Annotated in this window: 219 protein-coding genes and 2 tRNA genes (1 of these 221 only partly in view); 115 read left to right on the forward strand and 106 right to left on the reverse strand. The window is 68.7% G+C overall.

Annotation, left to right across the window (positions count from 1 at the left end; genetic code table 11):
- The 8 genes from rpe to ACLBKU_RS05500 form a co-directional block, all read left to right on the forward strand.
- Positions 1-299 carry the end of a ribulose-phosphate 3-epimerase gene (gene rpe, locus ACLBKU_RS05465; protein WP_410178521.1) on the forward strand. It extends 364 nt beyond the left edge of the window, so the window shows 299 of its 663 coding nt (coding positions 365-663); its start codon lies beyond the left edge, outside the window; its stop codon occupies positions 297-299.
- Entirely contained in the window at positions 299-2,167 is a 1,869-nt protein-coding gene (locus ACLBKU_RS05470) for a heparinase II/III family protein (protein WP_410178522.1), read from the forward strand. The genes rpe and ACLBKU_RS05470 overlap by 1 nt, the downstream gene beginning before the upstream one ends.
- Before the next feature lie 8 nt (positions 2,168-2,175).
- On the forward strand, positions 2,176-3,777 hold the full coding sequence (gene purH / locus ACLBKU_RS05475) for a bifunctional phosphoribosylaminoimidazolecarboxamide formyltransferase/IMP cyclohydrolase (protein WP_410178523.1): 1,602 nt from the start codon (positions 2,176-2,178) through the stop codon (positions 3,775-3,777).
- Between the two features lie 326 nt (positions 3,778-4,103).
- Complete coding sequence (locus ACLBKU_RS05480) at positions 4,104-4,289, forward strand: hypothetical protein (RefSeq protein ID WP_410178524.1); 186 nt, start codon at positions 4,104-4,106, stop codon at positions 4,287-4,289.
- 4 nt (positions 4,290-4,293) lie between these two features.
- On the forward strand, positions 4,294-4,974 hold the full coding sequence (gene msrA, locus ACLBKU_RS05485; RefSeq protein WP_410178525.1) for a peptide-methionine (S)-S-oxide reductase MsrA: 681 nt from the start codon (positions 4,294-4,296) through the stop codon (positions 4,972-4,974).
- 97 nt (positions 4,975-5,071) lie between these two features.
- A complete protein-coding gene (locus ACLBKU_RS05490) occupies positions 5,072-5,536 on the forward strand; it encodes a Fur family transcriptional regulator (RefSeq protein WP_410178526.1) in 465 nt (154 codons plus the stop codon).
- Between the two features lie 58 nt (positions 5,537-5,594).
- Entirely contained in the window at positions 5,595-7,526 is a 1,932-nt protein-coding gene (gene dxs / locus ACLBKU_RS05495) for a 1-deoxy-D-xylulose-5-phosphate synthase (protein ID WP_410178527.1), read from the forward strand.
- 13 nt (positions 7,527-7,539) lie between these two features.
- Positions 7,540-7,956, forward strand: coding sequence for a hypothetical protein (locus ACLBKU_RS05500; RefSeq protein WP_410178528.1), 417 nt, complete (start codon positions 7,540-7,542; stop codon positions 7,954-7,956).
- Positions 7,957-7,965: 9 nt separating this feature from the next.
- Here ACLBKU_RS05500 and ACLBKU_RS05505 read toward each other — a convergent pair whose 3' ends face one another.
- Positions 7,966-8,949, reverse strand: a complete 984-nt coding sequence (locus ACLBKU_RS05505) for a VacJ family lipoprotein (protein WP_410178529.1) — start codon at positions 8,947-8,949, stop codon at positions 7,966-7,968.
- Between the two features lie 124 nt (positions 8,950-9,073).
- On the opposite strand from ACLBKU_RS05505, the gene ACLBKU_RS05510 reads away from it, so the two are divergent.
- Positions 9,074-9,871: a crotonase/enoyl-CoA hydratase family protein gene (locus tag ACLBKU_RS05510; RefSeq protein ID WP_410178530.1), complete on the forward strand. Its 798-nt coding sequence runs from the start codon at positions 9,074-9,076 to the stop codon at positions 9,869-9,871.
- Here the strand turns inward: ACLBKU_RS05510 and ACLBKU_RS05515 are convergent, their stop codons facing one another.
- Positions 9,872-10,549, reverse strand: coding sequence for an NnrU family protein (locus tag ACLBKU_RS05515; RefSeq protein ID WP_410178531.1), 678 nt, complete (start codon positions 10,547-10,549; stop codon positions 9,872-9,874).
- 43 nt (positions 10,550-10,592) lie between these two features.
- On the reverse strand, positions 10,593-11,033 hold the full coding sequence (locus ACLBKU_RS05520) for a PaaI family thioesterase (protein WP_410178998.1): 441 nt from the start codon (positions 11,031-11,033) through the stop codon (positions 10,593-10,595).
- 85 nt (positions 11,034-11,118) lie between these two features.
- Between ACLBKU_RS05520 and ACLBKU_RS05525 the strand changes: the two genes are divergently transcribed.
- Positions 11,119-11,493 carry a winged helix-turn-helix transcriptional regulator gene (locus ACLBKU_RS05525; RefSeq protein WP_410178532.1) on the forward strand — a complete coding sequence of 125 codons (375 nt, stop codon included), beginning with the start codon at positions 11,119-11,121 and terminating at the stop codon, positions 11,491-11,493.
- Here ACLBKU_RS05525 and ACLBKU_RS05530 read toward each other — a convergent pair.
- The 3 genes from ACLBKU_RS05530 to ACLBKU_RS05540 all read right to left on the reverse strand — a co-directional run bounded on the left by ACLBKU_RS05530 (position 11,481) and on the right by ACLBKU_RS05540 (position 15,916).
- On the reverse strand, positions 11,481-12,794 hold the full coding sequence (locus tag ACLBKU_RS05530; protein WP_410178533.1) for an amidohydrolase family protein: 1,314 nt from the start codon (positions 12,792-12,794) through the stop codon (positions 11,481-11,483). The genes ACLBKU_RS05525 and ACLBKU_RS05530 overlap by 13 nt on opposite strands.
- On the reverse strand, positions 12,791-14,212 hold the full coding sequence (locus ACLBKU_RS05535) for an amidohydrolase (RefSeq protein ID WP_410178534.1): 1,422 nt from the start codon (positions 14,210-14,212) through the stop codon (positions 12,791-12,793). Before ACLBKU_RS05535 ends, ACLBKU_RS05530 begins: the two co-directional genes overlap by 4 nt.
- A gap of 90 nt (positions 14,213-14,302) precedes the next feature.
- Entirely contained in the window at positions 14,303-15,916 is a 1,614-nt protein-coding gene (locus tag ACLBKU_RS05540; protein WP_410178535.1) for a peptide MFS transporter, read from the reverse strand.
- 298 nt (positions 15,917-16,214) lie between these two features.
- On the opposite strand from ACLBKU_RS05540, the gene ACLBKU_RS05545 reads away from it, so the two are divergent.
- The gene (locus ACLBKU_RS05545) at positions 16,215-16,553 is read left to right on the forward strand and encodes a GntR family transcriptional regulator (RefSeq protein WP_410178536.1); all 339 of its coding nucleotides are present in this window, start codon (positions 16,215-16,217) and stop codon (positions 16,551-16,553) included.
- Between the two features lie 208 nt (positions 16,554-16,761).
- The gene (locus ACLBKU_RS05550; RefSeq protein ID WP_267618427.1) at positions 16,762-17,040 is read left to right on the forward strand and encodes an integration host factor subunit beta; all 279 of its coding nucleotides are present in this window, start codon (positions 16,762-16,764) and stop codon (positions 17,038-17,040) included.
- A 249-nt stretch (positions 17,041-17,289) separates the two neighbouring features.
- Here ACLBKU_RS05550 and ACLBKU_RS05555 read toward each other — a convergent pair whose 3' ends face one another.
- Positions 17,290-18,975 carry a cation:proton antiporter gene (locus ACLBKU_RS05555; protein ID WP_410178537.1) on the reverse strand — a complete coding sequence of 562 codons (1,686 nt, stop codon included), beginning with the start codon at positions 18,973-18,975 and terminating at the stop codon, positions 17,290-17,292.
- Positions 18,976-19,090: 115 nt separating this feature from the next.
- On the opposite strand from ACLBKU_RS05555, the gene ACLBKU_RS05560 reads away from it, so the two are divergent.
- Together ACLBKU_RS05560 and ACLBKU_RS05565 are read left to right on the forward strand one after the other, a co-directional pair.
- Positions 19,091-19,172: transfer RNA gene (locus tag ACLBKU_RS05560), tRNA-Leu, on the forward strand.
- A 151-nt stretch (positions 19,173-19,323) separates the two neighbouring features.
- Entirely contained in the window at positions 19,324-19,965 is a 642-nt protein-coding gene (locus ACLBKU_RS05565; RefSeq protein WP_410178538.1) for a PilZ domain-containing protein, read from the forward strand.
- Here the strand turns inward: ACLBKU_RS05565 and msrB are convergent, their stop codons facing one another.
- The 4 genes from msrB to ACLBKU_RS05585 form a co-directional block, all read right to left on the reverse strand.
- Positions 19,966-20,469, reverse strand: a complete 504-nt coding sequence (gene msrB, locus ACLBKU_RS05570; protein WP_410178539.1) for a peptide-methionine (R)-S-oxide reductase MsrB — start codon at positions 20,467-20,469, stop codon at positions 19,966-19,968.
- 76 nt (positions 20,470-20,545) lie between these two features.
- Positions 20,546-21,910, reverse strand: coding sequence for a cytochrome P450 (locus tag ACLBKU_RS05575; RefSeq protein ID WP_410178540.1), 1,365 nt, complete (start codon positions 21,908-21,910; stop codon positions 20,546-20,548).
- 114 nt (positions 21,911-22,024) lie between these two features.
- Entirely contained in the window at positions 22,025-23,281 is a 1,257-nt protein-coding gene (locus ACLBKU_RS05580; RefSeq protein ID WP_410178541.1) for an ABC transporter permease, read from the reverse strand.
- The gene (locus ACLBKU_RS05585; RefSeq protein ID WP_410178542.1) at positions 23,278-24,285 is read right to left on the reverse strand and encodes an ABC transporter ATP-binding protein; all 1,008 of its coding nucleotides are present in this window, start codon (positions 24,283-24,285) and stop codon (positions 23,278-23,280) included. The genes ACLBKU_RS05580 and ACLBKU_RS05585 overlap by 4 nt, the downstream gene beginning before the upstream one ends.
- Positions 24,286-24,331: 46 nt before the next feature.
- Here ACLBKU_RS05585 and queG point away from each other — a divergent pair, with 46 nt between their 5' ends.
- On the forward strand, positions 24,332-25,384 hold the full coding sequence (gene queG / locus ACLBKU_RS05590; protein ID WP_410178543.1) for a tRNA epoxyqueuosine(34) reductase QueG: 1,053 nt from the start codon (positions 24,332-24,334) through the stop codon (positions 25,382-25,384).
- Positions 25,385-25,413: 29 nt separating this feature from the next.
- On the opposite strand, the gene ACLBKU_RS05595 is transcribed toward queG, so the two are convergent.
- The 5 genes from ACLBKU_RS05595 to ACLBKU_RS05615 all read right to left on the reverse strand — a co-directional run bounded on the left by ACLBKU_RS05595 (position 25,414) and on the right by ACLBKU_RS05615 (position 34,286).
- Positions 25,414-26,652, reverse strand: a complete 1,239-nt coding sequence (locus ACLBKU_RS05595; RefSeq protein WP_410178544.1) for an NAD(P)/FAD-dependent oxidoreductase — start codon at positions 26,650-26,652, stop codon at positions 25,414-25,416.
- Between the two features lie 175 nt (positions 26,653-26,827).
- Positions 26,828-31,522, reverse strand: coding sequence for an NAD-glutamate dehydrogenase (locus ACLBKU_RS05600; RefSeq protein WP_410178545.1), 4,695 nt, complete (start codon positions 31,520-31,522; stop codon positions 26,828-26,830).
- A 131-nt stretch (positions 31,523-31,653) separates the two neighbouring features.
- Positions 31,654-32,649, reverse strand: coding sequence for an LLM class flavin-dependent oxidoreductase (locus ACLBKU_RS05605; RefSeq protein ID WP_410178546.1), 996 nt, complete (start codon positions 32,647-32,649; stop codon positions 31,654-31,656).
- On the reverse strand, positions 32,646-33,545 hold the full coding sequence (locus tag ACLBKU_RS05610) for a tetratricopeptide repeat protein (protein ID WP_410178547.1): 900 nt from the start codon (positions 33,543-33,545) through the stop codon (positions 32,646-32,648). The genes ACLBKU_RS05605 and ACLBKU_RS05610 overlap by 4 nt, the downstream gene beginning before the upstream one ends.
- Positions 33,546-33,551: 6 nt before the next feature.
- A complete protein-coding gene (locus ACLBKU_RS05615) occupies positions 33,552-34,286 on the reverse strand; it encodes an alpha/beta fold hydrolase (RefSeq protein WP_410178548.1) in 735 nt (244 codons plus the stop codon).
- A gap of 80 nt (positions 34,287-34,366) precedes the next feature.
- Here ACLBKU_RS05615 and ACLBKU_RS05620 point away from each other — a divergent pair, with 80 nt between their 5' ends.
- Both ACLBKU_RS05620 and ACLBKU_RS05625 read left to right on the forward strand, forming a co-directional pair.
- Positions 34,367-36,025, forward strand: coding sequence for an alkaline phosphatase D family protein (locus ACLBKU_RS05620; protein ID WP_410178549.1), 1,659 nt, complete (start codon positions 34,367-34,369; stop codon positions 36,023-36,025).
- Between the two features lie 73 nt (positions 36,026-36,098).
- Complete coding sequence (locus ACLBKU_RS05625; protein WP_410178550.1) at positions 36,099-36,761, forward strand: hypothetical protein; 663 nt, start codon at positions 36,099-36,101, stop codon at positions 36,759-36,761.
- Positions 36,762-36,920: 159 nt separating this feature from the next.
- Here ACLBKU_RS05625 and ACLBKU_RS05630 read toward each other — a convergent pair whose 3' ends face one another.
- From ACLBKU_RS05630 to ACLBKU_RS05640, 3 genes are read right to left on the reverse strand one after another with little or no spacing between them, the layout of a single operon-like run.
- Entirely contained in the window at positions 36,921-37,778 is an 858-nt protein-coding gene (locus ACLBKU_RS05630) for an alpha/beta fold hydrolase (RefSeq protein ID WP_410178551.1), read from the reverse strand.
- A complete protein-coding gene (locus ACLBKU_RS05635) occupies positions 37,775-37,978 on the reverse strand; it encodes a helix-turn-helix transcriptional regulator (RefSeq protein WP_410178552.1) in 204 nt (67 codons plus the stop codon). The genes ACLBKU_RS05630 and ACLBKU_RS05635 overlap by 4 nt, the downstream gene beginning before the upstream one ends.
- Positions 37,975-38,394 (reverse strand): hypothetical protein, encoded by a 420-nt coding sequence (locus ACLBKU_RS05640; RefSeq protein ID WP_410178553.1) that lies wholly within the window; start codon positions 38,392-38,394, stop codon positions 37,975-37,977. Before ACLBKU_RS05640 ends, ACLBKU_RS05635 begins: the two co-directional genes overlap by 4 nt.
- A gap of 360 nt (positions 38,395-38,754) precedes the next feature.
- Between ACLBKU_RS05640 and thrS the strand changes: the two genes are divergently transcribed.
- Complete coding sequence (gene thrS, locus ACLBKU_RS05645) at positions 38,755-40,752, forward strand: threonine--tRNA ligase (protein WP_410178554.1); 1,998 nt, start codon at positions 38,755-38,757, stop codon at positions 40,750-40,752.
- Position 40,753: 1 nt separating this feature from the next.
- Entirely contained in the window at positions 40,754-41,104 is a 351-nt protein-coding gene (locus ACLBKU_RS05650; RefSeq protein ID WP_410178555.1) for a hypothetical protein, read from the forward strand.
- Positions 41,105-41,111: 7 nt separating this feature from the next.
- Here the strand turns inward: ACLBKU_RS05650 and ACLBKU_RS05655 are convergent, their stop codons facing one another.
- From ACLBKU_RS05655 to ACLBKU_RS05665, 3 genes are read right to left on the reverse strand one after another with little or no spacing between them, the layout of a single operon-like run.
- Entirely contained in the window at positions 41,112-41,240 is a 129-nt protein-coding gene (locus ACLBKU_RS05655) for a hypothetical protein (protein WP_410178556.1), read from the reverse strand.
- A gap of 35 nt (positions 41,241-41,275) precedes the next feature.
- Positions 41,276-42,268 (reverse strand): agmatine deiminase family protein, encoded by a 993-nt coding sequence (locus ACLBKU_RS05660; RefSeq protein WP_410178557.1) that lies wholly within the window; start codon positions 42,266-42,268, stop codon positions 41,276-41,278.
- A gap of 7 nt (positions 42,269-42,275) precedes the next feature.
- On the reverse strand, positions 42,276-43,985 hold the full coding sequence (locus tag ACLBKU_RS05665; protein WP_410178558.1) for a M28 family metallopeptidase: 1,710 nt from the start codon (positions 43,983-43,985) through the stop codon (positions 42,276-42,278).
- A gap of 150 nt (positions 43,986-44,135) precedes the next feature.
- Here ACLBKU_RS05665 and glnE point away from each other — a divergent pair, with 150 nt between their 5' ends.
- From glnE to ACLBKU_RS05705, 8 genes are all read left to right on the forward strand, one after another.
- Positions 44,136-46,889 carry a bifunctional [glutamate--ammonia ligase]-adenylyl-L-tyrosine phosphorylase/[glutamate--ammonia-ligase] adenylyltransferase gene (glnE, locus tag ACLBKU_RS05670; RefSeq protein ID WP_410178559.1) on the forward strand — a complete coding sequence of 918 codons (2,754 nt, stop codon included), beginning with the start codon at positions 44,136-44,138 and terminating at the stop codon, positions 46,887-46,889.
- 3 nt (positions 46,890-46,892) lie between these two features.
- The gene (locus tag ACLBKU_RS05675) at positions 46,893-47,366 is read left to right on the forward strand and encodes a peroxiredoxin (RefSeq protein WP_410178560.1); all 474 of its coding nucleotides are present in this window, start codon (positions 46,893-46,895) and stop codon (positions 47,364-47,366) included.
- A gap of 7 nt (positions 47,367-47,373) precedes the next feature.
- Entirely contained in the window at positions 47,374-48,165 is a 792-nt protein-coding gene (locus ACLBKU_RS05680) for a ferritin-like domain-containing protein (protein WP_410178561.1), read from the forward strand.
- Between the two features lie 110 nt (positions 48,166-48,275).
- Complete coding sequence (locus ACLBKU_RS05685; RefSeq protein ID WP_410178562.1) at positions 48,276-49,013, forward strand: M23 family metallopeptidase; 738 nt, start codon at positions 48,276-48,278, stop codon at positions 49,011-49,013.
- Positions 49,014-49,246: 233 nt separating this feature from the next.
- Positions 49,247-50,794, forward strand: a complete 1,548-nt coding sequence (locus tag ACLBKU_RS05690; RefSeq protein ID WP_410178563.1) for an acyl-CoA synthetase — start codon at positions 49,247-49,249, stop codon at positions 50,792-50,794.
- Positions 50,791-52,098 carry a cytochrome P450 gene (locus tag ACLBKU_RS05695; protein WP_410178564.1) on the forward strand — a complete coding sequence of 436 codons (1,308 nt, stop codon included), beginning with the start codon at positions 50,791-50,793 and terminating at the stop codon, positions 52,096-52,098. Before ACLBKU_RS05690 ends, ACLBKU_RS05695 begins: the two co-directional genes overlap by 4 nt.
- Positions 52,099-52,214: 116 nt before the next feature.
- Positions 52,215-52,844: an OB-fold-containig protein gene (locus tag ACLBKU_RS05700; protein WP_410178565.1), complete on the forward strand. Its 630-nt coding sequence runs from the start codon at positions 52,215-52,217 to the stop codon at positions 52,842-52,844.
- Between the two features lie 13 nt (positions 52,845-52,857).
- Positions 52,858-54,651, forward strand: a complete 1,794-nt coding sequence (locus ACLBKU_RS05705) for a flotillin family protein (RefSeq protein WP_410178566.1) — start codon at positions 52,858-52,860, stop codon at positions 54,649-54,651.
- A 116-nt stretch (positions 54,652-54,767) separates the two neighbouring features.
- On the opposite strand, the gene ACLBKU_RS05710 is transcribed toward ACLBKU_RS05705, so the two are convergent.
- Positions 54,768-55,646: a UTP--glucose-1-phosphate uridylyltransferase gene (locus ACLBKU_RS05710; protein ID WP_410178567.1), complete on the reverse strand. Its 879-nt coding sequence runs from the start codon at positions 55,644-55,646 to the stop codon at positions 54,768-54,770.
- Positions 55,647-55,798: 152 nt separating this feature from the next.
- Between ACLBKU_RS05710 and murA the strand changes: the two genes are divergently transcribed.
- On the forward strand, positions 55,799-57,079 hold the full coding sequence (gene murA, locus ACLBKU_RS05715; protein WP_410178568.1) for a UDP-N-acetylglucosamine 1-carboxyvinyltransferase: 1,281 nt from the start codon (positions 55,799-55,801) through the stop codon (positions 57,077-57,079).
- A gap of 107 nt (positions 57,080-57,186) precedes the next feature.
- Here murA and ACLBKU_RS05720 read toward each other — a convergent pair whose 3' ends face one another.
- From ACLBKU_RS05720 to ACLBKU_RS05735, 4 genes are all read right to left on the reverse strand, one after another.
- Positions 57,187-57,420, reverse strand: coding sequence for a ribbon-helix-helix domain-containing protein (locus tag ACLBKU_RS05720; protein ID WP_410178569.1), 234 nt, complete (start codon positions 57,418-57,420; stop codon positions 57,187-57,189).
- Between the two features lie 12 nt (positions 57,421-57,432).
- A complete protein-coding gene (locus ACLBKU_RS05725; RefSeq protein WP_410178570.1) occupies positions 57,433-57,945 on the reverse strand; it encodes a hypothetical protein in 513 nt (170 codons plus the stop codon).
- 97 nt (positions 57,946-58,042) lie between these two features.
- Positions 58,043-59,023, reverse strand: a complete 981-nt coding sequence (gene thiS, locus ACLBKU_RS05730) for a sulfur carrier protein ThiS (protein WP_410178571.1) — start codon at positions 59,021-59,023, stop codon at positions 58,043-58,045.
- Positions 59,024-59,078: 55 nt separating this feature from the next.
- A complete protein-coding gene (locus ACLBKU_RS05735; protein ID WP_410178572.1) occupies positions 59,079-59,471 on the reverse strand; it encodes a MerC domain-containing protein in 393 nt (130 codons plus the stop codon).
- Positions 59,472-59,629: 158 nt separating this feature from the next.
- Here ACLBKU_RS05735 and ACLBKU_RS05740 point away from each other — a divergent pair, with 158 nt between their 5' ends.
- From ACLBKU_RS05740 to rpsI, 4 genes are all read left to right on the forward strand, one after another.
- Positions 59,630-60,706, forward strand: coding sequence for a COX15/CtaA family protein (locus tag ACLBKU_RS05740; RefSeq protein ID WP_410178573.1), 1,077 nt, complete (start codon positions 59,630-59,632; stop codon positions 60,704-60,706).
- A complete protein-coding gene (cutA, locus tag ACLBKU_RS05745) occupies positions 60,706-61,026 on the forward strand; it encodes a divalent-cation tolerance protein CutA (RefSeq protein WP_410178574.1) in 321 nt (106 codons plus the stop codon). The genes ACLBKU_RS05740 and cutA overlap by 1 nt, the downstream gene beginning before the upstream one ends.
- 157 nt (positions 61,027-61,183) lie before the next feature.
- A complete protein-coding gene (gene rplM / locus ACLBKU_RS05750; protein ID WP_410178575.1) occupies positions 61,184-61,663 on the forward strand; it encodes a 50S ribosomal protein L13 in 480 nt (159 codons plus the stop codon).
- Positions 61,663-62,178, forward strand: a complete 516-nt coding sequence (rpsI, locus tag ACLBKU_RS05755; RefSeq protein WP_410178576.1) for a 30S ribosomal protein S9 — start codon at positions 61,663-61,665, stop codon at positions 62,176-62,178. Before rplM ends, rpsI begins: the two co-directional genes overlap by 1 nt.
- Positions 62,179-62,286: 108 nt before the next feature.
- On the opposite strand, the gene ACLBKU_RS05760 is transcribed toward rpsI, so the two are convergent.
- The 4 genes from ACLBKU_RS05760 to ACLBKU_RS05775 form a co-directional block, all read right to left on the reverse strand.
- Positions 62,287-62,478, reverse strand: a complete 192-nt coding sequence (locus tag ACLBKU_RS05760) for a hypothetical protein (RefSeq protein WP_410178577.1) — start codon at positions 62,476-62,478, stop codon at positions 62,287-62,289.
- 167 nt (positions 62,479-62,645) lie between these two features.
- A complete protein-coding gene (locus ACLBKU_RS05765; protein ID WP_410178578.1) occupies positions 62,646-63,506 on the reverse strand; it encodes a metallophosphoesterase family protein in 861 nt (286 codons plus the stop codon).
- On the reverse strand, positions 63,496-64,356 hold the full coding sequence (locus ACLBKU_RS05770; RefSeq protein WP_410178579.1) for a diacylglycerol/lipid kinase family protein: 861 nt from the start codon (positions 64,354-64,356) through the stop codon (positions 63,496-63,498). The genes ACLBKU_RS05765 and ACLBKU_RS05770 overlap by 11 nt, the downstream gene beginning before the upstream one ends.
- Positions 64,357-64,368: 12 nt before the next feature.
- Complete coding sequence (locus ACLBKU_RS05775) at positions 64,369-64,641, reverse strand: hypothetical protein (RefSeq protein ID WP_410178580.1); 273 nt, start codon at positions 64,639-64,641, stop codon at positions 64,369-64,371.
- A 228-nt stretch (positions 64,642-64,869) separates the two neighbouring features.
- On the opposite strand from ACLBKU_RS05775, the gene ACLBKU_RS05780 reads away from it, so the two are divergent.
- A complete protein-coding gene (locus tag ACLBKU_RS05780; RefSeq protein ID WP_410178581.1) occupies positions 64,870-65,193 on the forward strand; it encodes a UrcA family protein in 324 nt (107 codons plus the stop codon).
- Positions 65,194-65,310: 117 nt separating this feature from the next.
- On the opposite strand, the gene ACLBKU_RS05785 is transcribed toward ACLBKU_RS05780, so the two are convergent.
- The 3 genes from ACLBKU_RS05785 to fumC all read right to left on the reverse strand — a co-directional run bounded on the left by ACLBKU_RS05785 (position 65,311) and on the right by fumC (position 68,889).
- On the reverse strand, positions 65,311-66,066 hold the full coding sequence (locus ACLBKU_RS05785) for a LytR/AlgR family response regulator transcription factor (protein WP_410178582.1): 756 nt from the start codon (positions 66,064-66,066) through the stop codon (positions 65,311-65,313).
- A complete protein-coding gene (locus tag ACLBKU_RS05790) occupies positions 66,059-67,342 on the reverse strand; it encodes a sensor histidine kinase (RefSeq protein WP_410178583.1) in 1,284 nt (427 codons plus the stop codon). Before ACLBKU_RS05790 ends, ACLBKU_RS05785 begins: the two co-directional genes overlap by 8 nt.
- 140 nt (positions 67,343-67,482) lie before the next feature.
- The gene (fumC, locus tag ACLBKU_RS05795) at positions 67,483-68,889 is read right to left on the reverse strand and encodes a class II fumarate hydratase (protein ID WP_410178999.1); all 1,407 of its coding nucleotides are present in this window, start codon (positions 68,887-68,889) and stop codon (positions 67,483-67,485) included.
- 215 nt (positions 68,890-69,104) lie between these two features.
- Here fumC and ACLBKU_RS05800 point away from each other — a divergent pair, with 215 nt between their 5' ends.
- Genes ACLBKU_RS05800 through ACLBKU_RS05820 form a run of 5 tightly spaced genes read left to right on the forward strand, consistent with a single transcriptional unit; the run spans position 69,105 to position 74,355 of the window.
- Positions 69,105-69,704 carry a protein-L-isoaspartate O-methyltransferase family protein gene (locus tag ACLBKU_RS05800; RefSeq protein WP_410178584.1) on the forward strand — a complete coding sequence of 200 codons (600 nt, stop codon included), beginning with the start codon at positions 69,105-69,107 and terminating at the stop codon, positions 69,702-69,704.
- Complete coding sequence (locus ACLBKU_RS05805) at positions 69,704-71,176, forward strand: TolC family outer membrane protein (protein ID WP_410178585.1); 1,473 nt, start codon at positions 69,704-69,706, stop codon at positions 71,174-71,176. Before ACLBKU_RS05800 ends, ACLBKU_RS05805 begins: the two co-directional genes overlap by 1 nt.
- Positions 71,177-71,226: 50 nt before the next feature.
- Positions 71,227-71,733, forward strand: a complete 507-nt coding sequence (locus ACLBKU_RS05810; RefSeq protein ID WP_410178586.1) for a DUF2497 domain-containing protein — start codon at positions 71,227-71,229, stop codon at positions 71,731-71,733.
- Between the two features lie 52 nt (positions 71,734-71,785).
- Positions 71,786-73,936 (forward strand): prolyl oligopeptidase family serine peptidase, encoded by a 2,151-nt coding sequence (locus ACLBKU_RS05815; protein ID WP_410178587.1) that lies wholly within the window; start codon positions 71,786-71,788, stop codon positions 73,934-73,936.
- Positions 73,933-74,355, forward strand: coding sequence for a (2Fe-2S) ferredoxin domain-containing protein (locus ACLBKU_RS05820; RefSeq protein ID WP_410178588.1), 423 nt, complete (start codon positions 73,933-73,935; stop codon positions 74,353-74,355). Before ACLBKU_RS05815 ends, ACLBKU_RS05820 begins: the two co-directional genes overlap by 4 nt.
- On the opposite strand, the gene ACLBKU_RS05825 is transcribed toward ACLBKU_RS05820, so the two are convergent.
- Complete coding sequence (locus ACLBKU_RS05825; protein WP_410178589.1) at positions 74,352-74,663, reverse strand: hypothetical protein; 312 nt, start codon at positions 74,661-74,663, stop codon at positions 74,352-74,354. The genes ACLBKU_RS05820 and ACLBKU_RS05825 overlap by 4 nt on opposite strands.
- A 159-nt stretch (positions 74,664-74,822) precedes the next feature.
- Here ACLBKU_RS05825 and ACLBKU_RS05830 point away from each other — a divergent pair, with 159 nt between their 5' ends.
- The 3 genes from ACLBKU_RS05830 (at position 74,823) to xth (ending at position 76,556) form a co-directional block, all read left to right on the forward strand.
- A complete protein-coding gene (locus ACLBKU_RS05830) occupies positions 74,823-75,254 on the forward strand; it encodes a CBS domain-containing protein (RefSeq protein WP_410178590.1) in 432 nt (143 codons plus the stop codon).
- Between the two features lie 40 nt (positions 75,255-75,294).
- A complete protein-coding gene (gene erpA / locus ACLBKU_RS05835) occupies positions 75,295-75,627 on the forward strand; it encodes an iron-sulfur cluster insertion protein ErpA (RefSeq protein ID WP_410178591.1) in 333 nt (110 codons plus the stop codon).
- Between the two features lie 134 nt (positions 75,628-75,761).
- The gene (gene xth, locus ACLBKU_RS05840) at positions 75,762-76,556 is read left to right on the forward strand and encodes an exodeoxyribonuclease III (RefSeq protein ID WP_410178592.1); all 795 of its coding nucleotides are present in this window, start codon (positions 75,762-75,764) and stop codon (positions 76,554-76,556) included.
- 112 nt (positions 76,557-76,668) lie between these two features.
- Here xth and ACLBKU_RS05845 read toward each other — a convergent pair whose 3' ends face one another.
- The 10 genes from ACLBKU_RS05845 to ACLBKU_RS05890 form a co-directional block, all read right to left on the reverse strand.
- A complete protein-coding gene (locus ACLBKU_RS05845; protein ID WP_410178593.1) occupies positions 76,669-77,313 on the reverse strand; it encodes a cell wall hydrolase in 645 nt (214 codons plus the stop codon).
- A gap of 190 nt (positions 77,314-77,503) precedes the next feature.
- Entirely contained in the window at positions 77,504-77,845 is a 342-nt protein-coding gene (locus ACLBKU_RS05850) for a DUF1491 family protein (protein ID WP_410178594.1), read from the reverse strand.
- Between the two features lie 3 nt (positions 77,846-77,848).
- A complete protein-coding gene (locus ACLBKU_RS05855) occupies positions 77,849-78,337 on the reverse strand; it encodes a PaaI family thioesterase (protein WP_410178595.1) in 489 nt (162 codons plus the stop codon).
- A gap of 15 nt (positions 78,338-78,352) precedes the next feature.
- On the reverse strand, positions 78,353-78,814 hold the full coding sequence (locus ACLBKU_RS05860; RefSeq protein WP_410178596.1) for a PTS sugar transporter subunit IIA: 462 nt from the start codon (positions 78,812-78,814) through the stop codon (positions 78,353-78,355).
- Between the two features lie 175 nt (positions 78,815-78,989).
- Positions 78,990-79,565 carry a ribosome hibernation-promoting factor, HPF/YfiA family gene (gene hpf / locus ACLBKU_RS05865; protein WP_410178597.1) on the reverse strand — a complete coding sequence of 192 codons (576 nt, stop codon included), beginning with the start codon at positions 79,563-79,565 and terminating at the stop codon, positions 78,990-78,992.
- 66 nt (positions 79,566-79,631) lie between these two features.
- Positions 79,632-80,339 (reverse strand): DNA polymerase III subunit epsilon, encoded by a 708-nt coding sequence (gene dnaQ, locus ACLBKU_RS05870; RefSeq protein WP_410178598.1) that lies wholly within the window; start codon positions 80,337-80,339, stop codon positions 79,632-79,634.
- Positions 80,340-80,401: 62 nt separating this feature from the next.
- Positions 80,402-80,986: a dephospho-CoA kinase gene (coaE, locus tag ACLBKU_RS05875; protein ID WP_410178599.1), complete on the reverse strand. Its 585-nt coding sequence runs from the start codon at positions 80,984-80,986 to the stop codon at positions 80,402-80,404.
- Complete coding sequence (gene aroE, locus ACLBKU_RS05880; protein WP_410178600.1) at positions 80,983-81,840, reverse strand: shikimate dehydrogenase; 858 nt, start codon at positions 81,838-81,840, stop codon at positions 80,983-80,985. Before aroE ends, coaE begins: the two co-directional genes overlap by 4 nt.
- A complete protein-coding gene (locus ACLBKU_RS05885; RefSeq protein WP_410178601.1) occupies positions 81,837-82,424 on the reverse strand; it encodes a Maf family protein in 588 nt (195 codons plus the stop codon). Before ACLBKU_RS05885 ends, aroE begins: the two co-directional genes overlap by 4 nt.
- On the reverse strand, positions 82,421-83,266 hold the full coding sequence (locus ACLBKU_RS05890) for a pyruvate, water dikinase regulatory protein (RefSeq protein WP_410178602.1): 846 nt from the start codon (positions 83,264-83,266) through the stop codon (positions 82,421-82,423). The genes ACLBKU_RS05885 and ACLBKU_RS05890 overlap by 4 nt, the downstream gene beginning before the upstream one ends.
- A 326-nt stretch (positions 83,267-83,592) precedes the next feature.
- On the opposite strand from ACLBKU_RS05890, the gene hemE reads away from it, so the two are divergent.
- From hemE to ACLBKU_RS05915, 5 genes are all read left to right on the forward strand, one after another.
- On the forward strand, positions 83,593-84,609 hold the full coding sequence (hemE, locus tag ACLBKU_RS05895; protein ID WP_410178603.1) for a uroporphyrinogen decarboxylase: 1,017 nt from the start codon (positions 83,593-83,595) through the stop codon (positions 84,607-84,609).
- Positions 84,610-84,616: 7 nt separating this feature from the next.
- Positions 84,617-85,057, forward strand: coding sequence for a CopD family protein (locus ACLBKU_RS05900; RefSeq protein WP_410178604.1), 441 nt, complete (start codon positions 84,617-84,619; stop codon positions 85,055-85,057).
- A 199-nt stretch (positions 85,058-85,256) separates the two neighbouring features.
- Entirely contained in the window at positions 85,257-86,522 is a 1,266-nt protein-coding gene (gene rho / locus ACLBKU_RS05905) for a transcription termination factor Rho (RefSeq protein WP_410178605.1), read from the forward strand.
- Positions 86,523-86,585: 63 nt separating this feature from the next.
- On the forward strand, positions 86,586-86,978 hold the full coding sequence (locus ACLBKU_RS05910; protein WP_410178606.1) for a BLUF domain-containing protein: 393 nt from the start codon (positions 86,586-86,588) through the stop codon (positions 86,976-86,978).
- A gap of 87 nt (positions 86,979-87,065) precedes the next feature.
- Complete coding sequence (locus ACLBKU_RS05915; RefSeq protein ID WP_410178607.1) at positions 87,066-87,524, forward strand: BLUF domain-containing protein; 459 nt, start codon at positions 87,066-87,068, stop codon at positions 87,522-87,524.
- Here ACLBKU_RS05915 and ACLBKU_RS05920 read toward each other — a convergent pair.
- Genes ACLBKU_RS05920 through ACLBKU_RS05930 form a run of 3 tightly spaced genes read right to left on the reverse strand, consistent with a single transcriptional unit; the run spans position 87,472 to position 89,181 of the window.
- A complete protein-coding gene (locus ACLBKU_RS05920) occupies positions 87,472-87,873 on the reverse strand; it encodes a nuclear transport factor 2 family protein (protein WP_410179000.1) in 402 nt (133 codons plus the stop codon). The two genes, ACLBKU_RS05915 and ACLBKU_RS05920, sit on opposite strands and share 53 nt — an antisense overlap.
- Before the next feature lie 10 nt (positions 87,874-87,883).
- Positions 87,884-88,486, reverse strand: a complete 603-nt coding sequence (locus ACLBKU_RS05925; protein ID WP_410178608.1) for a hypothetical protein — start codon at positions 88,484-88,486, stop codon at positions 87,884-87,886.
- Positions 88,483-89,181, reverse strand: coding sequence for a dienelactone hydrolase family protein (locus tag ACLBKU_RS05930; RefSeq protein ID WP_410178609.1), 699 nt, complete (start codon positions 89,179-89,181; stop codon positions 88,483-88,485). Before ACLBKU_RS05930 ends, ACLBKU_RS05925 begins: the two co-directional genes overlap by 4 nt.
- Positions 89,182-89,282: 101 nt before the next feature.
- On the opposite strand from ACLBKU_RS05930, the gene ACLBKU_RS05935 reads away from it, so the two are divergent.
- The 6 genes from ACLBKU_RS05935 to ACLBKU_RS05960 all read left to right on the forward strand — a co-directional run bounded on the left by ACLBKU_RS05935 (position 89,283) and on the right by ACLBKU_RS05960 (position 95,272).
- Positions 89,283-89,534, forward strand: coding sequence for a DUF6489 family protein (locus ACLBKU_RS05935; protein WP_410178610.1), 252 nt, complete (start codon positions 89,283-89,285; stop codon positions 89,532-89,534).
- A gap of 4 nt (positions 89,535-89,538) precedes the next feature.
- Entirely contained in the window at positions 89,539-90,825 is a 1,287-nt protein-coding gene (mnmE, locus tag ACLBKU_RS05940) for a tRNA uridine-5-carboxymethylaminomethyl(34) synthesis GTPase MnmE (protein WP_410178611.1), read from the forward strand.
- A gap of 181 nt (positions 90,826-91,006) precedes the next feature.
- The gene (gene mnmG, locus ACLBKU_RS05945) at positions 91,007-92,857 is read left to right on the forward strand and encodes a tRNA uridine-5-carboxymethylaminomethyl(34) synthesis enzyme MnmG (protein WP_410178612.1); all 1,851 of its coding nucleotides are present in this window, start codon (positions 91,007-91,009) and stop codon (positions 92,855-92,857) included.
- A complete protein-coding gene (gene rsmG, locus ACLBKU_RS05950; RefSeq protein WP_410178613.1) occupies positions 92,854-93,480 on the forward strand; it encodes a 16S rRNA (guanine(527)-N(7))-methyltransferase RsmG in 627 nt (208 codons plus the stop codon). Before mnmG ends, rsmG begins: the two co-directional genes overlap by 4 nt.
- Positions 93,481-93,536: 56 nt before the next feature.
- On the forward strand, positions 93,537-94,313 hold the full coding sequence (locus tag ACLBKU_RS05955; protein ID WP_410178614.1) for a ParA family protein: 777 nt from the start codon (positions 93,537-93,539) through the stop codon (positions 94,311-94,313).
- Complete coding sequence (locus ACLBKU_RS05960; protein WP_410178615.1) at positions 94,310-95,272, forward strand: ParB/RepB/Spo0J family partition protein; 963 nt, start codon at positions 94,310-94,312, stop codon at positions 95,270-95,272. Before ACLBKU_RS05955 ends, ACLBKU_RS05960 begins: the two co-directional genes overlap by 4 nt.
- Positions 95,273-95,353: 81 nt before the next feature.
- Here ACLBKU_RS05960 and ACLBKU_RS05965 read toward each other — a convergent pair whose 3' ends face one another.
- Entirely contained in the window at positions 95,354-96,271 is a 918-nt protein-coding gene (locus ACLBKU_RS05965) for a hypothetical protein (protein ID WP_410178616.1), read from the reverse strand.
- A gap of 110 nt (positions 96,272-96,381) precedes the next feature.
- The gene (locus tag ACLBKU_RS05970) at positions 96,382-96,882 is read right to left on the reverse strand and encodes a GAF domain-containing protein (RefSeq protein WP_410178617.1); all 501 of its coding nucleotides are present in this window, start codon (positions 96,880-96,882) and stop codon (positions 96,382-96,384) included.
- A 75-nt stretch (positions 96,883-96,957) separates the two neighbouring features.
- Here ACLBKU_RS05970 and ACLBKU_RS05975 point away from each other — a divergent pair, with 75 nt between their 5' ends.
- On the forward strand, positions 96,958-98,436 hold the full coding sequence (locus ACLBKU_RS05975) for a PQQ-dependent sugar dehydrogenase (protein ID WP_410178618.1): 1,479 nt from the start codon (positions 96,958-96,960) through the stop codon (positions 98,434-98,436).
- A gap of 112 nt (positions 98,437-98,548) precedes the next feature.
- On the opposite strand, the gene ACLBKU_RS05980 is transcribed toward ACLBKU_RS05975, so the two are convergent.
- Entirely contained in the window at positions 98,549-99,364 is an 816-nt protein-coding gene (locus ACLBKU_RS05980) for a DUF815 domain-containing protein (RefSeq protein WP_410178619.1), read from the reverse strand.
- Between the two features lies 1 nt (position 99,365).
- Positions 99,366-101,108 carry an acyl-CoA dehydrogenase gene (locus tag ACLBKU_RS05985; RefSeq protein ID WP_410178620.1) on the reverse strand — a complete coding sequence of 581 codons (1,743 nt, stop codon included), beginning with the start codon at positions 101,106-101,108 and terminating at the stop codon, positions 99,366-99,368.
- A gap of 71 nt (positions 101,109-101,179) precedes the next feature.
- Between ACLBKU_RS05985 and ACLBKU_RS05990 the strand changes: the two genes are divergently transcribed.
- Complete coding sequence (locus ACLBKU_RS05990) at positions 101,180-102,097, forward strand: L-threonylcarbamoyladenylate synthase (protein WP_410178621.1); 918 nt, start codon at positions 101,180-101,182, stop codon at positions 102,095-102,097.
- On the opposite strand, the gene ACLBKU_RS05995 is transcribed toward ACLBKU_RS05990, so the two are convergent.
- The 6 genes from ACLBKU_RS05995 to ACLBKU_RS06020 all read right to left on the reverse strand — a co-directional run bounded on the left by ACLBKU_RS05995 (position 102,094) and on the right by ACLBKU_RS06020 (position 107,514).
- Entirely contained in the window at positions 102,094-102,414 is a 321-nt protein-coding gene (locus ACLBKU_RS05995; protein WP_410178622.1) for a hypothetical protein, read from the reverse strand. The genes ACLBKU_RS05990 and ACLBKU_RS05995 overlap by 4 nt on opposite strands.
- A 39-nt stretch (positions 102,415-102,453) precedes the next feature.
- Positions 102,454-103,215: a head GIN domain-containing protein gene (locus ACLBKU_RS06000; RefSeq protein ID WP_410178623.1), complete on the reverse strand. Its 762-nt coding sequence runs from the start codon at positions 103,213-103,215 to the stop codon at positions 102,454-102,456.
- 134 nt (positions 103,216-103,349) lie between these two features.
- Positions 103,350-103,883, reverse strand: a complete 534-nt coding sequence (locus ACLBKU_RS06005) for a CarD family transcriptional regulator (protein WP_410178624.1) — start codon at positions 103,881-103,883, stop codon at positions 103,350-103,352.
- Positions 103,884-104,148: 265 nt separating this feature from the next.
- Positions 104,149-104,487, reverse strand: coding sequence for a ferredoxin FdxA (gene fdxA, locus ACLBKU_RS06010; RefSeq protein ID WP_410178625.1), 339 nt, complete (start codon positions 104,485-104,487; stop codon positions 104,149-104,151).
- 10 nt (positions 104,488-104,497) lie between these two features.
- Positions 104,498-104,860: a S4 domain-containing protein gene (locus ACLBKU_RS06015; protein ID WP_410178626.1), complete on the reverse strand. Its 363-nt coding sequence runs from the start codon at positions 104,858-104,860 to the stop codon at positions 104,498-104,500.
- Positions 104,857-107,514, reverse strand: coding sequence for a helicase-related protein (locus ACLBKU_RS06020; protein ID WP_410179001.1), 2,658 nt, complete (start codon positions 107,512-107,514; stop codon positions 104,857-104,859). Before ACLBKU_RS06020 ends, ACLBKU_RS06015 begins: the two co-directional genes overlap by 4 nt.
- A 328-nt stretch (positions 107,515-107,842) precedes the next feature.
- On the opposite strand from ACLBKU_RS06020, the gene ACLBKU_RS06025 reads away from it, so the two are divergent.
- The 8 genes from ACLBKU_RS06025 to ACLBKU_RS06060 are packed head-to-tail and all read left to right on the forward strand — an operon-like array spanning position 107,843 to position 115,420.
- Positions 107,843-109,624, forward strand: a complete 1,782-nt coding sequence (locus ACLBKU_RS06025; protein WP_410178627.1) for a peptidoglycan DD-metalloendopeptidase family protein — start codon at positions 107,843-107,845, stop codon at positions 109,622-109,624.
- Positions 109,625-109,667: 43 nt separating this feature from the next.
- Entirely contained in the window at positions 109,668-110,663 is a 996-nt protein-coding gene (gene hemB, locus ACLBKU_RS06030) for a porphobilinogen synthase (RefSeq protein WP_410178628.1), read from the forward strand.
- A complete protein-coding gene (locus tag ACLBKU_RS06035) occupies positions 110,656-111,207 on the forward strand; it encodes a GNAT family N-acetyltransferase (RefSeq protein ID WP_410178629.1) in 552 nt (183 codons plus the stop codon). The genes hemB and ACLBKU_RS06035 overlap by 8 nt, the downstream gene beginning before the upstream one ends.
- Positions 111,204-111,767, forward strand: coding sequence for a GNAT family N-acetyltransferase (locus ACLBKU_RS06040; protein WP_410178630.1), 564 nt, complete (start codon positions 111,204-111,206; stop codon positions 111,765-111,767). Before ACLBKU_RS06035 ends, ACLBKU_RS06040 begins: the two co-directional genes overlap by 4 nt.
- Positions 111,764-112,321: a GNAT family N-acetyltransferase gene (locus ACLBKU_RS06045; RefSeq protein WP_410178631.1), complete on the forward strand. Its 558-nt coding sequence runs from the start codon at positions 111,764-111,766 to the stop codon at positions 112,319-112,321. Before ACLBKU_RS06040 ends, ACLBKU_RS06045 begins: the two co-directional genes overlap by 4 nt.
- The gene (locus tag ACLBKU_RS06050; RefSeq protein ID WP_410178632.1) at positions 112,318-114,546 is read left to right on the forward strand and encodes a spermidine synthase; all 2,229 of its coding nucleotides are present in this window, start codon (positions 112,318-112,320) and stop codon (positions 114,544-114,546) included. The genes ACLBKU_RS06045 and ACLBKU_RS06050 overlap by 4 nt, the downstream gene beginning before the upstream one ends.
- Positions 114,547-114,557: 11 nt before the next feature.
- Entirely contained in the window at positions 114,558-115,136 is a 579-nt protein-coding gene (locus tag ACLBKU_RS06055; protein ID WP_410178633.1) for a gamma carbonic anhydrase family protein, read from the forward strand.
- On the forward strand, positions 115,136-115,420 hold the full coding sequence (locus ACLBKU_RS06060; protein WP_410178634.1) for a DUF167 domain-containing protein: 285 nt from the start codon (positions 115,136-115,138) through the stop codon (positions 115,418-115,420). The genes ACLBKU_RS06055 and ACLBKU_RS06060 overlap by 1 nt, the downstream gene beginning before the upstream one ends.
- Here the strand turns inward: ACLBKU_RS06060 and ACLBKU_RS06065 are convergent.
- Genes ACLBKU_RS06065 through ACLBKU_RS06080 form a run of 4 tightly spaced genes read right to left on the reverse strand, consistent with a single transcriptional unit; the run spans position 115,417 to position 118,776 of the window.
- Positions 115,417-116,049, reverse strand: coding sequence for a DUF1275 family protein (locus ACLBKU_RS06065; RefSeq protein WP_410178635.1), 633 nt, complete (start codon positions 116,047-116,049; stop codon positions 115,417-115,419). The two genes, ACLBKU_RS06060 and ACLBKU_RS06065, sit on opposite strands and share 4 nt — an antisense overlap.
- A gap of 28 nt (positions 116,050-116,077) precedes the next feature.
- Entirely contained in the window at positions 116,078-116,590 is a 513-nt protein-coding gene (locus tag ACLBKU_RS06070) for a DUF1993 family protein (protein ID WP_410178636.1), read from the reverse strand.
- 50 nt (positions 116,591-116,640) lie between these two features.
- Positions 116,641-117,150 (reverse strand): DUF1993 domain-containing protein, encoded by a 510-nt coding sequence (locus ACLBKU_RS06075; protein ID WP_410178637.1) that lies wholly within the window; start codon positions 117,148-117,150, stop codon positions 116,641-116,643.
- A 15-nt stretch (positions 117,151-117,165) separates the two neighbouring features.
- A complete protein-coding gene (locus ACLBKU_RS06080; RefSeq protein ID WP_410178638.1) occupies positions 117,166-118,776 on the reverse strand; it encodes a cisplatin damage response ATP-dependent DNA ligase in 1,611 nt (536 codons plus the stop codon).
- Positions 118,777-118,877: 101 nt separating this feature from the next.
- On the opposite strand from ACLBKU_RS06080, the gene ACLBKU_RS06085 reads away from it, so the two are divergent.
- A complete protein-coding gene (locus ACLBKU_RS06085; RefSeq protein WP_410178639.1) occupies positions 118,878-119,195 on the forward strand; it encodes a hypothetical protein in 318 nt (105 codons plus the stop codon).
- Between the two features lie 139 nt (positions 119,196-119,334).
- On the opposite strand, the gene ACLBKU_RS06090 is transcribed toward ACLBKU_RS06085, so the two are convergent.
- The 3 genes from ACLBKU_RS06090 to ACLBKU_RS06100 all read right to left on the reverse strand — a co-directional run bounded on the left by ACLBKU_RS06090 (position 119,335) and on the right by ACLBKU_RS06100 (position 123,222).
- The gene (locus ACLBKU_RS06090) at positions 119,335-120,342 is read right to left on the reverse strand and encodes a ligase-associated DNA damage response exonuclease (RefSeq protein ID WP_410178640.1); all 1,008 of its coding nucleotides are present in this window, start codon (positions 120,340-120,342) and stop codon (positions 119,335-119,337) included.
- A 181-nt stretch (positions 120,343-120,523) separates the two neighbouring features.
- Complete coding sequence (gene clpA, locus ACLBKU_RS06095; RefSeq protein WP_410178641.1) at positions 120,524-122,884, reverse strand: ATP-dependent Clp protease ATP-binding subunit ClpA; 2,361 nt, start codon at positions 122,882-122,884, stop codon at positions 120,524-120,526.
- 137 nt (positions 122,885-123,021) lie between these two features.
- Positions 123,022-123,222, reverse strand: coding sequence for a DUF1192 family protein (locus tag ACLBKU_RS06100; RefSeq protein ID WP_410178642.1), 201 nt, complete (start codon positions 123,220-123,222; stop codon positions 123,022-123,024).
- A 104-nt stretch (positions 123,223-123,326) separates the two neighbouring features.
- On the opposite strand from ACLBKU_RS06100, the gene ACLBKU_RS06105 reads away from it, so the two are divergent.
- The gene (locus tag ACLBKU_RS06105) at positions 123,327-124,355 is read left to right on the forward strand and encodes an NAD(P)H-quinone oxidoreductase (protein ID WP_410178643.1); all 1,029 of its coding nucleotides are present in this window, start codon (positions 123,327-123,329) and stop codon (positions 124,353-124,355) included.
- Here ACLBKU_RS06105 and ACLBKU_RS06110 read toward each other — a convergent pair.
- Entirely contained in the window at positions 124,346-125,335 is a 990-nt protein-coding gene (locus ACLBKU_RS06110; RefSeq protein ID WP_410178644.1) for a helix-turn-helix domain-containing protein, read from the reverse strand. The two genes, ACLBKU_RS06105 and ACLBKU_RS06110, sit on opposite strands and share 10 nt — an antisense overlap.
- A 91-nt stretch (positions 125,336-125,426) precedes the next feature.
- Here ACLBKU_RS06110 and ACLBKU_RS06115 point away from each other — a divergent pair, with 91 nt between their 5' ends.
- From ACLBKU_RS06115 to ACLBKU_RS06135, 5 genes are all read left to right on the forward strand, one after another.
- Positions 125,427-126,053, forward strand: coding sequence for a glutathione S-transferase family protein (locus ACLBKU_RS06115; protein ID WP_410178645.1), 627 nt, complete (start codon positions 125,427-125,429; stop codon positions 126,051-126,053).
- Between the two features lie 87 nt (positions 126,054-126,140).
- Positions 126,141-127,061: a UDP-2,3-diacylglucosamine diphosphatase gene (locus tag ACLBKU_RS06120; RefSeq protein WP_410178646.1), complete on the forward strand. Its 921-nt coding sequence runs from the start codon at positions 126,141-126,143 to the stop codon at positions 127,059-127,061.
- A 44-nt stretch (positions 127,062-127,105) separates the two neighbouring features.
- Positions 127,106-128,173 carry a glycosyltransferase family 4 protein gene (locus tag ACLBKU_RS06125; RefSeq protein WP_410179002.1) on the forward strand — a complete coding sequence of 356 codons (1,068 nt, stop codon included), beginning with the start codon at positions 127,106-127,108 and terminating at the stop codon, positions 128,171-128,173.
- Positions 128,174-128,429: 256 nt separating this feature from the next.
- Positions 128,430-129,164: a DUF1013 domain-containing protein gene (locus ACLBKU_RS06130; protein WP_410178647.1), complete on the forward strand. Its 735-nt coding sequence runs from the start codon at positions 128,430-128,432 to the stop codon at positions 129,162-129,164.
- A 191-nt stretch (positions 129,165-129,355) separates the two neighbouring features.
- Positions 129,356-131,023, forward strand: a complete 1,668-nt coding sequence (locus tag ACLBKU_RS06135; protein ID WP_410178648.1) for an AMP-binding protein — start codon at positions 129,356-129,358, stop codon at positions 131,021-131,023.
- A gap of 175 nt (positions 131,024-131,198) precedes the next feature.
- On the opposite strand, the gene ACLBKU_RS06140 is transcribed toward ACLBKU_RS06135, so the two are convergent.
- Positions 131,199-131,567 carry a polymer-forming cytoskeletal protein gene (locus ACLBKU_RS06140; RefSeq protein WP_410178649.1) on the reverse strand — a complete coding sequence of 123 codons (369 nt, stop codon included), beginning with the start codon at positions 131,565-131,567 and terminating at the stop codon, positions 131,199-131,201.
- Positions 131,568-131,580: 13 nt separating this feature from the next.
- Complete coding sequence (locus ACLBKU_RS06145) at positions 131,581-132,675, reverse strand: M23 family metallopeptidase (RefSeq protein ID WP_410179003.1); 1,095 nt, start codon at positions 132,673-132,675, stop codon at positions 131,581-131,583.
- A 304-nt stretch (positions 132,676-132,979) separates the two neighbouring features.
- On the opposite strand from ACLBKU_RS06145, the gene ACLBKU_RS06150 reads away from it, so the two are divergent.
- From ACLBKU_RS06150 to ACLBKU_RS06185, 8 genes are all read left to right on the forward strand, one after another.
- Entirely contained in the window at positions 132,980-134,269 is a 1,290-nt protein-coding gene (locus tag ACLBKU_RS06150; RefSeq protein WP_410178650.1) for a glutamate-5-semialdehyde dehydrogenase, read from the forward strand.
- Between the two features lie 7 nt (positions 134,270-134,276).
- Positions 134,277-134,948 (forward strand): nicotinate-nucleotide adenylyltransferase, encoded by a 672-nt coding sequence (locus ACLBKU_RS06155; RefSeq protein WP_410178651.1) that lies wholly within the window; start codon positions 134,277-134,279, stop codon positions 134,946-134,948.
- Between the two features lie 174 nt (positions 134,949-135,122).
- Entirely contained in the window at positions 135,123-135,473 is a 351-nt protein-coding gene (gene rsfS / locus ACLBKU_RS06160; RefSeq protein WP_410179004.1) for a ribosome silencing factor, read from the forward strand.
- A 99-nt stretch (positions 135,474-135,572) separates the two neighbouring features.
- The gene (locus tag ACLBKU_RS06165) at positions 135,573-135,995 is read left to right on the forward strand and encodes a 23S rRNA (pseudouridine(1915)-N(3))-methyltransferase RlmH (RefSeq protein WP_410179005.1); all 423 of its coding nucleotides are present in this window, start codon (positions 135,573-135,575) and stop codon (positions 135,993-135,995) included.
- A gap of 8 nt (positions 135,996-136,003) precedes the next feature.
- Positions 136,004-137,230, forward strand: a complete 1,227-nt coding sequence (locus ACLBKU_RS06170; RefSeq protein WP_410178652.1) for a murein hydrolase activator EnvC family protein — start codon at positions 136,004-136,006, stop codon at positions 137,228-137,230.
- 131 nt (positions 137,231-137,361) lie between these two features.
- Complete coding sequence (locus tag ACLBKU_RS06175) at positions 137,362-138,729, forward strand: S41 family peptidase (RefSeq protein ID WP_410178653.1); 1,368 nt, start codon at positions 137,362-137,364, stop codon at positions 138,727-138,729.
- Between the two features lie 10 nt (positions 138,730-138,739).
- On the forward strand, positions 138,740-139,192 hold the full coding sequence (locus tag ACLBKU_RS06180) for a disulfide bond formation protein B (RefSeq protein ID WP_410178654.1): 453 nt from the start codon (positions 138,740-138,742) through the stop codon (positions 139,190-139,192).
- A 23-nt stretch (positions 139,193-139,215) separates the two neighbouring features.
- Positions 139,216-139,740, forward strand: coding sequence for a demethoxyubiquinone hydroxylase family protein (locus ACLBKU_RS06185; protein WP_410178655.1), 525 nt, complete (start codon positions 139,216-139,218; stop codon positions 139,738-139,740).
- A 121-nt stretch (positions 139,741-139,861) separates the two neighbouring features.
- On the opposite strand, the gene ACLBKU_RS06190 is transcribed toward ACLBKU_RS06185, so the two are convergent.
- Positions 139,862-141,151, reverse strand: a complete 1,290-nt coding sequence (locus tag ACLBKU_RS06190) for a nucleotide sugar dehydrogenase (RefSeq protein ID WP_410178656.1) — start codon at positions 141,149-141,151, stop codon at positions 139,862-139,864.
- A 157-nt stretch (positions 141,152-141,308) separates the two neighbouring features.
- On the opposite strand from ACLBKU_RS06190, the gene ACLBKU_RS06195 reads away from it, so the two are divergent.
- Positions 141,309-141,887 (forward strand): hypothetical protein, encoded by a 579-nt coding sequence (locus ACLBKU_RS06195; RefSeq protein ID WP_410178657.1) that lies wholly within the window; start codon positions 141,309-141,311, stop codon positions 141,885-141,887.
- Here ACLBKU_RS06195 and ACLBKU_RS06200 read toward each other — a convergent pair whose 3' ends face one another.
- The 4 genes from ACLBKU_RS06200 to ACLBKU_RS06215 are packed head-to-tail and all read right to left on the reverse strand — an operon-like array spanning position 141,888 to position 145,661.
- Positions 141,888-142,901, reverse strand: coding sequence for an NAD-dependent epimerase/dehydratase family protein (locus tag ACLBKU_RS06200; protein WP_410178658.1), 1,014 nt, complete (start codon positions 142,899-142,901; stop codon positions 141,888-141,890).
- A gap of 10 nt (positions 142,902-142,911) precedes the next feature.
- Positions 142,912-143,718 (reverse strand): enoyl-ACP reductase FabI, encoded by an 807-nt coding sequence (fabI, locus tag ACLBKU_RS06205; protein WP_410178659.1) that lies wholly within the window; start codon positions 143,716-143,718, stop codon positions 142,912-142,914.
- 6 nt (positions 143,719-143,724) lie between these two features.
- Entirely contained in the window at positions 143,725-144,633 is a 909-nt protein-coding gene (locus tag ACLBKU_RS06210; protein WP_410178660.1) for a YihY/virulence factor BrkB family protein, read from the reverse strand.
- 38 nt (positions 144,634-144,671) lie between these two features.
- Complete coding sequence (locus tag ACLBKU_RS06215) at positions 144,672-145,661, reverse strand: DnaJ C-terminal domain-containing protein (RefSeq protein WP_410178661.1); 990 nt, start codon at positions 145,659-145,661, stop codon at positions 144,672-144,674.
- 136 nt (positions 145,662-145,797) lie between these two features.
- Between ACLBKU_RS06215 and pdxH the strand changes: the two genes are divergently transcribed.
- A complete protein-coding gene (gene pdxH, locus ACLBKU_RS06220; protein WP_410178662.1) occupies positions 145,798-146,454 on the forward strand; it encodes a pyridoxamine 5'-phosphate oxidase in 657 nt (218 codons plus the stop codon).
- A gap of 7 nt (positions 146,455-146,461) precedes the next feature.
- Positions 146,462-147,274, forward strand: a complete 813-nt coding sequence (locus ACLBKU_RS06225; protein ID WP_410178663.1) for a PhzF family phenazine biosynthesis protein — start codon at positions 146,462-146,464, stop codon at positions 147,272-147,274.
- Between the two features lie 96 nt (positions 147,275-147,370).
- Here ACLBKU_RS06225 and ACLBKU_RS06230 read toward each other — a convergent pair whose 3' ends face one another.
- Positions 147,371-148,510, reverse strand: coding sequence for a serine hydrolase domain-containing protein (locus ACLBKU_RS06230; RefSeq protein WP_410178664.1), 1,140 nt, complete (start codon positions 148,508-148,510; stop codon positions 147,371-147,373).
- 35 nt (positions 148,511-148,545) lie between these two features.
- Between ACLBKU_RS06230 and ACLBKU_RS06235 the strand changes: the two genes are divergently transcribed.
- Positions 148,546-148,899, forward strand: coding sequence for a hypothetical protein (locus tag ACLBKU_RS06235; protein WP_410178665.1), 354 nt, complete (start codon positions 148,546-148,548; stop codon positions 148,897-148,899).
- 233 nt (positions 148,900-149,132) lie between these two features.
- Here ACLBKU_RS06235 and mnmA read toward each other — a convergent pair whose 3' ends face one another.
- Entirely contained in the window at positions 149,133-150,317 is a 1,185-nt protein-coding gene (mnmA, locus tag ACLBKU_RS06240; protein WP_410178666.1) for a tRNA 2-thiouridine(34) synthase MnmA, read from the reverse strand.
- A gap of 139 nt (positions 150,318-150,456) precedes the next feature.
- Between mnmA and ACLBKU_RS06245 the strand changes: the two genes are divergently transcribed.
- The 5 genes from ACLBKU_RS06245 (at position 150,457) to ACLBKU_RS06265 (ending at position 157,802) form a co-directional block, all read left to right on the forward strand.
- Complete coding sequence (locus ACLBKU_RS06245; protein ID WP_410178667.1) at positions 150,457-150,849, forward strand: hypothetical protein; 393 nt, start codon at positions 150,457-150,459, stop codon at positions 150,847-150,849.
- Positions 150,846-151,145 carry a DUF1153 domain-containing protein gene (locus ACLBKU_RS06250; protein WP_104940948.1) on the forward strand — a complete coding sequence of 100 codons (300 nt, stop codon included), beginning with the start codon at positions 150,846-150,848 and terminating at the stop codon, positions 151,143-151,145. The genes ACLBKU_RS06245 and ACLBKU_RS06250 overlap by 4 nt, the downstream gene beginning before the upstream one ends.
- 242 nt (positions 151,146-151,387) lie before the next feature.
- The gene (locus ACLBKU_RS06255) at positions 151,388-152,578 is read left to right on the forward strand and encodes an efflux RND transporter periplasmic adaptor subunit (protein WP_410178668.1); all 1,191 of its coding nucleotides are present in this window, start codon (positions 151,388-151,390) and stop codon (positions 152,576-152,578) included.
- A gap of 67 nt (positions 152,579-152,645) precedes the next feature.
- Positions 152,646-156,464, forward strand: coding sequence for an efflux RND transporter permease subunit (locus ACLBKU_RS06260; RefSeq protein ID WP_410178669.1), 3,819 nt, complete (start codon positions 152,646-152,648; stop codon positions 156,462-156,464).
- 45 nt (positions 156,465-156,509) lie between these two features.
- On the forward strand, positions 156,510-157,802 hold the full coding sequence (locus tag ACLBKU_RS06265; protein ID WP_410178670.1) for a DUF445 domain-containing protein: 1,293 nt from the start codon (positions 156,510-156,512) through the stop codon (positions 157,800-157,802).
- A gap of 15 nt (positions 157,803-157,817) precedes the next feature.
- On the opposite strand, the gene ACLBKU_RS06270 is transcribed toward ACLBKU_RS06265, so the two are convergent.
- The 5 genes from ACLBKU_RS06270 to sucC all read right to left on the reverse strand — a co-directional run bounded on the left by ACLBKU_RS06270 (position 157,818) and on the right by sucC (position 162,908).
- Positions 157,818-158,702, reverse strand: a complete 885-nt coding sequence (locus ACLBKU_RS06270) for an energy transducer TonB (protein WP_410178671.1) — start codon at positions 158,700-158,702, stop codon at positions 157,818-157,820.
- Between the two features lie 125 nt (positions 158,703-158,827).
- On the reverse strand, positions 158,828-159,763 hold the full coding sequence (locus ACLBKU_RS06275) for an energy transducer TonB (protein WP_410178672.1): 936 nt from the start codon (positions 159,761-159,763) through the stop codon (positions 158,828-158,830).
- A gap of 71 nt (positions 159,764-159,834) precedes the next feature.
- Entirely contained in the window at positions 159,835-160,764 is a 930-nt protein-coding gene (locus ACLBKU_RS06280; protein ID WP_410178673.1) for an electron transfer flavoprotein subunit alpha/FixB family protein, read from the reverse strand.
- 25 nt (positions 160,765-160,789) lie between these two features.
- Positions 160,790-161,539, reverse strand: coding sequence for an electron transfer flavoprotein subunit beta/FixA family protein (locus ACLBKU_RS06285; RefSeq protein ID WP_410178674.1), 750 nt, complete (start codon positions 161,537-161,539; stop codon positions 160,790-160,792).
- A 169-nt stretch (positions 161,540-161,708) separates the two neighbouring features.
- Positions 161,709-162,908: an ADP-forming succinate--CoA ligase subunit beta gene (sucC, locus tag ACLBKU_RS06290; protein ID WP_410178675.1), complete on the reverse strand. Its 1,200-nt coding sequence runs from the start codon at positions 162,906-162,908 to the stop codon at positions 161,709-161,711.
- Positions 162,909-163,021: 113 nt separating this feature from the next.
- On the opposite strand from sucC, the gene ACLBKU_RS06295 reads away from it, so the two are divergent.
- Positions 163,022-163,798: a 3'(2'),5'-bisphosphate nucleotidase CysQ gene (locus ACLBKU_RS06295; RefSeq protein WP_410178676.1), complete on the forward strand. Its 777-nt coding sequence runs from the start codon at positions 163,022-163,024 to the stop codon at positions 163,796-163,798.
- A gap of 314 nt (positions 163,799-164,112) precedes the next feature.
- On the opposite strand, the gene ACLBKU_RS06300 is transcribed toward ACLBKU_RS06295, so the two are convergent.
- Positions 164,113-164,811 carry an OmpA family protein gene (locus tag ACLBKU_RS06300; protein WP_410178677.1) on the reverse strand — a complete coding sequence of 233 codons (699 nt, stop codon included), beginning with the start codon at positions 164,809-164,811 and terminating at the stop codon, positions 164,113-164,115.
- Between the two features lie 203 nt (positions 164,812-165,014).
- Between ACLBKU_RS06300 and ACLBKU_RS06305 the strand changes: the two genes are divergently transcribed.
- Positions 165,015-166,313 (forward strand): hemolysin family protein, encoded by a 1,299-nt coding sequence (locus tag ACLBKU_RS06305; protein WP_410178678.1) that lies wholly within the window; start codon positions 165,015-165,017, stop codon positions 166,311-166,313.
- 205 nt (positions 166,314-166,518) lie between these two features.
- Here ACLBKU_RS06305 and ACLBKU_RS06310 read toward each other — a convergent pair whose 3' ends face one another.
- The 9 genes from ACLBKU_RS06310 to ACLBKU_RS06350 form a co-directional block, all read right to left on the reverse strand.
- Positions 166,519-166,935, reverse strand: coding sequence for a DUF3035 domain-containing protein (locus tag ACLBKU_RS06310; protein ID WP_410178679.1), 417 nt, complete (start codon positions 166,933-166,935; stop codon positions 166,519-166,521).
- Positions 166,928-167,464: a signal peptidase II gene (lspA, locus tag ACLBKU_RS06315; RefSeq protein ID WP_410178680.1), complete on the reverse strand. Its 537-nt coding sequence runs from the start codon at positions 167,462-167,464 to the stop codon at positions 166,928-166,930. The genes ACLBKU_RS06310 and lspA overlap by 8 nt, the downstream gene beginning before the upstream one ends.
- Positions 167,461-170,463 carry an isoleucine--tRNA ligase gene (ileS, locus tag ACLBKU_RS06320; RefSeq protein ID WP_410178681.1) on the reverse strand — a complete coding sequence of 1,001 codons (3,003 nt, stop codon included), beginning with the start codon at positions 170,461-170,463 and terminating at the stop codon, positions 167,461-167,463. Before ileS ends, lspA begins: the two co-directional genes overlap by 4 nt.
- Before the next feature lie 128 nt (positions 170,464-170,591).
- On the reverse strand, positions 170,592-171,533 hold the full coding sequence (locus tag ACLBKU_RS06325; protein ID WP_410178682.1) for a bifunctional riboflavin kinase/FAD synthetase: 942 nt from the start codon (positions 171,531-171,533) through the stop codon (positions 170,592-170,594).
- The gene (locus ACLBKU_RS06330) at positions 171,533-172,021 is read right to left on the reverse strand and encodes a dihydrofolate reductase (RefSeq protein ID WP_410178683.1); all 489 of its coding nucleotides are present in this window, start codon (positions 172,019-172,021) and stop codon (positions 171,533-171,535) included. The genes ACLBKU_RS06325 and ACLBKU_RS06330 overlap by 1 nt, the downstream gene beginning before the upstream one ends.
- A complete protein-coding gene (locus ACLBKU_RS06335) occupies positions 172,018-173,151 on the reverse strand; it encodes a 5-(carboxyamino)imidazole ribonucleotide synthase (protein WP_410178684.1) in 1,134 nt (377 codons plus the stop codon). Before ACLBKU_RS06335 ends, ACLBKU_RS06330 begins: the two co-directional genes overlap by 4 nt.
- A gap of 50 nt (positions 173,152-173,201) precedes the next feature.
- A complete protein-coding gene (gene purE, locus ACLBKU_RS06340; protein ID WP_410178685.1) occupies positions 173,202-173,693 on the reverse strand; it encodes a 5-(carboxyamino)imidazole ribonucleotide mutase in 492 nt (163 codons plus the stop codon).
- Positions 173,693-174,379, reverse strand: coding sequence for a 2,3-diphosphoglycerate-dependent phosphoglycerate mutase (gene gpmA / locus ACLBKU_RS06345; RefSeq protein WP_410178686.1), 687 nt, complete (start codon positions 174,377-174,379; stop codon positions 173,693-173,695). The genes purE and gpmA overlap by 1 nt, the downstream gene beginning before the upstream one ends.
- Before the next feature lie 123 nt (positions 174,380-174,502).
- Entirely contained in the window at positions 174,503-174,697 is a 195-nt protein-coding gene (locus ACLBKU_RS06350; protein WP_410179019.1) for a hypothetical protein, read from the reverse strand.
- A 55-nt stretch (positions 174,698-174,752) separates the two neighbouring features.
- On the opposite strand from ACLBKU_RS06350, the gene ACLBKU_RS06355 reads away from it, so the two are divergent.
- Together ACLBKU_RS06355 and ACLBKU_RS06360 are read left to right on the forward strand one after the other, a co-directional pair.
- Positions 174,753-174,827, forward strand: a tRNA-Thr gene (locus tag ACLBKU_RS06355).
- Positions 174,828-174,915: 88 nt separating this feature from the next.
- A complete protein-coding gene (locus ACLBKU_RS06360; RefSeq protein ID WP_410178687.1) occupies positions 174,916-176,118 on the forward strand; it encodes a DUF6538 domain-containing protein in 1,203 nt (400 codons plus the stop codon).
- A 34-nt stretch (positions 176,119-176,152) separates the two neighbouring features.
- On the opposite strand, the gene ACLBKU_RS06365 is transcribed toward ACLBKU_RS06360, so the two are convergent.
- A complete protein-coding gene (locus ACLBKU_RS06365) occupies positions 176,153-176,749 on the reverse strand; it encodes a recombinase family protein (RefSeq protein ID WP_410178688.1) in 597 nt (198 codons plus the stop codon).
- A 100-nt stretch (positions 176,750-176,849) separates the two neighbouring features.
- On the opposite strand from ACLBKU_RS06365, the gene ACLBKU_RS06370 reads away from it, so the two are divergent.
- Positions 176,850-177,053 carry a hypothetical protein gene (locus ACLBKU_RS06370; protein WP_410178689.1) on the forward strand — a complete coding sequence of 68 codons (204 nt, stop codon included), beginning with the start codon at positions 176,850-176,852 and terminating at the stop codon, positions 177,051-177,053.
- Positions 177,054-177,157: 104 nt separating this feature from the next.
- Here the strand turns inward: ACLBKU_RS06370 and ACLBKU_RS06375 are convergent, their stop codons facing one another.
- Positions 177,158-179,158 carry an ATP-binding protein gene (locus tag ACLBKU_RS06375; RefSeq protein WP_410178690.1) on the reverse strand — a complete coding sequence of 667 codons (2,001 nt, stop codon included), beginning with the start codon at positions 179,156-179,158 and terminating at the stop codon, positions 177,158-177,160.
- Between the two features lie 1,036 nt (positions 179,159-180,194).
- On the opposite strand from ACLBKU_RS06375, the gene ACLBKU_RS06380 reads away from it, so the two are divergent.
- On the forward strand, positions 180,195-180,611 hold the full coding sequence (locus ACLBKU_RS06380; RefSeq protein WP_410178691.1) for a hypothetical protein: 417 nt from the start codon (positions 180,195-180,197) through the stop codon (positions 180,609-180,611).
- Positions 180,612-180,617: 6 nt separating this feature from the next.
- Here the strand turns inward: ACLBKU_RS06380 and ACLBKU_RS06385 are convergent, their stop codons facing one another.
- Genes ACLBKU_RS06385 through ACLBKU_RS06405 form a run of 5 tightly spaced genes read right to left on the reverse strand, consistent with a single transcriptional unit; the run spans position 180,618 to position 188,368 of the window.
- The gene (locus ACLBKU_RS06385) at positions 180,618-181,010 is read right to left on the reverse strand and encodes a hypothetical protein (protein ID WP_410178692.1); all 393 of its coding nucleotides are present in this window, start codon (positions 181,008-181,010) and stop codon (positions 180,618-180,620) included.
- A gap of 36 nt (positions 181,011-181,046) precedes the next feature.
- A complete protein-coding gene (locus ACLBKU_RS06390; RefSeq protein WP_410178693.1) occupies positions 181,047-182,243 on the reverse strand; it encodes a GIY-YIG nuclease family protein in 1,197 nt (398 codons plus the stop codon).
- The gene (locus ACLBKU_RS06395) at positions 182,236-184,326 is read right to left on the reverse strand and encodes a DEAD/DEAH box helicase (RefSeq protein ID WP_410178694.1); all 2,091 of its coding nucleotides are present in this window, start codon (positions 184,324-184,326) and stop codon (positions 182,236-182,238) included. The genes ACLBKU_RS06390 and ACLBKU_RS06395 overlap by 8 nt, the downstream gene beginning before the upstream one ends.
- A complete protein-coding gene (locus tag ACLBKU_RS06400; RefSeq protein ID WP_410178695.1) occupies positions 184,323-185,627 on the reverse strand; it encodes a PD-(D/E)XK nuclease family protein in 1,305 nt (434 codons plus the stop codon). The genes ACLBKU_RS06395 and ACLBKU_RS06400 overlap by 4 nt, the downstream gene beginning before the upstream one ends.
- Complete coding sequence (locus ACLBKU_RS06405) at positions 185,624-188,368, reverse strand: class I SAM-dependent DNA methyltransferase (RefSeq protein WP_410178696.1); 2,745 nt, start codon at positions 188,366-188,368, stop codon at positions 185,624-185,626. Before ACLBKU_RS06405 ends, ACLBKU_RS06400 begins: the two co-directional genes overlap by 4 nt.
- A gap of 101 nt (positions 188,369-188,469) precedes the next feature.
- Here ACLBKU_RS06405 and ACLBKU_RS06410 point away from each other — a divergent pair, with 101 nt between their 5' ends.
- From ACLBKU_RS06410 to ACLBKU_RS06470, 13 genes are all read left to right on the forward strand, one after another.
- Entirely contained in the window at positions 188,470-189,441 is a 972-nt protein-coding gene (locus ACLBKU_RS06410) for a hypothetical protein (protein ID WP_410178697.1), read from the forward strand.
- Between the two features lie 38 nt (positions 189,442-189,479).
- The gene (locus ACLBKU_RS06415; protein ID WP_410178698.1) at positions 189,480-190,058 is read left to right on the forward strand and encodes a hypothetical protein; all 579 of its coding nucleotides are present in this window, start codon (positions 189,480-189,482) and stop codon (positions 190,056-190,058) included.
- Positions 190,059-190,617: 559 nt separating this feature from the next.
- Positions 190,618-191,109: a hypothetical protein gene (locus ACLBKU_RS06420; RefSeq protein ID WP_410178699.1), complete on the forward strand. Its 492-nt coding sequence runs from the start codon at positions 190,618-190,620 to the stop codon at positions 191,107-191,109.
- 61 nt (positions 191,110-191,170) lie between these two features.
- Positions 191,171-191,416, forward strand: a complete 246-nt coding sequence (locus tag ACLBKU_RS06425) for a hypothetical protein (protein WP_410178700.1) — start codon at positions 191,171-191,173, stop codon at positions 191,414-191,416.
- 191 nt (positions 191,417-191,607) lie between these two features.
- Entirely contained in the window at positions 191,608-192,537 is a 930-nt protein-coding gene (locus ACLBKU_RS06430; RefSeq protein ID WP_410178701.1) for a hypothetical protein, read from the forward strand.
- A 179-nt stretch (positions 192,538-192,716) separates the two neighbouring features.
- Entirely contained in the window at positions 192,717-192,908 is a 192-nt protein-coding gene (locus ACLBKU_RS06435) for a hypothetical protein (protein ID WP_410178702.1), read from the forward strand.
- Between the two features lie 1,086 nt (positions 192,909-193,994).
- Positions 193,995-194,759, forward strand: coding sequence for an SDR family NAD(P)-dependent oxidoreductase (locus ACLBKU_RS06440; RefSeq protein ID WP_410178703.1), 765 nt, complete (start codon positions 193,995-193,997; stop codon positions 194,757-194,759).
- 28 nt (positions 194,760-194,787) lie between these two features.
- A complete protein-coding gene (locus tag ACLBKU_RS06445; protein ID WP_410178704.1) occupies positions 194,788-195,756 on the forward strand; it encodes a thiamine pyrophosphate-dependent dehydrogenase E1 component subunit alpha in 969 nt (322 codons plus the stop codon).
- Positions 195,756-196,742, forward strand: coding sequence for an alpha-ketoacid dehydrogenase subunit beta (locus ACLBKU_RS06450; protein WP_410178705.1), 987 nt, complete (start codon positions 195,756-195,758; stop codon positions 196,740-196,742). Before ACLBKU_RS06445 ends, ACLBKU_RS06450 begins: the two co-directional genes overlap by 1 nt.
- Positions 196,743-196,976 carry a biotin/lipoyl-containing protein gene (locus ACLBKU_RS06455; protein WP_017665057.1) on the forward strand — a complete coding sequence of 78 codons (234 nt, stop codon included), beginning with the start codon at positions 196,743-196,745 and terminating at the stop codon, positions 196,974-196,976.
- Positions 196,973-197,359: a nuclear transport factor 2 family protein gene (locus ACLBKU_RS06460; RefSeq protein WP_410178706.1), complete on the forward strand. Its 387-nt coding sequence runs from the start codon at positions 196,973-196,975 to the stop codon at positions 197,357-197,359. Before ACLBKU_RS06455 ends, ACLBKU_RS06460 begins: the two co-directional genes overlap by 4 nt.
- Before the next feature lie 33 nt (positions 197,360-197,392).
- Complete coding sequence (locus ACLBKU_RS06465; RefSeq protein ID WP_410178707.1) at positions 197,393-198,055, forward strand: thioredoxin domain-containing protein; 663 nt, start codon at positions 197,393-197,395, stop codon at positions 198,053-198,055.
- 102 nt (positions 198,056-198,157) lie between these two features.
- The gene (locus ACLBKU_RS06470; protein WP_410178708.1) at positions 198,158-199,021 is read left to right on the forward strand and encodes a sterol desaturase family protein; all 864 of its coding nucleotides are present in this window, start codon (positions 198,158-198,160) and stop codon (positions 199,019-199,021) included.
- Here ACLBKU_RS06470 and ACLBKU_RS06475 read toward each other — a convergent pair.
- Positions 199,018-200,028, reverse strand: coding sequence for a transcriptional regulator (locus tag ACLBKU_RS06475; protein ID WP_410178709.1), 1,011 nt, complete (start codon positions 200,026-200,028; stop codon positions 199,018-199,020). The two genes, ACLBKU_RS06470 and ACLBKU_RS06475, sit on opposite strands and share 4 nt — an antisense overlap.
- Positions 200,029-200,168: 140 nt before the next feature.
- On the opposite strand from ACLBKU_RS06475, the gene ACLBKU_RS06480 reads away from it, so the two are divergent.
- Together ACLBKU_RS06480 and ACLBKU_RS06485 are read left to right on the forward strand one after the other, a co-directional pair.
- The gene (locus tag ACLBKU_RS06480) at positions 200,169-200,729 is read left to right on the forward strand and encodes a hypothetical protein (protein ID WP_410178710.1); all 561 of its coding nucleotides are present in this window, start codon (positions 200,169-200,171) and stop codon (positions 200,727-200,729) included.
- A 31-nt stretch (positions 200,730-200,760) separates the two neighbouring features.
- Complete coding sequence (locus ACLBKU_RS06485) at positions 200,761-201,456, forward strand: HPP family protein (protein WP_410178711.1); 696 nt, start codon at positions 200,761-200,763, stop codon at positions 201,454-201,456.
- Positions 201,457-201,513: 57 nt separating this feature from the next.
- Here ACLBKU_RS06485 and ACLBKU_RS06490 read toward each other — a convergent pair whose 3' ends face one another.
- The gene (locus tag ACLBKU_RS06490; protein ID WP_410178712.1) at positions 201,514-203,841 is read right to left on the reverse strand and encodes a DUF305 domain-containing protein; all 2,328 of its coding nucleotides are present in this window, start codon (positions 203,839-203,841) and stop codon (positions 201,514-201,516) included.
- 251 nt (positions 203,842-204,092) lie between these two features.
- Here ACLBKU_RS06490 and ACLBKU_RS06495 point away from each other — a divergent pair, with 251 nt between their 5' ends.
- Entirely contained in the window at positions 204,093-205,124 is a 1,032-nt protein-coding gene (locus ACLBKU_RS06495; RefSeq protein ID WP_410178713.1) for a serine hydrolase, read from the forward strand.
- Between the two features lie 103 nt (positions 205,125-205,227).
- Here the strand turns inward: ACLBKU_RS06495 and ACLBKU_RS06500 are convergent, their stop codons facing one another.
- Positions 205,228-205,515 carry a hypothetical protein gene (locus tag ACLBKU_RS06500; RefSeq protein ID WP_410178714.1) on the reverse strand — a complete coding sequence of 96 codons (288 nt, stop codon included), beginning with the start codon at positions 205,513-205,515 and terminating at the stop codon, positions 205,228-205,230.
- A gap of 183 nt (positions 205,516-205,698) precedes the next feature.
- On the opposite strand from ACLBKU_RS06500, the gene polA reads away from it, so the two are divergent.
- A complete protein-coding gene (gene polA / locus ACLBKU_RS06505; RefSeq protein ID WP_410179006.1) occupies positions 205,699-208,539 on the forward strand; it encodes a DNA polymerase I in 2,841 nt (946 codons plus the stop codon).
- Positions 208,540-208,545: 6 nt separating this feature from the next.
- On the opposite strand, the gene ACLBKU_RS06510 is transcribed toward polA, so the two are convergent.
- Entirely contained in the window at positions 208,546-209,037 is a 492-nt protein-coding gene (locus ACLBKU_RS06510) for a TetR/AcrR family transcriptional regulator (RefSeq protein WP_410178715.1), read from the reverse strand.
- A gap of 88 nt (positions 209,038-209,125) precedes the next feature.
- On the opposite strand from ACLBKU_RS06510, the gene ACLBKU_RS06515 reads away from it, so the two are divergent.
- Positions 209,126-209,470 (forward strand): Mpo1-like protein, encoded by a 345-nt coding sequence (locus ACLBKU_RS06515; protein ID WP_410178716.1) that lies wholly within the window; start codon positions 209,126-209,128, stop codon positions 209,468-209,470.
- Positions 209,471-209,605: 135 nt separating this feature from the next.
- Here the strand turns inward: ACLBKU_RS06515 and ACLBKU_RS06520 are convergent, their stop codons facing one another.
- Positions 209,606-211,912 carry a CDC48 family AAA ATPase gene (locus ACLBKU_RS06520; RefSeq protein ID WP_410178717.1) on the reverse strand — a complete coding sequence of 769 codons (2,307 nt, stop codon included), beginning with the start codon at positions 211,910-211,912 and terminating at the stop codon, positions 209,606-209,608.
- A 523-nt stretch (positions 211,913-212,435) separates the two neighbouring features.
- Between ACLBKU_RS06520 and ACLBKU_RS06525 the strand changes: the two genes are divergently transcribed.
- Genes ACLBKU_RS06525 through ACLBKU_RS06545 form a run of 5 tightly spaced genes read left to right on the forward strand, consistent with a single transcriptional unit; the run spans position 212,436 to position 216,954 of the window.
- Positions 212,436-213,158 carry a CoA transferase subunit A gene (locus ACLBKU_RS06525; RefSeq protein WP_410178718.1) on the forward strand — a complete coding sequence of 241 codons (723 nt, stop codon included), beginning with the start codon at positions 212,436-212,438 and terminating at the stop codon, positions 213,156-213,158.
- Positions 213,155-214,249, forward strand: coding sequence for a hypothetical protein (locus ACLBKU_RS06530; RefSeq protein WP_410178719.1), 1,095 nt, complete (start codon positions 213,155-213,157; stop codon positions 214,247-214,249). Before ACLBKU_RS06525 ends, ACLBKU_RS06530 begins: the two co-directional genes overlap by 4 nt.
- A gap of 16 nt (positions 214,250-214,265) precedes the next feature.
- A complete protein-coding gene (locus tag ACLBKU_RS06535; protein ID WP_410178720.1) occupies positions 214,266-214,919 on the forward strand; it encodes a CoA transferase subunit B in 654 nt (217 codons plus the stop codon).
- Positions 214,916-215,800: an alpha/beta hydrolase gene (locus ACLBKU_RS06540; protein WP_410178721.1), complete on the forward strand. Its 885-nt coding sequence runs from the start codon at positions 214,916-214,918 to the stop codon at positions 215,798-215,800. The genes ACLBKU_RS06535 and ACLBKU_RS06540 overlap by 4 nt, the downstream gene beginning before the upstream one ends.
- A gap of 2 nt (positions 215,801-215,802) precedes the next feature.
- Positions 215,803-216,954 (forward strand): CaiB/BaiF CoA transferase family protein, encoded by a 1,152-nt coding sequence (locus tag ACLBKU_RS06545; protein ID WP_410179007.1) that lies wholly within the window; start codon positions 215,803-215,805, stop codon positions 216,952-216,954.
- Here the strand turns inward: ACLBKU_RS06545 and ACLBKU_RS06550 are convergent.
- The 4 genes from ACLBKU_RS06550 to ACLBKU_RS06565 all read right to left on the reverse strand — a co-directional run bounded on the left by ACLBKU_RS06550 (position 216,951) and on the right by ACLBKU_RS06565 (position 221,994).
- Complete coding sequence (locus tag ACLBKU_RS06550; RefSeq protein WP_410178722.1) at positions 216,951-218,150, reverse strand: DUF418 domain-containing protein; 1,200 nt, start codon at positions 218,148-218,150, stop codon at positions 216,951-216,953. The genes ACLBKU_RS06545 and ACLBKU_RS06550 overlap by 4 nt on opposite strands.
- Positions 218,151-218,280: 130 nt before the next feature.
- Positions 218,281-219,492 carry a methionine adenosyltransferase gene (gene metK, locus ACLBKU_RS06555; RefSeq protein ID WP_410178723.1) on the reverse strand — a complete coding sequence of 404 codons (1,212 nt, stop codon included), beginning with the start codon at positions 219,490-219,492 and terminating at the stop codon, positions 218,281-218,283.
- Between the two features lie 97 nt (positions 219,493-219,589).
- Complete coding sequence (gene lnt, locus ACLBKU_RS06560; RefSeq protein ID WP_410178724.1) at positions 219,590-221,206, reverse strand: apolipoprotein N-acyltransferase; 1,617 nt, start codon at positions 221,204-221,206, stop codon at positions 219,590-219,592.
- Positions 221,207-221,211: 5 nt separating this feature from the next.
- Positions 221,212-221,994: a DUF4167 domain-containing protein gene (locus ACLBKU_RS06565; RefSeq protein ID WP_410178725.1), complete on the reverse strand. Its 783-nt coding sequence runs from the start codon at positions 221,992-221,994 to the stop codon at positions 221,212-221,214.
- Positions 221,995-222,113: the final 119 nt, after the last annotated feature.

The raw sequence follows: 222,113 nt of genomic DNA on the forward strand, positions 1-222,113 counted from the left end.
TAGAGGTGCTCGACAACCTCATGGACCTTGCCGACCTGATCCTGGTGATGAGCGTCAACCCCGGTTTCGGCGGGCAGAGCTTCATCGCCTCGCAATTGGACAAGATCGCGCGCATCCGCTCGATGATCACGCGTTCGGGCCGCGCGATCCACCTCGAGGTCGACGGCGGCGTCAATGTCGAGACCGCGCGGATGTGCGTCGAGGCGGGGGCCGACGTGCTGGTCGCGGGCTCGGCGACCTTCAAGGGCGGGCCCGATGCCTATGCGGCCAACATCGCCGCATTGAAGGGCGCGAGGTGATGGCGAGCCTGCTGCGCACCCCGGCCTCGGCCCGCGCCGAAGCGCTGGTGGAGCGGGTCGGCGATGCGCCGCTGCTGGCCCTCGCGAGCAGCGCCGAGCCGGGGGTCGAGCCCGCCCCGCCGCCGCCCGAGGAGCCCTCGCGCGCGCTGGCGCTCTCCGATGTCATCGCGGTCAAGTCGGGGCCGGGCGAGGCGCTGATCCGGCTCGCCTACCGGCTCGGGGTGCCCGGCCACGCGCTCAGCCAGCCGTTCCGCCGCCCGCAGGCGCTGCGGCTGTTGGCGACCGTCACCTCGCCCAACCGCGGCGAGCGCGCGGCGGGCACCGCGCTGCGCGCCGGGCACTTCCTGATCCACGGCGCGCGGCTTCCCATCGCGAGCTTCGATTTCGCCCCCACCGCGCTCCACGCGCCCGGCACCCTGCGCGTGGTCCACTCCTTCGCCTGGCTCGCCGACCTCGCCGAGAGCGCCTCGCGCGCCGACGGGGCGGGGGTGGCCGAGCGGATCGCCACCCAGTGGCTGCGCCTCAACGGCGCGCCCGGTCGCGGCCCGGCATGGGAGCCGGAAATGGCAGGCCTGCGGCTCGTCGCCTGGCTGGTCCATGCCCCGCTGGTGCTCGGCGGCACCGACAAGAGCCTGCGCGCCCGGCTGCTCGCCGCGATCGCCGAGACCGCGAGCGTCCTCGACAAGCGCGCCCCGAAGGAGCCCGCCGGCTTCGGGCAGGTCGCCGCCTGGGCCGGGGTGGTCGCCGCCGGGCTGCTGCTGCCCCACGGCAAGCCGCGGCGGCTCTACGGCGAGGCGGGGCTGGTCACGGCGCTCGGCGACATGGTCGGCGAGGACGGCGGCGTGCTGTCGCGCTGCCCCGCCGCCCAGCTCGACGCCATTCGTCTCCTGACCGACCTCCTCGCCTGCTACGAGGCGGCGAAGGTCGCGCCGCCCCCGGCGCTCGGCGTGATGCGCGAGCTGCTCGTCCCGCCGCTCCTCGCGCTGCGCCACGGCGACGGATCGCTGGGGAGCTGGCAGGGGCAGGGCGCGATCCCCGCCGAGCGCGTCGCCGCGGTGATCGCAGCGAGCGGGGTGCGCACCCGTCCGCTCGCCAAGCCGGCGGGCTGGGGCTACCAGCGCATCAAGGCGGGCGAGACGCTGCTCCAGTTCGACACCGCCCCGCCGCCGCGCGCGAAGCACGCCCGCACCGGCTGCGCCTCAACCCTCGCCCTCGAGCTCTCCGACGGCCCGCAGCGGATCATCGTCAATTGCGGCGGCGCGGCGCTCGCCGGGGGGCAGGTCCCGGCGCGCATCGGGCAGGGGTTGCGGGCGACCGCCGCCTTCTCGACGCTGGTGCTCGACAACGCCAACTCGACCGCCGTCCTCCTCCACGGCCAGCTCGGCAAGGGCGTCGAGACCGTCGAGATCGACCGCCGCATGGTGCCCGGCCGGAGCGGGCGCGAGGCGACCCGGATCGAGGCGGCGCATGACGGCTATGCCGGCCGCTTCGGCCTCACCCACCGGCGCATCCTGACGCTCTCGGCCGACGGCACCGAGCTTGCCGGCGAGGACATCCTCGTGCCCGCGAGCCGGAACGGCAAGCGCGGCAAGATCGGCTTCGCGATCCGCTTCCACCTGGGGCGAGGGGTCGAGGTGCAGCTTTCCCCCGACCGGCGCGGGGCAAGCCTGCTGCTCCCCGACGGTCGGCTCTGGCAATTCCGGCTCGGCGGGGATAGGGCGGGCGCCGACGAGATCACCCTCACTGCCGAGGACAGCCTGTGGGTCGACGGCGAGGGCCGCCCGCACGCCACCGAGCAGCTGGTGATCGAGGGGCTGGCATTGCGCAGCGGGGGGCAATTCTCCTGGCTGCTGAGGAAGACAGGATAGATTTTCCGATGAGCGACAACGTGATCCGCCGGGCGCTGCTGTCAGTGTCCGACAAGGCCGGTTTGGCCGACCTCGGCCGTGCGCTGGCGGAGCGCGGGGTCGAGCTGGTCAGCACCGGCGGCACCGCAGGCTGCTTGCGCGAGGCGGGGCTGACGGTGAAGGACGTCTCCGAGCTCACCGGCTTTCCCGAGATGATGGACGGGCGGGTGAAGACGCTTCACCCCAAGGTCCACGGCGGGCTCCTCGCGCTGCGCGATAACCCCGAACACGTCGCCGCGATGCAAGCGCACGCGATCGGTGCGATCGACCTCGTGGTGGTCAACCTCTATCCCTTCGAGGCGACCGTGGCGAAGGGCGCCAGCCGCGAGGAAGTGATCGAGAACATCGACATCGGCGGGCCCTCGATGGTGCGCTCGGCGGCGAAGAACCACGGCTTCGTGACGATCCTCACCGACCCCGCCGACTACGCGACCCTCGTCGCGGAAATGGACGCGAACGGCGGCGCGACCACCCAGGCGTTCCGCACCCGCATGGCCGGCAAGGCCTATGCCCGCACCGCCGCCTACGATGCCGCGATCGCCAGCTGGTTCGCCTTCTCGCCCGCCGCCAGCGACGAGCCGACGCTGTTCCCCGAGACGCTCCCCCTCGCCTTCAGGCGCGCCGACACGCTGCGCTACGGCGAGAACCCGCACCAGTCGGCGGCGATCTACGTCCCGCAGGTCGTCGGGACGGCCGGGGTCCCGCAGGCGGCGCAGCTCCAGGGCAAGGAGCTCTCCTACAACAACCTCAACGATGCCGACGCCGCGCTTGAGCTTGCCGCCGAGTTCGCCGGGCAGGAGCCGGCGGTGGTGATCGTCAAGCACGCCAACCCCTGCGGCGTCGCGCAAGGTTCCTCGCTGCTTGCGGCGTGGGAAGCGGCGTTGGCCTGTGACAGCGTCTCGGCCTTCGGCGGGATCGTCGCGGTCAACACCGAGCTCGACGCCGCGACCGCCGAGGCCATAAGCGCGATCTTCACCGAGGTGGTGATTGCCCCCTCGGTCTCGGAAGAGGCCAAGGCGATCTTCGCCAAGAAGAAGAACCTGCGCCTGCTCGAATGCGGCCAGCTTCCCAACCCGCGCCGCGGCGGGCTGGCAATGAAAACCATCGCCGGGGGCGTGCTGATCCAGTCGCGCGACGCCGGGGCGATCGGGCCCGACGACCTCAAGGTGGTGACCAAGCGCGCACCCACGAGCCAAGAGCTCAAGGACTGCCTCTTCGCCTGGACCGTCGCGCGGCACGTCAAGTCGAACGCGATCGTCTATGCGAAGGACGGCGCCACGGCGGGGATCGGCGCGGGGCAGATGAACCGCCGCGACTCCGCCCGCATCGCCGCGATCAAGGCGAAGGAAGCCGCCGAGACCTACGGCTGGGAGGCTCCGCGCACCGTCGGCAGCGCGGTCGCCTCGGACGCCTTCTTCCCCTTCGCCGACGGGCTCCTCGCCGCCGCCGAGGCAGGCGCGACCGCGGTGATCCAGCCGGGCGGCTCGATCCGCGACGACGAGGTGATCGCCGCCGCCGACGCAGCCGGGCTCGCGATGGTGTTCACCGGGATGCGCCACTTCCGGCATTGATGTGTTGCGAGCGGGTATCCGCCCGCTCGTCCTCGGTGCGTTTCCCTTTGCTTCGCTTCGGGAGCACCTGCGGCTCGGCCGCTTGGCCTCGCGGTCCTGCGGGCCGGTGATTGCGGGACGCCAGCAGGGGACAGCCCTAAGCGAAATCGCGCATCTCGTCGCAACTGCCGAACGGTTCGGCTCGAGGAAGCCTTAAGCGCAACTATTATTCAGCCGTTACGTAACCAGTATAGGGCCGCAGCCCAATACGGCCTTGCGTCCTGTTCATCCCGCCGCAATTCGGTGTCGGGCAAGGGACGCGCAACACACGCGATAACGAGCTTCCCATGCGCCTCTTTGCTCCCGACCTCTACCGCAACTTCGGCATCGGCTTCGCCCTCGGCGCGGCCGTGATCTTCGGGGCGAACGTGATCGAGGGCAACGGCGCGGTGGCCTCGCCCGCCCAGGCCGCCGAGCTCATCAAGGCCCCGGCCCCCACGGAAGACTTCGTGATCGCGCCTGTCCAAGGCTGATCCCATGCACAAATTCGCTACCCTTCTCCTCGCCGGCTCGCTGGCGCTGAGCGCCTGCGCCGGTCCCGCGATTGCCGAGGAACCGGTCGACGCCCCCGCCGCCGCCCGCCTTGCCAAGGAACCCAAGGGGCTCAAGACCGCGATCTTCGCGGGCGGCTGCTTCTGGGGCGTCGAGGGCGTGTTCAGCCACGTCAAGGGCGTCACCGGCGCGGTCTCGGGCTACCACGGCGGCACCGCCAAGAGCGCCAGCTACGAGATCGTCTCGAGCGGCATCACCGACCATGCCGAGGCGGTCAAGGTCACCTACGATCCGTCCGTGGTGCGCTATGACCAGCTGCTGCGGATCTTCTTCTCGGTGGTCGCCGATCCCACCCTCAGGAACCGCCAGGGCCCCGACGTCGGCACGCAATACCGCAGCGCGATCGTCCCCACGAACGCCGAGCAGGCCGCGGTCGCCAAGGCCTACCTCGCCCAGCTGGCCAAATCGGGGCTGTGGAGCAAGCCGATCGTCACCGGGATCGAGAGCTACAAGGCCTTCTACCCCGCCGAGCGCTACCATCAGGACTTCATGCTCGCCAATCCGAAGCACGGCTACATCCAGCGCTGGGACGCGCCGAAGGTCGCGGCGCTCAAGCAGATGTTCCCGACACTCTACAAGGCGAGCTTCCTCAAGGACGCAGGCTGAGAACCCGTCCCTCCCCGTTCGCGCAGCGAAGGGGGAGGGACTTGGCGGAGCAATGCCCCCACTGGCGCTTCACCGCACGCCCCATTATATCCCCCGCATGGGCCAGCACGCGCACAGCCACCACGAGCACTCGGGCGACGATCTCGTCGTCGAGGCGGCGCGTGCGCTGGTCGCGTCGGGTGAGCAATGGACCTCGATGCGCGAGGCGGTCTTCGCCGAGCTCGCGCGCCACGAGCGGCCGGTCTCGGCCTACGACATCGCCGACAACCTCTCCGCCGCGCGCGGCAAGCGGGTCGCGCCGAACTCGGTCTACCGCATCCTTGATGTCTTCGTGGCGAACAACCTCGCGATGCGGGTCGAGAGCGCCAATGCCTACCTCGCCAACACCCACCCGGGCTGCGCGCATGACTGCATCTTTCTCGTGTGCGACGAATGCGGCGAGGCCGCCCATGTCGACGACGAGGAGGTGAGCCGCGCCGTCCGCGCCATCGCTGCCACCCGCCACTTCAAGGCGGAGCGCCCGGTGCTCGAGATCAGGGGCCTGTGCAAGGCCTGCGCCTGAGGCTCAACCGCCAACCCTTCATCGACACGGGCGGAATGCGGGTGTAAGGCCGACGGTTATGACACAACCGCCTTACACGCCCCTGCTCGACCAGGTTGACACTCCCGACGACCTTCGCCGCCTCAAGCCCGAACAGCTCCGCCAACTCGCCGACGAGCTGCGCGCCGAGATGATCGACGCGGTGAGCGTCTCGGGCGGGCACCTGGGATCGGGGCTGGGCGTCGTCGAGCTGACGGTTGCGCTGCACTATGTCTTCAACACGCCCGAGGACAAGCTCGTCTGGGACGTCGGGCACCAGTGCTATCCGCACAAGATCATCACCGGCCGCCGCGACCGCATCCGCACCCTGCGCCAGGGCGGAGGCCTGAGCGGCTTCACCAAGCGCTCCGAGAGCGAGTACGATCCCTTCGGCGCCGCCCACTCCTCGACGTCGATCAGCGCGGCGCTGGGCTTCGCCATCGCCAACAAGCTCAAGGGCGCGCCGGGCCGCGGCATCGCGGTGATCGGCGACGGCTCGATGAGCGCCGGCATGGCCTACGAGGCGATGAACAACGCCGCGCAGGCGGGCAACCGGCTGATCGTCATCCTCAACGACAACGATATGTCGATCGCGCCGCCGGTGGGCGGCCTGTCGGCCTACCTCGCACGGATGGTGTCCTCGTCCGAATACCTGGGCATCCGCAGCCTCGCCAGCCGCGCGGTCAAGAAGATGAGCCGCCGCCTCCACGACACCATCGGCAAGGCCGAGGAATTCACCCGCGGCATGGTGACCGGCGGGACCCTGTTCGAGGAATTGGGCTTCTACTACGTCGGCCCGATCGACGGGCACAACCTCGATCACCTCCTGCCGGTGCTCGAGAACGTGCGCGACACCTCGGAAGGCCCGGTGCTGATCCATGTCGTCACCGAGAAGGGCAAGGGCTACGCGCCCGCCGAGAACTCCGCCGACAAGTATCACGGCGTGCCCAAGTTCAATGTCGTCACCGGCGAGAAGGCCAAGAGCAACCCGACCGCGCCCGCCTACCAGGACGTGTTCGGGAACACGCTCGCGAAGCTCGCCGAGAGCGACGACCGGATCGTCGCGATCACCGCCGCGATGCCCTCGGGCACCGGGGTCGACAAGTTCGCCAAGGCCCACCCGACCCGCAGCTTCGACGTCGGGATCGCCGAGCAGCACGCGGTGACCTTCGCCGCCGGTCTCGCCGCGCAGGGGATGCGGCCCTTCGCCGCGATCTACTCGACCTTCCTCCAGCGCGCCTATGACCAGGTGGTGCACGACGTGTGCATCCAGAACCTCCCCGTGCGCTTCGCCATCGACCGCGCCGGGCTGGTCGGGGCGGACGGGGCCACGCACGCGGGCTCCTTCGACATCACCTATCTCGCGACGCTTCCCAACATGGTCGTGATGGCCGCCGCCGACGAGGCGGAGCTCGTCCACATGACCTACACCGCCGCCGAATACGACGAGGGCCCGATCGCCTTCCGCTACCCGCGCGGCAACGGCACCGGGGTGCCGCTTCCCGAGGTTCCGGAGAAGCTCGCGATCGGCAAGGGCCGGGTGATCCGCGAGGGCACGAAGGTCGCGATCCTCTCGCTGGGCGCGCGGCTCGAGGAGGCCAAGAAGGCCGCCGATACGCTCGAGGCCAAGGGACTCTCCACCACCGTCGCCGACCTGCGCTTTGCGAAGCCCCTCGACGAGGAACTGATCGCCCGGCTGATGCGCACCCACGAGGTCGTCATCACCGTCGAGGAAGGCGCGATCGGCGGCCTCGGCGCGCACGTGCTGACCTTCGCGAGCGACTCCGGCCTGACCGATGCCGGGCTCAAGGTCCGCACCCTGCGCCTGCCCGACACCTTCATCGACCACGACGATCCGGTGAAGCAGTACGACGAGGCCGGGCTCAACGCGCCGCACATCGTCGAGGCGGTCTTGAAGGCGCTGAAGCACAACAGCGCCGGGATCGAGACGGGCGAAGAGGCGCGGGCGTAAGCGTCGCCTGCCGATGGGCGCGTTGCTCGGGGTCCCGGAGTGGCTGGCTCTCGGCGACTTCGTTCTCGGCGCGCTCGGTCTGTGGCTCGGCCTCGGCGCGTGGCTCCTGCGCCGCGCGCACCGGCGGGTCGCGGCGCGCCGCCCCAATCCGACCGAGGCGGAAACCCTAGACATGATGGCGCGGGACACCTCGCCCGAGGCCGCACGCTTCGTGTGGACGCAGGCTCTGCGCTACGTGGAACCGCAGCTCACACCGCACCCTGATGACGATCTCATCAAGGACCTGTGCATCGACGACGACGATCTGGGGATGGACTGGCCGCAGGAGTGGGCGGATCAGCGCGGGTTCTCCATGCAGGCGCTGCCAGAGTGGCCGAAGGACTGGACGCCGACCGTGCGCAACTACGCGCGCTGGCTCGACCTTGCCTGATGGCGCGTCTCAGCGCCCCCCGGTGATCAGCAGCGCCTCCGCGCCGCCTGCGGGCTCGGTCACCTTGTCGCCCTGCTTCGCCGGTGCCGGAGGGGCCTTCAGCGCCTCGAGCTCCTCGAGCCAGCGGCTGTCCTCCTCGCTGAGCGGCTCGCCCTTGAGCTCCGCGATATCGCGACGGCGCTGCGCCAGATAGGTCTCGCGCCGCAGCCGGTAGGGATCGTCCGAGGCCTGGATGCGCGCCAGCTCCTCGTCGAACTCGGTCCGCTGGTCGAGGCCGTTGACCACGAAATAGGTCACCGCATAGGCGGGGCGGTTGAAGGGCTTGCCGACCGCAACCGGCAGCAGCAGCTGGTCGAGCGTGCTTCCGGCAAGGTCGCGCGCCGTGGTCGCGCCGGTCACCGGCAGGTAGAGGTAGGGGCCCGGCCCGACGCCATAGTAGCCCATCGTGTTGGCGAAGCCGTTGCGGCGGTAGGGCAGGCCGGCCTTCTTGCCCGCCACGTCGAACAGCCCGCCCACGCCCACGGTGGTGTTGATCGCCATCCGCCCGAGCGTCTCGAAGGCCTTGCCGACCTTGCCCTGGAGCAGGAAGTTGAGCGCGTTGCTCGGCTCGCCGAGATTCTTCACGACATTGCCGAGCCCGTCGCGGATCGGTTCGGGCAGGCGGTCGCGATAGGCATCGGCGACCGGCTCGACCACCGCCTTGTCGACCGCCTGGGTGATCCGGTAGCTCTCCTCGTTGACGCTCTCGAGCGGGTCGCTCTTGGGCGGCCCGACCTCGCCCTCGACCACGATCTCGTTCTCGGGCTCGCTGGACTCGTCCGCTTGCGGTGGCGGGTCCGGCGGCGCGGCGGGCGCCTCCTGCGCGGCGGCGAGGGTCCAGGTGGCGGGCGCGATCCCGCCCTGCGGCGCGGCGCCGGCGAGCGCGGCGCTCAGCAGCGCGGGCGAGGCAGCGAACAGCGCGGGCGAGGCGGCGAGCAGCGCGAGCGTCGACATGGCGTTCCTTTCCTCGCTCCTTCTACCGGCCTCGGCCTGCGGGGACGGTCCCGTCCTTGCCCTTTATCCATGCCGCCTTTAGGCAAGCTGAATCCGCGCAGACACAAAGGCGAAGATCACCCTCATGTCCCTGATCCAGATTACCCGCGAGGGCCCCGTCACGATCCTCACGCTGGACCGCGCCGAAAGCATGAACCCGCTCGGCGCACCCGGCGACGGGGACGAGTTCGTGCGTGTCGCCAACGCGATCAACCGTGACATGGAATGCCGGGTGGTGATCCTGACCGGCGCCGGCCGGGCCTTCAGCGCGGGCGGCGATGTCAAGGCGATGCGCGACAAGACCGGGACCTTCGGCGGCACCACCCCCGCGATCTCCGACGGCTACCGCGACAACATCCACCTGATGCTGCGCGCGCTCCACGGGTTGCGCGTGCCGGTGATCGCCGCGGTCAACGGTCCGGCGATCGGCCTGGGGTGCGACGTCGCCTGCCTCGCCGACATCCGCATCGCTTCCGAGACCGCGAAGTTCGGGGTGACCTTCCTCAAGCTCGGGATCATCCCCGGCGACGGCGGCACCTGGATTCTCCCCCGCGTCATCGGCATGAGCCGCGCGGCCGAGCTGTTCTACACCGGCGACGTGATCGACGCCGCGACCGCGAAGGACTGGGGCCTCGTCAGCCGCGTGGTGCCCGCCGAGGCGCTGATGGACGAGGCGCGCGCGCTCGCGGGCCGGATCGCGCTGCTGCCCCCGCACGCGCTGCGCCATACCAAGAATCTGCTGCGCCAGGGCCAGCAGACGAGCTACGACACCGCGCTCGAACTCGCCGCCAACACTCAGGCGATGATGCACACCACCGCCGACCACGCCGAGGGCGTCGCGGCGCTGATCGAGAAGCGGCAGGCGGTGTTCAGGGGCGAGTGATCATCCGAGCCACCTGAGGACGCCCGCCGGGATGCCCGCCTGCCACAGGTGGAGGGCCTGCGCCACGAGCCACAGCGCCGTCCCGGCGAGCAGCGGCACAGCGCCGACGCGGGCGAATTGCCCGAGGCGCGGCCAGTAGGCGGTGCGGCTCTCCCAGGCGGCCCAGGCCTCGCCCATCGCGGCCTGCTTCTTGCCGTCCTGCAAGCGCGACCCGACCAGCGCCAGCACGCCCATCGCGGCGGCGGTGACCATCGTCCGGGTGCTCCAGAACAGCACCAGGTGCGAGAGCGCCCAGAGGCCGATCCCCCACATCATCGGGTGGCGGGTGACCCGGAACACGCCGCGCGGCTCGGCGCGCGCCTGCGCCTCGGCCTGCGGAGTCGGCAGCGCCGGATTGCCGGCGAGCGAGCCCGCCAGCAGGACCATCGCCGGCCAGGTCAGCACGGTCGCGAGGGCCCAGCCGATCTCGCCCGAACCCGGCAGGTCCGCCGGCGGCGCGGCGGTGAAAGAGAGATAGACCCAGCCGAGCGCGGCGAAGCTCACCAGCGTGTAGGCGAGGCTGAAGCCCGTTTCGCCAAGCGCCCGCACCATCGGCGCGCGCAGCGGGTGGGACATGGCGAAATGCGAGCCGACGAAGGCGATGTTCGCGGCGAGAAGTGTGATCAGGGCCCCGTTCATGGGGCGAGACTAACACGGGCGAATCCGTCCCGCCAGCCGCTGGTCAGGACGGCACAACGCCCGTCGGCACTATGGTCGCCTGCGCGATCGCGACGTGGACCGGATCGGCGCCCTCGCTCTCCGCCCAGACGTCGGCGCGCACCACCACCTGCCGCTTGCCCGCTTTGACCACGCGGCCCCGGGCCCGCAGGCGCTCGCCTTTGGCGGGTCGAAGGAAGTCGATGGTGTAGCCGCCGGTCACCACGTCGCCGACCACCGAGGCCCCGGCCCAGGCCGAGGCGACGTCCGCCATCAGTCCGACGATCGCGCCGTGGGCGTAGCCGTGATGCTGCGTCATGTCCGGCCGCAGCACGAGCAGCGCCTCGCTCTCGCCGTCCCACACCCGCACGGGCTCGATGGCGAGCCAGGTCGAGAAGCCGGAGCGCGCCACCGCGTAATCCTTCATGAAGTCGACAGCGGCTTCAGGCGTGGGGAAGGGGGTCATCGCGGTCACGGCTGGCGCTCCTTAGTCTGATTCGCAGACGTTTTACGGCTTGCCATCGCGGCGCACAAGTCTGATAAGCAGACCCATGAAGGCCTACCGCCCCTCCCGCGCGCCCTGCCCCATCGCCCGCGCCGCGCGACTGCTCGGCGATCGCTGGGTGCTGCTGATCCTGCGCGATGCCTTCATGGGGGCCGAACGGTTCGAGGAGTTCATCGAGCGCCTCGGCATCAACCGGGCGGCGCTGACCTCGCGTCTCGCGATCTTGCAGGAAGCCGGGCTGATGCTGCGCGAGCCGCCGACGGGCAAGCGCGCGCGCTATCTGCTGACCGACAAGGCGCGCGCGCTGGTGCCGCTGTTCGAGCAGCTCGGCGACTGGGGCGAGGCGCATCTCTTCGCCGAGAGCGAGCGCCCGGTCAGCTGGCCGCGCGCCCGCTTTGCAGCGTCTGACTACCAGTCGTAGGCCTTGGGCCGGTCGCTCTCGTCGAGGTCGATGTAGCGGTCGCGCAGGCGCGTCTGGTGGTTGGCGAGGTCCTGCTGGACGCCGCCGATGAACACCCGGGTCGGCACCGTGCCGAGCTCGAGCGGATCGCCGTCCCAGATCACCACGTCGCCCAATGCGCCCGCCTTGAGCACGCCGGCCTTGCCGCCCATCCCGCTGATCTCCGCCGGGACCGAGCTGATCGCCGCGAAGGCCTGGTCCCACGTCAGCCCCGCCGCGCCCGGCAGCCGCGTCAGCGCGACGAGGTTGCCCGCCTGCTGCGCCAAGCGCCGCGCATTCTGGTCGGCGGCGGCGTTGATCGCGACCTTCACCCCGGCGCGCTGCATCCGCCCGATGTTCGACTGGGTCGCGCCCAATTGCTCGAAGGTCTCGGGCAGGTCGGTGAGCCCGTTGGCGATCACCGGCACCCCGACGGCCGCAATGTCCTTCGCGACCAGCCAGCCTTCGGTCGCGCCGACCAGCACGAGGTCGAGCCGCGGGAACTCCTGCTTCAAGGCCAGCACCGCGCGGATGTCGGCCATGCGGTCGGCCGCGACGTAGAGCTTCTGGCGCCCCGTCACCACCGGCACCAGCGCCTCGGCATCGAAGCGCGAGAGGTAGACCGCGTCGCCCTTGGCGATCTCGGTGGTCTCGGGGATCGCCGTCTTGCCGACCAGCGCCTGTGCCTCGCGCAGCGCGGCACGCAGCAGGACATGGGCCGCGACCCGGCTCCCGCCCGCGCGGTCCGCCCCGCCCTCGCCGAGCACGACCATCTGGAAGGCCCGCGCCTGGACGATCGGGCTCGCGTCGCCGTCGAGATCGATGATCGCGCCCTGCCCGGCGAAGATCGAGCCCGCCGGGGCCATCGTCGTCGCCGCGCGGGTGATCCCGGCGGCCTTGTGGACGAGGATGTGCTGCGAGGTCGGGTTGATCGCCTTCGAGGCATCGAGGGCGGCGCTGAACGGGGTGCGCTCGGGCGCGGTGTCGTTCGACTGGCTGACCGCGGCGACATCGGCGAGGCCGAGCGTCGTCACGGTGGCGAACAGGCCCGGCGTCACCCATGCTCCCTGCGCGTCGACCGCCGCCCCGCCCGCCGGCGCGCCCGCCGCGGGGCCGGCATAGACCACCGCGCCGCCCTTCACGACTACGGTGCCGCCCTCGATGGGCGCGGAGCCGTCGCCGATCACGAGCTTCGCATTGGTGATGGTCACGTCCTGCGCGGAGGCAGGCGCGGCAGCAAGAGCGAGCGCGCTGACCGCGCCCAAGGAGAGAAGGCGCGTCATTTCACATCTCCTTCACCGGGTTGGCCGAGCTCGAAGTCGCTCACCGGTCGCCGCTTGGGGTCGAGCGCGTCGAACATCAGCGCGCCGTCGATCCACACCTTCTCGGGGCGCGAGTAGACCGACAGCGGGTCGCCGTTCCACAGCACCACGTCGGCCATCTTGCCCTTCTCGAGGCTGCCGGTCTGATCGGCGATGCCCATCGCCTTGGCGGCGTTGTAGGTGATCCACTTGATGACGGTCGCATCGGGAATGTCGATCCCGACCCTGAGCCCCGCCTTCTGCGCCTTGCGCGCCTCCTGGTTCAGTCGCTGGATGTCGTTCTGATCGTCGGAGTGGATGACGACGCAGGCTCCCTCGCGCTGGAGGAAGGCGGCGTTCTCGCGGATGCCGTCGTAGCTCTCCATCTTGAAGCCGTACCAATCGGCCCAGATCGCGGCGCACACGCCGTTTTCCTTGAGCAGGTCGCCGATCTTGTAGGCCTCGACCGCGTGGTGGAAGGCGGCGACCTTGTAGCCCATCTCCTTGGCCATATCGAGCACCAGCGCCATCTCGTCGGCGCGGTAGCAGTGGTTCTGGATCAGGATCTCGCCCCTCAGCACGCCCGCGAGCGTCTCCTTGGCGAGGTCGCGCTTGGCCTTCGGATCATTGGCGTAGTCGATCGCGTCGAGCCAGGTCTGGCGGTCGACCGCGAGGTTGCCCATCCGCGTCGAGGGCATCCGCCCGCGCGCGCCGTAGACCCGCTTGGGGTTTTCGCCGCAGGCCATCTTGAGGTTGTAGGGCGCGCCCGGGAATTTCATCCCCTGCATGGTGCGCGCGGGCACGTTCTTGAGCGTCACCGAGCGCCCGCCCATGAGGTTCGCCGAGCCGGGGAGGATCTGCAAGCTGGTGATCCCGCCATTGGCGAGCGCGCGGGAGAAGCCCGGGTCCTGCGGCCAGACCGAGTGCTCGGCCCAGACCTCGGGGGTGGTCGGCGCGGTCGCCTCGTTGCCGTCCTCGTGCGCGGCGACTGCGGGCGAGGGATAGTCGCCGAGGTGCGAGTGGATGTCGATGATCCCGGGGGTGACGAACTTGCCCTTGCCGTCATAAACCGCGATGTCGGCGGGGATCGCGGTCCCGGGCCCGCCGACCGAAACGATCTTGCCGCCCGACATGAAAACGACGCCGTTCTCGATCCGGCCGCCGCGCCCGTCGTAGATGGTCGCGCCGCGGATCGCGGTCGCAACGCCGGGATAGGGCTTGTAGGTCGAAGGATAGACCGGCTCGCCCGCCGGGGTGGCGGCGAGAGTCTTCTCCGGCTTGGCCGAAGCGCTGGCGGGCTCGGCCGAACCGCCGGTGGTCGAGCAGGCGGCCAGCGCGAGGGCGCTCGCCAGCGAGGCAAGCGCAGCCCCGCGCGCCCGCGGTGTCAGGTGTGACAGCATTTCCAACCCCTTCCCTTTTCCCGTCCGCGAGGGTGGCGGGAAAAGGGGGGCTTGTCCATGTTGTTTGACGATTGTCCCGTAAGCCGGGGTTTACTCGGCAGGACGGGCGTTGATCGGGTAGGCCTCGTCGGCGCCGTCCTGCTCCTCGCCCGCCGTGTCGTCGCGCAGCGTGTCGAGGTGCATCCACTTCTTCACCACCGGGCTGACCAGCAGCACCGCCACGCCCGCACCGATCGCGATCCAGCCGAACAGCTCGTAAATGTCGAGCAGGCCCTGCTTGGTCAGTTCGCCATCATGCCCGCCGGTCGCCTCGCCGATCTTTCCCGCAACGAAATTGCCGACCGCGGTCATGTAGAACCACGCGCCCATGATGAGCGATGCGAGGTGCTTGGGCGCCAGCCGGTTCATCGCCGACAGGCCCACGGGGCTGAGGCACAGTTCGGCGGTCGTGGCGAAGAAGTAATAGGCGAAGACGAGGATGACCGGGGTCATCGCCGCAATGCCATAGGCGTGCGCGCCCCACACCAACACGAGGTTAGCAAGGCCCATCTGAGCCAGCGCGAGACCGAATTTGGCCGGGGCCGAGGGCTCCTTGCCCCGCGCGCCAAGCCATTGCCACAGCGCGGCGAAGAGCGGGGCGAGCAGGATGATGTAGATCGGGTTGATCGACTGGAAGATCCCCGCCGGCACCCCGCCGCGATCGACGAACTCGTCGGTGAACTGGTTCATCGAACCGCCCGCCTGTTCGAACAGGCCCCAGAACAGCGGGTTGAGGCTGATCAGGAACAGGATCGCGAACATGCGTTCACGCGGCTCCTTGTCGAGCTTGAAGCTCTCGTAGAGCACGTAGCCGAGCAGCGAGACGCCCGAGATGATCAGCAGCGTCTGGATCACGTCCTGATACTGCACCAGCACCCAGATGACCGCGACCGCCGCGAGGCCGATGCCGTAGAGACCCATTTCCTTGCCCCTGGCAAGCGGCAGCGGTGCCTCGCCCGCGCCGTTCAGCGTCGCCTTGCCGAGCAGGAAGACGATCAGGCCCGCCAGCATCCCGATCCCGGCAAGCCCGAAGCCATAGCCCCAGCCGACCGTCTGGCCGAGATAGGCGACGAGGATCGTCCCGATCGCCGCGCCCACGTTGATGCCCATGTAGAAGATCGTGTAAGCCCCGTCGCGGCGCACATCGGTCATCGGGTAGAGCTGGCCGACCATCACCGAGATGTTCGCCTTGAGGAAGCCCGAGCCGACGATGATGAAGGCGAGCGCGGCCCAGAAGATGTTGATCGTGGGATCATTCTGCCCGCCGGTGCCCTCGACCGCCATCAGCGAATGGCCGATGGCGAGCAGCAGGCCGCCGAATAGCACCGCCTTGCGCTGGCCGAGATAGCGGTCGGCCAGCCACCCGCCGAGTACCGGCGTGATGTAGACCAGCGAAGCATAGCCGCCGAGGATGAGGTTCGACTTGGGCTTGGAGAAGTCCCAGTGCTGGGCGAGGTAGAACACCAGAATCGCGCGCATGCCGTAGTAGGAGAAGCGCTCCCACATCTCGGCGAAGAACAGCATGTAGAGGCCCTTGGGGTGACCGGCGAACTCGGGTTCGCTCTGCACCGCGATCTTGGCGCCGATCGCCAGGAACACGATCAGCACCAGAACGGCGATGGCCGCGATCCATTCGGCCTCCGCCCACAGCGAGATATCCATCATCAATTCGATCCCCGTCGAATGGTTAAAGGCGGGCCTCTCCGCCCTGCCGCAATGGGAGCGCACCCTAGCGGGTGTTTCACTTGTGTGAAGGGTGCAATTGCTGGGAGGTGAATGGGCTCGCTCCCTACCCCGGGACGAAGTGGCGCGCATCGGCCCGCCGGCGGACGGGGCGCGAGCGCACGCGCGCCAGCCGCAGCCGCTCGCGCGCGTGCGCGCGAAGCGCGGCGAGGACTGCACGCGAAAGGCGTGCAGCAGACAAGAATTGACCGCATGGCTGTATTATGGCACTGATGCACCCATGAACCCCAATCGCCCCGTTTATCTCAAGCTGCGCGACCAGATCGCGGCGGCGATCATCGACGGGGTCTATGCGGAAGGCGCGATGCTCCCCTCGGTGCGGGCGCTCGCGGCGGAGCAGGGGGCGAACCCGCTGACGGTCGCCAAGGCCTACCAGCAGTTCCAGAACGACGGGCTGGTCGAGGTGCAGCGCGGGGTCGGCATGTATGTCGTGCGCGGCGCGGCGGAACGGCTGCGCGCCGCCGAGCGCGAGGTCTTCCTGCGCGAGGAGTGGCCCGAGATCCGCAGCCGGATGGAACGGCTCGGGCTCGACCCGGCCGATCTCGCGCCCACCTCCTGAGCCGCAGGTCCCTCAGATTAATGCACATTGCGCAAGTCCGCGCGATGTGACACCTTGTATACAGACGTAGTCGACGGGATTGCACTAGCCCCCGCGCTGCGCCTATAGGGGCAGCCTCTCGGGTCGGAGGCAAGACAGGAAACGACGGGGTAACCCGCAATGCGGCGCGACTTGGCGGCATCCCGCTGACTCGCGCCGGGAGATCGGTATGATCAGATCCGAGTTGTTGCAGGAACTGCACAAGGACAATCCCGAGCTGCGTGCCGACGAGATCGAGCAGGTCGTGGACATCTTCTTCGACGAGATCGCGCAGCGCCTGGCCGAAGGCGGCCGGGTCGAGTTGAGAGGCTTCGGGGCCTTCTCGACCCGCGAGCGCGAGGCCCGCAGCGGCCGCAACCCCCGCACCGGCGAGACGGTCGACGTCCCCGGCAAGCGCGTGCCCTACTTCAAGGCCGGCAAGGAAATCCGCGAGCGGTTGAATAAATAAGGAGGCGCATCCGCGCCTCCTTCCTCGGCGAGTCTCAGGCCCTTGCGGGCCTGATCGCCTGCGGCTCGCGCGCGTGCGCTCGCGGCCCGTCCGATGGCGGGCCGAACCATCTCCAAAGCTCGAGCGTCGCGCTGATGCCGGCTCCGCAGGAGCCGCGAGGCCACGCGGCCGAGCCGCAGGTGCTCGAGCCTGAAAGGCTCCAAACGCACCGAGGACGCTCGCCCGGATGGGCGAGCGCAAAAAGAAGGGCTACGCCGCGCGCGGCATCATGTCGTCGTCGCGCGCGAGGCCGGGGACCGGCAGCTCGCGCTCGACCCCGAGGGCGGCGAAGACCAGCTCGATCAGCCGCTCGGCTCCGCCGCCCATGCTCATGTCGACCGGCACGAGGCCGAGTTCGGCCATCTCCTCGATCTCCTCGCTCCCCGGCACGGCGATGATCCGGGCGATGCCGGGCATCCGCTGCTCGACCAGCGGGGTGAGCTCGCGCGAGGCCGCGGTGTCCCCGGTCGCGACCACCAGCACCCGCCGCCGGTCGAAGCCGAGCGCCTCCCAGCTGCGCGGATCGGCGGGGTTGGCGCGGTGGACGTGATAGCCGTCGGCGAGCGCCATCTGGAAGTGGTCGTGGTCGGGCTCGACCGCGAGATAATCCACATCGTTGTACGCAAGCGCATCGGCCACCGCCCGGCCCGCCGCGGTCATGCCGATGATCAGCACCGGCGCGTCGTCCCCCGCCATCTTGGCGTCCGGGGGTCCGGCGCGCAGCCGCCCGGCGAGCTTGCGGCCGACGTTGGAGATCACCGGCGTCACCGCGAGGCTGATCGCGATCGCGGTGACCATCGCCGAGACGAGGCGGCTCTCGGCGAGCCCCGCGACCGCGGGCAGCGCGAGCAGCACCAGCGTGAACTCGCTCCCCTGCCCGAGCAGGAACCCCAATTGGATCGATCCCGGCACCGACCAGCGGTTGAGCAGCGCGGCCACCACGTTGAAGGCACATTTAAGCACGATCAGGCCGACCGAGACCCCCGCGACCAGCATCCAGTCCTGCACCAGCAGCGCCGGGTCGATCGACAGGCCGACCGAGATGAAGAAGAAGCTCATGAACAGGCCGCGGAAGGCGTCGATCTCGGTCTGGACGAGGATGCGATAGCGCGAATCCGCGACCGCCATCCCGCCGAGGAACGCCCCCAGCGTCAGCGACAGCCCCGCCATGCCGGTCGCCCAGCCCGCCGCGAGCGCGATGAACAGGGCGGTGGCGGTGTAGACCTCGGTGGTGCCGGCGCGGGCGATCAGGCCGAACAGCGGCTCGGTGAGAACCCGCGCGAACAGCACCGCGACCGCAAAGGCGGCAAGCGCCTTTACCCCGGCGATCCCGAGCGCGGGGAGCAGCGCCCCGCCGCTCGCCAGCGCACCGGCGGTGACGAGCAGGAGGATCGCGGCGATGTCCTGGAAGATCAGGATCGACTGCGCGGCGCGGCCCACCGGGCAGTCCTCCTGCCCGCGCTCGCGCACGAGGCCGATGACGACGGCGGTCGAGGAGAGGCCCATGCCGAAGCCCGCGATCACCGCGAAGGCCGGGGGCAGGCCGACGAGCCAGAACAGTGCGGCGAAGGCCCCGCCCGCGACGATCATCTGGAGCGAGCCGAAGCCGAAGATGTTGCCTGCCTCCGCCCGGATCCGCCCGAGCGAGAAGTGCAGGCCGAGGTTGAACAGCAGGAACATCACCCCCGCCTCGGCCATCGCCGCAACCAGCGGGCCGCTGAAACTCGGCGCCATGCCGAGGCTCGCGAGCCCCAGCCCGAGGCCGAGGTAGCCGACGATCGGGTTCAGCCGGAGCGCGCGGCTGGCGAGCGCGGCACCGATCCCGAGCCCCAGCAGGGTGATCGCCGGCTGGATCGTCGCCACCACCGAATGCGCGTCTGCTGCTTCGCCCGCCATGCCTGCCCTGTCGCTCGAGGAATTCCCAAGCGAAATGGGCAATCGCGCGGGGTCTGGCAAGCGCTCGGCGGCAGGACTGGCCTAGCGGTGGCAATTTGTGGCAAGGGCAGCGCATGCGGGCGTGGCGGAATGGTAGACGCCGGGGACTTAAAATCCCCCGAGCTTTGCTCTTGCGGGTTCGAGTCCCGCCGCCCGTACATCAAATGTTACAGCAAATGCGGGGGCGCCATTATCTCGGCCTTAACGCCTTGATCCTAATCTGCTTAAGTGAAGACAAGGGACAATCTCGTCCCGCCTGCGCGTCCCGCCAGTGCCAGGACCAGGGGCTGACGGGTTGGGACACGGACCATGGACATTGCGACGAAGCCGGCGGAGCCGGAACCGATAACCGATGCGCCCGGCGCCGAGCAGCGCGTCGCGCCGCGCTTCACGCTGCTGATCCGCGCCGCCAAGCTGGTCTCGGCGCAGGGCGAGTTCGTCTGCGTGATCCGCGACGTCTCCGAGACCGGGGTGAGCGTCCGCCTGTTCCATGCCCTCCCCGCGTGCCCCTCCTTCGCGCTGCACATGCCGGCCGGCGCGGTCTACGAGGTGAGCCCCGTGTGGCGGCGCGACAACGAGGCGGGGTTCAGCTTCGTCGAACCGGTCGAGGTCGATCGCCTCATCAACGAATCGAGCGAATATCCCAAGCGCGGCCTGAGGCTCGGCCTGTGCTTCCCGGCGGTGGTGACCACGCTCGGCTCGCGTTTCCACGTGACGGTCGAGAACCTCTCGCAGCAGGGCGCGCGGCTGACCTGCGACCAGCTCCTGGCGATCGACCAGACGGTGCGGCTCGCCATGCCCGACGTCGAGGGCGCCCTGCGCGAGGTGCGCGCCAAGGTGCGCTGGCGGCGGGACCTGCATTACGGGGTGGTGTTCGACGACACCTTCGCGCTCGGCGAATTCGCGCGGATTGCCGCGCGGCTCCAGGCCCCGGCGCTGCTCGAAGGCTGATCAGGCCGGCACGAACTTCAGCGCCACGCCGTTGATGCAGTGGCGCTTGCCGGTCGGCTGCGGGCCGTCGCCGAAGATGTGCCCGAGGTGCCCGCCGCAATCGGCGCAGTGGACCTCGGTGCGCGGATAGCCGAGCAGGAAGTCGGTCGAGGTGCCCACCGCGCCCTTGTCGATCGCCTGCCAGAAGCTCGGCCAGCCGGTCCCGCTGTCGTACTTGGTCGCGGAGGCATAGAGCCGGTTGTCGCAGGCGGCGCAGACGAAGGTGCCCTTGCGGTGCTCCTTGTTGAGCGGCGAGGTGAAGGCGCGCTCGGTCCCCGCCTCGCGCAGCACGTAGTACTGCTCGCGGGTGAGGAGCTTCTTCCACTCGGCGTTGCTCTTGCCCTTGGGATACGACTTGGCGGCCTCGGCGGGGGAGGCGCCGCAGGCGCTGACGAAGGGCAGGGCCGCGGCGGTCGCGGCGCTCATCGCGATGAGGCGGCGGCGGCTGAGCAGGGGCAGGCGCATCGGGGCAATCTCCGTATCGGGGGGCGGCAAGGCCACCTCCCCTATACGTCGGCAATCGACCCGAGGTTTCAACCGGTCAGAACGAGGTGATCTCGACCTCGAGCTTGCGGAAACCGTGCACGAAATTCGCGCGCACCCGCTCGACATCGCCCGCAACGTGGACGCGCATCCGGCGCTTGTGCATTTCCTCGAGCAGGATGCGCAGCTGCATCTCGGCGAGCCGCGCGCCGACGCAGCGGTGGATGCCGTAGCCGAAGGCGAGATGGCGGCGGGCGTTCTCGCGCTCGAGGTTCATCCTGTCGGCGTCCTCGAACACCTCCTCGTCGCGGTTGGCGCTGATGTACCACAGCACCACCTTGTCGCCCTTCCTGATCTGCTGGCCGAACACCTCGGTGTCTTCGGTGCAGGTGCGGCGCATGTGGGCGAGCGGGGTCTGCATCCGCAGCATTTCCTGCACCGCGTTGGGGATGAGGTCGGGCCGCTCCTCGAACAGCTTGCGCTGGTCGGGGAACTTGTCGAGCGCGTGGATGATCCCGCTCATGGTGTTGCGGGTGGTGTCGTTGCCGCCGACGATCAGCAGCACGAGGTTGCCCATGAACTCCTCGGGGCGCATCTGGTTCATCGCCTCGGAGTGGATCATCATCGAGATGAGGTCGTTGCCGGGCTCCTTGTCCATCGTGCGCTCGATCCAGAGCGACTGGAAGTAGGCCGCCATCTCCTGCATCAGCCCCCAGCGCAGCTCGTCGAGCTCGCGGACGGTGGCGAGCTCGGTGTCGCCCGCCCAGTCGGACCAGAAGGTCAGCAAGCGGCGGTCCTCCCAGGGGAAGCCGAAGAGGATCGCGAGCATTCCCGTGGTGAGCTCGATCGAGACCGTGTCGACCCAGTCGAAGACCTTGCCGCGAGGCAGGCTGTCGAGCAGCTCGCCGGTGCGCTGGCGGATCTCGCCCTCCATGTCGGCCATCGCGCTCGGCGTGAACTTGGGCGCGACGGTGCGGCGCTGGCCGGTGTGCTGGGGGCGGTCCATCGCGATGAACATCGGCAGCTCGCGGCGGTCCATGCCGCTCATCGCCAGCTCCTCGTCCGACAGGCGGTTGAGGATCGTGATCCCGCCATATTCCCAGCTCGAGGAGAAGGTCTCGGGCAGGGCCTCAATGTGCTGGATCGCCTTGTGGCCGACCACCGCCCAGTAGGGGCCGAAGGGGCTCTCCGGGATCCAGTGGAGTTGCCCCGCGGCGCGCATCTCGGCGAAGACGGGCTGCCAGCGGTCCTCAGCATAGATGTCCGAGCGGCTCACGTCCCACGGATGGGGGTGCTGGAGGCGCTCTTCGGGATGAGCGGCGAGGTGGGCCTTGAAGGCGGCGTAGGCGGAAGGCTCGCGGCGCACCTGGGGGCGCCGGACGCCGGGATTCTGGGGGGCGCTCGGGGGGGCAATCGTGGCCATGTGTCTCTCCCGTCAGGCGGCCTCTGGCGCGGGCCGCTCCTCAACGAGTCGGGAGTGTGCCTCAACTGACAGCCATGTCAATAGTCGGTTTCGAATCGGGACTGATCCGGATGGTCAGGCGGAGAGCTTCGCGCCCTTGCCCTTCTTCTCGCGCCCCGCCCCGCCCGACTTCATCACGCGCTTGCGGAACAAGAGCGAGCCGCCCTTGACCAGCACCAGCACCGCCCCGGCCTGCCAGGCGAGCGCGAGGGCATGGGTCCACAGCTGCGGCTCCATCGCCGCCCGCGCGAGCATCGCGAAGGGCGAGGACAGCGGGAAGGCGATCGCGGCAAGCTCGAGCGTCGAGCCGGGCTGCTTGATCGTGTAGGCGGCGAGGAAGAACACCATCAGCTGGAGCATCGTCACCGGCATCGACAGCGTCTGCACCTCGCGCACCGAGCTCGCCATCGAGCCGATGGTGAGGAACAGCGCGCCCAGCAGCAGGTAGGCCATGGCGAAGTAGATGATGCCCAGCGCAATGAACAGCGGCCAGCCGACCGCGGGGGCAGGCAGGTTCGCCGGATCGAAGCCGGTCACCTGCGTGATCGCCGCGCCGCCCGCCGCCCACAGCCCGAAGGCGGCCATGCCCCACACCGCGATGCCGACGAAGGACACCGCCAGCATCGCGAAGAGCTTGCCCATGAACACCGCGTCCATCGGGATCGCCGCGGCGAGGATCTCGATGATCTTGTTCGCCTTCTCCTCGACGAGGTTGGAGAGCACCATGCCGGCGAGCAGCATGGTCAGCAGGAACAGCAGCATCTGCGCGATCTGCGCGGTCTGGACGCGGCTCGATTTCTCCGAGGCGGCGCTGGTCGCGACGAGATTGGCGGAGACTTGCGGGAAGACGGTCGGATCGGCCTGAACGGCGTGGCCGGCGATCAGCGCGACCGGCCCCTGCCAGCGCGCAACCTGCCCCTCGGTGCCGACCAGCGTCGGCCGCGCGGGCGAGCCGGTCAGGATCGCGGCATAGTTCCCGCGCCGCGCTTCCATGAAGGCGCGCGCGTCGAAGGCCGGGTCGCCCGCCGCCTCGGGCACCGCGCGCAGCACCGGCAGCGCGCCGCCCAGCTGCGGCCCGAGCCGCTCCGCCGCGGCGATCATCCGCGCCGTGTCGGCGGGGTCCATCGCGAGGCCGACCTCGACGCTCACCGCCTCGCGCTGGACCTCGCCGCCGATGCTCCCGGCGAGCCCGCCGACGATCACCGGGAAGAGCGGCCCCAGCAGGAAAAACAGGAAGGCGCGGCTGAACAGCACCGCGACGAAATCGCGCCGGGCGATCACCCAGGCGGCCTCCATCGCCGAGAGGCGGGGGCGGATCATGCTGTCGATCATGCGCGCGCTCCTTCGGCGTCGGCCTGGAGCTGGCGTGCGGCCGCCTCCCCGGCGATGGCGACGAAGGCATCGTGCAGCCCTGCCCGCTCGATCGACAGCGAGAGGATCCCCGCCTCGCCCTCGATCAGGCCCTTGAGCAGCGGCTCGATCCCGCTTTCGGGCAGCGGGAAGTGGAAGAAATCACCGTTGCGGCGGGTTTCGGGCGGGAGGAAGGACAGCCACGCGCCCTCGCGCGCGCGGGTCTCCAATCGCACCTGCGCCGGGATCCGGTCGCGCGCCGCCTCGACGCTGCCCGCATAGGGCACCTTGCCCCCGGCGATGATCGCGACGCCCTCGCACAGGCGCTCGGCATGGTGGATGACATGGGTCGAGAAGATCACCGTCACCCCGTCTTCGGCGAGCGCGCGGATCATCATCTCGAGCTTGCCCTGGTTGATCGCGTCGAGCCCCGAGAAGGGCTCGTCGAGCACCACCAGCCGGGGCTTGTGCACCAGCGTGCCGAGCAGCTGGACGGTCTGCGCCATGCCCTTGGAGAGCTGGCGGATCTGGCGGTCGGCGGCATGGGCGAGGCCGTGACGCTCGAGCAACTCCACGGCGCGAGCACGGCCCTCCTTGAGCGGCAGGCCCCTGAGCGCGCCCATGAAGGCGATCGCCTCGATGCACTTCATCGAGGGATAGAGCCCGCGCTCCTCGGGGAGGTAGCCGATCAGCCGGCCAATATCGTGGGGCCGGTCATGCCCGAACACCCGGCGCACCCCTGCGTCAGGGTCGATGATCCCGAGCAGCATCCGCAGCGTCGTGGTCTTCCCCGCCCCGTTCGGTCCGAGGATGCCGTAGATCGCGCCCTCGGGCACGGCGATGTCCACCCCGTCGACCGCGCGCGTGCCGTCGAAGCTCTTGACCAGCCCGACCGCCTCGATCGCCAGCGGACGCGCGTCCGCCGGGGCCGCCGACCATCCCTCGGCATTGCCCGAGGCTGCGTGATTGCTTACCGCCATGTCCATGCCTTACGCGGTTAGCGGCCAGGATTAAACGGGAGCCTCTCCGATCATGGTTAACGCGCCCCTCACCGATTGGGTGAGCCGGATAGAGGAGCGGGCGCTCGCCTTCGGCTTCGCGGCCTGCGGGATCGCGCCGGCGGGGGAGGACCCGCTGCGCTCGGCGCGGCTCGAGCAGTGGCTCGGCGAGGGGCACCACGGGACGATGGAGTGGATGGAGGCGCGCGCCCCGGAACGCCGCGCGCCGCAGGGGCTGTGGCCCGAGGCACGGAGCGTCATTGCCCTGGGCATGAGCTACGCCCCGGCGCATGACCCGCTGGCGCTCGAGCGCTCCCCCGAGCACGCCCGCATCTCGGTCTATGCGCAAGGCAAGGACTATCACGACGTGGTGAAGAAGCGCCTCAAGGCGCTCGCCCGCTGGCTGGTCGCCGAGGTGCCGGGGACCGAGGTCAAGGTCTTCGTCGACACCGCGCCGGTGATGGAGAAGCCGCTCGGCGAGGCGGCGGGGATCGGCTGGCAGGGCAAGCACACCAACCTCGTCAGTCCCGCCCACGGCAGCTGGCTGTTCCTCGGCGCGATCTACACCACGCTTGATCTGGCGGCGGCGGAGCCCCACCGCGACCAGTGCGGTTCCTGCCGCGCCTGCCTCGATGCCTGCCCGACAAACGCCTTCCCCGCGCCCTACCGGCTCGATGCGCGGCGCTGCATTTCCTACCTCACCATCGAGCACAAGGGGCCGGTGGACGAGAGCCTGCGCCCCCTGCTGGGCAACCGCATCTACGGCTGCGACGATTGCCTCGCGGTGTGCCCCTGGAACAAGTTCGCCTCCGCCGCGCAGGCCATCGCCGAGTTCCTCCCTCGCGCCGAGCTCGTCGCCCCGCGCCTGGGCGAACTGCTGGCATTGGACGACGCGGGCTTCCGCGCGCTGTTCTCGGGCTCGCCGATCAAGCGCATCGGGCGGGACCGGTTCATCCGCAACTGCCTCTATGCGGCGGGCAACAGCGGCAATCGGGGGCTGATCCCGCAGGTCGAGGCGCTGAGTGCCGACCCCGATCCGGTCGTGGCGGAGGCGGCGCAGTGGGCTTTGGGGAGGCTCTGCGCCTGACCTCCTTCTCCCCTCGTGGGAGGGGAGGATCAGATGAGGTCCTTCAGCGCCATTTCGGGGTCGGCCAGCACAGCCGGATCGATCCGCCCGCAGCCGCTCTCGAGCAGCTTGCGCGCCTGCACGTAGTCCTTCATCGTCCCCACGCAGTCGAAGGCGATCGGCACCCCGCCCTTCATGTAGACGACGGTGAACCTGCGGCTCTCCGGGTCCCCCCGCAGCACCGTCGCATCGAAGCCGAGGCTGAGCCCCGCGGTCTGGAGCTTGAGGTCGTACTGGTTCGACCAGAACCACGGCAGCGCGCGATAGGGCTCCTTCTCGCCCATGATCGCCTTGGCGACAGTATTCGCCATGTCGTGCGCGTTCTGGACCGATTCGAGCCGGATCACCGCCCCGCCCGCGAAGGGATTGGCGTGCGCTGCGCAGTCGCCGATCGCGTAGACATTGTCGAGCGTGGTGCGGCAATATTCGTCGACGTCGACTCCGCTGGAGCCCGCCGCACCCGCCGCGATCAGCGGGGCAACCGCGGGGACGATGCCGATGCCGACCACCACCATGTCGCAGGCGACCTCCTCGCCGCTGTCGAGCCGCACGCCGGTCACCTTGCCGTCGCCCAGCACCGAATGCACGCCGGCCCCGAGCCGCACGTCGACGCCCTGCCTGCGGTGCTCCTCAGCGTAGAAGGTCGACAATTCCTCGCCCGCCACCCGCGCCAGCAGGCGGTCGAGCATCTCGACCAGCACGACCTCGCAGCCGAGCTTGCGCAGCACCGCGGCCGCCTCGAGCCCGATATAGCCGCCGCCGATCACCACCGCGCGCTTCGCCCCGTCGGCGAGCGCCTGCATCATCGCGTCGGCATCGCTCTTGTCGCGCACGTAGAACACGCCCGGCAGCACCGCGCCGGGCACCGGCAGGCGGCGCGGGTCGCCCCCGCCCGACCAGATCAGCTTGCCGTAGGAGACCAGCCCGCCGTCGCCGAGCGTCAGGGTGTGCGCCGCCGGATCGATCGCGGTCACCGCCGCGCCGAGCCGCAGCGCGATGTCCTTCTCCGCCCAGAACTTCTCCGGCCGGATCATGATCCGCTCGAAGCCCTTGTCCCCGGCGAGGTATTCCTTGGAGAGCGGCGGGCGCTCGTAGGGGGGCGCGTCGTCGCGGCCGATCATCAGGACCGAGCCGTCGAACCCGTGCTGGCGCAGCGCGATCGCCGCCTGCGCCCCGCCGTGGCCGGTGCCGACGATGACGACGTCGGCGTGTTGGGTGGTGGCTGCCATGTTGTGTCTTGTGCCCTCGCGCGAACCCTCGGCAATTGACTTGCCGCAAACCCTGCCGGGGTCAAGCTAGCGGATTGGTGTCAGACCCCCACCCCGCCTCCCCGCCCGGCCACCATAACATAGTGGTACTACTGGTGGCCGGGCGGGGAGGCGGGGTGGGGGGTCTGCGAGCGCGTCAGCGCTCCAGCAGATTGCGCGCCTGGCTTGCGATCTGCGCGAGCATCGCCGCGCCGACCGGCGGGCGGGCCTGGGCGCGGGCGATCATCGCCCGGAACTGCGCGACGCCGCCGGCATTGCGCTCGACCCACGCGGCGACCGCACCGCGCGGATCGCTGTCGGCCTCGCCCGATGCGATCCGCCGCCGCAGGAACTCGATGCGCATCTGCTGGATGTCGCGCGCGAGGCCCGAGACGAGCAGCCGCTCCCACACGTCGGTGGGGCTCATGTAGGCCGCGGTCCCCTGCGCCCAGTCGAGGCCGAGGCGGGTGCCGATGTCGGTGAAGGCGTGGGTGAGGAGCGTCGGCTCGATGCCCGTCGCCTGCGCCGCCTGGGCGAGGCCGACCGCCCCGTCGAAGTCGAACAGCGCCGCGACCCGGCCGGCGAGCGCCTCGGGCGCGCCGAGGGTGACGAAGCTGTCCCGGAGTGCCTTCGAGCGTGCGCGCGGCTCGTCGGTGAGCAGCTCCTCGCGGCCCGCGATGAGCGTCGTCACGTCCTTCTGGAGCGCCGCGATCATCGCCCCCGCGGCGACCTTGCCCGCGGCGGTGCGCAGCACGTCGCTCATCAGGTTGCCGACCGCAGCGGCGAGCCGGTCGAACAGCGCAAGGCGCGCGGCCTCGGGGATGGCGGCGGTCTCGAGGTCGCGCCACAGCGCCTCGAGCCCGAATAGGCGCTCGGCGACGACGAAGGCCGCCGCGACTTCGGCGAGGCCGACGCCCTCTTCCTCGGCGAGTTCGAAGGGATGGACCATGCCCAAACGGTTGACGATGCGGTTGGAGAGGCTGGTCGCGATCATCTCGCGCCGCAGCCGATGGCCGCGGATCTCGGCGGCGTAGGCCTTGCGCATCGCCGAGGGGAAGCGGGCGAGCAGCACGCCGTCCAGCACCGGATCGTCGGGCAGGGCGCTGCGCTCGATCGCGTCCTGGAGCGCGAGCTTGGCCGAGGAGAGCAGCACCGCGAGCTCGGGGCGGGTGAGGCCGAAGCCGTCGGCGGCGCGGCGGGTGAGCGTCTCGCCGTCGGCCAGCCCCTCGGTGCGACGGTCGAGATCGCCCGCTTCCTCCAATCGCTCGATGAGGCGGACATAGGCCGGGATCGCCCCCGCCCCGCCGCTCTCGGCGATCGAGAGGGCGAGCGCCTGCAGGCGGTTGTCCTCGAGCACGATCTCAGCGACCTCGTCGGTCATCGCGGCGAGCAGGGTGTTGCGCTTCGCCTCGGTGAGCGTGCCGTCGCGCAAGGCCGCGGCGAGCGCGATCTTGATGTTGACCTCGTTGTCCGAGCAGTCGACCCCGGCCGAATTGTCGATGAAGTCGGTGTTGATGCGGCCCCCGTGGAGCGCGAAGGCGATCCGCCCCGCCTGCGTTACGCCGAGGTTCGCGCCCTCGCCGATCACCTTTGCGCGCACCTCGGTCCCGTCGATCCGCAGCGCGTCGTTGGCGGGATCGCCGACCGCGATGTTGTTCTCCTGCGGGGCCTTCACATAGGTGCCGATGCCGCCGAACCAGAGGAGGTCGACCGGCGCCTTGAGGATCGCGGTGATGAGCGCCTCGGGCTCGATCTCCTTGACGTCGATCCCCAGCACCGCGCGCGCCTGCTTCGAGAGCTTGATCGACTTGGCCGAGCGCGGGAAGACCCCGCCACCCTTGGAGATCAGCGCCTTGTCATAATCGTCCCAGCTCGAGCGCGGGAGGGCGAACATCCGCTTGCGCTCCTTCCAGCTCGCCAGCGGATCGGGCGAGGGGTCGAGGAAGATGTGGCGGTGGTCGAAGGCGGCGACGAGCTTCAGCGCCTTCGAGAGCAGCATCCCGTTGCCGAACACGTCGCCCGACATGTCGCCGCAGCCCGCGACCGTGATCGGCTGCGTCTGCACGTCGACGCCCATCTCGCGGAAGTGGCGCTGGACCGAGACCCAGGCGCCGCGCGCGGTGATGCCCATCGCCTTGTGGTCGTAGCCGTTCGAGCCGCCTGACGCGAAGGCGTCGCCCAGCCAGAAGTCGCGCGATTGGGCGATCCCGTTGGCGATGTCGGAGAAGGTCGCGGTGCCCTTGTCGGCGGCGACCACGAAATAGGGGTCCTCGCCGTCGAGCACGGTGACGCAATCGGGGTGCACCACCCGGCCATCGACGATGTTGTCGGTGACCGACAGCAGCGTGCGGATGAAGATCTCGTAGGCGGCGCGGCCCTCGGCGGCCCAGCCCTCGCGGTCGATCGCGGGGTTCGGAAGCTGCTTGGGATAGAACCCGCCCTTCGCGCCGGTCGGCACGATCACCGCGTTCTTCACGCGCTGCGCCTTCATCAGCCCGAGCACCTCGGTGCGGAAGTCGTCGCGGCGGTCCGACCACCTGAGACCCCCGCGCGCCACCGCGCCCGAGCGCAGGTGGATGCCCTCGACGCGGGCGCTGTAGACGAAGATCTCGCGCCACGGCACGGGCTTGGGCAGGCCCGGCACCAGCGAGGAATCGAGCTTGAAAGCGAGCGCCTCGGCGGCGGCGGGCGCGAAGGCGTTGGTGCGCAGCACCGCGCCCAGCACCGCGCGGTAGAGGCGCAGCAGGCGGTCGTCGTTGATCGCGGTGACCTTGGCGAGGCCGCGGGTGAAGGCGCCCTCGGCCTCGGCGATGGCGGCAGCGCGGTCGCTGGCGAAGGCGGGGTCGTGGCGCGCCTCGAACAGCGCGATCATCGCAGCGGTGACCTGGGGCGCGGCGACCAGCGCGTCGACGACGGTGCCGATGGTGTAGCTCACCCCGGTCTGACGCAGGTAGCGGTAGATCGCGCGCATCCAGTTCGTCTCGCGCGGGACCAGCCCGGCAGCAGCGATGAGCCGGTTGAAGGGATCGTCCTCCGCCGCGCCGTTGAGCACCGCGGCGAGCGCTTCCTCGATCAGCCCCGCACGTCCGAGCAGCGAGGCCGCGTCGCGCCCGGCGGGCAGGGTCAGCAGAAACTCGTCGATCGCCCCGAGCGAGGCGTCGGCGAGGAAGGTCGGCACCTCGGCGAGCACGCGGAAGCCGAAATTCTCGAGCGCAGGCACCGCGTCGGACAGCGCCAGCGTGCCTTTCAGCACGTAGACCTTGAGCCGCAGCGTCTGCGGCCCGTCGGCGGGCAGGCGGTAGAGCCGCACCAGCCGCTCGGCCCGCTCGCCCTCGCCCTCGCCCAGCGCGAGCATCCGCAGGCGGGCGATGTCGCGCGCGGCCTCCTCGGGCCCGTAGGCGAGGCGGTAGCCGGTCGGGAAGGCAGGCGCATAGCGCGCGGCGAGCGCCGCGGCGCGGCCCTCGTCCTCGGTCGCGGCGAGGTGCGTCGCGACCGCCTCGTTCCAGCCGCGCAGCAGGTCGAGCAGCTGCGCCTCGATCGCTTGCGCCTCGGGCAGGGTGTCGCAGGCGCGCACGTCGATCAGGAACCGCAAGAGCGCGAGCGTGCTGCTCTCCACCGACAGGCTCCAGTCGAGCAGCCGCGCCCCGGGCGCGCGCAGCAGCATCGCCTGGATCTGGAGGCGCACCTCGGTCGAGAGCTGGTCGCGCGGCAGCCAGACGAAGGCGAAGACGTGCCGCTCGAGCGTCGCGCGCACGGTGATGACGCGCGGACGCGGGCGGTCGATCAGCGCCATCTTGGCGGTGACGAGTTCGGCGACGCACTCCGGGTCGAAGGCGGCAAGGAGGTCGTTGGGGAGCGAGGTGAAGGCGTGGACCAGCGCCTTGCCGTTGTGCCCGGCGGGGTCGAAGCCGAGCCGCCGGGTCAGGTCACTGACCATCGCGCGCAGCACCGGCACTTCGTGCGGGCGCTCGTTCATTGCCGCGCTGGTCCACAGCCCGGCATGGATCGAGAGCGCCGTCACCGCGCCGCCCTCGCGCACCGGCACGATGAACAGGTCGAGCGGGCTCGCCCGGTGCACGCGCGACTGGACGTTGGCCTTGACCGCGAGCAGCGGGCGCGGCGTGCCCGCGGCATCCTCGGCGTCGAACCACGCGAAGGCGCGTTCGTAGCTGACCTCGGCGAGGAGGTCGCTCGCCGAGGTCCGGCAGATGCCGAGCCGGTCGGCGATGGTCCCGTCGCGGTGGCGGGTGAGATGGCCGAGCTGGGTGAGCATCCCCCCGCCGAGCCAGGCGAGCAGCGCGCCCGTCTCGGCGTCGATTGCCCGCGCCGCCTCGGCATCGCGCGCCATCGCGGCCTGCATCTGCGGCCAGTCGGCAACCGCGGCATGGACGTCGGCGAGGGTCGTCTCGAGCGCCTCGACGAGCTCGCGGCGCTGGCGGGCATCGACCCGCGGGGTCTCGATGTAGATCAGCGATTCGCGCGTGCCGGACTTGCCGAGCCCGCTGATCGCCCCGCCCGCGTCGCGCTCGACCGGCACGACCGGGTGGAGCAGCAGGTCGATCCCCAGCCCCTGCGCGGCGATCGTCGCGGCGAGCGAATCGACGAGGAAGGGCTGGTCGTCATTGATCACGGCGATCCTCAGGTGGCGGCGATCGCCCCCGGCGGATTCGAGCTGGATCAGCGGCTGGCCGGGCGCGCGGGTCGCGGCGGCGGCGAGGAGCCAGGCGGCGGCCTCGTCGAGCACCCCCTTGGGCGGGGCGGCATCGCCGGGGAGAAGCGACGCCTCGAGCTCGCGGCGCAGGGCCTTGACGAGCGCACGTGACGGCGCGGCGGCGACGGACTTCGACCCCATGAAAGGCTCCTGCTCATCCTGCGACTTCCGGCTCTGCCTTCAAGCAACATTATTATGCCGGATTGTTCTTATCGTGTCTTTCGCACTAACCCCTTTCCGCGGGTCCGCGCAACCCCGATGATCCCCTCAGGTTACGCCGCCGCGACGGCCCGACAGGCCTCGAGCGTCAGTTCGAGGCTGCGGATTCGCGCCTCGGGCTCGTAGGTCGCGCCGCACAGCATGATCTCGTCGGCGCCGGTGCGGCGGACGAAGGCCTCGATCCCCTCGCGCACCTGCTCGGACGTGCCGACCGCGGCGGCCTGGCCGATATGCGCGAGCATCGCCTGCGCGCTGGCACCCAGCGTGTCGGTGTAGTCCGCGATCGGCGGGGGGAGCTTGCCCGGCTGGCCGGTGCGCAGCCGCACGAAGCTCTGCTGCTGCGAGGAGGCGATGAGGCGCGCCTCGGCCTCGGTGTCGGCGGCGAAGACATTCATCGCCACCATCACATGGGGGTCCGGGCAGGCTTCGGAAGGCTGGAAATCACGGCGATAGACCGCGAGCGCCGCATCGAGATGGTCGGGAGCGAAATGCGCCGCGAAGGCATAGGGCAGGCCGAGCTTCGCGGCGAGCTGCGCGCCGAACAGGCTCGATCCGAGCATCCACAGCTGAACGTGGGCGCCGTAGCCGGGAGTGGCCTTGATCGGCAGGTCGTAGTCGCCGGTGAGCAGCGCGCGCAGCTCGACGACGTCCTGCGGGAAATATTCGGCAGCCTGGTGGAGGTTCTTCCTCAGCGCCCGCTGGAGCTCCGGCCCGGCCCCCGGCGCGCGGCCCAGCCCGAGGTCAATGCGCCCAGGGAAGAGCGCATCGAGCGTGCCGAACTGCTCGGCGATCTGGAACGGGGTGTGGTTGGGCAGCATGATCCCGCCCGAGCCGATGCGAATGCGGCGCGTCGCGTTGCCGATATGCGCGAGCACGACCGAGGTCGCGCCGCCCGCGATCCCGTCCATCGCGTGGTGCTCGGCGACCCAGAAGCGGTCGCAACCGAACCGTTCTGCGGCGCGGGCGAGGTCGGTAGTGGCCGCGAAGGCCTCGGCCAGCGTCCCGCCTTCGCGGACGGGGACGAGGTCGAGGACGGAGAATCGGGTCATCGCGGCTGCTCCTGGGGCGCAGGTGGCGGCGGGGGTGCGGGCGGGGGCACCTGCGTCGCCTCACTCTCGCTCGCCTCGTCCAGTTGCGCAAGATACTGGCGCGCGGTGGCAGCGAAAGGGCCGTCCGGAGCAAGCTCGACGACCGAGCGCCAGCTCGCCCGCGCCGCCTCGTAGCGTCCGGACAGGAGCGCGATCACCCCTGCCTCGACCCCGATCTCGGCATCCTTGGGCGTGAGCGCCGCGGCGCGCTCGATCGCGGCCTGGGCCTCGGCGAGCTTCTCCATGCGGCGCAGCAGCGTCGCCTTGAGCAGCCAGCCCTCGGCGCGCTCGGGAGCGAGGGTGGTGGCGCTTTCGAGCGCGGCGAGCGCCTCGTCCTCGCGTTCGAGCGCGACGAGGGCGCGGGCGCGGTCGATCGCGGCGATCGCCTCGAGGGTCTCGGCCTTGGCGGCGCGGGCATCGCGTTCGGCGAGGGTGAGCAGCTCGAGCGCCCCGGCCGCGTCACCGCTCGCGAGGGCGGCGTTGCCGGCGAGGGCGGCGAAGCGCGCGCGGGCGCGGGTCTCGTCCTCCGGCGTCTCGGCGCGGGCGGCGGCGAAGGCGGTGCGGGCCTCGTCCCACAGGCCGAGCTGGCTCGACGCGGTGCCGAGGCACAGGTTGGCGAGCACCCGGTCGGTGCCTGTAGTCTCGGCGCGGCGGATCTGCGCCATCGCATTGGCGCGCGCCGGATCGGCCTCGAGCTGGGCGAGGCACCCCTCGAACCACGCGCTGGTGAGCCCCGCGTCCGGCGCCGCCGCGCCGTCGCGCCGGGCCGGGCGGTCCCGGACGAGGTCGTCGCCCGGCATCGCCCCGCCGAGCGGGTTGGGGCCGACTTGCAGCGCGAGGGCGAGGAGCAGGGACATGGGGGCCTATCCGTAGAATTCGGCCACGAGGGCCTTCAAGAGGGCGATGTCGCTCTCGCGCGAGAGGCGATGGTCGCCATCCTCTACCAGCGTCACCTGAACGTCGCCCGACCGGAGCGCCGCCTTAAGGCGGAGCGAGATCTCCCACGGCACGTCCGCGTCGGCCTTGCCGTGGAGGAGGCGCACCGGGCAGGCGATGTCGATCATGGAGTCGAGCCGCAGGTGGCACTCGGCATCGGCGAAGAAGCCGGGGTGGGTGGGCGTCGGCTCGGGGCCGTAGGGATTGGGCTCGAGCACCGTCTCCCCCGCCGCAAGGGCCCTGCGCTGTTCCTCGCTGTAGCCCCAGCGGGTGAAATCCGGCGCAGAAGCGATCCCGACGAGCCCGGCGAGGCGGTGCCGCAAGTGCTCGGCGACGAGCAGCATCAGCCACCCGCCCATCGACGAGCCGACCAGCAGCACCGGCCCGCTTACGTAGGAGGCGACCAGCGCGAGCACCTCGTCGCGCCACTTCGAGAGCATCCCGTCGGCGAAGTCGCCGTCCGAGAGCCCGCACCCCGAATAGTCGAGCAGCAGGCAGGCGCGGCCCTGCGCCACGGCCTCGTCGAACAAGGCGGTCGCCTTGCTGCCGCTCATGTCCGACATGTAGCCCGGCAGGAAGACGAGGCACGGCCCCGCGCCGTCGGTGAAGCGGAAGGCGACGCGCCGGCCATCGTAGAGGGTGTGGTGCATGATCCCGGTCATACCTCACCCATGCCTTGCGCGAGGCCGCAAAGGCAACCATTGTCACGCAAGCGCAATCGGAGAGGGATAGGCGCCCGCCCATGATCAAGACCGAACCCGCGGCCCTGCCCGCCGCAACCTCGCTCACCCGTCGCAACCTGTTCGCCCTCGCCGGGGCGGGCGCCGCGCTCGCCGCCGCCCCGGCCGCCGCGACCGGCTTCGGCAAGGGCTTCACCCACGCCGTCGCGAGCGGCGAGCCGGCGGCGAAGTCCGTGCTGCTGTGGACCCGCTACGTCGCCGACGCCGACACCGCGCTGACCTGGCAGGTGAGCGAGAGCGAGGACTTCGCCCGCGCCGTCGCCGAGGGCTCGGTCACCGCGTCGGCGGACCGCGACTGGTGCGCGAAAGGTATCGCCACCGGCCTGTCCCCCGACCGCTGGTACTTCTACCGCTTCGTGGCGCCCGACGGCACGACCTCGCCGACGGGCCGCACCCGCACCCTCCCCGAGGGGCCGACCCAGCGCTTCCGCCTCGCGGTGTTCTCCTGCTCGAACTTCGGCTTCGGCTGGTTCAACGCCTATGCCCACGCGGCCAGCGCCAACGACTGCGACCTCGCGGTCCACCTCGGCGACTACATCTACGAATATGCCCGCGGCATCTATCCGAGCGCCGCGCAGACCGATCCGGGCCGCGTGATCGAGCCCGCCACCGAGCTCGTCGCGCTCGCCGACTATCGCCTGCGCTACGCCACCTACCGCGCCGATCCGGACTGCCAGCGCCTCCACCAGGTGCTGCCGATGATCTCCGTCTGGGACGACCACGAGAGCGCGAACGACAGCTGGAAGGACGGCGCGGAGAACCACCAGGCCGCGACCGAGGGCGACTGGGCGGTCCGCAAGGCTGCCGCCAAGCGCGCCTACCGCGAGTGGATGCCGGTCGCCGACGAGGTCTACGCGACCTACCAGGTCGGCGATCTCGCCACCCTGTTCAAGCTCGACACTCGGCTCGAAGGGCGCGACCAGCAGTTCAACCTTGCGGAGGTGATGGCCGGCAAGACCGACCCGCAGGCGCTCGCCGCCGCGCTGACCGCCTTCCGCGACGGTGCCTGGGCAAACCCCGACCGCCAGCTCCTCGGCGCGGCGCAGCAGGACTGGCTTGCCGAGGGCCTCGCCGCCTCGACTGCCAAGGGCACGCAGTGGCAGGTGCTCGTCCAGCAGGTCATCATGGGCAACCTCAGGACCCCCAAGACCTTCGCCGAGATGGCCGGCAGCGGCCTGCCCGATTTCGTGCGCCAGCGCCTCGTTTCCGCCGCCGCCGCGAGCCAGGTGGGCCTGCCCTCCAACATGGACGCCTGGGACGGCTACCCCGCCGCGCGCGAGAAGGTCTTCAAGGCCGCGCTCAACGCCGATGCGAACCTCGTCGTGCTGGCCGGCGACAGCCACAATGCCTGGGCCTTCGACCTCGCGCACGAGGGCACGCCGGTGGGCGTCGAATTCGGTGGGCAGTCGGTGAGCTCGCCGGGCTTCGAGAGCTACCTCACCTTCGTCAAGCCGCAGGACCTCGCGAGCGCGCTCATCGCCGAGAACAGCCAGCTCAAGTGGGCCGACACGTCGCAGCGCGGCTACATGGCGGTCGAGCTGACCCCGGCCGCGGTCGCGACCGAATACCGCTTCGTCGCGGGCGTGAAGCAGCGCTCGACGCAGCTTGCCGGCACCAAGCGGGTGGCCAGCGCGAAGGGCTCGCGCAAGCTCGTCGTCTGAGCGGCCGCGCATGACAGCAAAGCGTTAAGCACCCCTCGCCTATCCTTCCCCTGTTTGAGGGGAGGGTTGTCGGATGCGCGCGATGTTGCTGGTGGGTGGAGCCTCGCTGCTCGGGGGCGGGGCCTATGTGAGCGGGGCCTTCGATCGCGGCGAATACTATCCGCTCGAGCCTGCCGCGGTGGAATCCCGGCTCGCTTCGGTGCAGTTCGGCCCCGAGCTGGGCATGGGCGAAAGCGACAGGATCGGCCTGGTCCTGCGCAGCCGCGGCCCTGCGGTCCTGCGCTGGGACGTGATGGCGGAGGGCAAGCGGATCGCCGACGTGCGCGCCCATCTCGTACCGGAAGCGCCCGGAACCCGGGTCCGCGTCGAATTCGCCTTCACCGATGGCGATGCGATGATGGGCCTCGAGGAGGACCCCATCGTCAACGAGCTCGCGGAAATCGCGATGGAGGAGAAGGTCGACGCCGCGCTCGATGGACGGGCGTTCAACGAGACTCTGGTGCAGGCGAAGATGGCAGCTGTCGTCGCCAGCAACCCGCAGGCCGTCGCGCGGATCGAGAAGACCATAGAGGAAGAAACCGAGCGCAGGAGGCTGCGCATGGAGGACGAGCTCGCGGAACGCCGCGGCTACGGCCGGCCGACCGCCTCGACCAAGCCGATGACCTCGGCCAAGCCGACCGAGCCGACCGACTTCGGCGACACCCATGCCGACGGGGGCTGGGGGAAGAAGGACTGAGGAAAGCGGCCCAGTCCCTCCCCGTTGCGCAGCAATGGGGAGGTGGCAGACGCCGCAGGCGGCTGACGGAGGGGTCATGCCCCGTTACCCCTACGACCGAGGCCTGACCGCCTCGCCCACCTCCCCATTCCTTTGGAACGGGGAGGGACTTGGGCAGGCTCAGTCCCCCAATCCCGCCCTGAGCGCCGCCTCGAAGGCCTCGGGCTGGTCGAGCATCACGAAGTGGTAGCTGTCCTCGATCACCGTCAGCTTCATGTCGGGAAGCCCGGCATAGGCGGCGGTGTAGAGCGGTTCGATCCGCGCGCGGGGAGCGTAGGGATTGGCGGCGGCGATCACCCGCACCGGCACCGTCACTGCGGGAAGGCGCTCGCGCAGGTCGGTGGTCATCAGCGCCTGCACTGCGCCCGCGAATGTCGCCCGGTCGCTGGCGATGCTCCAGCCGGCGACACGGTCCTGCCACGCCGGGTTCCTGACCAGCGAGCGGACCGTCTGGCGCTGGCTCTCGGCGAAGCTCTCGCGGTCCTGCGCGAGGATGCCGAAGCGCATGCCCTCGGCCGCGGGTGCGGCGCTCGCCAGTGTGGCGGCGGGGTCGAAGATCAGCGGGAAGAACGGCAGCGAATCCACCACCACGACGCGGGCAACGCGTTCCGGGTGGTCGGCGGCGAGGGTCAGGCCGAGGAAGCCGCCCATCGAGTGCCCGACGATGACCGCGCGCTCGACCCTGGCGCAATCGAGGTGGCGGATCACCTCGGCCTCGGTGCGCTGGAGGAGGGTGGCGGGGTTCCCCCCGGCGGGGCGCCCCGCGAACCCGGCGACGTGGACGAGGTGCAGGCGGTGGTCCTTCGCGAGGCTCGCCTTCACGAGGTCCCAGGTCTCGGGCGAGGAGCCGAGGCCGGGGATCAGCACGAGATCGGGGCCGGTGCCGGTGACCTCGAAGGGCGGGCAGGGCGCGTCCTCGGCGTGGAGGACAGCGGGCGAAAGCAGCGCGGCGAGGGCGGCGAGAAGGGTGCGGATCATCGGGGGGTTCCGTTTCTGAGGAAGATCGCCTCGATCGGCAGGCCGAACACCTCGGCGATCGCGAAGGCGAGCGGGAGCGAGGGGTCGTAGCGGCCCGTCTCGATGGCGTTGACGCTCTGGCGCGAGACCCCGAGCCGGTCGGCGAGGTCCTGCTGCGACCAGCCGTGCTCGGCGCGCAGCACGCGCAGGCGATTGTTCATTCGGCGCAATCCGCACGCGTGACGACGGCATTCCACATCCCGCCGATGCCGAGCCCGAGGAACCAGAAGAACGCCGCGCCGAAGCCGCCATTGCCGGCGGGAACGACCTCGTAGTTCTGGAGGAACTCCCAGACGGTCATGATGCTGAGGCAGAAGGCGGTGGCGAACAGTGCCTGGCGGACGAACATCATGCGCATGTATTCGTCGGTCTCCTCGGCGAGCAGGCGGAAGATCGTCCAGAAGGTGGCGAGGATCGGGAGAGCGGGCAGGATCGCCGCGCCCCACGCCAGCGGGCCGCTCGGCGGGGCGTGGCGGAACAGCGCTCCCACGCCGAAGATCAGCACGACATAGCACGCCATGCACACCGCGAGCCGTCGCAGGTAGCGCCGCATCGCAGGGGAGGTGTTGGACGCCATGGAAAGCTCCTTTGGCAGAATGGCAAGGATGCTTTACATTTGTGAAGGCTCGATGTCAAGGTCGCTTTCCATCCTTGGTTGAACAAGCCGACCCCGTGGGTGTATTTCATCAACTTGCGCGTGACTTGTCGCTGTTGGAGGCCTATGTCGCCCGTCATGGCACAGCTGCTCGCCACCACCCGCACCACCACTGCCGGGACTACCATCCCGGGGCGGCGGCACGCGCGGTAAGCGACGACAGCCCGCCGCCCGGTCAGGGGCGGCGCGGTGTCCTCTCCCGACCGGTTCACGCACAATACCGCTCTTCCGGTGCGGCCCCCTTTGCCTTAAGGCGCGCCCAAACGAGACGGACCTGCGACGATGACCGAACTGCTCAAGATCAGCCTCCCCGACGGATCGGTGCGCGAGATGCCCGCCGGGAGCACCCCCGCGGACGTCGCCGCCGCAATCGGCCCGGGTCTCGCCAAGGCGGCGATCGCCGCGCGGGTAAATGGAGAACTGCGCGACCTTGCGCGGCCCTTCGAGGGCGATGCCGAACTCGCGCTGGTGACGAGCCGCGACGAGGCCGATGCGCTCGAACTTGCCCGCCACGACTACGCCCACGTCCTCGCCGAGGCGGTGCAGGCGCTGTGGCCCGGCACGCAGATCACCTTCGGCCCGGCGACCGACGACGGCTTCTACTACGACGTCAAGGCCCCCGAGAGCCGCGAGCCCTTCGGCATGGACGACCTCCCCGCGATCGAAGAAAAGATGCGCGAGATCATCCGCGCCGACAAACCCCTGCGCCGCGAAGTCTGGAGCCGCGAGCAGCTCATCGCCAAGTGGGCGAGCGAGGGCGAGACCTTCAAGGCCGAATGGGCCAGGGAGCTGCCCGAAGGCGAGGAGCTGACGGTCTACTGGTCGGGTAGCGACTGGCTCGACATGTGCCGCGGGCCCCACCTGCCCTCCACCGGCAAGCTCGATCCCGAGGCCTTCAAGCTGATGCGCACCGCCGGAGCCTATTGGCGCGGCGACCAGAACAATGCGCAGCTCACGCGCATCTACGGGACGGGCTGGCTCAACAAGAAGCAATTGCAAGCGCACCTCACGCGGCTCGAGGAGGCCGCCAAGCGCGACCACCGCAAGCTCGGCCGCGAGATGGACCTCTTCCACCTGCAGGAAGAGGCGCACGGCAGCGTCTTCTGGCACCCCAAGGGCTACCGCATCTGGCGCGAGCTCGAGGCCTATATGCGCCGCAAGATGGACGGCGCGGGCTACCGCGAGATCAAGACCCCGCAACTGATGGACGTGCGCCAGTGGACCCAGTCCGGTCACTGGGGGAAGTATGCGCAGAACATGTTCGCCGTCCCCGACATCGTCCCCGAGGTCGACGAGGAGAGCGGCGTCGCCTCGCCGCGGGTGGCGGATGACGCGGCGTGGATGGCGATCAAGCCGATGAACTGCCCGGCGCACGTCATGGTGTTCCGCCAGGGGATCACCTCCTACCGCGACCTCCCCATCCGCCTCTCCGAGATGGGCTGCTGCCACCGCAACGAGCCCCACGGCGCGCTCCACGGCCTCATGCGCGTGCGCCAGTTCACGCAGGACGATGCGCACATCTTCTGCACCGAGGGGCAGGTGGTCAGCGAGGTGCAGGCCTTCATCGCGCTGGCCGATTCGGTCTACCGCGACTTCGGCTTCACCTATGACATCAAGCTCGCCCTGCGCCCCGAAAAGCGCTTCGGCAGCGACGCCGACTGGGACAAGGCCGAGCAGGAACTGCGCGACGCGGTCGCCGCCCACGGCATCGCATGCGAGGAGCTGCCCGGCGAGGGCGCCTTTTACGCGCCCAAGCTCGAATGGCACCTCACCGATGCGATCGGGCGGACCTGGCAGGTCGGGACGATCCAGTCGGACCGCGTGCTGCCCGAGCGGCTCGACGCGAGCTACATCGGCGAGGACGGCGAGAAGCACCGCCCGGTGATGCTCCACCGCGCGATCTTCGGCTCCTACGAACGCTTCATCGGCATCCTCATCGAGCACTTCGCGGGCCGCCTGCCGTCGTGGCTCGCGCCGGTGCAGGCGGTGGTGGCGACCATCGTCTCGGACGCCGATCCCTATGCCGAGGACGTCGCGGCGCAACTTCGCGCGGCGGGCATCCGCGTCGAGACCGATACCCGCAACGAGAAGATCAATTACAAGGTCCGCGAACACTCGCTCGCCAAGGTCCCGCACCTCCTGGTGGTCGGCAAGCGCGAGGCCGAGGAGGGCACCGTCGCCGTCCGCACCCTGGGCGCCGAGCACCAGAAGGTGATGCCGCTCGCCGAGGCGATCGCGATGCTCAGGGCGGAAGGGACGCCGCCCGATCTCGGGAGCTGACATGCACCCGATGATCCTCGCCTCGCTGGCGCTCAACATCGCCGTGCTCGCGCCGGTCTGCTTCGGCCTTTTCGTCCGGGCAGACTGGACGGTGCGGGCCTATGGCCATCCCTCTCCGGCCCGCGGCATCCTGCTGTCGGTCTATCTCGCGATCCTGGTGGCCTCGACGGCGCTGCTGCTGAACCCGGTGCCGCAGATGGTCGCGGGGCTGCTGGTGCTGCAGATCGTCTACAAGGTGACGACGCCGATCACCGTCGGGACGATCGGCAACCCGGTGGTGCTGAGCAATCTCGGCATCGCAGCGGTCCACGCGGTGACGGTGGCGACGATCTGGAGCGAGGCGCGCCTCTAGCCGCGGCTCAGAAGGGGAAGGCGCGTCCGGCGAGGATCAGCGCGGCTGCGCAGCCGAGCACGATGACGCGGCGCGCCAGCTCGAGCGCATCGACTCGGACAGTGAGCGGCATGGCGAGAGCAAGAGCGCGGTTCATGTGCGCCACTCTCCTCCCAAATCCCTAACGAAGCGTTAACTCGGCTCTGGCGCGCTCGGCATCTGCTGGCTGGCGCAGTGGAAGCCGCCGCCGCCCGCGAGCACCGCCTCGCCGGGCAGGCCGATGGTGTCGCGGTCGGGGAACAGCGCCGCGATCGCCGCCACCCCCTCGGCATCGTGGGGCGAGCCGAAGGTCGGCACCACTACGAGGTGCGAGGTGATCGCGAAGTTGACGTAGCTCGCGGGCTCGACCCGGCCGTCGCGCTCGATGCGGCCGGGGGACGGGATGCGCACCACCTCGACCCCTGCGGCGGCGGCGCGCGCGGCGGCATCGGCGTAGATCGCGGCATTGGGATCGTCGTGCCCGGTCGCCTCCGGCACGATCAGGCGGTTCGGCGCCACGAAGCGCGCGAGGTTGTCGACATGGCCGTCGGTATGGTCGTTGACGAGCCCCTCGCCGAGCCACAGCACCCGGGTGAAGCCGAGCCGCGCGGCGAGCTCCGCCTCGATCTGCTCGCGCGTCATCTGCGGGTTGCGGTTCGGGCCCAGCAGGCACTGCTCGGTCGTCGCGACCAGCCCCGTCCCGTCGCCGTCGAGCGCGCCGCCCTCGAGGATCATCGGCGCGGTCTCGATCGCGAGGCCGGCATCGCGGGCGAGCTCGGCGCCGATCTCCATGTCGCCCGGCATCAGGTACTTGCCCCCCCAGCCGTTGAAGCCGAAGCGGCGGGCGGCGCGGGTGCCGTCCGCCCCATGCACCACCAGCGGGCCGGTGTCGCGCAGCCAGACGTCGCCGTAGACCCGCTGCTCGAGCTTCACCTTCGCGCTCACCAGCGAGCGCGCGCGGGCCGCGTTGGCTGCGTCGCGGACCAGCAGGCGAACCTCCTGACCGCTTTCCGCGACGGCGCTCGCGAAGGCGGCCATCTGCGCCTGCGCCGGTTCGAGCCAGCCCGGCCACTCCTCGGCGAGGTGCGGGAAGCCGATCCAGATCCAGTCCTGCGGCGCCCACTCGGGGGGCATGATGAGGGTCATCGGCGGATCAGCAGCCCTTCGCGCCGGCGGCGCAGCTCGCGTCGCGGGTGGCGCGGAATTCGTCGCCCTGGGTCCAGTTCGGCCAGCTGGTGCTCGTCGCCATCATCCGCCCGAGGCGGTAGTAGAGATCGAGGTCCGCCATCACGCCCGACCAGTCCCAGCCCTCGCTGAACTCGTCCTTGGGGCCGTGATAGCGCTTCTCGCGGTAGTCGAGCTCGGCGGCCTTGCCCGCCGCGGGGCCGCCTGCGAGGAGGTCCTGCCCGGCCTCGACATAGACCATCGGCACGCCGCGCTTGGCGAAGGCAAAGTGGTCCGAGCGATAATAGTAGCCGGCCTCGGGAGAGGCGTCGGGGGTGATGGTCCGCCCGTCATACTTGAGCGCCGCCTCGAGGAAGCGGTCGAGGTCCGACTTGCCGAGGCCGACGACCGTCACGTCCTTCGCGGGGCCTGTCATGGCGAGCGCGTCCATGTTCACGCCCCCGACCGTCTGCGCCAGCGGGAAGACCGGGTTCTGCGCGTAGTAGTCGGCGCCGAGCAGGCCGGATTCCTCCGCGGTGACCGCGAGGAACACGAGGCTGCGGCGCGGCGCGCCGGCCTTGGCATTCGCCTCGGCGAGCGCGATCAGCGCGGCGGTGCCGGTGGCGTTGTCGATCGCCCCGTTGCAGATGTCGTCCCCGTCGGGCGCGGGGGTGCAGCGCCCGAGGTGATCCCAGTGCGCGGTGTGGATCACGTATTCCTCGGGCGCCTCGGTGCCCGGCAGGATCCCGATCACGTTGTGCGACTTGAAGCTGCGCACGTCGCTGCCGAAGCTCGTCGAGAGCTTCAGCCCGAGCGGCACCGCCTTGAAGCCCTTGACCTGTGCCGCCTTGGTCAGCGCATCGAGGTCCTGCCCCGCGGCCGCTAGCAGCTGGCGCGCCGAGGCCTCGGTCACCCAGCCGTTCATCTGCGTGAGCGGCGGGGCGTTCTCGCCGCGCTGGGCATAGGCCTGCGGGCCGGTCCACGAGCTCTCGACGACGTTCCAGCCATAGGCGGCGGGCGCGGTCTGGTGGACGATCAGCGCCCCCGCCGCGCCCTGCCGCGCGGCCTCCTCGAACTTGTAGGTCCAGCGGCCGTAATAGGTCATCGCCTTGCCGTTGAAGGTGCCCTCGAGCCCGGGGCTCTGCCAGTCGGGATCGTTGACGAGGATCACCACAGTCTTTCCCTTCACGTCGAGCCCGGCATAGTCGTTCCACCCGCGCTCGGGGGCGTTGATGCCGTAGCCGACGAACACCAGCTCGCTGTCCTTCAGCGTCGTCGTCGCCTGCTCGCGGTAGGTGACGCCGACCCAGTCCTTGGCGAAGGCGAGGCTGAGCGGCCCGCCGGCCTTGCCGCCGGTGATCGTCAGCGGCTGGTAGTCCCTGCCGGTGATCTCGACGAGCGGGACCTCCTGCACCCACGAGCCCTTGTTGCCCGGCTTCAGCCCGACCGCCGCGAAGCGTTCGGAGAGGTAGGCGATGGTCTTCGCCTCGCCCGCGCTGCCCGGCGCGCGGCCCTCGAATTCGTCGCTCGCGAGGGTGCGCACCGCGTCCTTCATCGTCGTCTCCGAGAGGGTGCCCGCCGGGACCTCGGGAATGTCGAGGCCGTCGCTCGCCGAGGCCGAGGCCGGCAGCGAACCGTAGGCCGCGAGCGCGAGCGCGCCTGCGGCGAAAGCGCCGAATGCGGCGGGGATGCGTGCCATGATTGTCTCTCCCGAGGGGTTTGTCTGCTGATCGGCGCCTCCCATCGCAGAGCCCGCCAGCGCGTGCAAGCACGCTGCCCTCAAGCAGCGAAGCCTAGAGCATAAGGACGCCCTTGCAGGTCGCCGCAAGCGCCGCCAGAGAGGGCGCCGATGGGAGACAACCGAGCCCCCGACTGGGCCGGCGCGCTGCACCGCGCCCGCACCCACGCGCCGTTCCTCGCGCGGGCGCTCGAGCGCAATCCGGAGCTGGCGGCGCTGCTCGCCGAGGGGCGGGGCGAGGAGGCGCTCGCCTGGGCGCGGGCGCAGGGGGCGCATCCCGATGCCGAGGTCGCGCTGCGCCGCGCACGGCTGGCGCTGGCGGCGGCGCTCGCGGTCGGCGACCTTGCCGGGGCCTTCCCGCTGGCGCGCGTGGTGGGCGAGCTCACCGCCTTCGCCGACCGCGCCCTGGACCGCGCGATCCGCACCGCGATCCGCGAACGCTGCGAGGCCGACTCGGTCGAGGGCTTCATCGCCCTCGCGCTCGGCAAGCAGGGGGCGGGGGAGCTCAATTATTCCTCGGACATCGATCCCGTGCTGCTGTTCGACCGCGATTCGCTGCCGCGCCGACCTTCCGACGATCCGGGCGAGGCGGCGCAGCGCTATGCGCGGCGGGTGGTGGCGCTGCTCTCGGCCAACACGCCCGAGGGCTACGTGCTGCGGGTCGACCTCCGCCTGCGCCCCGCGAGCGAGGTCAGCCCGCTCGCCGTCCCGGTCGGCGCGGCGCTCACCCATTACCAGGGGCAGGCGCTCGCATGGGAGCGCGCCGCCTTCATCCGGGCGCGCGCCGCGGCGGGGGACATCGCCGCGGGCGAGGCCTTCCTCGACGAGATTCGCCCCTTCGTGTGGCGCAGCCAGCTCGATTTCGGCGCGATCGAGGAAATCAGCGCGCTCACCCACCGCATCCGCGACAGCCACGCGGGCCCGCCCGCCCCCAGCCCCGGCTTCGACGTCAAGCGCGGGCGCGGGGGCATCCGCGAGATCGAGTTCTACGCCCAGACGCTCCAGCTGATCCACGGCGGGCGCGACGCCTCGCTCAGGGTCAGGGGCACCCGCGCGGCGCTCGACGCGCTGGCCGCCGCCGGGTGGGTCACCCCCGAGGCGGCCGCCACCCTCGGCGAGGCCTATGACCGGCTGCGCGAGGTCGAGCACCGCTTGCAGATGGTCCACGACCGCCAGACCCACACCCTGCCCGAGGGCGAGGCGCTCGACGCCGTGGCGCGGCTCGACGGGCTTGCGGGCGGCGCGGCGCTGGTCGCCGAACTGACCGCGATCACCGCCCGCACCGCGCGGCTCTACGAGGAGCTGATCGGCCGCGCCGAACCTGCCCCCGTCCCGGTCGCCGTGCCGGTCAGCACCCTCGCCCGCCAGCTCGAGGACTGGCGCTTCCCCGATCCGCGCATCCTCGCCGAGCGGGTCGAGGGCTGGCGCGACGGGCGCTATGCCGCGATCCGCTCGCCCCAGGCGCTCGCCGCGTGGGACCGCCTCGCCCCGGCACTGCTCGAGGCGATCGCGGCGAGCGACGATCCGATGCGCGCGATCACCCGCTGGGAGCGCATCCTCGAGACCGTGCCGAGCGCGATCACCACCTTCCGGCTGCTCGACGCGCGGCCCGACCTCACCCGCCGCCTCGTCGCCGCGCTCACCCTTGCCCCGGCGCTGTCGGACGAACTCGCGCGCAAGCCCGAGCTGCTCGACACGCTGATCGACAGGCACGCGCTCGAGCTCCCCGGCGACGTCCCGCAGATCATGGCGCGCATGGCGGGCGCGGCGATCCGCGACGACTACGAGGCGCTGCTCGACGCGATCCGCATCGTCACCGGCGAGATCCGCTTCGCGCTCGGCATCCAGCTGATCGAGGGGCTCGCCGACCCGCTCGACATCGCCCGCGCCCTGTCGCGCACCGCTGAGGCGGCGCTGCGGCTGGCGGCGGACGCGACCGTGGCGGAATTCGCCGCCAGGCACGGGCGCATCGCGGGGAGCGAGCTGCTGATCCTCGGGCTCGGGCGGCTGGGCGGCGGGGCGCTGACCCACGCCTCGGACCTCGACATCGTTTACCTCTTCACCGGCGACTTCGCCGCGCAGTCGGACGGCGAGCGCCCCCTCGGCGGGACGATCTACTTCAACCGTCTCGCCAGCCGGGTGAGCGCGGCGCTCTCGGTGCCGACCGCGCAGGGGGCGCTCTACGAGGTCGACACGCGGCTGCGGCCGCAGGGTAACCAGGGCCCGCTTGCGGTGAGCTGCGAGGCTTTCGGCAAGTACCAGCGCGAGGCGGCGTGGACCTGGGAGCACATGGCGCTCGCCCGCGCCCGCGTGCTCTATGGATCCCCCGCCGCGCGCGCGCAGCTGGAGGCGGCGCTGGCCGATGTGCTGGGGGCGCCGCGCGACCGCGAGGCGCTGCGCGAGGCGGTGCTCGGGATGCGCGCCGAGATGGCGCGGCACAAGCCGCAGGCGGGGCCGGTCGACGCCAAGCTCGCCCGCGGCGGGCTGGTCGATATCGAGTTCCTCGTCCACTACCTCCAGCTGAAGGGCGAGACCGCCGAGGGGCGCCCGCTCGCCGAAGCCGCAGGCGAGGCGCTCTCTCCCGATCTCGAAACCGCGCTCGGGGGCCTCGCGGCGGCGGGGCTGGTCAGCGCCGACCTTGCCGGTCCCCATGCGCTGATGAGCCGGATGCTCGTCGCGGGGCGCCTGCTCGCTCCCGACGGGCGCGAGCCGCCGCCCTCGGGTGCGCGGGCGCTGGCGCAGGCTTGCGGGCACGCGAGTTACGCCGCGCTGCTGGACGCCTTCGCCGCCGCGCGGCAGAGCGTCGCGAAGGCCTGGAAACAAATCCTCGGCACCGACATTCTCCCACCGCAACAGGAGACCTGACAGATGAGCAACTTCCCCGGCGTCGGCGACGCCATCCCCGACATCGCGATGGAAACCCCCGAGGGCGGCCAGGTGAAGCCCTCCGACTTCGCCGGCTCCAAGCTGGTGATCTTCTTCTATCCCAAGGACGACACCCCCGGCTGCACCACCGAGAACAAGGACTTCTCGGCCCTGAAGGAGCAGTTCGAGGCGGCGGGCACCAAGCTGCTCGGGGTGAGCAAGGACCCGGCGAAGAAGCACGCGAAGTTCATCGCCAAGCACGGCCTCACCGCCCCGCTCGCGACCGACGCGGAAGAGGGCGGGCTTTCGGACGCGCTCGGCGTGTGGGCGGAGAAGCAGATGTACGGGAAGACCTATATGGGGATGGTCCGCGCGACCTACCTGATCGGGCCTGACGGGACGATCGCGCGCATCTGGGACAAGGTGAAGGTCGCGGGCCACGCCAAGGAAGTGCTTGCCGCGGCGAAGGCGCTCTAGCCCCCGCATGACCACCGTCGCCCGCGCCATCCGTTCGGCGCTGCTTACCCCCGAGCCCCGCGCCAAGTGCTTCGCCACCCGCGAGGTGGCGCGCGCATGGCGGCAGGGGCGGCTGGCGTGGGAGTTCGACGTGCCGATGCCCGACCGCCCTGCCTGGCCCGACGCGCCCGAGCTGCTCCCGCCGAACCGGATGCCCAAGCGTGGGCGTGGCGGATCGGAGCGGGCGCGGATCGCCTTGTGGCACAGCCTCGCCCACATCGAGTTCGTCGCGATCGACCTCGCGCTCGACATGGGGGGGCGATTCGGCGCGCAGATGGGCGAGGACTTCGTGAGCGATTTTCTCGCCGTCGCCGCCGACGAGGCGATGCACTTCGCGCTGCTGGCGCGGAAGCTCCAGACCCTCGGCAGCCACTACGGCGCCCTCCCCGCCCATGCCGGGCTGTGGGAGGCGGCGCACGCCACCCGCCACGACGTCGCGGCGCGGCTTGCGGTGGTGCCGATGGTGCTCGAGGCGCGCGGGCTCGACGTGACGCCCGCGACGCTCGAGCGGGTCCGCGCGGCCGGCGACGAACACGGCGCGCGCATCCTCGAGAGGATACTTGACGACGAAATCCGCCATGTCGCGGCAGGCGCCAAGCACTTTTTGCATTGTGCCGAATTGGCGCGCCGCGTGCCCGAATCTTACTGGCAAGATCTCGTAAGACGGCACTTCAGGGGCCACGTTAAGCCGCCGTTCAACGACTCGGCGCGTCTCGCAGCCGGTTTACCGCGCACTTTTTATGAAGAGATTGCGCTCTAGCGACTCACCCGGATAACCAACCGGCATCAAAGGCGCGCAGCAGACGTGCCGGGACATTCCAACGGCCCACCCCGCCAAGAGGTGCGCCGCATTCGGGAACCGGGTCAGACATGAAGATTGCCTTGCACAACGCGCTGAAGCTCGCTGTATCCGCCTGCACAGCCGTCCTGGTTTCCACCGCCGCGCCGGCCTTTGCCAACACCGCCAACTCCGCCAGCACCACCGCCGCCGCCGACATGACCCAGCCCGTCCGCGAGGCGCAAGGCGAGGTGGTTGACAACGGCGATGCGCGCTTCAAGTCGCTGTTCGCCAGCTGGACCGCGATCGAGCGGACCTCGCCCACCGCCGGTAGCGAGGCCGTCACCGCCTATTCCTCGCCGATCCAGCACCGCGGCATCTCGGTGCCCTCGCGCATGCCGCTCGAAGGCGCGGCGCTGACCAGCGGCTTCGGGATGCGCTACCACCCGGTGCTCGGCGGCCGCCGCCAGCACCAGGGGATCGACCTCGCCGCGCCGACCGGCACCCCGGTCTACGCCACCGCCGACGGCGTCGTCAGCCGCGCGGACCTCTATTCGACCTACGGGCTCTACATCAGCATCAACCACGGTGCGTCGATGGAGACCCGCTACGCCCACCTGTCGCGCCTCGCGGTCACCGCGGGCGACACGGTCAAGAAGGGCGACCTCATCGGCTACGTCGGTTCGACCGGCCGTTCGACCGGCCCGCACCTCCATTACGAAGTTCGCGTCGACGGGCTTGCAGTCAATCCGATTCCGTATATGGTGGAGAGCGAAGCACAGCTCGCCTACGCCCGCGATGCCCGGATGACCGGTCAGGGCGGCGAATAAGCGGCTAACGAGATTGCCCGTGTAAACGGGCCGGACATTGGAGAGGGTGTCCGAACATGGCGGCGGGTTATCCCGCCGCCTTTTTTCTTGTCCGCGCCGCCCGCGCGCTCGCGCCCCGATCGGTAGCATTTCGCGCACCGTTTTTGCTTGCGGGGCCGCGCGCCTCGCGTAATTTCTCGGCCAAGCCGCGCGCCCGCTGCAAGACGGGGCGGCATGGGAGAGAGAACAGCACGATGTCGATGCACCCGATCGCGCACGCCGCGACCCGTCCCGATCATCCCGCGGTCATCATGACCGGCTCGGGCAAGCAGATGACCTATGGCGAAATGGAGGCGCAATCGAACCGCTTCGCGCACCTGCTGCGCGCCCACGGAATCGGCGCGGGCGAGGCCTTCGCGGTGCTGCTCGAGAACCGCATCGAATACTTCACCCTGATCTGGGGCTCACAGCGCGCAGGGACCATGCTGGTGCCGATCTCCTCGCGCCTGACCGCGCCCGAGGCCGCCTACATCATCCGCGACGCGCAGGCGAAGCTGCTGATCACCAGCGGCTCTTTCGTCGGGATGCTCCCCGACATCCGCAGGGAGTGCCCCGGGGTCGCGGTGCTGGTGATGGATGCGGGCGACGGCGAGGACTTCGCGACCGCGCTCGCCGCGCAGGACCCGGCGCCGATTCCGGACCAGAGCGCAGGCATGGTGATGCTCTATTCCTCGGGCACCACCGGCCGTCCCAAGGGCATCCGCCCCGCCCCGCCCGCCGACCCCGACCCGCAGGCCCCCGTGCCGCTCGCGGGCCTCGCGGTGATGGGCGCCGGGATGCCGACCGACGGCTCGATGGTCTACCTCTCTCCCGCCCCGCTCTACCACGCCGCGCCGATCGGCTGGTGCTCGGTCGTGCATCGGCTCGGGGGCACGGTGGTGATGATGGAGAAATTCGACCCCGAGGAGGCGCTCAAGGCGATCGAGACCTACAAGGTGACCGACAGCCAGTGGGTGCCGACCCACTTCGTGCGCTTCCTCAAGCTCGAACCCGAGGTCCGCGCGCGCTACGACCTCTCGAGCCACCAGCGCGCCATCCACGCCGCCGCGCCCTGCCCGGTGCCGGTCAAGCGCGAGATGATCGCATGGTGGGGGCCGATCGTGATCGAATATTACGCCGGCAGCGAGAGCATCGGCATGACGATGATCCGCTCGGCCGACTGGCTCGCCCACCCCGGCAGCGTCGGCAGGGCGATCTACGGTACGCTCCACATCTGCGGGCCCGAGGGCGAGGAACTCGAGGCGGGGCAGGACGGCCTCATCTATTTCGAGAACCTGCTGCTCCCCACCTATCACAACGATCCCGCCAAGACCGCCGAGGCGATGCACCCCAAGGGCTGGATGACGCTCGGCGACATCGGCCATGTCGACGCCGACGGGTTCCTCTACCTCACCGACCGCAAGAGCCACATGATCATCTCCGGCGGGGTCAACATCTACCCGCAGGAGATCGAGAACCTGCTCGTCACCCACCCCAAGGTGATGGACGCCGCAGTGATCGGCGCGCCCTGCCCGGACCTTGGCGAGAAGGTCGTCGCGGTGGTGCAGCCGAAGGACATGGCCCATGCCGGGCCCGATCTTGAGGCGGAACTGCGCGCATTCCTCGCGCCCAGCCTCTCGAAGGTGAAGATGCCCAAGCTGTTCGACTTCCGCCCCGATCTGCCGCGCGAGGCGAACGGCAAGCTCTACAAGCGCGAGCTGCGTGACGAATACGCCGCCAAGGCCAGGGAAGCGGCAGAGTGACCGAGGCTGTCCTCCCGGGCGATCTGGCCCGCAAGGTGATCGACCCCCACGCCTATGCCGAGTGGGACGGGCTGCTCGACACCTTCGACCACATCCGCGCGACCACGCCCGTGGCCAAGGTCCAGCCCGATACGCCCGGGCTGTTCGACCCCTTCTGGCTCGTCACCCGCTATGACGACGTGATGCGCATCTCGAAGGACAATGCGGGCTTCCTCAACAACCCGCGCCCCGTGGTGTTCAGCTTCAACCAGGCGATCGAGTTCAGCCGTGCGGCGACGGGATCGAACATGCTGGTCGATTCGCTCGTCGTGTTCGACGCGCCGATCCACCCCAAGTACCGCAGGCTGACCCAGGAGTGGTTCATGCCGAGGAACCTCGCCCGGCTCGAGGACGAGCTGCGCGCGCTGGCGGCGCGGACGGTCGACCGGATGCTTGAGCAGGGGGGCGGGCATGGGGAAACCAAAACGCTCGATTTCGTGAAGGAGGTCTCCGGACCCTATCCCCTGCGCGTCGTGATGCAGATCCTCGGGGTGCCTCCGGAGGACGAGCCGCGCATGATGATGCTCACCCAGCAGATGTTCGGCGGGCAGGACAAGGACCTGTCGGGCAGCGGCATGGAAAACATGACCGCCGAGCAGGTGGTGCAGATCGTCGCCGCGGCGGTGAAGTCCTTCGAGGACTACTTCGCCGCCATCGCCGAGGAACGCCGCCGCAACCCCACCGAGGACGTCGCGAGCGTCATCGCCAATGCGCTCGTCGACGGCCAGCCGCTCCCACCGCGCGACATGGCGGGCTATTACATCATCGTCGCCACCGCGGGGCACGACACCACCTCGGCAAGCACCGCGGGCGCGATGCAGGCGCTTGCCCGCGATCCCGAACAATATGCCCGCGTGCGCGCCGACCGCAGCTTGCTCCCCGGCATCGTCGAGGAAGCGATCCGCTGGACCAGCCCGGTGCAGCACTTCATGCGCACCGCCGCCGAAGACTGCGAGATCGGCGGGCAGCAGGTCAAGGCAGGCGACTGGCTGATGATCAACTACGTCGCGGCGAACCACGATCCCGCGCAGTTTCCCGACCCGCGCCGCTTCGACGCCGCGCGCTCGCCCAACCGCCACCTCGCCTTCGGGGCGGGGGCACACCAGTGCCTCGGGCTGCACCTTGCGCGGCTCGAGATGAAGATCCTGTTCGAGGCGATCCTCGACCGGGTGGCCGCGGTGGAACCGGCGGGCGAGGCCGCCCGCGCGACCAGCACCTTCGTCGGCGGGCTGAAGACGCTCCCGCTGCGGGTGACGCCCGCCTGAAAACACGCCGGAAATCGGCGAAGCGCTGTCCGATTCCGCTTGGGGCTGGGGCGGCTTTGTCCTAGCTTTTGCCGCATGGGATACCCGGTTCGCCTGCCTTCTGCGCAGTCCCCCGCATGAGCCTGCTTGCTGCGCACAACCTGCCGTTCGTCCTCGCGCTTGCCGCGCTTGGGGTGCTCGCCATTGTCCAGGTCTCAGGCGTTGGCGATGCGCTCGACGGGGCGGGCGATATCGACATGGATGGCGGGCTTGACCTCGGCGGCTTCGGCGAGGCGCTCACCGCGCTGCTCGGGCTGGGGCGCGTGCCGCTGCTGATCTGGCTCGCCAGCCTGCTGCTCGCCTTCGGCGGCATCGGCCTTATCGGGCAAGCATGGATCGCCGATTGGCTGGGCGCGCCCCTGTCCCCCGGATGGGCGAGCCTGCTCGCAGGGCTCGCCGCGGTGCCGCTCAACAGCCTCGCGATGCGCCCGCTCGCGGCAATGATCCCGCGCGACGAGACCACCGCGATCGACCTCGACGAGCTGGTGCGGCGCGATGCCGAGATCCAGATCGGCACCGCCCGCGTCGGCAGCCCCGCGCGCGCCAAGGTCATCGACCGGCACGGGCAGGCGCATTTCGTCATGGTCGAGCCGCACGAGGCTGACAGGGAGTTGCACGCAGGCGAGACCGTCCTGCTGGTGCGCCGCGAGGGGCAAACCTTCCACGGCGTGCATTACCAGAGCCCGCTTCTCGGGCCGGACATCTGAAGGGGAACGCAACATGGCCTTGACGACCAGCGAGAACTTGCCCGCGACGGTGGAGCCGTCCGCAACCGGGGACCTCATCACCTACGGCGTGGTCGTCGCGGGCGTGGCACTCCTGGTCTTCATCATATTCGCCTTCCTGATCCGGCTCTACCGCCGCGCCACCAAGGAGACCGCCTTCGTGCGCACCGGCTTCGGGGGCGAGAAGGTGGTGATGAACGGCGGCGCGCTGGTCTTCCCGGTGTTCCACGAGGCGATGCCGGTGAACATGAACACCCTCGTCCTCTCCGTGGTGCGGCGCGACACCGAGGCGCTCATCACCCTCGACCGGCTGCGCATCGACGTGAAGGCCGAGTTCTACGTCCGCGTCCGCCCCGATGCGGCGGCGATCGCGATGGCCGCGCAGACCCTCGGCCAGCGCACCATGCAGCCCGAGCTCCTCAAGGACCTCGTCGAGGGCAAGTTCGTCGACGCACTGCGCTCGGTCGCGGCGGGGATGACGATGAACGAGCTGCACGAACAGCGCGCCGATTTCGTGCAGAAGGTGCAGCAGGTCTCCTCGAACGACCTCGCGATGAACGGGCTCGAACTCGAGTCGGTCTCGCTGACCGGCCTCGACCAAACCAGCATCGAGCACTTCAACGCCAACAACGCCTTCGACGCCGAGGGCCTCACCAAGCTCACCGAGCAGATCGAAGCGAGGAAGAAGCTCAGAAACGACATCGAACAGGACACCCGGGTCCAGATCGAGACCAAGAACCTCGAGGCGAGCAAGCGCAGCTTCGAAATCAGCCGCGATCAGGAATATGCGCGCCTCGAACAGGAGCGCGAGGTCGAGGTGCGGCGCGCGGCGCAGGCCGCCGAGATCGCCCGCGAGCAGGCCGAGCGCAACCGCGAGGCGGAAGCCGCGCGGATCGAGGCGAAGAAGCAGGTCGACGCGCAGCAGATCGAGGCCGACCGGCTCGTAGAGGAAGCGCGCATCGTCCAGCAGCGCGCGCTCGAGATCGCGCGGCAGGAACAGCAGATCGCGGTGCAGAACAAGTCGCGTGAAGAAAGCCAGGCCAAGGCCGAGGCCGACGAGGCCCGCGCCAAGGCGGTCGAGGCCGAGGAACGCGTCGCCACCGCGCGCGAACGCGAGATCGCCGAGCGCCAGAAGACCATCGAGCTGATCGAGGCCGCCAAGCAGGCCGAGCGCGACGCGATCGGGGTGAAGGTGCAGGCCGAGGCGGAAAAGGATGCCGCCACCAACCGCGCGCAGGCGCTCCAGGTCGAAGCCCAGGGCGAGGCCGAGGCCGAGAAGCTCCGCGCCGAGGCCGCGCGTGTGCGCTTCGAGGTCGAGGCGGCAGGCCAGCGCGCGATCAACGAGGCGGCGAACATCCTCTCGATGGAGCAGATCAGCCTCCAGACCAAGCTCGCGCTGCTCAAGGTCCTCCCCGAGGTGATCCGCGAGAGCGCCAAGCCGATGGAGGCGATCGATTCGATCAGGATCGTGCAGGTCGACGGCCTCACCGGCGGCGGGCGCGCGGCGAACGATGCGGGCGGGGGCACGACGGGCACCGGCGGCGGCAGCGGCAACCTCGCCAGCGACGCGGTCGCCGCCGCGCTCGCCTACCGCGCGCAGGCGCCGGTGCTCGACGGGCTGATGAAGGAGCTGGGGCTCGACGGCTCCTCGCTCACCGGGCTTGTCAAGAGTGTGGCCGAAGCGGAGGCCGAACCTGCGCCCGCACCGGCTCCGGCCAAGTCCGCAGCCCCCAAGGCCATCGCCCGCGACAATGATGCAGGCGAGACGCCGAGCGAGGCGGCGGAGTGAGACTCGGCTCCGTTCGTCCTGAGCCTGTCGAAGGACTGCTTTTCTTCTGACTGTCGCGAGAAGAAGAAGGGCAGGGCTTCGGCAAGCTCAGCCCGAACGGAGAATGTGACTAAGGCCTACTTCAACAGATCCAGCGCGATCGCGCGCACCTCGGCGCCCATGTCGGGGCGCGAGAGCGCGATCGCCAAGGTCGCCTCGACGAAGCCGACCTTGCTGCCGCAGTCGTAGCGGTTGCCGTCGAAGGTCACGGCGTGGAAGGGCTGGGTGCCGATCATCTTCGCCATCGCGTCGGTGAGCTGGATCTCCCCGCCCGCGCCCTTGCCCTGGGTTTCGAGCACCCGCATCACCTCGGGCTGGAGGATGTAGCGGCCCGAGACGATCTTGTTGGAGGGGGCCTCGGCGACCGGCGGCTTCTCGACCAGCCCGCGCACCTCGGTCAGCGCCCCGCGGCTCTCGCCCGGGTCGATCACCCCGTAGCTGGAGACCTGCTCCATCGGCACCTCGAGCACCGAGATGAGGTTGCCGCCGACCTCATCATAGGCCTCGACCATCTGCTTCATGCAGCCCGTTCCGCCTTCCTTCGCCACCATCAGCTCGTCGGGGAGGAAGATCGCGAAGGGCTCGTCGCCGACGATCGCGCGGGCGCACCAGATCGCGTGGCCGAGGCCCAGGGGCACCTGCTGGCGCACCGCGATGACGTCGCCGGGGGTGGCGCGGGTCGGCTCGAGGATCGCGAGGTCCTTGCCGCGCTCGGTCATGGTCTTCTCGAGCTCGAAGGCGATGTCGAAATGCTCGACGATCCCGGTCTTGCCGCGGCCCGTCACCAGGATCAGCTGCTCGATCCCCGCCTCGCGCGCCTCTTCGACCGCATACTGGATCAGCGGGCGGTCGACCACCGGGAGCAGCTCCTTGGGGACGACCTTGGTGGCGGGGAGGAAGCGGGTGCCGAGACCGGCGACGGGGAAGACAGCTTTGCGGATCGGCTTGAACGACATCAATGGCTCTCGCTTCGGTTTACGGGTGGCCCGCGCGTCGGCGGTCCCCCTGCCTTGCGCCATAACGCAGGTCAATGATTGTTCGGAACCGACAAGCCCCCGCCCGCGCGGGCGAGTTGCGCGTCATGCACTTTCCGCTAAGGCGTGAAACCATGGACAAGCTGATCATCAAGGGCGGCAACCGCCTCCAGGGCACGATCCCGATTTCCGGCGCGAAGAACGCGGCGCTGACGCTCATTCCCTGCGCGCTGCTGACTGAGGAGCCGCTGACGCTCAGGAACCTCCCCCGCCTCGCCGATATCGACGGGTTCCAGCACCTGATGAACCAGTTCGGCGTCACCACCGTGATCCAGGGCACGCGGCCCGAGGATTTCGGGCGGGTGATGAGCCTCGAGGCGACCCGCATCACCTCGACCGTCGCGCCCTACGACCTCGTGCGCAAGATGCGCGCCTCGATCCTCGTATTGGGCCCGATGCTGGCGCGCGCGGGCGAGGCGACCGTGTCGATGCCGGGCGGCTGCGCGATCGGCAACCGGCCGATCGACCTGCACCTCAAAGCCCTCGAGGCCTTCGGCGCGAAGATCGAGCTCGCCGCAGGCTATGTCCGCGCCGCCCAGCCCGACGGCGGGATGCCGGGCGGCGATTTCGACTTCCCCGTGGTCAGCGTCGGCGCGACCGAGAACGCGCTGATGGCCGCGGTGCTCGCCAAGGGCACCAGCCGGTTGTTCAACGCCGCGCGCGAGCCCGAGATCGTCGACCTCTGCAACATGCTCGTCGCGATGGGTGCCGAGATCGAGGGGATCGGCACCTCGAACCTCACCATCCACGGCGTCTCGCGGCTCCACGGCGCGACCTACCGGGTGATGCCCGACCGCATCGAGGCGGGCTCCTATGCCTGCGCCGCGGCGATCACCGGCGGCGAGGTGCGGCTCGAGGGCGCGCGCGCCGACGAGATGATGGCGACGATCCACGCGCTCCAGGCGATCGGGGTCGAGGTGACGTGGGACGCCAAGGCGGTCACGGTCAGGGCGAACGGACACCTCAAGGCGACCAACCTCACCACCGCGCCCTATCCGGGCCTCGCCACCGACATGCAGGCGCAGCTGATGGCGCTGCTGTGCAAGGCCGAAGGCGCGAGCGTGCTCAAGGAGACGATCTTCGAGAACCGCTTCATGCATGTGCCCGAACTGGCGCGGATGGGGGCGAACATCACCACCGAGGGGCGGACGGCGGTCGTGCAGGGAGTCGAGCGGCTGACCGGCGCCGAGGTGATGGCGACCGACCTGCGCGCCTCGATGAGCCTCGTCATCGCCGCGCTCGCCGCCGAGGGCGAGACGACGGTGCGCCGCCTCTACCACCTCGACCGCGGCTACGAGCGGCTGGAGGAAAAGCTCCAGCTGGCGGGCGCCAACATCCAGCGGGTGGACGACTAGGCCCTGTCCTCGTCATTGCGAGCGTAGCGAAGCAATCCACCACCTGAGCTTGCGGCAATCGGTCGGTCGATGGATTGCCGCGGCCTTCGGCCTCGCAATGACGAAGTTCAGCCGTTCACCACCAGCCACACCCGGATCGCGCTCGCCAGCCCGGGCGGGGTGGGCGACCTGATCCGCTCGGCATCGATGCGGGCGACCAGGGCGGCGATGGCGACCCCTTCGCGCGCGGCGGCGGCGCGCAGCATATCCCAGAACAGCGGTTCGAGGCTGATCGAGGTGGCGTGACCGGCAATGCTCAGCGACCGCTTGACCGGGGGGTGGTAGGGCGAGGGCGGCTCCATCCCCCGTAAGTATTAGGCCGCCTCGAAATCGTCCACATATTCGGGGAGGAACACCGGCTCGCGGTCCGACCAGCCGGGCGCCGTGGCGGCGGCTTCGGAGAGCGACTGGAGCAGCAGCTTGCGGCGCTCCGGGCGCATCGAGGGCAGTGCGCTCGCAGCGCAGAAGGCGGCCGGGAGGTAGGGCCTGACGGAGGCGCCGAGCAGGCGTTCGTAGAGGAAGCGGAAGGCCGAGAAGCTCTTCAGCCGCTCCTGCTCGAGATCGAAGGCGGCGAGGCGCACCAGCTTGCCGAGGAAGCGCTCGACCTCGAAGGGGGTGCCGTCCTGCGGGATCAGCGCACGCAGGGCCTTCAGGTCCTGGTAGGCGACGTATTGGCGGCGGATCGCGATGTTCTCCGCCTCGTCGCGGCCCCAGCGCCGGAAGGCGTCGGTGCGCGCGAGCCCGATGTCGAGGCTCATCTTGATGTAACGCTGCTCGGCCGGAGCGAACCCGGCAAATTCGCGCATTTCGGCAATCGGCATCATCATGGCACTTCGACTCCTTCGGACGAGGAGAGGGTCGCAGTCCATGGTTAAAAGGTCGTTATCAAATCTAACCCAGATTACTCAACTGAGCGCGTTTTGATCAAATAAGTCCCGCAAGCGGGCTCGAAGGATCGGCATACATCCTGCGGGCCATCCTTCCCGCAAGATAGGCCTCCCGCCCCGATTGGACCGCGAGCCGCATCGCCCGCGCCATGCGGATGGGGTCCTTCGCCTCGGCGATGGCGGTGTTCATCAGCACGCCCTCGCAACCGAGCTCCATCGCGACCGCCGCGTCGGAGGCGGTGCCGACCCCGGCGTCGACCAGCACCGGCACCTTCGCGCCCTCGACGATCAGGCGGATCGTCACCCGGTTCTGGATGCCGAGCCCCGAGCCGATCGGCGCGCCCAAGGGCATGATCGCGACCGCGCCGGCATCCTCGAGCTGCTTCGCCGCGATCGGATCGTCGGCGCAGTAGACCATCGGGAGGAAGCCCTCCTTCGCCAGCACCTCGGTCGCCTTCAGGGTCTCGCGCATGTCCGGGTAGAGCGTGCGCGCCTCACCGAGCACCTCGAGCTTGACGAGGTCCCACCCCCCCGCCTCGCGCGCCAGCCGGAGGGTGCGCACCGCCTCCTCGCCGGTGAAGCAGCCGGCGGTGTTGGGGAGGTAGGTGATTTCTTTCGGGTCGATGAAGTCGGTGAGCATCGGCGCCTTGGGATCGGAGACGTTCACGCGGCGCACCGCGACGGTGACGATCTCGGCCCCGGAGGCGGCGACGGCGGCGGCATTCTGCTCGAAGCTCTTGTACTTGCCGGTGCCGACGATCAGCCGCGAGCGGAAGGTCCGGCCCGCGACGCTCCAGGTGTCCTCTGCGGCATGATCCCCGCCGCCCACGAAATGCACGATCTCGAGCGTGTCGCCCTCGGCGAGCGGGGCCTCGGCGAGGGTCGAGCGCGGGACGATCGCCCCGTTGCGCTCGACCGCGACCTTCTCGGGCGCGAGGTCGAGCTCGCGGACCAGCTCGGCGATGGTCGCGGCGGCGGAGCGGTGGGGGGCGCCGTTCAAGGTGATGCTCTTGGTCATGGCGCGTGACATAGGCCCTCGGGCCGAGGGTGCAACCGCGAGAATGGGGAGCGCCTCAGTGGAGGGCGCGGATGTTGAGGAAGTGGCCCACCGAGACCAGCGCGACGCCGCCGAGGGTCAGCACGAACTCGTCGGCACCGTGCGGCACGATCAGCGCGAGCGTCATCAGCGCGAGCCCGCCGACCGCGACCACGAAGGGCAGGATGCGACCGTGGCGCATCAGCCCCCAGCCGATCGCGACCGCTGCCACGCCGAGCGCGAGCGCGAGGCCGACGCGGTGGATCGCCGGATCGAAGAGGAAGACATGGCCGCCCAGGCCCAGCGCCGAGATCACCACCAGCGTGGCGAGGCAATGCACCGCGCACAGGCCGGCGAGCCCGATCCCGATCTGGTCGAGTCGGCGGCGCAGCGAGCTCCGACTCGCGGGGGGAACGGCATCGGGGGTCATGGTCGGACCGGCATGTATGTGATGTTGTCACATCATGCAAGGGCCCGATGCGCCGCACGTGCTAGTCCCGGGGTGGCCGGAAACTTGCGCTTCCCGCATTGCTCCTTGCGCCGAACGGCCTTGCACGGCGCGGCGCCCGCGCGCACATAGCGCCCGTCATGGCCGTCTCCGCCCCCAAGTTCACCAGCGTATCGAACCTGTTCCCCGCCGCACCCGACGCGCGCGCCCGGCCGCTCGCGATCGCCCGCTGGCTGTGGGTCGTCGCGGCGCTCGTCGTGACGATCGTCGTCGTCGGCGGCATCACCCGCCTCACCGAGAGCGGCCTCTCGATCACCGAGTGGAACGTCGTCAGCGGCATCCTCCCCCCGCTCACCGAAGCGCAGTGGCAGGCGGAGTTCGCCAAATATCAGGCCACCAGCCAGTATCGGGTCGAGAGCGGCCCGGCGGGGATGGACCTCGCGGCGTTCAAGTTCATCTTCTTCTGGGAGTGGTTCCACCGCATCCTCGGGCGGCTGATCGGGCTCGCCTATCTCCTGCCGCTGCTGGTCTTCGCCGCGCGCCGGGCGATCCCGGCGGGCTACGGCTGGCGGCTCGCGGCGATGTTCGGGCTGATCCTCGGGCAGGGGGCGCTCGGCTGGTACATGGTGTCCTCGGGCGTCGGCACCGACCTCACCAGCGTGAGCCACTTCCGCCTCTCCGCGCACCTCCTGACCGCGCTGTTCCTGCTCGCCGGGCTGGTGTGGACCGCGCGCGACCTCGCGCAGCTTGCCGCGGACTCCGGCGCGCGGACCGCGCGGCTGACCCTCGGGGGCGCGCTGGTGGCGGTCGTGCTGGTCGTGCAGCTGACCCTCGGGGCGTGGGTGGCGGGGCTCGATGCGGGACTCGCGGCGAACGACTGGCCGCTGATGAACGGGCGGCTGGTGCCCGAGATCGACTGGTCGCGGGGGGTGCTGTGGACGATGAGCCACGATCCCTTCCTCATTCACTTCATGCACCGCTGGTGGGCCTGGGTGGCGGTCGCCGCGCTGGTTTGGCTGGCGCGCGCCGTGCGCCGGACCGACCGCTTTGCGAGCGTCGCGGTCCATTCCGCCTTCGGCACCATGGTGCTGCTCGGCATTGCGACGGTGATGAGCGGCGTCTCGCTGTGGATCGCGGTCTCGCACCAGCTGGTCGGTGCGCTGACCGTGGTGGCGACCACCTGGGCAATGCATTCGCTCGGCCGGAGAGCCGCCTGATGTCGGGCGCGGCGCTGGTCTGGTGCCCCTTCCCCGACATCGAGAGCGCCCGCGCCGCTGCCGATGCGCTGCTCGATGACGCGCTGATCGCCTGCGCCAACATCATGGGCGCGGTCGAAAGCCGTTTCGTCTGGGACGGCGCGCGCGCCACCGGGAGCGAGGTGGGGGTGCTGTTCAAGACCACCGCCGCCCGGCTCGAGGACGTGATCGAGCGGCTCGGCGAGCTTCACCCTTACGACACTCCGGCGATCCTTGGCTGGCAAGTTGATGAAATACACCCGGCGACTTTCGGTTGGTTGATGGGCAGCGTTTCGGACTAGCGGTATTATTTTACCCTATCCAAAAACCGCGCTTTTGCTTGACTTCGCGATCCCCCGGAGACATTTGCGCCCCACTTCGCTCCCCGGGCCGTGGTCCGGACGAGTGATTCTCCCGGACATCTCCCGGCAGAACCGTTTCGAACCAAGGACACATGCCATGAAGGCGCTCAGCAAGCAGACCCGGTCGATCAAACCGGCCGAGGTCGAAAAGAACTGGCACATCATCGACGCCGACGGCCTCGTCGTCGGCCGCCTCGCCGCGATCGTCGCCAACATCCTGCGCGGCAAGCACAAGCCGAGCTACACCCCGCACGTCGATTGCGGCGATCACGTGATCGTCATCAACGTCGAGAAGGTGAAGTTCACCGGCAACAAGATGGGCGACAAGGTCTATTACAAGCACACCGGTCACCCCGGCGGCATCAAGGAAACCACCCCCGCCAAGGTGCTGGGCGGCCGTTTCCCCGAGCGCGTGCTCGAGAAGGCTGTCGAGCGCATGATCCCGCGCGGCCCGCTCGGCCGCCAGCAGATGAAGGCGCTGCACCTCTATGCCGGCACCGCGCACCCGCATGACGGCCAGAAGCCGCAGGTGCTCGACGTCGCTTCCATGAACCGCAAGAACAAGGTGGCCGCATAATGGCTGACGAAACCGCAACCGTCTCGGATCTCGCCGATCTCAAGGACATCGCCGCCGGCGTCCCCCAGGGCGACGCTGCCGAAATCGCCCGCGTCGCCGCTCCGCTGCGTGAGCGCGAGATCGACGCGCAGGGCCGCGCCTACGCGACCGGCCGCCGCAAGGACGCCGTCGCCCGTGTGTGGGTCAAGCCCGGCACCGGCAAGATCACCATCAACGGCCGCGACCAGGAAACCTACTTCGCGCGTCCGACCCTGCGTCTCGTGATCAACCAGCCCTTCACGATCACCGACCGCACCGGCCAGTACGACGTCATCGCCACCGTGCGCGGCGGCGGCCTCTCGGGCCAGGCGGGCGCGGTGAAGCACGGCATCGCCCAGGCGCTCAGCAAGTACGAGCCCGAGCTGCGCAGCGCCGTGAAGGCCGAAGGCTTCCTCACCCGCGACAGCCGCGTCGTCGAGCGCAAGAAGTACGGCAAGGCCAAGGCCCGCCGCAGCTTCCAGTTCTCGAAGCGCTGATCGCGCTTCTGGGGCAGTTCTCGAAGCGCTAAGCGAAGCCCGTTCGAATACAGAGAAGGGCGGCCCCCGCAAGGGAGCCGCCCTTTTCGTTTGGCGGCAGCGGGAGACCTATCGCTGCAGCCAGATGATCCCGAAGGCAAGGCCGCTCCCGCAGAAGAAGATCGGCCACGACCAGTAGAGCTTCATGTCGGCGACGGTCACCGGGTGGATCGCCAGCGGACCCGCGCTCGAGCCCTGCGAGCCGATCACCAGCGCGAGCACCCCCGAAAGCACCGCGCCCAGCATCATCGCCTTGATCATCGCCCTTCCCCCATCGCGCGGATCGCCGGGGCGACGCGGGGAATGCCTCACGCCCTTCGCCATCCCGGCGCGGGCATTGTCACCAACAAAGCCTTAACGCGGCAGATAGAGGAACGGTTAAAGCCCGCCCCCGGGAAGTTACCGCGGCACGCCCGCCCCCCGCGCGCTCAATGCACCGGCGGATCGACCGGCGGCACCCGGCCCACCGGGGCGACCGGCTCCTCGGGCGTACGCGGCGGCAAGGCGTTGGGCGGCACGTCCTCGATCTGCATCTCGCGGGTCGGCACCCGCTCGAGATTGCGCGCCCGCACGGTCAGCACCGTCCCGTCCCAGGTGATCTCGTTGAAGCTCGGCGGGGTCGAGCGCAGGCGGTGCGAGAGCGTGCCCGCGCCGATCATCCGCACCTCGCCCTCCGGCGTCGGCTCGGCGATGTCGAAGGGGTCGTGGACATGGCCCGAGAGCACCCCGAGCACGTCGCGCTTCGCCAGCTCGGCGAGCGCCTGCTCGCCATGTCGGGTGAGCGCGGTGCCGTGGGTGCCGACCTCGCGCAGGGGATGGTGCACCGCGACCAGCGCGCGGGTGCCCTTCGGCAGGGCGTCGAGCGCCGCGAGACAGCGCTCGAGCGCCTCGTCGGTCACCCAGCCCTTCGACCAGTTGATCCGCGGCTGCCAGCGCCGCACCGTCTTGAGCGGCACGATCGCGAGGCCCGGCAGGTGCAGCTCGCGCTCGACCAGCGCCTTCATCCCCTCGAAGCGCTTGTAGGGGGTGAGGAACCGCTCGACCGGGTTGAAATAGGGCATGTCGTGGTTGCCGATGCTGATCGTCACCGGCACGTCGAGCCCCGTGATCCACGCGGTCGCCGCGTCCCACTCGCGGTGGCGGGCGCGCATCGTGTGATCGCCGGTGATCGCCACCGCGTGCGGGCGCTTCGCCGCGATCTCGCGCTTGACCCAGGCGAGCGCCTCGCGGTCCTCGAGCCCGAAATGGATGTCCGAGAGGTGGAACAGGCGCGTCGGCTCAGAGGTCATGCGCGGTCGCCAGGAGGTCGACGCCGCAGGGCGCGACGGTGAAGGTGAAGGGGGAGGGGCATTCGGCGGGTTCTCCGTCGATGAGGCAGGCGAGCGCACTGCCGTCGATGCTGGCGAGGGTGATGGCGTCGGCGATCCCGAGCCGGTCGTGCGGCCCCTCGCGGAAGCGTCGGCGCAGCACCGCCCAGGTCTGCGCGGCATATTCGATCGCGGCCTCGGCGTAGTAGCCGTCAGCCTGAAGGCCGTGCTCGCCCGGGGTGAGCTCGACCAGCGGATAGCCCCCCTCGCGGGCGAGCGCGTTGTCGGGGGCGAGCACGAAGGGGCCGGTGGCGCTGTGCCTGATCGCGCCGATCGCCTCGCTCGCGACCTCGGCAATGGCGAGGTTGCGCATCGATTCGCGCACCCGGCTCCAGCAGGTCCCCGGCCCGACCAGCAGGCCGGCGAGCGCAAGGCCCGCGTCGCAGCGCACGCAGAGCGGCCGCCCGCGCCGCGCTCCGCCGCCCGCGACGATGTCGAGGATCTGCTCGGGCGCGAGCTCGCGATGCAGGCGCTTGGCGAGGAGGTTCATCGTCCCGCCCGGCAGCACCAGCACCGCGCCGCTCCATCCCGCGAGCGCATTGATCGCGGCATTGACCGTCCCGTCGCCGGTATAGACGATCACCAGCTCCACCCCCGCCGCCTCGAGCGTCGCGATGTCGGGCAGGGGATCGTCGGGGAAGGCGATGGTGCGCCCCAGGCGGAAGCCCCGCTCGGCGAGCGCGGCCTGGAGCGTCTCGGTCGACTTCGCGGTGTTGCTGCCGCTCGCCGGGTTGACGATCAGCCACGAGGTCGGCGGCGCGGGGGCGGTCATGCAGTGCGGCTCCTAGACGCGGCGGCTGAGGATGAGCCACGCGGCCCCGGCGTTGAAGGCGGTGTAGACGCCATAGGCCCAGGCATAGCCCGGCCACCCGCGCACCGAAAGCAGCAGCGCGAAGAACAGCACCGCGAACTCGCTCCCGAGCGCGAAGCGGCTGCCGAGCGCCTGGCTGGCGGCGGGCAGGCGCACCAGCAGCGGGTGGCCGCTGTCGAACACCGCCCGGTTGATCGCGAAATTGGCGATTCCGAGCAGGAAGATGATGATCGTCGCCGGACCCATGCTGGGCAGTATGGGCCTGCGCCCGTCGATTGGGAATGACCATTTGTCGCCGCTTTCGCGCCCTTCGTCCCGTCGGCCCCGCGCCGGTCGAGCGGCGAGGCGAGGTTGATCGAAGGCCGGATGCGGCGCCTCCGGGGGCGGCGTATCAGGGTGTCAGCAGGGCCACCGGCCCCCCCCGGATCGCCCCCCGCCGATCCCGGTGCCCTGTCAGAGATGGAGAACCCGATCATGAAAACCCTTGCGAAATCAGCGATCAACGCCCTCCTCGCGGTCGGCCTCGCCGGCACCGCCATCGCTCCCGTCTATGCCCACCCGCATCAGTACCGCACCCTGTCGGTCTCGACCGCGGGCATCGACCTCGGCTCGCCCGAAGGCCAGAAGATCCTCGACCAGCGTATCGAGAAGGCGGTCCGCCACGTGTGCCGCACCACCAACCCGGACACCGGCACCCGCATGATCAGCAACGAGGCGCAGCAGTGCCTCGCCCGCGCCCGGTCCGAGGCCAAGCAGCAGCTCGCTGCACTGATCGCCAAGGAACAACGCGGCGGCTGAAACCTGCCTCCGCGACCCTGCACCGCCATCCCGGCGCGGTGCACCCATACGGCCCGAACCCTTCCAGTCCCTGGGGTTCGGGCCGTTTTTTGATGAGATCGCGCTGGCGCGCGATCCTTACCTGCCAGCCATCGCCTTGACGCGCGCCAGATAGGTGCGCCCGATCCGCAGCGCCTCGCCATTGACCAGTTCGGCCGACCACACGCCGAGGCCGTCGTGCCTGAGGCCGCGGATGTGATCGCGGCGCAGGATCGTCGAGCGGTGGATGCGGATGAACTGTTCGGGATCGAGCCGCTCCTCGAGCCCGGCGATGGTCTGGAGCAGCAGGTAGGAGCGCGCGCTGTCCGGCCCGCCGACATGAAGGCGCACATAGTCGCGCTCGGCATCGATCTGGTGGACCTCGCTGACCGCGATGCGCAGCAGCTCCGAGCGGTGCGGCACCCACAGCTCGTCGAGATAGCGGCCCTGCTTCTGGCGGCGCTGGCCCCGCCGCGCGACGGCGCGCTCGATCGCGCGTTCGAGCCGGTCGGCGGCGACGGGCTTGAGCACGTAGTCGACCGCCTCGAGGTCGAAGGCCTCGACCGCGAAATGGTCATGCGCGGTGACGAAGATCACCACGGGGGCCTGGGGCGCCTCGGCGAAGGCCCGCGCGACGCCGAGCCCGTCGAGCTCGGGCATGGTCATGTCGAGCAGCACGAGGTCCGGCTGGAGCTTCTCGGCGAGGCGCAGCGCGGCGGCGCCGTCGCTGGCGGTGCCGACCACGCGCACGGCGGGGATCTCGGCGCAGATCACCTGCACCCGCTCGACCGCGAGCGGTTCGTCGTCGACGATCAGGGTGCGCAGCGCGGCGACTTCGGTCTCGGTCTCATGCATGGCGGTTGCTCTGCTGGTTGAGGGGACGGGACAGGGGAATGCGGATCTCGGTGCAATAGCCGCCCGGCACCGGGGCCGAGCTGAAGCCGATGTCGGGACCAAAGCGCGCTTCGAGCCGGTCGCGGACATTGGCGAGGCCGATGCCGAAACCGTGCGTGGTGCCCTGCGGCACGCCCGGCCCGTCGTCACCGACGGTGATCACCAGCCTATCGAATTCCTCGCGCGCCGCCAACGTGATCGTCACCGGGCGCGACACCGGGGAGACGGCATATTTCACCGAGTTCTCGACCAGCGGCTGGAGGATCATCCCCGGCACCCGCGCCTCCTCGAGATCGGCGGGGAGGTCGAACACGGTGACCAGCCGGGTCGGGAAGCGCACCGCCTCGATCGCGAGGTAGAGCTTCTGGAGGTCGAACTCGTCGCGCAGCGCCACGTCGGAGGTCGGCTCGTTGGCGAGGCTGTGGCGGTAGAAGCGGCTGATCGTCTGGATCATCCGCTCGGCGCGGTCGGCCTTGCCGGTCATCACCAGCGCGGAGAGCGAATTCAGCGTGTTGAACAGGAAATGCGGGTTCACCTGGTAGCGCAAGCTGCGCAGCTCGGCGGCCTTGGCGGCGGAGCGGAACTGCTCCTCGCGGCGCTGCGCCGCGCGCGCCTGCACCCCGGCGAGCAGCGCGAAATAGGTCGAGGCCCAGGCGAGCAGCAGGAAGTAGCGCCCCAGCGCCACGTCGAGCAGCTTGCGCCAGAAGTCCATGTAGGTCTCGGCCGGGGCGATCATCACCGCCTGCGTGTCGACGACCTCCTCGGTCGGATCGGGCGCGGCGCCGGCCTGGTCGGCGGGGGTGACGCGCCGCACCGGCACGTCGACGAGCAGATTGCCGCTCTCGTCGCGGCGCAGGTTGATGTTGTATTTCTTGGCGTAGAGCTTCTCCTGCGCGAGCTCCATGTCCTTGAAGACCCACTGGTTGACCTGCCCGATCGCGAGCGCGACCGGGAAGGCGAGCAGGATCGCGGCGGAGATCTTGAGCCACAGCGCCTTGTTGTCGAACAGCCGCAGCAGCAGCCACAGCACGATCGTCAGCATCAGGCCGACGCCGGTGACGAGCAGCCGGCGCCAGCCGAGCTCGAACTGGAGGCCGAAATCCATCACCACGGCGCGCAGGGTGGTGAGGGCGAAATAGGTCGCCCACAGCACCACCATCGAGAACAGCACCGTGCGGAACGAGACGGTGGGGGCGGGCTCGCCGAGGGCGGCGTCGCTGGTCGGGATCAGGGTCATCTTGCCCAAGGGCGATAGCGCCCACGCCCGGCGAGCGCCACTGGCAGAGGCGCGCATTGTCGGGCGGACTCGCCCCTTGGTCGAATGATGAACGGATATTCAGGCGGGACCAACGACACGGGCCCCGCCCGGATGCACCCTCAATCGCGCGGGCGGATCATGTCGGCGGGCACCACCCACTGCGCGAACTGCTCTTCGGTGAGCAGGCCGAGCTCGAGCGCCGCCGCCTTGAGGGTCGTCCCCTCGGCGTGGGCCTTCTTGGCGATTTTCGCGGCGTTGTCGTAGCCGATGTGCGGGTTCAATGCGGTCACCAGCATCAGGCTTTCATTGAGGAGCTGGGTGATGCGCGTGGTGTTCGCCTCGATCCCGACGACGCAATTGTCGGTGAAGGCGTGGGAGGCATCGCCGATCAGCTTCATCGACTGGAGCACGTTGTAGATGATCACCGGCTTGAACACGTTCAGTTCGAGGTGGCCGTGCGAGCCCGCGACCGTCACCGCGACATTGTTGCCCATCACCTGCGCGCAGACCATCGTCATCGCCTCGCACTGGGTCGGGTTGACCTTGCCCGGCATGATCGAGGAGCCGGGCTCGTTGGCGGGGAGCGACAGCTCGCCGAGGCCCGAGCGGGGGCCGGAGCCGAGCAGGCGGATGTCGTTGGCGATCTTCATCAGGCTGACCGCGAGCACGTTCAGCGCGCCCGAAATCTCGACCATCGCGTCATGCGCGGCCAAGGCCTCGAACTTGTTGGGCGCGGTGACGAAGGCATGGCCGGTCTCGGCGGCGACCTCGGCAGCGAAAGCCGTGTCGAAGCCGACCTTGGCGTTGATCCCGGTGCCCACGGCCGTGCCGCCCTGCGCGAGCTCGAGCACGCGCGGGAGCGCCGCCTCGACGCGGGCGATGCCGTAGGCGACCTGCTGCGCGTAGCCGGAGAACTCCTGCCCCAGCGTCATCGGGGTCGCGTCCTGGAGGTGGGTGCGGCCGATCTTGACGATGTCGGCAAACTCCTTCGCCTTGGCGTCGAGCGCGCCGTGGAGCTTCCTGAGCGCCGGCAGCAGGTGGTCGAGCGCCTCGCTCGCCGCGGCGATGTGCATTGCGGTCGGGAAGGTGTCGTTCGACGACTGGCCCATGTTGCAGTGGTCGTTGGGGTGGACCGGGCTCTTGCCGCCCTTCTTCCCGGTGAGGATCTCGTTCGCGCGGCTCGCGATCACCTCGTTGGCGTTCATGTTCGACTGGGTGCCCGAGCCGGTCTGCCACACCACCAGCGGGAACTGGTCGGCAAGCGTCCCGTCGATCACCTCGCGCGCGGCCGTCACGATCGCCTCGCCGAGCGTTGCGTCGAGCACGCCGAGCTTCATGTTGGCCTTCGCCGCCGCAAGCTTCTGCACGCCCAATGCGCGCACGAGGGCGGGGGGCATGGTCTCGCCGCCGATCGGGAAGTTGACGATCGAGCGCTGCGTCTGCGCGCCCCAGTGCATGTCCGCCGGGACCGCCACCTCGCCGAGCGAATCGGTCTCGATCCGCACCGCACCCTCGTTCGCCGTCATGTCACTCATCGAACCCATCCCTCGCTAAGTCGAATACAAGCCCAAGGCTTCGGGGGCTCCCCTAAGCACCGCCGCGCGCTCAGGTCAAAGGCGCAAATGTGCGAGCTATCAAGCGCGCCGCTCTCGAGGCAAAGCCCTTGGAAGGCGGCGGTGGCGGGTCTAAGGAGAGGGTTGACGCACTGTATTACGTCCCTAATACAGTTTCCCGAAGAGACATGAACACGATGACCATGACCCTGCCCGACACCTCAGTCGCCCGCCGCGCGATGATCGACAGCCAGCTGCGCACCAGCGGCGTGAACGAGGAATATGTCCTCGCCCGGATGCTCGCCGTGCCGCGCGAGGAGTTCCTGCCCGCGGACAAGGCGGCCGCCGCCTATATCGACCGCGCGGTGTCGCTCGGCACCGGCGGCACGCTCGCCGCGCCGCTGTTCTACGGCAAGCTCCTCGTCGAGGCCGCGCCGGGCCCGGATGACCGCGTGCTGGTGGTGAGCGGCGGGACCGGCTACCTCGCCGCGCTGGTCCGCCCGCTCGTCGCCGAGCTTACCGAGGTCTCCGCCGAAGAAGCCGCCGCGATGACCGGCACCGGCCAACACACCCTGATCCTCGTCGACGGCGCGATCGAGCAGCTGCCGCAGGGCCTCGCCGACGCCCTCGCCGAGGACGGGCGGATCGTCACCGGCTACGTGCTGCGCCGGGTCACCCGCCTCGCCGCGGGCCGCCGCATCGCCGGGCAGGTGACGCTGCAACCGGTCGAGGACCTCGGCATCCCGGTGCTCCCCTCCTTCGCCGCGCCGAAGGGCTGGACCTTCTGATGAACCTTTCCGCCGCCTCGCTGCGTCTGGCCGCATCGGCCAGCCTGCTCGCACTCGCCGCCGCGCCCGCCGCGGCGGACGACCTGCGCGAGGCGCTCGTGAACGCCTACAACACCAACCCGACGCTCGAATCCGCGCGCGCCAACCAGCGCGCCACCGACGAGGGCGTGGCGATCAGCCGCGCGCAGGGCCGCCCGACGCTCAACGTCACCGCGACCCATATCGAGTTCATCCGGCAGTCCGCGAACTCCTTCACCGCGCCGAGCCGCAACCTCACGGTCGCCCCGCAGCTGCTCGTGCCGGTCTATTCGGGCGGGGCGATCCGCAACGGGTTGCGCGCCGCGCGCGAGCGGGTCGAGGCCGGGCAGGCGGACCTGCGCAATACCGAGAGCACGCTGTTCAGCAACGTCGTCGCCGCCTACATGGACGTGCTGCGCACCGAGGCGCTGGTGGCGCTCGCACAGAACCAGGTCGCGGTGCTGCGCACCAATCTCGAGGCGACCAGTGACCGCTTCCAGATCGGCGACCTCACCATCACCGACGTCGCCCAGTCGCGCAGCCGCCTCGCGGTGGCCGAGGGTGATCTGGAAGGCGCCGAGGCGAACCTCATCGCCGCGCGCGAGACCTATATCCGGCTCGTCGGCAAGGAGCCGGGCGAGCTCGCCGCGCCCCCGCCGCTACCGGGCCTGCCCGACACTGTCGGCGAGGCGATCGTCAGTGCGCTCGCAAACAACCCCAACCTCGATGCCGCCAAGCAGCGCGCCGAGGCGGCGGGCTTCGACACCAAGGTGGCGGGCGCCGGACGGCTCCCCACCGTGGGCGTGTTCGTCAATGGCGAGTACAGCGACTTCTTCGGCACGCTCGGCGGCCCGATCTCGCAGGACTTCGCCCAGAGCGAGAAAACCGCCAACGCCGGGGTGCGGGTCACCATCCCGCTGTTCCAGGGGGGGCTCCCCGCCGCGCGCCAGCGCCAGGCCGGCGCGCGAGAGAGCGCCGCGCTCGAGGACGTGATCGCCGCCGAACGCCAGATCATCGCCGAGACGCGTTCGACCTACGCCAACTGGCAGGCCGCCAACGCCGTCATCAAGAGCGCGCAGGCCGCGGTCGAGGCCGCCGAGCTCAGCCTCGAGGGCGTGCGCGCGGAGAACTCGATCGGCAACCGCCAGATCCTCGACGTGCTCAACGCCGAGCAGGAACTGGTCAACGCCCGCGCCCAGCTCGTCACCGCGCGGCGCAACGCCTATGTCGCCGGGTTCAACCTGCTCGCGCTGATGGGCCGGGCCGAGGCACGCGACCTCAACCTCGACACCGGCGGGCCGCTCTACGACCCCGAAGTCAATGCCGAGCGCGTGCGCCGCAAGCTCAGCGACTGGGACCGCGACCCCGAGCCGGTCGCGAAATCGACCCGCACCGTTGACATTCCGCCCGCCACGGCAACAATCGGGCCGCAATTGCTGCCCGGCGAGAAGTGAGCGGTCCCGATTCGGGACGGCGCTCCGGGCGTTTCAGCGGGGCTCGGACTATGGCGCAGGAAAACCTCGATCAAACAGGGGGGGCTTCGGTCGAGGAGATCCTCGAATCGATCAAGAAGGTGATCGCCCGAGACAACCGCGCCGGGGCGCTCGAGGCACGGCGCCGGCGGATGCTGGTCTCCGAGGACGACGATGCCGAACCTGCCCCGCTGGTGCGCACCCACAAGGTCCGCGATGCCGACGAGGTGCTCGACCTTTCCGAACTCGACGTCGCGCCTGCGCCTACTCCCGCGGTTCCGTTGGAAGCGGCCGAGGAATCGCCGCTGATCGCCGACACGGTGATGGGCGCGATGCAGGAGAATCTGGCCGCGCTCGCGATGCTCGCCGAACCGCCCGCGCGCCCGCAGATCGTGCGTTCGGGCGAGACCTCGCTCGAAGGGCTGACCCGCGAGCTGCTGCGCCCGATGCTCGCCGAGTGGCTCGAGGCGAACCTGCCCGCGATGGTCGAGAGCCTGGTGCAGGCCGAAATCGCCCGGATCGTCGGCAAGCGCCGCTGAGGGTAATCGCGGGGCTGGCGCGTCGGCGCCGGGAGGTCTAACGCCTCCGCCCATGCGTCACATCACAGCTTTCGGCGCGCTGGTCGCCGCACTCGCCTTCGCCGTTCCCGCCGCAGCCCAACAGGCCGCGCCCCCGCCGGGCGTCACAGCGCCGCCGATGAGCGCCGCGGACCTCGTCACTCTCCCGCGCCTCGGGGCTCCGGCGGTGAACAAGGACGGCACGCTGGCGGTCTACAGCGTGACCGTCACCGATCCGGCGAGCCTCAAGCGGACGCCGACGCACTACCTCCTCGACCTTGCGAAGTCGGGTGCCCAGCCGGTCGCACTGAGCCTGCCGCTCAAGGCCTCGGACCTCGCTTTCGGCACGGACGGCAGCCTCTACTTCCTGAGCAGCGAGAGCACCGACAAGGCCGCCCCGGCGCTCTCCCGCGTGTGGCGGGTGACGCTGGCGAAGGACGGCACGGCAGGCACTCCCCAGCTCGTCACCCCCGCGACGACGCGCGACATCGCCGGCTTCAAGCTCTCCCCCAAGGGCTCGCGCATCGCCGTGTGGGGCGAGGTGCCGCGCGACTGCCCGAGCTTCGGCTGCGCCGATGCCAAGGCGGGCTACCTCCCCGGCCCAGGCACGGGCCGCCTCTATGACGCGAAAGACGGCTTCGTGCGCCACTGGGACCGCTGGGCGACCCCGGGCCTCCACAACCGCATCTTCGTCTTTGCGGTCGCGGGCGGCGTCGCTGAGGGGCAGGGCATGCCCGCCGACGGCACGGATCGGGCGAACGGGATCACCGCCGACACCCCGACGATGCCCTTCGGCGGGGCCGAGGAGATCGCCTTCGCCCCCGACGGCAGCGCGCTCTACTTCACCGCGCGCCTCGCCGACGGCGCCGAGCCCGGCTCGACCAACCTCGACATCTACCGCTCGAAGCTCGACGGCGCGAAGCCGGACCTCCTCACCTTCAAGAACGAGGCGACCGACACCCAGCCGGCGATCTCGCCCGACGGCAAGTTCCTCGCCTGGCTGGCGATGGAGCGGCCGACCTACGAGGCGGACAAGCTCTCGGTGTGGGTGATGGACCTCGCCAGCGGGACGAAGCGCAATCTGACCGAAAAGGTCGACCTCAGCTTCGGCAGCCTCGTCTGGGCACCCGACAGCAAGAGCCTCGTCGCCACCGCAGAGAAGGTGCTTGACACCCCCGCCTTCCGCATCGACGTCGCCACCGGCAAGGTCACCGAGCTCAACCTCATGGCGGGGAGCGAGGCGCATATCGCCAATCTCGTGCCGCTGCCGAGGGGCGGCCTGCTGTTCACCCGCGATTCGCTGGGCGCACCGGCGGAGCTGTACCTATCGAACGACATGAGCCAGGCGCGCCCGCTCACCGATGTCGCCACCACCCGCATGGGCGGCCTTGCGAACATCGTCACCCGCCGCTTCAGCTTCACCGGCGCGAAGGGCGACACGGTGTGGGGCCAGATCACGCGCCTCGCCGACCAGACCGGGCCGATCCCGGCAATTCTCTACATCCACGGCGGGCCGCAGGGCAGCTTCAACGACGCCTGGTCGAACCGCTGGAACCCCCGCGTCGTCGCCTCGCAGGGCTACGCGGTCATCTCGGTCGATTTCCACGGCAGCACCGGATACGGGCAGGCCTTCACCGACGCGATCAACAGGGACTGGGGCGGGGGGCCGCTCGAGGACTTGCAGAAGGGGCTCGACGCCGCACTGAAGCTCGACGCCCAGATCGACGGCGCCCGCGCCTGCGCGATGGGGGCGAGCTACGGCGGCTACATGGTCAACTGGATCGCCGGCAACTGGCCCGACCGCTTCACATGCCTCGTCCAGCACGACGGCATCTTCGACACCCGCTCGATGTATTATTCGACCGAGGAACTGTGGTTCCCGCGCTGGGACTTCGGCGGCTCCTACGAGCAGGCGAAGGACACCCACGAGAAGTGGAACCCGGCGAACCATGTGGCGAAGTGGCAGACGCCGATGCTGGTCGTCACCGGCCAGCAGGACTTCCGCGTCCCCTATAGCCAGGGCCTGATGAGCTTCACCGCGCTTCAGGAGCGCGGCATCCCCTCGCAGCTCCTCGTCTTCCCGGACGAGAACCACTGGGTGCTCGGCGCGAAGAACTCGCTGCAATGGCACAACACGGTGTTCGCCTGGCTCGACCGCTGGCTGAAGCCGGAAGCGGGCAAGTGAGCAAGCACGACCTCGCCGCCGCGCGGCACTCGCTCGCCAAGCATTACGGCGAGGGCGAGACGGCGATCGGGCGCCACATCCTGCTGTGCGCGGTGTCCGAGAAGCAGAAGTGCTGCTCGCGCAAGGAGGGCGAGGAGGCGTGGGGCTTCCTCAAGTCGCGCCTCAAGGAATTGGGCCTCGTCGGCCCCTTGCGCGATGCCGAGGCCAAGCGCGGGGCGGGGGGCGGCGTCCAGCGGACCAAGGCCGACTGCTTCCAGATCTGCGCCGCCGGCCCGATCGCGGTCGTGTGGCCCGACGGGGTGTGGTACCACTCCTGCTCGCCCAAGGTGCTCGAGCGGATCATCCAGGAGCACCTCATCGGCGGGGTGCCGGTGGAGGAGTTCCGGCTGCGGGGCAAGCTCGCCGGAGAGGACGACTAGTCCTCCTTCGGGCTCCACAGCTCGTCGCGGCTCGGCATGTGGTTGTCGACCGATTCGTCGTGGCCCGTCCCGTTGGAGAGGAACACGAGGCCCATCAGCCCCCCGCCGAGCAGCATGGTGAGGCTGATCCCCAGCGCCACCGCGATGTAGAAATGCACCGAGATCGCCCCGTTGAAGGCGAACAGCAGGCCGACCGCGAGGCCCACCACCAGCACCGTCGCCGCCAGCAGCCAGCGCATGATCTGGCGATAGCGCGCCCAGGCGTGGGCGGCGTTGGCGGGATCGTCGAGCGGGCTCTTGCGGGTCATCCCTCCGACATGGCGCGCGCAGGGCCGATTGGCAACGCGTGAAAGCTGCAAGGGGCGCGGCGTGCGATGCAAGCGCGGCTGTGCGGCGAGGCGCGGCAGCGGCGATTCGCCTTTGCCCGCGAATCATGGCACTTTCCCTGTCCGAGGAGGGAGATTGCCATGACCGTATCCCGTATCATCGCCAAGCGCGGCCCCACCGACATCATCGCCTGCGACTGCACCACGCCGGTCTCCGAAGTGGTCCAGACCCTCGCCGCCAGGCGCATCGGCGCCCTGCCGGTGCTGAAGGGCGGCCGCGTGGTCGGCATCGTCTCGGAACGCGACGTGATCTACCGACTCGCCGACCGCGGGGCCGCCTGCCTCGACGTCGCCGTGGAGGAGATCATGACCTCGCCCGCGGTGACGGTGGAACCCGCGACCACCATCGACGAGGCGCTCAGCCTGATGACCCGCCGCCGCTTCCGCCACTTCCCGGTGGTCCAGAACGGCGAGCTCGTCGCCTTCATCTCGATCGGCGACCTCGTGAAGCACAAGATGGACGAGGTGACCCACGAGGCCGAGGCGCTGCGGCAATATATCACCGTCGCCTGACGGCCTTGAGGATCGCGCATCCGCGCCCTAGATTGGGGCCATGAGCGCCGAGCCCCTGATCCTCACCCCCGCCGCCGCCAAGCGGGTTGCCCTGATCGCGCAGAAGCAGTCGCGCGCGGCGATCCTGCGCCTCGCGGTCGAGGGCGGGGGGTGCTCGGGCTTCCAGTACAAGTTCGACCTCGCCGACGCGCCACAAGCGGACGATACCGTCTCCGAGACCGACGGGGTGAAGCTGGTGGTCGACCCCATGAGCCTCGACCTGATCGCCGGGAGCACGGTCGATTTCGTCGAGTCGCTGGGCGGGGCGGCCTTCAAGGTCGAGAATCCTCAGGCCGCCGCTGGCTGCGGCTGCGGGGCGAGCTTCGGGATTTAGGTTGATCTCTCGCCTGGTCATTGCGAGGAGGCCCATCGGGCCGACGCGGCAATCCACGGACTGACCTCGCCCCCGGCACCACCCGCCGGATCATGGATTGCTTCGCTCCGCTCGCAATGACGAGGGAGCCTTGCATGAAGATCGCCACCTACAACATCAACGGCATCAAGGCCCGCCTGCCGCGCCTTCTCGAGTGGCTCGAGGAGACGCGCCCCGCGGTCGCCTGCCTGCAGGAGATCAAGTCGCAGGACGAGACCTTCCCGGCGGGCGAGATCGAGGCGCTCGGCTATACCGTCCTCGTCCACGGGCAGAAGGCCTTCAACGGGGTGGCGATCCTCGTCGACACCGCCGCGGGCTACACCTGCACCGAGGTGCGCCGCGGGCTCGGCATCCCGGGGCCCAACGAGGGCGACGAGGAGCAGGCGCGCTATCTCGAGGCGGACGTCAACGGCATCCGCATCGCCTGCCTCTACCTTCCCAACGGCAACCCGCACCCGGGGCCGAAGTTCACCTACAAGCTCGCGTGGATGGCGCGGCTGCGCGAACGCATGGCCGAGCTGTGGGCCGAGGAGGTCCCGGCGGTGGTGCTCGGCGATTTCAACGTCATCCCGCACGACGACGACGTGTGGTCGGTGAAGGCGATGGCCTCCGATGCGCTGATGCAGCCCGAGAGCCGCGCCGCCTATGCCCGCATCCTAGCCGACGGCTGGGTCGACGCGGTCCGCACCCACAACCCGCGCGGGGGGGTGTGGACCTTCTGGGACTACCAGGCCGGCGCATGGCAGCGCGACCACGGCTTCCGGATCGACCACATCCTCCTCTCGCCCGAATGCGCCGACCGGCTCGAGGCCTGCGGCGTCGACAAGTCCTATCGCGGGCGCGAGAAGGCGAGCGACCACACGCCGGTGTGGGTGCGGCTGCGGGCATAGACATCAAGCCCGTTCGTGCTGAGCTTGTCGAAGCACCGTCCTTCACCTTCGAAAAGAAGTGCAGCCCTTCGACAGGCTCAGGGCGAACGGTGATGGGCTGTGCCCTTCGCGATCAACGATAGAAGATATGCGTGTCGATCTGCGCGAGGCGGGTCTTGCCGGCGCTCCAGCCGGGGCGGACGCGGGCCGCGTGGAAGAACACCGCGTCGCCGGCCTGCTGCTCCCACAGGCCCTGGTGGGCGATATGGGCGATCGCGACCGCGCGCGTCCAGGCGGGCGAGCTTTCGCGGACCTTCGGCATCCGCGCGCCCTTCATGAAGGAGAACTGCCCCGGCTGGGTGACGACGCCGCAATAGGACTTCGGGAAACGCCCGTCCTCGGTGCGGTTGACGATCACCTGCGCCACGGCGAGCTGCCCGGCGAGTTCCTCGCCGCGGGCCTCGAAATAGACAGCGCCCGCAAGGCAGCGCATCTCGGCGCTCATCGGCTCGGCGGTGTCGACCATGCCGACCAGCTCTTCGAGCGATCCGGCTTCGGTGAGGGTGGGGGTGGAGGCTGCCGGAGTCTCAAGCGGCTGTACCAGCGGCTCGGAGACGAAGGCGATATCGCCGGGGACCAGCTCGGGCGCGGGGGCGGGAGCGGTCAGATGCTCGGTGGCGGCCTCGGCGAGGGCGACGGCATTGCTGCCGGTCGGGAACATCGTGGTTGCGAGCGCCAGTCCGGCGATCGCGGCGAAGGTGGTGGTCTTGCGACGCATCGAAACTTCAAAACGGGCGGTGAGCGCGCACGGGCGCAGGCGGGAACCTGGGTCCAGATCGGTGAAGATGTGGGGGGCTCGAAAAGCCTGCCGGCCGCTCCCCGTCTGCGTGCTGGACGATCGGCCGGATTGCCGCCCTGCCAGCCTGCGCTTGGGAGTGGGGGCGCTCTGGCGAGGCTTGCCGTTTACGTCAACGCGTTTCGTCGCAGGCTGCGACGAACCGTTCGGGATCTGCGATACTAACCTCGATTAGCCATGTGTCGGGGTCCTGACGGCGGCGCCGGGCGAGATATTCGGAGAATTCCTGAGGATTCTCAATATCTTCACGCTTCGTCGCAACAAAGCTGCGCGATCCGTCGAGCTGCGGCATCCTTTCGAACAGCACGGCAGCCTCGCCGCGGCCGATCATTACCAGCAGGATCGTCCCCGCATCGCGCTCGCCTTTCGCGAGCACCATCGCCGATCCGCCCTGCGCCTCGGCGCGGCGGATGATCGCGCTCGCCTCGAGATGCGCGGGCAGCCGCGTGTCCATGCCTCACAGCCCAGACGGGCCGCCGGCCGCATAGCCGGGCAGGCTCGAGAGCGCGATGCGCGAGCGCATGAAGGTGCCGGTCCCGCGCCCGATCTCCTCGCCCTCGGCATCGACCAGCCGCGCCTCGGCGACGAACACGCGGCGGCGCCCGCTCACCCAGCGCCCCTCGGCGGTGACGGTCCCGGCGCGCACCGGCTTGGTGAAGTGGAGGTTGAAGCTGGTGGTGAGGAGGAAGCGGTCGGTCGCGAGCGTGTTCGCCGCGTAGAAAGCCGCATCGTCGAGCATCTTGAAGTAGATCGTCCCGTGCGCCGCGCCCGCCGCGTGGTAGTCCTCGGGGGTGACGGTGAAGGTCAGCCGCGACCGCCCCTCCCCCGGGATGTGCAGCGCGCTCGCGAACTTGGCATTGACCGGCGCCGAGGCATAGAGCCGCTCAAGCGCACGGTAATGCTGCTCCGCCCCGCTCGCCGAAGGAAATTCGTCACTGGCGGGCATGGAGCGTGGGTCGGATCAGGCCGCGGAGCGCAGGAACTGGTTGGTCAGCAGCGCATAGGCCGCCTCGGTGTCGGGCGCGTCGGCGAGCATCTGGAGCATCGCCTCGTCGCGGGTCAGCCGCGAGATCGCGGCGAGGGCGTGGAGGTGGGTCGCCCCGGCGTTCTCCGGCGAGACCAGACCGCACACCAGCGTGACGGGCCGCGAATCCGCCGCGGCGAAATCGATCGGCGCTTCGAGCCGGATCAGCGCCAGCGAGGGGCGGCGGACGTCCTTGCTGCGGCAATGCGGGATCGCCACGCCGCGCCCGAACCCGGTGCTCCCCAGCGCCTCGCGCGCCTCGAGGTTCTCGAGCACCTCGGCCTCGTCGAGCCCGTAGGCCGCGCCGAGCAGCTGCGCCGTTCGCGCGAGGACCTTGGACTTCGTGTCGAGCCGGGCGAACGCGATCGCCTGCGGTGAAAGAGCGAGGTTGACGTCCATGGCGTTACAGATCCCGGTAGAAAAGCGCCCTGCGCCGGCGCTGCGGCTTCGGCAAGTGTCCGGACCGGTGATGCTGCCATCAGCACTCCGGGCCGGGGCGGCGCCCCTCCTGCTACCGCCGCCTGGGCTTGTCGATAGTGGCTGTTTGCGCGTGACGCAAAACTGTCACCAGACCCTATCTCGGCTCGACCCATCCGATCGAACCGTCGGCGCGTCGATAAACCATATTATGCCGTCCCGTGCCAGCATTTTTGAAGAACAGGGCGGTGGTGTTCCTGAGGTCCATGAGCATCACCGCGTCGGCGACGCTCGCGGTGGGGATGTCGACGCGGGTCTCGGCGATCACCAGCGGGGCGTCGGCGACGAGAGCCTCCTCCTCCTCGTCCTCGACCTCCTCGACGGCGAAGATCGTGTAGGCGGCCTCTTCCTCGCTGCGGGCATAGCTCGCCTGTTCGTGGCGATCGGTGAGACGGCGCTTGTAGCGGCGCAGCTGCGTCTCGATCTTCCCGACCGCGTCGTCGAACGCGACATGGACATCGTGCGCCGCCCCTTGCGCCTTCAGGATCAGCCCCTGCATCACGTGGGTGACGATATCGCAGGTGTAGGAGCCCGCGGGCGCCTTGCCGAAGGTCACGTGGCTGGAGAGCGCGCGGTCGAAATACTTGTCGACGATCGCGCCGAGGCGATCGGCGGCGTGCTCCTGCAGCGCCGCGCCCGTGTCCAGCTGGTGGCCGGAAATCCGAATGTCCATGAAGTCAGTCCTCCCGTGAGTGAGTGAGGATCCCAGTCCTGAGGTCGTCGCGCGAGGTGCGCCTCGTCACGAGGCCCAGATCGCGTCCTTGATTCCGGCCATGAAGGCGCGGTGGCGCTCCAGCTCCTCCGGGCTGGCAGCATGGGGACGAGGCTCGCGGCGCGGCCGGTCGGTCGCGGGGCGATGCCAGAGGGTTTCGGTGACGGTGACTGTCTCGGCGACCAGCACCTCGGCGGGGCCGTCGACCAGGCCGAGCCCGATCTGCCGCCCGCCGGTCAGCTCGACATAGACCTGCGCGAGGAGCTCCGCATCGAGCAGCGCGCCGTGCTTGACGCGGTGCGAGCGATCGATCCCGTAGCGGGTGCACAGCGCATCGAGGCTGAGCTTCGCGCCCGGATGCTTGCGCCGGGCGATGGCGACGGTGTCGACCATCCGGTCGAGGCTGATGGGCGCACGGCCCGCGAGTTCGAGCTCGTTGTTGAGGAAGCCGAAGTCGAAGCCCGCATTGTGCGCGACCAGCGGCGCGTCGCCGAGGAATTCGAGCAGCTCGTCGGCGGATTGCGCAAAGCGCGGCTTGGTGGCGAGGAAGGCGCTCGAGAGGCCATGGACCCGCTCGGCCTCGACCGGCATGTCGCGATCCGGGTTGAAATAGGCGTGGAAGGTGCGGCCCGTCTCGACCCGGCCGATCATCTCGATGCAGCCGATTTCCACCATGCGGTCCCCGGTCTTGGGATCGAGCCCGGTGGTTTCCGTGTCGAAAATGACCTCACGCATTTGATGCACTATCTGCCCAAGTCCGGGCACTTGCAAGCGCGCTTTGCGTCATTTCGATGTCGTCAGAGCGAGGCGATTAGCGCTGCGACCTGCGCCCGGGTTTCCTCGAGCGAGGTGCCGGTATCGATAACGTGATCGGCGCGGTCGCGCTTGTGCGAATCGTGGAGTTGCAGAGCGAAGATGTGTTCGAATTTCTGCTCGGTCATGCCCGGACGGGCGAGGACGCGGGCCCGCTGCACCGCCTCGGGGGCGGAGACCACCACGACGAGATCGACCGTAGAGTGCCCGCCGCGCTCGAACAGCAGCGGGATATCGAAGACCACCGCGCGCTTGTCGCGGTTGGCTTCGAGGAAGGCGGCGCGCCTGGCCGCGACGGCGGGGTGGACGATCGCCTCCAATCGCGCGAGCGCTTCCTTGTCGGCGAAAACCTGGTGCCCGAGCCGGTCGCGGTCAACCCCCTCGGGGCCGGTCGATCCGGGGAAGGCCGCCTCGATCGCGGGGAGGAGCTCGCCCCCCGGCCCCTGCATCGCGCGCACCTCGGCGTCGGCGTCGAACACCGGGATCCCGGCCTCGGCGAACATCGCCGCGACGGTCGACTTGCCCATGCCGATGGAGCCGGTGAGGCCGATGATTTTTGGAGTCGTCATTGGGTGAGGATCGCCCGCAGTTCGCCGTCATGTTCGCGCGGGGGGGCCGCGCCGAAGAAGCGTTCGAAGGCAACCGCCGCCTGCCCGATCAGCATCGACAGCCCGTCAATAGTGCGGTGGCCCTTCGCCCGCGCGCCCTGAAGAAAGGGCGTGTCGAGCGGGGCGGTGACGATGTCGTAGGCAATCGCGCCGGGGGGCGCGTGGCTCCAGTCGAAGGCGAGGGGGGGCTGGCCCGCCATCCCGAGCGAGGAGGCGTTGACGACGAGGTCGAGGCAGCCTTCGCGGTCGTCGAAGGGGAAGTCGGTGGGGTCGGCGAAATGGGCAAGGTCGATGGCGTGGTGTTCGCCCTCGGGGGCCAGCTCGTCGAGCAGCGCCCGGGCCTTGCCGGGATCACGCCCGGCGACGACGAGGGTGAAGCCGTGCCCGGCCAGCGCGGCGACGATCGCCCGCGCCGCGCCGCCGGTGCCGAGGATGCGGGCCATGCGGAAGTAGTGGGTGCGCTCGAGGTCCCGGCGAAGCGGCTCGAGGAACCCCGCAGCATCGGTGTTGGTGCCGGTCACACCCCCCTCACCCCCCGCCAGGACCGTGTTCACCGCCCCGATTTCGTCGGCGGGCGGGTCGATCCGGTCGAGGAGCGGCATCACCGCCTGCTTGTGCGGCATGGTGACATTGCACCCGCGCCACTCCGCGTCTCCGCGTCTCCGCGAGAGATATTCCGCCAGTTCCTCCGGGCGGACGTGGCAAGCGCGATACTGGGCCTCGATCCCCAGCTTGGCGAGCCAGAAGCCGTGGATTTTCGGTGACTTGCTTTGAGCAATCGGATCGCCGATCACCTCGGCATAGGGCTTCGTCATGCGATCAGCACCCCCGCCTCGCGCAGCGCGCCCAGCAGCGGCAGCAGCGGCATCCCGAGCACGGTGAACTGGTCGCCCTCGATATGATCGAACAGCTGCACCCCCGGCCCCTCGATCCGGAAGGCGCCGACGGTGTGGCCGATCGCGGGCCACTCAAGCGCCAGATAATGCTCGATGAATTCCTCCGAGAGGTCGCGCACGTGAAGCCGCGCGATACTCGCATGGCTCCATTCGCAACCCCCGCCCCGGACCAGCGCGGCGGCGGAATGGAGCTCCATCACCTTGCCCGAGAAGAACCTGAGGTGCTCCCCCGCCTCCTCGCGGCTCTGCGGCTTGTCGAAGCGGCGGCCCGCGCAGTCCACCAGCGAATCCGAGCCGAGAACAAGGGCCTGGGGGTGCAGCGCCGCCACAGCGGCAGCCTTGGCGACGGCGAGCGCCTCGGCGATCTCGGGCGGGGAGGCGCCCGCGAGCCCCGCCTCCACCGCGCGCTCGTCGATGTCGGCGGGGATGCTCTCATAGGCGACGCCCGCGGCATCGAGCATCGCGCGGCGCGAGGCGGACTTGCTGGCGAGAATCAACGTCATATCGGCTTGCCGACCCCGCCCTCGCTCGCCGGCTTGCGACCCCGCTCCTGCACCAGCCGGATGATCGCCGCGGCGGTCTCCTCGATCGAGCGGCGGGTGACGTCGATCACCGGCCAGCCGTTGTCGGCGAACATCCGGCGCGCGAACTGGAGCTCGGTCTTGACCCGGTCGTTGTCGACATAGGCCGTCTCGGTCGCCTCGTTCAGCGAGAGCAGGCGGTTGCGGCGGATCTGGATGAGCCGCTCCGGCGAGGTGGTGAGGCCCACCACCAGCGGGTGGCGCAATCCGAACAGCGTCTTGGGCGGCGGGCTCTCGACCACCAGCGGGATGTTCGCGACCTTGTAGCCGCGGTTGGCGAGGTAGATCGAGGTCGGCGTCTTGGACGAGCGCGACACGCCGACCAGCACCACGTCGGCCTGCTCCCACTCCTCGTGCCCGATCCCGTCGTCGTGGGCGATGGTGTACTGGATGGCATCGACCCGCTTGAAATAGGTCTCGTCCATCATGTGCTGGCGGCCCGGACGCCCATGCGCCTCCTGCCCGAGCTGCGCCTCCAGGGCCGCGGTCACCTGATCGAGCACCGGCACGGCGGGAAGGCCGAGGTGGCGGCAATGCTCCTCCAGGCGCTTCCTCGTCTCGGGGTTCACCAGCGTGTAGAGCACGAGGCCGGGATGCGCGGCGAGGTCCGGGACGATCCGGTCGAGGTGCTGGAGCGAGCGTACCATCGGCCAGAAATGGCGGTTCACCGAGGGGTTGTCGAACTGCGCGAGCGCCGCCTTGGCTATCATTTCCAGCGTCTCGCCGGTCGAATCCGATACAAGGTGGAGATTGAGTCGCTGCATGGCGGTGACGGTCCGGGGGCCCCTGTGGACAGATGCCGGCATAAACCACGGGAGGGGCTTGCCCACAAGCTGGTGAGCGAATTTGCCCCCGCCCCGGCTCCTTTTCACCGGGTCATTTGCCCACACGGGACAAGTTTTGTCGACAGGCTGGGAAGAGTGGGGATAAAGCCCGCTTGACGTCCAATCCATGCGGATTCGGTGGGGGCATGGGGCGCAGGGGCAGGCTGGGGGCAATCGGGCAGGGCCCGGTAATTCCCGCTTTCCACAGGGCCAACAGACTCCATCATTCCTTTTATAAATTGAATTGATTTGCTCTAAGGAACGCCATGCCCGGTCCGCTTCTCGATACGCTCAAAGGTGTCCGCCAGGACCGCGCCCCCGTCTGGCTGATGCGCCAGGCGGGGCGGTATCTCCCGGAATACAGGGAGTTGCGCGCGGAAAAGGGGGGCTTCCTCGAGCTCGTCTACGACAGCGCGGCCGCGGCCGAGATCACCGTCCAGCCGATCCGCCGCTTCGGCTTCGACGGGGCGATCCTGTTCTCCGACATCCTGATCGTGCCCCACGCGATGGGGCAGGGGCTGACCTTCGCCGCCGGTGAAGGCCCGCACCTCGCGCCAACGCTGCTCGAGGTCGGGCTCGACAGCTTCAATCCCGCCTTCGAGCGCTTCGAGCCGGTCTACGAGACCGTGCGCCTCACCCGCCAGCAGATCGGGCCGGAGGTCACCATGCTCGGCTTTGCGGGGAGTCCCTGGACGGTCGCGACCTACATGATCGCGGGCGAGGGTTCCAAGGATCAGGGCCCGGCGCGGCTGCTCGCCTATCGCGATCCGGCGCACCTCCAGGCGATCATCGATGCCATCGTCGATGTGTCGGTCACCTACCTGCGCGGCCAGATCGATGCGGGGGCGGAGGCGGTGCAGCTGTTCGACAGCTGGGCCGGGAGCCTCGCCCCCGATCAGTTCGAGAAGTGGGTGATCGCGCCCAACGCGGCGATCACCGCAAAGCTCAAGGAAAGCCACCCGGAAACCCCGGTGATCGGCTTCCCCAAGGGCGCAGGCGCGAAGCTCCCCGCCTATGCCCGCGAGACCGGGGTCGATGCAGTGGGCCTCGACGAGACGCTCGACCCGGCCTGGGCCCACGCCTCGCTGCCTGCGGGGATGCCGGTGCAGGGCAATCTCGATCCGCTGCTGGTCGAGGCCGGGGGCCCGGCGCTGCCCGAGCGGGTGCGCACCATCATCCGCGCCTTCGAGGATCGCCCGCACGTCTTCAACCTCGGCCACGGGATCGGCCAGTACACGCCGATTTCCCACGTCGAGGAATTGCTCGCCGCGCTCAGGGGCTAGGACACGCATGGACTTCCTTCAGTCGATCTACCTCTTCCTCAAGGCGGGGCACGTGATCTTCATCGTGTTCTGGATGGCCGGGCTGTTCATGCTCCCGCGCCAGTGCATCTACATGCTCGATCATGCGCCCGGCTCCGAAGGCGAGGCCATGTGGGCGACACGGATGGGGAAGCTCCGCAACATCATCCTCACCCCCTCGCTGATCGTGGTCTGGGTGCTCGGCCTCAGCATGGCGATTTCGGGCGGATGGTTCGCCTATGGCTGGCTCCACGCCAAACTCGCGCTGGTGCTGGCGATGACGGGCTTCCACGGCTATCTCGTCGCGCAGACGAAGAAGATGGCGCGCGGCGAGCGGCCGCTGACCGAGAAGCAGCTGCGCATGATCGGCGAGGTGCCGGGCCTGCTGCTCGTGCTGATCGTGTTCCTCGTCTACCTCAAGCCATTCTGAGGCGCCCCGGCGCGCGGGGGGCCAATCGCCGATTGACCTCGCGCGGCTGCGCTCCTATCTCGGCTTCACCCATCCGGTAATGGCTGCGACATCCTGACGCGCCAAGGTCTGCTTTCTCCAAGCCCGGCCCCATCCCATCGGGGCGCCGCCTTCCAGCGGTACTGACCATCCGGCCACCTCCTGACTTTCGGAAATTTTCATGCATCTCAAGGACCTCAAGCGAAAGACCCCGGCCGAACTGGTCGCGATGGCGGAAGAACTCGGCGTCGAGGGCGCCTCGACCATGCGCCGCCAGGACCTGCTGTTCAGCATCCTGCGCGAACTCGCCGAGGACGAGGAATACGAGGAGCCGATCATGGGCATCGGCACCATCGAAGTGCTCCAGGACGGCTTCGGCTTCCTGCGCAGCCCCGAGGCGAACTATCTTGCCGGCCCGGACGACATCTACGTCTCGCCCAACCAGGTGCGCCGCTGGGGCCTGCGCACCGGCGACACGGTCGAGGGCGAGATCCGCGCCCCGCGCGACGGGGAGCGTTACTTCGCGCTGACCAGCCTCGCCAAGGTCAATTTCGACGATCCCGACGCGGTCCGCCTGCGGACGAACTTCGACAACCTCACCCCGCTCTATCCCGACCAGAAGCTGTCGCTCGATACGCTCGATCCGACGGTGAAGGACAAGAGCGCGCGGGTGATCGACATCATCGCCCCGCAGGGCAAGGGCCAGCGTGCGCTGATCGTCGCCCCGCCGCGCACCGGCAAGACCGTGCTGCTCCAGAACATCGCCAAGGCGATCACCGACAACCACCCCGAGGTGTTCCTGATCGTGCTGCTCGTCGACGAGCGGCCCGAGGAAGTCACCGACATGCAGCGCTCGGTGAAGGGCGAGGTGATCTCCTCGACCTTCGACGAGCCCGCCAACCGCCACGTCCAGGTCGCCGAAATGGTGATCGAAAAGGCCAAGCGCCTCGTCGAGCACAAGCATGACGTCGTGATCCTGCTCGACTCGATCACGCGTCTGGGCCGCGCCTACAACACCGTGGTGCCGAGCTCGGGCAAGGTGCTGACCGGCGGTGTCGACGCCAACGCGCTCCAGCGTCCCAAGCGCTTCTTCGGCGCCGCGCGCAACATCGAGGAAGGCGGCTCGCTCTCGATCATCGCCACCGCGCTGATCGATACCGGCAGCCGGATGGACGAGGTGATCTTCGAAGAGTTCAAGGGCACCGGCAACTCGGAAATCGTGCTCGACCGCAAGGTTTCCGACAAGCGCATCTTCCCCGCGCTCGACGTCGGCAAGTCCGGCACCCGCAAGGAAGAGCTGCTCGTCCAGAAGGACAACCTCTCGAAGATGTGGGTGCTGCGTCGCATCCTGATGCAGATGGGCACCGTAGACGCGATGGAGTTCCTGCTCGACAAGATGAAGGACTCCAAGACCAACGAAGACTTCTTCGCGACGATGAATCAATAGCTTGGCCCCTGCGCGCGCTGCGGGATCGGCGCGCGCGGTGGGACAGATCGGGGACGGGAATACGTGCTCAGCCAGTACCTCTACATCAGCACCGCGCCGACGCTCGGGCGCGACGAGGTCGAATCCATCCTCGCCGCGAGCGCGCGCAACAATCCGGCGCGCGGCATCACCGGGCTGCTGCTGTTCAACGGCCGCAACTTCCTCCAGCTGCTCGAGGGCGAGGAGGGCGAGGTCGCGGCGCTGATGGAGACGATCACCGCCGATCCGCGCCACGCCGGGGTCTCGGTGCTCGACTGCCGCACGATTGCGGAACGCGCTTGCCCGAACTGGGCGATGAAGCGGGTGATGATCGCCGAGAGCATCGACAGCCGCCGCGAGACGCTCGAGCGCGACCTGCCGCAGGGTCTCGACCCCGAGGTCCGCAAGATGATCGTCAACTTCGCGGTGCTGAACTAGGCGTTAGGTAAATGGCCCTAGGGGTGTGCTAGGGTCTGCTCACACCCCGATAGCTAAGGGAAAACCCTGTCCCGAGGGGTCCTTGCCTTGCGCCGAATCATCTACACGAGCCGCGCCGCGCCGGGGTGCGACCGCGCCGAGCTCATCCGCCTGCTCTACCATGCCCGCCTCAGCAACGAGGCGCGGGGCCTGTCCGGCGTGCTGCTGCACTCGCAGGGGCGGTTCCTCCAGATCCTCGAGGGGCGCACGTGGAAGTTGCTGAGTTCCTTCGAGAAAATCCGCCAAGACCAGCGCCACCGCGACGTGACGGTGGTGTGGGAACGCTCGATCGCCGCGCCGACCTTCCCCGGCTGGCCGATACGCTATTTCGACGACCGCAACCTCTTCAAGGCCCACGCGGAAATGACCGCCGCGGCCGGCGGCACCCTGCCCGCTGCGATCGAGGAAGCGCTCCAGGCCTTCGCGGTCGAGAGCCTGATGGCTGCCCCGGCGCTCAGCCCTGCGCTGCCTGAAGCTGTGCCGCCATCATCTCCCAGACCTTATTGATCGCCTTGAGCGGTCGCACCATCACCTTGAAATCGCTAATTGTTCCTTCTTCGTTCCAGCGAATGATGTCGACCCCGTTGATGGTGATGCCGTCCAATTCGGTAGCGAATTCGAGCATCGCCTCGTCGCCGTCGACCAGCTCGCGGACATAGCGGAAGCTGTCGTTCCCGAGCACCTGCGCGGCGGCGAGGAGGTAGGCCATCACCACCGGCTTGCCGACCTGCGGGGTGTGCACCACCGGCGAGTGGAACACCGCATCCTCGGCGATGAGGCCGGCCAGCACCGCGGGATCGCCCTTGCTCTCCATGTAGGCGTGCCACCCGGCGAGCCCTGCGTGTCCGTTCGCCATCATCCCCTCCTCATTGCGCGCCCGGCCAGCCGAGCAGGTCGCCGCCGCTGGGCGCTTGCTCGAGCCTGACCGGCTTGCTTGGCTTCTTCGATTTCCTCTCGCCGACCTTGTCATAGGTCCGCTGCCTGAGCTTGAGGGTGCGGGTGACCAGGTCGCCGGTCAGCAGGTTCCAGCTCGCCTCCGCGCCGTCATGCGCGTAGGTGCGGCTGTAGAGCGTCGCGTCGAGCCCGATCAGCCGCATCGCCGCGAGCTTCGGGTCCCAGCGGAAGCGGTGGGTGCTGAAGACCGCCGTTGTGCCGCCCGACAGCTCCTCGAGGGTGAGGACGTTGCCTTTGAGTTTCAGCACCCCGTCACCCAGCGGGTAGGGGTCGAGTGGCAGGGTTTCGACCGGGTTCAGCCCGAAGTCGGTGGGGCTTCGATAGCTGGTCACCACCCGCAGTTCCCGCGACTCCTCGCGCGCGGCGATGTAGGCGAGGTCGGGAAGCCCATCGCCGTTCAGATCTGCGCGCAGCTCGACCTCGACCGCCTCGCCTTCGGCAAGATCGGGCTGCGGTCCCTCCTGCGCGGCCAGCGGCGTTGCCAGCAGGAGGAGGCCGAGAAGCCCCGCTCTCACCCGAGATGCTCGGCGAAGAAGGCCGCGGTGCGGCTGTCGGCGAGGTTCGCCGCCTCCTCCCGCCGCCGCGCGCCCGTCTCGGTCGCGAAGCCGTGGTCGAGCCCCTCATAGTCGTGGAGCGTCACCTTGGGGTGATCATCCAGCCCTTCGTGCATCGCCGCCTGTGTTTCACGTGGAACAAAGCCGTCCTCGGTCGGGATGTGGAGCATCAGCGGATGCGCAATCGCGTGCTTCTCGCCGAGCAGCCCGTCGATGCCCACCCCGTAGTAGCCCACGCTCGCGTCGATGTCGGTGCGGGCCGCGGTCATGTAGGCAAGCCGTCCGCCGAGGCAGTAGCCGACGCAGCCGACCTTCGCGACGCCGAGGGTGCGGCGGATGTGGTGGATCGTCGCCTCGATGTCGCGGATGCCCTTGTCCTGGTCGAACTGCCCGAACAGGCCGAGCGCGCGCTGGAACTCGGGCTCGACGTCGGGGTCGAGCACGATGCCGGGCTCGATCCGCCAGAACAGGTCCGGCGCGACCGCGAGATAGCCCTCGGCGGCGAGGCGGTCGCACTTCTGCCGGATGCCGGGGTTCACCCCGAAGATCTCCTGGATGACGATGATCGCCGCGCGCGGGGTGCCCTCGGGCGGGGCGACATAGGCGCCGAAGCTTGCGTCGCCCTCGAGGGTGGGGATGGTGTCGTTGAGGCTCATGGAAGTTCCTCTCCTGCGGTTTGCCTTCGCAGGAAACCCTAAGCCTTGCCTTGCCCGCGTGCCAAGCGCAAATGGAGGGGAGGGAGAGGAGAGCTGGCCCCATGAAGATCAACATCGAAATCGAGTGCACCCCCGAGGAGGCCCGCAGCTTCATGGGCCTGCCCGACGTGAGCGCGGCCAACAACGTCTATGTCGAGAACCTCACCAAGGCGATGCGCGGGGTCTCGGACCCGACCCAGCTCCAGCAATATGCGACCGCGCTCGCGCCGATGGGGCAGGTGGGGCTGAAACTGTTCCAGAGCTTCGTCGAGGGCGGGATGAAGGCTGCCTCGGGATCCAAATCCTCCGAGTGACCGCGTGAGCGCCGGGGCGACGATCTTCGCGCTGTCGAGCGGCGCGCCGCCGGCGGGCGTGGGGGTGATCCGCGTCTCCGGCCCGGCGGCGCGGGAGGCTTTGCTCGCCCTCGCCGGAAGGGTGCCGGAACCCCGGCGCGCCTCGCTGGCGCGGTTGCGGGACGGCGAGGGCGCATTGCTCGACAGTGCGCTTGTGCTGTGGTTCCCCGGCCCGAACACCGCGACCGGCGAGGACCTCGCCGAGTTCCACTGCCACGGAGGCCGGGCGGTGATTGGGGCGGTGGAGCGGGCGCTCGCTGGACTTCCCGGTCTCCGGCGCGCCGAGCCGGGGGAGTTCACCCGCCGCGCCTTCGCCAACGGCCGCATCGACCTCGCCGAGGCCGAGGGGCTGGGCGAACTCCTCGCTGCCGAAACCGAGCTCCAGCGCGCGGCGGCGCTCGCCAACGCGGGGGGCGCGCTGTCGCGCCAGGTCGAGGGCTGGCGCGAGCGGGCGCTCGCGCTGTCCGCCGAAGTGGAAGGCGTGCTCGACTTCTCGGACGAGGAGGACGCCGCGGATCTGCCCGAATGTTTCACGTGGAACATTGCCGCGCTTGCGGACGAGCTACGCGCGTGGCTGGCCCGCCCCCGGTCGGAGCGGCTGGGGGAAGGTTACTGCGTGGTGCTCGCCGGGCCGCCGAATGCCGGGAAGTCGACGCTCTTCAACGCGCTCGTCGAGAGCGAGGCGGCGATCACTTCTCCGATTGCCGGGACCACCCGCGACCTGATCGAGCGCGCGGTCGCGATTGACGGGGTGCCCTTCACCTTCGTCGACACCGCGGGCCTTCGGGATCCGGAGACCGCGGATCCCATCGAGGCGATCGGCATCGACCGGGCGCTTGACGCGCTGGCGCGCGCCGACGCGGTGCTGTGGCTCGGCCCCGAGGGTGAGGGGCCGGCGGGGGCCTGGGAGATCGCCGCGCAGGCCGACCGTTACGACTTCGCAGCGAAGCGCGCTGCGCGGTTCACTGTCTCCGCCGCGACCGGGGAGGGCGTGGCAGCGCTCAAGCAGGCGCTCGTCGAGGCGGCGCGGACGGCCTTGCCGAAGCCGGGCGAGGCGGCGCTCAATGCCCGCCAGCACGCGCGGCTCACCGAAGCGGCCGAGGCGCTGGAGGCGGCGGGCGGGCTGGCCGATCCCCTGCTGATCGCTGAGGAGTTGCGGCGCGCGCGGCTCGCTTTCGACCGGTTGATCGGTCGCGCGACGACCGAGGATATGCTCGACACGCTGTTCGGACGGTTCTGCATCGGGAAGTAGCAATCGCCCCGAATGTTTCACGTGAAACATTGGTCGCCAATTTTGCCCCGATGTTTCACGTGAAACATTCCCACTCGGTTCCGCGGCTCAATGTTTCACGTGAAACATCGGAGGGCATCCACCCGCCCCTCGCGAATCGCCTTTGACGATCTGCCCCCCGGAGCCTATCTGCCGCTCCATCATGCCAAGTTTCGACGTCCTCGTGATCGGCGGCGGCCACGCCGGGGTTGAGGCTGCCTGCGCCGCGGCCCGGATGGGCGCGCGCACCGCCCTCGTCAGCTTCGACCTCGCGGCCATCGGGGCGATGAGCTGCAACCCGGCGATCGGGGGCCTCGGCAAGGGCCACCTCGTGCGCGAAGTCGATGCGCTCGACGGGGTGATCGGCCGCGCCGCCGACGCCGGGGCGATCCATTACCGGATGCTCAACCGCTCGAAGGGCAGTGCGGTGTGGGGCCCGCGCGTTCAGGCCGACCGGGTGCGCTTCCGGGCGGCGGTGCAGGCGGCGGTGCGCGGGCAGGCGAACCTCACGCTGGTCGAGGGGGAGGCGGCGGCTTTGAAGCTTGCCGGCGGGCGGGTCGCGGGGCTCGTACTTGCCGACGCGACAGTGCTCGATGCGCCGCGGGTGGTGCTGTGCACCGGGACCTTCTTGGGGGGCGTACTATTCCGCGGCGAAGAGCGCTTCGAGGGCGGGCGGATCGGCGAGAACGCCGCCAGGCGCCTCGCCGAGCAGCTGCGCGCGGCGGAGCTGCCGATGGCGCGGCTCAAGACGGGCACCCCGCCGCGGCTCGACGGGCGGACTATCGACTGGGCGGTGCTCGAGGAGCAACCCTCGGATGGCGAGACCTGGACGATGTCGCCGCTCACCGCGCGCCGGGTGAACCCGCAGGTGTTCTGCGCGATCACCCGCACCACGCAGGCCGGGCACGATGCAATTCGCGCGAACCTCCACCGCTCACCGCTGTTCTCCGGCGCGATCGCGGCGGCGGGGCCGCGCTATTGCCCCTCGATCGAGGACAAGATCCACCGCTTCGGCGACCGCGAGGGGCACCAGGTGTTCCTCGAGCCGGAGGGACTCGACACGCACCTCGTCTATCCCAACGGGATCAGCACCTCGCTTCCTGTGGACGTGCAGGAGACGGTGGTGCGCACCATGCCGGGCTGCGCTCGCGTCGAGATCGTGCAGCCGGGCTATGCGGTGGAGTACGACCATATCGACCCGCGGGCGCTGACGCCCGATCTTCAGCTCCGGGCGATCCCTGGGCTCTATTGCGCGGGGCAGATCAACGGGACGACCGGCTACGAGGAGGCCGCGGCGCAGGGGCTCGTCGCCGGGCTCGAGGCGGCGGCAGCGGCGCTCGGCAGACCGGCGCCGGCGCTCGACCGCGCGAACAGCTATATCGCGGTGATGGTGGATGATCTGACGTTGCAGGGCGTGTCGGAGCCCTACCGGATGCTCACCGCCCGCGCCGAGTATCGCCTGCGGCTGCGCGCCAACAACGCCGCGACCCGGCTGACGGGGCTGGGGATCGAAGCGGAGTGCATCGGTGCTGAACGCCGCGCCTGGTGGGAGCGGCGCGAGGATGTGCGGGCAATGTTTCACGTGAAACATTCGGAGACGATCCACGCCCGCGAACTGGCCGATCTCGGCCTGCCGGTCCGCCGCGACCACGGCGAGAAGACGATTGCCGAGTGGCTGCGCTATGACGGCGTCACCCCCGAGGCGCTCGCCCCGTGGCTCGGTGAGGTGACGGCGCTCGACCCGCTGCTCGCCGAGGAAATGGCGGAGGATGCCGCCTACGCGCCCTACCTTGCGCGGCAGGAGGCGGAGCTCAGGGACCTGCGCGCCAGCGAGGCGCTGCCGCTCCCGGCGGACTTTCCCTATGGCGAGGTGCCGGGCCTCTCCAACGAGATGGTCGAGCGGCTGAGCAAGGCGGCGCCGGGAACGCTGGCAGCGGCGGGCCGTGTGCCGGGTGTAACGCCCGCGGCGCTCTCGGCGCTGCTCGTCCATGCCCGCCGACGGCACGCCGCATGATCACCACCGAAGAGGAAGCTCGCGTCTATGTTGCCGGGCTGACCGATGCCGCGGGGATGGCGCGGCTCGAGGCTTTCGCCGTGCTGGTGCTCGAGGAGAACGGCCGGCAAAACCTCATCGCGAAGGCCACCGAGCCGCACCTCTGGCAGCGGCACATCGCCGATTCCGCGCAACTGCTGCAAAATGTTTCACGTGAAACATTGGGCGCGAATGCGGGTGGACCGTGGCTCGATCTCGGGAGCGGCCCCGGCTTTCCCGGCCTGGTGATCGCCGCGCTCTGCCCCAACATGCGGGTGGTGCTGGTCGAGTCGCGCGCTCGGCGGGTGGAGTTCCTGAACCGGGCCATCACGACGCTCGGACTGGCGAAGTGCCGGGTCGAGGGACAGCGCGTGGAGCGGGTCACGCCCTTCGCCGCCCGCGCCATTTCGGCACGCGCCTTTGCGCCGCTCCCCAAACTTCTCGAGCTATCCGCACCCTTCTCCACAAGGGCCACCCGCTACGTGTTGCCCAAGGGGCGCTCGGCGGCGCAGGAGTTGGAGAGCTTGAAGCCTTCGATTCGGGCAATGTTCCACGTGAAACATTCCTTGACCGATCCCGAGGCGGGGATCATCGTGAAGGCCTGACACGCGACACACGCCTGCAAGCCGAGGGCTGCGGGCAGGTAAGGACGGGCTGGACCATGCTGACCATCGCGATTGCCAACCAGAAGGGCGGGGTGGGGAAGACCACCACCGCGATCAACATCGCGACCGCGATGGCTGCAACGGGGTGGCGAACCCTGCTCATCGACCTCGATCCGCAGGGCAACGCCTCCACTGGACTGGGGGTGCATGCCGCGAGCCGGGAGGTATCGAGCTATGACCTGCTGGTCGACGAGGTGGCGCTCGATTCCGCGATAGTCCGATCGTCGATCCCCAAGCTCGACATCGTGCCCGCGACGGTCGACCTGTCGGGGGCCGAGGTCGAACTGGTGGCCGTCGAGGGGCGCACGCACCGCCTCGACAAGGCGCTGAAGGGCCACACGGGCCACGACATCTGCTTTATCGACTGCCCGCCCTCGCTCGGCCTGCTCACCCTCAATGCCCTGTGCGCCGCCGACACGCTGCTGGTGCCGCTGCAATGCGAGTTCTTCGCGCTCGAGGGGCTGAGCCAGCTGCTCCAGACGGTCGACCAGGTGCAGCAGCGCTTCAACCCGGACCTCGGCATCATTGGCGTGGCGCTGACCATGTACGACCGGCGCAATCGCCTGACCGACCAGGTCTCTGACGACGTGCGCGACTGCCTCGGCAAGCTGGTGTTCGAGACGGTGATCCCGCGCAACGTGCGCCTGTCCGAGGCGCCGAGCCACGGGCTTCCGGCGCTGATCTACGACCAGCATTGCAGCGGCAGCCGTGCCTACATGGCCCTCGCCCGCGAGCTGATCGGCCGATTCCCCGCAGAAAGAGTGGCAGCATGACTGACGATACCGAGCAACCTTCTGATATTGCTGCACTTTCAAGGGTTTCGACGGACAAGCCGCGGCGGCTCGGCAAGGGGCTTGGCGCGCTGCTCGGGGAGACCCGGCGCGAGGAGCCGCTGGTGCGCAGCGACGCGCCCCAGCAGGCCCCCGCCGACGGCAGTTCGCCGCTGCGGATGATCCCGATCGCGCAGATCCGCCCGCTCCCCGGCAACCCGCGCAAATATTTCGACGAGGCCGCGCTCACCGAGCTCGCCAATTCGATCGCGACGCGCGGCGTGATCCAGCCGATCATCGTCCGCCCGCATCCGGACGGAACCGGCTTCCAGCTCGTCGCGGGCGAGCGGCGTTGGCGGGCGGCGCAGAAGGCGCGGCTGCACGAGATCCCGGCGCTGGTCCGCGACCTCTCCGACCGCGAGGTCATGGCGCTCGCGCTGATCGAGAACCTCCAGCGCGAAGACCTGAGCCCGGTCGAGGAGGCGCGCGCCTATCACCGCCTCTCCGAGGAGGAGGGGATGATCCAGGTCGACATCGCCAAGATGGTCGAGAAGTCGCGCAGCCACGTCGCCAACATGATGCGGCTGATGACGCTGCCCGGACGGGTGCTCGACCTGATGGACGAGGGCAGCCTGACGATGGGCCACGCCCGCGCGCTGATCGGGCGCGACGATGCGCTGCACCTCGCCGAGATCGCGGTGGCCGAGGGTCTGTCGGTGCGCGACATCGAGACGCTCGCCCGCAAGAACACCCCGCGCCCCGAGGCCCCGGCCGAGCTGCCCTATCATCCCACCGAGCACGCCGACATCCTCGCCGTGCAGCAGCATCTCGAGGAGTTCCTGGGCCTCAGCGTCAGGATCAAGCCCGAGGTCGACCCGCGCAAGGGGGCGATCACGATCCGCTACACGACCCTCGACCAGCTCGACCTCGTCTGCCAGCGCCTCACCGGCGGCGAAATCTGAGGCTTCCCTTCCGGATGCAGAAAGCCCCGCGCGGTCGCGAACCACGCGGGGCTTTTTCTTGCCTGCCGATCCGCGGGAGCCTCAGCGGCCCTTGATCATCTTCGGGGTAGGGCGCGGGGTCGGGGCGGGGATGATCCGCTCGGCGCCGGGGACGGTGTAGGTCTCGTAGCGCTCGCTCTCGCGCACCACCACTTGCTGCTGCACCTCGGTGCGCACCGGCACCAGCACCACCTGCGGCGGCGGGGCGTAGGTGTAGCCGTAGCTGTAGCCCGCGGGGTAGCCGTAGCCGTAGTTGTAGGCGGGCGCGGCGTAGGCCGGGTAGGGGGCAGGGTAGGCGATCTCGCGGCTGGCAATGCGCGCGCCCGGGGCGCCGTAGGTCGAGAGGTAGCTGTCGAGCGCGGCCTCGCAGTCGTAGCGGTTCTTCTTGCGGTCGCCGTCGAAGAGGCTGCCGATCAGGCCGCCGAGCAGTCCGCCGCCCCCGACACCGAGCGCCGTGCCGAGCACCCGGTCACCCGCGCCGGCGATCTCGTAGCCGGCAAAGCCCCCGGCGATCGCGCCGAGGAGGCCGCCGATGATGAGGCCCGTCTTGTCGCGGCTCTGGCCCGCGGTGCGGCGGCGGCACTCGTCGATCCACTGCTGCCGCTCGAACACCTGCGGGGCGGCGCCGTAGAAGCCGGTCGCGGCGACGGGGACTGCGGCGGCATAGCCTTGGGTGTAGCCGCCCGCGAAGCCGCCTTGCGAAACGGGAGCCGCGGCGGGCGCGGGGCGCGGGGCGTCGATGCGGCGGGTGCGGGTGATGGTCTCGACCCCGTTCACCGTGGTCACCGTCTCGCCGGTGTAGATCGGGGCGGGAGACGGCGCGCTGCGCATGTCCCGCGGCAGCGTGCGCACTTCGGCCTCGCTGAGCGGCGGGAGGTCCGCATAGTTCTGCGCCTGGGCGAGCGCCGGAGCGGCGAGCGCCATAGCGGCGAGCGGCAGGGTGGTGAGACGCTTGAGCATGGAAATTCCCCCTCGAGGTCAGCCGGGTAAGCCGATGGTTAGCGAAAGCCTAACACCGATTCTCGGGCCCGCCCAAGCGATGCCAGCGGCCTTGTCCCGTTTCGGGAAGCTCAGATGCGGTCCGCGAGGAGGCGGGCGAGCGCTTCGATCCCTGCGGCATCCTCGGCGGTGAAGCGCGCGGGGGAGGGGCTGTCGAGGTCGATCACCGCGATCGTGGCGCCGTCACGCAGGACGGGGACGACCAGTTCGCTCGCGCTGGCGGCGTCGCAGGCGATGTGGCCGGGGAAGGCGTGGACGTCCTCCACAAGTTGCGTGGCGCGACTTTCCGCCCCCGTCCCGCACACGCCCTTGCCGAACGGGATGCGGATGCAGGCCGGGCGCCCGACGAAGGGCCCGAGCACCAGTTCCTCCCCGCCGCCGTCCTTCGCCGGGCCGACCCGGTAGAAGCCCGCCCAGTTGAGGTCGGGAAGGAACTCCCACAAGAGCGCCGCGACATTGGCCATGTTGGCGACCGCATCGGGCTCCCCCGCGGTCAGCGCCTCGGCGGCGGCGAGGAGGTCGCGGTAGAGCTCGGCGGCGGGGAGCGGCTCGGCGGGCTTGAAGTCGTACACGGGGCGAGTGGCCTTTCATCGCGAGCCGCCAAGGTCATGGTTGCCGCGCGGGCGGCCCGGCTCTATTTCCCCCACATGGCCATCTTCCGCAAAATCGCAATCGTCCTCGCCGTGATCCTCGTCATCGCCGGGGGCGCCTTCTGGTACCTGAGCCGGGGCGACACCGCCGATCTCACCGTCGACGAGGTCGCCGGGACCGATCCGACGCTCCAGAAGGAGCAGGCCGAGAGCTTCCCTACCGTTCAGGTCGCCGAGCCGGTCGGCTGGCAGCCGGGCGAGGCGCCGACTGCCGCGGAAGGCCTCGAGGTGGTGCGCTTCGCCGAGGGGCTCGAGCACCCGCGCACGCTCTACACCCTCCCCAATGGCGACGTGCTGGCGAGCCTCACCCGCGCCCCCAAGGAAGAGGCGAGCGGCGGCGGGATCATGGGCGCGATCACCGCCTGGGTGGCCGACCGGCTGCTTACCAAGGCGGGGGCGACCGGGCCCTCGCCTAACCGGATCGTGCTGCTGCGCGATGCCGATGGCAACGGCACCGCGGAAACGAAGCAGGTGATCCTCGACAAGGGACTCGATTCGCCCTCGGGCCTCGCCTGGCGCGACGGGACGCTCTACGTCGCCAACCACAATGCCCTGCTCGCATTTCCCTATCAGCTTGGGAGCACCGCGGTCACGGGCAAGCCCGTCAAGCTGATGGACCTCGCCCCGGGCGGCGGCCACTGGATGCGCAACCTCGCGCTCTCGCCCGACGGGACGAAGCTCTACGTCGCGGTCGGCTCGCAGACCAATATCGGGGAGAACGGCATGGCGGCCGAGGAAGGCCGGGCGATGATCTGGGAATACGACCTCGTGGCCAAGCGCCAGCGCCAGTTCGGCGTCGGCCTGCGCAACGCCAACGGGCTCGACTTCAGCCCCTGGTCGGGCGAGCTGTGGACGACGGTGAACGAGCGCGACATGCTCGGCAGCGACCTCGTGCCCGACTACCTCACCAACGTGCCGATCGGCGCGCAATACGGCTGGCCCTGGGTCTATTACCGCACCAACATCGACCGCCGGGTGAAGGCGCCGATGCCGCGCTTCCTGATGGAATATGTGAGGAAGCCCGAATACGCGCTCGGGCCGCACGTCGCAGCGCTGGGGATGGTGTTCTCGAAGGAGGGCAATCGCATGGGCAGCGGCTTCGATGGCGGCGCCTTCATCGCGCGGCACGGCTCGTGGAACCGCAAGCCGCCCTCGGGCTACGACGTGGTGTTCGTCGACTTCGACGCGCGCGGCAACCCGGTCGGCAAGCCCAAGCCGGTGCTGACCGGCTTCCTCAAGAGCGACGGGACGACCCGCGGCCGCCCGACCTGGGTGACCTGGGCCGGGGACGGCGCGCTGCTGGTCTCGGACGACACTGCCGGGATCGTCTGGCGCGTGCGCTCGCCTTCCGCGAGCCCCGCACCCGCGATCGCGCGGCTCGAGGGCGAGCGGCTCCCCCCGCGCGAGCTCAAGGACCCCCGCGCGGAATTCGAGGCCGACTACCTGCGCGAGCAGGCGGGGCAGAAGCTGAATTGACCGAATTCCCACCCGCCCTGAGCTTGTCGAAGGGCTGCACTTCTCTTCACAGCGCGAGGCTCCGAATAAGGACAGTGCTTCGACAAGCTCAGCACGAACGGACTTCTATTCTCTAGAGCCTCAGCCCCGCGCGCCCCGCGATCTCTGTCGCGAATTGCAGCGCGGTGCGGCCCGAGCGATTGCCGCGCTGGATCGCGAAGGCCATCGCCTCCTCCGCGTCGAAGCCGAGGCCCAGCGGCGCAAGGTATCCGGCGACAACCGCGAGATAGGTTTCCTTGTCCGCCGGGTGGAACCCCAGCGTCAGCCCGAAGCGGTCGGCGAGCGCCAGCGCATCGTCCCGCTCGTCGCGTTCGTGGAGCGCCGCGCTGGTGTCCTCGCGTTCGACGATCGCGCGGCGGTTGGCAGTGACGGCGAGGCGGATCTGCGCCGGGCGCGGGGCGACGCCGCCGTCGAGCAGGCTTCTGAGCGCCAGCATCTCCGCCCGCCCGTCGGCGCCGAAGCCGAGGTCGTCGATGAACAGCAGAAAGGCGCGCGGCTGCTCCGCCAGTGCCGCTATCAGCGCGAGGAAGGTCGGCAAGGTGCGGGGCGCGAGCTGGACCAGCGCCAGCGCGCCGGTCTCCTTCTGCACGTCGGCGACTGAGGCGCGCACCAGCGCCGACTTGCCCATCCCGCGCGCGCCCCACAGCAGCACGTCATGCGCCGCCGCGCCGTTCGCGAGCCGGGCGCAATTGTCGCGCAGCGCGCGGGCTTGCGCTTCCACCCCGAGCAGGCGCCCCAGCGGAAGCGCGTCGATCACCGGCACCGCGCGCGCGTGCCGACCCTCCCAGACATAGGCCGGGGCGGCGAGCCAGTCGGTCGGCGGCGGAGGCGGGGGCGCGATCCGCTCGAGCGCGGCGGCAATCCGCTCCAGCTCGCCCCCTTCGCTCATGTCAGCCGACCAGCGCTTCGGCGGGAAGCGCGTAAAGGAGGTCGGCCCCGGCCGTGGCAGAAGCTTCGAGCCCTGCCGCTTCGGGGACGATGCGATCGAGGAAGAAGCGCACCGTCACCGGCTTGGTCGCGGCGAGCTCGGGCGCGGCCCCGGCGGCGACCGCCGCGGCCTGCTTCGTCAGCTGCCACCCGGCAACCGCGACGGCGGCCATCGTGCAGAAAGGCACGCTTCCCGCGAGCCGGTCATCGAGGCTTGCCTCATCCTGCATCCACAGCGCCACGCGGGCGCAGTCCCGCGCCAAGGCGCACAGCGCCGGCTCTTCGGCGGCTTCGCGGGCGATAGTGTCGAACAGCGCCACAATCGCCTCGCCGCCGTCCAATCCGAGCTTGCGGGTGACGAGGTCGGCGGCCTGGATGCCGTTGGTGCCCTCGTAGATCGGGGCGATGCGCGAATCCCGCCAGTGCTGGGCCGCGCCGGTCTCCTCGACAAAGCCCATGCCGCCGTGGATCTGGATGCCGAGCCCTGAGACCTCCACGCCGACATCGGTGCCCCAGGCCTTGATCAGCGGCACGACGATCTCGCCGCGCGCCTTTGCCGCCTCGTCGCCGAGGTTGCCGCGGTCGACCTGCCCCGCGCAGTAGTAGAGCAGCGCGCGCACGCCTTCGGTGAGCGCCTTCATCCGCAGGATCATCCGGCGCACATCGGGGTGCTCGATGATCGCCACGGGGGTCTTGTCGGGCGATCCCGCGCGGGCCGACTGCACCCGGTCGCGGGCATAGGCGAGCGCCTGCTGGGTCGCCCGCTCGGCGATCTGCGCGCCCTGGTTGCCGACATTGATCCGCGCGTTGTTCATCATCGTGAACATCGCCGCGAGCCCCTTGTTGGGCGCGCCGACGAGCTCGCCGATGCACTCGCCGTTGTCCCCGTAGCTCATCACGCAGGTCGGCGAGGCGTTGATGCCGAGCTTGTGTTCGAGGCTGACGCAGCGAAGGTCGTTTTTCGGGCCGAGGCTGCCGTCGGCGTTGACGTGATACTTGGGCACCACGAACAGCGAGATCCCGCGCGATCCCTCGGGCGCGCCGGGGAGGCGGGCGAGGACGAGGTGGATGATGTTCGAGGCGAGGTCATGCTCGCCCCAGGTGATGTAGATCTTCTGGCCGGTGATCCGGTACTTGCCCGCGTGCTCGCCGTCCTCGATGAGTTCCGCTGTCGAGCGCAGCGCGCCGACATCGCTCCCGGCGGCGGGCTCGGTGAGGTTCATCGTGCCCGACCACTCGCCGCTCACCAGCTTGGGAAGGTACATCGCCTGTTGCGCTGGCGAGCCGTGGTGTTCGAGCGCCTCGATCGCGCCAACGCTCAGCATCGGGAGCAGAGTGAAGGCCATGTTTGCCGCGCCGAGGTTTTCCAGCACGTTGCAGGCGAGGGTGAAGGGCAGGCCCTGCCCCCCATGCGCGACCGGCGAGGCGATGGCGTTCCAGCCCTGCTCGACATAGGCGCGGTAGGCGGCCGCGAAGCCCTCGGGCAGGCGCACCACGCCGTTCTCGAGTTTCGCGCCCTCGAGGTCGCCGATCCGGTTCAGCGGCGCGAACTCGCCGGCGGCGAACTGGCCGACGCCTTCGACGATGGCCTCGACGAGGTCGGGCTCGGCATGGGCGAAGCGCTCGGTCTGCGCCAGCTCGTCGATCCCGGCATTGATGCGGATGGCGAGCAGCTGGTCGGCGGTCGGCGGGGTGAAGGGGGTCACGTGGGAAGTCCTCGAGGTCAGGGAAGCGGCCCGCTCTTGGCAGGGCGGGCAAACGAATATAGCGCCGGGCCATGAGCGGCAAGGACGTTACGGAAGTGCGGCTGGCGGACGCCGTGGGGATCGCCGCGGCGGCGCGTTGCCTCGAATCGGGCGGGCTCGTCGCGGTGCCGACCGAGACGGTTTACGGGCTCGCCGCCCGCGCCGACAGTGCCGAGGCGGTGGCGCGGATCTATGCCGCGAAGGGCCGCCCGGACTTCAACCCGCTGATCGTCCATGTCGCCGGGCTCGCGCAGGCGGAGCATTACGCCATCATCTCCCCCGAGGCCCGCGCGCTGGCCGAGGCGCATTGGCCCGGGCCGCTGACGCTGGTGCTGCCGCGCCGCCCCGACGCCGCACTCGCCGCCGCGGTGACGGCGGGGCTGCCGACCGTCGCCCTGCGCGCGCCCGCGCACCCGGCGATGCGCGCGCTGCTCGAGAGCGTCGCCTTTCCTCTCGCCGCGCCCTCGGCCAACCGCAGCGGCTTCATCAGCCCGACCACCGCCGCTCACGTGCTCGCTTCGCTCGACGGGCGGATCGACATGGTGCTCGACGGCGGGGCGACGCGCGCGGGGGTGGAATCGACCATCGTCGCGGTGCGCGCCGACGGCACCGTGGAGGAGCTGCGCCCGGGCCCGCTCGCGATCGGCTCACAGAGTGGCGGAGGGGCCATCGAGGCTCCGGGCCAGCTCGCCAGCCACTATGCGCCGGGCAAGCCGGTGCGGCTCAACGCCGCGGAGGCAGAACCGGACGAGTTCCACATCGGCTTCGGCGCTGTCGCGGGCGACATCACGCTGTCGGAGAGCGGTGACGTCGCCGAGGCCGCCGCGCGCCTCTACGCCGCGCTCCACGAAGCGGCCCGCGCCCCTCAGCCGCGCATCGCGGTCGCGCCGGTGCCGGAGGAGGGCGTGGGCCGCGCGATCAACGACCGGCTGCGGCGCGCGGCGGCCTAGTCCGGGCGCTCTTCGGCGGAGAGCGCTTCCCACTCGGCCTTGATCGCCTGGGCCTTGGCGCAGGCCTCGTCGTCGCCGTCGCCGCAGCGCTCGATCTCTCGATCGTAATCGCGCGCAAGCTTGCCGATCCGCTCCTCGCGCTGGCGGATCGCGCGGCCGCGCTTTTCGTCGGCCTCGGACTGGCTGGTAGTGGCGGCGTCGACCCCCTTGCTCACCGCCTTGACCGGCAGCGTCACGACGTCGACTGCCGCGCGGGCAAGGCATCCCTGGAGAGCGACAAGGGCGAGCCCGAGGGCGAGGAGGCGCGGTACGGTCATCGCGCGAGTGTCACCCGCGCACGGCCGGAAGGCAATCCGTTATTGCGCAGGGGGCGCGATCGTGCCCGTCGCCCCCGCGGGGCTGCACGTCAGCGTGCCCGAGCCGAAGGCGTTGACGGTGCACTTGGCGGTGCCGGTGACCTTCACGTCGCCCGCGCCGCCGATATTCGCCTCGACCGTGCCGTCCGAGGCGAAGGCGACGTCGCCGCTGCCGCCGATCGACACCTCGGCCTTGTCGGCCTTCAACTGCGGCATGACGATCTTACCGCTCCCGCCGATCAGGACCTCGAGCGCCTTGGCGGTGCCGGCGCCCTGCACCGTGCCGCTGCCGCCGATGTTGATCTCGAGCTTCTCGGCGGCCACCTTGCCGAACTCGACCGTGCCGCTCCCGCCTATGTTGATCGCCGCGGTGCTGGCGAGCGCCGGGGTCTTCACCGTGCCGGAACCGCCGATCACGATCTGTTTCGGCGCAGGCATCGTGACGCGGATCACCGCACTGCTCTCGCCGGTCCAGCCCTTCTCGCGGCTCACGGCGATGACCTCCTTGTCGCGCACGAAGCGCAGCGAATCGGTATCCGCGCCCTCGACCTTGAGCGAGAAGGTGTTGCCTTCGGTGACCACCACGGTGTCGCCGGAGCCGAGGATGACGTCGGTGGGCGGCGGCCCCGCGATCTCGACCTCCGACAGCGGCACGCCCTTCTCGCCGTTGATTTCGACATCCCCGTCGAGACATCCCCCGAGCATCAGGGTGAGGGCGGCGAGCGTGCCGGGCGCGAGACGGCGGAGGTCGGGGCGGATCATGCGGAGTCTCCCTCAGGCGGGTTGGCGTATTGCTAATGTAATACACCGCAGTCCGCGGCGCAAGCGCTCGGGCACAAGCAAAAAGGGCCGCCCCGCGGGGCAGCCCTTCCTGTTCGCTTTAGCGCGGAGAAGCCTCAGGCTTCCTCGGGGCTCTCGTAATATTGCGGCGCGTGCTCGCGCAGCACGTCGAGGATCTTGCCGAGCGCGGTGGGCTCGTCGGTTTCCTCCATCGCCGCCAGTTCGCGGGCGAGGCGGCTCGAGGCGGCCTCGAAGATCTGCCGCTCGGAATAGGACTGCTCGGGCTGGTCTTCCGGGCGGAACAGGTCGCGGGTCACCTCGGCGATCGAGACGAGGTCGCCCGAGTTGATCTTCGCCTCGTATTCCTGCGCGCGGCGCGACCACATGGTGCGCTTCACCTTGGGCTTGCCCTTGAGGGTCTCCATGGCCTGCTTGAGCGTCTTGTCCGACGACAGCTTGCGCATCCCGATGGCTTCGACCTTGTTGACCGGCACGCGCAGGGTCATGCGCTCCTTCTCGAACCGCAGAACGTAGAGTTCGAGCTGCATTCCGGCGATCTCCTCCTTCTGGAGTTCGACCACCCGGCCGACGCCGTGCTTGGGGTAGACAACATAATCGCCGACGGTGAATGCGTTCGCGGTGCTTGCCATGCACGTTCCTTTCAATCGGCCGATCCGGGCAACGGAGAGAGGGACGGCTGACCCGGCGGCGCGACCCTACCCCTCACGAGGCGTGCGCCGGGTGCGGAACGTCCAGTTGGGGGGTTGCTGGTGTCGGGCCTTCCTAGGTTTTCAACGCTGCGCGAGCCTCGGCTCTGCGCGGTCGGGACATCATATAACACGCCTGCAACAAAATTGCGAGTCGCTGATTGCGGGCATCTGCGGAGTTTCACATCTGCGAGAAGCCGCAGGAATGTCAGTCCCCGTCGCCGGGCGCGTCGCTGAAGTACTTCTCGAACTTGCCCTTCTCGCCCTTGTGCGCGTCGGCATCCTCGGGCGGGGCCTTCTGGCTGGTGATGTTGGGCCACACGGCGGAGAACTTGGTGTTCAGCTCCAGCCACTTCTCGAGACCGTCCTCGGTATCGGGGAGAATCGCCTCGGCCGGGCATTCCGGCTCGCACACGCCGCAATCGATGCATTCGCTGGGGTTGATCACCAGCATGTTCTCGCCCTCGTAGAAACAGTCGACCGGGCACACTTCCACGCAGTCGGTGTACTTGCACTTGATGCAGTCTTCGGTGACGACGTAAGTCATTGCGGCTCTTTCACGAGATGTCTTCGGGATCGGGCGGCCCCGCGCCCGGCACAGGCGATGCGCCTATGGTGATTTGCCCTTTAGGGTCAAGAGGTGCCCCGTCAACCTCCCGATAATGCGAAAGCGCCTCGGCGGGCGACCCGCGCCGCGCCGGGAGCGCGAGGAGCTCGATCACCCGCACCCGGCTGCCGAGCGCGAGTGTCAGCACGTCGCCGATCCGCACCCCTTCCGAGCCGCGCGTGACGTGCTGCCGGTTGCGCCGCACCGCGCGGGCCGCGATCAGCGCATCGGCGGCGGAGCGGGTGCGGGCGAAGCGCAGGTAGACCAGCAGCCGGTCGATCCGGATCGAGCCTCCCGCCGCCGCCGCGCTCATCCCTTGAGCAGGTCCGCCAGCTTGTCGAAGGCCCCGCCGGCGCGCGCCGGACCGGTGTCGACGGGGGGTCTGGAGGGGGTGTGCGAGGGTCTTGGGCCCCGCTTCTTGCCGTCAAGCGGGGGTCTGGAGGGGGTCTGGACACCCCCTGGAGCGGGCTTGCCGCGACGCTCCTTGCGTTCGCCGCCCTGTTCGGCGCGTCCCTTGCCGTGCTGTTGGCGACGATCGGGGCGATCGCCACGGCGGTCCTCCTTCTCGTCCGGGCGGCGCGGGCGCCAGAACCAGCGGTCGGGCGCGGGCGGGCCGAAGGCGCCCTCGACGAGCGGCCGGGCGCGGTCGCAGCGGAATCCGGCGCTGCCCAGCAGGCGGCGCGCGTTGTCGGCCTCGAGCCCGACGGACACGGCGAGCGCAAGGTCGAGCCGGAAGGGACGGTTGCGCTCCTTTGGATGCGCCTCGGCGACCTTGGCCCGCGCATCGAAGGCGGCGCGGAAAATCTTCTCGGCGAGGTCGATGCGGATCGCCTGCGAGCCGGCATAGCGGTAGCCCGCGGGCAGGCGCCCCTTCGCCCAGCTCCCCTCGGCGAGCACCGGCAGCATCGCCTCCTGCACCGGACGCGGGTCGAGGCCCAATGCGTGGAGCAGGCGGCGCGGGGCGGGCTTCAGCAGCGGCGCATCGAAGATGTCGAGCGCGCCGAAGGTCACCCCGAGCTTCCTCAGGTAGGGCCGCATTTCCTTGGGGAGATTCTCCAACCCCGCGTCCTCGCGGGAGATCACGCCGCGCGCCTCGATGAGGGTAATGACCAGCGCCCGCGCCTGCGAGCCGGCGGCGGGATCGCGCGCCGCCTCGGCGAGCTTGCGCAGCGGCTCGAGCGGTTCGAGCTCCTTCTCGAGCCATGCGGCGAGCCCCGCCTCGAGCCGCGCCTTGGCGGCATCGGGAACCAGCGCGAGGTCGCGGGTCAGGGCGAGCCGGGGCGTGCCGAAATGCCCCGCGCCGGGCTGGCCGGGGAAGGTGATCTCGGCGAGTGCACGACCTTGCCAGCGGATCGCGCCGCCGGAAATCTCCAGCTCGGAGAGCCCCTGCGCGAGCAGCCACTCCGCGCGGCTCTCTAGCAGCGCCGGCAGCGCCTTCTCCCCCGCGGCGAGCAGCATCCGCCGGTCTGCCACCCCGGCCGAGGGGTCGACATGGAAGCGGAAGCCCTCGAGCCGGCCGATCGACTCCCCCTCCACCGTGAGGTGCCCGTCGGGTTCGAGCGTGACGGGCAGCGCGCCCGCGTCCTGCCCCAGCGATTTCATCAAGAGTGTCGTCCTTCGGTTCACGAAGCGCTCGGTGAGCCGCGCGTGCAGCGCATCCGAGAGCTTCGCCTCGACCGCGCGCGCCCGCGCGGCCATTTCGTCACGCGCCAGCACCCAGTCGGGCCGCTGGCAGATATAGGCCCAGCTGCGAATCGCCGCGATCCGCCCTTGCAGCGTGTCGATGTCGCCCTGCATCCGGTCAAGCTCGGCGATGCGCGCGGCGACGAAATCGGCGCCGATGTAACCGCCCTGCAAGTCGTCCCACAGCCGCGCGACGAAGCGCGCGTGCTGTTCGACGCCCAGCGAGCGGAAGTCGGGAAGCGAGCAGGCCTCCCAGAAGCGCCGGACCGCGCCCGGCCCCTTGACCGTGTCGGCGATCGGGTCGGCGGCGAGGCGCTTGAGCACCGCGAGGTCGATCGCCTCGGGGGCGGGCTTCAGCACCTCCTGCGCGGGGCGGTCTTCCAGATCAGCGATCAGGGTGCCGAGCGTATCGAAGCGCGGGTCGGCATCGCGCCAGAACAGGTGGGTTAGAGGGGCGAAACGGTGCTCCTCGATCGCGTAGACTTCCTCGTCGGTGAAGGCGAGCGGCTCCCCGTCCCCCTTGGCCATGCCGGAGAGCGTGCCGAAGGTGCCGTCACGCTGGTGCCGCCCGGCGCGCCCGGCGATCTGCGCCATTTCCGAAGGCGTGAGGCGGCGCTTCCTCCTCCCGTCGAATTTCGAGAGCGAGGCGAAGGCGACATGGTCGAGATCGAGGTTGAGCCCCATCCCGATCGCGTCGGTGGCGACGATGTAGTCGACCTCGCCCGCCTGGAACATCGCGACCTGCTTGTTGCGCGTCTCGGGCGAGAGCGCGCCCATCACCACCGCCGCGCCGCCGCGGAACCGCCGCAAGGCCTCGGCCATCGCGTAGACCTGCTCGACGCTGAAGGCGACCACCGCCGAGCGCCGGGGCAGGCGCGAGAGCTTGCAGATCCCCGCGTGGGAGAGCGTCGAGAAGCGCGGGCGGCTGGTGATCTCGGCCTTGGGTATCAGCGCCTTCACCATCGGCTCGAGCGTCGCCGAGCCGAGGATCATCGTCTCCTCGCGCCCGCGCGCGTGGAGCAGCCGGTCGGTGAAGATGTGCCCGCGCTCCGGGTCCGCGCCGAGCTGCGCCTCGTCCAGAGCGACGAAGGCGTGCTGGCCGGCGGTGCGGGGCATGGCCTCCGCGGTGCACAGGAAATAGCGCGCGTCCGGCGGCTCGATCCGCTCCTCGCCGGTGATCAGCGCGACCTGCTTGTCACCCTTGATCGCGCGCACCCGGCCATAGACCTCGCGCGCCAGCAGGCGCAGCGGGAAGCCCATCATGCCCGAGGAATGCCCGCACATCCGCTCGATCGCGAGGTGGGTCTTGCCGGTGTTGGTGGGACCGAGCACGGCGCGCACGCGGGCGGCGTCGACGGGGCGGGAAGGGGGGGACAGGGGCACGATGCCGGGGGTTCTGTCAGGCTTGGCGCGGGGGAGCAAGCGGATGCGTTGGCAACGGGCGCAGCGGCCCGGATCGGCTTGTCGCACGCGGGACGCGGCTGGTCGCTGGTTAAGCCCGCATTTACTTTGTTCTGGCAGGCAATTGCTCCAAGGGTGCCCGGGGGCAAGCGGCCGGGACCGCCCGGCGTGTCACCGCTTCGGGGCAGCAATGTTGAATTCAGCGCCAAAAGTGACCGACGGGACCCGCCCGGACGAGACTGCGTCCGCGGCCGATGCCGCGACGGCGCTGGTGCCCGCCTGGCCGGTGCCCCCGCATCTCGCCGCCGGACCGCAGCAGCCGCTCGACCCGCAATTCGCGCGCGGGCTCGCCCCCTACCTTATGAACGCGCGCAAGCTCGCCCCGCCGACCCGGGCGGACGAGGCGAAACGCAAGGCGCACGAGCGGCTCGAGGCGCTCGGCGCGCGCTACGATGTGTGGCGCGGCGCCGCCTCGGCGTGGTTCGCGAAGCTCGACCTCGCCCCCGACCTTGCCGAGGATATCGGCAGCCGCCGCTGGCTGCGCGGGCTCGGCACGATGGTGGCCTTGGGCGCGGTGGCGCTGGCGGCGTGGCCCGACATGACCCCGCTCGAAGCGCGGCCCGCCATGCCGACCGGCGAGGCGGTGCAGGACGAGCTGCGCAGCCAGATGATCCTGCCGCTCGCCCTGGGCGCCGACTCGGGCCGCCGGATGGGGCCGACCCCCGCGGTGATCCCCCTGAAAAGCGCGCCCGAGCGGCCGCAGATCCAGCTCGTCGTGACCCTCGCGCCGGGCGACAGCTTCGCCGCGATGCTGCGCCGTGCGGGCGTGGCCGGGGACGACATCGACCGTGCCGCCGCGCTGATCGGCCAGGCGGTGGCGGTCGGCGACATCGCGAGCGGCACGCAGATGGACCTCGTGCTCGGCCGCCGCCCCGCACCCGGGGTGCCGCGCCCGCTCGACAGTCTCGCCTTCCGCGCGCGCTTCGACCTCGCGCTCGAGCTGACCCGCCCGGGGGTGGGCGAGGTCAACCCCGACGGCACCCCGGTGGTCCCGAGCGGCCCGCTGGCGCTGATCCGCAACCCGATCCGCGTCGACGAGACCCCGCTCCGGGTGCGCGGGATCGTCGGCACCAGCCTCTACCGCTCGATGCGCGCCGCGGGCGTCCCGGCGAGCGCGGTGCAGGATTACCTCAAGGCGCTCGACGCGCAGATCGACATGGAGCGCGAGGTCCGCCCGACCGACGAGTTCGACATCATCATCGCCTACCGCCGCGCCGCGACCGGCGAGCGGCAGGCGGGTCAGTTGCTCTACGCCGGGGTCGACCGCGGCGGGCGGCCCAAGACCCAGCTGATGCGCTGGGGCAGCGACGGGCGCTTCTACGAGGCCTCGGGCGTGGGCGAGCAGCGCCGCGGGCTGCTCGCGCCGGTGCCGGGCGCACTGACCTCGGGCTTCGGGATGCGCCGCCACCCTATCCTCGGCTACATGCGGATGCACGCCGGGATCGACTTCCGCGCCGCCTGGGGTACGCCGATCGTGGCGGTGAGCGACGGGCGCGTCTCGAGCGCGGGCCGCGCCGGCGGCTGCGGCATCGCGGTGCGGCTCGAACATGGCGGCGGGCTGTCGACCCGCTATTGCCACATGAGCCGCATGGCGGTCGCCCCCGGAATGTCGGTGCGGCGCGGGCAGGTGATCGGCTATGTCGGCTCGACCGGTCTCTCGACCGGCCCGCACCTCCACTACGAGATGTATCGCGGCGGCCGGATGGTGAACCCGGCGAGCGTGCAGTTCGTCAGCCGCGCGCTGCTCTCGGGCACCCAGCTGATCGATTTCCAGCGCCAGCTCATCAAGCTGAAGCAGGTCGAGGTCGGCAAGGCGCTCGAAGAGCTCGCCCCCGAGCCCGGCGAGGTCAAGGCGCCGGTGCGCGAGATCCAGAAGGTCGATCTCGGCGCGAAAGCGGGCGCGCGGCCGCTCGCCGGGAAGGTCCCGCTGTAAGCAGCGCTTGTCGTCCAGCCGCGTTTGCGCCACATCCGGGCGCATGACCGGACACTATCCCAACACCCGCCTGCGCCGCACCCGCGCCCACGGCTGGAGCCGCGCGCTGCACCGCGAGACCCTCGTCAGCCCTTCCGACCTGATCTGGCCGCTGTTCGTCACCTCGGGCAAGGGCGTGGAGGAGCCGATCCCGACCCTCCCCGGCGTGTCGCGCTGGTCGGTCGACGGGATCGTTGCCCGGGCGAGGGAGGCGGTCGCGCTCGGCATCCCGGTGGTCGCGCTGTTCCCCAACACCCCGCGCGAGCTGCGCTCGGACGACGGGGCCGAGGCGCACAATCCCGACAACCTGATGTGCCAGGCGATCAAGGCGATCAAGGACGCCTGCGGGAACGACCTCGGGGTGCTGACCGACGTCGCGCTCGACCCCTATACGAGCCACGGGCAGGACGGGCTGGTCGACGAGACCGGCTACGTGGTCAATGACGATACCGTCGCGGTGCTGGTCGACCAGGCGGTCAACCAGGCCAACGCGGGGGCGGACATCATCGCGCCATCCGACATGATGGACGGCCGCATCCACGCCATCCGCCGCGCGCTCGAGATGAACGCGCATCCCAACGTCCAGATCATGTCCTACGCCGCCAAGTATGCGAGCGCCTTCTACGGCCCGTTCCGCGACGCGGTCGGCAGCGGGGGCCTGCTCAAGGGCGACAAGAAGGCCTACCAGATGGACCCCGCCAACGCCGACGAGGCGATGCGCGAGGTCGCGCTCGACATTGCCGAGGGCGCGGACAGCGTGATGGTCAAGCCCGGCCTTGCCTATCTCGACATCATCTACCGGGTGAAGGCGCGCTTCGACGTGCCGGTCTTCGCCTATCAGGTCTCCGGCGAATACGCGATGATCGAGGCCGCGCAGGCCGCCGGGATCGGTGACCGCGATGCGCTGCTGATGGAAAAGCTGATCGCCTTCAAGCGCGCGGGCTGTTCGGGCGTTCTGACCTACCACGCGCCCCACGCCGCGCGCCTGCTCGATGGCTGAGAGCACGCTCGCGACCGAGCGCCTGATCCTGCGCCCGCCCGCCGCCGAGGACCTCGGCTGGCTGCTCGCCGAGGTGAACACGCCCCAAGTGATGCGCCACCTCGCAGGGGTGCGGACCCCCGAACAGGTCGCGGAGAGCCTCGCCGATGACATCGCGGCCTTCGATGCGCCGGACGGGCACCGGCGATGGACGGTGTGGCTGGCTGACGACGCGACCCGGGTCGGCCGGGTCGGCCTGTTCCACGTCCGCTCGCCCGCCGCGCCGCCGGTGCTGCAAGGCCAGCGCGAGATCGGCTGGACCTTCGCCGAGGCGCATTGGGGCCAGGGCTATGCGACCGAGGCGGCGCGGGCGGTGATCGTCCATGCCTTTGCCGCGCTCCGCCTGCCGGTGCTGTGGTCGCAGACGAGCGACTCCAACGCCGCGTCGACCCGGATGATGCGGCGCCTCGGCTTCACGCCGCGTCCCGAGCTCGGCTATGTCGATCCCGACTACCCTCCGCAAGACAACCCCACCACCGTCTGGTCGATGGACGCCCCTGCATGACCGAGTTCCGCCACGACACCGCCCGCCTGACCCTGCGCGACTGGCGCGAGGCGGACTGGGCGCTTTTCTGGGAGGGCACCAACACGCCCGCCGTGATGCGCTGGCTCGGCGGGGTGATGGACGAGGCGGGCATGGCAGCGGCGCGGGCGCGGGTCGAGGCCTATCACGCCGAGCACGGCCACACCTTCTGGGTGGTCGAGCGCCGGGAGGACCGCGCGGTGCTCGGCTTCTGCGGCTTGAAGCGCTCGAACCAGCCGGGCGGGCCGCAGGGGATGATGGAAGTCGGCTGGCGGCTGCGCGAGGATGCCTGGGGGCAGGGCTATGCCAGAGAAGCCGCTGCGGCCGCGCTCGACCTCGCCTTCGGTCGCTTCGGGGCGGAGGAGGTGATCGCGCTGACGGTTGAGCGCAACGCGCCGAGCTGGGGCCTGATGGTGCGGCTCGGCATGGAGCGGCGCGCGGACCTCGATTTCGGCAGCCCGGACTTCGATCCGGAGAACCCGGTGATCATCGCCTATTCCATCACCCGCGAGGCCTGGCTGGCGCACGGGCCGACGTCGTGACCGCAACCGTGCTCACCACCGCGCGCCTGCGGCTGCGGCAGATCGGCGCGGAAGACCTCGATGCGCACATGGCGCTGCTCAACACCCCCGCGGTGATGCGGCACCTCGGCGGGGTGCAGCCGCGCGCGGTGATCGCCGCCAAGCACGAGGCCGCGCGCGCCGGATTCGCCGCGGAGGGCTTCGGCTTCATGATGATCGAGGAGCGCGCGACCGGCGAATCCGTCGGCCATTGCGGGATGCGGCGCGTCGCCCACCCGCTCGCGCCCAATCCCGAGGACCACGAGATCGGCTGGCTGGTGCGCGAGGACCGCTGGCGCCGGGGCTATGCCGAGGAAGCGATGCGCGCGGTGATCGACTGGGGTTTCGCGGTCCACGCCGCGCCCCGGATCGTCGCGCTCACCTGCGCGGCGAATGTCGGCAGCTGGCGGCTGATGGCAAAACTGGGCATGACCCGCCGCCCCGAGCTTGATTTCACCGACCCCGCGATGCCACCCGAGGCGAACCCGACGATCCAGTACGCGATCACCCGCTCAGAATGGGAAGCTCAGCGATGACCGAGCCAGCCGAGCCGCAGGCCGCGACCACCGCCTCACCGCGTCGCTGGCTGTTCGCGGTGACGATCCTGACGGGGAGCTTCCTCCTGTTCCTCGTCCAGCCGCTGGTCGCGCGCATGGCCCTGCCCCGGCTGGGCGGCGCGCCCAACGTCTGGAACAGCGCGATGCTGGTCTACCAGGCGCTGTTGCTCGGCGGCTATGCCTATGCGCACCTCCTCTCGCGCCTCGCGGTCGCGCGGCAGGCGATGATCCACCTCGCGCTGCTGCTGCTTGCCGCGCTGACCCTGCCGATCGCGCTGCCCGACATCGCTCCGCCCGAAGCGGGGAGCGAGGCGTGGTGGGTGCCGTACCTGTTCCTGCTCACCATCGGGCCGCTGTTCTTCGTCGTCTCCGCGCAGGCGCCGCTGATGCAGGGCTGGTTCGCCGCGCACCCCCGGGCGGGCGATCCCTATCCGCTCTACGCCGCCTCGAACCTCGGGAGCTTTGCCGGGCTGCTCGCCTATCCGCTGCTCGCCGAGCCGTTGCTGCCGATCGGGGCGCAGAGCGGGGCCTGGGCGGCCGGCTACGCCGCGCTGGTGGTGCTGGTCGCGCTTGCCGCGCTTGCCCGGCGCGGCAGCCCGGCGCCTGCGCCGCTCGAGACCGCCGAAGCCGCAGGCGAGGCGCCCCCCTCCACCCGCCGCATCGCGCTGTGGCTGGCGCTCGCCGCGGTGCCCTCGGGGCTGATGCTCTCGACCACCACCCACCTCACCACCGACATCTTCGCGATGCCGCTCCTCTGGGTGATCCCGCTCGGGCTCTACCTCCTGTCCTTCTCGATCGCCTTCGCCGAGAGCCGCCGCCTTGCGAACGCGATCACGGCGGCCGCGCCGGTGGTGCTCGCCGCCGGGGGCGCGCTGGCGATGCTCGGGACGGTCGGCGCGAGCATGGTCGCAGTCGCGGCGAGCCTCATCATGCTGTTCGTCGTCTCGGTGACGCTGCACGCGCACCTTTACGAGAAACGCCCGGCCCCGGCTCGGCTCACCCAGTTCTATCTCGTCATGTCCGCAGGGGGTGTGCTCGGCGGGCTGTTCACCGCGCTGATCGCGCCGCTGGTGTTCGACTGGACGTGGGAGCACCCGCTGCTGATCCTCGCGGCGGCCGCGCTGCTGCCGCTCGGTTCATGGAGCGGCAGGCTCGGCCAGCTGTTCAAGAGCCCCGACGGGTTCCGGATGGCGGTGATCCTGCTCCTGTTCCTCGTCTTCGTCGGCAGCCTCGCCTTCCGCGGCGAATTGCTGGAGGATCCGAAGTGGAGCGCGCTCGACATCGCCGCCTTCCTCCTGCTGATCGCCGCCACCGCGCTGCTCGCCGCGCGGCGGTGGAGCTATGTCGCCGCCTGCGCCGCGCTGATCGCGGCGCTGGGCGCGATGTCGCAGATGCAGACCAGCCTCGAGGGCGCGCGCAGCCGCAGCTATTTCGGCATCTACACCGTCAGCGCCAAGCCCGGGTTCGAGCGCCGCCTCCAGCACGGCACCACGCTGCACGGGGTGCAGCGCCTCGACGCCGGGCATGAACTCGATGCGACCAGCTACTACGGCCGCACCTCGGGCGTGGGGCTGACCCTGAGCGCCGCCGGGCAGCTCTACGGGCCGCAGGCGAGGATCGGCGTCGTCGGCCTCGGGGTCGGCACGCTCGCCTGTTACCGCGAGCCGGGGCAGGCCTGGACCTTCTTCGAGATCGACCCTGCGGTGCTCGCCTACTCGCAGGCGCGCCGGTTCACCTTCATGGACCGCTGCGCGCCCAAGGCCCCGGTCATCATCGGCGACGCGCGGCTGAAGCTCGAGGAGCTCCCCGACGACAGCTTCGACATCCTCGTGGTCGACGCCTTCTCCTCGGACGCGATCCCGCTGCACCTCATGACCGAGGAGGCGCAGGCGGTCTATTTCCGCAAGCTGTCCCCCCGCGGCCTGCTGGTGATCCACATCTCCAACCGCTTCATCACCTTGGAGCCGGTGCTCGCCGCGCTGGCCCGCGAGAGGGGGCTCGCGGCGGCGATCCGGCCCGACCGGCCGAAGGACGCGCCCCACCTCGCCGCGTCCGACTGGGTGGTGCTGTCGCGCGATCCGAAGCAGCTTGCCGCGCTCACCGTTACCGGCGGCTGGCGCCCGCTCGGGGCCCCGGCGACGAGCGTGTGGCGCGACGACTACGCCTCGATCCTGCCCCAGATCATCTGGTCGAACTTCCTCTAGAGGAGCCTCCCATGAGCAACCGCCCCTCCCGACGACCGGGCGTCAACATCGTCCCGATCCACGGCAAGACCCCGCAGATCCACGAGAGCGCCTTCATCGCGCCCGGCGTGACGATCATCGGCGACGTGACGATCGGGGCGGGCTCCTCGGTCTGGTACAACTGCGTGCTGCGCGCCGACGTCTCGCGGATCGTGATCGGCGAGCGCACCAACGTGCAGGACGGGAGCGTCCTCCACTGCGACCCGCCGCGCCCCGGCGATCCCGACGGCTCGCCCCTCATCATCGGCGACGACGTGCTGATCGGGCACATGGCGATGGTGCACGGCTGCACGATCCACGACCGCGGCTTCGTCGGCCTCGGCGCGATCGTCATGAACAAGGCGGTGATCGGCAGCGACGCGATGCTCGCGGCGGGCGCGATGCTCACCGAGGGCAAGGTGATGGAACCGCGCGAGCTGTGGGGCGGCCGCCCGGCGAGGAAGATGCGCGACCTCGACGATGCCGCGATCATGGGGATGCGGATCGGCACCGCGCATTATGCCGAGAACGCGAAGCACCATGCCGCAGCGGTGGCGGCGGCGCTGGGCTGATGGCGCGCGCGCCGGCGGCGCTGCCCGATCCCGAGCATCTGAAGGCGCGGCTCGACGCCGGGGGGCGTCTCGCCGTGAAGGTCACGCCCGGTGCGCGCGAGGAGAGCGTGACGCTCACCGAGGCGGAGGTGCTGGTGAAGGTGCGTGCCCCCGCCGACAAGGGTGCGGCGAACGACGCGGTGCTGGCGGTGGTGGCGCGGGCGCTCGGGCTGGCGCCCTCGCGGGTGAGGCTGGTGCGGGGCGGAACGTCGCGGCAGAAGCTGTTGCAGGTCGCGCCCAACTAGCGCTCGACCCTGAAGGCGAACCCCCACAGCACGAGCGCGGCGAGGAAGGCCGCAGCGGCAGCGAGCAGCGGCGACACGAGGCAAAGGCCCCCGCCAGCGGCCGCGCCCATCGCGAGCGCGCTCCACAACAGGCCGTAGCCGCGGGTCGAGGGCAGGGGCCTGCCGCCGATCCGCCCCGCGATGCCCTGTCCGAAGCGCACCAGCGCGCCGGTCATGTAGGTCACGCCGACCGTCACCTCGCCGTCGCGGGCGAAGACGTTGTTGGCGAGCCCCATCGCTGCAGCCGCAAGGGCGAGGAAGGGCACCGGCCATCCGCCCGCAAGGCTCGCCGCGCCGCATCCCAGCAGCCCCGCCACCAGCCCGAGCAGCACCCGCTTGTGCCGTCCGGCAAAGCGCGGGCCGATCAGCGCGCCGGCGATCACGCCCGCAAGGAAGCACGCGATCAGCCCCAAGGGAACGAGCGCCAGCGCCGGTCGCGCGGCAAGCTCCACCCCCATGCGCGTGGTGTTGCCCGACATGAAGGAGGTGAAATAGCCTCCCGCGACCACGAAGCCGGTCGCATCGACGAGTCCTGCGAGGCCCGCAAGCCCGAGCGCGAGGCGCTGGCGGGCGGGATCGTAGCGATGCACGGCGCTCCCCCCTGCGCGGGCCTGTCCGTCAGGCGACCGGCTGCTTCATATATTGCAGCATGTAGCCGACGTAATCGATCTTTCCGAGCGGCAGGCCCTCCATGCGCAGGATCGCATAGGCCGCCATGAGGTGGAAATAGGCCTGCGGGATCGTCCAGTCGCGGCAATATTCGTGCGCGCGCATCAGGAAGCTCATCCCGTTGGGGAGGGTGAAATCGACCGCCTCGGTCGATCCCGGCCAGCTGCCCGGATCGGTCGCGGCGACCCGCGCCTTCGCGGCGGCGATGCGCGCGTGGGCGTCGGCAAAGCTCGCGATCGGGCTGTCGTCGCTCTTGTGCTCGAAGCGGCCCATCCGGGCGAGCGCGGTATCGACCTGATCGATGGTGAAGCGGATCTGGGTGTGGAGCGGGAACATGTCGGCGGCGAGCCGGGATTCGAGCAGGCCCTCGCCCTTTGCGTGGGCTTCCGCCTTGGTGACGATATGATCGAGCGTGCCGAGGACGTTGGCGAAAGTGGCAAGCGCGGCGGTGGCGTAGGACATTGATCTCTCCCGTGTGTTTCGGCCGGAGGTACGCCGCGCGTACTCGATTATCAATCCGGCTCAACCCGGTGGCGCGCCATGTGAGCGACAAAGTCGAGCTTGCCCAGCGGCACGCCCTCGCGGCGCAGCAGGGCATAGGCCATGGTCACGTGGAAGTAGAAATTGGGCAGGATCCAGTCGCGGATGTCCTCGGCCGAGGACATGACGAAGCGCACGCCGTTGGGCAGGGTCAGGTCGACGGTCGCCTCGGCGGGGGCCCACTGCGCGGGATCGCTTTCGGCAATGGTCGCGGCGATCACCGCGATCCGCGCGCGGATTTCGGCGAAGGAGGCGTAGGTCTTCGCCTCGAGCGCGACAGGGGTATTCCCGACCTGCCCGAGCGCGAGCAGCACCTGGTTCATCGCCACCCGGAACTGGAGCTCGAGCGGGAACATGTCCTCGGCGAGCCGCGCTTCGAGGACGCTGTCGGGCAGCCCCGCGTCCTCGGCCGCCGCCGCGAGTCGGTCGAGCGTGCCGAGCATGTTGGCAAAGGTGCCTTGCGCGAGTTCGGCGTAGTTCATCCCGGTTCTCCCCTCCTAATCCCTGATCAGCGCCTTGAGGCTCTCCAGCCGGTCGGCCTCGTGCGCGGGCTTGTCCCAGCGGATGCGGTGGATGCGGGGAAAGCGCATCGCGAGGCCCGACTTGTGGCGCTTGCTGGCGTGGACGCTATCGAAGGCGACCTCGAAGACCAGCTTCCTCTCCACCTCGCGCACGGGGCCGAACTTGTTCAGCGTGTTCTGCCGCACGAAGCGGTCGAGCTTCTTCAGCTCCTCGTCGGTGAAGCCGGAGTAGGCCTTGCCGACGGGAAGCAGCTCCGCCCCCGCGTCAGGGTCCCCGTCCCAGCAGCCGAAGGTGTAGTCGGAGTAGAAGCTCGACCGCTTGCCCGAGCCGCGCTGGGCATACATCAGCACGCAGTCGATCAGCAGCGGATCGCGCTTCCACTTGTACCATAGCGCGACCTTGCGGCCCGCCACGTAGGGGCTCTCCCGGTGCTTGAGCATCAGGCCTTCGATGGCCTCGTCGCGCGCGGTGTCGCGGATGCGGGCGAGGGCGGCGAAGTCCTCGGCCTCGACGAGTTGCGAGAGGTCGAAGTGGCTTTCCGGCAGGCGCGGCATCAGCGCCTCGAGAGTTGCGCGGCGCGACTTCCAGGGCGCCTCGCGCCAGTCGTGGCCCTCGAGGATCAGCACGTCGTAGAGCCGCACGAAGGCGGGGTAGTCCCTGAGCATCGCCTTGGAGACCGTCTTCCTCCCGAGCCTTTGCTGGAGCGCGTTGAAGCTCGCCGCGCCCCCGGCCTCGCCGCCTTGCGCGGAGCCGCGTACCAGCAGCTCGCCATCGAGCACCGCGTCCATCGGCAGCACCTCGAGGAGCTCGGGGAAGGTCGCCGAGATGTCGTCGCCGGAGCGCGAATAGACCCGCGTCACCCCGCCCGCGCGGACCAGTTGCACCCGGATCCCGTCCCACTTCCACTCGGCGGCGTAGTCGGCAAGGTCCACCACCCCGTCCTCGAGCGGGTGGGCGAGCATGAAGGGGCGGAAGCGCGGAGTATGCGCGAGGTCGGGCGCCTCGCCGCCATGCGCCGCCCATTGGAACAGCTCGGCATAGGGCGGGGCGAGCGCGTGCCAGTATTCCTCGACCGCCTCGACCGGCACCTCGAAGGCGAGCGCGAAGGCCGTCTTGGCCAGCCGCGCCGAGACGCCGACGCGCATCCCACCGGTGGCGAGCTTGATGAGGGCATAGCGCCCGTTGGCGTCGAGCCGATCGAGCAGGCCGGGCAGCTCGCGCGGCGCGGTCGCGCGGGTGAGCGCGGCGAGGCGCTCGACCACCTCGGTGAGGCTGAGTTCGGGCTGAGGGGCGGATTTGCGGGAGTTTGGCTCGGGCTCGGGCCAGAGCAGGCTCGCGGTCTCCGCCGTGTCGCCGACGAAATCGCGGCTCAGCGTCCACAGCACCGGGTCGACCCGCTCCATCAGCAGGTTGCGGATCGTCGAGGATTTCACCGCCGGGAAGTCGAGCCCGTCGGTCAGCGCGGCGAGCGCCCAGCCGCGGTCGGGATCGGGCGCCTCGCGCAGGTAGGCGGCGATCAGCGCGAGCTTGCGGTTGCGGCTGGTGGTGTAGACCAGCGCATCGAGCAGAGCGGCGAACGCCTCCATCAGCCGCGCGCCTGCAACGGTTCATTGCTTAGCCATACGGATCGGCTAGAGCGCGTTGCCGACACGGATGTCAGTCCGGTCAGAACCAAGGAAACCGCCACATGAAGCTTGCTCCGCTTGCCGCTCTCGGCCTCGCCCTCGCGGGTGTGCCTGCCGTCGCCCAGACCGCTCCCGCGCCGACCGCCCCGGCCGCGCCCGCTGCCGCCGCCGCCTTCACGCTCGACACCCCGATCGAGGCGCTGGTCGCCGACGAGCGCGCCAAGGCGGTGCTCCTCAAGCACCTCGGCCCGGTCGACCAGCACCCGGCTTACAACGATTTCAAGGCGCTGAGCCTCCGGACCGTCGCGCCTTTCTCGCAGGGCATGATCACCGACGAGATGCTCGCCAAGATCGAAGCGGACCTCGCCGCGATCAAGTGAGCGCCGATCCTCCCCGGAACGGGGAGGGGCACCATCCGCAGGATGGCGGAGGGGCAGGTGCGGCTTTCCGGAGAGCGGCGCCTGCCCCTCCACCGGCTGCGCCGGTCCCCCTCCCCCGGTGGGGGAGGATGTCACCGCCTCAATCATCCTCGTCCTCGTAACCGACCAGCGCCAGCGCGCGGGCACGGCGCTGCGAGAGTTCGCACCAGCGCAGCAGCGCCTCCTCGCGGCCGTGGGTGATCCAGGTCTCGAGCGGGTCGACCTCGGCGATGGTGCGGGTGAGCTCGCCCCAGTCGGCGTGGTCGGAGATCACCAGCGGCAGCTCGACCCCGCGCTGCCGGGCGCGCTGGCGGACCCGCATCCAGCCACTCGCCATCGCGGTGATAGGATCGGGCAGGCGCCGGCTCCAGCGGTCGCCCAGCGCCGAGGGCGGGGCCATGACGATGCCCCCGCGCATCTGCTCCTTGGTCGCATCGCTCACCAGCCGAAGGTCGCCGAGCGGCACGCCGTGCGCTTCGTAGAGCCGGCACATCGCCTCCATCGCGCCGTGGAGCCAGATCGTGTCCGTGTGTCCCGCCGCGCGTAGCTCCGCGATCACCCGCTGCGCCTTGCCGAGCGCATAGGCGCCGACGAGGATGCAGGAATCCGGGTTTTCGGCGCGGGCTTCGAGCAGCTTGGCGATCTCCTCGGCGATCGGCGGGTGAGTGAAGACCGGCAGGCCGAAGGTCGCCTCGGTGATGAAGATGTCGCAGGGGACGACCTCGAAGGGCGCGCAGGTCGGATCGGGGGCGCGCTTGTAATCGCCGGTGATGATGACGCGCTCGCCCGCGTGCTCGAGCAGGATCTGCGCGCTGCCGAGCACGTGGCCCGCAGGCAGGTAGGTTGCCGTCACCCCGCCGCCGATCCCGACGGTCTCGCCATACTCGACCGGCAGCGCGCCCTCGCGGGTCTGGTAGCGCAGCTCCATGATCGCGAGCGTCGCGGGGGTGGCGATGGTCTTGCCATGCCCCCCGCGCGCATGATCGGCGTGCCCGTGCGTGACGAGCGCGCGCGGCACCGGCCGAGAGGGATCGACCCAGGCGTCGGCGGGAACGATGTGGATGCCCCAGGGCTCGGGCCGGATCCAGGAGAAGGGGGCGGCGGTCATGGGGGCAATACGGGTTGAGCAGGCGGGAGGTTCCGTCCCTCCCCGTTCGCTTGCGAAGGGGGAGGTGTCGCCGCGCGGCGGTGACGGAGGGGTCAGGCGGCGCCAGAGGATTCCCCCTCCGTCAGCCCTTCGGGCTGCCACCTCCCTATTGCTTCGCAACGGGGAGGGACTTCGCCTGAGATCAGCCCTCGTCGGCTTCCGGCGCCGGGTCCTTTTCGGCCGCGGGCTTCTTCTTCGCGGCCGGCTTCTTCACCGGCTTCACCTTGGGCGGGGCCGGGGTCATCTCGAAGACGGGCTTGCCGTCCTTGATGCTGACATGGACCTCGCCGCCTTCCGACAGCTTGCCGAACAGCAGTTCCTCGGCGAGCGGCTGCTTGATCTTTTCCTGGATCAGGCGAGCCATCGGGCGGGCACCGTAGAGCTTGTCGTAGCCCTTGTCGGCGAGCCAGCCGCGCGCGTCGCTGTCGAACTGGATGTGGACGTTCTGTTCGGCCAGCTGCAGCTCGAGCTGGAGGATGAACTTGTCGACCACGCGGGCGACGGTGCTCTTGCCGAGGTAGGCGAAGGGCACGATCGCATCGAGGCGGTTGCGGAACTCGGGGGTGAACATCTTCTTCACCGCTTCGTCGCCCGCGTCCTCCTTCGACACGTCGCCGAAGCCGATGCCCTGCCGCGCCATGTCCGAGGCGCCCGCGTTGGTGGTCATGATCAGGACCACGTTGCGGAAGTCGACCGTCTTGCCGTGGTGATCGGTGAGGCGCCCGTTGTCCATCACCTGCAACAGGATGTTGAACAGGTCGGGGTGCGCCTTCTCGATCTCGTCGAGCAGCAGGACGCAGTGCGGGTTCTGGTCGACGGCATCGGTAAGGAGGCCGCCCTGGTCATAGCCGACATAGCCCGGAGGTGCGCCGATCAGGCGGCTGACCGAGTGGCGCTCCATGTATTCGCTCATGTCGAAGCGCTTCAGCTCGATGCCCATGATCGTCGCCAACTGGCGCGCGACCTCGGTCTTGCCGACGCCGGTGGGGCCCGAGAACAGGAACGAGCCGATGGGCTTGTCCGGATCGCGCAGACCCGCGCGGCTCAGCTTCATGGCGGTGGCAAGGCGCGTGATCGCCTCGTCCTGGCCGAAGACGACGTGCTTCAGATCGCGTTCGAGGTTCTCGAGCGCCTTCTTGTCGTCCTTGCTGACCGACTTGGGAGGAATGCGCGCCATCGTCGCGATCACCGCTTCGATTTCCTTGGCGGTGATGGTCTTCTTGCGGCGCGAGGGCGGCACCAGCATCTGCATCGCGCCGACCTCGTCGATCACGTCGATCGCCTTGTCGGGGAGCTTGCGGTCGTTGATGTAGCGCGCTGACAGCTCGACCGCGGTCTTGATCGCGTCGGGGGTGTACTTGACCTTGTGGTGATCCTCGAAGGCGGTGCGCAGACCCTTCAGGATCTTGATCGTGTCCTCGATGGTCGGCTCGTTCACGTCGATCTTCTGGAAGCGGCGCAGCAGCGCGCGGTCCTTCTCGAAGTGGTTGCGGAACTCCTTGTAGGTGGTCGAGCCGATGCAGCGGATCGCGCCGCTCGACAGGGCGGGCTTCAGCAGGTTCGAGGCGTCCATCGCCCCGCCGCTGGTCGCGCCCGCGCCGATCACGGTGTGGATCTCGTCGATGAACAGCACCGCGTGGGGCATCTGCTCCAATTCGGAAACGACCTGCTTCAGCCGCTCCTCGAAATCGCCGCGGTAGCGCGTGCCGGCGAGCAGCGCGCCCATGTCGAGCGAGTAGATCACGGCTTCGGCGAGCACTTCGGGCACGTCGCCCTCGACGATCTTGCGCGCGAGCCCTTCCGCGATCGCGGTCTTGCCGACGCCGGGATCGCCGACGTAGAGCGGGTTGTTCTTCGAGCGACGGCAGAGGATCTGGATGGTCCGGTCGACCTCCGGCCCGCGGCCGATCAGCGGGTCGATCTTGCCGCTTTCCGCCTTGGCGTTGAGGTTGACCGTAAACTGGTCGAGCGCGGTTTCCTTCTTGCTGCCGCCGCTGTCCTTGGCCTGCGCGGTCTCTTCCTGCTTGTCGGTGCCCTGCGGGGTCTTGCTCTCGATCTGGCGCCCGCCCTTGCCGATGCCGTGGCTGATGTAGCTCACCGCATCGAGCCGGCTCATGTCCTGCTGCTGGAGGAAATAGACCGCGTAGGAATCGCGCTCGGAGAACAGCGCGACCAGCACGTTCGCGCCGGTGACGGTGTCCTTGCCGGAGGACTGGACGTGCAGGATCGCGCGCTGGATCACCCGCTGGAAGCCGGCGGTGGGCTGCGGATCGGCGCCGTCCTCGGTCTTCAGCGACTGGTATTCCTGATCGAGATACTGCTTCACCACCTCGCCCAGTTCGGCAAGGTCGACCCCGCAGGCGGCCATCACCTGGGCGGCGTCCTCGTCATCGATCAGCGCGAGCAGCAGGTGTTCGAGCGTGGCATATTCGTGCCGCCGCTCGGACGCGTTGCCGAGCGCGTTGTGCAGCGTGCGTTCGAGGTTCTGGGCGAAGCTGGGCATGGGAGAGGCCTTCTAGCGGGGGAGGAGTGCTCGCTGGGGACGAGCGGAGAGACTCGGTGTCAGGCAGCAATATGGGGGAAGCTGCGCGAATTGCGACTCCCGAGGATCGGTAATGCGACGGATTGTTGCGCGCGCCATCAGCGCGGCTTTCCGAACAGGGCGTCGGCGGCGGCGCGGTGGGCGGCGGCCTTGTCGCGGTGGGCCCTCACCCGGGCGATCTCCGCCTCGAGCAGCGCGATCCGCTCGTCCAGTTCCGCCTGCGAGTAAGGGCCGAGGTCCTCGGCCGCGAGGCGACTCGCCGCGTCTCCACTCGGGCGTGGGCGATCGGGTTCTTCCATTGCGCCGCAGCATCTGCCCCAAGCGGCTTGCTGTCAATCGGCGAGGCGGTTATTCCCCCTCCCGACTTTAGGTTAACGGGGCGCTGCGCGGGGACAACAACAAAATGATGGCTAGCACGGGGGCGCAATTGCCCGAGACGATGCAATCGATCGGGATGGACGCGCCCGGCGGCCCCGAGGTGCTGCGGCTCCAGACCTCCCCGCTGCCGCGCCTGCGCCCCGACGACGTGCTGATCCGCGTCGCCTATGCCGGGATCAACCGGCCCGATTGCCTCCAGCGCGCCGGGCTCTACCCGCCCCCGCCGGGCGCCTCGCCGCTGCTCGGGCTCGAGGTCGCGGGCGAGGTCGTCGCGGTCGGCAGCGAGGTCCCGCGCGAGATGATCGGGCAGCAGGTCGCCGCGCTCACCCCGGGCGGGGGCTATGCCGAATATTGCGCCGCGCACTGGCAGCATTGCCTCGTGGTCCCGCAGGGGATGATGCTGGCGGAGGCCGCCGCGCTCCCCGAGACGCTGTTCACCGTCTGGCACAACCTCTTCGAGCGCGGCCTCGCCCGCGACGGGGAGAGCGTGCTGATCCACGGCGGCACCTCGGGCATCGGCACCACCGCGATCAGCCTTGCCAAGGCCTTCGGGATGGAGGTGATCGTGACCTGCGGCGACACCGAGAAATGTGCCGCGGCGACCCGCATTGGCGCGGACCTCGCGATCAACTACCGCGAGGCCGATTTCGTCGAGGCGGTGCTCGCGCACACCGGGGGCAAGGGGGTCAACGTGGTGCTCGACATGGTTTCGGGCGACTACGTGGCGCGCAATTTGAAGTGCCTCGCCGAGGACGGGCGGCACGTCACCATCGCGGTGCTCGGCGGTCCGCGCGCCGAGATCAACATGGCGCAGGTGATGATGCGCCGCCTGACGCTGACGGGATCGACCCTGCGCCCGCGCTCGGACGCCTTCAAGGCCGCGCTCGCCGACGAGATCGCCGACAACGCCTGGCCGCTCTTCGCCGACGGCGAGCTTGCGCCGGTGATGGACATGACCTTCCCCCTCGCCGAGGCCGCCGCCGCCCATGCGCGCATGGAAAAGGGCGAGCACGTCGGCAAGATCGTGCTCGAGGTCGCGGGCGATCAGGCCTGAGCCGCCGCCACCGCCATCGGCGCGAAGCTGCGCCGGTAGGCGGTCGGCGAGCAGCCGAGCTGGCGGCGGAAGTTCTGCTGGAGGCTCGTCGCCGAACCGAAGCCCGACAGTTCCGCGATGCGCTCCACCGGCAGCGCGGTCGTCTCGAGCAGCTCGCGCGCCCGGGCGATCCGCGCGCGCAGGACATAGGTGCCCGGCGCGCACCCTGCCCGCGAGGCGAAGGCGCGCGCGAGCGTCCGCACGCTCATCCCTGCCTCGGCGGCAAGGCGGCTGACCGGCCAGTCCTGCGCGGGCTGCGCGAGGATCTCGGCCATCAGCGCCGCGAGCCGGTCGGTCTGGCGGGGCGGGCGCAGGGCATCCGCGAACTGCCGCTGGTCGCCCTCGCGCTGCGCCGGGAGCACCAGCCGCTTGGCGAGCGCATTGGCCCGCGCCACCCCGTAGTCGCCGCGCACGATGTGGAGCAGCAGGTCGATCCCCGCCGCCGAGCCGGCCGACGTCAGCACGTCGCCGCCATCGGCATAGAGGATGTCCGAGGCGACCGTCACCCGCGGATAGCGCCGGGCAAGCAGCGGGGCGTGCATCCAGTGCGTCGTCGCGCGCCGCCCGTCGAGCAGGCCGAGCTCGGCGAGCAGGAAGGCGCCCGAGCAGATCGAGGCAAAGCGCGCCCCGCGGGCATGGGCGGCGAGAAGGGCGTGCCGGAGTGGTTCGGGCACGGTGCTGTCCGCCGTCCGCCACCCGGGGATGACGACGAGATCGGCATTCGCGAACAGCGCAAGTCCGCCGTCGACCGAGAGGTTCCAGCCATGCCCGGTGCGGATCGGCTGCCCGTCCTGCGAGGCGAGCGCGAAGCGGTACCAGTCGGCACCGAACTCGGGCCGGGGCAGGCCGAAGACCTCGGCGGGAAGGCTGAGCTCGAAGATCGGCGCCCCGTCGAAGCCCAGCGCGACCACGAGCGGCCCGGCGGGCGGCGGTGCGGCCATTGGCAGAATCCTTCTTGTGAATGGCAATCCGGCCAATTGCCACGGCTTGACGCGCGCGACAACACTCGGCCCGCCAACATGGAGACCTGCCATGACCGCCCTGACCCTCCACGAGGACCCGTGCAGCGGGAACTGCTACAAGATCCGGCTCACCGCCGCGCTGCTCGGGGTGCCGCTGGCGTTGAAGCGCTACGACATCACCAGGGGCGAGACCCGGACGCCCGAGTTCCTGTCGCAGGTCAACGCCAACGGGCGCATCCCGGTGCTCCAGATCGGGGAGGGGGAACAAGCGCGCTTCCTGCCCGAGAGCAACGCCGCCTGCTGGTATCTCGCCCACGGCAGCGCGCTGATCCCCGAGGACCGGTTCCAGCAGGCCGACATGCTGCGCTGGATGTTCTTCGAGCAGTACAGTCACGAGCCGAACATCGCGACGCTGCGCTTCTGGCTGAGCATCCTCGGCGAGGCGCAGCTCTCGGAGGAGCAGCGCCGGCTGGTGCCGGGGAAGCGCGCCGGGGGTGAGGCGGCGCTCGCGCTGATGGACGCGCACCTCGCCGCCCGCGCCTTCTTTGGTGGCGACGCGCCGAGCCTCGCCGACATTGCGCTGTTCGCTTACACCCACGTGGCTGGCGAAGGCGGTTTCGCGCTCGCCGACCACCGCCACGTCGCAGCGTGGCTCGCACGGGTGCGGGCGCTCCCCGGATTCGTCCCCATGGACTGACACCGAATCGTCACGGCTCTGTGAGTCTGCTGTAACAATCCCCTGTCAATGGGGGCCCAGCGAGACACGACACGCGAAGGGCCTTTCATGACCAGTGCCGACCTCGGCGAGCTTCTCGGCGACAACATCGCCAGCTTCCCGCTTCACCCGCCGCGCATTCCCGAGCCCGAGGGCCGCGCGCGCCGCAGCTATCGCACGGTGTGGATCAGCGACGTCCACCTCGGCACCAAGGGCTGCAATTCCGAGCTGCTGATCGACTTCCTCGACTCTGTCGACAGCGAGACCATGTACCTCGTCGGCGACATCATCGACGGCTGGCGGCTGAAGAAGAAGTTCTACTGGCCCGCGGCGCACAACGACATCGTGTGGCGGATCATGAAGCGCGCACGGCGCGGCACGCGGGTGGTCTACATCCCGGGCAACCACGACGAGATGTTCCGCCAGTTCACCGGCCTCAACTTCGGCGGCATCGAGATCCGCCGCGCCGCCTTCCACGACACCGCCGACGGGCGGCGGCTGATGGTGCTCCACGGCGACGAGTTCGACGCGGTGATGCTCTCGCACCGCTGGCTCGCCTTCGTCGGCGACCATGCCTATCACCTGATGATGAAGCTCAACGAGAGCGTCAACACGGTGCGCCGCTGGATGGGCAAGCCCTACTGGTCGCTCTCCAAGGCGGCCAAGCACAAGGTCAAGAACGCGGTCGAGTTCATCGGCAAGTACGAGGAGGTCGTCGCCCGCGCCGCCGGGGAGCGTGGGGTCGACGGGGTGGTGTGCGGCCATATCCACACCGCCGAGTTCCGGCTGTTCGAGCACCACGGCAAGCCGATCGAATACTGGAACGATGGCGACTGGGTCGAGGGCTGCAACGCCCTCGTCGAGCACCATGACGGGCGGATGGAGATCCTCCACTGGCCCGAGGAAATGCAGCGCCGCCGCGAGGAAGAGGCCGCCGCCCAGGGCAAGGGCGACGGTGACGGCAACGGCGACGCGCGCGAGGCCGCTTGAACCGGCTCACCTCCTTCTCCGTCGACGCTGCCGCCGCCGCATCGCTGGCGCCCGCCGGGCACGGGCCGGCCTCCATCGCCATCGTCACCGACGCCTGGCACCCCCAGACCAACGGCGTGGTGCGCACCCTCTCGACCACCTGCGAGGTGCTGCGCGCGTGGGGGCACGAGGTGACGGTGATCTCGCCCGAGCAGTTCGTCTCGGTTCCCGCGCCGACCTATCCCGAGATCCGCCTTGCGCTGACCCTGCCCGGCGCGGTCGGGCGGCAGCTCGCCCGGATCGCCCCGCAGGCGGTGCACATCGCCACCGAAGGCCCGCTGGGCTTCGCCGCGCGGCGCTATTGCGTGCGGCGCAAGGTGCCCTTCACCACCGCCTATCACACCCAGTTCCCCGACTATCTCGCGCGCCGCACCGGGCTTCCGGCGTCGGTGTTCTGGCCCTATATCCGCTGGTTCCACCGGCCCGCGGAGACGGTGATGGTCGCCACCGAGACGATCCGCGAGGCCTTGCGCGAACAGGGCTTCACCCGCCTCTCGCACTGGAGCCGCGGGGTCGATCTCGCGTGCTTCTCTCCGCAAGCCCCGCCGCCGCCGGAATATGCGCGGGCCGATGGGCCGATCCTTCTCTATGTCGGCAGGGTCGCGGTCGAGAAGAACATCGAGGCCTTCCTCGCCGCGCCCTATCCCGGCACCAAGGTGGTGGTCGGCGACGGCCCGGCGCGCGCCGCGCTCGAGGCGAGGTTCCCGGACGCGCTGTTCCTCGGCAAGAAGACCGGGGTCGAGCTCGCCGGGTGCTACGCCGGGGCGGACGTCTTCGTCTTCCCGAGCCGCACCGACACCTTCGGCCTCGTGATGATCGAGGCGCTCGCCTGCGGCACGCCGGTCGCCGCCTTCCCGGTGCCCGGGCCGCTCGACATTCTCACCGAGAAGGTCGGCGCGATGAGCGAGGACCTCACCCGCGCGATCGACGCCGCGCGCTACTGCGACCGCAAGGCCTGCGCCGCGCACGGGGCGAGCTTCTCGTGGGAATCGGCGACCCGGCAGTTCCTCGCGGGCTTGGCTGCGCTCGAGGAAGAGGACGTGGTGAGCCTCCAGGCAATTCCGTCCTTCTAGGTCGATGTCGCGCCAAGGCGCGATGCAGACCGCCCGCCCCGCCTCCCCACCCGGCCACCAATGATAACCACTATTCCGTGGTGGCCGGATGGGGAGGCGGGGTGGCCAAGAAAACGGAACCTCTGCGCCACCGCAGGCGACTCGCAAACGAAGACTTCCTTTTCCTTGCCGTTTCGCGCCGTTTCGCCTATCCGCAGAATCCAATGCGGCCGCTCCGAAAGGGGCGGCCCTTCTATTTTCAACGGAGATTCCCCTCATGGCGACCACTCAGCCCAAGCCGCTGATGCCCCATGCCACCGCGACCTGGCTGGTGGACAACACCGCGCTCTCCTTCGAGCAGATCGCCGAGTTCTGCGGGCTGCACATCCTCGAGGTGCAGGCGATGGCCGACGACCTCGCGGGCAGCAAGTACACCGGGCGCGATCCCGTGCACTCGGGCGAGCTCACCCAGGCCGAGATCGAGAAGGGCCAGGCCGATCCCTCCTATTCGCTCAGGATGCACAAGGCCCCGGTCGAGGTGACCCGCACCAAGGGCCCGCGCTACACCCCGGTCTCGAAGCGCCAGGACAAGCCCGACGGCATCGCCTGGATCCTGCGCAACCACCCCGAGGTGTCGGACGCGCAGATCTCCAAGCTGATCGGCACCACCCGCAACACCATCGGCGCGATCCGAGACCGGTCGCACTGGAACATCCAGAACATCACGCCGAAGGACCCGGTGACGCTCGGGCTCTGTTCGCAGCGTGAACTCGACGCGATGGTCGCCAAGGCCGCCAAGCGCGCCGGGATCGTCGAGGACGCCGATGCGCCGCAGCGCGGCGACCGCAACGAGCGCGAGAAGCTGATCGAGGAACTGCGCGCCGAGCGCGACGCGCAGGCCAAGGCCGCGAGCGAGGCCGCGCAGGAAGCCGAGGCCGAAGCCTGGCTCGCCCGCCGCCGCGCCGCCGAGGCCGAAGAGCAGAAGATCGACCCTGAGAGCGGGTTCATCTGATCGCGCCAGCCTGAGATGAGCTCGTCGCCCCGTGCTTGACACGGGGCTTGGCTACCTTGTGCCGGGGGCGCGAGGAAAAAGCCAAGCCCCGGATCAAGTCCGGGGCGACGCTGTTTGGAGGCGGGTTCGAAATCCGGGAAGTCCCGCAGTTTCGCTTGTGCGCCAGGCGATTGTGCGCCAGAATTACTGACATGACTGTCAGTATCGCTGAAGCCGCCTATCACCACCCCGTCCCGCTCGACACCACCTTCGAGCCGATGACCCTGCCGGCGATGTTCGAGCGCACCCTGCGCCGCAACCCCGAGGCGCCGTTCCTGCATTTCCTCGGGCGGACTTACAGCTACCGGCACATCTTCGCACAGGCGCAGGCCTTCGCGCTCGGGCTCGCGGAATACGGCATCGCCAGGGGCGACCGCGTCGGGCTGTTCCTTCCCAATGCCCCGATCTACGCCGCCGCCTATTACGGGGCGATGATGGCGGGGGCGGTGGTGGTGAATTTCTCGCCGCTCTATTCGGTCGAGGAGCTGAGTTGGCAGGTCGAAGACAGCGGGACGCGGGCGCTGGTGACGCTCGACGTGCCGGAGCTTTACAAGACCGCGGCGAAGGTCCTCGAGCACTCGGCGCTCGAGACGCTGGTTGTGGGCTCGCTCGCCGAGCAGCTGCCGTGGTACAAGGGGATTGCGCTGAAGCTGCTGAAGCGCAGCCAGATCGCCGACGTCGCCTACGGGCCGACCGTCAGGAGCTGGGCGGAAATGACGCCGGCGGGGGCGTTCACCCCGGTCGCGCTCACCCCCGCCGATCTCGCGCTGCTGCAATATACCGGCGGCACCACCGGGCGGCCCAAGGGGGCGATGCTCGGGCACGACCAGCTCTCGGTGAACGCCCAGCAGGTCGCGGCCCTGAACCCCTTCGGCAACCCGTCGGGCGAGGTGTTCATGGGGGCGCTGCCGTTCTTCCACGTCTTCGCCAACACCGCGCTGCTCAATCACGCCTGCGTCACGGGCGCGGCGATCGCGATGGTGCCGCGCTTCGAGACGGGGCAGGTGCTTGAGACGATCCAGCGCTACCGCTGCACCGGCTTCCCGGGCGTGCCGACGATGTTCCAGGCGATGCTCGACCACCCGGACCTCGCCAAGACCGACCTCTCCAGTCTCAAGGTCTGCATCTCGGGCGGCGCGCCGATGCCGGGACCGGTGCACGAGAAGTTCGAGAAGGTCACGGGCGTGCGGATCTGCGAGGGCTATGGCCTCACCGAAAGCGCCGGGGTGGTCTCGGCCAACCCCTATGACGGCTTCCGCAAGCGCGGCACCATCGGCCAGGTGATCCCCGGGACCGAAGTGGCGCTGCTCGACAAGGAGGACCCTTCGAAGATGGCGCCCGAGGGCGAGCCGGGGGAGCTCGCGGTGCATGGGCCGCAGGTGATGCGCGGCTACTGGAACCGGCCCGAGGCCGATGCCGACTGCTTCGTGGAGATCGCCGGCAAGCGCTACCTGCGCACCGGGGACGTCGCGCGGCTCGATGCCGACGGGTTCCTTGAGATCGTCGACCGCATCAAGGACATGATCGCGGTGGGCGGCTTCAAGGTCTTCCCGAGCGTCGTCGAGGACGTGATCCTCGAGCACCCGGCGGTCAAGGAGGCGCTGGTGATCGGCGTTCCCGAGGAATACCGCGGCGAGGTCCCGCGCGCCTACGTCACGCTGAACGAGGGGGCGAGCGCGACGGGGGAGGAGTTGGCGAGCTGGCTCAACGCGCGGATCGGGAAGCACGAGCGGGTCGACAAGGTGGTGGTGCGCGAAAGCCTGCCCAAGACGATGATCGGCAAGCTCGACCGCAAGACGCTGCGGGCAGAGGTTCTGTAGACCGGCAGAAAATGTTTCACGTGAAACATTGCCTGCCCCCCCGCCTGCGGAGGGGCAGAAGGCGGACAAGGGGCGAGCAAAAGCGCGCTAACGCGGGTCAAAAGCCATTTAAGACCGAGCGGCGCGAAGGCAGGGGAGGCCCACCCCCAGCCCCTCCCGCGAGCGGAGAAGGGGGTTACTCGGCCGCTTCGACCTGCGCGTTCGGCACGGCCTTCACCGCCTGGCGCGCGTTGGGGGCGAAGCGTCCGTCGACTTCCGCGCCCTGCTCGATGGTGAGCGCATCATAGTGTACGTCGCCCTCGATCCGGGCGGTGCGCAGGATCACGAGCTCGCGCGCCCTGATCGAGCCGGTGACCTTGCCCGCGAGCCGCGCGCTCTCGGCGACCACGGCGCCGGAAATGCCGCTCTTCTCGCCCTGGACGAGGCTGGCGCAGGTGATGTCGCCCTCGATCGTGCCGTCGATGTGGAGGTCGGCGGTGGCGGTGATGTCGCCGCGGATCGTCACGTCGGCGCCGATCACCGAGAAGGTCGAGCCGTTGGCCATGCTGGTGCTCCTGTTAGCGGGCCGCGCGGCCGGCGCGGCGGTCACTTCCGGTTCGGCGGACTTCCTTGAGAACATCGGGGGCGGCCTCCAGAAACGGGCGCGGATTGACCGCGCGATCATTGATGCGGACTTCGAAATGCAGGTGCGGTCCCGTCGAGCGCCCGGTGCTGCCGAGCCCGCCGATGGTGGCCCCGGCGGCGACCTGCTGGCCGACCTTCACCCCGATGCGGGAGAGGTGCGCGTAACGGGTCAACATCCCGTTACCATGGGTGATTTCGATCGCCTGCCCGTAGCCCGACTTGCGCCCGGCGAAGGTCACGCGGCCATCGGCGGCGGCGAAGATCGGCGAGCCGATCGCGCCGCGGAAGTCGATCCCCGCGTGCATCGCGCCGCGCCCGTTGATGGGGTCGCGGCGATAGCCGAAGCCCGAGGTGATGTTCTCGACCGAAGCGGGCACGACCTGCGGGATGCCGTCCAGGGCGCGCTCGAGCACCGCCATCCGCGCGAGGCTGAGGCCAAGGCGCTCGAAACGCGGATCGTCGGCGCCGCGGATCGCCTCGAAGGGACCGCCCATCGCGGCCTGCGCGTTGCGGCTGAGGAAGCGCGGGTCGAGGTTCAGCTTGCGCATCGCGGCCTCGGCACGGCGGGCGCGGGCATCGGCGAAGCGGGTGAGCCGCTCGACATAGGCGAGCTGGCGCGCCTCGATCTCGGCGAGGCCCCTGGCTTGCGGGATCAGCGCGCTGACCTTCTTGACGGTCTCGGCAGCCTCGGTCGAGGAATCGCTGACCGTCCCGCTCGCCGCGCCTTCCCTGACCATGTCCTCGGGCAGCATCCGCGCCATCTCGTCGAGGAAGTCCTGGCGCTGCTTGAGCTCGTCGACGACCTTGTCGAGATTGCCGCCATAGGCCTCGAGCCGCTCGCCCGCCTTGGCGACGCGGGCTTTCTCCTCGACGAAGGAGGCAAGGTCGGCCTCGGCGCGGTATTGGCCCCAGGCCATCACCGCGAGCGAGACGAGCCACAGCAGGGCGACGCCGACGACGCCCGCGGCGAGCCGCATCTGGAGTTTCGAGGAAATCTTGATGAAGCGCACCTGCCCGTCGGCGCGCATGAAGAACTCGCGGTCGGGGAACCACAGCCGCAGCTTCTCGCCCCACGCATGTGCGGTTTGTTTCAGTGACACTGGCGCCCCGGTTATCTTATGAATGCCCCACGGGACGAGGCCGCTAACAGGGCGGCGGGTGGCGGTCGAATCCTATATTGCCAACACAGGTGAGTTGCAGCGGATTCGCGCCGAGTTGACGGGCGGGTCGCACGGCATGGTTAAGTCGGGATTAGCCGCCCTGCGAAACCCGGCGCGGGAGCGCGAATCGCCGCGCCTGACAGCCGCCGGGCGAGGTGCTAGGAGCGCGGGGATGAATCACGCCAACACCTCTCCCTCGCCCGCCGCCAGCGAATCGCCCGAGGCGCTTGTCACCGCGCTCGCGACCGCGGCGCGCCGCGCCCAGCGCCAGCTCGCCGCGCTGCCGAGCGAGGCGCGCGCCGCCTCGCTCCACCGCGCTGCCGCAGCGCTGCGCGCAGCGACCCCGACGGTGCTCGAAGCGAACGCGAAGGACCTCGCCGCGGGCGCAGCCAACGGTCTCGCCCCGGCAATGCTCGACCGGCTGGCGCTCGACGAAAAGCGCCTCGCGGGGATTGCCGACGCGGTCGCGGCGGTCGCCGACCTTCCCGACCCGGTCGGCGAGGTGATCGACGCCGCCGAGCGGCCCAACGGGATGCGGCTCCAGCGCATCCGCGTTCCCATCGGCACGATCGGGATCATCTACGAGAGCCGCCCCAACGTCACCGCCGACGCCGCCGCGCTGTGCGTGCGCGCGGGCAACGCGGCGCTGCTGCGCGGGGGGAGCGAGGCGGTGCATTCCAACCGCGCGATCCACGCGGCGCTGGTCGAGGGGCTGGTCGCGGGCGGGGTGCCCGCCGAGGCCGTGCTGCTCGTCCCCTCGCAGGACCGCGCCTGCGTCGGCGCGATGCTCGCCGCGAGCGGGCTCATCGACATGATCGTGCCGCGCGGAGGCAAGAGCCTCGTCGCGCGGGTGCAGGCCGAGGCACGGGTGCCGGTGCTCGCGCATCTCGACGGGATCAACCACACCTATGTGCACGCCGCCGCCGATCCGGCGATGGCGGAGAGCATCGCGGTGAACGCCAAGCTGCGCCGCACCGGCATCTGCGGGGCGATGGAGACGCTGCTGGTCGACGCGGCCTATCCCGAAGGCGCGGCGCTGGTCGGGGCGCTGATCGAGGCAGGCTGCGAGGTGCGCGGCGACGCCCGCACCCGCGCGCTCGACCCGCGCGTCCTCCCGGCGAGCGCCAACGACTGGGATACCGAATATCTCGACGCGATCCTCTCGGTGGCGGTGGTCGACGGGCTGGAGGAGGCGCTCGCCCACATCGCGCGGCACGCCTCGGGCCATACCGACGCGATCGTGACCGCCGATCAGGCGGTCGCGGAGCGCTTCCTCGCCGAGGTCGACAGCGCGATCGTGATGCACAACGCCTCCTCGCAATTCGCCGACGGGGGCGAGTTCGGCCTCGGCGCCGAGATCGGCATCGCCACCGGGCGGCTCCACGCGCGCGGGCCGGTCGCGCTCGAGGGGCTGACGACCTACAAGTGGCAGGTGCGCGGGAGCGGCCAGACCCGGCCCTGACCCGAAGGTGCGCGCGAACCCGCCCGTCCTCACCGGCCTGCTCGGCGGCAGCTTCAACCCCGCGCATGGCGGGCACCGCCGGATCACGTTGTTCGCCGCCGAGGCGCTGGGGCTGGACGAGACGTGGTGGCTGGTCTCGCCCGGCAATCCGCTGAAGCCGCAGGCGGGGATGGCCCCGCTCGCCGCGCGTCTGCTCTCCGCCCGAAAGCAGGCGCGGCGGGCGCGGATCGTGCCGACGGCGATCGAGCAGCAGCTCGGCACCCGCTACACCGTCGACACCCTCGCGAGGCTCGTGCGGCGCTATCCGAAACGGCGCTTCGTCTGGCTGATGGGCAGCGACAATCTCGCCCAACTGCACCGCTGGAAGGACTGGCGGCGCCTCGCGCGGACAATGCCGATTGCGGTTGTTGCAAGGCCCGGCTATGATCGGGAGGCCATGACGAGCCCCGCCATGGCCTGGCTCAGGCGCCATGACGCGTCCGCCGCCAGCATTCGGAAACGGGGGCGATGGAGCGCACCGGCCCTGGTGTTATTGCGTTTCGATCCGGACCACCGCTCGGCCACGGCGCTCCGCCGTGCCAACGCCGGGTGGGCCGAGGATGTCCTCGGCGGCGATCGACAGGCACCGCTGCGTGATCGGCTGACATTCCGCACACTCCGGCCAGAGGAGGAGGCATGAGACGCTGTTCCGGCGTCTCGGCAGCCCCGCTTGCCGGCCGGCGCGATGTCCGCCTCCCTTGCCCCGCACTCTGGAGATACCCGATTGCCCAGCCCCGATGCCTTGCTCGCATCCCTTCCGCTCGGCGCGGTGAACGCCGCCGCGAAGCTCGCCACCTCGCTCGGCGCGCCTGAGATGGGCGCCGCCGACCTGCACCAGCTGGTGCTTGCGCAACTCGACGACGACCAGGCGCAGGACGTGGTGACGATCCCGCTCGAGGGGAAAAGCTCGATCGCCGATCACATGGTGATCGCCAGCGGCCGCTCGACCCGGCAGGTCGCGGCGATGGCGCAGAAGCTCGCCGAGAAGATCAAGCAGGCGGGCTTCGGCCATGCCCGGGTCGAGGGCCTGCCGGCCGCCGACTGGGTGCTGATCGACGCGGGCGACGTGGTGATCCACCTGTTCCGCCCGGAAGTGCGCAGCTTCTACAACCTCGAGCGGATGTGGTCCTTCGAAGGCTCAGAAGCCGCGAGCGGCCGCGCGTAACCCCTGATAGCCCCTCCCCTCGGGGAGGGGGATGGGGGTGGGGGCCGCGCCAGCGGCCACGCCGAGGCGCCCCGGCGCCGAGCCCTTGGAGTCCCTTCCATTCTCCTCCACGTCATCGCCCGCGGCAAGATCGGCCGCTCGCCCGAGGGCGAGCTCGTCGAGCGCTATGCGAAGCGCCTCACATGGCCGGTCAAGCTCACCGAATGGCCCGACACCGGCGCTGGCAAGGCCGCCGAGCCGCTCTCCCCCCACCGCACCGTGCTCCTCGACGAGCGCGGCAAGGCGATGTCCTCGGAAAGCCTCGCCACCCTGCTCGGCCGCTGGCGTGACGAGGGGGTGCGCGAGACCCGTTTCCTGATCGGCGCCGCCGACGGCCATGCCGACGCCGAGCGCGCCGCCGCCGACCTGCTGCTCGCCTTCGGCCCCGCGACCTGGCCGCACCTCATGGCGCGCGCGATGCTGATGGAGCAGCTCTACCGCGCCACCACGATCCTTGCAGGCCACCCCTACCATCGGGCATGACAGGCGCCATGCGGGCGCGGGCATTCCTGACCATCACGGCACTGGGCGGCCTCGCCGCCCTGCTCGCCGCCGCGCTCCCCGCCTTCGAGACCGCCCCCGTCACCGCGCTGCTCGACCCCGAGGAGGCCGAGGCGGCGCTCGTCCGCGCGACCCGCGAGAGCCGCCGCGCCGAGGCCCGCGCCGCGCGGCTCACCTCCGAGGCGGAAGCCGCCAAGGAAGCCGCGCAGCGCACCGCCAGCGAGGCCGCCGCGCTCGCCGCGCGCATCCAGCAGGCCGAGGCCGAGATCGAGATCGCCCGCGCGCGCCTCACCATCGCCCGCAGCCGCCGCGCGGCCGTGACGGCCCGGCTCGCGGCGAAGCAGGAGCCGACCGCGCGCCTTGCTGCCGCGCTCCAGACCGCCTCGCGCCGGCCGCTCGCGCTCTCGGCGCTGCAACCCGGCTCGCTCGAGGACGTCGTGCACCTGCGCGCGGTGCTCGCCAGCGCCGTTCCCGCGATCCGCACCCGCACCGCCGCGCTGCGCAGCGAGCTCGACCGTGGCCGCGCGCTCGAGGCCGAGGCGGCGCGCGCGCTCGGCGCGCTGCGCGGCGGCGAGGCGGCGCTGCGCCAGCGGCGAGGCGAGCTCGCCGCGCTCGAACAGCAGCAGCGCCTCGCCTCGCGCAATGCCCGCGGCGCGGCGCTGCGCGAGGCCGAGCGCGCGCTGGCGCTCGCCGAGGAGGCGCGCGATCTCGACGGGCTGCTCGGCAAGCTCGGCGAAGTGGCGGCGCTGCGCCGCGAACTGGCCGCGCTTCCCGGGCCGGTGCTGCGCCCCGCCGATCTCGACGCCGCGCTCCCGCCCCAACCCGCTCCCGCGCCGAGCCCCAGCGCCCCGCCGCCGCGCGATTTCCAGCTCCCCGTGCAGGGCCGCACATTGGTCGGCTTCGGGGCGAAGCGCGCAAGCGGGCTCGCCAGCACCGGGCTGACGCTCGCCCCCGCGAAGGGCGCGCAGGTCGTCGCCCCCGCGCGCGGCCGCGTCGCCTTCGCCGGGGCCTATCGGGGCTTCGGGCGAATCGTCATCATCGAGCACGAGGGCGGCTGGACGAGCCTCGTCACCGGGCTCGAGCGGCTCGACGTCGCGGTCGGCGACAGCGTCATCGGCGGCAGCCCGGTCGGCCGCGCGAGCGGCGGCGCCGAGGGCGTGACGATCGAGCTGCGGCGCGACGGGACGCCGGTCAACCCCCTGCAATACCTGCGCTAATCTCCCGGCGGAATGACGCCCTCGCCGGAAGTGCCCCGCCTCGGCACGGCTCTCCGCAAGCACGCACCGTCTATCTGGCGTTAAGCTCGGCGAGCCTATACAATCGCCCCTGAAGGAGTCCCGCCCGCCTCATGAACATCGCCGCTCTCCTGCGCAGCGCAGCCCTCGTCACCACCGTCGCGCTCATCCCCGCCACCACCGCCACGATGGCCCAGGTCGACGGCCGCGCCGGTCCCGAATTTGCCAGGTTTTTCGCAGTGGTCCAGCGCATCCAGTCGAGCTATGTCGAGCCGGTCGACAACGAGAAGCTGATCCGCGGCGCGATCGACGGGATGCTCGCCAGCCTCGACCCGCATTCGGCCTATCTCGACGGCGGCGATCTCCAGCGATTGGAGACGATGATCGACGGTCAGTATTCGGGCCTCGGCCTCTCGGTCGTGATGGAGGACGGCGCGGTTAAGGTCGTCTCGCCGTTCCGCGGCAGCCCGGCCGAGCAGGCGGGGATCAAGGCGGGCGACTTCATCACCCACCTCAACGGCAAGCTGATCGTCGACACCAAGCTCGACGACGCGGTCGCGCAGATGCGCGGGCCGACCGGCACCTCGATTCGCCTGACGATCTTCCGCCAGGGCCGCGACGAGCCGCTCGAGCTCGACGTGACCCGCGGCACGATCAAGCTCGAACCGGTCACCTCCGCGCTCGAATCCGGCGGGATCGGCGTCATCACCGTCAACGAGTTCTCCGCCAATGTCGGCGCCGACGTCTTCGCCGAGTATCAGGCGCTCAAGAAGAAGGCCGGCGGCAGGATCAACGGTCTCGTCCTCGACCTGCGCAACAACCCCGGCGGGAGCCTCGACGAATCGGTCGCGCTCTCCGACCTGTTCCTCAGCGACGGGCGGATCGTCAGCCAGCGCGGCCGCGCGCGGGGCGAGACGATGCTCTACGACGCCGAGACCGCCTATCGCGGCGACATGGCCGAGGGCGTGCCGCTGATCGTGCTCATCAACGCGGGCTCCGCCTCGGCCTCCGAGATCGTCGCCGGCGCGCTCCAGGACCACCGCCGCGCGCTGATCATGGGCGAGCGCAGCTTCGGCAAGGGCTCGGTCCAGTCGCTGCTCCCGCTCGGCAAGGACGCCGCGCTGAAGCTCACCACCGCGCGCTACTACACGCCCTCGGGCCGTTCGGTGCAGGAGGGCGGGATCAAGCCCGACATCGCCGTCCCGCAGATCTCCGACCCCGATTACCTGCTGCGCACGAAGTACCAGACCCGCGAGAGCGATTTGCGCGGCCACCTCGTCAACGAGCTCGGCGTCAAGGACGAGGCGATCGAGAAGGACCGGATCGCCGATCCGCGCTTCCAGCTCACCGCTACCGAGCTCAAGGAGCAGGGGATCAAGGACTTCCAGCTCGACTACGCGCTCAACACGCTGCGCCGCACGACCAAGAGCACCGTCGCGCTGCGGCCGGTCACCGTGACCCGCGGATCGGCGAAGAAGTAGGGCGCGACGCATGGACAGACTGGGGAAGGCCCGCGCGCTCGCCGTGCTGCTGCCGGCCGCGCTGCTCGGCGGGGCGTATCTCTCGCAATACGGCTTCGGCCTGTTCCCTTGCGAGATGTGCTGGTGGCAGCGCTACCCGCACTTCGCGGCGCTGGCGCTGGGCCTCGTCGCCTTCGTCGCCAAGCCGCCGCGGGTGTGGACCGCGCTTGCCGGGCTCGCGATCGTCACCTCGGGGCTGATCGGGGGCTTCCACGCGGGGGTCGAGTACCACTGGTGGGAGGGCATCACCGCCTGCTCGCGCCCCGGCGCCGGGGTCGACATCACCGATTTCGCCGCCGCCCCGCTGATCCGCTGCGACGTCGCGCCGTGGACCCTGTTCGGCATCTCGCTGGCGGGCTTCAATTTCCTGATTTCGACCCTCGGCGGTGCAGCCGTGGTGGCGCTTGCCGCGTATCGCAGGTAGGACTGCACGCGAAGGAGCCCAGGATGGTCGAGAAGCGCGAACTTGCACGGATGATCCGGGTCGACCAGGCCGGGGAATTCGGCGCGACCCGCATCTACGAGGGCCAGCTCGCGGTGATGGGCGACCGCGGGCCGCACTCGGCGGAGATCCGCCACATGGCGGCGCAGGAGGCCGAGCACCGCCGGAAGTTCGACGCGCTGCTGGTCAAACGCGGGGTGCGGCCGACCGCGCTCCACCCCTTCTGGTCGGCGGCGGGCTATGCGCTGGGCGCGGGCACGGCGCTGCTCGGGCCGGAGGCGGCGATGGCCTGCACCGCCGCGGTCGAGACCGAGATCGACCGGCACTATTCCGAGCAGCTCGAAAAGCTCGAGGCGACCGGCGCGGACCCGGAGCTCGCGGCGATGATCGCCGAATTCCGCGAGGAGGAGCTCGAGCACAAGGATGCAGCGCTCGCCAACGGGGCCGAACGTGCGCCCGCATACCCGCTGCTCGCCGGGGCGATCCGGCTGGGATGCCGCCTCGCGATCAAGCTGAGCGAGCGGGTTTAGCACCATCCTCCGCTCGCCCTGAGCTTGTCGAAGGGCTGCACTTCCTTCGAGCTTCGAGCGCCGGGCGAAGTCAAGAACGGCCCTTCGACAGGCTCAGGGCGAGCGGTGAAGAAGGGATTCTTCACAAACTCCAGTAGACCAGGCCCTCCGGCAGCCGCTCGCGGTCGAGCGCGCTCTTGACGTCGACCAGCACCCCGCCCTCGCGCACCCGCGCCACCAGCGCGGCAGGGTCAGCGAGGTAGGTCGCGTGGTTCACAGCCAGCACCAGCGCGTCGCAGTCGACCAGCGCCTCGGGCGGGCTCAGCGTCAGGCCATATTCGTGCCGCGCGGTCTCCGGGTCGGCGAGCGGGTCGCTGACCAGCGCTTCGATCCCGTAGTCGCGCAGCTCGGCGAGAATGTCGGGGACCTTGGAATTGCGGATGTCGGGCACGTCCTCCTTGAAGGTCAGCCCCATCACGCCCACCCGCGCGCGGCACGGCGAGACGCCCTGGCCGATCAGCAGCTTCACCACCTTCTGCGCGATCGCCTGCCCCATGGCGTCGTTGATGCGCCGCCCGGCGAGGATCACCTCGGGCCGGTAGCCCAGTTTCTCGGCCGCGGCGGTGAGGTAGAAGGGATCGACCCCGATGCAATGCCCGCCGACGAGGCCGGGGGTGAAGGGGAGGAAGTTCCACTTGGTCCCCGCCGCCGCCAGCACGTCGCGGGTGGCAAGGCCCATGCGGTCGAAGATCAGCGCGATCTCGTTCATCAGCGCGATGTTGAGGTCGCGCTGGGTGTTCTCGATCACCTTGGCGGCCTCGGCGACCTTGATCGAGGGCGTTTCGTGCAGCCCCGCATCGACGATCGCGCCGTAGACCGCGCGCATCCGGGCGAGCGCCGCGGGGCTGTCGGCGGCGATGATCTTGGTGATCGATTCGAGCCGGTGGACCCGGTCGCCCGGGTTGATCCGCTCCGGGGAGTAGCCGAGCGCGAAGTCCTCGCCCTGGGTCAGGCCCGAGTGCTGCGCGAGCCACGGCCCGCAGATCTCCTCGGTGACGCCGGGGAAGACAGTGGATTCGAACACCACCAGCGCGCCCTTGCGGAGGCGCGGGCCGATCGTCTCGCAGGCACGTTGCAGCGGCGCGAGGTCGGGACGGCGTTCCTCGGTGATCGGGGTCGGCACGGTGACGATGACGAGGCTCGCATCGCCGAGGACCGCGGGATCGTCGCTGACGGCAAGGCCGCATGACGTCAGCCGCTCGTCCGCGATCTCGCGGGTCGCGTCGTGCCCGGCCTGCAACTGCGCGACGCGGGTCGCCGCGATGTCGAAGCCGGTGACGCGCACGCCCCGCGGCCCGAGTCGCTCGGCGAGGGCGACGGCGACCGGCAGGCCGACATAGCCCAGGCCCACGACTGCGATATTGGCATCCATCCGGGAGGACTAGCTTAACAGGACTCAATTTTTCGCTAACCACCGCGCCCGGCCCGCTTCACCGCGCGTTCAGTCCGTGCGCACTAGACAAGCGCCATCGTGCGGGGGCATCACGACAGCGATGCGCCCGATTGCATCGCCACAGGACCCACGCGCCATGAAGCACATCGTCGACCCCGCCGCCCTCTCGCTTCTCGCGGCCGCCGCCGCCGCCTTCGCGAGCCCCGCCGCGGCGCAGGGCGCGGGCGAGAAGATCAACATGGTGATCGCCTACGACGCCTCGGAATGCCCCAAGTCGCAGCCGGGCGAGCTGGTGGTGTGCGAGATCCTCGTCGAGGAGGAGCGCTACCGCATCCCCTCGAACCTGCGCTACAGCACCGATCCCGCCAACACCGCCTGGGCGCGCCGCGTCGAGGAGATCAAGTATGTCGGCGATTTCGGGACGATGAGCTGCTCGCCGGCGGGCGCGGGGGGCTTCACCGGCTGCAACCAGAAGTTCGTCGAGGCCGCCTACAAGGACAAGGCCGAGGCCGACGCGGTGCGCTTCGGCCAGCTGATCGAGAAGGCGCGCCAGGAGCGTCTCTCGACCATCGACACCGAGGCCGCCGCCGAGCAGGAGCGGGTCGAGATGATCGAGCGCGAATACATGCAGCGGCTCGAGAAGGAGCGCGACGGCGATGTCCCGGGCGAAGCGGTGCTGCCGACTCCGCCCGCCGAAACGAAGCAGCCGGGCTGATCAGACCCCGTAGTAGTCCCGATACCACGCCACGAAGCGCGCGACGCCCTCGCGGAACGGGGTCTGCGGCGCGTAGCCGGTGAGCGTCTCGAGCAGCGCAGCGTTCGCCCACGTCGCGGGCACGTCGCCCGGCTGGATCGGCAGGAAGTTCTTCACCGCCTCGCGCCCGCACTCGGCCTCGATCGCGGTGACGAAGTCCATCAGCCGCACCTTCTCGCCGTTGCCGATATTGACCACCCGGAAGGGCGCGACCGGCGAGAGGCTGTCGCCCTCGGGCACGTCCTCGGCGCTCTCGGGCCGCACCGGGGCGGCGTCGATCAGCAGGCGGATGCCCCGCACGAGGTCGGTCACGTAGGTGAAGTCGCGGTACATTTCGCCGTCGTTGTAGATGTCGATCGGCGTCCCCTCGAGGATTCCGCGGGTGAACTTGAACAGCGCCATGTCCGGGCGCCCCCACGGCCCGTAGACCGTGAAGAAGCGGAACATCGTCGTCGGCAGGGTCCACAGGTGCGCGTAGGAATGCGCCATCGCCTCGTTCGCCTTCTTGGTCGCGGCGTAGAGGGTGAGCGGGGTGTCGACCTTCTGGAGTTCGGTGAAGGGCATGTCGGTGTTCGCGCCGTAGACCGAGGAGGTCGAGGCCATCAGCAGGTGCTCGACCGCGAGCTCGCGCGCGCATTCCATCACGTTGAAGGCGCCCACGAGGTTCGCATCGACATAGGCGCGCGGGTTCTCGAGGCTGTAGCGCACCCCCGCCTGCGCGGCGAGGTGGACGATGATCTCGGGCTTCTCTGCCAGCGCCAGCGCGTGCAGGCGCTCGAAATCTTCCAGCATGCCCTCGGTGCAGGTGAAATGCGGGTGCTGGAGCAGCATCTGGTGCCGCCGCTGCTTCAGCCTCACGTCGTAATAGTCGGTCATCCCGTCATAGCCGACGACGCGGAAGCCCTCCTCGAGCAGCAGCTGCGACAGGTGGAAGCCGATGAACCCGGCCGATCCGGTGACGAGGACGGTGCGCATGACGGCGGGCTCAGGACAGCGCGATGTCGGGCGCGTCTTCCTGCTTCATGCCGACCACGTGGTAGCCCGCGTCGACATGGTGCGTCTCGCCCGTGACGCCCGAGGCGAGGTCCGAGAGCAGGTAAAGCCCCGCCCCGCCGACGTCCTCGATGGTGACATTGCGGCGCAGCGGCGAATTGTATTCGTTCCACTTGAGGATGTAGCGGAAGTCGCCGATCCCGCTCGCCGCGAGGGTCTTGATCGGCCCGGCACTGATTGCGTTGACCCGGATGCCGCGCGGGCCGAGGTCGTTGGCGAGATACTTCACGCTGGTCTCGAGCGCCGCCTTGGCGACGCCCATGACGTTGTAGTGCGGCACGACCTTCTCGGCGCCGTAGTAGCTGAGCGTCAGGATCGCGCCGCCGCTTTCGGGCATCATCTCGCTCGCGCGCTTGGCGATGGCAACCAGCGAATAGGCCGACACGTTCATGGTCAGCAGGAAATTGTCGAGGCTGGTGTCGACATACTTGCCCCGCAGCTCGTTCTTGTCCGAGAAGCCGATCGCGTGGACCACGAAGTCGATCGTCTCCCAGCGGTCCTTCAGCGCGGCAAAGGCGGCGTCGAGCGACTCCATCCGCGACACGTCGCATTCGAAGGTGAAGTCGCTGCCGAGCTCGGCGGCGAGCGGGATCACGCGCTTCGCCAGCGCCTCGCCCTGGTAGGAGAAGGCAAGCTCCGCCCCCTGCTCGGCGAGCTTCTTCGCGATGCCCCAGGCCAGCGACTTGTCGTTGGCGAGCCCCATGATGAGGCCGCGCTTTCCTGCCATCAAACCGTTCATTGACGCCTACTCCTTGCCCCGCTCGCCGGCAGGCGCGGGCGATTCCACCAGCGCCAGCGCCGCGTTGAGCTGCGCGCCAATAACGAGGCCGAGCCCGACGAGCCAGAAAAACAGCAAAGTGATGATGCTCCCGGCAAGGCTGCCGTAGGTGAGATCGTAGGAAAAGGCCCCGCGCAGCACCACCGGCAGGGCCGCGGCGACCGCCAGCCACCACGCCGTGGTGAACAGCGCGCCGGGCCACTTGGGCCATTGCTTCCCCCGGAAATGCGAGGGCGTGAGCGTCAGGAACAGCACCCACAGCGACAGCGCGAGGCCGAGCCCCGGCACGATCCGCGACAGGCTCAGCGTGCCGATCCATTCGCCGAGCTGCGGGACGACCGCGAGGATCACCTCCTGCGCGCCGCCGATCAGCACCTGCGCGAACAGCGAGAGCATCAGCACCACCACCGCCGAGAGGATCAGCCCGGCCGAGAGCAGACGCTTCTTCCAGAAGGTGCTGGTGCTGGTCGTCCCGTAGGCGCGGCGCAGAATGTCGCGGATCGTCTCGATCAGGCTCGAGACCGTCCACAGCCCGACCAGTCCGCCCGCCCACAGCAGCCAGCCCGAGCGCGCGGTGATGACCGTCTCGGCGACCGGCACGATCACGCTCGCGACCGAGCTCGGCATGGCGCGGGCGACGGCGAAGATCATCTCCTGCGCATTGTCGCGCCCGCCGATGATGTCGAACAGCGCCGCGCCGAGGATGAAGAAGGGGAAGATCGCCAGCATCGAGAGGTAGGCGAGGTTGCCGGCGTGGATGAAGCCGTCGTTGAAGGTGTCGATCGCAACGCGCTTGGCGATCGCCCAGCCGCGCGAGGGGGCGCCGGGCTGCTCGGCGGTGGCGGGCGCGGGGATGGGGGCTTCGGTTTTGGTCACGGCCCTTCGCGCCCCTTTCCGGCTTGTGTCCGGCCCCGCTAGCGGCCGAACTTGTCGCGCGGGCGGGCGGTGTCGATCCAGCCCTCGAGCCGCTGCTCGAGCGGGACGAGATCGGCCGGCAGCTGGATCGAGAGCGTCACCAGCTGGTCGCCGCGCTCGTGCCTGCCGTCCACGAGCTTCGCATTCTTGCGCGTCCAGCCCTTGCCCGCAAGCCGCATCACCGTGCCGCTGGAACTGCCCGGCTTGATCGTCAGCATCACCGCGCCGTCGACCGTCGGGCACTTGACCTTGGCCCCGCGCACCGCCTCGTCGAGGGTGATCGGCAGGTCCATGCGGATGTTGTCGCCCTCGCGCTTGAAGAAGGGGTGGCTGCCGACCTCGACCATCACGATCCCGTCGCCGTGCCCCCCCGGCCCGGGGTGGCCCTTGTCCTTGAGGCGCATCATCGTGCCGTCCTCGACCCCGGCGGGGAGCTTGAGGCTGATCGCCTTGCCGTCGGCAAGCGTGATGCGCTGGTCGCGCCCGGCGGCGGCCTCGACGAAGGGCACCGCGAGACGGTACTGGATGTCGGCGCCGCGCTTGGGCGGAGGCGGCGGGGGCTGGCGCCCGAAACCGCGCCGTGCGCCGGCCTGCTGCTGCTGGCGATTGCGCCCGCCGAACAGGCCCTCGAAGAGGTCGCTGAGGTCGACGTCGTCGCCCCCGCCGAAGCCGCCGAAATCGCCCGCCCCGGCCCCCGGCCCCGCGCCATAGGCCCCGCCGCGGCTGTACCCCCCGCGCGCGCCCATCCCGGCGAAGGGATTGGCGGGATTGCCCTCGGCGTCGATCTCGCCGCGGTCATATTGTGCGCGCTTGTTCTTGTCGGACAGCAGGTCGTAGGCGCGGGTCACCTCGGAGAACTTCTCCGCCGCCTTGGGATTGTCCTTGTTGCGATCGGGGTGCAGCTCCTTGGCGAGCTTGCGATAGGCGCTCTTGATGTCCTGCTCGGACGCGGTGCGGGGTACGCCAAGAGTGCTGTAGAGATCGCGCATGGCGTATTAGCTAGGTGAGACAGTGCGCTCGTGCAAGCGGGGACGCTTGTCGGCGCACACGCGCTGTTGACCGATGCGCCTTTCGTCTCGCGCGGCGCGTGGCTATGGGCGTGCCCCTGCCCTTGAGGAACGCCCCATGTCCGACACCACGCCCCTCGACGATGCCCAGCTCGCGGATTCGGTCCTGCCCGCCGGCGCCGATCCCTTCGTGCTGTTCGAGGAATGGTTCGCCGCCGCGCAGGTCGGCGAGATCAACGACCCCAACGCGATGGCGCTCGCCACCGCCACGCCCGCGGGCGCGCCCTCGGTGCGGATGGTGCTGCTGAAGGGGCACGGCGTCAAGGAAATCGCCGGGGGCGGCTTCACTTTCTTCACCAATGCCGAGAGCCGCAAGGGCGGGGAAATCCGCGCCAATATGCAGGCGGCGCTCTTGTTCCACTGGAAGAGCCTGCGCCGCCAGGTCCGCATCGAGGGGCCGCTGACCGAGGTCTCCCCCGAGCGCGCCGACGCCTATTTCCACTCGCGCCCCTACAAGAGCCAGGTCGGCAGCGCCGCCTCCGACCAGTCGCGTCCCTTGCCCGTTCGGCAGGCCTATATCGACCGGGTGCAGGCGGTGTGGGCCGCGCACGAGGCCGAGGGCAAGGTGCCGCGCCCGCCGCACTGGACCGGCTTCACGCTCTCGCCGCGCCGCATCGAGTTCTGGATCGACCGCGACAACCGCCTCCACGACCGCCGCGAATTCGTCCGCCCGGACGCGGGCGCGCCGTGGTCCGACACGCTGCTCTACCCCTGAGGACGCCATGACGCTCACGATCCCCTACTGGCACGTCGACGCCTTTGCCGACCGCCCCTTCGGCGGGAACCAGGCCGCGGTGATGGTGCTCGAGGAATGGCTGCCCGACGATGTGCTGGTGAAGATCGGCGGGGAGAACAACTTCGCCGAGACCGCCTTCGTGGTCCGCGACGCGACCGGCGCGGCGGACTGGGAGCTCAGGTGGTGCACCCCCACCTACGAGATCGCGCTGTGCGGCCACGCGACCCTCGCCAGCGGGCACGTGCTGCTCCAGCGCGACGGAGGCGAGCGCGTGACCTTCCGCACGCGGAAGTCGGGCATCCTCGAAGTGGTGCGCGATGGCGAAGGATACGAAGTCGGCCTGCCCGCCCTGAAGACCGCGCCGGGTGCGAGCGACGAGGCCGCGCCGCTCATGGGTGGCAACCCGGTCGCGATCTACCGCCCGCAGGGCGCGGAGATCCGCTATCACATCTTTCTCTACGCGACCGAAGCCGAAGTGCGGGCGCTCGATCCGCAGATCCGCGCGCTGGGTGCGCTCGGCAACGACCAGTTCATCGCCACCGCACCGGGCGACCCGGGCTCGGGCTACGATTGCGTCAGCCGGGTGTTCGTGCCCGGCGGCGGGGTCGACGAGGACAGCGTGACCGGCTCCGCGCACTCCTTGCTGACTCCGTTCTGGGTCGAACGCCTCGGGCGCAACAATCTGCGCGCCCACCAGGCCTCGCAGCGCGGCGGCGACCTGACGTTGCGGCTCGATGGCGACCGGGCGTGGCTCGGCGGGCCTTGCGTCACCGTCGTGGAGGGCGCCTTCTACCTCTGATCGGTCGCGCAGCGACCGCAAGCCCGAACGGGCGCCCGCAGCGGGCGCAGCTTGCTGCGCGTCTAGCGAGGACCGCACGCCGGATGGCGTGCGGGACTAGGACGTCGGGTAAAGCTCCAGCACGTCCGCCGCCTGCTGGAGCATCGGCGGGCGTTCGGCGGGGTCGGAGTGGCCGAGGCGCACCAGCGTCACCCGCTGGCTCGGCGAGACGAGCACGTATTGGCCCATGTGCCCGATCAGCGAGAACAGGCTGTGCGGGGCGCGGTCGGGGAACAGCGGATGCTCCTCGCCCTTCGGCAGGGGGCGGTTGAGCCAGATCTGGAAGCCGTAGTGCGGGCTTCTCGGCGAGGGCGTCACCATCGCCTCGACCCAGCGCTGGGGGACGAGCTGCTCGCCGGCGGGGGTGCGGCCCTTCAGCCGCAGGAACTCGCCGAATTTCGCCCAGTCGCGCGCGGTCGCGTGCATCAGGCTGCCGCCGATCAGCGTGCCGCTCGCGTCGAATTCGGGCACCATGCTGGTCATGCCGAGCGGGCCGAACAGCCGCTGGTGGAGGTAGTCCGCCACCGCCTTGCGCCGCGCTTCGGGCTTGTCGCTGGCGGTCAGCGCCCGCGCCGCGATGTCGGCGAGGATCACGCTGGTATTGCTCGAATATTCGAACTTTCGCCCCGGCTCGGCCTCGAGCGGCTGCTCCTCGGCCCACTTCGCCATGTTGTCGCGCCCGTCGAGGAACAGCATCCTGACTTCGCTCGATTCGTAGGGCGGATCGCCGCTCTCGGTGTGGCGCAGGCCGCTCCGCATCTGGAGCAGCTCGCGGATCGTGATTTCGGCGCGCGGGTCGCCGGGGCGCTGCCACAGGGGGACCGGGGCGGGCTCGTCGAGCGCGAGGAGGCCGTCGGCGACGAGCATCCCGATCAGCACGCCGGTGACCGTCTTGGCCATCGACCAGCTGACGAAACGGGTGTTCCTGTCGTAGCCCTCGGCATAGCGCTCGGCGGCGATCTTGCCGTCCGCCATCACCACCACCGCGCGGGTCTCGCCGAGGCCGGGGAGGGTGAAAAGGTCGTCGACCTGGCGCGCGAGCTGGTCCTTCGGGGCGCCCGCATTGTTGGTCACCGCCGCTTTCGCCGCCTCGGAAAGCGGGGCCTCTCCTACGGGCGCGGCGCCGCAGCTCGCGAGCGTCAGCAGGGCTGGCGCGAGCAGGGCGGCGCGGTTAAGGACGGCGGTCTCGAGGGTCATCGGGGCCTCAATCCCCGAAGCATGAAGGCTTGGCAATGGCGAAATCACCTCAGCGCGCGAACCCGCGTCCCCGGCGGCGCTGGGGGCTGTGGGTGCTGGCGATCATCGCGCTGGCGGTTGCCAGCACCGCCACGGCATTCCGCAAGGAAATCAAGGGCTATGGCTCCATCGCCTCGGCCTATTCGGCGCGGGTCGCGTGCTCGTGCCGCTACGTCGCCGGGCGCGATCTCAAGGACTGCGCGAAGGACAAGCTCGCCGGGATGGAGGCCGTGACGCTGGTCGAGGACGAGGAGGCGAAGAGCGTCACCGCGCGCTTCCCGCTGGTCGCCAGCGCGACCGCGACTTATCGCAAGGGCTATGGCTGCGTGCTCGAACCCTGGGAGGGGTGAGATCCGGCCCCGGCAGCAGTGTTTCACGTGAAACATCGCGAAAAGCGGGGGGTATGGAGGGGGTCTAGGAGGGGGCAAGCGCCGGCTAAAGGTGGTCTGCGGGCAATCTCGGGGGGGCAAAAACAAGCCCGTTCGCCCTGAGCTTGTCGAAGGGCTGTCCTTCCCTTCGGATCCGCGCCAAGTCTCAAGAAAGTGCGGTCCTTCGACAAGCTCAGGACGAACGGAGCTTTGAGCTATCCGCTCACCCGCTCGGTCGAATCGATCCAGCCGCCGCCGACCACCCGCTCGCCCGCATAGAGCACTGCGGCCTGGCCGGGGGCGACGCCGTATTCGGGCTCGGCGAAGCGGATCGTCACCGCCGCGCCGTCCCCCAGCGGTCCATCGAGCACCACCGGCACGGGCTTCGCGAGGCTCCGCACCTTGGCGGTGAGCGGGGCATCGGGGAGGAGGCCGATGCGGTTTGTCCCGGTCAGCCGCGCCGCGCTCACCGCGAGCATCCGCTTCGGCCCGACCCGCACCTCGCGGGCCTCGGCGTCGAGGCCGATCACGTAGAGCGGCTCGGGCTGGCCGCCGATCTCGAGGCCTTTCCTCTGGCCGACGGTGAAGTGGACGATGCCCTTGTGCTCGCCGAGCCGCTCGCCGGTCGCCGCGTGGACGATCGCGCCCGGCGCCGCGCCCTCGGGCCGGACCTTCGTCACGATCTTCGCATAGTCGCCGTCGGGGACGAAGCAGATGTCCTGTGAATCCGGTTTGGCGGCGTTCCTGAGACCCGCCGCCTCGGCGAGCCCGCGCACCGCGGGTTTGGGCATCCCGCCCAAGGGGAAGCGCAGGTATTCGAGCTGCGCCTCGGTGGTGCCGTAGAGGAAGTAGGACTGGTCGCGCGAGGGATCGGCGGCGCGGTGGAGCTCCACGCCCTCGGGTGCCATCACCCGCCGCACGTAATGGCCCGTCGCAAGGCAATCCGCCCCGAGCTCGCGCGCCATGCGGAACAGGTCGGTGAACTTGGGCCCCATGTTGCAGCGGATGCAGGGGACGGGTGTGCGCCCGGCGAGGTATTCGTCGGCAAAGGCTTCGACCACCTCCTCGCGGAAGGCGCTCTCGTGGTCGAAGACGTAGTGCGCGATGCCGAGCCGGTCGGCGACCGCGCGCGCGTCGCGGATGTCGTCGCCCGCGCAGCACGCGCCCTTGCGGCCCGTCGCCGCGCCGTAGTCGTAGAGCTGGAGCGTGATGCCGATCACCTCGGCCCCGCTGGCGTGGGCGAGGGCGGCGACCACCGAGGAATCGACCCCGCCGCTCATCGCCACGACGATCCGGCACGCGCTCGCGGCGCGCGGCAGGTCGAACAGCGCGGCGGCGTCAGGCCCGGCGGGAAGGCCGGCGGCAGCGCCAAGCGACAGGGGAGGGGCGGGGGTGGCCATGCGGGCTGCGCATATAGTCGGCCTCGCCCCCTTCCGCCAGAGGCGCGCGGGGGTCCTTGCCCGCCCCGCCCGGACTATTCCTAAGCCGGGGTAAATGGCGGCTTTACCGGATTTTGACGCCCTCTCGTTAGGAGGGCGAATGATGTTCGAGAAAGCCAAGCCCTTGCAGGCGCCCCGCGGTGCCTTCGGCGCGCAGGAGCGATTCGCCGGTCGTGCCGCACGGCGCGCGGGCGATGCCTTGCGCGCGGTCGAATGGAGCGAGCTCACCGCCCGGCTCAACGCCGCGCGCGACCTGCGGCTCCTGCTCCGCAGCGAGTCGCAGGGCGCGATCGAGGCGGTCGCGGCCAGCTTCGGCGACGCGGCGGCGAGTTACTTCGCGCTCCTCGATGATGGAGAACCTGCTGTTAACCGCGATGCTTTAGGCCATTCGAAAGACCTTGGTGCCAAGCTCGGAACCGTTCAGGCGAACCGCCCGGGCCATACGGAAGGAAAAGAATCCGGTGCCCGCGGCGATGCGAGAGACACGAAATGATTGAGAACCAGGACATCCGTCCCGCACAGGTGATCGGCCCGCTCGGCGAGCCGCTGACCCTTGCCGACTTGCCCTCCCCCGACACCAAGCGCTGGGTCGTGCGCCGCAAGGCCGAGGTGGTGGCCGCCGTCAACGGCGGGCTGCTGACGCTCGACGAGGCGCTCGCCCGCTATGGCCTGACGCTCGAGGAGTTCGCCTCGTGGCAGCGCGCGGTCGACCGCTCGGGGATGCACGGGCTGCGCGTCACCAAGATCCAGCACTACCGCGATCTCTACGAGCGCCAGCTCAAGTACTGAGCCGCCGCGCTTCGTTCCGGCTTGCAGAAGGCCCGCTCCGACCAAGGTCGGCGCGGGCCTTCTCGTTTCCGGCGCCGGTTTGCGCTAGCCTCCGCCACCTTTCGTCTAGGCAGCAAGTCATCGGTCGATGCGCGCGTTGCGGGCCGGGACCTGTCAATCTATGACGCGCTGCACTTGGTGCCTTAGACGAATAATACACCTCGCGACCGCGGTCGATCCGCGGCGCGAGTGAGGAACTGGCGATGAACTACGAGACGACGATCACGGCCGATGCGGGCGAGGGGACGACGAGCCACTACACGGCGGCGCGCGCGGCCCCGGCTTTCGCGCTTCCGCGCTGGCTGATCGTCGGCGGCGCCGGGCTGTTCGTGGTGCTGCTGCTGATCGGCGCGTGGTTCGCGCTCGCCGGCGGCAAGACCGCTCCGGCGGACGACAACATCAACCAGGCCGCGACGGTGACGGTCGTCACCCCCGGGCGGACCACGGTCGCGGGCGAGATCGAGGCCCCCGGCACGCTCGCCGCGCGCCGCCCGATGCCGGTCGGCGTGGTCGGCGAGGGCGGGCAGGTGGTGCGCGTCAACGTCGATGCCGGCGACTGGGTGCAGCAGGGCCAGGTGCTCGCGGTGATCGACCGCTCGGTGCAGGTCCAGCAGGCCGCCGCCCAGTCCGCGCAGATCGAGGTCGCGCGGGCCGATGCCAATCTCGCCCAGGCGAACCTCGACCGCGCGCTCCAGCTCGTCGCCCGCGGGTTCGTCTCCAAGGCCGATGTCGACCGCCTGACCGCGACCCGCGATGCCGCGGTCGCCCGTGTGCGCGTCGCCGAGGCGCAGCTGCGCGAGCAGCGCGCGCGCAACCAGCGGCTCGACGTGCTCGCGCCCGCGACCGGCTACGTGCTCTCGCGCAATGTCGAGCGCGGCCAGACGGTCGGCGCGGGGAGCCCGGCGCTGTTCACCATCGCCAGCGGCGGTGAGATGGAGATGCTTGCGCAGGTCTCGGAAGAGCAGCTCGCGAAGCTCGCGATCGGCACGCCCGCGACGGTCATCCCGACCGGATCCGAGCAGCGCTTCACCGGGCAGGTGTGGCAGCTCGCCCCGACCATCGACCAGGCGACCCGGCAGGGGACGGCGCGCATCGCGCTCGCCTTCTCGCCCGCGCTGCGCCCCGGCGGCTTTGCCACCGCGCGGATCAGCAGCGGCAGCTTCACCGCCACCGTGCTCCCCGAGAGCGCGGTGCTCGCCGACGCCAAGGGCAGCTATGTCTATGTCGTGGGCAAGGACAACAAGACCCAGCGCCGCGCGGTCAAGACCGGGGCGGTGACGGCGAACGGCATCGCCATCACCGAGGGCCTCTCGGGCACCGAGCGCGTCGTGCTGAAGGCCGGCGGGTTCCTCAACCCGGGCGAGACCGTCAACCCCCAGCCCCTCGGGAAGTAAGGCGTCCCGCCCCGCCGCTTCCGGCGGGATAAGGCGAGCGACCGGCGACATCACAGGCAGAACTTTCATGGCACTCAAGGACATCTCGGCCTGGTCGATCCGCAATCCCGTCATTCCCCTGGTGTTCTTCACCGGGCTGCTGATCGCCGGGATCGTCAGCTTCAAGTTCATGGACGTGACCAACAACCCCGACGTCGATTTCCCGGCGGTGACGGTCAACATCTCGCAGCCCGGCGCCTCGCCGACCGAGATCGAGAACCAGATCACTCAGCGCGTCGAGAGCGCGCTGCGCTCGATCAACGGGGTCAACTCGATCCAGTCGACCGCGCGCGAGGGGAGCTCGAACACCTTCGTCGAGTTCGAGATCGGCACCGACCTCATCGAGGCGGTCAACGAGGTCGAGACCGCGATCGACGGCGTGCGCGGGAGCCTGCCCGACGGGATCCTCGAGCCGCGCGTCTCCAAGGTCAACGTGGTGGGCGAGGCGATCGGCTACGTCGCGGTCGAGGCCGACGACATGACCCTCGAACAGCTCAGCTGGTTCATCGACGACACCGTCGCCAAGCGCCTGCTCAAGATCGACGGGATGGCCGAGGTCGGCCGCTTCGGCGGGGTCGACCGGCAGATCGAGGTGATCCTCGATCCGGCGCGGATGCAGTCCTTCGGGGTCACCGCCTCGCAGATCAACGCGGCGCTGCGGCAGAGCAACCTCGACGCGGCGGGCGGCCTTGCCGAGGTCGGCGGCACCCGCCAGTCGCTGCGCGTGCTCGGCAATTCCGACTCCGCCTACGCCCTGTCGCAGACTCAGGTGCAATTGGGCGGCGGGCGCACCGTGCGCCTCGCTGACGTCGCCACGGTGCGCGACGGCTATTCCGAGCGCACCTCGATCAGCGAGGTCGGCGGCAAGGAGGTCGTCAACTTCTACATGAACCGCGCGCGCGGCGCCTCGGACCTCGCGGTCTACGACGCGGCGCTCGCGGAGATGGACAAGATCGAGGCCGAGAACCCCGGCATCAAGTTCATCAAGCTCTCGACCAGCACCACCTACACCCGCGGCCAGTACAAGTCCTCGATGTGGGCGCTGGTCGAGGGCGCGGTGCTCGCGGTGATCGTGGTGTTCGTGTTCCTGCGCGACTGGCGCGCGACCTTCATCAGCGCGGTCGCGATCCCGCTCTCGGCGATCCCAACCTTCTGGTTCATGGACCTGCTCGGCTTCAACTTGAACTTCCTCTCGCTGCTCGCGCTCGCGCTGGTGGCGGGGGTGCTGGTCGACGACGCGATCGTGGAGATCGAGAACATCGTCAGACATATGCGGATGGGCAAGACCGCCTATCAGGCCTCGATCGACGCCGCCGACGAGATCGGCCTGCCGGTGGTCGCGACCAGCTTCTGCATCGTCGCGGTGTTCCTCCCCGTCGGGTTGATGCCGGGCGTCTCGGGCCAGTTCTTCCAGAACTTCGGGATCACCGTGGTGGTCGCGGTGCTGATGAGCCTTGCGGTCGCGCGCATGGTCACCCCGCTGATGGCGGCCTATTTCCTCAAGGCCAAGGGCCACGCCGAGCACGGCGGCGGGCGGATGATCGACACCTACATGAGCGTGCTCGCCTGGACGCTCGACACCGGCAAGATGGCGGTGCGCCGCGCCGGCCTCACCGGGCCGCGCGGGCGCCTGCCCTACGTCTTTGCACTCCTGCTGGTGGTGATCGCCCTGCTCGCGGTGCCGGCGGCGGCGATGTTCACGAGCTTCAAGGCCATCAACGGCCTCGGCCTTCCCAAGACCATCGCCGCCGCCGTGACGAGCGACACCAACAGCACCCTGTTCTTCCTCGTCGCCAAGATCTTCGAGGTGACGCAGGTGCTGCTGGTGTCGCTGCTGGCGCTTGCGGCGTTGCTGCTTGCCTTCAAGGCGATCGAGGGCCTCTCGCCGCTGCTGCGCTCCTCCGCCTTGCCGGCGAAGGTGCTCGGCATCCTGCTCGGCGTGCTCGGGGTGCTGGCCTCCGCCGCGGCCGGCTTCGTCATCGTCAGCGCGATCTTCGGCGCGATCGCCGGATCGCCCGCCGACCCGCAGGCCGGCCAGCAGGCGGCGCAGGCGAACCAGGCCTTCTCGCTCGACCTGGCCTCGATCGACATGGCCGCATGGACCCCCGTCAAGGTGCTCGGCTACGTCCTCGCGCTGGTCGCGGGCCTTGCCGCCGGCGTCGCCGGCTTCTTCGGGGTGCGCCGCGTCGCCGCCAACCCGCGCTCGGTCGACTACCTCACCGCGCGCTTCTACGACCATCGCATCTGGATGCTGGGGATCGGCTGGTTCTCCTTCCTCGTCACCGTGCTGCTGTTCGGCCAGATTCCCGGCCAGTTCCAGCCGACCATCGACGACGAGAACAGCCAGGTGACGATCGAGGTCGTCCCCGGCACCACGCTCGCCCAGACCAAGCGGATCGTCAACGCGGTCGCCAACGAGCTGCGCAAGGAGCCCGAGGTCGAGCGGATGCTCGAGCGCATCCGGCTCGGCGATGCCTCGACGATCTTCGTCAAGCTCAAGGACGACCGCGAACGCACCTCGATCGAGTTCGAGCGCGAGCTGGGCGCGAAGCTCGCCCGCTTCCCCGACGCGCGGGTGCGCTTCCAGTCGCAGTCGGGCGGGTTCGGCTCGGGCCGCGACATGACGGTGATGCTCGCCGGGTCCGATCCGGCGAAGCTCGAGGAGACCGCGCTCAAGCTGGTCGAGCAGATGAAGGGCCTGCGCACCCTCGTCGCCCCGCGCATCAGCGCCGACCTCAACCGGCCCGAGATCATCATCACCCCGCGCGAGAAGATCGCGGCCGAACTCGGCGTCACCACCGCGGCGCTGTCGCAGACGATCCGCATCGCGACGCTCGGCGAGATCGAGCAGAACGCGGCGCGCTTCTCGCTGTCGGACCGCCAGATTCCGATCATGGTGCGCCTGTCGGACGAGGCGCGCGGCGACTTCACCACGATCCAGAACCTCCCCGTCCCGCTCGCGAACGGGGGCTCGGTGCCATTGAGCCGCGTCGCCGACATCAGCTTCGGCTCGGGCCCGACCGCGATCCAGCGCTACAACCAGAACCGCCGCGTGCTGGTCGGCGCGGACCTCGCTCCGGGCGTGCTCAAGGGCGAGGCGCAGGCGCAGATCGACGCGCTGCCGGTGCTCCAGAACCTCCCCGTCGGGGTGATCCGCGACGTGGTGGGCGAGGAGGAATGGCAGCAGGAGCTGATCCGCAACCTCATCATCGCGATCGTCGCCGGGGTGCTGCTGGTCTTCGCGGTGCTGGTGCTGCTCTACAAGCGGTTGATGAGCCCGCTCGTCAACATGAGCTCGCTCGCGCTGGCGCCGCTCGGGGGCATCCTGCTGATCTGGCTGATCGGCCAGCCGCAGTCGATGCCGGTCTATATCGGTATCCTGCTGTTGCTGGGGATCGTGTCGAAGAACTCGATCCTGCTGATCGACTTCGCGATCGAGGAGATGAACAAGGGCATTCCCAAGCTCGAGGCGATCATGGACGCCGGGCACAAGCGCGCCCAGCCGATCCTGATGACCACCATCGCGATGACCGCAGGGATGGTCCCGGTCGTGGTGAACGGCTATTTCGGCGGCGGCGACGGCGCGTGGCGCGAGCCGATGGGCTGGGTGGTGATCGGCGGGCTGGTGCTCTCGACGCTGCTCACCCTGCTGATCGTGCCGGCGGGCTTCAGCCTCGCCGACAGTTTCGAGAAGCGCGTCGGGCCGTGGCTGCGGGCGCGCCTGCTCACCTATCGCCCGGGCGACGACACCCGCGGGGTGGTCGATCCCGAGCCGGACCTGCCCTTCCCGGGCGTCCCCGGCGCGATCCCTGCGCGGCGCCTGCCGCCGGGCGAGCCGGCGGAATGACCTAAGAGGGTGACGGACCGGCCCCCGCCGGTCTAAGGCACGGACATGGCGACGCGTCCCTCAAGGCCCCTGACCTTCGGCGGCCAGCCGCTCACGGTCGACCGCGCAAAGCGGATGCGCTGGACCGCGACCGGGATGCTGGCGGCGATGGCGGTGCTGTTCGTCGCCACCCACGGCCTCGCGACGAGCGGCGCACACCCCGCCTGGGGCTATGTCCACGCCTTCGCCGAGGCCGCGATGGTCGGCGGCCTCGCCGACTGGTTCGCGGTGACGGCGCTGTTCCGCGCGCCGCTCGGCCTGCCGATCCCGCACACCGCGATCATCCCCGAGAACAAGGACCGCATCGCCGACACGATGGCGGCGTTCCTGCGCGAGAACTTCCTCACCCCTGCGGTGGTCGCGCGGCGGATGGCGGGGATGAACATCGCCAAAGCGGCGGGCGAGTTCCTCGCCGCCTCGCCCGAGAGAGGCGGGGACGAACGCTCGCGCATCACCTCGGGCGCCGCGGAGCTGCTCGCCGAGGTGCTCGAATCTCTCGACCCCGACCGGCTCGGCAACCAGGTGCGCTCGGGCCTTGCGGGCCAGCTCGCCAAGCTCGACGTCGCCCCGCTCGCCGGGCGGATGATCGAGAGCGCGATGGTCGACAAGCGCCACCAGCCGCTGATCGACGGCTTCGTGCGCTGGGCGGGCCTGACGATCGAGGACAACGAGGAAACCCTGCGCGAGATCATCCACCAGCGCGTCGCCGGGGTGCTGCGCTGGGCGGGGATCGACAAGACGATCTCCTCGAGCGTGCTCGACGGGCTCTACAAGCTCCTCGCCGAGGTGCTGGTGAACCCCGACCATCCCCTGCGCGGCAAGATCGAGGAGGGGCTGGCGAAGCTTGGGCAGGACTTGCAGCACGACCCCGAGACCCGCGCCAAGGTCGAGGACATGAAGCGCGACCTCATCGCCAACCCCGCCGTCGCGGTGTGGTGGACGGGGGTGTGGGAGCGGATGCGCCAGTCGCTGATCCGCCGCGCCCGCGATCCCGAGAGCGGGATGGGCGAGGAGATGCGCTCGATGCTGTCCGAGCTCGGCCAGGCGCTCCAGCAGGACGCGCGGCTGCAACACCAGATCAACCGCTTCGCCCGCCGCACGGCTGTCGGCATCGCCACCCGCTACGGCGACCAGATCGTCCGGCTGGTGTCGGAGACGGTGAAGCGCTGGGACGCGACCACCATCACGGGACGCGTCGAGGGCGCGGTGGGGCGCGACCTCCAGTTCATCCGCATCAACGGCACACTGGTGGGCGGGCTCGTCGGGATGGCGCTGCACGCGGCGAACAGGGTGCTTTAGGCGCCCCCGCGCCGGTCACTTACCCACTTGGTAGACGATGCTCTCCGCGTGGTAGGAGCGCATCGGCTTGCCTTGCGCGTCGCGCGCGGGCTCGAAGCGGGCCAGCGCCATCGCGCGGCAGGCGGGACTGTCGAGCCGGTCCGCATTGGTCGCCTTGAGGATCGCACAATCCTCGACCTTGCCCTCGGCGCTGACGATCACCCGCAAGCGCATGATCCCCTGCTCGCCGGCGGACAAGGCGTCGCGCGGGTAATCGGCGACGATCCGCCGCACCACCGCGTCGCGGTTGGTCCAGCGCGGCAGGCTCATGGCGGTGCGGTGCGCCTCGATGTCGAGCCCCCAGGTGCCGACGAGGTCGAGCGCGCAGCGATCCAGCACCTCGAAGGCGGCGTCGAGCGGGCCGGTCTTGAGCCGGATCTCGTCGCCGCGCTGCTTGAGCGACACGAATTCGACCGCCTTCGCGCCCGGCTTGTCGAGCGCCGGGATGCCGCCGACCGTGTCCTCCTCCTTGTCCTCCGCGTCGGTCCCGCCACGGCCGTCGATCCTCACCGAGGAATAGACCACCGCGTCCCCGTAGCCCTCGACGTTCCCGGTGAACGGCTCGGTCCTGCGCGGCTGCTGCCCGGCGGCGAAGGCGAGGGCGGTGGGCTGGCGGCTGCGGAACCGCTTGAACGAGGGACCGGCCGCGGTCATGCCCACCCGCCCGCTCGGCCAATACTGCTCGAAGAACAGGAGGTGGCGGTTCTCCCCTTCGCCGAAAATCCGCGCCAGCCGGCACTTGGTCTCGCCGAAATCGACGTTCCAGGGGCTGCTCGAGGCGAGTTCGACGATCTCGGCCCGGGCGGGAGCGGCGGCGAGGACGAGGGCGCAAAGGGCGGCGGCAGTGATAGTGGAACGCATAAGAAAACCTCCGGCAGGCGGGCAACCTGCCGGAGGTTCGTGACAATGAAAAGTCGCTTGCGATGAACCGCTTAGAGCGCGTTCGTCAGCTCCGGCAGGGCGCGAGAGCGCCGCCCGGCCTCGCCTCAGTCCCTGAGCTTGTAGGTGATCCGCGTCGTCCAGAGGCTCGCGACCGGGTTCCCGGCGCTGTCGCGCGCAGGGTCGAACTTGGCATTCTGGAGCAGCAGCAGGCAGGCCGTCTCGTTGAACGAGACAGGGCCGCTATAGCTGATCACCTCGCAGAAGGTCGGGCTGCCCTCCTTGTTGATCGTCAGGCGCACGCCCACCGATCCCTGTTGCTGGGCCAGGGCAAGGTGGCGCGGATAATTCTCCTGGAGCTTGGCCGCCCAGACGCGCTGGTCGACCGGGTATGCCTGCCGTCCGCCCGAAGCCGGGCCATTCTGCTGCAGACGGCTGACCAGGGCTTCCGTGCAGGTCCGCAGCTCCCCCATCATCGGCAGGAAGCGGTCGAGCTCGAGCGTGATCGGGTCGACCACTCCTCCCGACAGCTCGAGCGCGTCGATCCGGGCGAGGCGGCGCTTGATCGTGTCCTCGGAGGCCATCTCGGACGCCGCCGATTGCGCGATGTCGACGCTCTCCTCCCCGGTGGCGGGCTGCTCGGCCAGCGTTCCGCTGCTCCCGGTCTCCGCGAGAAGCGAGACCGGCTGGACCCCGAACATGCCGAGCACCGGGCGGCCCTTGCTCGATTTGGCGGTGATGAAGTTGCGCTCAACCAGCTCGCCGGGCGTGAAACCGACCCGGATGGTGGCGCCGAAGGGACTGCGCAGCGGGCGGCCGATCAGGGTGAGGTTGAGCCCCGGGCCGGGGCCGCCCTTGTCGATCCAGAGCGTCACGACATCCTCGCCCGATCCGAACTCGCGGATCATCCGGCACTTGTCGTCATAGGCGCGCAGCTCCCAGCCGGAGGTCGGCTTGAGCCGGAGCGGCTCGGCGAGCGCAGGCGTGACGGCGCTGGCGGCGACGCCGAAGCCGAGAAGACAGGAGAGTGTGCGAGCAAGCATGAGAAAACCCCCGACAACGCCGAGCTTGCCGGAGGTTCCGAATATTCTCAAGCCCTTGAGCGTTCGACCGTTCAGAGCGCGTTCGTCAGCTCCGGCACCGCGGTGTAGAGGTCCGCGACGAGGCCCACGTCGGCGACCTGGAAGATCGGGGCGTCCTCGTCCTTGTTGATGGCGATGATGACCTTGGAATCCTTCATCCCTGCAAGGTGCTGGATCGCGCCCGAGATGCCGATCGCAAAGTAGACTTCCGGGGCGACGATCTTGCCGGTCTGGCCGACTTGGTAATCGTTGGGAACGTAGCCCGCGTCGACCGCCGCGCGGCTCGCGCCGATCGCGGCGCCGAGCTTGTCGGCGAGGGGCGTGATGATCGCCTCGAAGGTCTCGGCGTCCTTGAGCGCGCGGCCGCCCGAAACGATGATCTTGGCGCTGGTCAGTTCGGGGCGCTCGCTCTTGGCGATTTCCGAGCTGACGAAGCTCGAGGTGCCCGCGTCACCGGGGCCGGTGACGGCCTCGATCGTGCCCGAACCGCCCTCGGTCGCGGCCTTCTCGAAGGCGGTGCCGCGCACGGTGATGACGAGCTTGGCGTCGGTCGATTCGACGGTGGCGATGGCGTTGCCGGCGTAGATCGGGCGGGTGAAGGTCCTGGGCCCCTCGACCGAGAGGATTTCCGAGACCTGCATCACGTCGAGATGCGCGGCGACGCGCGGGGCGACGTTCTTGCCCTGGGTGGTCGCGGCGGCGAGGAAGGCGTCGTGATCGGCCATCAGCGCGGCGGCGAGCGGGGCGACGTTTTCGGCAAGGCCGTTGGCATAGGCCGCGTCGTCGGCGACGTGGACCTTGCCGACGCCCGCGATCTTCGCGGCTGCCTCGGCGACCGAACCGCAGTTGTGGCCGGCGACCAGCAGGTGCACTTCGCCGAGCTGTGAGGCGGCGGTCACGACCGCGAGGGTCGCGTCCTGCACCTTGGTGTTGTCATGTTCGACGAGAACGAGAGTCTTCATCTCTTGGGTTCCTTGTCCGAAAGCCTTAGTCGGCGATGCCGAGGGTCTTGAGCTTGCCCACCAGCTCGGCGACATCGGCGACCTTGACGCCGGCCTGGCGCACGGCGGGTTCCTGCACCTTCAGCGTCTTGAGGCGCGGGGCGAGGTCGACGCCGTAGTCGGCGGCGGTCTTGGTCGCGAGCGGCTTCTGCTTGGCCTTCATGATGTTCGGCAGCGAGGCGTAGCGCGGCTCGTTGAGGCGCAGGTCGGTGGTGACGATCGCGGGGAGCGCGAGCTTCACGGTCTGAAGCCCCCCGTCGACTTCGCGCTTCACCGTCACGCTGTCGCCTTCAACCTCGACGGTATTCGCAAAAGTGCCCTGCGGACGGCCCATGAGGGCTGCTAGCATCTGGCCGGTCTGGTTCGAATCGTCCGAAATCGACTGCTTGCCGAGGATCACCAGGCCCGGCTGCTCTTCATCGGCAATGGCCTTCAAAATCTTGGCGACCGCCAGCGGCTCGACCTCTTCGTCGGTCTCCACCAGGATCGCGCGGTCGGCGCCCATCGCGAGCGCGGTGCGCAGGGTTTCCTGCGCCTTGGCCGGGCCGATCGACACCGCGACGATCTCGGTCGCCGCGCCCTTTTCCTTGAGGCGGATGGCTTCCTCGACCGCGATCTCGTCGAACGGGTTCATGCTCATCTTGACGTTGGCGAGATCGACGCCCGAGCCGTCGGCCTTGACCCGCGGCTTGACGTTGTAGTCGATCACCCGCTTGACGGGGACGAGGATCTTCATGGCTTGTCCTTCCTCTCAAAGAATCACGTGGACGCCTCTCAGCGCCTTTGGCCGCCCGCCTAGCTTGCGTTTACGTAAACGTCAAGCGAGGCGGGCCGCTGTTGGAATGCGCAAAGTTGATACGAGACAACCTGCGCACCGTATGAACTATGTGAACGAAGGCCCCCGATCAGGCGGCCTTCTTCACTTCCGCGACGATCTTCTGCGCCGCATCGCCGAGGTTGTCGGCGGGGACAATCGCGAGGCCCGAATTGGCGAGGATCGCCTTGCCTTCGGCCACGTTGGTGCCTTCGAGGCGCACGACCAGCGGAACCTGGAGGTTCACGTCCTTCGCCGCCTGCACGATCCCGTTGGCGATCACGTCGCACTTCATGATCCCGCCGAAGATGTTGACGAGGATGCCCTCGACCGCCGGGTCCTTGAGGATGATCTTGAAAGCCGCGGTGACCTTCTCGGTGGTGGCCCCGCCGCCCACGTCGAGGAAGTTCGCCGGGAAGGCGCCGTTGAGCTTGATGATGTCCATCGTCGCCATCGCGAGGCCGGCGCCGTTGACCATGCAGCCGATGTTGCCGTCGAGCTTGATGTAGGCGAGGTCATATTCGCTGGCTTCGACTTCGGCCGGGTCTTCCTCGGTCTCGTCGCGCAGGGCTTCGATGTCGGGGTGGCGGTAGAGGGCGTTGCCGTCGAAGCTCATCTTGGCGTCGAGCACCAAGAGCTTGCCGTCCTCGGTTTCGACCAGCGGGTTGATTTCCAGCATCTCGCAATCGGTGGCGAGGAAGGCGTCGTAGAGCTGCTTGGCGAGCTTCTGCGCCTGCTTGTTGAGATCGCCCTGGAGCTTGAGCGCGAAGGCCACAGCGCGGCCGTGGTGCGGCTGGAAGCCCTGCGCGGGGTCGATCGAGAAGGTGGTGATGAGGTGCGGCGTGTCATGCGCCACGGTCTCGATGTCCATCCCGCCCTCGGTCGAAACGACGAAGGCGACGCGGCCCGTCGCACGGTCGACCAGCAGCGAGAGGTAGTATTCCTTGGCGATGTCGACGCCGTCGGTGATGTAGAGGCGGTTGACCTGCTTGCCCGCGTCCCCCGTCTGGACGGTCACCAGCGTGTTGCCGAGCATTTCCTCGGCGTGGGCACGCACTTCATCGAGGCTCTTGGCGAGCCGCACGCCGCCCTTGGCGTCCGCGCCGAGTTCCTTGAACTTGCCCTTGCCGCGTCCGCCCGCGTGGATCTGCGCCTTGACCACGTAGAGCGGCCCCGGAAGCTGCTTGGCGGCCTCGACCGCTTCCTCGACGCTCAGGGCCGCATGGCCCGCCGGGACCGCGATGCCGTGCTTCGCGAGGAGTTCCTTGGCCTGGTATTCGTGGACGTTCATGGCGTGTCGATCCCTTTTCGCAAATCCTGGGGAGAGGTTTGTCTGCGCGGGGCCTAAGCACGGATCGGCAGGCTTGAAAAGTGCTCTGTGCAGGGCCAACACGCTAGGCTCTCATGATTGACAGGGAACACCTTGAGGCCATCGTCCGCGAGGCGGGCAGGATCGCCCATTCGCGCTGGCCGGGGGCGGGGCACAGCTTGCACAGCTGGGACAAGACCCCGGGCAGTCCGGTGAGCGAGGCCGATCTCGAGGTCGATCGCTTCCTCAAACGCGAGCTGATGCGCCTGCTGCCCTCGGCCGCCTGGCTCTCCGAGGAGACCGCCGACGACAAGGCGCGCACCGGCAGCAGCCTCATCTGGCTGGTCGACCCGATCGACGGCACCCGCGACTTCGTGCGCGGGCGCGCCGGGTGGGCGGTGTCGGTCGCGCTGGTGAGCGCCGGACGCCCGCTGATCGGGATGCTCGCCGCCCCGGCGCGGGGCGAGGAGTGGCTCGCGGTGGCGGGGCAGGGGGCGAGCCTCAACGGCGCCCCGATCCGGGCGAGCCAGCGCTCCGAGTTCGCCGGGGCGCGGGTGCCGACCGTGTCGCTCCCGCGCGAGGACAGCGACCTCGTGGCGGTCGAGCAGCCGAACTCGATCGCATTGCGGATCGCAATGGTCGCCGCCGACCGCGCCGACCTCGTGGCGACGCTGCGCTGGGGCTACGAGTGGGACATCGCCGCCGCGACCCTGATCGCGCGCGAGGCGGGGGCCGAGGTCACCGACGCCTTCGGCCGCCCGCTCGCCTACAACAAGCACGATCCCCGCGACTTCGGGGTGCTGGTGTGCTCCCCCGCAATCCACGCCGCGGCGGTCGAGCGGCTGGCGGAACGGGCGAAGGCGCTGCGGTAGGTTTCACGCGGAGACGCGGAGACGCGGAGGGGTTGCGCCCCGGCGAAGCCGCATGATTCCTCGCTCCGAAGATGCGCGCGCGGCGTTGCGAGGCGCCGAACCCTCTGCGCTCTCTGCGTCTCTGCGCGAGAATCTTTTCACGCAGAGACGCAGAGAGCGCAAAGGGGGTGTGCACCACCGATGGGGCGCGATCGCGTCCGATGCGATGATGCGGCTTCGCCGTTCCGAGAATCCTCCGCGGCTCCGCGTCTCCGCGTGAAACAACAAGGGGCCGCCCTTGCGGGCAGCCCCTCTCGATGGCTTGCCGCCGCGGATCAGTTCCCGCTGCGGGCCTTGCTCACGTCGTCCTGGCTGACCGGGATGATCTTGATCTCGACCCGGCGGTTGAGCGGCTCGTTGATGTTGTCGCCGGTCTTGACCCTGAGGTAGTCGTACTGCTCGCCGTAGCCGCGGGTCGCGATGCGCGCCCGGGCGACGCCGCGCGCGGCGAGGTAGTCGGCAACCGCCTGCGCGCGCTGCTCCGAAAGGCGCTGGTTGGTCGCGGGAGCGCCGGTCGTGTCGGTGAAGCCGTAGACGTCGATCAGGCTGTTCGGATACTTCACCAGCGTCTCGGCGACCGAGTTGAGCGTGTCGTAGAACCCCGGGTTGATCTGCGCCGAGCCGGTCGCGAAGGTCACCCCGTCGGGCAGGCGCACGAGGATCGCGTCCTGATCGCCCACTTCCTCGACGTCGACGCCGCTCCCGGCGGTCTGCTCCTTCAGTTCCTTGATCTGGTCGTCGTACTGCTTGCCGATGATCGCCCCCGCCGAGCCGCCGATCCCGGCGCCGATGATGCGCCCCGTGTCGCCGCCGATCGCGCCGCCCAGCAGGTAGCCGAGCGTGCCGCCGAGGCCGGTGCCGATCGCGGTGCGCGAGATCTTCTTCTCGCCGGTGTTGGGGTCGGTGACGCAGGCGCTGGTGCCCAAGAGGGCGAGCGCGGCGGTGCCCGACAGCAGGATGCGCGAGAAAGTCATGAGCCTTACCTCCTTCTTATTGTCATTGCCGCCGACCAGCCCCCCTGCGGGATGCGCGAAGTCGTCGGTGAACCGAGGCTATATCTCCTGCATGGCGATTCCTTGATCCATGTTGAACAAGCCAGCCCCCGCGCCGCCGCATCCCCGGTGCGGACCGTGACGCATGGCTGGCAAGCCCCGAGGATTGTGCTAGCGCGAGGAGCGTGACACCTTTTCCTTGGACCGATCTTGCGATCATCGTCGCGCTCGTCGTGCTCAACGGCGTTTTCGCGATGTCCGAGCTCGCGATCGTCTCGGCCAAGACGAGCACGCTCGAAATGCGCGCCGAGGGCGGCTCGGTGAGCGCGCGGATCGCGCTGGCGCTGGCGGCCGAGCCGGGCAAGTTCCTCTCGACTGTGCAGATCGGCATCACCCTCATCGGCATCATCGCGGGCGCCTATTCGGGGGCGAGCCTCGGCGGGCCGGTGGGCGAGCGGCTCCAGGCGCTGGGGCTCCCGGCGGAATATGCCGAGACCACGGGCTTTGCGGTGGTGATCGCCTTCACCACCTATCTCAGCCTCATCATCGGCGAGCTCGTCCCCAAGCAGCTCGCCCTGCGCGCCGCGGTGCCGGTGTCGCTGGTGATGGCGCGCCCGATGGCCTTCATGGCCCGCGCCGCGGCGCCGCTGGTGTGGCTGCTCGACGCCAGTTCGACCGCGCTGATCCGGCTGCTCGGCCTCAAGGGCAGCGACGATGCCTCGGTCACCGCCGAGGAATTGAAGATGATCTTCGCCGAGGCGAGCCGCTCGGGGGTGATCGAGGCCGAGCAGCGCCAGATCCTCACCGGCGTCGTGCGCCTCGCCGAGCGCCCGGTGCGCGAGATGATGACGCCGCGCACCGAGGTCGACTGGATCGCCGCCGACGCCGACCCGCAGGCGATCCGCGAGCGGATCGAGGGCAGCACCCACTCGCTGCTCCCGGTCGCGGACGGCTCGCCCGACACGATCCTCGGCGTGGTCAAGGTGCGCGACGTGCTCGCGGCGATGGTGGCGGGCCGTGCGGTGCCCCTGCGCGCGATGATGCGCAAGGTCGAGGTCGTCCCCGACCAGCTCGACGCGATGGACGCCCTGAGGGTGCTGCAATCGGCTGAAGTGGCGATGGCGGTGGTGCACGACGAATACGGGCACTTCGAAGGAATCGTCACCCCGGTCGACCTCCTCACCGCGATCGTCGGCAACTTCGCCAGCGACAGCGACGACGGCGACCTGCCCTCGGTGACCGAGCGCGAGGACGGCTCGCTGCTGGTCTCGGGCTCGCTTTCGGCCGACGCGCTCGCCGACCGGCTGGGGCTCGACTACGGCGAGGACCGCGAGTTCGGCACCGCGGCGGGCTATGCGCTCTCGGTGCTCAAGAAGCTGCCCCACGAGGGCGAGCACTTCACCGACCAGGGCTGGCGCTTCGAGGTGGTCGACATGGACGGCCGCCGCATCGACAAGCTGCTGGTGAGCCGGGCGGGGGAGTAGGGCTTTCCCGGACTCACGCGGAGACGCGGAGACGCGGAGCCGAAGGGGCGGCGCAGCCGCCTTTCATCACACAGAGCCACAAATGGAGGGCCCCGCAGAACACCCTCTTTGTGTCTTTGCGGCTTAGTGTGAGAGAAAACCCACGGCCGCTGGCGCGGCGGGCGCTTGCCTCCGCGTCTCCGCGTCTCCGCGCGATATGTTTCCGTCAGGCGCTCGGGATCGCGGTCGAGGCCGACTGGCCGTCGCCCTCGGGCGCGGCGATGATGTCGCGGGTGACGCGGCCCTTGGCGACGGTGTTGGTCCCGGTGTCGCCGACCTGCGAGCGGATCGAGGGGTCGGCGCGGCCGGCGCGGTCGATCGCGCTCGTCTCGACCTTGCTGCGCGGCGCGGGGCCGCCGAACAGCGCCTCGAGCGCCTGCTCGGACGCGGTGCCCTCGGAGGGGCGCGGGGCGCCGGGGGCGGGCGGGGTGAGCGTGAAGTCGGGCGGCACCACCAGCGGCGCCTGGCGCTGCACCGCGAACTCGTCGGGGCGCGCGCGGTTGAACACCCCGCCGCCGCTGCCGCAGGCAGCGAGCATCGCCGAGGCACCGGCCAGCAGGATCAGGGTTGCAGTCTTACGCATCTTGGGCCTCTCCACGGGGGGCGTCCCCGGCTTGTGTGTCCCCCTTGTCGCGCACCAGCAGGCTGCGCGCAAGGATGATGACGACGCCGATGGTGATCGCGGCGTCGGCGATGTTGAAGATCAGGAAGGGCCGGAAGGTCCCGATGTGGAAGTCGGCAAAGTCGATGACGTAGCCGAGCTCCCAGCGATCCTTGATGTTGCCGAGCGCCCCGCCGAGGATCAGCGCGAGCCCGGCGATGTCGCCGAGCTTGCGCTCGCGCATCATCCACACCAGCACGACGACGGCGATCGCCGCGGTCACCGCGACCAGCGCCCAGCGGGTCTCCATGCTGCTCGCCTGGAACATCCCGAGCGAGACGCCGCGGTTCTCGGTGTAGGTGAGGTCGAAGAAGGGGAGGAGGTCGATCCGACCCACGAACCTGAGGTCGAGCGGGCCGACGATCCAGAACTTCACCGCCTGGTCGACCAGCGCGACGAGGGCGGCGAGCGCAAGGCCGATCAGCCGGTTGCGGGTGAACAGCGCGCTCATGCCGCGGCGCTTTCGCCCGACGCCGCGACCACGCTCTCGCAGCGCCCGCACAGCGCGCCTTCCTCCGGCACGTCGGGCAGGAGCCGCCAGCAGCGGCCGCACTTGGCGTCGGAGGTCTTGGCGACGGTCACGCCCTCGCCCTGCCCGCGGGTCACTGTCGCGGTGATGAACAGCTCGGCGAGAGCTTCGTCCGAAACGCCTTCCGGCACGGCGGCGGCGGGAACGGCGACCTCGGCCTCGAGGCTCGAGCGGATGGTCTTGTCGCGGCGCAGCGGCTCGATGGCCTCGTTGACGCTGTCGCGAAGGGCGCGCAGGCTGTCCCACTTGAAGGCGAGGTCCCCATCCTGCCAGGCGGCCGGAGCTTCGTCGATCTCGAGCAGGTGGACGCTGCCGCCGTCGGGATAGCGGCTCAGCCACACCTCCTCGGCGGTGAACACCAGCACCGGGGCGGCGTAGCGGATGAGCCGTTCGAACAGGATGTCGAGCACCGTGCGATAGGCGCGGCGGCGCGGGTCCGCGGGATCGTCGCAGTAGAGCGAATCCTTGCGGATATCGAAGAAGAACGCCGAGAGGTCCTCGTTGCAGAAGTCGACGAGCGCGCGGACGTATTCGTTGAAGTCATAGGCGTGGATCGCCGCGTGAAGCGTGACGTCGAGCGCGTGCAGCTTGCCGAGGATGTAGCGCTCGAGCTCCGGCATCGCCGCGAAGTCGACGCGCTCCGCCTCGCTAAACCCGTCGAGCGCGCCGAGGAGGTAGCGGAAGGTGTTCCTGAGCTTGCGATACTGGTCGCCCACGCCCTTCAGGATCTCGTCGCCGATGCGGTGGTCCTCGGTGAAGTCGACCGACAGTGCCCACAGCCGGATGATGTCCGCGCCGTAGGTCTCCATCACCTTGATCGGATCGACCGTGTTGCCGAGCGACTTCGACATCTTCTTGCCCTTGGCGTCCATCGTGAAGCCGTGGGTGAGGATCTGGTCGTAGGGCGCCCGCCCGCGGGTGACGCAGCTTTCAAGCAGCGAGGACTGGAACCAGCCGCGGTGCTGGTCGGAGCCCTCGAGATAGAGGTCGGCGGGCCACTGGAGGTCGGGCCAGCGGCCGCTCTCCAGCACGAAGGCGTGGGTGCAGCCCGAATCGAACCACACGTCGAGAATGTCGGTGACCATCTCGAACTCCGCGGGATCATAATCGGGCCCGAGGAAGGCCGCCTTGTTGGCGCTGTTCCACGCGTCCATGCCCTCGGCGTTCACCGCCGCAACGATGCGGGCGTTGACCGCCGTATCCTGAAGGTAGGTGCCGTCGGGCCGCACGAAGAGCGTGATCGGCACGCCCCACGCGCGCTGGCGGCTGAGCACCCAGTCGGGCCGCCCCTCGACCATCGCGCCGATGCGGTTGCGGCCCTTTTCGGGGATGAACTGCACGCGCGCGATTTCGGCGAGGGCCACATCCCTCAACGTCCCCCTCCCGCCTGCGGGAGGGGTTAGGGGTGGGCCCGTCTCCGCACCGTCGTTCGCGGACGCGCCCACCCCCGACCCCTCCCGCAAGCGGGAGGGGAGTTCCTTGTCCATCGGCACGAACCACTGGGGGGTGCAGCGGAAGATCACCTTGGCCTTGGAGCGCCATGAATGCGGGTAGGAATGCGCGTAGTCCGCGCTCGCCGCGAGCAGCGCGCCTGCTTCCCGGAGATCGGCACAAATGGGGCCATCGGGCGCGTTGAATTTCGGGTTGATGACGCTCATCCGCCGCTCGTCCGCGCCGCCGAGCCAGCCCCAGTCGTCACGGTAGCGCCCGTCATTCATCACCGCGAAGACGGGGTTGATGCCGTTCGCCTTGCACAGCTCGAAGTCGTCCTCGCCGTGATCGGGCGCCATGTGGACGAGGCCGGTGCCGCTGTCGGTGGTGACGAAGTCGCCGGGCAGCAGCGGGCGCGGGGTGGCGTAGAAGCCACCGAGGTGGTGCATCGGGTGGCGGGCGAGGGTGCCGGCGAGTTCGGAGCCCTTGCCGGCCCAAACCGGTGTCGACAATCGAACCATCCAATACATCAGACGCTTCTCAGCATCCTCAAGAAGCGACTTCGCCAACAGAACTCGAGAGGGGAGCTTCTCGCGGTCGACGGACCAAGCGTCAGCCTGCTCCACGGTAACTTTCGTATCGTCGAACGCCCCGCCAAATGGCAGCAGCTCAACGAGCACATACTCAACCTCCGGCCCATAGGCCAAAGCCTGGTTCACCGGGATCGTCCACGGCGTCGTCGTCCAGATCACCGCGTGGGCGCCGACCAGTTCGGGGATCGGGCTCTCCACAATCTCGAACGCCACGTCGATCTGGGTCGAGGTGATGTCCTCGTATTCGACCTCCGCCTCGGCCAGCGCGGTCTGTTCGACCGGGGACCACATCACCGGCTTCGAGCCGCGGTAGAGGTTCCCCGCCTCGGCGAGCTTCAGAAGCTCGGCGACAATCACCGCCTCGCTCTCCTTCTGCATGGTGAGGTAGGGGTGGTCCCAGTCGGCCATGATGCCGAGGCGCTTCAACTGCGAGCGCTGCACGTCGACCCAGTGCTGCGCGTAGGCGCGGCACTCGTCGCGGAAGGCCTTGACCGCCGCCTCGTCGCGCCCGGCGCCGGTGAGCACGGGTTTGGGCTTCTTCTCCTTGCGGTACTGCTCCTCGACCTTCCACTCGATGGGCAGGCCGTGGCAGTCCCAGCCGGGCACGTAGGGCGCGTCCTTGCCGATCAGGTTCTGGGTGCGGCAGACCATGTCCTTGAGGATGTGGTTCAGCGCGTGCCCGATATGCATGTCGCCATTGGCGTAGGGCGGGCCGTCGTGGAAGATGAATTTTTCGCGCCCCTGGCGTGCGGCGCGAAGCTGCTCGTAGAGCCCGATTGCCTGCCAGCGCGCGGCGATGCCCGGCTCCTTCTGGGGGAGGCCGGCCTTCATGGGGAACTCGGTCTTCGGCAGGAAGACGGTGTCCCGGTAATCGCGCTGCGTAGGTTCGTCGGACATGGTGCGCGGGGCCTTAGCCTTTCATCCCGCAACTGCAAAGGCTCGTCATTGCGAGGAGCCGAAGGCGACGCGGCAATCCATGAACCGGCCTCGACCCATGACGCAACATAGCGCCATGGATTGCCGCGCTACGCTCGCAATGACGAGGAGAGAAGCCGACGCGCCTCGGCGCAATCCTTGTCCATCTGCGCGATCAGGGCCTCGAGGCTGTCGAACTTCGCCTCGCCGCGCAGGTAGTGGTGGAAGGCGATCTCGATCTCCTGCCCGTAGAGGTCGCCGGAGAAGTCGAAGAAATAGGGCTCGAGCAGCTCCTTGGGCGGTTCGAACTGCGGGCGGATGCCGATGTTGGCGGCGCCCTTGAGCACCTCGCCGGTCGAGAGGATGCGCCCCGTCACGGCGTAGATGCCGTATTTCGGGCGGAGGTAGTTCTCGACCCCGAGATTGGCTGTCGGATAGCCGATCGTGCGCCCGCGCTTGTCGCCGTGCTCGACGATGCCGCGGATCGCGAAGGGGCGGGAGAGGAGCCGCGCGGCAAGCTGCGGATCGCCGTCGCGCAGCGCCTGGCGGATGCGGCTCGAGGAGACGACCTCGCCATATTGCGCCACCGCCTCGACCACGCGCGATTTGAGCCCGAGTTCGCGGCCGAGCGAGCGCAGCAGGTCGACATTGCCCTTGGCGCCGCGCCCGAAGGTGAAGTCGCCCCCGGTCACCACCCCGTGCGCGCCGAAGCGCTCGATGAGGATGGCTTGAATGAAGTCCTCCGCGCTCGTGCCCGCAAGCTCGGCGTCGAAGTGGAACACCAGCATCGCGGTCGCCCCGGCGGCGAGGTAGAGCTCCTGGCGCTGCTCGAGGGTGCTCAGCCGGAAGGGCGGGAGCTCGGGCTTGAAGAAGCTCACCGGGTGGGGATCGAAGGTGGCGATGATCGAGGGGCGGCCCTCGGCGTGCGCCCAGCGGATCGCCTCGCCCGCGACCGCCTGGTGCCCGCGGTGGAACCCGTCGAAATTGCCGAGCGCGATGATTGCGCCCCGCATCGCGGCGGGGACGGGATCGCGGTGATCGAGCCAGCGCATCAGGCATCGCCTCGACGATAGGTGAGGAAGGCGAAGGCGGGCGTGTCGCCCTCGGCCGCATGATCCTCGCGCGCCACCTCGTGCCATTCCGGCCCGAGCGGCGGCATGAAGGTGTCGCCTTCGTAGTCGGCATGGATCTGGGTGAGCTCGACGCGGGTCGCGCGCGGCAGGAACGTCTCGAACACCGCCGCCCCGCCGATCACCGCGACTTCGCCCTCGCCCACGAGGTCGAGCGCCTCCTCGGGCGTGGCGGCGACCTCGGCTCCGCTCGCGCTCCAGCCGGCGTCGCGGGTGAGGACGATGTGGCGGCGGCCGGGGAGGAGGCCGGGCAGACTGTCGAAGGTCTTGCGGCCCATCACCATCGGCTTGCCCAGCGTCAGCGCCTTGAAATGCCGGAGGTCCGCCGGCAGCCGCCACGGCAGGTCGCCGCGGAGGCCGATCGCGCCATTGGCGGCGCGAGCGTAGATCAGCGCGACTTCGCGGCTCATGGGATGATGTGCCCGACCCGGGTGACGTGACCCATCTTGCGCCCCTCGCGCGCCTCGCGCTTGCCGTAGAGGTGGAGGTGCGGCTCGCCGGGCTCGGCGAGGATCCTGTGCGCCTCGAGCGCCTCCTCGCCGACGATGTTGCGCATCTCGATCGCCTCGAAGCGGGTCGCGGTGCCCCCCAGCGGCAGGCCGCAGATCGCACGGATGTGGTTCTCGAACTGGCTGGTGGCGGCGCCCTCGATGGTCCAGTGGCCCGAGTTGTGGACCCGCGGGGCCATCTCGTTGAACACCGGCCCCTCGCGGGTGGCGAAGAACTCGAGCGTCAGCACCCCGACATAGCCGAGCGCGTCGGCGACCTTCGCGGCGAGCGCGCGCGCGGCCGGCACCTGCGCCTCGACCAGCGCTCCGGCGGGCAGGATCGAGCGGGCGAGCATCCCGCCCTCGTGGAGATTCGCGGTCGAGTCCCAGAACCGGATGTCGCCGTCGCGCCCGCGGACGAGAATCACGGAGAACTCGGTCTCGTAGGTGACGAAGCCCTCGTAGACGCAAGCGACGCCCGGGAAGCGGATGCCGCTCGCCTCGAGCGCCGAGCGCACGCGCCACTGGCCCTTGCCGTCGTAGCCGTCGCGCGCGGTCTTGAGGATGCCCGGAGTGCCGATGCGGACGAGGGCCTCGGCGAAGTCCGCCTCGGTCTCGACCTGCGCATAGGGCGCAGGCTGTCCGCCGAGCGAGGCGGCGAAATCCTTCTCGCGCAGGCGGTCCTGCGCGATCTCGAGCGCCTTGACGGGGCAGGCGAGGAGGTCGGCGGGGAGCGCCTTCACGGCGGCGACGGGGACGTTCTCGAACTCCCAGGTCACCACGTCGCAGGTTTGCGCGAACTGCGCCAGGGCCTCGGCATCGTCCCATTCGGCGGTGATGAAGCCCGCGCAGGCATCGGCCGCGACATTGTCGCCCTCGGGCGCGTAGCCGATCGCCCGGTAGCCGAGCTGGAGTGCGGCGACCGCCATCATCCGGCCGAGCTGCCCGCCGCCGAGAATGCCGATGGTGGAGCCTGTTGCCAGCGCCAAACTACTTACCCCGTTCGCCCTGAGCTTGTCGAAGGGCCGTCCTTCGTTTCCGGCGCCGGGCATAAAGAAAAGTGCAGGCCTGGGGCAAGCTCAGGCCGAACGGAAATCCGCCTTCAGTCCTCCGGCACCTCGCCCACGCCCGCGCTGTTCGCCGCGCGCCAGTCCTGGAGGCGCTCGGAGAGGTCCTCGTCGCCCAGCGCCAGGATCGATGCGGCGAGCAGGCCCGCGTTCTTCGCCCCCGCCTCGCCGATCGCCAGCGTGCCGACGGGGATGCCGCCGGGCATCTGCACGATCGAGAGCAGGCTATCCATGCCGCTCAAAGCCTTCGACTGCACCGGCACGCCGAGCACCGGCAGGTGCGTCATGCTCGCGATCATGCCGGGGAGGTGCGCCGCGCCGCCCGCGCCGGCGATGATGACGCTGAACCCCTCGCCCTCGGCCCCCTTGGCGAAGGCCACCATCCGGTCGGGGGTGCGGTGGGCCGAGACGATCCGCGCCTCGTAGGCGACCTCGAGCTCGTCGAGCACCTCGGCGGCGGCCTTCATGGTGGGCCAGTCCGACTGGCTCCCCATCACGATCGCGACCCTGCCCCCGATGCTGTCCATCACGCGTCCTTCAGGTAGTAGCGCTCGCCGACGACCGCGCCGCTCTCGAAGTCGTAGACGATCGGCTGGCCGGTGGGAATCTCGAGCTCGGTGATGTCCGCGTCGGAGATCCCCGAGAGGTGCTTGACCAGCGCGCGCAGGGAATTGCCGTGCGCGGCGATGATGACGGTCTCGCCGCTCGCGAGCACCGGGAGGATCGCGCTCTCCCAAAAGGGCAGCACACGCTCAATGGTGAGCTTCAAGCTCTCGGTGTTGGGGATCGCGATCCCGGCATAGCGCGGGTCGCTGGCGAGATCGAACTCGCTCGCCGCCTCGAGCTCGGGCGGGGGAATGTCGAAGGAGCGGCGCCAGATCTTCACCTGTTCGTCGCCGTGCTTCGCCGCGGTCTCGGCCTTGTCGAGCCCGGTGAGCCCGCCATAGTGCCGCTCGTTCAGCCGCCAGTCCTTGACCTCGGGGATCCACAGCCGCCCCGCCGCCTCGAGCGCCAGGTGCAGCGTCTTGATCGCGCGGGTCTGGAGCGAGGTGAAGGCATAGGTCGGCAGCACCCCCTTGTCGCGCAGCAGGTGCCCCGCCGCGGTGGCCTCGGCGACGCCCTTGTCGGTGAGGTCGACATCCCACCACCCGGTGAAGCGGTTTTCGAGGTTCCACTGGCTCTGGCCGTGGCGGACGAGGATGAGCTTGGGCATCTTTACTCCGGTTGCCGCGCCGCCCGCTCTCCCGCCCTTCCACCCGGATGGTGACCCGATGGGATCCGGGTGGAAGGGCGGGGGAGCGGGCGGCTTGGTCCTCTAGAACAAGAGCGCGCTGCGTTAGCCTTCGCGCGGAGGATTGGGAAGGCCTTGCGTTCCATCCGATTCGCCAGTCGCCGAGCCAAGCGCGCGGGCCTGCGCCTTGCGCCGCCGCAGGTTCTCGCGGAGCTTGGCGGCGAGCCGCTCTTCGCGTGACATATTCTTGCGAGGCTCTTCACCCATGCGAAACGCCTTGGCGATAAGTGAGGCACCCATCAACCCCCGCTTGACATAGCGAGGCCGCGCGACAATAGGGCGCGCCTGTTCCGGCGCTGCTGTAGCTCAGTGGTAGAGCGCACCCTTGGTAAGGGTGAGGTCGGGAGTTCAATCCTCCCCAGCAGCACCATAACAACCCTCTGAATTGACGAAAAACTAAGGTTTTTCAAGGGTTCGGAGGATTGCGCCGCTACAAATCGGCGCTACATATGCGGCTCATGAATCACCTGCGAAAAACGACGGACGGCACATGGGAGGTGCGTATCGTCGTTCCGCCTGAAGTGCGCGGGGTGATCGGCAAGAACAATCTCACGAAGCGACTGGGACGGCTCACGAAATCCGAAGCCAACAATCGTGCTGCTCCCGTAATTGCGGAGTTTCAGGCGCGGATTGCAGCGGCTAGGGCAGGGGACGTCAACGCAGTTAGTCTGCCTGAGCGAGCTTCAGCGACCTCGGAGCAACCGACCGTCCGCCATGTATCCCTGCGAGCCTTGTTCGAAGGCTATATCGACGAGCGGAAGCCTGCCTCTGCGACAGTCAGGCGGTTCAGAGGGGTCATCGAGAGGTTCATCCGAGACGTCGGCCACGACAACGCGGCCCGCATTACTCCTCAGGATGTGGTGGATTGGAAGACGACCTTGTTGCAGTCGCTCTCGGGAAAGACTGTCAAAGAGGTCTATTTGTCCGCGTTGAAAGTCGTCCTCCGCTGGGGGAAGGACAACCTGAAGATTCCTACGAACCCTGCGGACGGCATCACTGTGCGCGTTCCCAAGGCCGAATATCTCAGGTCGCAAGGCTTCACAGCTGACGAAGCACGGAAGATTCTCCATGCTGCTCTGACGAATTGGTATGATGAACTACCTCCACATTATCGGCGAGCTAGGCGTTGGGTTCCTTGGATTTGCGCTTACAGTGGCGCGAGGGTTGGCGAAGTGACTCAAATGAGGGGGTGTGACGTCTTCGAGCGAGACGGTTGCTTGGTGATGCGCATCACCCCCGAAGCGGGATCGGTCAAAAACGGGAAGATGCGGCTCGTGCCTGTCCATGAGGATTTGCGGGCGCAGGGCTTCCTGTTGGCTGTTAAGTCAGCAGGCGACGGCCCGCTCTTTTACGATCCGAACGAAAAACGAAAGCATGACGATGTGAAGTATAAGTTGTGGGACAAGACAGCGGCCCATCTCAGGGATTTCGTTAGTGGACTGTTCGAAAATCTGGAGGTTGCTCCCAATCACGCGTGGAGACACACTTTCAGGACGATAGCTCGTGAGGCTGAGATGGACACGCCATGCGTCGATTATATTGTCAGTCATGCGCGGAAGAGTCAGGGCGACAAGTATGGTGATTGGACAATCAAGGCTAATGCCAAGCAAATGGCGAAGTTCCCGCGTTACATACTGAGCGACGAGGCTGCCACCGAGTAGCCCGCATGCACCCATGGCGCTTTTGTGTGAATCGCTACATTACGGGCTGGGCGGACATTCTGACTTTGACCCGATGAACCGAGCCCACACCGACGTTCAGCGCCTTCGCTGTCTTGTTGATCGAATTGCCCGCCGCGAGGCTCCGTTCGATCTTCTGGACAACAATAGGAGGTAGAGCGGGTCTCCCAAGCTTTTTCGTTGACCTCGCCAGAGACGCACGGACGCGCTCAGAGATCATGCATCGCTCGAACTCGGCGAAGACGGCGAGCATCTGGAACATTGCCCTTCCTGAAGGGGTCGATGTGTCGATTGCTTGTCGATGAAGATAAAGATCGACACCTCTGGCGTTGATCTCGGTGAGGAAGGACACGAGATGCTGGAGCGAGCGTCCGAGGCGATCCACCGACCAACATGCGATGAGATCGATCTCCCTCCGCGCGACCATTTTCATCAGCCGATCAAAGGCGGGCCGCTGTTCTCGACCTTTCGCACCTGAGATGCCTTCGTCTGCCAGTTCCTCGACGATTTCCCAGCCCGCCCGCTGAGCGACGAGAAGCAGTTCGTGCCGCTGGTTTTCGACAGTCTGGGAATCGGTAGAAACCCTCAGATAAAGCGCTGTCCGTTTGGTCATTCCAGACGCTTCTCATACTTTTGGAATGCGTCAAGTAGTTCTTTTAGTTCGCCTTTTCGCACGCTCCAAGGTATGCGCCCGCTCTGGAAGGAGAGCGTCGATGTCCACCGAGATCGTCCGCGACAGATACAACACCATCATCGGCTACATCGAGACGACGCCGACGAAGGTCATCGGACGCGACAAGGAGCGCAGGATCGTCGGCTTCTACCGCACGAGCGACGATTACACCCGTGACCATGTGGAAAGGATTGTGGGGCGGGGGAACCAACTTGTCGCGCTGATCCATCGTGGACGGCAATAGACGCGGTTGCGGCGCGGTGCGGGCGAGGAGGTTCCGCCATAACCGCTCGACCTCCGATAGCAGGCTGTCGTTCGGCTCCGCCTGATTAGAGGCGCTGACGTGGTTCAGCCGATTTTGAGCTTCTCGAAGAATATCGCATTGCGCATCTGGGCGTCCTTCAGGAGCTTATCCCAACTAATTACCTCGATATACAGGTTGATATTCTTCCGCCAATCATACCATCCCTGCCGATCTGCCATCGGGGTGAAGTTCTTGGTGAACTCAAGCCATTTTTGAACCTTCGGTGTCAGGTCACACACGACGTAACCATAGAATGGTGTCGTCTCGCCCACATTGATGTTTCGACCTGAACTGTTTCGCACAGTGCCTTCACGGATCAGATTTACGTAACGGACGATCTGCTCAATCGGGTCTTCTCGCGAAGATGCGTTCACGAAATCGTCGCGCTGCGGCTTCTTGAACTCGAAGATCGTGACGGGGTTGCTGGCATCATTTTCACCTCGAAAGACGACAGGCCGATTGAAAATCGTTACGTCCGTGCGATCCAAGCTCGATGCCTCCGTGGGCTTGTCCGAGATCACATAGGACGCGAAGTTTAGCCTTTCATCGAGCATCCATAGGTTGTGGGAGTCGAAGTCCAGTTCGTCGCTGTCGGTTCGCCTCTGAATGATGATATCATGCACGTCCCCTTCGGATCGATACTTGCCGTCTTCCCCAACCTCTAAAGCCCGAGCAAACAGGTCAAGAACGCATCGGCGCAAGGAAACGTAGTGGATTAGCTCGCTTTTGCTTGTCTCCGAGATGCTCGCCACGACCGCAGCGACCTGATCATCGAGCGCTGCGCCCTCGTCGGCGCGCAGGATCGCGGACACCCGATCTCTGGTCGAAAGCTCCTTTTCGAACTTGGCTCTTTGCAGGGTAAGCTCGATGTCCCGAGGGGAAGGGTTCATCGGGAGTGCGCTGAAATCGGCCTCTCTGCTGAGCGTTCGATGCCACGGAGCCTGAGTCTCGACATAATCGATAATCTTGGCTTGCTTGCGCTCGCGGCGCGCCGCGATCTCGTCGCCGACAACCGACTGTGCGATCTCCGCCGCCTGCTGTTCGATCTGGCTTTGCGAAATGCCGTTGAAGAGATCGGAGTCAGCCTGAAAACGGAACTCGCCCCGTTCAAGGGACACGTTGTCGTTGAGGTAGTCGCCGAAGACATAGACCTTGATGACGAAGTTGCGCCCCTTTGTCGCGCCTTCATCAGCGTCTGGCTCGTAGAACTCTTCCGAAAACTCGGGAATATAATTCTGCAATTGGTTCTCGGTGACCTCGCGGCGATGGGCGACCAAGCTCACCTTGCTGCGGCTCGACCTCGGCGCGAAGAACTTGAAGATTCGAACCCTGAAGGTCTTTTCCCCGTCCGTCGAAGGGAAGGTGAACGTCGGGTTGGGAACGGGAAGCTCAACGATCTGCGATGTTTCGCTGCTAAGGTAATCATTGAGCGGTAGGGGTGGTGCCGACGTGCCTGCGTCGCGTATGACGATGCGGGGGCACGACGTGTCCACGAAGTAGGGGAGCAGACGTTCGACGAGGACGCGGCTGATCACCTCTAGCCCCTTGTCGGGGAACTTGACCGACTTCACGCCAGAAATCTCGACGGCAGAGCCCGTGGCGCTGGCTTCTGACGGCGTGTCCACCTCATCGACGATGATGTCGTTGCCCAGACCCATCGAAAAGGTGCGCTGGCGGAAGTTTCCATCCATCTCATAGGTGCTGACGACGTTCAGCCGCTCGAAGTATTTCAGGCAGGTGAAGCGTCCGAAGCCCTTGCCGCCCTCCTGCGCCTTCAGGTCGGTATACAGCGTGTCGAACGCATCCCGATTCTTCTGGGTGAAGCCGATCCCATTGTCCTTGACGATGAAGCCGTCCACATCCTCCATGCGGTCTGTGAGGTCTGCCTGACCGTTGCGGAGCACCTCGATCTCGACGAGACCGTTGCACTCCTTCTTCTGTTCGACTGCCTGAATGCCGTTGACGACGAGTTCAACCAGAGGGGTGTAGCTGTTGGTTCCTGACCGAATGTTCTCGACCAACCGCTTGATGTTGACGTTGCTCATGGCAGATCGCCAAGCTGCGGCAAGGAGAGCCACGTGTCGAGGTAGAAGCCTTTTTCGCGTTCTGACTTCGACGAGATGCGGGACTCTTCGAGTAGCTGGCACAGCGGTGTGGACATTCGATCCCCCTGAGTAGATTGCCACAGTAGCCGCGCGACTGTCCTTCGCCAAGCCCGTTACCTTGGACGCTAAACCTCGTGATCAACTGATTCCAAACGCGAATCTTCCCGTTCAGCGACGATGCGACAGGCTCCGTCGACCACCATCGAAGCCGCAGACGGGGCAATTTCTGCGAAGATAAATATTGGCAGCGGTCAGCCGCTGCTGGTATAACCAGATTCGTAAAATAGCTCAGGGAGTTAGTTGGCAGATATCCCCGCCAAGCCCTACGCTGGCACTTGGTAAGCGCCTCATCAGAGGGGCTGTGTGTCGGGAGGAATGCGAGAGCAGCGAGCGGTCGAGGAGTGCCGCGATAAACAAAGCTCCAGAAAGACAGTGGCTCTGTGCATCTTCACAACCACTGGCTCTCGGAGGTTTTTGCATCGAACGTGCCGACCGAGAGTGCTTCGCCCTGTCGAGGGGCGATAACCGTCGAGATCAGGAATGATCTGGAGACGGCGGCAATGCAGGGTTTTGGGCGACCACCTGCTACGCGGTAAACGCGGAAAGCCGCCGAAGTTCGAGCCGCCGATGCCTCGTGAGATGAGCACGTGATCTTCTCCCCTCCACCAAATCAGCGATCCTGAACACGTGTCTCATGGCACCGCTCATCTGGTGGAGGGGGGATAGAGATATGCGCGCTCCACCTGTGAGATGACGAGAAAGTTAAAATAAAATAAAATCGACGAACTTCAGCCAAATATTGGGCGAAGGCTCCGCCTGAGACCAATATGCAGGCTGGGGCTCGCCGAAGGCGAAGCCTTCAATGGCAAGCCACGCTTCAGCGCGGCAGAACTCTATAAGTGTTCGACATGCGCACCTCAGATGACTCAGAGCGCGCACAAAATCTCGACAGATTTCGATTTCATGAGATATGCAGATGATGGACGACATCACTCAATATCGCGCGCTTGGATGGGACTTCGATATGACCCTCCACGGTCATGAGAGGTCTCAGCAATTCTGGGACTACATCCACGAGAATCGTCATTGCCAAACCCATCACATTGTGACCTTTCGCACGGGTCGGCTCCTCGACCGCGTTTGGCATGACCTCGGACGAGCGGGCTGTCGGTTACTTCCGTTCCAGTTTCGGGGCGTCCATGGTGTGCCAGATGAGGTCTATGAGGCTTTCGTCCTCGGGCTCACTGGCGGTGATCGCTACCTTTATTGGAAGGGCGAGGTTTGCCGTCAGTTGGGAATCGAGTGTTTGATCGATGACGCTACGATGGAAGTCTGGGCTGGTTGCTCCAAATATGAGATCGACTATGTGCATCCCGACTTGGCGAGCTTCTGAAGCATCTCAAAGCTTGATGTCGATGATCCTGACTTCTGGGTTCAAACGAACCAGCGCCTCATCTGTGGGGATCAGCCCCACACAGACAATGCCTTGGAACATACCGCCAGACTTGACCGAGAAGATTCCATCCACACGATAGGTGCCCCATTGCGGGCTGAACGCCTCGTTGATGTTTATCTCGATTCCGCCCTCTTCCAGAGTAGATCGCGATAGAATGATTTTTTCATCGTAAGCCGAGGCTTTGGGCGCGCCCTCTTTCCGATCATCGTCGAATAAGTCTCGATCTATCAGCAAGTCGAGGCCCACGATGGCGTCCTCAAAGATCACTGACGCTACTCGCTCGAAGTTCTCTTCGGTCAGTTCTCCGACGAACTTGCGGATGTGGCGCGCAGGCATTCGATCCTCCCCTTACTCGCTCTTGCTCCCAGCGCCTCAGCCTTCGATTAGCCGCGCTTCACTCGGCTCGTAGCGGTAGCGCGTGATTGAACCGTCGCGAATGCGCTCAACCGCTTCATCGATGGCGCTCAGAGGCACGAGAAACCATTCGCGTGGCTTCACTGGATTCCCGAACCGATCTGGAATCGTAAGATCAAGGGCTGCCCCTGCGAACACCTTGTGGATCAGGCCCTCAAGCTGAACACGGTTGATGTTGAACAGCTTGTAGGTCGCGACGACCTCGACACCTGCCAGCAGATAGGTGGCCGACTTGTCAGCGCCCGCGATGCGGGTCTCAACCGAGCCGCCCGTCACGCCGATTTTGTGAATCAGGTGACGGTTTTCCGCGACCATAGGATGGTCGGATTTGCTCCGCAGGACATAGATCGTGCCGCTTTCGAGATCGCCATCTTCGGGATTGGCGGCGAACAGCGGGCCAGCCTCGATCTCGGTGATCCGTCTGCCCGCATCATCCTTATACAGGGCGCGCTGCATCGAGCGACGCAGTAGATCGCTCTCGGTGCCGTTCGCATAAATGACGCGGAGGCGGGCGTCAGATTCGCCGTTGGGGGCTTTGAACGTCTCGCCGACCTCCGCGATGTAGGCGATCTGCCCTCCGAGAATGAAGAACTGACCCTTGGTGATGTCGGCCTTGAGGAATCCAGCATCCCTCACAAACCGCCGCGTCTCACGCGCACCGCTATCGAGGTCGCGCTGAACTTGCTCGAACAGCGGCTTGAACTTGGCGAAGTCCGCGCACTTCTCGCGGCTCGCGATTTCTTCCGCAGCACGACGCTCCTCAGCGCTGGGCACATTGCGAAGAACGCGGATGTCATTTTCGGCAGTCGGTTCGATGCCAAGCTCGGCGAGCAGGGCATCGTCATCGATCTCGGACGGGGAAACCTGATCCTCTGCCTGCGTGCCAGTCAGCAGCCCGTGCTTGTCCATATCGCGGAGAAGCTCGCGGCATTCCTCAAGCTCGCGCAGGCGGTCGAGCCGCACGGCATAGAGGCGCTCGAAAATGTCACGGTCTTCGCCGTGAAGCGGGGCTCGGCCATGCTCCTCATAGAAGCGGACAATATCCTCGAACCCAGCGATGATCCGTTCTTGCTGCGGCGTGTAGGTGCGCGCCTTCGGTTGCTCAATCTCGACGCCGAGTTCGGCCAACAGTTCATCATCAGACAGTTCAGCCATTGGAGGCCTGTGCACGGTAACGAGCTAGCGCTGCAACCCCTTCCGCCATGCGCCTTTCCCAAGCGTCGGCGGAAGTGATGTCTGGGAGCCTTCCGCGCTCCTTCTTGAACCGCAGCGCCCGCTCCGCGAGATCGCGCGCTTCCTCAGGTGAAATCTTGACCTTCTTCGCGGAGATCACCGACTGAACCTGCTTGAGGACGGTCTCGTTCATCGACTTTGCCAGCACCGCATAAGCCGCCTCGAACGGATTGATGCTGTCGATGAGGTCGATATCGAGATCGCGCACATCCATCGCGAACTTGCGAACGCCGTCGATCAGCGCAGTGTTGACCTTCTCGTCCTCACCCTTGGCAGCGTCGATGCCGATGGCGATTTCCTTGGCCTTCTGGGTGAGGTTGAGCGCCGCAATAGCATGCTGACGGATGGCTTCCTGATCTTCCGTGCTCAACTCTGGGTAACGGTCACGGACAATCTTCCCCATGCGCACTTGGGTAAGCTCTTGCGCCAGCGTCTCCCCGCCCGCCTGCGTCCCGTCAAAGAGGCCCTTCTCCATGGCCGTCTTGTCCTGCACGAACTGCGTGATCACCTCATTGAGGTCTTCCTTGCAGATGCGCTGAGCCTCATCGCTCTTGGGCTCGACCAGACCCTTGATCTCGAAGTGAAGCTGCCCCGTATCTTCGCGGACGCCGACATTCGTCTCGCCTTCCTTGTATCCTGCGGGTCCGTAGTCGAAATCTTCGAGCGGCCCGCTGTCCTTGGGCGTGAAGGTAAAGCGCGGGGCAAGCACCTGCTCCATCAGCAGGCTGGCGGCGATGGCCTTGAGCGTGTCGTTGATCGCGCCGACGACCGCCGCTTCCGAGGCATCAGGCTCCGCGATCAGGTTGGTGAAGGTGGCGCTTTCTTTCCCGGGCGCGTCCCGAGTGGCGCGCCCGATGATCTGGATGATCTCGGTGAGGCTGGATCGATAGCCGACCGTCAGCGCGTGCTCACACCAAATCCAGTCGAACCCTTCCTTCGCCATGCCGAGCGCGATGATGATATCCACGTGGTCGCGATTGTTGCGCTGTGCGGGGTCTTTCAGCGCCGCGAGCACCTTGCCGCGCCGCGCAGGATCGCTGTCATCGACGAGATCGGCGATCTTCACGATCCGACCGTCAGGAAGCTTCACAAGATGGAAGCCAGTCTGGGAGTCAGCACCTTGCCATTCCCCCAGCGCTTCCATGATGTGTTCGACCTCGGTCGCCTTGCCGATCTTCGTGCTTTCGCGCGAATTGACGGAGGGGATGTGGACTATGGTCTTCTTGGCAGGATCGAGCACGGCCTCAATCGCGTTGAGGTAGCGGCCCGTGTAGAAGAAATAGCCGATGTTGAGTGCCTTGAGGTGCTCGTAGCCATTCAACTGCTCATAGTAGGTGTAGGTGACCGTCTCGAACTTCGCCTCGTCCTCGGGTGTCAGAACGGGAACCGCGTCACCGCGGAAATAGCTGCCCGTCATCGCCACGATGTGGGCTTTGTCGCGGCGGATGAACTGGGCAAGCTGGCTGCCGAGGCGATTATCCTCGCTGGCAGAGACATGGTGGAACTCGTCCACCGCGATCAGGCGGTTGTCGAAGGCTTCGACGCCAAGCTGCTCCACGGCAAAACGGAAGGTCGCATGGGTGCAGACGAGCGCCTTGTCCTCACTGGCGAGGAACTGGCCAACGGCCTTGATCTTGGAGGGATCGGCACGTTCCTCATCTGGCCCTGCGGCATTGCAGAGATTCCACTTCGGGCGCACTTCCCAGTCGGCCCAGAACCCGAACTGCGAGAGGGGTTCATCCATGAATGAGCCGCCAATCGACTTCTCGGGCACGACGATGATCGCCTGTTGGAGCCCCTGATTGTGGAGCTTGTCGAGCGCGATGAACATAAGCGCCCGAGACTTGCCCGAGGCTGGGGGGGACTTGATCAGCAGATACTGCTCGCCGCGCTTGGCATAGGCGCGCTCCTGCATGGGGCGCATGCCCATTTCATTCGCGTTGGTAGACGCTCCTGTTCGGGCGGTCTGGAATGAGACGGCAGGGATGGGCTTGGAAGTGGTCACGCCTTCTCTCCATACTTCTGGAACTGAGGCAGAACCTTTCCGATCTCATCAAACTCAGGCTGGAAACGCTTCAGCAGCGTCCGCATGGCCAGAGCGATCTCGCTGGTCTTTTGGACATCAGGAATCGTCACCGAGTTCTGCTTGAAGAACCTCGAATACCGTCGCCCTTCGTCAGCAGCACCTTGTTGGAACTTGATGCGATTGCTTCCAGTCCCTTCAGCGACCGCTTGGATCGCCTCAATTAACTCCCGCCGCGCACTCGCGTTGGTGATAGGGCCCACCTCGTTCACCAATGTGATCCGCCCGCTGATCCCATCATCTCCAGTGTTGAACTGGAAACGGGGTGCGAGCGGGTATTCAAGCCACCAATTCTCGCATCCCTCCCAGCGAAGCGTCTCGCTGCCGAAGGCCACGAACCAAGAATGTGGCACAAAGCTAGCGGAATCGTTGCCCACCCAGTCGAAGTGATAAAGCTCACCGTCGATCTCTACAGGCACCTTGAAGTCGTCATTGTCGCCGATCAGCGAGCGAACGGCGAACTCGAAATCTGTTTCCTGACCGTATTCCCAGATGAAGTCGAGCGCCTTGCGATGGGTGCGATAAAGCTGCCGAGCAAGCCTCTCCATCTCGTTGTGCTCGTCACTCATTCCCAGAGCCTCTTTCAATATCTCGATGTAATGCTTGATGAAGATTGCCACCTCGCTTGTGAGGGGCGCGCCGCCTTCCTCGACGAACCTGACAAGAAGCTCGCACACGGTATCGTAGCCAATCGGTGCGTAGCGGTCGTCCAGAGGCTCTTCGTCATGGAGCGTAAGAAAGACGCCACGGATTGTAAGCGGGTTCGACGGTGACTCGAACAACTGCCGAAGCTTCTCGATGTAGCCGCTCAGTTGGCCCTCACCCTGCTGACTGTCATACTTGTTTTCGACCACGAAGGCCCAGCAGTTGAGAGTGCTGCGGATGACGATATCCATGTTCTCCCACTCGCGCCTCACCTCAACATCGCGAAGATCGGCGCGGGAGATGTCGAGCGCGTTAGGATAGCCCAGTCCCACACAACCGCGTAGCGCCTCACCAAGAAAAGCGCGGAGGAACTTGTCACCGAGACCGTGGCTTTCGCGGGGGTCTAGTAGCCACGACAAAATCGCCGAGTGCATAACCTCCTTCCGCTCGATCCGCATGATACGAATGGGATTGAAGCGGCCAAGAAACGCCTCGATCCGCCCGAGCTTGTCGTTGTTTACGATAAGGCGTTCGAGATCGTCGAATGACGGAATAGGCGGGCCAGATTGCTCGCTCATGCCGCCTTCTTGCCCGTCATCTTGGTGTAGAGTTCGAACAGCTTTTCGAGGCGTTCGGTGTCGTTGCGGAAGCGGCGTCCGATGTAGATGCGTTCGAGGGTTTCGTCGTTCTCCTCGTGTGCGCGGCGGAGGTCTTCGGGCATGGTATCGGGATCGTAGAGATCGGCGATGGTGGCGGGGAAATGCGCCTCGCGAGCGAGCAGGATGTTCTCGGCGCAGCGGGTGAGATCAGCCTTGTTCTGTTCGAGCAGCTTGGGGAGCGGGAATCCGTTCCATCCCAAGCCATTGGTATATGAGAACCTTAGTTCAAGACGGCCACAGACCGTCGCAGCCCACATCCAATGCAAACGTGAAGCAAGAACGGAAAAAACCCATATCGGCGAGTCAAACGCGCCGTAATTCCTATTTGAAATCACACTTTTGCCATCCAGAAGGTCGACTGGAAGGAAGTCTCGATTTTCGGACGATACCGAAGGTAGCGCCACAGTTGCTGTCGCGCCGCACCGCATCTCTCGAAACTGGTGAGGTCTGTGATTGTCGGATTTTGGGCCGAAATCGCTGCTCGTTTTCCTCAATTCCGCGACAGCGTTAATACGCCTTTTGATCTCGTCATTCTCAACGGCCTTTGGGACATCATCGTCATTGAGCCAAAGGCAGTATTTTGGCACTCCGTTAATGACCTCCGATGCTCCATATATCTTTTTGATCATGGGGTCGTTCGGATCGATGCCAGCTTGAGCTAAGGTGTCGCGACTGAATTGCAGATAACCACCATCGACAGGCTTATTGCCAAATCTAAGCTCTGGCCTTCCATCAATGGTCCTAGTGTGATTCTGAACGATCACATTCTCACCTGCGATAAGATAGGACGAGATGTTCTGAACAGACTTGACGCCCAGTTCTCCGTTATCATCGAGCCAGAATAGACGCTTTTCTGCCGAGCCCACCCTTCCGAGCCCGACGATAACAACGGTTACACCAGCATTGTTTGCTGCCAAATTACTCCACTTGAAAGAGGTATGGGCGAAAATGATTTCGCAATCACCGTTGAGCAGCAGTGGCCACAGAAGTGGAACAGATTGTCCCTGACAGATCGTATTAGTGCTGACCAGCGCGACCTTAGAGCCAACGCGCGCAATGTGGTCAACTGCCTTCAAGAACCAGCCAGCCACAAAATTGAGAGACTTCGAAGATTTCAACCTCCCTCCTACGATGCGTTCAATGTCTGCCTTCTGCTCTGGCGTCTGATCATTGCTCCAAACATACGGTGGGTTACCGCATATGTAGGTCTCGCCCCCGATATTCTCAAAATCGATCTCAGATTGATCGAGTGGCGTTTGAAAGAGGTCGTCCCCCTGAACCCTTACACCTGTCCCAGTGGGCGGGCAGATGCTCAGCCAGTCGAGACGCAGGGCGTTGCCGCAAGTGATCCAGTTCTCATTATTGAGTGGCAAGAACTCGGCCAGCGCAAACTGTTGCCCGCGATACAGCACATCACACTGATACTCGGCGATGATGAGCGCGAGGCGGGCGATCTCGGCGGGGAAGTCGCGCAGTTCGATTCCGCGAAAATTGGTCAGCGGAATCTCGGTCTTGCGGTCAGGCTCACCGCGCCGTTTGTTGATCTCAGCCTCGATCTCCCGCATCGCCTTGTAGGCGATGACGAGGAAGTTGCCGCTGCCGCAGGCGGGATCGAAAACCCTGATCTTCGCCATGCGGTTGCGCAGATTGAGGAGCTTGCGGGAATTGTCGCCTGCCTCTTCCAGTTTGGCGCGCAGGTCATCGAGAAACAGCGGGTTCAGCACTTTGAGGATGTTCGGCACGCTGGTGTAATGCATGCCGAGCGCGCCGCGCTCCTCATCGTCGGCGACGGCCTGAATCATCGATCCGAAGATGTCGGGGTTGATCTTCGTCCAGTCGAGATTGCCGATGTGGATGAGGTAGGATCGGGCGATCCTGCTGAAGCGCGGGACATCGAGCCCGCCCGCAAACAAATTGCCGTTCACATAGGGGAAGCCGTCCGCCCAGCGGGCAATGCCCTCTTCCTGACGCTTGGCGAGGGGCGTGTTCATCGCGCGGAAGAGTTCGCGGATCACATCGGCGGTGTTGTCCGCGCCGCCCGCGCTCATCTTCTCGACCGTCGCGGTGAAGCGATAGCTGGGGTGGAAGATGTCAGTATCCTCGGCGAAGAAGCAGAAGATCAGTCGCGCCATGAAGTGGTTCATGTCGGTGCGGCGCTCGGCCTTCGCCCAGTCGGGGTTGTCCTGCAACAGCGTCATGTAGAGGCGGTTGAGGCGACTGGTCGCGCGGATATCGAACGAGCTTTCGCGGATTTGCTCGACCGTCGTGATGCCCGCCAGCGGCAGGAAGAAGCCGAAGTGGTCGGGGAAATCGGGGTAGTCGCAGGCTATCGTTTCGCCGCTGGACAGGTCTTCCGCCTGAAACTCCATGCCGTCCGTGGCGAGGATGAACTTGGCTTTGTTGGTAGCGGTCTTCGGGCTGTTGCGCAGGGCTGTCAGCGTCTCGCCCACCGCGCCGGGGGCGCAGGTGGCGATGTGGATGTTGCTGCGTTGGAGCACGCCGCCGCTGAGATCAGACTGGTTGGTGTTGCCCTTCCGCAGGCGGTCGATGGTGGTCTTCTTGTTCCCGAAGGCGGTGAGGAACTGGAACGGGAACTCGGCCCGATCAAACGGTTCCGAGGCGAGTTGGGTGACGGCTTCTTCGATCTCGACGGGGTTCATAGGCCCTCATTATGACGCATTAGCCGTCCCCGCCAAGGAGTTCTTACTTTTGAGCCGCGTGGCATATAGGGGTGGATTCACAAGAGGTTGAGGAGTCAGCGATGCCATCGTTGTTTGAGAATGCGGTCGCTTCAATTCGGATGGGCGTGGAGGACTTCCGTCAGCAAGACCCTGATCGGGATGTCTCTGCGGTCCGTAACTTTTACGCTGGCGTTCTGCTGCTCGCTAAGGAGGCGCTGATCCGTGCTGCCCCGAATGCAGACCCCGAGTTGGTGATCGGCGCAAAGCTGAAGCCCGTCCCAGATGGTGCGGGCGGAATTGAGATGGAGAAGGTCGGCCATACCACGATAGATTTTCAGCAGATCGCCGAGCGCGCCAAAGATTTCGGGATCAACATCGACGCTCAGGCCCTTCGAGCGCTGAACCGAATCCGCAACGATATGGAGCATCACTACACGAACGCGCCCGCGACAGCCATTCGCGCAGCCATAAGCAAAGGGTTTCCAGTCGTCGCCTCCTTGTTCAGGCAGATCGATGAGGTGCCGATGGAGCGTCTGGGTGAGGCGTGGGCAACTATGCTTCAAACCAAGGAGCTTTATGATCAGGAGTTGCAAGAGGCACGGGCGACACTTGCAAATATGCAATGGCGATCACCCAGCGTCGCCACGGAGCTTCTCCGATGCAAGGAGTGCAAATCTGAACTGATTGAGCAAACTGACTCTGACAACGAAGATCAGGACGATGTTGAGCTTCGCTGTCGCACTTGTGGCACTTTCCTCGACGCCGCCGAAATGATCGAGCACGTTATCGATGAATTATATGGGGCTGAAGCATACAGCCGTTACAAAGACGCGGGAGAGGATGGCCCAGTCTACACATGCCCAGCCTGTGATCGAGCTACCTTGATCGAAGGCGAGGATGAGTGCGCAAATTGCGGTGAGCCGCTGGATTATACCTCCGAGTGTGGACGATGCGGCAGCCATATATCTATCCAAGACTTCCTCGAAGGTCTCGATAGCGGGCTCTGCTCTTACTGCTCGTGGCAGCAGGATAAGATCATGCGCGAGGATTAGCTGCTTGGCTGCCTTGCTGATTATCGGGAGAAATCGAGTTGAACGTCACTGAAACTGACCTCGCCATCGCCTCCGCTCTTTACCCCGTGATGGTTGAGTGCGCGCGGCAGTCGCCGCCGACGAAACTGACCTATGGCCAGCTTCTCGATGAGGCACAAAAGCGGTTCCCCGAGAACGAAGCTGTCCTGCGGGCCATACCGATCTCGCTCGGTCGCAGGCTCGATGTTGTGCGGATGTTCCTGAATGAGCATGCCCTGCCAGACCTCACCAGTTTGGTGGTGAATGCTGACACGGGCGAGGTCGGTTCTGCGTTCGGCGCTGATCCCATTCACGTCCGCGAACAGGTGGCCGCGTTCGACTGGAGCACCGTGTCCGAGGAGTTCGACCTGCACATCGATGGTCTGCGAAAGGAAGCAGCGGCCCGTTCGCGTCCGAAGCGGAATCGTGACGACGCGAAGAAGCTTATGTCCGCACACTACCAGCAGCATCGTGCCGCGCTACCCAAGGGAATCGAGGCTCACCGCGAACTCATCATCGAATTGCTCGTAGATGGCTGGTCGGTGGAAGATGCCTTCGAAGCTGCGGCATCAGAGGTTAGAAAAGAGGCCAGCACCTGACCGAACCTAAGCATTGGACAGTCATGATGATGCGAAGCTGGGCGCGGATTGGGCTCGCTGGCTAAATACAGGATGACAACCCACCCTATCGCCGACCTCTGCGAACGTATCGCCTCCTACCGCAGCCATCCCTTCTCGGCTGTGACATCCGTGACCCTCTACGTCAGGCATGACAAATGCCCTGAACAGCTTGGCGATGACGCACGCATTTGGTGCCGAGACAACTGCGGAGGGAAATGGCGACAGGTTGCCAGAGGCGCGTCAGCAGTCTTTGAGTTCGAAGAACTCGAAGACGCCATTCTTTTTCGCATCAGGCACTGATGCGCGACTGGGGATCGTTTTCGATGCGATCTCCAGCTTTCCAGAAACCCCCTTGGATTCTGCGACTGCGAAGTGGCTGAAGAGCGCCATTCTGCGGGGTCAACTTTCTCTATTCCAAAGGTGGATGTCTTTGGAGCGAGTTTGTTCACATGGATGGGAGCAGGCGCTTTAATCCGTCTGGCGTCAGCATGTTATGGGCGCTATTCTCGTGACTTCCTGAGTTTCGGACAGTCAGACAATGTTGGCATATCTTCTGCTCGCATCCGCCGTTCCTGCCGCAGACGATGCTTGGTCCGTATACGACCAGACAGACAACATTTCGAAGAAGCGCCATATCAGCGCTCTTGTCCTTGCCAATGACCACGATGGGACCGCGAAGGAGCGACCTTCGCTACATATGAATTGCATCGAAGGGGGCGGCGTTGGCCTCTCGCTCGTATCCAATCTCGTCGATTTCGGAAATCGTCAGCGCCCTGTCTACATTACGTTTCTGGGTAATGGTCAGGTTATCGATCTGGATGTCCAGCTATGGCAGCCCAGCATGTGGCGGCTGACTTACGCAGGTGCTGATCTTGACGGCTTCGTTCAAACTTCAAATCTGACCCCGACGGTGCGATTTGAATATCTGGTGGATGCTGGAAGGCAGACAGTTTTCTATAACACGAGCGGCATGGCTAAATCATATCAATACCTATTGGAAAACTGCCAGTTCAACTCAACTGAAAGTTGAAAAAGTTTTTGTATTGCAATTTATTAAGGCGAACCATATTCACAACGTCTAGGCGGTGAATATGACCAAAAGCATCCGACAGTTTTTAATCGAGCAGTCAGAAAATTGTGTGGTCACTGATTTTGCGGGCGGCCTTGCCATACGCGCGGTGTCACACGATGAGGTTGATCTAAGGCGATTTCAACACATCGTTCGGGAAATAATCGATGGCGCTGGTGACGTTTATTCCATCCCAGTAAGGCCTCACTTTTCTTCAAGCTATAGTGTAGATTATTGTGACGTTGTTTTGATTGAGTGGTTGAAATGACAGTGGCAGGGGCTTCATTTCTGCTCTGACCACTTTGGGCATATCGCGGCGTAACTATGGTCGCTGAAATGCTACACGGCACGGTATCGCCGCTGCCTGACCCCCCTTGAGCTTAAAGCAAAACTCAGCCCGACGCGCGGGCGAACTCAATCAATACGGCTGTGACGTCAGGTCGAGATAGAGGAAGATCATTGTCGATGTGGAAGCGAGTGGAGGCACGGATTCGTTCCAAGAGGGAAGGCCTCGCCTTTAAGTATATGCCCCGCTTTGCAGATTGGATCATGCGACGGGTGGCATTGTCTGCCCAAGGCCAGTTTTCTGATGAAGTCGAGCCCATTGGTGTCCTGATTGATAGCTGTGTTCGAACCCACGCGATCACCCATGAGGGAGCTTGGATCGACACAGGCACGGTGCTTTGGGGAGGCGTTCATCCCATCAACACGGGTTATATAGCTCGTGTCCCCGTCCACGCCGCGAACAATGACTCCGAAGATTATGTCGATATCTGCTACCTTGGATCACTGATTGCGCTCGCCCGCTTTGGAACGATGAAGTTCTTCACGTCATCGGAACTGATCTCCGAGCAACTCAAGCACCCGCCCGCCCGATTTCGGACTGTCGGATATAGTGATTACAGTATCCTCGATATGGTCAAAATTGAGTCGCTCGATGGCGAGCGGTATGACTTCATCAATATGAGGAAGCTTTTTGGAGGTAAGAATGGATTAGCTGAAGCCCAGCAGGCGAGGATTGCAGCAAACAGCGACGAACTTCACAAAGCAATCATGTCCTGCTTCAAGCACCAGAAGCATAGCCAAGACGCATGGCATCTGCGGACGGCGCAGGTGCATGGGTGCAGATACCTTTTGACGATGGATCGAAAGTTCGTTCGCCTCTGCGAGCAGCACAGCAGCAAGCTCGCAGCAGCGGGAATCTCGGTTGAGGTCTGCTCCCCCACCAAACTAGGCGAGAAGCTGAAGCTGCCGAAAATCCCCCCATGGCTGTTCTCATACAACGACGCGTCGTTCGCAGTCCGTGCCGACCTTCATATGCCCGAACAAAAGCGCAGGCCAACCGTTGGTAGAAGAGGCGTGACGATAGACGACATCGCACCACGATGAGCCGTTGTTGCCCGAGGTGCTATCGCGACTGACCAGATGAAGCCGATGCGGTTAAGGATGCCTCGTGCTATCCAGTCGCTGTCGTGATCCTTCGGAGGTTTGCTGTGGTCGTCCCCATATTCGTCACCCCACCCAAGCTATACTCTTCGGATGAGGACATTGCTCGTTTCGTGGAGGGCATGCGGAAGAAGCGGCTCGATCCCCGCTATGCAGACGACCAAGAGGCATTGACCTTCTTCGACGAACTGATTGCTGACGCGTTGGCGATTCCGCAGAAGCGGGCTGATCTCGAACGGCGCGTCATGGACGAAATCGCAACCCAAGGATCATGGTTCACCATCGAACCTGAAGAATCGGATCAGGGTAGCTGAGCCGTATCGGGATCGACGTTCTCGACCCTCAACAAAGTCCTCATCAACAGCGACGAGTGATGCAACATTAGTGCGTCGTGCTGTGCAAATGATTCACTCGGGGGTCCAAGTGATTCAATCACCATATTTTTCTTCACAGATTCAATTATGGGCTTGGCAAGTCAGCGACTCAAGCTTTTCCGCCAGCTTCGCTGGCATTGGTGGAAGTCAAGGGGCTCTCCCATGGTTACCAAGGGCTTAAAATCTCGTTGACGGGATTCCCGCGCTGACCCATCATTTCATGGTTCGGCGCAAATGAGACCCCATCGCGCTGTGGCTAAGGTTGTGGATGAGTCGCTATAGAACAGAATCGGAACACCGCCTGTTGACGGTAATGTCTGGCTGATTCATCATTTAGGGGTTCGGTGCTCGCGAGGGCATCGGATGGAAGCAAGGCTTGCAGACTACCGACCTGCAAGTTGGAGCGGGAAGTTTAAGGTTGGCGCACCCGAGGTCGAAAGACCACAAAGAGAGCCCTTGCAGGGGCTCTCAAAATCTTCCCGCTCCCGCTCTCCATTATGCCTCGCGGATTTTCAAACTCAACAGCCTTGACGCAACAAAAACCGATCACCGAGTTCAAACGGCTGAATTGAGCCATTCCTGATGGTGGATTTTTTTCGGCTCTGGCGGCGTTCTGAGCGCATAGGAGCGCAAACACGCGCTTCATTCTCCCGCTACAAAATGCTACAACTCTAGGCTCGAAAAACATCGGAAATCTGCGGCTTTCGGTGCGTGGATCGAGGGTTCAATCCTCCCCAGCAGCACCATTCTCGCCCTTGCGGGGCGAGAATGGAGTCCTTGTTTGCGACGGCCCATCCGGCCGTCGTCCTCGGTGCAGATCCTCCACTTCGCTGCGCTCCGTTCAGGGCACCTGCGGGCGCGCGTTCGCGCTTGCGGTCGCTGTGCGACCGATGGTTTCCTCCCGAAGTCTCATCGTCCTTGGCGGCGGGTCTGCGCTAAACGCCCAACCCCCAAAATTGACGATACGCCCCGCCCCCCGCCTCGGCTATCCCCCTCGGGCATAACCGCAAGCCGGGGAGAGGCGCTATGGATCTGGGACTGAAGGGCAAGAAGGTCATCATGAACGGCGGGGCCCACGGGCTCGGCCTCCAGTCCTTGAAGCTGTTCGCGGCGGAGGGGGCGGATGTCGCCTTCTTCTCGCGCAAGGAGGACAAGATAGAGGCGGCGAAAGCCGAGATCGACGCCGCCGGGCCGGGCAAGGTGTTCGCCGAGGTGTTCGACATGGGCACCGGCATGGAGGCCTACCAGGCGTGGCTCGCCAAGGCGGCCGAGGAGCTCGGCGGGTGCGACATCTTCGTCCACACCGCGAGCGCCTCGGGCACCGGGGGCGCGGGCGACTGGCAGGCGTGCCTCGACATGGATTTGAAGGGCGCGGCCTATGCGGTCGAGACGCTGACGCCCTACCTCGAGGCCTCGGGCACCGGCTCGATCGTGATGCTCTCCTCGACCGCGGCGCTCGAGACCTTCATCGCCCCCAACCCCTTCAACGCGATCAAGGCGGCGCTGATCACCTATGCCTCGCAGCTCTCCCAGGCGATGGCGGCCAAGGGCATCCGGGTGAACACCGTCTCGCCGGGCGCGATCTACTACAAGGGCGGCAACTGGGAGATCATCGAGGAGCACATGAAGCCGCTCTACGATGCGACCCTCGCCAAGATGCCCACCGGGCGCTTCGGCGAGCCGGTGGAAGTGGCGAAGGCGATCGTCTTCGTCGCCAGCCCTGCGGTGCCCTACATGACGGGGGCGAACATCGTGGTGGACGGCGGGTTCACCCAGCGCGTGCAGTTCTGATTCCCTCTCTCCTTCGAAGGTGACACACATGGCCGAGATCGACCGCGACAAGCTGCTCGACATCTACACCCGCACGATGAAGGTGAACCGCACCGACGAGAAGTTCCGCGAGCTCCTCATGGGAGGCAAGGTCGCGGTGATGTATTACTGCGTGCGCGGGCAGGAGCTGGTCTCGGCGGCGGCGATGGCGGCGCTGGAGAAGGAGGACTACGTCGTCTGCACCTATCGCGGGCAGGGCGAGCAGACCGCCAAGGGCATCCCGATGGAAAAGTGGTGGGGCGAATGCCTCGGCAAGGCGACCGGCACCTGCAAGGGCAAGGGCGGCACCATGCACATCACCGATCCCGAGACGGGGATCATGGTGACCACCGGCGTGGTCGGGAGCGGTCTCCCGATCGCCAACGGCCTCGCGATGGCGAGCCAGAACAACGGCGATGGCCGCGTGACGCTGGTGAGCTTCGGCGACGGCGCGGCCAATATCGGCGGCTTCCACGAGGCGATGAACATGGCCCAGCTCTACAAGCTGCCGGTCGTGTTCCTGTGCCAGAACAACCGCTACGGCGAGCACACCGCCTACGCCGATCACACCGACAGCCCCAATATCGCGAGCCGCGCGGCGGGTTACGGGATGCCGGGGGTCACGGTCGACGGCAACGACGTCCACCAGATCTACCCGGCGGTGAAGGAAGCCGTCGACCGCGCCCGCCGGGGCGAGGGGCCAAGCCTCGTCGAGGCCATGTGCTACCGCATGATGGGCCACTTCTTCGGCGCCGACTTCAGCTACATGCCCCCCGAGCACATCGCCGAAATGAAGGCCGAAGACCCGCTGCCCAAGCTGCGCAAGGTGATGCTCGAGCACCAGTTCACCGAGGAGGAACTCGACGCCATCGTCGCCGACATCGACGTGGCTATCGACGCGGCGGTCGAGCACGCACTCGCCGCGCCGCTGCCGGATACCGACGAAATCTACAAGGACGTGCTGGAGGAGACCGCCTGATGGCCCAGATCACCATGACCCAGGCGCTCAACCTCGCGATCGACGAGGCGATGGCCGAGGACCCGGGCGTGTTCTGCCTCGGCGAGGACGTCTCCGCCAAGCAGGGCGGCGGGGTGTTCAAGGTCACCGCCGGGCTCACCGAGAAATACGGCGAACACCGCATCCGCGCGACCCCGATCTCCGAGACAGCGATCGTCGGCGCCGCCGTCGGCGCGGCGCTTGCCGGACAGCGGCCGATTGCCGAGATCATGCTGATGAACTTCGTCGGCGTGTGCATGGACCAGATCGTCAACCATGCCGCCAAGCTCCGCTTCATGTCGGGCGGGCAGACCCCGTGCCCGATCGTGATCCGCACCACCACGGGCGTCGGCGTCGGCTTCGGCGGGCAGCACTCCGACATGCTCGAGGCGTGGTTCGCGCACGTCGCCGGTATTCACGTGGTGACGCCCTCCAACCCCGCCGACGCGCGCGGGCTGATGCGCGCCTCGATCGATGCCAATGACCCGGTGATCTTCATCGAGAACATCCTGTGCTACGGCCTCAAGGCCGAGGACCCCGGCCCGGGTTACCGCGTGCCATTGGGCAAGGCGGCTGTGGCGCGGGAAGGCACCGACATTTCGATCATCACCTATGGCCGCACCGTTTTGGACGCGCTGGCAGTGGCCGATGACCTCGCCAAGGAGGGCATCAGCGTCGAGGTCGTCGACCTCAGAACCATCGCCCCCTACGACGAGGCGACCGTGCTCGCGAGCGTGCGCAAGACCGGCCGCGCCCTGACCCTCCACGAGGCGGTGCGTCCCTTCGGCACCGGGGCGGAGCTCGCCGCCAATATCCAGGAGAAGTGCTGGGACCAGCTGAAGGGCCCGGTGCGGCGCATCGGCGGGACCTTCTCGGCGGTGCCCTTCGCCTCGCACCTCGAACAGGCGTGGATCCCGACCAAGCCGCAGATCGTCGAACAGATCAAAGCCTCTCTCGGAAAGCTCTAAATGGCCAGTGAAATCCGCATCCCCAAGCTCGGCATGAGCGCCGTCGAAATGACCCTCGTCGAATGGATGTTCGGCGACGGGGAGCGCGTCGAGAAGGGCGACATCATCTACACCGTCGAGACCGACAAGAGCACCACCGAGATCGAGGCTCAGGCCAGCGGGATCATCCACCCCACGGGCGAGGAAGGCGCGGTCTACAAGGTCGGCGACCTGATCGGCACGATCGAGGAGTGACAACTCCCCGCGAGTTGCTGGCGAATGTCTACGCCACCGCCGCCACGCGCGACTGGGCGGCGGTCGAGGCGCTGATCCATCCCGACTTCGTGCTCTACGAGGCGAATTCGCTGCCCTTCGCGGGCGAGTGGCGGGGCAAGGATGCGCTCCAGCGCTGCGCCGCGGCGATGTACGGCACCTGGGCCGACACCGAGCTCGAGATCCTCGACTGCACCGGGGGCGAGACCCACGCGGTGATGGTGATCCGCCTCACCATGCACCCCAAGGACGGCTCGGCCCCCTTCACCCAGACGATCTGCGAGGCGGGCACCTTCACGGACGGGCTTCTCAGCGCGCTTCGCATCCACTATTTCGACGCCGCCGAGGTGGCCGCGCGGGCTTGATGCCGCCCGGCTGAACCCGTGCCGGAGACCGCCATGCGCAAGCTCGTCCTCGCCCTCGCGGCGATCCTCCTGCTGGCCGCCGCGCCGCCCGCCGCCGACTGGTCGAAGACCGTCGTCCGGAAGCCCGACGGCGCCTTCGTGATCGGCAACCCCAAGGCGCCCAAGACGCTCGTCGAATATGCGAGCTACACCTGCAGCCACTGCGCCGAGTTCTCGGTCGAATCGACGCCCGAGCTCGAACAGCAGATCGCCGCGGGCAAGGTCCGGCTCGAGTTCCGCCACGCCGTGCGCGACCCGCTCGACTTCACCGCCGCGCTGCTCGCGCGCTGCGCCGGGCCGACGAAGTTCCTCGCCGCGACCAAGGCGTTCTACGCCTCGCAGTTCGACTGGTCGAGCCGCAGCCAGGCCTATCTCAAGGCCGACAAGAAGGCGCTCGCCGCCGCCACGCCCGACCAGGCGCGGCTGATGGTCGCGCGGAACGGCGGGCTGATGGCGGTGGTCGCCCCGCTCGGCGTGACCGACGCCAAGGGCGCGGCGTGCCTCCTCAACAAGGCCGAGCAGCAGGCGGTGCTCGCCCAGAGCAACGATGCCTGGGACAGGAAGAAGATCCCCGGCACGCCCTATTTCGTCATCAACGGCGCTCCGGCCGGAACCAACCTGTGGCCCGAGATGCGCGAGGCGCTCGGAAAGCCGTAAGCCGGGCGGCGCTCTCGACGACCTGCGCACAATCGCGTATTTTCGTCCGTGCCGCGCCGATCCTAGTGGGAGGGTCTGTCCGCTGGCCCGGGGGATGAATTCGTGAAACAGTCGCTGGTCAACCTGCTGCCGCCCGCCACCCTGGCGGCGATCCTCGCCTTCTGGGCCTTCGCGCCGCAGTCGGTGGTCGAGGCGCCCTGGGCGCTGCCGGCGGTGGGCGTGGCGACGGTGGTTTTCGTGCAATGCCTCGAATTCGCCTTCGAGCGGCACGAGGGCTGGCGCATGAACGGCCGCGAGTTCGCCACCGACATCTTCTATTTCGCCTTCTTCTTCTTCGTGATCGGCTGGCTCGCCGACACGCTGGTCAACGGCCCGCTCGGCGAGCTCAAGGCGGCCTGGGGCATCGCCACGCCGTGGCTGGCCGAGCTGCCCTTCCTCGTCCAGGCGATGATCGCGCTGTTCGTCTTCGAGTTCGGGCAATATTGGATGCACCGCGCGATGCACAACTGGACGCCCCTGTGGCTGACCCATGCGCCGCACCACCACATCACCCAGCTGAACGCGATGAAGGGCTATATCGGCAATCCGATCGAGCTGTTCCTGATCAGCCTCGGGGTGATCGCGCTGCTCGACTTCGACCTGCGGCCGCTGTTCGCGAGCTTCACCGTCGGCGGGGCGATCGCGATCTATGCCCACGCCAATGTCAGCGCCAACCCGCCGATCTGGTACGGGTTTGTCTTCACGACGATCCGCAACCACTCGCTCCACCACACCGCGACGAGCTACGAGGACACGCGCTGCAACTACGGCAACAGCGTGATCTTCTGGGACCGCGTGTTCGGCACCTACAAGGAGGGTGAGAGCGCAATCGTCGGGCAGGACGAGAGGAAGCGCCTGTCGATCGCCGAGCAGTGGCTGTTCCCGCTGCGCCCTTGGCTCGAGAAGCATAGGCGCGCCGAGGGCTAGCGGCGGCGCAGCCCGAGCAGCCCCGCGGCGAGCGCGCCGACGAAGGAGGCCCCCTCGACGACAGCGGTGAAGGCGCGCACCCCCGAGGTGAAGCCCTGCGGACCGAGCCGGTCGAAGCGCAGCTGCGCGCCCGGCAGTCCCTGTTCGAGCGCGTGGAGCGAACCCGCGAGCAGCGTGCCGCCCGCAAGGTGGATCAGCGCTCCGCCGAGCGCTCCTGCCGCCAGCGCCAGGCCGAGCACCGCGCCGCGCCTCCGCCCTGACAGCGCCGCCTGCGCCGCAATCCCGCTCGCCGTGCCGAGCACCAGCCCCTCGAAGGGCCCGGTCACGCCCGCGATCGCGAGGCCGGAGAGCAGGCCCACCCCCTCGCGGCCGAGGAGGTTGCCGAGCGCGCCGACCGCGAGCCCGCCGAGCATCGCGCCGGCGACCACCGCAGCGTTGGCGCGCCCGCGCCATGCGAGCGCCGCGGCGATCCCTGCTCCAAGCCCCGCCCCCGCGAGCAGCCCGAGCGCGCCGACCATCGCGGCGAGGATCAGCACCTGCCCGCCGCCGCCCGTCCCCGCGAGCACCCCGTAGACGAGCCCCGCGAGCAGGCCGACCGCGAGCCCGGCGAGGGTCGCAGTCCCCGCCACCTGTGCCGGGAGGCGGCGCGCCTCGCCTGCGGCTTCGGCGCGCAGGCGGGGCGGCTCGGAGGCGAGCGGGGCAATGAAGCGGTAGCCGTGCTTGGGGACGGTCTGGATGAAGCGCGGGGTCCCTGCCGCATCGCCCAATGCCCGGCGCAGGGTGCGGATGCACTGGGTCAGCGCCTCGTCGGTGACCGGCACGCCGTGCCACACCTCGGCCATGAAGGCGTCCTTGGAGACGAGCTCCCCGGGCCGCGCCACCAGCAGCGCAAGCGCGTCGAAATAGCGGCTGCCGAGCTCCACCGGCTCGCCCGCGCGGCGCAGCTGGCGGTTCGCGCAGTCGAGCTCGAAGGCCTCGAAGCGGTAGGTGGGCGGGGCGTCTGCCATGCTGCACGAGGGTGTGCGGCGCGGCGTGGCGGCTGGCAAGCGGGGGGCGCGCTTTTCAGCCATTCCTCAGGAATTGCTCATGGCTTTCACGGCGGCAGGGGCGAGGGAGGAGCCGTTCCACGCCAGCGAAAGGCCCCGACATGACCGACACCGCCAACCCGCCCCGCCGCCCGCTCCTCAACGGCTGGCGCATCGCCGGCTGGGGGAGCCTCGGCGCGATCCTCCTGCTGCCGGCGCTCGCGATGCGGCTCGAGGTCGCGGGGGTCGACTGGACGGCGAGCGACTTCGTCTTCGCCGCGCTGCTGCTCGGCTTCCTCGGGGGCGTGGTCGAGCTCGCGGTGCGCTTCGCACGCGGCAGGGCGGGGCGCGCGGGCTTCCTCCTCGCGGGGTTCACCGCCTTCTTCACTGTCTGGAGCAACGCCGCGGTCGGGATCATCGGCGAGGATGACCGGGTGAATTCGCTGTTCTTCCTGATGGTGATCGCCGGGCTGGTCGCGAGCGCCGCCATGCGCTTCCGCCCGCGGGCGATGCGCTGGATCGCGGGCGCGCTGGCGGCGGGGCAATATGCAGCCGGCATCGCCTCCTTGTGGATGATGCCGGGCCACGCGACCGAGTGGGGGGTGCTGACGATGCTCGCCCTGCTGTGGGGAGCGAGCGCCTGGTGCTTCCACCGCGCCGCCCACACCCCTCGCGCCGGTTGACGCCGCGCCGCCGCCCGGCGACAGCGGGGGCATGAGCGACACCCCGCACCAGCACCCCGCCTCGCTGATCCCGCAAGCCGTGCTCGGGCCACTGGGCTGGCTGCGCGGGTCCTTCGGGGCGGGCTTCGCGATCCTCGCGGCGGGGCTGGCGACCTCGGCGCTGATGCCGGGCCTGCCGCCGGGCCTCCCCTTCCTCATCGCCCCGCTCGGCGCCTCCGCGGTGCTGGTCTTCGCCGTGCCTGCAAGCCCGGTCGCGCAGCCGTGGTCGGTGGTCGGCGGGAATCTCCTCTCCGCGACGATCGGCCTGATGCTAGGCGCGCTGATCGGCCACCCGCTGATGGCGGCGGGGCTCGCGGTCGGGGCGGCGATCGCGGCGATGACCTTCGCGCGTTGCCTCCACCCGCCGGGCGGCGCCTGCGCGCTGCTCTGCGCGTTGGGCGCGGCGGGGCCCGAGCAGTGGAGCCTCGTCCACCTCGTGCCGATCGCCGCCAACGTACTCGCGCTGGCGCTGTTCGGCTGGGCCTACAACAACCTCACCGGCCACCGCTGGCCGCACGTCGTCGCCCCCGTCCCGCCCGCGCCCGCGCGCGCCGCGGCGACCCACACCCGTGAGGACATCGCGGCGACGCTCGCGACCTGGGAGGAGCTGCTCGACGTCGATGTCGACGACCTCGACGCCTTCTACCGCGCGGTGAACGAGCGGGTCGCAGCGCGGCGGGACGGCTAGCTTCAACCGGGCCACGTCGCCCCGTGCAACGACGCGGGGAGACGGGCTGAGTTGCCGCTATTTCGCCTTGCGGCTCGCGGCGGCGGCCTTGATCGCCTTCTCGTCCCACGTGACCCGCGTCTGGGTCTGGGGGTTGAAGCGGTCGTCCTCGTACTTCGCGGCCTCGGCGGCGGCGATCTCGGCCCTGGTCAGGAAGGCGCTCGGCTTCAGACTGAAGACGTCGATCCCGCGCACCATCTCGGTGCCGTAGATGTGGCCCCGATACCAGTAGGTCGACCAGTAGCCGCCCACCACCATCTGCTTGGCGTCGATCGGCCCACGGTCGAAATAGGCGATCTCCCTGGGGTTGGCGCTGTCTGTGAAGTCCATCACCGAGAGGCCGCCCTGGTACCATGCCTGCGCGAAGAGGTCGCGGCCCGGGACCGGGATGATCGAGCCGTTGTGCGCGACGCAGTTCTCCTTGTCGCTCTGGGCGGCGGGCATCTTGTAGTGCGCGCGGAAGACGAGCTTCCTGTCGACGATGTCGTAGATCGCGTTCGCCCCCCAGGTCTTCGGGTCGCTCGCCTTGCAGCGCGGACGCCCGCCGCCGCCCCACTCGTCGGTGAAGATCACCTTGGTGCCGTCATTGTTGAAGGTCGCCGAGTGCCAGTAGGCGAACCCCTCGTCGGTGGCGACGTCGATGCGCTTGGGATTGAGCGGATCGGCGATGTCGAACAGGATGCCGTTGCCCGAGCACGCCCCTGCGGCGAGCTTGAGCGCCGGGAAGACGGTGATGTCGTGGCACTGGTCGGTGCGCGAGGTGGTCTGGGTGCCGTCGCCGTGGTCGCCGCCCTTCCACAGGCCCGCGATCTCCCCGGTGGTCTCGTCGGCGAAGACGCGCGGGGACTTGACGATCCGTGCCTTGGAGGGGTCGGCGAGCGGAATCTCGATCACGTCGATCGAGAACAGCGCGGTGCGGCTGTCGCCGGGCGTGCTGCCGATGCAGCCGGCGAGCTCCTTCTCGTCGCGGATGCCCGCGGTGCCCGAGTTGTAGACGATCAGGCGCGTGTCGTCGGCGCTCACCACCGAGTGCGTGTGGCTCCCCCGGCAGGTCTGCACCTGGCCGACCTGGCGCGGGGCGGCGAGGTCGGAGATGTCGAAGATGCGAAGGCCCCGGAAGCGCTCGGGATTGACCTTGCCCGGCGCGCCCTCGAGCCCGCAGTCGGTGCGGCCGCGGGTCTGTTCGACGCTCATCACGAGGAGCTTGCCGACCACCGAGACGTCGCCCTGCCCGCCGGGGCAGACGACGCTGCTCTTGAGGGTCGGCACGCCGTCCGCCCCGAGCTGGTAGATGTTGAAGCCGTGGTAATTGCCCGCGACCATGATGTCGCCGAAGAACGCGAGGTCGGTGTTGGCGAAGTCGAGCAGCGGGGAGCGCTCGGCGAATTCGGTGAGGCTGTCCTCCTCCTCGCGCGCCGGGACCGCGGCGGCGGCAGCGGGGGTGTCGGCGGCCGGAGCGGCGGCCGCGACTGCGGGCGCAGCCTCGGCGGGCTTGGCGGCGTCCTCGGCCTTGGGAGCCTCGCCGTCCTTCTTCTTGTCCTTCTTGGGGGCGGCCGGCGGGCGCAGGTCGGCGGGGTTCGCCGGGTTGAAGAAGCCCGCGGGCTTCGGGAGGCTCGCGACCTTCGTCAGGTTGAGGATCGCCTCCCCGGCCTTGTCGAAGCCCGCCGCGAGGCCCGAACGCGGGTCGCTCGAGAGCCCGGCGAGGACCTTGTCCATCTTCTTGATCTCGCCGCCCTGCTCGCTCTCGACGTCGCTGACGAACTGGAACAGCACCGGATCGGCGGCCGTGCCTTCCTCGTCGAGCAGCTCCTTCACCATGTCGACCGCACCCTCGTGGTGGGCGATCATCAGGGTGAGGAACATCCGGTCGAAATCCGCGCCCTTGGCAGCGGCGAGGGCCTTCATCTCCTCAGGCGAGGCCATGCCCTTCATCATGTGGTGCATGTGCTCGGCATGGCCCGCCATCTTCGGGTCCTCGAGCGGCTCGCCGCGCTCCCTGAGCCAGGTCTGCATGAAGGCGATCTCGTCGTCCTGGCTCGCCTCGATGCGGCCCGCGGCGGCGACGACGTCGGCGTTGTTGGTGCGCTCCTTCACCAGCTTCGCCATCTCCAGCGCCTGGCCGTGGTGGACGATCATGGCTTGCATGAAGGCGACGTCCGCAGGCGTGTAGCTCGCCTGCGCGAGCTTGGTCGCCTCGTCGGCGGTGAGGGTCTTCGTCGCCTGCCCGGGGGCACCCGGCTGGACGATCTGGGCGCTCTGGGCGTGGGCGATGCCCGAGGCCGACAGCAGCAGGGCGGCAGCAAAGGTGGCACGCGCGGCGCGCGCCGGCGGGATGGTGTCGGTCATGAAGGTCCCCTTTGACGAAAAAGTGACCGCCAGACTGCCCGCGCATGCGGGGCAGTCAAGTGCATGCGCGCGACCACAAGGGCCTGATCGACGAACACGCAACGGCGTCCGAGCAGCCGCTTGTCGCTTGACGGTCGCTGAGAGCGCACCGTTTACCGCATGAGGCCAACTGAGTGCTTGCAGCGCCGAAATGTGCGTGGATAAGGGTTGCGTTAAGCCCGTCGCAACCCTGTCGGAGTCACAAAAGGGACATGGCTTTCCCCCGCTTTTTCGCTGCCTTGACCGGCATCGCCGCCACGCTTTCGGCGATCGCCGCGCCAGCTTCGGCGCGGGAAGACGACCTGCTGGCGAGCTTCGACAGCGCGCTCGGCACCCAGGCGCGCAGCCCCCAGAGTTTCGATGCGGTCTACGCCTCGACCCTCCAGCAGCGCATCGCGATGCTCGCCGACCCCTCGCTGGGCCGCATCGGCGTCGCCGCGATCGACCTTGCCACGGGCGAGGAAGTGGCGGTGCTCGGCGACCAGCTGTTCCCGATGGCCTCGACCAGCAAGATCGCGGTGGCGGCGACCTATCTCGAGATGGTCGAGAAGGGGAAGTACACGCTGACCAGCGAGTTCCCGCTGATGATGCCGGTCGCCTCGGCGAAGTTCTCCTCGGCGAAGGCGCCGGTGCGCCCGGGGCAGTACATGCCGGCGATCGACCTCATCGAGATCATGATCACCCGCTCCTCGAACCCCGCGACCGACGCGCTGCTCGCCGCGGTCGGCGGGCCGGCGGCGGTCAACGACTTCATGCGCCGCAAGGGGATCGCCCAGTTCTCGATCAACCGCGACATCGCGACGCTGGTGCGCGACGACGGCGAGTTCAACCCGGCGACCTATGTCGACAGCCGCGACGCCGCGACGCCGCGCGCGATGGTGCGGCTGCTCTCGGCGCTGTACAAGGGCGAGATCCTCTCCGACCAGAGCCGCCAGGTGATCCTCGGCGCGATGAGCCGCACCGTCACCGGCAAGCGCCGCATTCCGGCGAACATCCCCTTGGAGGCGCGGGTCAGCCACAAGACCGGCACGCTCAGCAACACCTCGAGCGACGTGGGCCTCATCGAGTGCCCCGATGGGCGCACCATCGCGGTCGCGATCTATGTCACCGGGCAGGGCAGCAAGCAGGCGCGCGAGGAGCGCATCGCGGCGATCGCCCGCGCGCTCTACGACGGCTTCGCGGTGCGCGCGCAGCAGAACCCGGTGCAGAACTGGGCGAGCGCGCCCTTCGGCGCCGGGGGCTGATCCCCGCCCCACCAGTCACCCTGCCAGACGGGAGGCAGCGAAAAGGGCGGCGCCGCGAGGTGCCGCCCTTTGGCGTTGGCGTCGGCGGGGGGCCGGGAGCGCCCTACTCGGCGGCTTCCTCGGCCTGCGCCGCGATGTCGGCGGCGTCGTTCGCGACATCGTCGGTGGTCTTCTCGGCCTGATCGGCGGCGGCGTCGGCGGCGGCCTCGATGTTCGCGGCGCTTTCCTGCGTGGTGGCCTCGATCGCCGCGCCGGCATTGTCGGCGCTCGCCTCGGCATCGGCGGCCATTGCGTCGACGGCCTCTTCGTTCTGCTCTTCGGCGGCGTCGCTGCACGCCGCGAGGCCGAGCGCCGAGGAGGCGATGGCGGCGGCGAGGATGATCTTGCGCATGGGTGTCGGTCCTTTCCTGCCGGAGCCGCGATCCGCGCCCCGGTGCTGGTCCCAAGCTAGGGTGCGCGCCGGGTGGAGGCAAGGGAGCGCCCGGGCGTTCGCCGCAATTTCGACACAATTCGCGCGCCCGCGATGAGGCGCCAAACCCCTACCCGCCGCCTCGTGCGCCTGCTAGCAGGCGGCATGGCCCACAAGCAGCACCTCTACCTCGTCGACGGTTCGTCCTACATCTTCCGGGCCTACCACCGCCTGCCCCCGCTCACCAACCCCGAGGGGACGCCGGTCGGCGCGGTCTACGGCTACACGACGATGCTGTGGAAGCTCGCCGCGGACCTCGACGCGGCCGACGGGCCGACGCACCTCGCGGTGATCCTCGACGCCGGATCGATCTCGTTCCGCAACGACATCTACGAGCACTACAAGGCCAACCGCCCCGAACCCCCTGAGGACCTCGTCCCTCAGTTCCCGCTGATCCGCGACGCGACCCGCGCCTTCAGCCTGCCGTGCATCGAGGTGCCGGGATTGGAGGCCGACGACCTCATCGCCTCCTACGCCCGAGAGGCACAGCGCCGGGGGTGGGACGTCACCATCGTCTCCTCCGACAAGGACTTGATGCAGCTCGTCGGCGAACAGGCAGGCGCCCGCATCGACATGCTCGACACGATGAAGAACCAGCGCATCTGGCTTCCCGAGGTCGAGGAGAAGTTCGGCGTTCCTCCCGAGCTCGTCGGCGACGTCCTCGCGCTGATGGGCGACAGCGTGGACAACGTGCCCGGCATCTTCGGCATCGGCCCCAAGACCGCCTCCAAGCTGATCGCCGAGCACGGCTCGCTCACCGCCGCGCTCGATTCCGCCCCGGCGATGAAGCCCTCCAAGCTGCGCGACCGGCTGATCGAGGGCCGCGCCGATGCCGAGCTTTCCAAGGTGCTCGTGACCCTCAAGGAGGACTGCGACCTCCCCCAGCCGCTCGAGGAGATGGTATTGGGCCCGGTGCCACCCGCTCCGCTGGCGCTGTTCCTCGAGACCCACGGCTTCACCTCGCTGCTGCGCCGCCTCGATGCGGGCGCCGGGAGCCCCTCGCGCCCGACCGACCTCAACCCCGCCAAGCCGAGCACCCCGGCCGCCGCCGCCGCGCCGCAGGGCGAGGGCAGCCGCCAGCCGCTGCCCGATTTCCCCAAGATCGACCATGCGGCCTACGAGACGGTGCAGACCCTCGAGCGGCTCGAGGCCTGGATCGCCCGCGCCCGCGGCGCGCAGATGGTCGCGGTCGACACCGAGACGACCGGGCTCGACCCGATGCGCGCCGCGCTGGTGGGCGTGAGCCTCGCGCTCGGCCCCAACGATGCGTGCTACGTCCCGCTCGGGCACGGCGGCAGCGACATGTTCGCCGAGAAGCCGCAGCAGGTGCCGATGGAGCAGGCCCTCGCCGCGCTGAAGCCGCTGCTCGAGGACGAGGCGGTCCTCAAGGTGTTCCACAACGGCAAGTACGATCTCAACATCCTCGCCCGCGCGGGGATCGCCGTCAGCCCGATCGACGACACGATGGTCATCAGCTTCAACCTCGACGCGGGCCGCGGCGAGGAAGGGATCGGCGGCGGGCACGGCATGGACGAGCTGTGCCAGCGCCACCTCGATCACAACGCCATCGCCTACAAGGACCTGTGCGGCACCGGCAAGAAGGCGATCCTGTTCAGCGAGGTGCCGCTCGACCGGGCCACGCATTACGCCGCCGAGGATGCCGACATCACCTGGAGGCTCCACGCGATGCTCAAGCCGCGCCTTGCGGTCGAGGGCGGCAGCCGCATCTACGAGCGGGTCGACCGCCCGCTCATCCCGGTGGTCGCCCGCATGGAGCGCGAGGGCATCAAGGTCGACCGCGCGCGGCTGGCGCGGCTCTCCGAGGAGTTCTCGGTCGAGATCGGGCGGCTCGAGGGCGAGATCCACCAGCTCGCCGGGCAGGAGTTCACCGTCGGCAGCCCCAAGCAGCTGGGCGACATCCTCTTCGACAAATTGGGCTACAAGGGCGGCAAGAAGGGCAAGACCGGGCAATATTCGACCGACGTCTCGGTGCTCGAGAAGCTCGCGGCGGAAGGTGCGCCCATTGCCCGCAAGGTGCTGGAGTGGCGCCAACTCGCGAAGCTGAAGTCCACCTACACCGATGCGCTCCAGCAGGCGATCAACCCCGAGACGGGGCGCGTCCACACCAGCTACAGCCTCGTCGGCGCGCAGACCGGGCGGCTCTCCTCGACCGATCCCAACCTCCAGAACATCCCGGTGAGGACGGCGATCGGCCGGCAAATCCGCGAGGCCTTCGTTCCGGAAGAGGGCAACGTGCTGCTCGCCGCCGACTATTCGCAGATCGAGCTGCGGCTCGCCGCGCACATGGCCGATGTCGCGACCCTCACCGAGGCCTTCGAGAAAGGCGAGGACATCCACGCCCGCACCGCGGCCGAGATGTTTGGGCAAGTCACCCGCGACACCCGCGCGCGGGCCAAGACGATCAACTTCGCGATCCTCTACGGCATCAGCCGCTGGGGCCTCGCCGGGCGGCTCGAGGTGAGCCCCGAGGAGGCGCAGGCGATGATCGACACCTATTTCCAGCGCTTCCCCGGCATCCAGCGCTACATCCACGAGACATTGGAGAGCGTCCGCAGCCGCGGCTATTCCGAGACCCTGTTCGGCCGCAAGACGTGGTTCCCGCGGATCAATGCGAAGAACCAGGCCGAGCGGCAGGGGAGCGAGCGCGCCGCGATCAACGCGCCGATCCAGGGCACCAGCGCGGACATCATCAAGCGCGCGATGGCGCGGATGCTCCCGGCGCTCGCCGAGGCGGGGCTGCACGACGTGCGGATGCTCCTGCAGGTCCACGACGAACTGGTCTTCGAACTGCCCGAGGAGCGGGTCGAGGCCGCAACCCCGATCATCCGCCAGGTGATGGCCGAGGCCGCGCTCCCGGCGGTCGAGCTGACCGTGCCGCTCGGGATCGACATCGGGACCGGGCTGAGCTGGGACGCGGCGCACTAGCCGCCGTCAGCCGGGCCGGCAGGTGAGGTAGCCGAGCGCCGCGCGCACCGCCTCGTCCTCGGTGCGGTCCAGTTGCGGCGGGTTGCAGTTCGCCCAGATGTCGACCACCGCGCGCACCAGTCCGGGCAGGGTCCGGGCGGCGACCTCGGGCGCGGTCGGCGCGATCTCGCCCGGGAAGCGCGCGAGGAGGCCGGCGACGAGCGCCCCGGCCTCCTCGAGCGCGTCGTCGTAGCTCGGCAGGCCCGCGAGCGCCTGCGCGACGGTCGCGACCTGCCGCGCCTGCCGCTCGGCGATCAGTGCGAGCATCAGCGCGTCCTTTTTCGGGAAGTACTGGTAGAGGCTGCCGATGCTCACCCCCGCGCGCGCGGCGACGGCGTTGGTGTTGAACGCGGCGAGGCCGCCCGCGATAATGTGAGCAGCCGCCTCGAGGATCGCCGCCCGCGTGGCGAGCGCGCGTGACTGGCGGGGGATGCGGCGCGGGGCGAGCGGCGGGGTCATGCGGGTCGCGGCTCCTTGCGCGGGGGCGAGTAGGCGGATTGCGAGCAATCGCTCATATTCGCAAGCGCAGTCGGCAAGGGAGGCCAACATGGCGACGACAGCAGGCAGCGGGATTACCTTCGGCACCTTCTACCGGACGGTCTACCGCGAGGATCACCGGCACCCGGCCAACCTCGCGCTGCATATCCTCGGGGTGGTGCTCGGGGCCGGGCTGATCGCGGCGAGCCTCACCGTCTGGCCCTTGTGGGCGCTGCTCGGCTTTCCGGTCGTGCACGCGCTGCCGGGTCTGGTCGGCCACCGCTTCTTCGACCGCAACGCGGCGGTCGGCGACATCAGGGTGACGCGCGGCGATCATCCGCTGTGGTGGTTCATTCTCGCCAATCACCGCATGGCGGCCGAGGTGCTGACGGGTCGCTGGTCGAAGGGGGTGTGATGCAGGGTGCACCTAGCCCGCTCCAAGCCCGGCCGATACCCCCGTCACACCCCCTCCAGCCCCGCCTCGGCGGGGGCTTGCGAGGCGCTTTTGGGGGCGCGGCGCCGATGTTTCACGTGAAACATTGGCGCGGGATCAGTCGTGCTTGCGCTCGCGGGTGGGCTTCAGCATGTCGGGCGAGAAGAAGCCGATCGGCTGCACCGCGGCGGCGCGCTTCTTCAGCTCGCCGCGCATCTGCTGGTACTCGGCCTCCATCTCCGCGGTGACGGTCGCGCGGGAGTCCCGGAGCGCCGACTCGAAGTCGCGCCCCTCGACCGTGCGCACCTCGCCCCCCACGCGGCGCAGCGCGGCAAGCCCGGCGCGGCGCACCACGTCTTCTAGGTCCGCGCCCGTGAAGCGCTCGGTTTGGGCGGCGATGGCGGCGAGATCGACGTCATCCGCCAGCGGCATCTTCGCCGTGTGGATGCCGAGAATGTGCTCGCGCCCGTCGGCGTCGGGGGTGCCCACGTAGACCAGCTCGTCGAAGCGACCCGGCCTGAGGAGCGCCGGATCGACCAGCGTCGGGCGGTTGGTCGCGCCGATCACGACCACCGACTGGAGCTCCTCCAATCCGTCCATTTCGGCGAGGATGGTGTTGACCACCCGCCCCGTCACCTGCGGCTCGCCCTGCCCGGAGCCGCGCGCCGGGACGAGCGAATCGATCTCGTCGATGAACACCACGCAGGGCGCGACCGCGCGGGCGCGGGCGAAGAGCCTGGCGATCTGCTGCTCGCTCTCGCCGTACCACTTGGAGAGGAGGTCCGAGGACTTCATCGAGATGAAGTTCGCCTCGGCCTCCTTGGCGACGGCCTTGGCGAGCAGGGTCTTGCCGGTGCCGGGCGGGCCGTAGAGGAGGAAGCCCTTGGCCGGGCGGATCCCGAGGCGGCGGAAGGCGTCGGGGTTCTTGAGCGGGAGTTCGATGCCCTCCCTGAGCTTGTCGGTCGCCTCGCCCGCGCCGCCAATGTCGTCCCAGCCGATATTGGGGACCTGCACCATCACCTCGCGCATCGCCGAGGGCTGGACGCGCTTCAGCGCCGCGAGGAAATCGTCGCGCGAGACGCACAGGTCCTCGAGCACCTCGGGGGGGATGGTGCGCTCGTCGAGGTCGAGGCGCGGCATGATCCGGCGCACCGCCTCGATCGCCGCCTCGCGGGCGAGGGCAGCGATGTCGGCGCCGACGAAGCCGTGGGTGACGCGGGCGAGCTCGTCGAGGTCGACCGCCGTTTCCAGCGGCATCCCGCGGGTGTGGATGCTGAGAATCTCGCGCCGCCCGCGCTGGTCGGGGACGCCGATCACGATCTCGCGGTCGAAGCGGCCCGGGCGGCGCAGCGCCTCGTCGATCGCGTCGGGGCGGTTGGTGGCGGCGATGACGACGATGTTGGCGCGCTTCTCGAGCCCGTCCATCAGCGTCAGGAGCTGGGCGACGAGGCGCTTCTCCGCCTCGCCCGGCACCTGGGTGCGCTTGGGAGCGATCGAATCGATCTCGTCGAAGAACACGATCGCGGGCGCGGCGCGGGCAGCCTCCTCGAACACCTCCCGCAGGCGCTTTTCGGACTCGCCGTAGCCCGAGCCCATGATCTCGGGACCGTTGATGATGAAGAACTCGGCGTCGGATTCGTTCGCCACCGCCTGCGCGAGACGGGTCTTGCCGGTGCCCGGCGGGCCGTGGAGCAGCACCCCCTTGGGCGGCTCGACTCCGAGGCGGATGAACAGCTCGGGATAGCGCAGCGGCAACTCGACCATTTCCCGCAGGGCGCGGATCGTCTCCTCCATGCCGCCGACATCGTCGTAGTTGACCACCGCCCGGCCGTCGCGCGGCTCCTCGAACTCGGCGCGCAGCTCGACTTCGGTGTTCTCGTCGATGTGCACGAGCCCCTTGGGGCTGGTCGAGGCGACGGTGAGGCGGATCTGGGTGAGGGCATAGGCCGGGGCACGCAGCAGCTGGCGCACGTCTGCGGGCATGTTCTGGACGGGCTGCTGACCGGTGGTCGCGACCACGTCGCCCGCAACCAGCGGACGGCGGAAGAAGTTGCGCTTCAGCGCCTGGGTCGGCCCCTGGAGCCGCATCTCGCGCTGGGCAGGGGCGAAGACCACGCGGGTCGCGGGGCGGGATTCGCCGCGCGCGATCTCGACATGCTCGCCCGACCCGGCTTCCGCATTGGCGCGCTGGAGGCCGTCGAGCCGCACCACGTCGAGCGCGTCGTCCTCCGGGTAGGCGGCCATCGCGATCGCCGCCGTGGTGCGCTTGCCGCGAATCTCGACCACGTCGCCCTCGGTGAGGCCGAGCTTCTGGAAGGCGCTGCGCGGCATGCGGGCGATGCCGGCCCCCGACTCCTCCTGGCGCGCGGGCGCGACCTGGAGGCGCGCGGTGCGGGTGGGAAGTTCGGTCTCGGCGTCGGCCATGGGCTGTTCCTGCGCTCTTCTGGTTGAAGGCGATAGCTAGGAACGCCCGCAAACGAATGCAATCAGCGGGCGGCGCGAGGGGGCCCCTGCGCGCCCGCAGGCAGGGCAAGAAAAAAGCCCGGCGCCCGTTTGCGTCTGTGCCGGGCAAGAAAAAAGCCCGGCACGGGGGCCGGGCTTGGAAAGTTTGGGAGAGGATGCCTGAAAGGCAGGTTCCAAATGGCCCATTCCGAGCTATTGTGCAAGTGCGAAAGATACGTATGAAGTTGCAAAGGATGCAACCAACCGCGCCATCAGGCCGTCACAAATACGAAATCATGCAAATATCTGCTCAAAATGGCGCCATCTGCCCAGCTCTTGAGCAGGTTCCCGCTTCATGACGATCTTGCGACGCAACATGAAAGGTGATTCGACTTCGCGGTGTGCGCAGGCGTGACAGAGCCCCCGTAACGCACTAATCAGCAAGGCGATCCCGCGAGGAACCCCGCTCGCGGGCGCGCGACACGAAAAGAGGCAGGAAGGCCCGATGACCAAGCTCTACCCCGACGCCGCCAGCGCGCTTGCCGACGTGCTGCGCGACGACATGCTGATCGCGGCGGGGGGCTTCGGCCTGTGCGGGCTGCCTGAGCGCCTGCTCGACGCGATCCGCGACTCGGGGGTCAAGGGCCTCACCTTCGCCAGCAACAATGCCGGGATCGACAACGAGGGGATCGGCAAGCTGCTCCGCACCCGGCAGGTGAGGAAGATGATCAGCTCCTACGTGGGCGAGAACAAGGAGTTCGAGCGGCAGTATCTCGCCGGCGAGCTCGAGGTCGAGTTCTGCCCCCAGGGCACCCTCGCCGAACGGATGCGCGCAGGGGGTGCGGGCATTCCCGGCTTCTACACCCGCACCGGCGTCGGCACCGAGGTCGCCAAGGGCAAGGAGCACAAGGACTTTCCCGACCGCGACGGGGTGATGCACACCTACATCCTCGAGCACGGCATCTTCGCCGACCTCGCGATCGTCAAGGCGTGGAAGGCCGACGAGACCGGGAACCTGATCTTCCGCAAGACCGCGCGCAACTTCAACCAGCCCGCGGCGACCTGCGGCAAGGTCTGCGTCGCCGAGGTCGAGGAGATCGTCCCCACGGGCAGCCTCGATCCCGACCAGATCCACCTGCCGGGCGTGTTCGTGAACCGCCTCGTGATCGGGGCGCCCTACGACAAGAAGATCGAATTCCGTACCGTGCGCGAGAGGGAGGCGGCATGACCAACAGGAAGACGCTCGTTCTGATCCCGGCGCTGGCGCTGGCGGGCACCGCGCTGTCGGGCTGTGTCGCCGTCGCAATCCCCGCGCTCGCCGGGACCGCGCTGGCGGGCACGCAGGTCGTCGGCAGGGACGGGGACGAGACCCCCGATCCGGCGCCGACCCCGACCCCGACCCCGGCGCCTGTTCCCGCTCCGACGCCCACCCCGGCTCCGGCGGCAACACCGCGGCCTGCTCCGGTCGTGATGCCCACTCCGACGCCGACGCCGACTCCGACACCCGCGCCCACCCCGGCGCCGAAGCTGACCGCCGCGCCCACGCCGACCCCTAGCCCGGTGCCCCCGCCGAAGCCGGCAACCGCATCGGTTCCGCCACCCGCGCCCTCGGTCGCGGCCGCCCCGAAGCCCGTCGCTTCGCCCGCGCCCGCTCAGGCTCCGGCCGTTCCCCTGCGCACGCCCGGACAGGCCTCCGCGTCGCCTCCCGGCCTGCCGCCTGCGACCCCCTATCCCGATCCGGCGCGGCCGCTCGCGCCCGAGCAAGCGAACTACGCGCGCTTCGTCCGCTACGCCCAGGCCTCGGCCCGGCAGGCGGCGGGGGGCGCGGAGCAGGCCTCGGCGATGCTCGCCGACCCGGTCGCGCTCGACGGCAAGCGCCGCCGCTGCGCGCGGGGCGAGCAGCTCGTCGCGGTGATCGACCTCGATCCCGCGGGCGGCCTCTTCGACCCGCCGCAGAGCCCCGCCAGGGACCCCGGCGTCGCGCTCGGCCTCGCGGTGCTGCGCGAGGCGGGGGTGGAGATCGCCTGGCTCTCCGACCTGCCCACCGACCGCTCCGGCGCGGTACGGACCGCGCTCGAGCAGGCCGGGCTCGACCCGCGCGGGCAGGACATCATCTCGCTGCGCCGCGACGAGGGCGACAGCAAGGACCAGCGCAAGGGGAACCTCGGCGCGATCACCTGCATCATCGCCATCGCCGGCGACGAGCGCCCCGATTTCGACATGCGCTTCAAGTACCTGCGCACGCCCGAGGCCGGTGCGCAGATCGAGAACCTGATCGGCGACGGCTGGTTCCTGATCCCCCCGCTGATTGGCAAGTAAGGACCCCGAGCTCCTCATGACCACGCTTCCCACGGGCTGGACCCGCGACGAAATGGCCGCCCGCGCCGCGCGCGAGCTGCGCGACGGCTATTACGTCAACCTCGGCATCGGCATCCCCACGCTGGTCGCCAACCACATCCCCGAAGGCATGCTGGTGACGCTCCAGAGCGAGAACGGGATGCTCGGGATCGGGCCCTTCCCCTACGAGGACGAGGTCGATCCCGACCTCATCAACGCCGGCAAGCAGACCATCAGCGAGCTGCCGCACAGCGCCTATTTCGACAGCGCGACGAGCTTCGCGATGATCCGCGGCGGGCATATCGACCTGACCGTGCTGGGCGCGATGGAGGTTGCGGAAAACGGGGACATCGCCAACTGGATGATCCCGGGCAAGATGATCAAGGGGATGGGCGGGGCGATGGACCTCGTCGCGGGGGTGAAGCGGATCATCGTCGTGATGGACCACACCGCGAAGGACGGCTCGCCCAAGTTCATTCCGGAATGCACCCTGCCGCTGACCGGGGCGGGGGTGGTGGACATGATCATCACCAACCTTGCCGTGTTCGAGCGTCCGGCCAAGGGTGAGCCCTTCCGGCTGATCGAGACCGCGCCGGGGGTGAGCGAGGCGGACATCGCCGCCTTCACCACCGCGCATTACCTCGCGGGATGAGGAAGAAGCTCGCGATCGGCGGGTTCGCGCTGGCGGCGGCGCTCGGCGGGGTGCTGGCGTTCACCTCGCCGCCGCGGCTGCTGTCCTGGTACGACCGCGTCGTCGGCGGCGGCAGCGGCGCAACGCTGGTGGCCGAGGGCGTCCCCTTCGGCAGCCACGGGCAGAGGCTCGACATCTGGGCGCCCGAGGGCCCGGCACAGGGGCCGCGGACCACGGTGATCTTCTGGTACGGTGGCGGCTGGGCCAAGGGCGACCGCACCTCCTACGCCTTCGCCGGACGGGCGCTCGCGCGCGAGGGCTTCCTCGTCGTGATCCCCGAATACCGCAAGGTCCCGCAGGTCCATTTCCCCGCCTTCCTCGACGACGGGGCCGAGGCGGTGCGCTGGGTGCAGGACAATATCGCGGCGCATGGCGGCGACCGGAAGCTGATCGCCTTCATGGGCCACTCCGCCGGCGCCTACGAGGCGGTGATGCTCGCGCTCGACAGCAAGCGGCTGGAGGCGGCGGGGGTCGATCCGGGCAACGTCGTGGCCGCCGTCGGCCTGTCGGGCCCCTACGACTTCTACCCCTTCGACAAGCCGCGCTCGATCGCGGCCTTCGGGCAGTGGCCGCGCCCGCAGGAGACGCAGCCGATCGCCTTCGCCCGCGCCGACGCCCCGCCGATGCTGCTCGTCACCTCCGACGGCGACGAGACCGTGCGCCCCAGGAACGCCAACAATCTCGGCGCCAGGCTGAAGGGGCTGGGCGCGCCGGTCGAGGTCAAGAACTACGGCCCGCTCACCCACGAGGAGGTGGTGATGGCGTTCTCGGTCCCGTTCCGAAGCAAGGGCCCGGTGCTCGCCGACGCGGTCGCCTTCCTGCGCGCGCAGCGGGGCCGATGACGATGTGGCTGGCCGAGCCCCGCAACCCCAACGCCCCGCTCGCCGGGCTCAAGGTGGTCGAGCTCGCGCGGGTGCTCGCGGGGCCGTTCTGCGGGCAGATCCTCGCCGATCTCGGGGCGGACGTGATCAAGGTCGAGAGCCCCGAGGGCGACGGCACGCGGCTGTGGGGACCGCCGTGGGTCGAGCGCACCGATGCCGCGGGCCGCGTCCACCGCGAGGCTGCCTATTACCACGCGTGCAACCGTGGGAAGCGCTCGATCATCGCCGACTTCGGCGCAGCGGAGGACCTCGCGCGGGTGAAGGCGCTCTGCGCCGGGGCGGACGTCGTCATCGAGAACTTCAAGACCGGCTCGCTTGCGAAGTTCGGGCTCGATTACAGCAGCTTGTCCGCCGCCAACCCGGGCCTCGTCTACTGCTCGATCACCGGCTTCGGCCAGACGGGGCCGCGGGCGCACGAGGCGGGGTACGACTTCGTGGCACAGGGGATGAGCGGGCTCATGTCGCTGACCGGCGAGCCCGAGGGACACCCGGTCAAGATGGGCATCTCGATCAGCGACCTGGCGACCGGCGTGTGGGCCGCGAACGGCATTCAGGCGGCGCTGCTGATGCGGGCGCGCACCGGCAAGGGACAGCAGGTCGACATGGCGCTGCTCGACTGCTCGGTCGGCCTCCTCGCCAACCAGGCGAGCTATTTCTTCACCACCGGGCACAACCCGCCCCGGATGGGCAATGCGCACGCGCAGGTCGCGCCCTATGGCGTCTTCGCGGTGAGCGACGGGCACGTGATCCTCGCGCCCGCGAATGACGGGCTGTTCCACAAGCTGATGGCGGTGCTCGGGCTCGCCCACCTCGCCGGGGACCCGCGCTTCCGGGCGAACGGCGACCGGACCGCCAATGCCGCCGCGCTCGATGCGGAAATCGCCGCGGCGACAAGCACCTGGACCAAGCAGGGCCTGCTCGATGCGTGCCACGCGGCGGGAGTTCCCGCCGGGCCGATCAACCGCCTCGACGAGGTTTTCGCCGATCCGCAGGTGATCGCGCGGGGCCTGAGGGTCGAGCTCGGCGGGATGGCGGGGGTGCGCAGCCCATTCACCTTCTCGGAGGGCGAGTTGGCGCTCGACCGGCCCTCGCCGCTCCACGGGGAACACGGTTAGGCGAGCAGGCGGGCCCCGCCGCGCCACAGCCGCTCGAAGGGCCCCTGCCCGAACCGCGCCACCCAGGGGGGCGACCACAGCAGCATCCCGGCGACCGGCACCAGCCCGAGCGCGACCGCCTGCCAGCGCGTGACCTCGCCGAACAGGCCGAGCCCCCAGGAGGCGAAGATCGCCGAGAGCACGATGCTGGTCATCAGGTAATTGCTCAGCGAGAGCCGCCCCACCATCGCCAGCCGCCGCGCCAAGCCGCTGTCATTGCTCAGGAAAGCCATCGCCAGCGCGGCATAGGCGAGCGCCAGCAGCATGTCGAAGGGGGCCGAGAGCACCAGCGCCACCAGCCCCGCCAGCGCGCCCGGAAAGCCCTCGCTCACCAGCCAGGCGGCGAGCAGCAGCAGCGCCGGGAGCGCGACCAGAGCGGTGATCCCGGCGAGGCGCTGGAGGCGGAAGGTCCGCCATTCGCCCTTGAGCATCCCGCTCCGCCACAGGCCCATGCCGAGCGCGATGGCGGCGAGGTTCAGGGGCAGGGCGGCGACCAGCGTCCCGAGCTGCGAGGGAATTCCGGCCACCCGCCGCACCACCCGCTCCCCCAGCCCCTCGCGGCCCTGTTCGAGCAGCGCGGCGATCGCGGCGCTGTCCGCACCGAACTGGCGATTGGCCCAGAGCAGCGCGTCGGCCTCCAGATGCTTCACGTGAAACATCCAGAACGCCGGGCCAAGCGCGATCAAACCGAGGGCTAGATGCACGCAAACGAGGCCTAGCGCCACGCTAAGCAGGGCCTGCGAGGACAGGCGCGCGAGCAGCGGCAGGAACAGACCGGCCATTGCATAGGCGCGCAGCACGTCGTTGCTCGCGAGCAGGGTCGAATGGACGAGCCCGATCGCGAAGAGCACCGCCATGCGCGCGTAATGCGCCCGCCACGGGCTCTCGCCCGCGCGCTCGACGAGGATCAGGCAGCCGGTCCCGAACAGCATCGCGAAGAGCGTGCGGAACTTGTCCTCGACGAAGACGAAGCTCGCCAGCCACACCCAGTAGTCGGCCGGGCCGACGCCGCCATAGGCGAGCGGGTTGTAATAGGCCGGCCCCGGCATGGAGAAGGAGATGACGTTCATCGCCACGATCCCGATCACCGCGATGCCGCGCAGCGCGTCGAGCGCGAGGATGCGGGGCGGGGGAGGGGGCGGTGAGGGCGGCGTCACGGGGCGATGTCTAGCGCATCTGCCGCCGCGGCGTAGGGGTTTCTTCGGGGTCGCGCGGGCCCACCCCCTAACCCCTCCCGCATGCGGGAGGGGCAGGGGGTGGGCACGAAACCCACCCCGTCCCGTGAAATCAGCCCAGCGCGGCCTTCAGGTCGTCGACAAGGTCGAGGCGCTCCCAGGGGAAGAAGTCGCCCTCGGCGGTGCGGCCGAAGTGACCGTAGGCGGCGGTCGGCTGGTAGATCGGCTTGTTGAGCCCGAGATGCGTGCGGATCGAGCGCGGGGTCAGCCCGCCGAGCTTGGCGATGCCCAGAATGGCTTCCTCGATCTTGTCGTCGCCGACGGTGCCGGTCTCGTGGGTGTCGACATAGAGGCTCAAAGGCTTCGACACGCCGATCGCATAGGCGATCTGGATGGTGCAGCGCGTGGCAAGACCAGCGGCAACCACGTTCTTGGCGAGGTAGCGGGTGATGTAGGCGGCCGAGCGGTCGACCTTGGTCGGGTCCTTGCCGCTGAACGCGCCGCCGCCGTGCGGGGCCGCGCCGCCATAGGTGTCGACGATGATCTTGCGCCCGGTGAGGCCGGCGTCGCCATCGGGGCCGCCGATCTCGAAGCTGCCGGTGGGGTTGATGAAATACTCGGTCTCGCGCAGCAGCACCGGCGGGATCACGTCGGCGATCACGCTCTTGACGTAGGCTTCGAGCTCGGCCTGCTTGGCCGGATCGTTCTCGTCAAAGCCCGGCTTGTGCTGGGTCGAGACGACGATCGCGGTGGCGGCGACCGGCAGCGAGCCTTCGTAGCGCAGGGTCACCTGGCTCTTGGCGTCGGGTTCGAGGAAGGGGGCCGCGCCCGAGTGGCGGTCGGCGGCCATGCGCTCGAGGATCTTGTGGCTGTAGTAGAGCGTCGCGGGCATATAGCCCGGGGTCTCGTCGGTGGCATAGCCGAACATGATGCCCTGGTCGCCCGCGCCTTCATCCTTGTTCTCGCCCGCGTCCACGCCTTGCGCGATGTGCGCCGACTGGCCGTGCAGGCGGTTGATGAATTCGAACTTCTCCCAGTGGAAGCCGTCCTGTTCGTAGCCGATGCGCTTGACCGTGTTGCGCACCGTCTGCTCGATCTCTTCCTTGGCGCCGGGCGCCCATTCGCCGCTCTCGTAGACGCCCTTGCAGCGGATCTCGCCCGCCAGCACCACGAGCTGGGTGGTGGTCAGGGTTTCGCAGGCGATGCGCGCCTCGGGGTCCTTCGACAGGAACAGGTCGACGATCGCGTCCGAAATCTGGTCGGCGACCTTGTCGGGATGGCCTTCCGAGACGCTTTCGGAGGTGAACAGGTAGTTGGTGCGCATGGATACCCCGGGAGCTGAGAGTGCGGTTCCGGGCGGGGGTGAAGGGCGCCTTATAGAGATATAAGGAAACCTTTATGTCCCCACCTTTCACTCCGCCCTAGCGGCGCGCGCGGGCGAGCGCAAGCACTCTCGGAAGCGCGAGGCCGAGCACCGCGAACAGCGCCGCCCAGCCGAGGGTGAGGATATGGCCGAGCCGCGCGAACAGCGTCGGCGCGGCGGCGGGGGGCATGATCCCGGCGACCGCATCGGCCTTGCCGCGCGCGATCGCCTGCCGGACCACGCCGTCGGCGTCGATCACCGCGCTGATCCCGGTGGTGGTCGAGCGCAGCACCGGCAGCCCCTCCTCGATCGCGCGCATCCGCGCCTGCCCGACGAACTGCGGCGAGCCCCAGGCGCCGAACCAGCCGTCGTTCGAGGGGTTGAAGATGAAGTCGGGGCGGTTCGCGGGGTCCACCACCTCGCCCGAGAAGACGATCTCGTAACAGATCTGCACCCCGACCTTGCCGTGCTCGCCGAGGCCGAGGGTGCGCGGGCCGGGGCCGGGGACATATTCGATGCTCCCCGCCACCAGCCGCGAGAGGCCGAGCGGTTCGAGCAGCGGGCGCAGCGGCAGGTATTCGCCGTAGGGCACGAGGTGCGCCTTGTCGTAACCGGCGAGGATTGTCCCCTTGCCGCCAATCGCCATCACCGAATTGCGCGCGCTGACGAGCGCGGGCGAGCGGCCGGGGCGGTCCGTGAAGTTCAAGTTGACGACGCCGGTGACGAGGGTCGAGCGCGGCCCGATCACCCTGGCGATGCGCGCGCGGGCGTAGGCCGGGTCGCCGCCGGCGGTCATTGCGGCATAGTAGCCGTCGGGGTAGCCGTCCTCGAGATAGTCGGGCAGCGCGCTCTCGGGCCACAGCACGATCCGCGAGGTGTCGCGGCCCGGCGCGGTGAGGCGGGTGAGCCGCGCGAACTGCTCCTCGAACTTGGCCGGATCGTTGATCTCGGCCTGGGGGATGAGCGGCTGGACGAGGGTGTAGTTGAGCGCGTTCGCCGGCCGCGTCACCTCGATGGCGAGGCTGGGCGCGAGCATCAGTGCGCCGAGGACTGCCGCGCCGCCCGCTGCCGCAAGCCAGCGCCTCGCGGCGAGGCTCGCGAGCAGCAGCGCCGACACGAGCAGCGTGAGGCCGGAGAGTGCATAGGTCCCGATCCAAGGCAGCACGCGCGCCGCGCCCGGCGTGCCCCACCCTCCGACCAGCATCAGCGAGACCGGGGGCCAGGGGTAGCCGGTGAACACCCAGCCGCGCAGCCACTCGGTGACCGTCCAGGCGCCCGCGAGCACCAGCCCGAACGCCCACAGCGGCTGGCGGCGGGCGAGGCCGTGCGCGGCGAGCGCCGCCAGCATCGGGTAGACCGCGAGGTAGAGGCACAGCAGCGGCACCGCGGCCCAGCCCAATGCCTCGGGCATCTTCGCCTGGTGGGTGAAGGCGGTCGCGATCCAGTTGTTGGCGAGGGTAAGGTGCGCCCAGCCGAACAGCCAGCCCCGCCACGCGGCGCTCCGCCAACTCGCCGCATCATGCGCGAGCCACACGAAGCCGGCGAGCGCGGCGAGGCCGAGCGGCCACAGGTGCAGCGGCGGATAGGCGCAGGCCCCGAGGAGACCGAGCAGGATCGCGGCGAGACCCGGGCGAGCCTGCGCCAGCGCCGCAAGCGCGGACAGCCGCCCGGTCATGGAGCTCACTCGACGGTTTCGAGCGCGCCGCCGGTTTCGCCCGACCCGGCGTCATCGCCGCGGATCGAGGGCGGGAGGATCGAGCTGTCGATGCCACGCTGCTCGCCGTCGTCGGCCGACTTGCGCGGCTTGCGGGTGCGGGCGGGCTTCTCCAGGCGCTCGCTCCGTTCGGCGCGCTCAGGACGCTCGGCGCGCTTCTCGGCGCGCTCGCCCCCGTCGCGGCCCGCGCGCTCGGCGCGGTTGCCGTCGCGCTCGGCGCGGTTGCCGTCACGGTTGCCGCCATCCCGGTTGCCGTCGCGCTCCTTGCGCTGGCGGCGCTGGCCGCGCTGACGGTCCCCGCCGCGGTCGTCGTTGCCGCGGTCCTCGGCGAGGAAGGATTCGCCCTCCTGCCCCGGCTCACCCTCGACCACGTCGCCCGCGGGGGCGCTGTCCTGCTGTTCGTAGACCGAGCGCGCCGGCGTGTCGCTGCGGCGGCCGAAGTCGAAATCGTCCTCGAAGTCCTCGACCTCGCCCCGCTCGTCGGGGCGCCGCCCGCCGGCGCGCTGCTCGTCCTGGCGGGCCTTGTTGTCGGCGATCACCCGGAAGTAGTGATCGGCGAACTGGAGGTAGTACTCCATCTGCACCCGGTCGCCGTTGTGCTGGGCGTCCTGGGCGAGCTTCTTGTACTTGTCGAGCATCTGCGGGGCATTGCCGCGCGCGCGGCTGTCGATGCGGTTCAGCTGGGCGCCGTTGCCGCCCTGGTTGCGGTTGCCGCGGCCGCGACGCCGGTTGTTGCGATTGTTATTCAAGGAAATTGTTCCTTATCGTCCGACCTCGCGCGAGGAAACACTGCCCGCGCCGGTCAACAGACCCCTTGCCCATCCCGTCACGCATGGCCCCGGCGATGGCCTTGCCACAGCGTGCCGCG

The organism is Erythrobacter sp. NE805 (assembly GCF_046452355.1).
Taxonomy (GTDB): Bacteria; Pseudomonadota; Alphaproteobacteria; order Sphingomonadales; family Sphingomonadaceae; genus Erythrobacter.

Coding starts and splice junctions, on each gene's coding strand:
- ACLBKU_RS05470 (WP_410178522.1), top strand. CDS start 299: ATGGCGAGCCTGCTGCGCACCCCGGCCTCGGCCCGCGCCGAAGCGCTG.
- purH (WP_410178523.1), top strand. CDS start 2,176: ATGAGCGACAACGTGATCCGCCGGGCGCTGCTGTCAGTGTCCGACAAG.
- ACLBKU_RS05480 (WP_410178524.1), top strand. CDS start 4,104: ATGCGCCTCTTTGCTCCCGACCTCTACCGCAACTTCGGCATCGGCTTC.
- msrA (WP_410178525.1), top strand. CDS start 4,294: ATGCACAAATTCGCTACCCTTCTCCTCGCCGGCTCGCTGGCGCTGAGC.
- ACLBKU_RS05490 (WP_410178526.1), top strand. CDS start 5,072: ATGGGCCAGCACGCGCACAGCCACCACGAGCACTCGGGCGACGATCTC.
- dxs (WP_410178527.1), top strand. CDS start 5,595: ATGACACAACCGCCTTACACGCCCCTGCTCGACCAGGTTGACACTCCC.
- ACLBKU_RS05500 (WP_410178528.1), top strand. CDS start 7,540: ATGGGCGCGTTGCTCGGGGTCCCGGAGTGGCTGGCTCTCGGCGACTTC.
- ACLBKU_RS05505 (WP_410178529.1), bottom strand. CDS start 8,949: ATGTCGACGCTCGCGCTGCTCGCCGCCTCGCCCGCGCTGTTCGCTGCC.
- ACLBKU_RS05510 (WP_410178530.1), top strand. CDS start 9,074: ATGTCCCTGATCCAGATTACCCGCGAGGGCCCCGTCACGATCCTCACG.
- ACLBKU_RS05515 (WP_410178531.1), bottom strand. CDS start 10,549: ATGAACGGGGCCCTGATCACACTTCTCGCCGCGAACATCGCCTTCGTC.
- ACLBKU_RS05520 (WP_410178998.1), bottom strand. CDS start 11,033: ATGACCCCCTTCCCCACGCCTGAAGCCGCTGTCGACTTCATGAAGGAT.
- ACLBKU_RS05525 (WP_410178532.1), top strand. CDS start 11,119: ATGAAGGCCTACCGCCCCTCCCGCGCGCCCTGCCCCATCGCCCGCGCC.
- ACLBKU_RS05530 (WP_410178533.1), bottom strand. CDS start 12,794: ATGACGCGCCTTCTCTCCTTGGGCGCGGTCAGCGCGCTCGCTCTTGCT.
- ACLBKU_RS05535 (WP_410178534.1), bottom strand. CDS start 14,212: ATGCTGTCACACCTGACACCGCGGGCGCGCGGGGCTGCGCTTGCCTCG.
- ACLBKU_RS05540 (WP_410178535.1), bottom strand. CDS start 15,916: ATGATGGATATCTCGCTGTGGGCGGAGGCCGAATGGATCGCGGCCATC.
- ACLBKU_RS05545 (WP_410178536.1), top strand. CDS start 16,215: ATGAACCCCAATCGCCCCGTTTATCTCAAGCTGCGCGACCAGATCGCG.
- ACLBKU_RS05550 (WP_267618427.1), top strand. CDS start 16,762: ATGATCAGATCCGAGTTGTTGCAGGAACTGCACAAGGACAATCCCGAG.
- ACLBKU_RS05555 (WP_410178537.1), bottom strand. CDS start 18,975: ATGGCGGGCGAAGCAGCAGACGCGCATTCGGTGGTGGCGACGATCCAG.
- ACLBKU_RS05565 (WP_410178538.1), top strand. CDS start 19,324: ATGGACATTGCGACGAAGCCGGCGGAGCCGGAACCGATAACCGATGCG.
- msrB (WP_410178539.1), bottom strand. CDS start 20,469: ATGCGCCTGCCCCTGCTCAGCCGCCGCCGCCTCATCGCGATGAGCGCC.
- ACLBKU_RS05575 (WP_410178540.1), bottom strand. CDS start 21,910: ATGGCCACGATTGCCCCCCCGAGCGCCCCCCAGAATCCCGGCGTCCGG.
- ACLBKU_RS05580 (WP_410178541.1), bottom strand. CDS start 23,281: ATGATCGACAGCATGATCCGCCCCCGCCTCTCGGCGATGGAGGCCGCC.
- ACLBKU_RS05585 (WP_410178542.1), bottom strand. CDS start 24,285: ATGGACATGGCGGTAAGCAATCACGCAGCCTCGGGCAATGCCGAGGGA.
- queG (WP_410178543.1), top strand. CDS start 24,332: ATGGTTAACGCGCCCCTCACCGATTGGGTGAGCCGGATAGAGGAGCGG.
- ACLBKU_RS05595 (WP_410178544.1), bottom strand. CDS start 26,652: ATGGCAGCCACCACCCAACACGCCGACGTCGTCATCGTCGGCACCGGC.
- ACLBKU_RS05600 (WP_410178545.1), bottom strand. CDS start 31,522: ATGGGGTCGAAGTCCGTCGCCGCCGCGCCGTCACGTGCGCTCGTCAAG.
- ACLBKU_RS05605 (WP_410178546.1), bottom strand. CDS start 32,649: ATGACCCGATTCTCCGTCCTCGACCTCGTCCCCGTCCGCGAAGGCGGG.
- ACLBKU_RS05610 (WP_410178547.1), bottom strand. CDS start 33,545: ATGTCCCTGCTCCTCGCCCTCGCGCTGCAAGTCGGCCCCAACCCGCTC.
- ACLBKU_RS05615 (WP_410178548.1), bottom strand. CDS start 34,286: ATGACCGGGATCATGCACCACACCCTCTACGATGGCCGGCGCGTCGCC.
- ACLBKU_RS05620 (WP_410178549.1), top strand. CDS start 34,367: ATGATCAAGACCGAACCCGCGGCCCTGCCCGCCGCAACCTCGCTCACC.
- ACLBKU_RS05625 (WP_410178550.1), top strand. CDS start 36,099: ATGCGCGCGATGTTGCTGGTGGGTGGAGCCTCGCTGCTCGGGGGCGGG.
- ACLBKU_RS05630 (WP_410178551.1), bottom strand. CDS start 37,778: ATGATCCGCACCCTTCTCGCCGCCCTCGCCGCGCTGCTTTCGCCCGCT.
- ACLBKU_RS05635 (WP_410178552.1), bottom strand. CDS start 37,978: ATGAACAATCGCCTGCGCGTGCTGCGCGCCGAGCACGGCTGGTCGCAG.
- ACLBKU_RS05640 (WP_410178553.1), bottom strand. CDS start 38,394: ATGGCGTCCAACACCTCCCCTGCGATGCGGCGCTACCTGCGACGGCTC.
- thrS (WP_410178554.1), top strand. CDS start 38,755: ATGACCGAACTGCTCAAGATCAGCCTCCCCGACGGATCGGTGCGCGAG.
- ACLBKU_RS05650 (WP_410178555.1), top strand. CDS start 40,754: ATGCACCCGATGATCCTCGCCTCGCTGGCGCTCAACATCGCCGTGCTC.
- ACLBKU_RS05655 (WP_410178556.1), bottom strand. CDS start 41,240: ATGAACCGCGCTCTTGCTCTCGCCATGCCGCTCACTGTCCGAGTCGAT.
- ACLBKU_RS05660 (WP_410178557.1), bottom strand. CDS start 42,268: ATGACCCTCATCATGCCCCCCGAGTGGGCGCCGCAGGACTGGATCTGG.
- ACLBKU_RS05665 (WP_410178558.1), bottom strand. CDS start 43,985: ATGGCACGCATCCCCGCCGCATTCGGCGCTTTCGCCGCAGGCGCGCTC.
- glnE (WP_410178559.1), top strand. CDS start 44,136: ATGGGAGACAACCGAGCCCCCGACTGGGCCGGCGCGCTGCACCGCGCC.
- ACLBKU_RS05675 (WP_410178560.1), top strand. CDS start 46,893: ATGAGCAACTTCCCCGGCGTCGGCGACGCCATCCCCGACATCGCGATG.
- ACLBKU_RS05680 (WP_410178561.1), top strand. CDS start 47,374: ATGACCACCGTCGCCCGCGCCATCCGTTCGGCGCTGCTTACCCCCGAG.
- ACLBKU_RS05685 (WP_410178562.1), top strand. CDS start 48,276: ATGAAGATTGCCTTGCACAACGCGCTGAAGCTCGCTGTATCCGCCTGC.
- ACLBKU_RS05690 (WP_410178563.1), top strand. CDS start 49,247: ATGTCGATGCACCCGATCGCGCACGCCGCGACCCGTCCCGATCATCCC.
- ACLBKU_RS05700 (WP_410178565.1), top strand. CDS start 52,215: ATGAGCCTGCTTGCTGCGCACAACCTGCCGTTCGTCCTCGCGCTTGCC.
- ACLBKU_RS05705 (WP_410178566.1), top strand. CDS start 52,858: ATGGCCTTGACGACCAGCGAGAACTTGCCCGCGACGGTGGAGCCGTCC.
- ACLBKU_RS05710 (WP_410178567.1), bottom strand. CDS start 55,646: ATGTCGTTCAAGCCGATCCGCAAAGCTGTCTTCCCCGTCGCCGGTCTC.
- murA (WP_410178568.1), top strand. CDS start 55,799: ATGGACAAGCTGATCATCAAGGGCGGCAACCGCCTCCAGGGCACGATC.
- ACLBKU_RS05720 (WP_410178569.1), bottom strand. CDS start 57,420: ATGGAGCCGCCCTCGCCCTACCACCCCCCGGTCAAGCGGTCGCTGAGC.
- ACLBKU_RS05725 (WP_410178570.1), bottom strand. CDS start 57,945: ATGATGATGCCGATTGCCGAAATGCGCGAATTTGCCGGGTTCGCTCCG.
- thiS (WP_410178571.1), bottom strand. CDS start 59,023: ATGACCAAGAGCATCACCTTGAACGGCGCCCCCCACCGCTCCGCCGCC.
- ACLBKU_RS05735 (WP_410178572.1), bottom strand. CDS start 59,471: ATGACCCCCGATGCCGTTCCCCCCGCGAGTCGGAGCTCGCTGCGCCGC.
- ACLBKU_RS05740 (WP_410178573.1), top strand. CDS start 59,630: ATGGCCGTCTCCGCCCCCAAGTTCACCAGCGTATCGAACCTGTTCCCC.
- cutA (WP_410178574.1), top strand. CDS start 60,706: ATGTCGGGCGCGGCGCTGGTCTGGTGCCCCTTCCCCGACATCGAGAGC.
- rplM (WP_410178575.1), top strand. CDS start 61,184: ATGAAGGCGCTCAGCAAGCAGACCCGGTCGATCAAACCGGCCGAGGTC.
- rpsI (WP_410178576.1), top strand. CDS start 61,663: ATGGCTGACGAAACCGCAACCGTCTCGGATCTCGCCGATCTCAAGGAC.
- ACLBKU_RS05760 (WP_410178577.1), bottom strand. CDS start 62,478: ATGATCAAGGCGATGATGCTGGGCGCGGTGCTTTCGGGGGTGCTCGCG.
- ACLBKU_RS05765 (WP_410178578.1), bottom strand. CDS start 63,506: ATGACCTCTGAGCCGACGCGCCTGTTCCACCTCTCGGACATCCATTTC.
- ACLBKU_RS05770 (WP_410178579.1), bottom strand. CDS start 64,356: ATGACCGCCCCCGCGCCGCCGACCTCGTGGCTGATCGTCAACCCGGCG.
- ACLBKU_RS05775 (WP_410178580.1), bottom strand. CDS start 64,641: ATGGGTCCGGCGACGATCATCATCTTCCTGCTCGGAATCGCCAATTTC.
- ACLBKU_RS05780 (WP_410178581.1), top strand. CDS start 64,870: ATGAAAACCCTTGCGAAATCAGCGATCAACGCCCTCCTCGCGGTCGGC.
- ACLBKU_RS05785 (WP_410178582.1), bottom strand. CDS start 66,066: ATGCATGAGACCGAGACCGAAGTCGCCGCGCTGCGCACCCTGATCGTC.
- ACLBKU_RS05790 (WP_410178583.1), bottom strand. CDS start 67,342: ATGACCCTGATCCCGACCAGCGACGCCGCCCTCGGCGAGCCCGCCCCC.
- fumC (WP_410178999.1), bottom strand. CDS start 68,889: ATGACGGCGAACGAGGGTGCGGTGCGGATCGAGACCGATTCGCTCGGC.
- ACLBKU_RS05800 (WP_410178584.1), top strand. CDS start 69,105: ATGAACACGATGACCATGACCCTGCCCGACACCTCAGTCGCCCGCCGC.
- ACLBKU_RS05805 (WP_410178585.1), top strand. CDS start 69,704: ATGAACCTTTCCGCCGCCTCGCTGCGTCTGGCCGCATCGGCCAGCCTG.
- ACLBKU_RS05810 (WP_410178586.1), top strand. CDS start 71,227: ATGGCGCAGGAAAACCTCGATCAAACAGGGGGGGCTTCGGTCGAGGAG.
- ACLBKU_RS05815 (WP_410178587.1), top strand. CDS start 71,786: ATGCGTCACATCACAGCTTTCGGCGCGCTGGTCGCCGCACTCGCCTTC.
- ACLBKU_RS05825 (WP_410178589.1), bottom strand. CDS start 74,663: ATGACCCGCAAGAGCCCGCTCGACGATCCCGCCAACGCCGCCCACGCC.
- ACLBKU_RS05830 (WP_410178590.1), top strand. CDS start 74,823: ATGACCGTATCCCGTATCATCGCCAAGCGCGGCCCCACCGACATCATC.
- erpA (WP_410178591.1), top strand. CDS start 75,295: ATGAGCGCCGAGCCCCTGATCCTCACCCCCGCCGCCGCCAAGCGGGTT.
- xth (WP_410178592.1), top strand. CDS start 75,762: ATGAAGATCGCCACCTACAACATCAACGGCATCAAGGCCCGCCTGCCG.
- ACLBKU_RS05845 (WP_410178593.1), bottom strand. CDS start 77,313: ATGCGTCGCAAGACCACCACCTTCGCCGCGATCGCCGGACTGGCGCTC.
- ACLBKU_RS05850 (WP_410178594.1), bottom strand. CDS start 77,845: ATGGACACGCGGCTGCCCGCGCATCTCGAGGCGAGCGCGATCATCCGC.
- ACLBKU_RS05855 (WP_410178595.1), bottom strand. CDS start 78,337: ATGCCCGCCAGTGACGAATTTCCTTCGGCGAGCGGGGCGGAGCAGCAT.
- ACLBKU_RS05860 (WP_410178596.1), bottom strand. CDS start 78,814: ATGGACGTCAACCTCGCTCTTTCACCGCAGGCGATCGCGTTCGCCCGG.
- hpf (WP_410178597.1), bottom strand. CDS start 79,565: ATGGACATTCGGATTTCCGGCCACCAGCTGGACACGGGCGCGGCGCTG.
- dnaQ (WP_410178598.1), bottom strand. CDS start 80,339: ATGCGTGAGGTCATTTTCGACACGGAAACCACCGGGCTCGATCCCAAG.
- coaE (WP_410178599.1), bottom strand. CDS start 80,986: ATGACGACTCCAAAAATCATCGGCCTCACCGGCTCCATCGGCATGGGC.
- aroE (WP_410178600.1), bottom strand. CDS start 81,840: ATGACGAAGCCCTATGCCGAGGTGATCGGCGATCCGATTGCTCAAAGC.
- ACLBKU_RS05885 (WP_410178601.1), bottom strand. CDS start 82,424: ATGACGTTGATTCTCGCCAGCAAGTCCGCCTCGCGCCGCGCGATGCTC.
- ACLBKU_RS05890 (WP_410178602.1), bottom strand. CDS start 83,266: ATGCAGCGACTCAATCTCCACCTTGTATCGGATTCGACCGGCGAGACG.
- hemE (WP_410178603.1), top strand. CDS start 83,593: ATGCCCGGTCCGCTTCTCGATACGCTCAAAGGTGTCCGCCAGGACCGC.
- ACLBKU_RS05900 (WP_410178604.1), top strand. CDS start 84,617: ATGGACTTCCTTCAGTCGATCTACCTCTTCCTCAAGGCGGGGCACGTG.
- rho (WP_410178605.1), top strand. CDS start 85,257: ATGCATCTCAAGGACCTCAAGCGAAAGACCCCGGCCGAACTGGTCGCG.
- ACLBKU_RS05920 (WP_410179000.1), bottom strand. CDS start 87,873: ATGGCGAACGGACACGCAGGGCTCGCCGGGTGGCACGCCTACATGGAG.
- ACLBKU_RS05930 (WP_410178609.1), bottom strand. CDS start 89,181: ATGAGCCTCAACGACACCATCCCCACCCTCGAGGGCGACGCAAGCTTC.
- ACLBKU_RS05935 (WP_410178610.1), top strand. CDS start 89,283: ATGAAGATCAACATCGAAATCGAGTGCACCCCCGAGGAGGCCCGCAGC.
- mnmG (WP_410178612.1), top strand. CDS start 91,007: ATGCCAAGTTTCGACGTCCTCGTGATCGGCGGCGGCCACGCCGGGGTT.
- rsmG (WP_410178613.1), top strand. CDS start 92,854: ATGATCACCACCGAAGAGGAAGCTCGCGTCTATGTTGCCGGGCTGACC.
- ACLBKU_RS05955 (WP_410178614.1), top strand. CDS start 93,537: ATGCTGACCATCGCGATTGCCAACCAGAAGGGCGGGGTGGGGAAGACC.
- ACLBKU_RS05960 (WP_410178615.1), top strand. CDS start 94,310: ATGACTGACGATACCGAGCAACCTTCTGATATTGCTGCACTTTCAAGG.
- ACLBKU_RS05965 (WP_410178616.1), bottom strand. CDS start 96,271: ATGCTCAAGCGTCTCACCACCCTGCCGCTCGCCGCTATGGCGCTCGCC.
- ACLBKU_RS05975 (WP_410178618.1), top strand. CDS start 96,958: ATGGCCATCTTCCGCAAAATCGCAATCGTCCTCGCCGTGATCCTCGTC.
- ACLBKU_RS05980 (WP_410178619.1), bottom strand. CDS start 99,364: ATGAGCGAAGGGGGCGAGCTGGAGCGGATTGCCGCCGCGCTCGAGCGG.
- ACLBKU_RS05990 (WP_410178621.1), top strand. CDS start 101,180: ATGAGCGGCAAGGACGTTACGGAAGTGCGGCTGGCGGACGCCGTGGGG.
- ACLBKU_RS05995 (WP_410178622.1), bottom strand. CDS start 102,414: ATGACCGTACCGCGCCTCCTCGCCCTCGGGCTCGCCCTTGTCGCTCTC.
- ACLBKU_RS06000 (WP_410178623.1), bottom strand. CDS start 103,215: ATGATCCGCCCCGACCTCCGCCGTCTCGCGCCCGGCACGCTCGCCGCC.
- ACLBKU_RS06005 (WP_410178624.1), bottom strand. CDS start 103,883: ATGGCAAGCACCGCGAACGCATTCACCGTCGGCGATTATGTTGTCTAC.
- fdxA (WP_410178625.1), bottom strand. CDS start 104,487: ATGACTTACGTCGTCACCGAAGACTGCATCAAGTGCAAGTACACCGAC.
- ACLBKU_RS06015 (WP_410178626.1), bottom strand. CDS start 104,860: ATGAGCGCGGCGGCGGCGGGAGGCTCGATCCGGATCGACCGGCTGCTG.
- ACLBKU_RS06020 (WP_410179001.1), bottom strand. CDS start 107,514: ATGTGCGGGCATTCCTCGGGCATGATGGGCTTCCCGCTGCGCCTGCTG.
- hemB (WP_410178628.1), top strand. CDS start 109,668: ATGACCGGACACTATCCCAACACCCGCCTGCGCCGCACCCGCGCCCAC.
- ACLBKU_RS06035 (WP_410178629.1), top strand. CDS start 110,656: ATGGCTGAGAGCACGCTCGCGACCGAGCGCCTGATCCTGCGCCCGCCC.
- ACLBKU_RS06040 (WP_410178630.1), top strand. CDS start 111,204: ATGACCGAGTTCCGCCACGACACCGCCCGCCTGACCCTGCGCGACTGG.
- ACLBKU_RS06050 (WP_410178632.1), top strand. CDS start 112,318: ATGACCGAGCCAGCCGAGCCGCAGGCCGCGACCACCGCCTCACCGCGT.
- ACLBKU_RS06055 (WP_410178633.1), top strand. CDS start 114,558: ATGAGCAACCGCCCCTCCCGACGACCGGGCGTCAACATCGTCCCGATC.
- ACLBKU_RS06060 (WP_410178634.1), top strand. CDS start 115,136: ATGGCGCGCGCGCCGGCGGCGCTGCCCGATCCCGAGCATCTGAAGGCG.
- ACLBKU_RS06070 (WP_410178636.1), bottom strand. CDS start 116,590: ATGTCCTACGCCACCGCCGCGCTTGCCACTTTCGCCAACGTCCTCGGC.
- ACLBKU_RS06075 (WP_410178637.1), bottom strand. CDS start 117,150: ATGAACTACGCCGAACTCGCGCAAGGCACCTTTGCCAACATGCTCGGC.
- ACLBKU_RS06080 (WP_410178638.1), bottom strand. CDS start 118,776: ATGGAGGCGTTCGCCGCTCTGCTCGATGCGCTGGTCTACACCACCAGC.
- ACLBKU_RS06085 (WP_410178639.1), top strand. CDS start 118,878: ATGAAGCTTGCTCCGCTTGCCGCTCTCGGCCTCGCCCTCGCGGGTGTG.
- ACLBKU_RS06090 (WP_410178640.1), bottom strand. CDS start 120,342: ATGACCGCCGCCCCCTTCTCCTGGATCCGGCCCGAGCCCTGGGGCATC.
- clpA (WP_410178641.1), bottom strand. CDS start 122,884: ATGCCCAGCTTCGCCCAGAACCTCGAACGCACGCTGCACAACGCGCTC.
- ACLBKU_RS06100 (WP_410178642.1), bottom strand. CDS start 123,222: ATGGAAGAACCCGATCGCCCACGCCCGAGTGGAGACGCGGCGAGTCGC.
- ACLBKU_RS06105 (WP_410178643.1), top strand. CDS start 123,327: ATGATGGCTAGCACGGGGGCGCAATTGCCCGAGACGATGCAATCGATC.
- ACLBKU_RS06110 (WP_410178644.1), bottom strand. CDS start 125,335: ATGGCCGCACCGCCGCCCGCCGGGCCGCTCGTGGTCGCGCTGGGCTTC.
- ACLBKU_RS06115 (WP_410178645.1), top strand. CDS start 125,427: ATGACCGCCCTGACCCTCCACGAGGACCCGTGCAGCGGGAACTGCTAC.
- ACLBKU_RS06120 (WP_410178646.1), top strand. CDS start 126,141: ATGACCAGTGCCGACCTCGGCGAGCTTCTCGGCGACAACATCGCCAGC.
- ACLBKU_RS06130 (WP_410178647.1), top strand. CDS start 128,430: ATGGCGACCACTCAGCCCAAGCCGCTGATGCCCCATGCCACCGCGACC.
- ACLBKU_RS06135 (WP_410178648.1), top strand. CDS start 129,356: ATGACTGTCAGTATCGCTGAAGCCGCCTATCACCACCCCGTCCCGCTC.
- ACLBKU_RS06140 (WP_410178649.1), bottom strand. CDS start 131,567: ATGGCCAACGGCTCGACCTTCTCGGTGATCGGCGCCGACGTGACGATC.
- ACLBKU_RS06145 (WP_410179003.1), bottom strand. CDS start 132,675: ATGCGCGCCGACGGGCAGGTGCGCTTCATCAAGATTTCCTCGAAACTC.
- ACLBKU_RS06150 (WP_410178650.1), top strand. CDS start 132,980: ATGAATCACGCCAACACCTCTCCCTCGCCCGCCGCCAGCGAATCGCCC.
- rsfS (WP_410179004.1), top strand. CDS start 135,123: ATGGGCGCCGCCGACCTGCACCAGCTGGTGCTTGCGCAACTCGACGAC.
- ACLBKU_RS06170 (WP_410178652.1), top strand. CDS start 136,004: ATGCGGGCGCGGGCATTCCTGACCATCACGGCACTGGGCGGCCTCGCC.
- ACLBKU_RS06175 (WP_410178653.1), top strand. CDS start 137,362: ATGAACATCGCCGCTCTCCTGCGCAGCGCAGCCCTCGTCACCACCGTC.
- ACLBKU_RS06180 (WP_410178654.1), top strand. CDS start 138,740: ATGGACAGACTGGGGAAGGCCCGCGCGCTCGCCGTGCTGCTGCCGGCC.
- ACLBKU_RS06185 (WP_410178655.1), top strand. CDS start 139,216: ATGGTCGAGAAGCGCGAACTTGCACGGATGATCCGGGTCGACCAGGCC.
- ACLBKU_RS06190 (WP_410178656.1), bottom strand. CDS start 141,151: ATGGATGCCAATATCGCAGTCGTGGGCCTGGGCTATGTCGGCCTGCCG.
- ACLBKU_RS06195 (WP_410178657.1), top strand. CDS start 141,309: ATGAAGCACATCGTCGACCCCGCCGCCCTCTCGCTTCTCGCGGCCGCC.
- ACLBKU_RS06200 (WP_410178658.1), bottom strand. CDS start 142,901: ATGCGCACCGTCCTCGTCACCGGATCGGCCGGGTTCATCGGCTTCCAC.
- fabI (WP_410178659.1), bottom strand. CDS start 143,718: ATGAACGGTTTGATGGCAGGAAAGCGCGGCCTCATCATGGGGCTCGCC.
- ACLBKU_RS06215 (WP_410178661.1), bottom strand. CDS start 145,661: ATGCGCGATCTCTACAGCACTCTTGGCGTACCCCGCACCGCGTCCGAG.
- pdxH (WP_410178662.1), top strand. CDS start 145,798: ATGTCCGACACCACGCCCCTCGACGATGCCCAGCTCGCGGATTCGGTC.
- ACLBKU_RS06225 (WP_410178663.1), top strand. CDS start 146,462: ATGACGCTCACGATCCCCTACTGGCACGTCGACGCCTTTGCCGACCGC.
- ACLBKU_RS06230 (WP_410178664.1), bottom strand. CDS start 148,510: ATGACCCTCGAGACCGCCGTCCTTAACCGCGCCGCCCTGCTCGCGCCA.
- ACLBKU_RS06235 (WP_410178665.1), top strand. CDS start 148,546: ATGGCGAAATCACCTCAGCGCGCGAACCCGCGTCCCCGGCGGCGCTGG.
- mnmA (WP_410178666.1), bottom strand. CDS start 150,317: ATGGCCACCCCCGCCCCTCCCCTGTCGCTTGGCGCTGCCGCCGGCCTT.
- ACLBKU_RS06245 (WP_410178667.1), top strand. CDS start 150,457: ATGATGTTCGAGAAAGCCAAGCCCTTGCAGGCGCCCCGCGGTGCCTTC.
- ACLBKU_RS06250 (WP_104940948.1), top strand. CDS start 150,846: ATGATTGAGAACCAGGACATCCGTCCCGCACAGGTGATCGGCCCGCTC.
- ACLBKU_RS06255 (WP_410178668.1), top strand. CDS start 151,388: ATGAACTACGAGACGACGATCACGGCCGATGCGGGCGAGGGGACGACG.
- ACLBKU_RS06260 (WP_410178669.1), top strand. CDS start 152,646: ATGGCACTCAAGGACATCTCGGCCTGGTCGATCCGCAATCCCGTCATT.
- ACLBKU_RS06265 (WP_410178670.1), top strand. CDS start 156,510: ATGGCGACGCGTCCCTCAAGGCCCCTGACCTTCGGCGGCCAGCCGCTC.
- ACLBKU_RS06270 (WP_410178671.1), bottom strand. CDS start 158,702: ATGCGTTCCACTATCACTGCCGCCGCCCTTTGCGCCCTCGTCCTCGCC.
- ACLBKU_RS06275 (WP_410178672.1), bottom strand. CDS start 159,763: ATGCTTGCTCGCACACTCTCCTGTCTTCTCGGCTTCGGCGTCGCCGCC.
- ACLBKU_RS06280 (WP_410178673.1), bottom strand. CDS start 160,764: ATGAAGACTCTCGTTCTCGTCGAACATGACAACACCAAGGTGCAGGAC.
- ACLBKU_RS06285 (WP_410178674.1), bottom strand. CDS start 161,539: ATGAAGATCCTCGTCCCCGTCAAGCGGGTGATCGACTACAACGTCAAG.
- sucC (WP_410178675.1), bottom strand. CDS start 162,908: ATGAACGTCCACGAATACCAGGCCAAGGAACTCCTCGCGAAGCACGGC.
- ACLBKU_RS06295 (WP_410178676.1), top strand. CDS start 163,022: ATGATTGACAGGGAACACCTTGAGGCCATCGTCCGCGAGGCGGGCAGG.
- ACLBKU_RS06300 (WP_410178677.1), bottom strand. CDS start 164,811: ATGACTTTCTCGCGCATCCTGCTGTCGGGCACCGCCGCGCTCGCCCTC.
- ACLBKU_RS06310 (WP_410178679.1), bottom strand. CDS start 166,935: ATGCGTAAGACTGCAACCCTGATCCTGCTGGCCGGTGCCTCGGCGATG.
- lspA (WP_410178680.1), bottom strand. CDS start 167,464: ATGAGCGCGCTGTTCACCCGCAACCGGCTGATCGGCCTTGCGCTCGCC.
- ileS (WP_410178681.1), bottom strand. CDS start 170,463: ATGTCCGACGAACCTACGCAGCGCGATTACCGGGACACCGTCTTCCTG.
- ACLBKU_RS06325 (WP_410178682.1), bottom strand. CDS start 171,533: ATGCGCTGGCTCGATCACCGCGATCCCGTCCCCGCCGCGATGCGGGGC.
- ACLBKU_RS06330 (WP_410178683.1), bottom strand. CDS start 172,021: ATGAGCCGCGAAGTCGCGCTGATCTACGCTCGCGCCGCCAATGGCGCG.
- ACLBKU_RS06335 (WP_410178684.1), bottom strand. CDS start 173,151: ATGCCCGGCGCCGGAAACGAAGGACGGCCCTTCGACAAGCTCAGGGCG.
- purE (WP_410178685.1), bottom strand. CDS start 173,693: ATGGACAGCATCGGGGGCAGGGTCGCGATCGTGATGGGGAGCCAGTCG.
- gpmA (WP_410178686.1), bottom strand. CDS start 174,379: ATGCCCAAGCTCATCCTCGTCCGCCACGGCCAGAGCCAGTGGAACCTC.
- ACLBKU_RS06350 (WP_410179019.1), bottom strand. CDS start 174,697: ATGGGTGCCTCACTTATCGCCAAGGCGTTTCGCATGGGTGAAGAGCCT.
- ACLBKU_RS06360 (WP_410178687.1), top strand. CDS start 174,916: ATGAATCACCTGCGAAAAACGACGGACGGCACATGGGAGGTGCGTATC.
- ACLBKU_RS06365 (WP_410178688.1), bottom strand. CDS start 176,749: ATGACCAAACGGACAGCGCTTTATCTGAGGGTTTCTACCGATTCCCAG.
- ACLBKU_RS06370 (WP_410178689.1), top strand. CDS start 176,850: ATGTCCACCGAGATCGTCCGCGACAGATACAACACCATCATCGGCTAC.
- ACLBKU_RS06375 (WP_410178690.1), bottom strand. CDS start 179,158: ATGAGCAACGTCAACATCAAGCGGTTGGTCGAGAACATTCGGTCAGGA.
- ACLBKU_RS06380 (WP_410178691.1), top strand. CDS start 180,195: ATGATGGACGACATCACTCAATATCGCGCGCTTGGATGGGACTTCGAT.
- ACLBKU_RS06385 (WP_410178692.1), bottom strand. CDS start 181,010: ATGCCTGCGCGCCACATCCGCAAGTTCGTCGGAGAACTGACCGAAGAG.
- ACLBKU_RS06390 (WP_410178693.1), bottom strand. CDS start 182,243: ATGGCTGAACTGTCTGATGATGAACTGTTGGCCGAACTCGGCGTCGAG.
- ACLBKU_RS06400 (WP_410178695.1), bottom strand. CDS start 185,627: ATGAGCGAGCAATCTGGCCCGCCTATTCCGTCATTCGACGATCTCGAA.
- ACLBKU_RS06405 (WP_410178696.1), bottom strand. CDS start 188,368: ATGAACCCCGTCGAGATCGAAGAAGCCGTCACCCAACTCGCCTCGGAA.
- ACLBKU_RS06410 (WP_410178697.1), top strand. CDS start 188,470: ATGCCATCGTTGTTTGAGAATGCGGTCGCTTCAATTCGGATGGGCGTG.
- ACLBKU_RS06420 (WP_410178699.1), top strand. CDS start 190,618: ATGTTGGCATATCTTCTGCTCGCATCCGCCGTTCCTGCCGCAGACGAT.
- ACLBKU_RS06425 (WP_410178700.1), top strand. CDS start 191,171: ATGACCAAAAGCATCCGACAGTTTTTAATCGAGCAGTCAGAAAATTGT.
- ACLBKU_RS06435 (WP_410178702.1), top strand. CDS start 192,717: ATGCGGAAGAAGCGGCTCGATCCCCGCTATGCAGACGACCAAGAGGCA.
- ACLBKU_RS06440 (WP_410178703.1), top strand. CDS start 193,995: ATGGATCTGGGACTGAAGGGCAAGAAGGTCATCATGAACGGCGGGGCC.
- ACLBKU_RS06445 (WP_410178704.1), top strand. CDS start 194,788: ATGGCCGAGATCGACCGCGACAAGCTGCTCGACATCTACACCCGCACG.
- ACLBKU_RS06450 (WP_410178705.1), top strand. CDS start 195,756: ATGGCCCAGATCACCATGACCCAGGCGCTCAACCTCGCGATCGACGAG.
- ACLBKU_RS06455 (WP_017665057.1), top strand. CDS start 196,743: ATGGCCAGTGAAATCCGCATCCCCAAGCTCGGCATGAGCGCCGTCGAA.
- ACLBKU_RS06465 (WP_410178707.1), top strand. CDS start 197,393: ATGCGCAAGCTCGTCCTCGCCCTCGCGGCGATCCTCCTGCTGGCCGCC.
- ACLBKU_RS06475 (WP_410178709.1), bottom strand. CDS start 200,028: ATGGCAGACGCCCCGCCCACCTACCGCTTCGAGGCCTTCGAGCTCGAC.
- ACLBKU_RS06480 (WP_410178710.1), top strand. CDS start 200,169: ATGACCGACACCGCCAACCCGCCCCGCCGCCCGCTCCTCAACGGCTGG.
- ACLBKU_RS06485 (WP_410178711.1), top strand. CDS start 200,761: ATGAGCGACACCCCGCACCAGCACCCCGCCTCGCTGATCCCGCAAGCC.
- ACLBKU_RS06490 (WP_410178712.1), bottom strand. CDS start 203,841: ATGACCGACACCATCCCGCCGGCGCGCGCCGCGCGTGCCACCTTTGCT.
- ACLBKU_RS06495 (WP_410178713.1), top strand. CDS start 204,093: ATGGCTTTCCCCCGCTTTTTCGCTGCCTTGACCGGCATCGCCGCCACG.
- ACLBKU_RS06500 (WP_410178714.1), bottom strand. CDS start 205,515: ATGCGCAAGATCATCCTCGCCGCCGCCATCGCCTCCTCGGCGCTCGGC.
- polA (WP_410179006.1), top strand. CDS start 205,699: ATGGCCCACAAGCAGCACCTCTACCTCGTCGACGGTTCGTCCTACATC.
- ACLBKU_RS06510 (WP_410178715.1), bottom strand. CDS start 209,037: ATGACCCCGCCGCTCGCCCCGCGCCGCATCCCCCGCCAGTCACGCGCG.
- ACLBKU_RS06515 (WP_410178716.1), top strand. CDS start 209,126: ATGGCGACGACAGCAGGCAGCGGGATTACCTTCGGCACCTTCTACCGG.
- ACLBKU_RS06520 (WP_410178717.1), bottom strand. CDS start 211,912: ATGGCCGACGCCGAGACCGAACTTCCCACCCGCACCGCGCGCCTCCAG.
- ACLBKU_RS06525 (WP_410178718.1), top strand. CDS start 212,436: ATGACCAAGCTCTACCCCGACGCCGCCAGCGCGCTTGCCGACGTGCTG.
- ACLBKU_RS06530 (WP_410178719.1), top strand. CDS start 213,155: ATGACCAACAGGAAGACGCTCGTTCTGATCCCGGCGCTGGCGCTGGCG.
- ACLBKU_RS06535 (WP_410178720.1), top strand. CDS start 214,266: ATGACCACGCTTCCCACGGGCTGGACCCGCGACGAAATGGCCGCCCGC.
- ACLBKU_RS06540 (WP_410178721.1), top strand. CDS start 214,916: ATGAGGAAGAAGCTCGCGATCGGCGGGTTCGCGCTGGCGGCGGCGCTC.
- ACLBKU_RS06545 (WP_410179007.1), top strand. CDS start 215,803: ATGTGGCTGGCCGAGCCCCGCAACCCCAACGCCCCGCTCGCCGGGCTC.
- metK (WP_410178723.1), bottom strand. CDS start 219,492: ATGCGCACCAACTACCTGTTCACCTCCGAAAGCGTCTCGGAAGGCCAT.
- lnt (WP_410178724.1), bottom strand. CDS start 221,206: ATGACCGGGCGGCTGTCCGCGCTTGCGGCGCTGGCGCAGGCTCGCCCG.